The organism is Caballeronia sp. LZ035, from assembly GCF_031451175.1.
In the GTDB taxonomy this organism is placed as follows: Bacteria; Pseudomonadota; Gammaproteobacteria; order Burkholderiales; family Burkholderiaceae; genus Caballeronia.
Genome location: NZ_JARUXS010000004.1, coordinates 1,333,086 through 1,556,923, shown reverse-complemented (window position 1 = coordinate 1,556,923; position 223,838 = coordinate 1,333,086). Strand labels below are relative to the sequence as shown.

The following is a 223,838-nucleotide window of genomic DNA, read 5'->3' as shown; positions in this document are numbered from 1 at the left end:
CTGGAGGCGATTGCCGACAACATCATCGCGCTCGGCGATCCGCTGATCGAGCGCGCCATGGCGGAATCCGCGCTGCCGAAGGCGCGTCTCGAAGGCGAACGGGCTCGCACGATCGGGCAGTTGCGCCTGTTCGCATCGCTCGTGCGCGAGGGCCGCTGGCTCTGCGCGACACTCGATTCACCCCAGCCCGAACGCAAGCCCTTGCCCCGTTCCGACCTGCGTTTGCAAAAGATTCCTGTCGGACCGGTCGCCGTGTTCGGCGCCTGCAACTTTCCGCTGGCGTTCTCGGTGGCGGGCGGCGACACCGCATCGGCGTTCGCGGCGGGCTGTCCCGTCGTCGTGAAGTCGCATCCGGCGCACCTGGGCACCGCCGAACTCGTCGGGCGCGCAGTGCAGAAGGCGGTCGCCGACAGCGGCTTGCCCGAAGGCGTGTTTTCCTTGGTGGTCGGCGAAGGCAATGCGATTGGCGAGGCGCTCGTTGCCCATCCGGCGATCCAGGCCGTCGGGTTTACCGGCTCGCGGCGCGGCGGGCTCGCGCTCGTCGACATCGCGGCGAAGCGTCCCGTGCCCATTCCCGTCTTCGCCGAAATGAGCAGCGTCAATCCGCTGTTCGCGCTGCCCGCCGCGCTCGATGCGCGCGGGACGACGCTGGCGGCTGCGTTCATCGATTCGGTCACGCTCGGCGTCGGCCAGTTCTGCACCAATCCGGGCCTCGTGATCGGCCTCGACAGCCCCGGTCTCGACGACTTCATCGACAGCGCCTCGGCCGCGCTGGAGAAGAAGGGCACGCAGACGATGCTGACTGCGGGCATCGCGGCGGCGTATGCGGACGGCGTCGGCAAGCGCGACGAAAGCGCCGCGCGCATTGCGACGGGTACGCAGAACGAGGCCTACAGCGGCGCGCTTCCGGCGCTGTATCGCGTGAGCGCGGACGAGTTTCTCGCGCGGCCGCAACTGGCCGAGGAAATCTTCGGTCCGACTTCGGTGATCGTCGTGTGCCGTGACGAAGCGGAGATGAGCGCTGTTGCGCGCCATCTCGAAGGCCAGCTGACCGTGACGCTGCTGATGGACAAGGAGGACACCGACCTCGCGCGGCGGCTGTTGCCGGTGCTTGAACGCAAGGCAGGACGAATCCTGGCGAACGGCTTTCCGACCGGCGTCGAGGTGTCGTACGCGATGGTCCACGGCGGCCCGTTCCCGGCGACCTCGGACAGCCGCTCCACGTCGGTCGGCGCGATGGCGATCGAGCGTTTCCTGCGGCCGGTGTGCTATCAGGATCTGCCTGCCGCGCTACTGCCGGCGGCGCTCGCGGATGACAATCCGCTGTCCTTGTGGCGGCTTCGGGACGGCGAACTCGGACCGAACTGAAGCAAGGCCGAAGCACGAATATCTGTATCGCGCATAAACGTCATTTATTCGCGATACAGATAACGATCGGCGTTTGACGCTTATCTGCGTGACGCATAAAATGCGTTTATTCTTCTCGCAGATATCTTCGCCATGTTCCAAGTCATCGCCACCGTGGGACACATGGGCCATGTGCTCGCCGCCGGCCGCAGGCGCGCCGGCCTGACGCAGGCGCAGGCGGCGGCGCGCCTGGGCATCAGCCAGAGCCGTGTGTCGACGCTCGAACGGGATGCCCGCGCGCTGACGCTGGATCAGATGCTGGCCATGTTCGGCGTCTACGGCCTGCAATTGCAGGTTCAGGACCGGCCGGAAGCGAGCCTGCTCGAAGCGCGCGAGCCGGACGGGGGGGACTGGTAATGGCCGGACGCCGGCCGCATTCCCGGGCCTTGTCCATTTGGGCAAACGGCCTGCGCATGGCCACCTGGCGCCTGCCCGCGCGCGGTCCGGCGGAACTGCTCTACGACGATACCTGGCTGCGCTCGGATGAAGCGCGCGCGCTGTCGCTCTCGCTGCCGATGCCGCTGGACGGCGCGCCGTTGCGTGGCGAGGCCGTGCTGAACTACTTCGACAACCTGCTTCCCGACAGCGAAGCCATCCGCCGGCGCATCGCCCAGCGGTTCCAGACCGGCAGTCTCGATGCCTTCGATCTCCTGCAGGCCATCGGGCGCGATTGCGTGGGCGCGGTGCAGTTGCTTGGTGAAGACGAAACGCCCGAGGGCGTCGAACGCATCGAAGGCGAGACGCTCGGCGAGGAGGACATCGAGCGGCTGCTGAATCAGGTGGCGGGCGGCCTGTCGTTCGGCGTGGACGATGAAGACGACTTTCGCATCTCGCTTGCCGGTGCGCAGGAAAAGACCGCGCTGCTGCGTCACGACGGACGCTGGCTCAAGCCGCAGGGCGCCACGCCCACCACGCACATCCTGAAGCTGCCGCTTGGCCTGGTGGGCAATCGCCGCGCGGACCTGACCACGTCGGTCGAAAACGAATGGCTCTGCATGCGCCTGCTGCGCGCGTTCGGTTTGCCGGCGGCGCATGTGGAGATGGCGACCTTCGGCGCGCGGCGCGTGCTGGTGGCCGAGCGGTTCGACCGCCGCACGCATCCCGACGGCACTTGGATCCTGCGCTTGCCGCAGGAGGACTTCTGCCAGGCAACCGGCCTGCCGCCGCACCGCAAGTACGAACACGACGGCGGCCCCGGCGTGCTGGATCTGGCGCGCGTGCTGCAACAGTCGAACGCGGCGCGGCGCGACATCGAAACCTTGCTGACCACGCAATTGCTGTTCTGGCTGCTCGCCGCACCGGACGGACACGCGAAGAACTTCAGCCTGCATCTGCTGCGCGGCGGGCTGTATCGCCTGACGCCGCTGTACGACGTGATGTCGATCTGGCCCGTGGAAGGCGATGGCGCGAACCAGTGGTCGTGGCACAAGGCCAGGCTCGCGATGGCGCTGCCGGGCAAGAGCCGGCATTACGCCTTTCGCGACATCCGGCGGCGGCATTTCAACGCGCTGGCGCTCAAGAGCGGTTTCGGCGAGAACGCGGAGCCGGTCATACAAAGGATCATCGAACGGACGCCGGCGGTCATCGAGGAAGTCACGGCGCAGTTGCCCGGCGACTTCCCGGCACGGGTCGCGCAGCGCATCTTCGACGGACTGCGCCGGTCCGTGGCCGCGCTCGACGCCATGCCGCCCGCATGATGCCGCGTCCATAACCGCATTCAAGGAGACGAACAACCATGTCAAGTGATTCGCGCCGCTACCCCGACCCCGCCGTGCGCGTGCTGGACCCGCGCTTCAACGCGTTGCGCGTGGCGGCGGCGTCGGTCGAATGTCTTTATCAGGGAACGCGCTGGTCCGAGGGACCGGTCTGGTTCGGCGATGCCCGCGCGCTGTTGTGGAGCGACATTCCGAACAACCGCATCCTTCGCTGGGACGAAGAGAGCGGCCAGGTGAGCGTGTTTCGCAAGCCGTCGAACAATGCCAACGGCAACACGCGCGACCGCGCCGGACGCCTCGTGACCTGCGAGCATCTGACGCGGCGCGTGACGCGCACGGAATACGACGGCTCCATCACCGTGCTCGCCGACCGTTACGCGGGCAAGCCGCTGAATTCGCCGAACGACGTCGTCGTGAAGTCGGACGGTTCGATCTGGTTCACCGATCCTGCATTCGGCATCGACGGTTTTTATGAAGGCGAGAAGGCCGCGGCGGAGCTGAAGCCATGCGTCTATCGCGTGGATGGCCAGAGCGGCGAGATCACGATGATGATCGACGACTTCATCGGACCGAATGGCCTGGCGTTCTCGCCGGATGAATCCGTGTTGTATGTGGTCGAGTCGCGCTCCGCGCCGCGCAAGATCTTTGCGTTCGATGTGCTCGACGGCGGCCGCCGGCTCGGCAAGCCGCGCCTGGTCATCGATGCGGGACCGGGCACGCCGGACGGCTTTCGTGTGGATATCCACGGCAACCTGTGGTGCGGCTGGGGCATGGGCGACGCGGAACTCGACGGCGTACGCGTCTTCTCGCCGCAAGGCGAAGCGCTGGGCCATATCGACCTGCCCGAGCGCTGTGCGAACGTGTGCTTCGGCGGACGGCATCGCAACCGTCTGTTCATGGCGGCGAGCCATGGCCTCTATGCGCTCTACGTCAACACGCAGGGTGTGCAGGGCGGCTGAAGGCCATCACGCGCGCCCGATCTTCTCCATGATGCGTTCGGGATGCGCGCTGGCCGCGAAGCCGTGGCGCGCGTAAAGACGGTGAGCGTCGGACGTGACGAGCATCATGCGGCGCAGTCCTTGCAGGTCGGGATGCGCCATCACGCAGTCGATCAGCCAGACGCCCAGGCCCGCGCCGCGATGCGCGGGCAGCACGAAGACGTCGGCGAGATAGGCGAAGGTGGCGGTGTCGGTGATCATGCGCGCGTAGCCGATCTGCACGTCGCGCAGGAATAGCCCGAACGCGAGCGAATGACGCGCCGCGCGCTCCACCTTCTCGCGCGCGATGCCGGGCGACCAGTACGCCTCTTCGCTCAGGTAGCGATGAATAACGTCGAAGTCGAAGGACTCGATGTCGGTGCTGACGCGATAGTCGTCCCGGGTCCACTGCATGGCGCGGCTCCATTCGTCATGAAGCGCCGAGCTTAAGCGATGGCCGCGCCACGCTCCATGCACACTTTGCGTCTGACAGCGGGTGCCGCTCAGTGTACGCAGTACACGCGACCCGTTTCGGCGCCCTCGACGCTGCGGCTGTACGCCAGCGCCACGCGCGCGCCGCTGGCGGCCTCGAAGCCGCGGAAGTAAGGGCCGAAGCTTTCGCGCGCTTCTTCGAGCATCGTCGGGCTGATGGCGTTGATGCGCAGGCCGCGCGGCAGTTCGATCGCTGCGCCGCGCACGAAGCCTTCGATCGCGCCATTGACGGCGGCCGCGCTCGCGCCCTGCAGGATGGGTTCCGCGCCGACGATGCCGCTCGTCAGCGTGAAGGAGCCGCCATCGTTGAGATGATCGCGTGCGGTGAGGACGAGATTGACCTGACCCATCAGCTTGTCGTCGAGACCGAGGCGGAATTGCTCCGGCGTCATCTTCACGAGTTCGCCGAAGTGCACATGACCGGCGGTGGCGACGATGGCATCGACCCGGCCGATGGATTCAAAAAGACGCTTGATGCTGTTCAGGTCCCGCAAGTCGACGCGATGCGCGCCGCGCGTTGCGCCAATCTCGATGACTTCATGACGGGATTTGAGTTCGGTGGAAACAGCTTGGCCGACCGTGCCGGTCGCGCCGATGACAGCAATTTTCATGATGTGGGCTCGCAAGCTTGAAGCGTGAGTCGTAAAGATAAACCGCCTTGCATTGTGCGAGCCGGCGGACGCGCAAAACAGTCGCGCCCGCTTCATGGATTGCAAACGTATGGTTTCGAATGCGCCCGGCCTTTTCGGCGCTTTAACGCTTTGCGATGCGCGGCGGCATCGGCGAGACGAGATACAGGGACGCCGCCAGCTTGCAGACGAGACCGGCACCGCAGACCAGTGCGGCGGCGGGGAAGGCGTGCCATTGCATGCCAATGGTCGGCGCCACCAGCGCCACCGACAGGATACCGATGGCGACCGTAAGCCAGCGCGCCCATTGCAACCGCGACGCGACGCACACATACAGCATGCCGATGAGCACGCGCGAAACGATCGACGCCGCAATCGGATGGCTCGACGCGTCTCCGGGCAGGCCGATAGCGAGCGCCAGCGCGAATTCGGCCCATGACAGCGCGTAGGCGGCGCCGAGACAGGCGATGGCGGACGTGAAGCGCTGTTCCGCCGCCGTTAGCGGCTGCTGCTGCGTTGCTGGAAGTGCCTGAAAGTCCTCGGTGTCGTCCTGATAGCCGTCGTATGCATGGATCGTGGTCATTGGCCTTCCCCTTTATCGATCTACGGTCAGTCGCGTTGTTTTTGTGCGGCGCATTGTCGCGAGGGAGCATGCGCAACCATCGTGCCTGCTGCCACGAATCGATCGACGGGTGAGGCACGCGCGTTGCATCTACCCCAGGCATGCGCCATAACCTGAGGAGCGAGCGATGAACACCAAGGAACAACACCCGCATTCGGAACGTGACGAGGAAGACGTCGACAAGGCCGTTGAAGATACTTTCCCTGCGAGCGATCCGCCCGCGACGGGCGGCGTGACGCGCATCGAGTCCGACGAGGAGTCAAAGGAAAAGAAATAAGGCTTCGGCCCGACCTGTAATCGCATGTTCAAAGCCGCGTCATCGACGCGGCTTTGTCGCATGATGATCAACCCCGTTCGATCTCGAAGAGCCGCGAAGGACGCAGATGATTGAGCGCGTAGTGCTTGCGCCCGCGCAGTGTGTGTCCATGTGCGTCGCGCCCTTCGAAGCGCACGCGGTCTTCCACTTCCGGAACCGTCGGCGCGACCATGCCGCGATCGATCAGCCGATAACCTCGCTCCAGCGCCAGCAGCAGGCCGTTGCGCGCTGGACGGCTATCGAAACCACCGAGGCCGTCGCCGGGTTCGGGCACGTAGTTCACCGGCGTTGCGTTCGAATTGATCACCGCATCCGGCTGACGTGCGCGCATTTCCATGTCGCGCTGTGCTTCGCGATTCTTGCCATCGGCATCCACGGTGTCGTCGGGGCCGTCGTCGTTGGCGACATCAATACCGCGCGGCGGTTTCTCATACGTTCCCTGCGGGCCGATGTGCATGCCTTCGCGCGTCGTCTCCGCGCGCACGCCGCTTTTCGCGCCCGCGCCCGCATGTGCTTCGCCGCCCGCGGCGGCCTTCTGCGCATCGTCCATCCGCACGTGCGCGGTCTCGGCGCCGGGCGTCTTGATCGGACTGTCGGCGGTGCGCTTCGTCTGCTTGTCCTGCGGCTCGTTTGCTTCAGCGTTGTTCATCGCGTTGCTCCGTTGGATCTGAACCATTCGGTTGGCTCGCAAGGTTCGTTCCGGCTTTTTGGCGACGGAACCGCCGCCCTTGTCGTAGCGCGCCTTGCAGGCAAGCAGAAATTTTCGGGATTTTTTTTCAACCCCAAGCCGATTTCCAGCAAGTATTATTTGGAACCTGTCGGCGGCAAACTGCAAGACGGGATGCGGGCAATCAGGAGGACGCATCCCACGCGCCGCCCATCCAGCGCATTGCCATTCGAACGAGCAGGGCACTTTCACACAGGTGACTCATGCAACACGATGCAGCCTTTTCACATCGAGGCTACCTTCTAAACTGCGCGCCCGCCCGGGCCGGAGACGGCAGCTACCAGCCCTACGTGGTGATCTCGCGAACGAGCGACGGTGAACTCGTCGCGAACCGCTTCTTTCCCACCGACCTGCGCTTTCGAGAGGAACGCGAGGCCATTGCGCACGCGCGCGACTGGGCCGTGCGCTGGATCGACGCCAGTAACGTAACGGTGTGACGGTGTTCACGTAACATCGCCGCACGCGGCACATCAGCCACATCAGGCGCTGCGCGGCAAGACGGGGCAAAACCGGTTACGCTTGATCTTTCATCCGCTGTGCGCGTCGCGTGTCACGGCGGCGGCTTTCCCTCGATCCATGCCAGCCCATGCAGAACACGCCCACGTTCGGCGCCGTATCGCCGCTCGAACCCTCTCACGAGATCTCCCGCGACGCCGTCCAGGAATGGGGCCTTGCGCAGATCGTCGCTGACCTGCGCCAGTCGCGCGAGGAACTGCATCGCACGCGTCATCCGCTGGGCATACGCGAACTGCCGTCGCGCGAGGCTATCGTCAGGATCGTCAACGGCCTGCGCTCCGCGCTCTTTCCCACGCATTACGGCGCGCCTGATCTGACCGACGAAAGCGTCGATTATTACGTCGGCCAGACGCTGGAAAGCACCTTGCGTCTGCTGCACGAGCAGATTCGCCGCGCACTGCGTTTCCTGCCCGAGCATCGCGACACCGCCGACGCCGAAGTCAGCGCACGCGCCTTCGCGATCGCACGCGAATTCGGCGCGCAGTTGCCGGCCATCCGCGCGCTGCTCGTCAGCGACATCCAGGCGGCCTTCAGCGGCGACCCCGCGGCACAGCACATCACCGAAATCCTGTTGTGTTATCCGGGCATCTGGGCCATGACGCATCACCGCCTGGCCCACGCGCTGCACAAGCTCGGCGTGCCCTTGCTGGCGCGCTTCATCAACGAGATCGCGCATTCGCTGACGGGCATCGACATTCATCCGGGCGCGACCATCGGACCGAGTTTCTTCATCGACCACGGTACGGGCGTCGTGATCGGCGAGACGGCGATCATCGGCCAGCACGTGCGCGTGTATCAGGCCGTGACGCTGGGCGCGAAGAGTTTTCCGTCGAGCAGCGATGGCTCGCTCGTCAAGGGCAATGCGCGGCATCCGGTCGTCGAGGACGATGTGGTGATCTATGCGGGCGCCACGATTCTCGGACGCGTGACGATCGGCCAGGGCTCGGTCATTGGCGGCAACGTGTGGCTGACGCACAGCGTGCCGCCGGGCAGCAATGTGTCGCAGGGCAAGGTGCGCGAAGGGTCGGGCGCCGATGCACCGGGCAACGGCTACGGCGCATGAACCCGCGAGGGTGGCGATGAAACGAAAAGGGCCTTGCAGCGCGCAAGGCCCTTTTCACATGCGGGATCGACCGGTCAGCTGATCAGGTGTTGGAAACGCTGAACGCGTTCTGATTGCCGACGATGGACAAAAACTCGCGTCGCGTGGACGGGTCGTCGCGGAACGAGCCGAGCATGCGCGACGTAACCATCGAGACGCCGGCCTTGTGGACGCCGCGCGTGGACATGCATTGATGCGCAGCTTCGAGAATCACGCCGACGCCGAGCGGTTGCAAGACCTCGTTCAGCGTATCGGCGATCTGCGCGGTCATCTTCTCCTGAATCTGCAGACGCTTGGCGAAGGCATCGACGAGCCGCGCCAGCTTGGAAATGCCGACCACCCGTTCCTTCGGCAGATACGCGACGTGCGCGCGGCCGATGATGGGCACCATATGATGTTCGCAGTAGCTTTCGAAACGAATGTCCTTCAGGACGATCATCTCGTCATAGCCTTGCACTTCGGAAAACGTGCGCGCCAGAATCTCATGCGGATTTTGCGTATAGCCGGCGAAGAATTCCTCGTAGGCGCGTACGACGCGGCCCGGGGTGTCGAGCAGACCTTCGCGAGCGGGGTCGTCGCCGGCCCAGCGCAATAGCACACGCACGGCGGCTTCGGCTTCCTCGCGGCTTGGACGATCATCGGCTTTGTCAGCGGGGATGTCCGAGCCTGAAAGATGGTTCTTGCGCGGGGCGCTCATCGAAAACTCCTGTCGGTCGAATGCAAGACGCGCCGGTCATGTCATGAAAGAGGACCGGCCCGCCGCCATTGTTCCACGTTTTCGATGGCCGCTATGCGGGTCAGGTCTTTCCGCCCCCGTCGATGCCCGAGCCCGTGCGCCATACCTGCTTGCCTTCCTCGGTCAGTTCGCCGCAGCTGCGGTCGCGGTCGGGCTCGGTTCCGGGCTGCGCCATGGAGCCGCCCGGCTGCTCCTGCGACCGTTGCGGCTTGCCCTTGCGTTGCGCGATGCGGTCTTCCTGTGAACGTCCGGCGTAGTTGCTCATGTCGCTTCTCCTTTCGGTTTGAGGCGATGAAAGGCGCGCAAGCCGTGTTCCCGCCGTGTGCGTCTAGCGTTGAGCGGTTGGGTGTTCGAGCCCGCCGAGCACCATCCATGACACGCCGAACTTGTCCGCGACGATGCCGAAGCGCTTGGCGAAAAAGGTGGGCGCCATGGGCATCTGCACTTGGCCGCCGTCCGACAGCGCGTTGAAGTGCTGCTCCGCCTGCTGCTCGTCGTTGGCGGTGAGCGAGAGTGAAATGCCCTTGAATTCCGGCTTGCCGTTGCACCAGCCGTCGGAAGCCATGACGACGGAGTCGCCGATGGTCAGCGCCGCGTGCATGATCTTGTTCTCCGATCCGGGCGGCATGTTGCAGCCGCCGTCGCTGCCCTGATCCTTTCCGGCTTCGGGATTCTCGCTGTAGCGCATCATCATGACGACCTGCGCACCGAGTTTCTCGCGATAGAACGTGATGGCTTCTTCGCAGCGGCCTTCGAAAAACAGATAGGGTTGCACTTGCATGTCCGCTCCTTGGGTTATGACTTTTCGTCCGGGTCCATATCCATCATCAGCGGCACCGAGGCATGTTCATGCACGACACGCCATTCGCCGCCGATCTTCCTGAAACACACGGTGGCGCGCACGATGTCTTCCTGCTCGCCCACGGCAACGCGGTTGACGGTGTGCGCGAAGGCCAGGTCACCGCTTGCCGCGACCTCCAGGTCCCGCATCTCGAAGGCAAGCGGACCTTTCATGCTTTCGAACCAGCGCCGCCAGTGCTCGCGATAAGTCTCGACGCCTCTCACGGATGCAGGCGGCACGACATCGAACACGACGACATCTTCTGCGTAATGACGCACGAGCGCGTCGACATCCTTGGCGAGCACGGCTTGCCGCCATGCTTCGATCAAACCGCGAATGTGCCGGACCTCTTCCGTTTCCTGCGCACGGTCGTTCGACGGATTCATGAGCATCTCCTTGCTCAAGCGATTAACTTTCGACGCGGATTTATTTTTGCTTGTGTACACCGTCCACAAAAAGTAGCAGAGATAATGGACAGTGTCCACATCGGCAAACACCTGAATAATCTGAAATAACATGCCGCCCATGACGAACGGAATGCAGCGCAGCACGTATCGCCACGGCGACTTGCGACGCGCGCTGATCGATGCGGGTATCGAACTCGCTCGCGAAGGCGGGCCGGATGCGATCGTCCTGCGTGAAGCCACGCGCCGCGCAGGGGTCGCGCCGAACGCGGCGTATCGCCATTTCGACAGTCGTCAGGCGTTGTTGTCGGCGGTGCGCTCGGCGGCGCTGTCGTGCGTCGCGCAGGCCATGGAAGAGGAACTTGCGGCGCGGCCAAGGAAGCGCAGCCGCGCGGATGCCGCGCGCGCCGGGCTGCGGGCGGTGGGCGCCGGTTATCTGCGTTTCGCGCAGTCAGAGACGGGACTATTCCGCACGGCGTTTGCCGCGTCGCGCACGGAATGGGGCGAGCATGCGGAAGCGTACGGCGCGGGTCCGGGCGGACTCGATCCCTTCCAGTTGCTGAGCCGCGCGCTCGACGACATGGTGACTACTGGCGCACTCGATGCAACCCGTCGCGACGGAGCGGAGTATCTGGCGTGGAGCGCGGTGCATGGCTTCGCGCTGCTGTTGATCGAAGGCCCGCTGCAGGGTATGAACGACGCGCAGATCGGGCCGCTTGCGGAGCGCCTGCTCGCGATGGTCGAGCACGGTCTTTGAATCGGCGTCGGCGTGTTGCGCGAGTCTACTTCGCCGACGATTCCTCGCCCGCCACCGGCTCGACCACGCTGATGAGCAACAGCAGACACAGCAGCGCGGTGCCGACCATGTACAGGAACACGGCGGTCCAGCTATAGCGGTCGAGCAGCAGGCCGACGGCAAGCGGTGCGCACGCGCCGCCAATCTGCCCCAGCGAATTCACGATGCCGAACGCGGTGGGATAGGTGGCCTTGGTCGCGAGTCCCATCGGATAGGCGGAATAGCCCGCGAAGCCGATGCCGAGCATGAGGCCCGCGAGCATCAGCGCGCCGCCGAGATAGGCCACGCTGTCGGGCGCGTCGATCAGCAGAAAGGTCATGATCATCGTGCCGAGCGCGCCGAGCATCATCATCGGCTTCCGGCGGCCGCCGAGCAGGCGGTCCGAGATGATGCCGCCGAGCATGTTGCCCGTGACCGCGCCGATGAACGGCGCCGACGCGAGAAAGCCCATCTTCACCGAGGCGAAGCCCTTCACCGTGACCAGATAGGTCGGGATCCACGAGATGAAGATGTTGCTGATGCCGATCATGCAGCCATAGCCCAGCGCAATGCCGAAGATATTCCACGAACTGAACACCTGGCGGATCGTTTCGAGTTGCGGCACGCGCTTCGTGCGGTTGATGGCGTCGAGCCGGGGCATCGGCGTCATCTGCGCGCGAATGGGCGTGCGGCCGGCGTGCTGGTCGTGGCTCGATTCATCGGCGATATAGCGGCGCTCGGCGGGCGAGCAGAAACGGTTTTCATCGGGCGAGTTGGTCACCAGCACGAGCCACACGAGCGCCAGCACGATGCCCGGAATCGCGAAGACATAGAAGATCTCGCGCCAGCCCCACAGATTGATCACGATGAGGCAGACCGAAGGCACGATCAGCGGGCCGAGTTTGGACGCGGCGATCCACAGGCCGGCGGCCGTGCCTTTCTCGCGCTTGGGAAACCAGCGGTTGATGACGTTGGTGCAGCCGATGCCAAGCGGTCCTTCCGACAGACCCAGCCCCACGCGATAAGTCATCAGCAGTAACACCGACGACGTCGTGCCCATCAGGCCGGTGAACACCGAGGTCAGGATCATGAAGACCGAGAACAGGAGCCCGGCGGTGCGTTCGCTGAGCCGCTTGTAGAGCAGGCCGACCGGAATCTGCACGAAGCCGTAGGCGAACGAGAACAGGCTGACGATCAGGCCGGCCTCGGTGTTGCTGATGTGATATTCCTTCTTCAGATACGGCAAGGCGATGCCGAAGTTCGCGCGATCCGCGCAGGCGATGGCCCAGATGCAGAAGATCAGGCCCATCACGACCCAGCGATGTTTCGTGCGCTTCCCGGTGGTGGCGTCCGCATTCGACGAAGCGACGATGCCGTCGGCATTGCTCATCGTGCTGCCTCCTTGCCGGACGGCTTGGCGACATTCAAAAGAAGGGGAAATGAATGGCAGTCAGGGCGCAGGCTCACGCTGTTGTCTCCGAGTCGTTATCAAGGCTTTTTTGTTGATATGCCTCGTGATGCTTCAAATTGTGGAGACGCCCTGCAAGAGCGTCCAATCTTTTATTGCTATTACGTGATTCCCGGATTGAATCGATGGGCGTTGCATCCAGGAGTGGATCAACTGATAGCGTTTTGGGATTGGACGCATGCGCTCGAAGCACGCATGATGCGCTTCACATCGGTCATCGAATGAGAGGAAGCGCATCACATGAAGCCGCATATTCTGCAACTCAATCCCATCCTCGTTCCCGCGATCAACCAGAAGCTCGATGCGCTCTACGTCATGCACCGGCTGTACGAACAGGACGACAGGGAAGCCTATATCCGCGAGCACGGCGCGGCGATTCGCGGCGTGATTACCGGCGGTCACACGGGCATTTCGAACGACATGATCGAACGCCTGCCGGGCTTGCAGGTGATTGCGGTGAACGGTGTCGGCACCGATGCCGTCGATCTCGCCTTCGCGCGTTCGCGCGGCCTGCCGGTGACGGGCACCTTCGGCGCGCTGACCGAAGACGTCGCCGATCTCGCTATCGGACTGATCATCACAGTGCTGCGCGAGATCTGCTCCGGCCACGACTTCGTGAAGACCGGCAAGTGGCCATCGAACCCGAGTCCGGCTGCGATTCCGCTGTCGCGCCGTTTCAGCGGCAAGCGCGTGGGCATCGTGGGCCTCGGCAAGGTCGGCCGCGCAATCGCGCAGCGCGCCGCAGCCTTCGGTTGTCCGATTGCCTATACCGACGTGCGCGAGATGAGCGACGTCGCGTATGCCTACGTGCCGGACCTGCTGTCGCTGGCGCGGACCAGCGACATCCTGGTGCTCGCTGCGGCCGCGGACAAGGCGCAGGGCATCGTGAACGCCGCCGTGCTCGATGCGCTGGGCAAGGACGGCTATCTGATCAACATCGCGCGCGGCAAGCTGGTGGTGGAAAGCGATCTGTGCGACGCGCTGGCGCGCGGTGCGATCGCGGGCGCGGGCCTCGACGTATTCGTCGACGAACCCAACGTGCCGGCCGCCTTGCTGGCGAGCGAGCGTGTCGTATTGCAGGCGCATCGTGCGAGTGCGACGGTGGAATCGCGCACGGCGATGGGCGAGATGGTGCTCGCGAGTCTCGCGCAGGCACTGGCGGGACAGCGTCCCGAGGGCAGCCTCACCACGTGACGCCTGCATGAGCCGCGCCGCGACGAACCTATAATGATCGGCACCTCCATCAACGTCGATGACGAATGCTCGATCTCGGACAAGTACGTTGCTTCGTTGCCGCGGCGACTGAACTGAACTTCAGGCGCGCCGCGGCGCTGCTCAACATGACGCAGCCTCCGCTCTCGCGCCAGATACATCTGCTCGAAGAGAACCTGGGCGTGCAGCTGTTCGAACGCATCGGCCGCACGGTCAGGTTGACCACGGAAGGCCGCGTGTTCCTCGCCGATGCCACGCGTCTGCTGAATCTTTCCGACCAGGCCGAGAGCACGGTGCGGCGCGCCAGCACCGGCAAGACGGGGCGGGTGCGCATCGCGTTCACCGGCGCGGCGGGCTACGAGCTGATTCCCGGCTTGCTCGTCGCGGCGAAGCAGCACTTGCCGGATATCGATGTCGTGCTGCTGGAGATGATCTCGGTGGCGCAGATCGAGGGCTTCGAGGCCAATGCCATCGACCTGGGTTTTCTGCGGCCGCTGCCGTCACGGCAGAAAGTGGAGTTCATGCTGGTCGAGCGCGAGCCGATGATCGTCGCCTTGCCCGCCGGACACGCACTGTGCGCCTTCCCGCAACTGGAACTCAGGCAACTGCACGAGCAGGCCTTCATCATGCACTCGCCCGCGCATGGCAAATACTTCCATGACCGCATCATGGGCCTCCTCGCGGCCGAGGACGTGACGCCGCATTTCACGCAATACATCGACCAGACGCCGACCATTCTTTCGCTCGTGCGCGCGGGACTGGGCGTGTCGATCCTGCCCGCATCGTCGCAGCGTTTTCACTATGACAACGTCGCGTTCAGGGAAATCGCGGGCCATACCGTTCACGCGGAAATGAGCATGGCGTGGCGCACGGATCAGGATAATCCCGCCGTCACGGCCTTCCGGCACATGGCGGCGGACTACTTCGTCAAGCGGCGCGCCTGATGGCGTGCGCGGTGGCGTCGATGGCCGCGCACGCCTTCTCCACGATCTCGTCGATCTCGGCATGCGTGACCACCAGCGGCGGTGACAGCAACATGCGGTCGTCGCTCGCGCGCATGACGAGATTGCCTTCGAACGAGAAGTCACGACACAGCGTGCCGATTGCATCGGCGTCGTCGAAGCGCTTGCGCGTGGCCGGATCCTCCGCGAGCTGAATACCCGCGACGAGCCCCGTTCCCGCGATCTCGCCGACGATCGGATGACCCGCGAGCGCCTCGCTCAGACGCTTCTGGAAATAAGGCCCGGTATCGTGCCTGACGCGCGTCACGATGCCTTCGTCGCGCAACAGGTTCAGGTTCGTCACGGCTACCGCGGCCGCGAGCGGATGCCCGGAATACGTGAAGCCGTGATTGAATTCGCCGCCTGCGATGATCGCCTCCGCGATGGCATCCGAGAGCGCGACGGCGCCCATCGGCACATAGCCGCTTGTGATGCCCTTGGCCATCGTGATGACATCCGGCTCGAAGCCGAAGTGCTCATGCGCGAACCATTCACCGGTGCGCCCGAAACCGCCGATCACTTCATCGGCAATCAGCAGCACGTCATGCTCGCGGCAGATGCGCTGGATTTCCGGCCAGTAGCTCGCAGGCGGAAAGATCACGCCGCCCGCGCCCTGGAACGGTTCGCCGATGAACGCCGCGACGTTGTCCGCGCCGAGTTCGAGGATCTTCGCTTCGAGCTGACGCGCGCACACCAGCCCGAAGGTGTGTGGCTCCATCGTGCCGCCTCCGCCGAACCAGTAGGGCTGGCCGATGTGCGCGACGTGTTCGAGCTTCGAAGGCATCTGCTCGTGCATGCCGGCCATGCCGCCGAGCGTCGCGGCCGCGATGGTCGAGCCGTGATACGCGTTGTGGCGCGCGATCACATGGCGCTTTTCCGGCTTGCCTTGCACGGCCCAATAGCGATGCACGGCGCGCAACGCGGTGTCGTTCGCTTCGGAGCCGCTGTTGCAATACAGGAAGCGGTTGAAGCGCGCGGGCATGAGTTCCGCGAGCAATGCCGACAGTTCCGCCACCGGCGGATGCGTCGTCTTGAAGAAGGTGTTGTAGTAGGGCAGTTCGTGCATCTGCCGGCAGGCGGTGTCAATGAGTTCCTGTCGTCCATAGCCGAGGTTCACGCACCATAGCCCCGCCATGCCGTCGATGATCCGCACGCCGTCCGAATCCCGCAGATACACGCCTTCGCCCTTTACGATCACGCGGCTGCCCGTGCGATTGAGCGCGCCCATGTCGGAGAACGGATGCAGGTGATGCGCGGCGTCGAGTGCCTGGTAATGAGCGGTCCAGTCGATACGATCGTTCATGTTGTCGTCTCCTTGATTCAAACGTGCAGCAACAAATGTCTGCGTTCCCATGAACTGATGACGCCGAAGAACGCTTCGTTCTCGGTTTCCTTCAGCGCGAGGTACGCGCGCACGAAAGTCTCGCCGAGCAGGTCCGCCAGCGGCTGGCATGCGCCCATCAGCGTGAGGCCTTCGTCGAGATTGCGGGGCAGCTGATACGGCAGACGATAGCCGTCGCTCGCGAGCGGCGCCGTGGGCTCCAGATGCTGCGTCATGCCGAGATAACCCGCCGCGAGCGTGGCCGCCATCGCCAGATACGGATTGCAGTCCACGCCGGGAATGCGGTTCTCGATGCGTCGCGCCTGCGGTGCGGCATGCGGTACGCGAAAGCCCACGGTGCGGTTGTCGTAGCCCCATTGCACGTTGATCGGCGCGGCCATGAAGCGCGACAGCCGGCGGTACGAATTGATGTACGGCGCAAAAATGGGCATTAGCGCGGGCGTGTATTTCTGCAAGCCGGCGATATAGCTATAGAACAGGCCGGTGGGTTCGCCGTCGCGGCCGGAGAAGAGATTGCGGCCGGTTTCGGCATCGACGAGGCTCTGGTGCACGTGCATGGCCGAGCCGGGCTCGTTCTCCATCGGCTTGGCCATGAAGGTGGCGTACATCTGGTGGCGCAGCGCCGCCTCGCGCACGGTGCGCTTGAACAGGAACACACGGTCCGCGAGATTCAATGCATCGCCGTGCATGAAGTTGATTTCCATCTGCGCCGCGCCGACTTCATGGATGAGCGTGTCCACCTCCAGTTCCTGCACCTCGCAATACTCGTAGATGTCCTCGAAGAGCGGATCGAATTCGTTGACGGCGTCGATGGAATACGCCTGGCGTCCGGTTTCCGCGCGACCCGTGCGGCCGACCGGCGGCTTGAGCGGCAGGTCCGGGTCGCGGTTCATGTCGACGAGAAAGAATTCCAGCTCGGGCGCGACTACCGGACGCCAGCCTTTCGTTGCGAATTGTTGCAGCACCTGGCGCAGCACGCGCCGCGGGGAGATGGCGACCGGCGTGCCGTCGAAGTGCACGCAATCGTGGATCACCTGCGCGGTGGGATCGGTGGCCCACGGAATCAGGCGGATCGTGTCGGGATCGGGCACGCAGATCATGTCGGGATCGGTGACGCCGGTGATGCCGGTCTCGGGGTAATCGCCCGTCACGGTTTGCAGCATCACGGCTTGCGGCAGGCGCATCGGCTCGCCCGACTCGAACTTGCTGCGCGGAATGATCTTGCCGCGCGCGGTGCCCGCCATGTCGGGAATGATCGCCTCCACTTCGGTGATGTGATGGTGTCGCAGGAATTCGTCGATGCGGTCCATGAGGGTGCTCTCGTGTGTTCAGGGCGCACGCGTCCCGGCGCTCGCGAAGCGTCGCGAGTGCGCAAAAGGACGACGCGCGCGGATTCCGCGTGCGTAGCGGTCAATAAAAATCAGTCAGCGAAGGGAAAGGAGAGAGGCGCTACGGCAGCAGCGAGGCTGCGCCGACGCAATGCACGGCGATGAACGCGCGGGCGGCAATGGCATTGCGCCGCCGCACGCCGCGGCGGGACAGGGCGGTGAGATCCGACAGGAAGCGGCAGTCGGGAAGCATGCCGCAGCGGTCGGTGCAGGCGCGGCGCGAGGGCCGGCGTGCCAGAGGGCTTTGGACTGTCACGATGACACTCATTCGAGTTAAGAGCCATCGCCAGGCTGACGATGACCCTACAGCGAGCATATACGAGCCATGCAGGCCGTCAACCCCGGTTTTTCCATTCATCCGCGACGGCGGATTTTTGCTTCATTCAGGCTTCGTTGCCCAATTCATCGATAATGTCGGCTCTTTTGTCCGTCATCCGCCCTTCGTCATCGAGCCTGATGCTCTCGAACCTGCTCGTCCAACTCGTCAACGGCCTCGCCGACGCCTGCGCGCTGTTTCTCGTCGCCTCGGGACTCTCGCTGATCTTCGGCGTCACGCGCATCGTCAACTTCGCGCATGGCTCGCTGTACATGCTCGGCGTGTATCTCGCGTACAGCCTCACCAGCCGCTTCGGCGCGAGCGTCGCGGGATTCTGGGCCTCGCTCGTCGGCGCGGCGCTGGCGGTCGGTCTGCTGGGCGCGGCGATCGAGGTGATCGTGCTGAGGCGCATCTATCGCGCGCCTGAACTGTTTCACCTGCTCGCCACGTTTGCGCTGGTGCTCATCATCCGCGATGCTGCTTTGTGGCTCTGGGGCCCCGAAGACCTGTTCGGCCCGCGCGCGCCGCATCTCGAAGGCGCCGTGCAATGGCTGGGCCACGCGCTGCCCACCTACGATCTCGCGTTGATCGTGATCGGCCCGCTGGTGCTGCTCGCGCTCTGGTATGCGCTGACGCGCACGCGCTGGGGCACGCTCGTGCGCGCGGCGAGTGCGGATCGGGAAATGCTCGGCGCGCTCGGCGTCAATCAGGCCTGGCTCTTCACCGGCGTGTTCTGCGTCGGCGCAATGCTCGCCGGGCTCGGCGGCGCGTTGCAGGCGCCGCGCATGTCGGCGAACCTGTCGCTGGACCTCGACACCATCGGCAATGCGTTCGTGGTCGTCGTGGTCGGCGGCATGGGCTCGATTCCCGGCGCGTTCGTCGCGGCGCTGCTGATCGCCGAGATCAAGGCGCTGTGCATCGGCATCGGTCATGTGTCGATTGCGGGCATCGACTTGTCGCTGTCGAAGTTCACGCTCGTGGCGGAGTTCGTCGTGATGGCGGTGGTGCTGGTGCTGCGTCCCTGGGGGCTGTTCGGACGTCCGCAAACCGTCGCGCGTTCAGCAGCACCCGCCGAGCGCCCGCTCGTGCCCGCCACGCGGGCGATGAAGTTCGCCGCCGCTGCCGGGGTGCTCGCGCTGGCGGCAGCGCCCCTCGCCGCCGACGCTTTTCCTTACATGCCCGTGCTCTTCGTCGAGATCATGATCGCCGTGTTGTTCGCCGCGAGCCTGCACTTCATCATGGGTCCGGGCGGCATGCATTCGTTCGGGCACGCAGCGTACTTCGGGCTCGGCGCGTATGGCGCGGCCTTGATGCTCAAGCTGTTCGCGCTGCCGATGGAACTCGCGCTCGTGCTCGGCCCGCTGCTCGCGGTCATCGGTGCGCTGGTCTTCGGCTGGTTTTGCGTGCGTCTGTCCGGCGTCTATCTCGCGATGCTCACGCTCGCGTTCGCGCAGATCGTCTGGTCCGTGGTGTTCCAGTGGGATGCGGTGACGGGCGGCAGCAACGGCATCCTTGGCATCTGGCCGGCGCCCTGGCTGTCGTCACCGGTGGCGTTCTACTACCTGACGCTCGGGTTCGCGGTGCTCGGCGTGTGGCTGCTGCGCCGTATGCTGTTCGCGCCGCTCGGCTTCGCGATGCGCGCGGGCCGCGACTCGCCGTTGCGCGCGGAGGCCATCGGCGTGAACGTGGCGCGCGTGCAATGGGCGGCGTTCGTCGCCGCCGCGCTCGTGTGCGGCTTTGCGGGTTCGCTGTATGCGTTCTCGAAGGGCAATATCTCGCCAGAAGCCATCAGCATCGGACGCTCGGTGGATGGCCTCGTGATGGTCCTGCTCGGCGGCATCCAGACGCTTGCCGGGCCGCTCGTCGGCGCGAGCGTGTTCACGTGGCTGCAGGACACGGTCGCGCGCCAGACCGACTACTGGCAGGCGCTGCTCGGCGCGGCCATCCTGGTGCTGGTGATCGCGTTTCCCCAGGGCATCGCGGGCTTCGTGCGCGAGCGCTTCGCCAAGGATGCGTCATGAGCCTGCTGAGCGTCGCGCATCTCTCGAAGTCCTTCGACGGCGTCAAGGCCGTGGACGACGTCTCCTTCGACCTCGAAGCGGGCCAGCTGCTTGCGCTGATCGGCCCGAACGGCGCGGGCAAGTCCACTTGCTTCAACACGATCAACGGCCAGCTGAAACCGACCTCGGGCACGATCCGCTTCGACGGCCACGACATCGCCGGATTGCGTCCGCGCGAAATCTGGCGGCGCGGCGTGGGCCGCACGTTCCAGATTGCCGCGACCTTCAACTCGATGACCGTACTCGAGAACGTGCAGATGGCACTGCTCTCGCACGCGCGGCGGCTGTTCAATCCGTTCGGCCGGGTGGCGTCGTGGCGTGAACAGGAGGCGTTGGATCTGCTCGATCTCGTCGGCATGGCCGGGCATGCGCGACGCAGTTGCGCGGTGCTGGCCTATGGCGACGTGAAGCGCGTTGAACTGGCGATCGCGCTGGCGCACCGGCCGAAGCTGCTGCTGATGGACGAGCCGACCGCCGGCATGGCGCCGCAGGAACGCAATGCGCTGATGGCGCTGACCGCGCGGCTCGCGAAGGAGCGCATGATCGGTGTGCTGTTCACGGAGCACAGCATGGACGTGGTCTTCGCGCATGCCGACCGGCTGATCGTGCTGGCGCGCGGCCGTCTGATCGCGCAGGGCGACGCCGCCACCATCCGCAACGATGCCCGCGTGCGCGAGGTGTATCTCGGCACGGGGGCGTCGTTCACGCCGCGCGTGGCGTCGGCGGGGGAATCGGCATGAGCCTGCTAAAGGTTGCCGGACTGAATGCCTTCTATGGCCGCGCGCAGATTCTCTTCGACGTCGGCTTCGACGTGGGGCGGGGCGAGGTCGTCGCGTTGATGGGCCGCAACGGCGCAGGCAAGTCCACGACGATGAAGGCCGTGATGGGCCTGTTGCCGCGTGTGTCGGGGGCGGTCTCGTTCATGGGCGAGGACATCGCCGGCATGGCGCCGCACCGGATCGCGCGCAAGGGGCTGGGCTATGTGCCGGAAGACCGCCGCGTGTTCGGCGATCTGACCGTGATGGAGAATCTCGATACCGGACGTCAGCCGCCGCGCGAAGACGCCCCGCACTGGACGCCGGAGAAGCTGTTCCGCGTGTTTCCGAATCTCGGCGAAATGCGCGAGCGGCGTGCGAGCCGCATGAGCGGCGGCGAGCAGCAGATGCTCACGGTGTCGCGCACGCTGATGGGCAATCCCCGTCTGGTGCTGCTCGACGAACCGTCGGAAGGGGTGGCGCCGGTGATCGTCGAACAGATGGCCGACATGATCCTGACGTTGAAGCGCGAAGGGCTGGCCATCCTGCTGTCTGAGCAGAACCTGCACTTCGCGGAACTCGTCAGCGACCGCGTGTATGTGCTCGAGAAAGGCCAGGTGCGCCATGCAGGCGCAATGAACGTATTCGCGCGCGACGATGCCGCGCGCCGTGAATTCCTGGGCGTATGACACCGTCCGCCCGAACCGCTTATTCAAAAGAGGAGAAGCATCCATGACGATTCGTGCGGGCATTCCGCTGCGCCTGACGCTTGCCGCGACCGCGGTGCTTGCCGCGAGTATCGGCGCCGCGCGTGCCGACACCATCAAGATCGGCGAGATCAACAGCTACAAGGCCCAGCCAGCGTTTCTCATGCCCTACAGGAACGGCTGGAATCTCGCACTGGACGAGATCAACGCGGCGGGCGGCGTCAACGGCAACAAGCTGGAAGTCGTCTCGCGCGACGACAACGGCAATCCTGGCGATACGGTGCGCGTCGCGCAGGAACTCGTCACGCGCGAGCAGGTGAAGCTGTTGTTCGGCGGCTATCTGTCGAACACGGGTCTCGCGCTCGCCGATTATGCGAAGCAGCGGCGCATCTTCTTCCTGGCGGCGGAACCGCTCACCGACAAGATCGTCTGGCAGGACGGCAACAGGTACACGTATCGTCTGCGGCCGTCCACCTACATGCAGGTGGCGATGCTGGTGCCCGAAGCGGCGAAGCTCCACAAGAAGCGCTGGGCGCTGGTGTACCCGAACTACGAGTACGGGCAATCAGCAGTCGCGACCTTCAAGCGCCTGTTGAAGGCCGCGCAGCCGGATGTCGAGTTCGTCGCGGACCAGGCGACGCCGCTCGGCAACGTGGACGCCGGCGCGGTGACGCAGGCGCTCGCCGACGCGAAGCCCGACGCCATCTTCAACGTGCTGTTCAGCGCGGACCTGGGCAAGTTCGTGCGCGAGGGCAATACGCGTGGTCTGTTCAAGGATCGGGCGGTGGTGTCGCTGCTGACGGGCGAGCCCGATTATCTCGATCCGCTGGGCAAGGAAGCGCCTGTGGGGTGGATCGTGACGGGTTATCCGTGGTATTCGATCGATACGCCCGAGAACAAGAAGTTCGTCGCGGCCTATGAGGCGAAGTATCACGACTATCCGCGGCTCGGCTCGGTGGTCGGCTACACCGCGATGATGTCGATTGCCAACGGCCTGAAGAAAGCCGGTTCGCCCGATGCTGACAAGCTTGCCGCCGCGTTCAAGGGCCTGCCGGTGAACACGCCGTTCGGGCCCATCACGTACCGCCCGCAGGACAATCAGTCGACCATGGGCGCGTATGTGGGCGTGACGGGGCAGAAGGACGGCAAGGGTGTGATGACTTCGTTCCGCTACGTGGACGGCGCAAGCGTCCAGCCCTCGGACGCCGAGGTGAAGAAGCTGCGTCCGGCGGAGTAACGCGTCAGGACTTCGGAAAGGGCTTGCTGACGAATTTCGAGCCGGCAAGCCCGAAGCGCCAGGGCACGTCCACGGCCTTGGTGAGACCGATGCGCGGGCCGCTTACGATGGCAAAGTCTTCCTCGGGCGGCTCGATGTGAAACGGCGGCTCGTACAGCGACATGCCGTTGTTCCGGTGCGTGATGGCGAGCGCCTGCCCCAGGCGTCCCGGTCCCGAGCAGAGCAGCTTCACGGGTTCGAGGCCGCGCCGCTGGCGCATGACATCGAGGCCGGTCAGCGGTTCGATTGCGCGGATCAGCACGCCCGCGCCGTGGCCCGGTTCCCGGCAGACGAAGTTCATGCACCAGTGGATCCCATACGAGCGATAGACATACACATGCGCGGGCGGCCCGAACATTGCTGCATTGCGCGGTGTCGGGCCGGAGAAGGTATGCGACGCGGGATCTTCGCGGTCGTAGGCTTCGGTTTCGACGATGCGGCCGCCGACGCCGTCCACCGTCACGATCGCGCCGATCAGGCGTTGCGCGACGATCTCGGAGGGTGCGTAGAAATCGATGGGAGTGGGCTGGGGGTTCACGAACGCTATTCTAAGTCGTGCGTGGACGCCACGTCCGCCAACGCTCAGGAGACGCCGAATGAAAACCTCATGGTTTCTCAGATTCTCGAACGCGCTCGCGCAGGTGGCGGGCCACGCATCGACCTTTGTCATTGCGGTCGTGCTGGTGATCGTCTGGGCGATCTCGGGCCCGATGTTCCATTTCAGCGATACGTGGCAACTCGTCATCAATACGTCGACGACCATCGTCACGTTCCTGATGGTGTTTTTGATCCAGAACACTCAGAACCGCGATACCGCCGCGATGCAGATCAAGCTCGACGAGCTGATCCGCGCGATGGACCGCGCGCACAACGCGCTGCTGGATCTCGAAGAACTCGACGAGAAGGAACTCGCCGTGTTCCGCAAACGTTACGAGAAGCTTGCGCAGGAAGCGCGTGAGGGTCTGCGTTCGGCGAATAGCGATATCGACATGCCGGCGTTCGAGCGCGACCAGAACCGCTCCGGCGAAGCGGAGCGGTAGCGCGTCATTTGGTCAGGCGCAGCACGCCGAGGTTGCCCGCGATCTGCTGGAAGATGTCATCGAGCGTGGAGTTGTCGGGCGCGTGGTAATAGTTGCCCGGACTCGCGCAGTTCTGCATGGTGACCTGCGCGCTCGAACTGGATGCCGATGCGCCGAAGGTGATTGCATAGACTGTGATGCCGCTCGCCTTGATCGCCGTACAGATGGCTTGCTGGTACGCGTTCACGTCATCGGGATAGCCCGCGCCGTTGCCGCTCGAGTCGTCGACCGGATCGCCGCCGTGCAACTCCGACGAATCCGTGAGTGCGTTCGACATGTTGCTGCCGTCGGGGCGGAACACCGTCGGCGCCGAGAGGCTGTTGGTTCCTACGCCCGACAGTCCGTTGAAATAGAGCGTATTGGGAATGGAGCCCGCTGCGCCGATCTGATTCTGGCCGTCGGTGAGGACGATCATCACGCGCTGGAGGTTCTGCACCGAGCCGTCGGTGGGCTTCGGCAGGCTCGGGTCGGTAGACAGCCAGCCGTTGTTCGTGCCCGCCACGTTCGGCGACCATGACGGCTCCAGCATGCGCCAGCCCCACAGCAGTCCCGTCGGAATGATGGTGGATCCCGAAGGCGTCATCTTCCCGACCGCGGTGCTGAGCGTGGTCGCGTTCTGCGTGAGGAAGGTCATCGAGGTTCCGAGGCAGCTCGAGTTCTGCGTGAGCGTTTGTCCGCTCGTGTTGGTTTCATCGAACTGCGTGCCGATGCCCGTGCCCTGACCCGCCGGGGGATTGTTGCAGCGGTTCGCCGAGCCGGACGAGCCGAGCGTCACCGGAACGCTCGATACGGATGCCGTCGTGCTGCCGGTCGTATTGCACGCGTTGTATCGGCTGGACGAACTGTAGGCGACGATCTGCAGCTTGCTCGGCGGCACGTTGTAGTAGTAGCGCTGGAACTTGCGCGTGTCCTTCGGCGAATAGGCTTCCGGCGAAAGATTGTTGCCGGTGCGCGGCTCGATCGGGCAGCCGCTCCACGCGCTGGTCGTGATGCCGGTGGTGTTGTAGGTCGGCAGGACGGAGCTGAGCCAGCTGCCACTGGACGACAATGCGCCCGTCGTGTTGACCGTGCTCGCGAACGGCACCAGGCCGACGTAGCTCTTGCTCGTGGTGGTGCCCGTCGGCAGCAGATCGGTGATCAGCGAATTGGCGGCGTCTTTCAGGCCGCTCATTTTGGTCGCGCCGGACTTGCCGTTGGCGGGGTCGTTCATCGAGCCGGTATTGTCCAGCACCATGACCAGTTCGAGCGTGCTTTGCGGCAGCCGCATGGCGGTGTTGCTGGCGGAGACCGTGGAGGTATCGGGCGTCGGCGTGCCGCTGCCGGACCCGCTGCCCGAGCCGCTGCCGCTCCCGGTTGTCTGGGTGAACACCTTCGGCGCCATCAACGGCAGCGAGCCCGACGCCGACAGCGCGATGGTCTGCCCGGTGGCCGGCGCGCCCGTCACGGTCGCGGTGAAGTTTGCGTCAGGCATGGTGAAGCCCATCATGCCGGAGGGACTGTTCGCGTCGTAGTACGCGCGCGCGTCCTTCTGCCAGACGGTGAGGCTGGCGCCGCTCGGCGTGTTGCCGAAGCGCTGGAGGTCGACGCCGGACGACAACGTGGCCACATCGAGCGCCATCTGCATGTGGCCCTGTGTCATCACGACATTGATCGCGTCCAGCGCCACGCACATGGAGCCGATCATGATGCTCGCGCACATCGCGAACATGATCGCGACGCCGCCCTCTGCGTCTTTCCGCAGCCGGTTGCATGAGCGTAGCGTCGACGAAATCGTCATGAAGCGGTATCCCTTTCGTTTGATTGTCATGTGCGAACCCGTGATTCCGCGAGCGTCAATAGAACGCTCGTGGCGCACGCGGCCGCACATACACGCGGCGGTACACGGTCTGCTGTCCCGGCAGCCCCGGGATGAGCGTGGAGGTCATGACGAACGGGTTGTACGACATGAACACTTCCACGATGATCGCCGAATCCCCGGTGCGAAACGGCCACGTACTGGGCAACGGCGCCGTGCTCGACACCTTGGACGCCATGCCTGAAGCTCGGCTGTTGGTCCATGAAGGCGGGGAGGCCGTCCATTGAACCTTCGGCGTGACGGTCGTCATGGAGGTATCCATGTCCTTGCACTTGCTGCTGGAATCGGGATCGCACACGAACGTCACGTACACCATGCCGCTTGTCTTCAACTGATACGGCGCAGCGAGCAGCACCGCGTCCTGCCACAGCGAGCCATAGCTGTTCGCATCGGTGGTGTCGTTGTTGTCGGCGATGACCGAGGTCATCTGACCAATGGTATTGGCGAGCGTGAAGGCCGTGCGATCCACGGCGCTGACCGCGCGGATATACAGGTAGATCTCGGTGAAGCCGAGCATCACCAGCAGCATCAGCGGCACGATGATCACGAACTCGATCGACACGCTGCCGCGATCCGAGCGCAGCACGCGGCGAAGTTTCGCCGCGATGGATCGGGCTGTTTCGCGGGTCGTTGTCATTTTTCGTTCTGCACGAGGTAGTTGCGCTGGAAGGTCAGCTGACTGATGCCGAAGAGCTTGGGCACGCCGGTGATGCCGGGCATCGTGAGCTTGATGTTGTAGACGACCACATCGCCATATCCGCCCATGTCCTGCGTCGGCGAGTAGCCCGCGCTGGCGACATTGCCGTAGCCGTAGCTGCCGTAATTCAATTCGCTGACCGTGATGGTCGCGCCGACGTTACGCCATCCGCTGAGGATGTTTTCGACGATCGACTGCGCCTTCTGCACCCGCGTGCCGGAGCTCGGCGCAGTCGTGGTCAAGCCGACACGCGATGCAGCCTGCGCCGCGGCCTGCACCGATGCATCGGCGATCATCTCCAGCGCAATCTCGACCGTACCGATGAAAAGGATCATCGCAATGATCCCGACGAACGCGAATTCGATCGACGCAATGCCACGTTCGTCGCGCAGCAATTGCTTCGCGAAGAGCGGGGGACGCGACGGGCGGCGTGCGGACGGATTCATTTGAGACGCGTCGTCTGTACCTGGGCCGTCGGAATGGCGGCCGGTGTGGACGTTGCCGGGGAGATCGACGACGTGCGTTGCCCCAGCATTTCGCGCTGCATGTCGTAGTAGCGCAGGTTGTCTTCGACCGATGCCTTCGGCAGGTCGCGCGACAAAATCTCGGCGGCCGCTTCCCGGTTGCCGAGCAGGCCGTAGGCGAGCGCGAGATCCTGGCGCGCCTGCGGCGGCGCGGCGGGGAAACGCGTGACGTCGAGCAGCACGTTCGCGCCTTCGCGCGGATCGCCGCCGAGAATCAGCGACAAGCCGAGGTTCACCGAGATCAGCGGATCGCCGGGGTTCTTTCTGAGCGCCTGCCGCAACAAGGCCTGAGCGCCCTGGTGATCGCCGTTCATGTCGAGCGCGGCGCCGAGTCCGGCCGAGGCGAGCGGATCGTCCGGCATCAGCGTGAGCAGGCGCCTGTACGTCGAGATGGCGTCATCGAAGCGGCGCTGGCGCATCGCGACGCGCGCGAGTCCGATGAGCGGCGCAGGCGCGTTCGCCTCGCTCTTGCTGGCGCGATCGTAATAGACGCCTGCGCGCGTGAAGTCGCCCACCGCGTAGAGCGTATTGCCGAGGCCGGTGAGGCCGGCGACCGAGTGCGGATCCGCTTGCACCGCTTTCTCGTAGAGCGAGGTCGCGAGTTCGATGTTGCCGGAATCGAGCGCCGTATCTGCGATACGCAACTCGCTCATCGTGCTGGGCGCCGAGTTGCGCATGACGGGGCGGCTTTCGACGCTCTGGCGGGTCGTGGTCGTGGTCGTGCACGCGCCGAGCGCGATGGCGAGCGTGACGCAGGCGGCGACGCCCACGCGCCGCGTGGCGAAATGGGAAAGTAGTGTGGTCTTCATTGTTTTGTAAAGACGCTGATGAGTTGTATGGCGGCCGGGCCGGCGGCGATCAGCATCACCGCGGGCAAGATGAAGAGCATCATCGGCACGGCCATCTTGGGTGCGAGCTTGGCCGCCTTTTCCTCGATCGAGACGATATGCGCGAGCCGTTCGGTGTGCGACAGCGTGCGCAACGCCTGCGTGATCGGCGTGCCGTAGCGCATCGACTGAGTGAGCGTGGAGATGAGCGCGCGGATCGACGGCAGATCGATGCGATCGGCGAGCGCCTGCAACGCGCGCGTGCTCTCGCCCGAGAGCTTGAGTTCGTCGGCGGTCAGCGAAAATTCGTCCGACAGGGGCGGGCAGATGGTCGTCAATTCGTCGGCTACGCGCCGGATCGACACGCCGAGACTATTACCCGCGTTCGTGCAGATGACCAGCAGGTCGAGCGCATCAGGCAGGCACGAAGCCATGGCCTTGCGCCGCCGCGAGGCGAAGAAACCGATCACGTACTCCGGCAGGATCATGCCGACCACGAATACGAGCAGCATCATGACGCCGCGCACCGCCGGATAGCCGCCGACCACGGGAATATGCGAGCCCAGCATCACCGCGAACGCGGCGCAGATGAGGCCGACGACGAACTTGATGGCGAGCAGCACGGATACCGCCGACTGGCTGCGATAGCCGCTGCGGATCATCTGCGTGCGCAATTTGGCGCGGTACTTGGCGTCGAACAGCGGCAGACGGTCACCCAGGCGGGCGAGGCGCTGCGCGAGACGCGCCATGCGGCTGTCGTCGTTGTCCTCTTCCACCGCCACGCGTTCGTTGCGCTGCACGACGGCGGCCTGCCGCGTGCGCTCGGCGATGCGCCCGCGCGCGCCGCCGTGCTTGGTCGCCCACCAGAGAATGATGCCGACGACGAGCGCCAGCAGCATCAGCAGGTTGATCAGTGTTTCGATGCTGTCCTGACTCATCGCGCGGTATCCAGTTTCGACATCTTGTGAACGACGCTCAATCCCAACATGAGGAAAACGGCGGCGCACGTCAGCACTTTCTGTCCCGCCGAGGTATCGAACAGCACCATCAGATATGACCGGTTGAGCACGAACATGCTGCCCAGGATGAAGAAGGGCACCGAAGCGAGGATCTTGGTGGTGATGCGCGCTTCGCCCGTCAACGCCTTGGTTTTCTGACGAATCTCACGGCGCTTGCGGACGATGCCCGCGAGGTTTTCGAGGGTTTCGCCAAGCTGGCCACCGGTCTCGCGCTGCAGCAGCAAACAGACACAGAAGAACGAAAAATCCGCGATGCCGATGCGCGCGACCGCCGTAGCCAGTACTTCTTCGAGGTCGAGACCGACTTTCAGCCCATCGCCCATCAGCCTGAATTCGCTTTTGAGCGGCTCGGCGCATTCGCTCGAAGCGACGCCCATCACGTGCGTCACGGGAACGCCCGAGCGCACCGCACGCACGATCAGGTCGATGAGATCGGGAAAGCCTTCGAGAAAGCGTCGCTTGAAGCGCTCGACGAGGAAGCGGTATGACTGCACGATGCCCAGCAGCGGAAGGCCGATCAGCAACGCGGGCGTCGCGAACGCGGGCAGTGTCATCAGGTTGCACATGACGAGCGCAACGAGCGCGGCCAGGATTGCCGTCACGATCACGATGCGCGGGCCCTTCGCACCGGCCACGGTCTTCAGGCGCGCGAGCTTCGGCCCGAACCAGCGGCTCAGCAGGTTGTCATTGCGGCTGACGGTGAAGAGATCGGAGACGTCATGACGCGCGTCTCGGAGTTGCTGGCCGCCGGCCGGAAAATCGGCCTGCAGGCGTGCCTGGATACGGGCATCGGGGCGTTGTTTGCGCATGTCCTGCAGCACCAGCAGCATGATGCCGACCAGCAGGACAACGGCGAACGCGCCAAACGTGAGCAGGTCGACGGAAGTCATGGGCGCATCGCCTCCAGCAGCGCATCCTCTAGACCGTAGTAGGCAGCGCGGGCGGCGAAGGCGGGGCGCACGGAGCCTGTTTCGAACACGCCTTTCACTTCCTCGCTGTAGGCGCTCGCGTCATAGCGGAACGTGAACAGATCCTGCGTGATGATCACTTCGCCTTCCATGCCGACCACTTCGGTGATGCGTGTGACGCGCCGCATGCCGTCGCGCATCCGCTCGATCTGCACGATCATGTGCACCGCGCTGGCAATCTGCCGGCGGATCGACAGCAAGGGCAGGTTGCCGTTCGCCATCATCACCATCGATTCGAGACGCGTGATGCCGTCGCGCGGTGTGTTCGCGTGGATCGTGGTCATCGAGCCGTCGTGGCCGGTGTTCATCGCCTGCAACACGTCGAAGGCTTCCGAGCCGCGGGTTTCGCCGAGGATGATGCGGTCGGGGCGCATCCGCAGCGCATTGCGCACGAGATCGCGCTGCGTCACCGCGCCGAGCCCTTCGGCATTCTCGGGACGCGTTTCCAGACTGACGACGTGCGGCTGCACGAGTTGCAGTTCGGCCGCGTCCTCGATCGTCACCGTGCGTTCGCCATGGCCAATGAAGTGCGACAGCGCGTTGAGCAGCGTCGTCTTGCCCGAGCCCGTGCCGCCCGACACGATGACGTTGAGCCGGCAGGTGCTTGCGAGCTTGAGCACGGTGGCCATCGTGGCGGACAGGTTGCCCTGCTGCGCCATGCGGTGCAGCGTGATGTTGCGCTTGGAAAACTTCCGGATGGAGATCGAGGCGCCGTGGATCGCGAGCGGCGGCAGGACGACGTTCACCCGGCTGCCGTCGGCGAGACGGGCATCGACCATCGGGCTGCTTTCATCGACGCGACGGCCGACGCCCGCCGCAATGCGCTGCGCCACGTTGGTCACGTGGGTGTTGTCGCGAAACTTGCAGTTGGTCAGCTCGAGGCGGCCGTGCCGTTCCACCCAGACCTGATCGGGGCCGTTCACCAGCACGTCGGTGATGGTGTCGTCGGCGAGCAGCGGCTCGATCGGACCAAGGCCGAACATGTCGTTCAGCAATTCGCCGACGATCTGCGCCTGTTCCGAGATCGTCACGTTGAGCCGCTCGCGCTCCGCCACGTCCAGCACGAGCTGTTCGACGGCTGGCTTCATCTGCTCGCGCGTCTTGCCGACGGCGGCCGACGGGTTCATCGCGGTGAACACGCCGTTGCGAATCACTTTGAAGAGGTCCGAACGCACCAGCACTTCGCTGCCTTCCGGCGCGTGCTGACGTATGGAGGGCGCGACCGCGGCAACCGGCTTCGGCGCCTCAGCGACTGGCGCGGCCTCGGCGCCGGTCGCCGCGTCCGCGTCGTCGGCCAGGCGGGAAACCTGCTTCTGTCCGAACATCAGCCTCTCCTGAGCCGGAGCTTCTGGAAGAACGAGCGCTCGGCGTTCATTTGCTGCCCGGTGAGATCACCGCCGATGCGGGTGATCATCTGATTGAACCCGTTCGCCGCTTTTTCCTTCGGCGCTTCGCCGAGGTTCTCGGCGATCGCGAGTGACTTCGCTTCGAACGGGATCTCGTACAGCACAGTGCGGCCGGTGGCGGTCATGAAGTCGTTCGACTGCACCTTGCCGCTCGACACGGCGTTCGGGTTGTTGAGCAGAAGCGACGTGGGCGGATTGCTGTCGCGGTCCTCGATGTGGCGCAGAAGACGGATCGTCTCGCGCGTCGAATGGACCGAGCGGTCGGCCACCAGATAGACGCGCGCGGCGTGATCGAAGGCTTCTTGCGCGAGCGGGTCGGTCACCGTGCCGATGTCGAGGATGACGTAGTGAAAGCTGTCGCACAGCAGTTCGAGGACGCGCGGCAATGCGCCGGCGCCGAATGGCCGCGTGGCGCCGTACTCGTGTTCCGCCGACAGCATGAAGAGCCGGCTGCCCTTGGCGACCAGCGTGCGCTCGACGTATTGCGGATCGAGGCGATGCACGTTCTGCAGCACGTCGATGAGCCCGTTGTTGCTTTGCAGCCCGAGCATGGAGTTGGCCGCGCCGCCGTGCAGGTTCAGATCGACATAGGCGACGCGGCGGTGCGTGTCCTCGGACAGATGCCGTGCGACATTGAGCGCGAGCGTGGTCACGCCGACGCCGCCGCGCGCGCCTGCAAAAGCGATCGTCTTGCCGGCGCGCGCGAGCATCACCGGGCTGACCTTGCCTTCGGACACGTTGATGGTGCGCTTGAGCAGTTCCACCGTGATCGGCTTGACCAGGTAGTCGCGCACGCCGATCTTGAGCAGGCTGCGGAACAGGCCGACGTCGTTGCGCTCGCCGAGCGCCACCACATGCACCGACGGTTCGCACACTTCGGCGAGGCGACCGAGGTCGGACAGCGGCATCACCGATTCCTGCAGGTCCACCAGCAGGAAGAGCGGCGAGCGGTCGACCTTGGCGAGATAGGCAATGGCGTCATCGACATTGCCCATGACGATGTGCGCGTGCGGCATCGCCTGTTCGAGCACGAAGCTCTTCACGATCTGCTCAGTCTTGCGATCGGACACGAAGGCGATGAAGTCGGCGTTACGCGTGCCGGACTTGGACTTCGAAAAGGAGAACTCTGTGCTCATGGCTGGCCTTGTGTGCCTCTGGCTGTGTCGCGTTGCATCACTTGCTGCTGCGTGAGGTCGATGTATCGAGCGGAATCACGTTACCGGTCTCGTAACGCCGCACCGCGCTCGCCGCCACTGCCGCGTCTGCCGGGCCAAGCGTCTGCGGATGCACGGCGTCTTCGGGACGCGCGAGTTGCGCGGCCAGATTGGTATAGGTGGCGCAGCCCCATTGCATGCTCGGCCGGCGAATGCCGGCGTCCGTCAGCAGCGACGAACGGGCGAGGCTGGTGCAGTCAGGCGGTACGGCGGAGGTGCCGTCGTAGCCGATCACGGTTTCGTTCGGCATGTTGCGCGGCGGCTTGAAGCAGCCGCTGGCGGTCACCGCGAACAGGCCGGCGAGGATAAGCGAAAGCAGTCGTGTGGTTTTCATGACGGGCTCAATAGACGTAGCCGGCTGCGCCGACGAGACGCGGCTGTCCGGCCTGAGCCGCCGCGCCGCCGTTCTGGCGCCGGAAGCTGTATTCGACATCGCTCGACGGCGAGATCAGCGATTCGAGCGGGGTGCGCAGTTTCGACGGATCGGTGGGTTCGACCAGATACGGCGTGACCATGATCACGAGCTCCGTTTTGTTGTTCTGGTAGTTCGTCGACGAGAACAGCTTGCCGAGAACCGGAATCGAACCCAGACCCGGGACCTGCGAAACGAGGTCGCTCGTATTGCTTTGCAGCAGGCCGCCGATTGCGAAGCTTTGGCCGCTCGCCAGTTCGACGGTCGTATCCGCCCGGCGCACCGACAGGCCCGGTACGGTGACGCCGCCGGTGGTGACGCTTGCGGTCGAGTCGATCTGGCTGACCTCCGGGCGCACCTTCAGGCTGATGCGGCGATCCGTCATGACGGTCGGCGTGAAATCGAGCTTGACGCCGAACTGCTTGAACTCGACCGAGATCGCGCCATTGGTTTGCGAGACCGGAATCGGGAATTCGCCGCCCGCGAGGAAGCTGGCCGTCTGGCCCGACAGCGCGACGAGGTTCGGCTCGGCGAGCACCGTGAGCAGACCTTCCTGGTTCAGTGCGTCGACGAGCGCGCGGATGTCCACGTTGTTCGTCTTGAAGGCGCCCAGAATGGAATAGGCGTTGTTGGTCGGCAGGTTGACCGGATAGGTCACGGCGCCATTGGCGCCGCTGAGCGGCTGATTCAGGTTGTAGATTGAACGGCCGCTAAAGACGCCGCCGTAGAAGTTGCCGACTGCATTGCCCATCGCCTGCCAGTTGATGCCAAGCTGCTGCGTGACGTTGCGATCCACTTCCGTGATGCGCACGCGCAGTTGCACCTGCAGCGGCCGGTCGATCGTCATGCGGTTGACCAGCACTTCCTTCTCGGCAAGATAGGGCGTCACCGTCTGCACGATGGCGTCGGCATCCGCCGGATTCGCTGCCTGGCCGCTCAGCGTCAGCGTGCCCGGCCCGGTGCCGACCTGGATGTTCGCATTCGGGAAGCGCGCGGCGAGCATGCCGCGCAACATGACCATGTCGCGCGAGACGACGATCGTGCGCTGCACGAGCGGCCGGTTGTTGGCGCCGAGCACGTAGAGCGTCGTCGAGCCGGTTTTCTTGCCGAGCACGAATACCGCCCGAGGCGAGGGTACGTGCACGTCGGCAATGGACGGATCGGCGACGAACACCGACACAGCGTTTTCATTGAGCGACAACATCGTGCCCTTGCTTGCATCGAGCACAAGGGGGCCTTGGGAGGTGGCGGGGAGCATGCCGTCCGTTGCCCCGGCGCGAACCGGCGCGGTGGCGCCTGCGTGCGGCGGCAGCTTCGCCGGCGGCGCCGCGTGCGTGGCGGTGCACACGAGCAGAGCCGTCCACGCCAGGGCCGGCGCGTGACGCGTCTGACCGAAATTCGCCGCGATACACGACGCGATACGACTCCAACTGAACTGCGTTTTCATGAATGTGAATCCTGGCGATGGCGCGCGTTCGAACAAGGGCACGGGATCAACGCTCCGCTGGCACGGAGGGCAGCGGCGGAACGCCCGGGGCCGGAGTGCCCCCCTGTGCGACGCTCGACGTATCCGACTTCTCGGAACCGCGGTAAATGGTCACCATCCGCGGCGCGGCCGGCGCAGCGCTCGGCGCGCCGGTTGTCGCCGGGTGAGGGCGCGGCAGGTCGCGCACGGCGCGTGAAATGTCGCCGGCCCAGATGGGCTTGCGTTCGGGCGCCGATGCGCCCATCGGCGCCGCCGGATCGCGGCTGACGGTAGCGAAGCTGCGCAGCGCGAGCGACAGGCTGCCGAGCCGCGCTGCGACCGCGACGACTTCGCCCATGCGCGGCGTGACTTCGAGGGTGACGGTACGGGCGCGCACCACGGCCACATCGGCGTCGGCGTTGCCGCTGCCGTTGTTGTTGGGGCGCTTGATTTCAGAGCCGACGGCCAGCACGCGCACATGCTCGACCACCGTTTCGCTCGATACCGCGAGATCGGGGGAGTCGGTGCGGCGGTCCATCTGCTGGGTGAGCAGCAGGTCGACATAGTCGCCCGGCTGGATCAGACCGGCGTTGCCGGATACATCGTCGACGGCGACCGAGACGGCCCGCATGTCGGGCTTGAGGGTCGCGGCGAGAAAGCCAGGGGCGCTCGGCAGGAAGACATCGTCGGAGACCAGCACGGTGCCGCCCGCGACGGGATGGCGCAGCAGCGCACCCTTCAGGTCGGGCGCGCCCGCCACGCCCGAGACAATGGCGTTGGGCGGCAGTTGCGCTTTCGGGACTTCCTTCCAGGCGAGATCCTCGTCGCGCAGCAGCAAGCCCTGCGGCAGATCCGCAGCGCTCACCAGGACTTTATCGCTCGTCACGACCGGCTTCGACGGGCGCGAAGCGCTCGCCACGACCACGCGCACGATCAGCGCGATCAGAAGCGCGCCGACCAGCAGTACGGCAAATTTGATGATATTGGACATAGGGACGCCGTCCTATCGCGTCGAGATGAGGTGCAGCAGGGCAGGCAGCATGATCACGAGGCCGCCGCCGAAGGCAAGCGCTACGCCGTACGGAACGCCGCGAGACGCGGAGAACATGGCGAGCGCGCGAAGCGGCATCGAGCGCTGAGACGGATTCATGTTGCGGGTGGCGAGACTCACGAGCGACACCACGGTCCCGATCACCGAGACGAGTGTCAGCGTGGCCAGCGAAAGACCGAATCCCACCCAAAGGAAAATGACTGAGGCGAGCTTGGCATCGCCGCCGCCCAGCATTTTTGCGGCGAACAACAGCGCGCAGACGAGAAACACGAGGACTGCGAGCGACAGATGCGAGATGAGGTCGTCGAGCGGCATGCCGGCGACGAGCGCATCGATGAAAAACAGGGCGCCGATCGTGAGGACAATGCTCGTCGGGAGACGTCGGGTGCGCACGTCGGTGATCGCGAGCCAAAGCAGGGCGCCGATCACGGCAAGACGAATGATGAGAGACAGTACGGTCACGATGGGGCTCGATTCGAGGCGGGAAGGATGAGGGCCGGCGGTTTGAAGGCCGGGCCCCTGAATGGACTTACGTGCCCGCCGCGTTCTTGACCTTGGTCGTCAGGTTCGTGAAGATGGTTTGCATGTTCGTGCTGAAGGCAGTGCCGACGGCCACCAGGGCGACCACGACGATACCGGCGAGAATGGCGTACTCCATGGCGCTGACGCCACGTTCGTCGCGCACGAAGGCTTTAATGAGCTTGTTCATTTTGTTTCCTTGATGAGTGAGGTTTGGGCGAGCAGTACCAGAGAGGATGCTTACCGGTTTGGATCATATCCACGGCACCCCTGCGTATATCGGCGGAACAGAAGGCGAAAACGGCCTCTTTTCATGTCGACTCGGGTGCGATGGATAAGCCCGTTAACGGCAGTGCTCTAGACGGCTTTAACTCGCCCGGAAAAATTTCACGAACCTGAACAATGGCTTGGGCGAAGGCGGCCAGACGCCCACTCGACGGAACCTGATCGCCTGAGCGGTACCGCTTGTGTGTTCCGTACTTTGCTGGCTGCCGGGCAGGATGCGTTGAAGCCGAGCATTCAGCGAGCTGACAAACGTTTGCGGGCACAGGCGTTGCGCTGATATCCGCGCAGGCCCACTTCAATGAAGGAGTATCGACATGCCCGAAAAGAAAACCCTCGCGCGCGCTTCGCAAGCGAAGCGTTCAGGCAAGTCCGGCAGCACCCAGGCAGGCGCGTTCGTGAAGGAGCAGATCGACCATATCCGTGAAGGCAAGCACGGCGCGAAGTCGGCGAAGCAGGCCATTGCGATCGGGCTGTCCGAGGCGCGCCGCTCCGGCGTCAAGCTGAAAGCGCCCAGCAAGGGCACGACCTCCGCCGCCACCCGCAAGAAGGCCGCGCAGGACACGAAAGCCGCGCATCGCACGAAGCAAAGCCCCAGCACTGAGTCGAAGGCGAAGCGTTCAGCCGCGTCCACCCGCGCGTTGAAGCGCGAGAGCACGAAGGCCGCCTCGCACAAGGCGCTGTCGCGGCAGACCCATGCGGCGTCGAGCCGGCGCTCGGCTGCGGATCGTTCGGAGGCAGCGAAAAAGGGCTGGGCGACGCGCCGGGCCAATGCCGCTTCGGCGTCGAAAGGATCGCGTGCGCGTCACGCCTCGCGCTGAGCGCGGCGCTTGCGGGCGATGCGCGAGTACGACAGCGCCATCGTCGCGAGCTCCTGGGCGGCGGGCGTCAGCGGCACGCCCGCGCGTCGAACCAGGCAGACCGGCGTGCTCGCGGCGCGTTCGGCAATCTTGAACACGGTCACGTGCTCGCGAAAGAACGGGTGAGTTGCCAGCCCCGCGGGTTCCAGGCCGAGATAGTCGCTCCCGGCGATGCAATGCAGCGTGTCGAACACGGCCTCGGTCGTTGCGGCGATGCGGGGTGCGGGCAAGCGTGCCTCTTCAAAGAGCGCGGACAGGCGATTGCCCGCTGTCTCGCCGCTGCGTTGCCGCGTGCTGACCCACTGCGCGTCGCGCAGGTCGGCGAGGGTGCGGGCGCGGACGAGCGCATGATCGCGGCGCGCGATCACGGCGACTTCGGATTCGAACAGCGGGGTCGTTTCCATGTCGTGAACGTCCGCGTCTGGCGCGATCAGCGCGAGCGCGAAGTCGAGACGGCCTTCGCGAACCCACGAAGTCAGCATCCGTGAAGTCGCGCTGGTCAGATGCACGTCGATCCGCGGGCAGCGCTCGCGATAGCTCTCCAGCAACGCGGGAAACAGCCGCATCGTGGCTTCGGCCGCCAGTCCGAGCGCCACGCGGCCCGTCAGGTCGCCCTGCAATTGACGCATCTCATCTTCGGTCTTGCGGCACTCGCCGAGAATCAGTTCCGCGCGCACGCGCAAACGCTCGCCGACCGGCGTCAGGCGCACGCCGCGCACGTCGCGCTCGAACAGCGGGCCGCCCGCCTGTGCTTCGAGCTTGCGCATGTGCTGCGTGACGCCGCTCTGCGCGACGTCGAGTCGCCGCGCCGCCGCGCGCACGCTGCCTGCGTCCGCCACGGCGATGAACATGCGCAATTGGGTGAGGGTGAGTTCCATGGGCAGGGGCTCGCGACAGGGTGATCACAAAAAGTGAACATGATAAGCAAACTGCCTCTTCTGGTGGGCATCCGGCGCTCGTAGTATCGAGGCCTGGATAACCTCAACACCGCGCCCATGCCCAGATTCCACGCCCTCATGCTGGCCGCCGTCCTCGCGGCAGCCGCGCCCGCTCATGCGAAAGACGCCGATACACTGCGCCTCGGCATCGACCCCGGCTATCCGCCGATGGACGTCAAGACGCCCGACGGCCACGTCGCAGGTTTCGACGTCGATCTCGGCGATGAAATCTGCCGCCGCATCGCCATGCATTGCCAGTGGGTCGAGCTCGAATTCTCGGGAATGATTCCGGCGCTGCAGGCGCGCAAGATCGACGGGATCATGTCGTCGATGGCGATCACCGACAAGCGCATGAAGCAGATCGCCTTTTCCACCAAGCTGTTCCAGTTCCGCTCGCGTCTGATCGCGAAGCAGGGCGCGCCGCTCACGGCGAGCCCGGAGGGCTTGCGTGGCAAGCGGATCGGCGTGCAGAGCGGCAGTCAGTTCGAGACCTACGCGATGAAGAATTGGGCGCCGGGCGGCGTCGAGGTGGTCCCGTATCAGAGCATGGAAGGGGTGCTGAACGACCTCACGGCAGGCCGTATCGATGCCGCGCTGCTCGGCTCGGTGGAGGCCGAACACGGCTTCCTGAAGACGCCGCGCGGCGTGGGGTTCAGCTTTGTCGGCGAGCCGCTCTCGATGGGCGATCACGGCGTCGGCATGGGGATGCGGCAGGACGATGCCGCGCTCAAGGCGAAAGTCGACCGCGCGGTGAAGGACATGCGCGCGGACGGCACGTACCAGAAGATCGCGCGCAAGTATTTCGACTTCGACGTCTACGGCGACTGATCATGCACATCCAGCGCGACTCTCTTCTCTCGACGACGCTCGGCACCACGCGCGAGCTCGTCAGCTTTCATTTCGGCGACGTTCAGGGCGCGGGTGAGCAGGTATACATCCAGGCATCGCTGCACGCCGACGAAACGCCCGCGATGCTCGCCGCCTGGACCCTCAAGAAGCGTCTCGCCGATCTGGAGGCGCAGGGACGCATGCGCGGCGCTGTCGTGCTGGTGCCGGTGGCGAATCCCATCGGGCTGTCGCAGCATGTGCTCGGGCAGTTCGTCGGGCGCTTCGAGGCAAACAGCGGCCAGAACTTCAACCGCGGCTTTCCGCTGCCGACCGCGGCGGCGTTGATCGAGCGGGTGGCGGAGCCGTTCTCGCCGCAGGACGGCGCGCACAACGCGCGTCTGCTGCGCGCCGCGTTGCTCGCGATGCTCGGTGAGACGGCGGTGAAGAACGAGTTCGAAGACTTGCGGCGGGTGCTGCTCAGGTTTGCGTCGCAGGCGGATATCGTGCTCGATCTGCATTGCTCGCTCGAGGCGACCGTGCATCTGTATACCAGTCCGTCGAGCTGGCCGGCGCTCGAACCGCTCGCGCGCCTGCTTGATGCCAATGGCGTGCTGCTCGCGACGGATTCCGGCGGACAGTCGTTCGATGAAGTCCATGCGCTCTTGTGGAATCAGGTTCGCGAGCGTCTGGGCGACGCCGTGCCGCTCGCCGCGCCGAATCTCGCGGCGACGGTGGAGTATCGCGGCCAGCGCGACGTCGATTACGACACCGCCGCGCACGACGCCGAGGCGATCGTCGAGTTCCTGATCGGGCGTGGCGTGATCGAAGGTGAAGCACGCCAGCCGCCGCCGCTCGCTCAGCCCGCGACGCCGCTCGCGGGCAGCGAGCAGCTGACGGCGCCGGTGAGCGGCATCGTCGTTTATCGGGCTAAGGTGGGCGCAAGGTTGCGGGCGGGCGATCCGGTGTTCGACATCGTCGATCCGATCACGGACGTCGTCACGACCGTCACCACGCGTAACGACGGCGTGTTCTACATGCGGCGCGCGATCCGCTTCGTGCCCGCCGGTGCGCCGATGGGACGCGTGACGGGCGAGACGCCGATTCGAAGCGGGGTGTTGATCGGGGCTTGAGCGAGGGCGGGCCGGGGCGCGACGGGTGTGGGAAGTGCGCCGAGCGCATCCGGCTTGCTTAGCGGGGTGGGTGCGCCTAGCTAACTGCGTATGCCAAGCCGAGGCGCGTGCCAAGGCCGCTGCGTACGCCAAGGCCGCTGCGCCATGTGAAGCCGCTGCGCCATGCGAAGCCGCTGCGCGTGCCAAGCCGCCGCGCATGCCAAGCCCGCTGCGCATGCCAAGGCCGCTGCGCATGCGAAAACCCCACCAAGCACGCCCCACGCCGCGTCGCTAGAATGACCTTCCCCCATTCGCGTTTCCGTTGAGGAGTCTCGCCATGCTTGACTTCGCTCTCCACGCCCGCACGTCGACGCTCGACATTTCCTACGCCGATTCCGGCCCCCGCGACGGTCTTCCCACTTTTCTGCTACACGGCTGGCCCGACGCTGCCCGCGCCTGGAACCCAATCGCCGCGCGGCTCAACGACGCCGGCCGCCGCACCATCGTGCCGGAGCTGCGCGGCGCGGGCGGCACGCGTTTTCTCTCCCCGGACACGGTTCGCGACGGCTCAGGCGTCGCGCTCGCCCAGGACGCAATCGATCTGGCCGACGCGCTCGGCATCGCGCAATTCGATGTCGTCGGTCATGACTGGGGTGCGCGCGCCGCTTACACACTCGCCGCGCTGTTTCCCCAGCGCGTGCGCCGCATGGCCGCGCTCGCGCTGGCCTATCAGCCGCGCGGCGCGTTCCGCCTGCCGGATTTTTCCCAGGCGCGGCGTTTCTGGTACCAGTGGTTCATGTCGCTCGACGGCGGCCCGGACGCCGTCGCCGCTGACCCCAAAGGCTTCGCACGGATCCAATGGGACACCTGGTCGCCGCCCGGCTGGTTCGACGAGGCCGAATTCGAGATCACCGCACGCGCCTTCGAGAATCCCGACTGGGTGCCGATCACGCTCAACGCGTATCGGCGGCGCTGGCGCGGCGATCAGCCGTCCGACCGGTCGCTGGCCGACCTGTACGCGCGTCTGGCGACGATCGAGAGCATTAACGTGCCCGCGCTGATGATCCAGGGTGGCGCCGACGCCTGCGATGAACCGGCCAGCTCGGAAGGCCAGGAAAGCCACTTTCAGGCGGGTTACCGGCGCGTCGTGATCGATGGGGCGGGGCACTTCCCCCTGCGCGAGGCACCCGAAGCCGTGGCCGCCGAAGTGCTCCGCCATCTCGCGTAACCGGCTGATCAGGCGAGCGTCTTGCGCACCCCAGGCAGACACTCCCGACACGTTTGGCGACAACCACTGTATGCGTGTACAGTACTGTTCGCTGCGGCGACTGCGCGCTTCCGAACACCCGCGCCCCTCGCCCGAGGCCGTGAACGGCCGCCCAACTCATTGAACCGGTTGACAAATTGGCATCGAACAACGCAATCCGCATCCGCGGCGCACGTCAGCACAATCTCAAGAATCTCGACCTCGACCTGCACACCGGCCAGATGACGGTCGTGACCGGCCCGTCCGGCTCCGGCAAGTCGAGCCTCGTGTTCGACACGCTCTACGCCGAAGGCCAGCGCCGCTACGTCGAAACCTTCAGCGCCTACGCGCGCCAGTTCCTCGACCGGATGGACCGTCCGCAAGTGGAGCGCGTGGACGGCGTGCCGCCCGCCATCGCCATCGACCAGACGAATCCGGTGCGCAGCTCGCGCTCGACCGTCGGCACGATGACCGAGCTGAACGACCATCTGAAGCTGTTCTACGCCCGCGCCGCCGAGCTGTTCGACAAAAAAACCTCGCAGCGCGTGCGCCATGACACGCCCGAGACGATCTACGCCGAACTGCTCGAACGCACGCGCGCCGATGATCCGCGTCTCGCGATCACGTTCCCGGTCGAGTTGCCCGACACCGCCAGCGACGCGGAAGTCGAGCAATGGCTGTCCGCGAGCGGCTACACGCGCGTCCAGGCGAAGCGCCACATCGAAACCGCGAGCGGCAAACGGCAGATGCTCGACGTCGTCGCGGACCGCTTCCGGCTGCAGAACACCGAACGCTCGCGCGCGCTGGAGGCGATCGAAAGCGCGCTGTTGCGCGGCACCGGCCGGGTGGATGTCTACGTGCTGAAGGACGAGGGCGAACCGGACATCTGGCGCTTCTCGACCGGCCTGCACAGCCCGGAGAGCGACCTGCGCTATGCGGACCCGCAGCCGGCGCTGTTCTCGTTCAACTCGGCCTACGGCGCGTGCGAAACCTGCCGGGGCTTTGGCCGCGTGATCGGCGTCGATTACGGGCTCGTGATTCCCGACGAGAAGAAGACGCTGCGCGAAGGCGCGGTCAAGACGCTGCAAACGCCTGCGTGGAAGGAAAACCAGGACGATCTCGTGCGCTACGGCGCGAAGGCGGGCATCCGGCTTGGCGTGCCCTGGAACGAGTTGACGCAACAGGAACGCGACTGGGTCATCAAGGGTTCGCCCGACTGGACCGGCAAGTGGCAGAACCAGTGGTACGGCGTACAGCGCTTTTTCGACTATCTGGAGTCGAAGGCGTACAAGATGCACATTCGCGTGCTGCTGTCGAAATATCGCAGTTACACCACGTGCCCGGTCTGTGCCGGCGCGCGCCTGAAGACCGAATCGCTGCTGTGGCGTCTCGGTACCAAGGAACAGGCGGACGCGGTGCTGCCGCCGGCGAAGCGTTTCATGCCGGAAGGCGTCGAGTGGACGCGCGCGCAGCTCGAAGCGCTGCCCGGCCTGACCGTACACGACCTGATGCTGATGCCGATCGAGCGCATCCGCCGCTTCTTCGATTCGCTGACGCTGCCCTCCACCTTGCTCGACGAAGCGCTCAAGCTGCTGCACGCCGAAGTGCGCACGCGCCTCAAATACTTGTGCGATGTCGGCCTGGGCTATCTGACGCTCGATCGCCAGAGCCGCACGCTCTCCGGCGGCGAAGTGCAGCGCATCAACCTGACCACCGCGCTCGGTACGTCGCTGGTGAACACGCTGTTCGTGCTCGATGAACCGAGCATCGGGCTGCATCCGCGCGACCTGAACCGCATCGTCGAGGCCATGCACCGGCTGCGCGACGCGGGCAATACGCTCGTCGTCGTCGAGCACGATCCTTCGGTGATGCTGGCGGCGGATCGCCTGATCGACATGGGGCCCGGTCCGGGCGAGCGCGGCGGGCAGATCGTCTATGACGGCACGCCCGGCGAGATCCAGTCCACCGACACGCTCACCGGCGCCTATCTCGGCGGCCGCAAGCAGGTGGCGCATGCGTCGAACTGGAACCGGCGCGCCGTTGACAGGAACACCCCGCGCCTCGTGCTCGAAGGCGCGAGCGACCACAATCTGCGCGATGTCACCGTCGAGATTCCGTTGCAGCGGCTCGTCTGCGTGACGGGCGTGTCGGGCTCGGGCAAATCGACGCTGATCCAGGACGTGCTTGCGCCCGCGCTGATGCGCCACTTCGGCAAGGCGACGGAAGCGCCCGGCGCGTTCCGCGACCTTAAAGGCGCGGAGCAGCTGAGCGATGTCGTGTTCGTCGATCAATCGCCGATTGGCCGGACGGCGCGCTCGAATCCGGCGAGCTACGTCGGCGCGTTCGATGAAATCCGCAAGCTCTACGCGAAGGCGCCGCTCGCGCTCCAGCGCGCCTATAGCGCGAGCATGTTCAGCTTCAATTCCGGCGATGGCCGTTGTCCGACCTGTGGCGGCTCCGGCTTCGAGCATGTCGAGATGCAGTTCCTGAGCGATGTCTATCTGCGTTGCCCGGACTGCGACGGCCGTCGTTACCGCGCCGAGATTCTCGAAGTGAAGATCGAGCGCGGCGGGCGGCATTTGAGCGTCGCGGACGTGCTCGAACTGACCGTCAGCGAAGCAGTCGAGTTGTTCGCCGACGACAAGGAAGTGCTGCGCGTGTTGCAGCCCATCGTCGATGTCGGGCTCGAATACGTGAAGCTGGGTCAGCCGGTGCCGACGCTGTCGGGCGGCGAGGCGCAGCGTCTGAAGCTCGCGGGCTTTCTCGCGGAGACGTCGCAGGGCACGAAGGGCAAGAAGGGCGGCGAAGCGGAAAGCCGCCTCTTCATGTTCGACGAACCGACCACCGGCCTGCATTTCGACGACATCGCCAAGCTGATGCGCGCGCTGGGCCGGCTGCTGGAGCGCGGTCATTCGCTGATCGTGATCGAGCACAATCTCGACGTGATCCGCGCCGCCGACTGGATCATCGATCTCGGTCCCGAAGGCGGCGACGGCGGCGGTCAGGTGATATGCGTCGGCACGCCGGACGAGGTGGCCGCCTGCGAACACTCGCATACCGGCCGGGCGTTGCTCGACTACGAGGAAGCCATGGCGCCGGGCGCGGCGGACAAGCGCGCGGGCGTGCCGCTGCAACTCGCCGCCGAAGTGGCGAGCGCGCGGCGCGCGTTGCAGGGCGAGGACGTGGTGCGCATCGTCAACGCGCGCGAGCACAACCTGAAGTCGCTCGACGTCGATATCCCGCACAACAAGTTCAATGTGGTGACGGGCGTGTCGGGTTCGGGCAAGTCGACGCTCGCCTTCGACATCCTGTTCCACGAGGGCCAGCGCCGTTATCTCGAATCGTTGAACGCGTATGCGCGTTCCATCGTGCAGCCGGCGGGCCGCCCGGAAGTCGATGCCGTGTATGGCATTCCGCCGACCGTCGCCATCGAGCAGCGGCTGTCGCGCGGCGGGCGCAAGTCCACGGTCGCGACGACCTCGGAAGTCTGGCACTTCCTGCGCCTGCTGTATGTGAAGCTCGGCATCCAGCACTGCATTCACGACGGCACGCCGGTGCAGTCGCAGAGTTCGGAATCGATCGCCGCGCAGATCATGCGCGATTTCAGGGGCGCGCATGTCGGGCTGCTTGCGCCGCTCGTCGTGAACCGCAAGGGCGTCTATACGGATCTGGCGAAATGGGCGAAGGCGCGCGGCAACACGCATCTGCGCGTGGACGGCGAATTCCTGCCGGTGAGCCCGTGGCCCAAGCTCGACCGCTTCCGCGAACACACGATCGAACTGCCGGTGGCGGATTTGATCGTCACGCCCGAGAACGAAGGCGAGCTGCGCCGCCTGCTCGACGACACGCTTGAAATCGGCAAGGGCGTGATGCATCTGCTCGCGCCGCTCGACGACCTGTACGGTTCCTGGGCCGACGGCAAGCGCCGTGGCGCGGAAGCAATGCGCGTGTTCTCGACCAAGCGGGCGTGTCCGGTGTGCGGCACGAGCTATCCCGAACTCGATCCACGCATGTTCTCGTACAACAGCAAGCACGGCTGGTGCAACACCTGCGTGGGCACCGGCGTGAAGCTGACGCGCGAGCAGCGCGCCGCGTTCGACGACACGCTGTTCGCGCAGGACGATCGTGGCCGCGAACAGACCATCGGCTCGGTGGATCAGGAGCCGGACGACATCGTCGATCAGCCGTGTCCGGATTGCGAAGGCACGCGCCTGAACGACGTCGCGCGCGCGGTCACGTTCGGCAATTATCCGATCACGGAAGTGGGCCGCTGGACCGTCAGCGATACGCGCGAATGGATCTCGACGCTCCGGCTGACAGGACGTGACGCTGACATTGCGCGTGACGTCGTGAGCGAGATCGAAGGGCGTCTGCAGTTCCTCGAAGAGGTCGGGCTCGGTTATCTGAGCCTCGATCGCGCCGCGCCGACGCTCTCCGGCGGCGAGGCGCAGCGCATCCGTCTCGCCGCGCAGCTCGGCAGCAACCTGCAGGGTGTGTGCTATGTGCTCGATGAACCGACCATCGGCTTGCATCCGCGCGACAACCTGATCCTGCTCTCCGCGCTCAAGAAGCTGAACGACAAGGGCAATACGCTCGTGGTCGTCGAGCACGACGAGGACACCATCCGCCGCGCGGATCACATCATCGACATCGGGCCGGGCGCGGGCAAGCGCGGCGGCACCGTGGTCGCGCAGGGCACCGTGACGGATCTCGCGGCTCACAAGGCGTCGCTGACCGGCCAGTTCCTCGCCAACCCGATCGTGCATCCGCTGCAGCCGCGTCGCGAAGTGCGCACCGCCACCGCGAAGCGCGCCGCCGTGCCGGAGCAATGGCTCACGGTCGAAGGCGCGACGCTGCATAACCTGCGCGACGTGACAGCGAGCGTGCCGCTGAACCGGCTCGTCGCGATCACGGGCGTGTCCGGCTCCGGCAAGTCGACGCTCGCGCGCGACGTGCTGATGACCAACCTGCTCGACGCGGTCGGCCGCTCGGTGCTGTCGTCGCCGGCGGTGCGGCGCGCGCGCAAGTCGGCGCAGGCGGACAAGCCGGCGCCGGGCTCGCGCGCCAGCGTGCTCGCGCGCGAAGCGCCGCGGCCGAAGTTCGACGTCAAGCATGCGTGGCAGGGGTGCAGCGGCGTGACCGGTTTCGAGTCCATCGACCGCGTGCTCGAAGTGGATCAGACGCCGATCGGCAAGACGCCGCGCTCGTGTCCGGCCACGTACATCGGCATGTGGGACACCATCCGCAAGCTGTTCGCCGATACGCTCGAAGCCCGCGCGCGCGGCTATACGCCGTCGCGCTTCTCGTTCAACACGGGCGAGGGACGCTGCCCGGCCTGCGAGGGCCAGGGCGTGCGCACCATCGCGATGAGTTTCCTGCCGGACGTGAAGGTGCCGTGCGACGTGTGTCACGGACAGCGCTTCAATCCGGAAACGCTGGCGGTGACGTGGCGCGGCAAGAACATCGGCGAAGTGCTGACCATGGAGATTGATGAAGCCGTCGAGTTCTTCTCGTCGATGCAAAGCATTGCGCACCCGCTGCAACTGCTGCGCGATGTCGGCCTCGGTTATCTGACGCTTGGCCAGCCTTCGCCGACGCTGTCAGGCGGCGAGGCGCAGCGCATCAAGCTCGTGACGGAACTCTCGAAGGTGCGCGACGACATCACGCGGCGCGGCCAGAAGCCGCCGCACACGCTCTACGTGCTCGACGAGCCGACAGTCGGCCTGCACATGGCCGACGTCGCGAAGCTGATCCGCGTGCTGCACCGGCTGGTGGACGGCGGGCATAGCGTGATCGTCATCGAGCACGATCTCGACGTGATCGCCGAAGCCGACTGGGTGCTCGACCTCGGTCCGGAAGGCGGCGTGAACGGCGGCATGATCGTCGCGGCGGCGGACCCGGACACGCTGGCGACGCATCCGCGCAGTCACACAGGCACGGCGTTGCGGCCGGTGCTGGCACGCGCGAGGCCTGCTGAAAATGCTGCGTGACCTGGACGCGCTCATCGCTTCGATGGAGCCTGAGCTTCAGCCGGGCGTGTATGTGTTCGCGTCGGTGGCACAAGGGGACGTGCCCGCCGCCGACGTGATTGCGACCTTCCGCGAGCGCGAAGGTCTGACGGTCGTGATGGAAGAGCACGCGGCGCAGGCAGCGGGCCTGACGCCGCTGTTCCGCGCGGCGTGGATCACGCTGACCGTGCATTCGGACCTGCATGCGGTGGGGCTGACGGCGGCGTTCGCGCAGGCGCTGGGCGAAGCGGGCATCAGTTGCAACGTGATGGCGGCGGCCTATCACGATCACCTCTTCGTGCCCGCCGACGATGCCGCGCGCGCCATGGACGCGCTGCTTTCCTTGCAGAAACGGGCTGGTATGCTGGCGGCCTCTTCGAAACCCTGAAAGCACACCCGATGGAAACGCAGGACAAAGCCGTTGCGCTAAAAAGAATGAAGTGGTTCGCCTTCGCGCTGCTGATCGCGGCCGGCGCGTTGTTCGCGCTCGCCAAGAGCCGGCACGATGCGGGGCTATGGGCGTGGGTATCGTCGTTCGCGGAAGCCGCGATGGTCGGCGCGCTCGCCGACTGGTTCGCGGTGGTCGCGCTGTTCCGCCATCCGCTTGGCGTGCCCATTCCGCACACGGCGATCCTGCCGGCGAACAAGGCGCGCGTCGGCGACAACCTCGCCGCGTTCGTGCGCGACCGCTTCCTCGGCACCGATGCGCTGGTGGCGCGCGTGAACGCGTTCGATCCGGCGAGCCGCTTGTCGCTCTGGCTTGCGGAGCCGAAGAACGCCGAGCTGCTCGGCAAGAAGGCGGTGACGGCGGTGGGCCAGCTTCTTTCCTTCGCCGATGACGACCGCATCAAGACCATGCTGCACGATACGTTGCGCCGTCGCGCGGACCAGTTCGATCTGGCGGGCGCGGCGGGCGGCGTGCTGGCGTCGCTGACCTCGGACCGGCGGCATCAGTTGCTGCTCGACGAAGGGCTCACGCAGCTGGCCGCATGGCTCGACAAACCCGAAGTGCAGGAGATGCTCGCGGCGCGCATCGTCGCGGTGGCGGGCGAGGAGTATCCGAAGCTGGTCGGCATGCTGGGCTTCGTCGGACTGAGCGCCGAGGAACTCGGTGGCAAGTTCGCGGCGGGACTGGTGCGCGGCGCGAACCAATGGCTGCACGACATCAGCAGCGATCCGGAGCATGAACGCCGACAGGCTTTCGATGCAGCCGTGGCGCGCTTCGTCGAACGCCTGCGCACGGACCCGGCGTTCAAGGCGCGCATCGACGAGCACAAGCGCGAATGGCTCGAGCGGCCCGAACTGCGCGACTACGTGAACGGTCTGTGGGACGAATTCGTCGCGTGGCTCGATGCGGACATCAGGCGGCCCGACTCGGCGCTGCACATGAAGGTGGTCGCGATGGCGGGCGGTTTCGCCGCGGCGCTCGGCAACGATCCCGCTTTGCGCGATTCGATCAACGAGCACATGCGCGACGCGCTGAAGGCGCTGGCGCCGGAGTTGCGCGACGGCATCGCGAAGCATATCGCCGCAACGGTCAAGCAATGGGACGACGCGACGCTCGTGCGCGACGTTGAGCTGAACATCGGGCGGGACTTGCAGTTCATCCGCGTGAACGGAACGCTGGTGGGCGGCGCGGTGGGCATTTTGATTCACGCGGTCACGACGCTGCTGTAATGGCAGGAACAGGCGCCGAAGGGAACATCGGCGCCGGGGTTCATGCGGATCAGCCAGCGTCGGGATCCATGTTGCTCTCGGCGAAAGCCGGTTCTTCGACAGCGTCGTCGGCGGGCGCTTGCCCGCCCGCATCGGTTTGCGCCGTTTGCGTCGACGCCGGGAGTGCGGCCGCAGGCGGTGAGGCCGAGGCGATCGTCGCGCCCATCGGTGCGCCGGAAACGTCGTAGGCCTGGGCGGTTTGCGTGCCGTTCCTGCCAAACGTGTGGGCGACCGACGCGCCGTCTTTGTCAAACTCGTCCGTCTCCGTGAGCGCGCCACGACCGTCGTAAGTCGTGGCGGTATAGGCGCCGTCCGGCTGCCGCGCATACTGAATGTGCTTCTGCACGTTGCCGCCGGCATCCTTGACGTCCGCGGAGGTGAGCTTGCCGTCGGGACCGAAATTTTGCGTGCCCTGCATGCCGGACGCGTAGGTTTCGTTCATCGACGTGATGTTGCCGTCGCCGGCCGGATCGCTTAATTGCACGGCGGTTGGCGAGCCCAGTCCCGGCGGCACGATGTTCCTGTCTCCGCCCGCGTAGTAGTCGAAATAGGTTTTCGACAGGTCGGTGCTCGGTCGCTGCAACGCGTTCATCGCAGCGGCCGCCTCCATCATTCCGTTTCTGTCCTGCTCGACCGACCGGCCCGCATTCACCTCGGCCGCGTGCACCTGGTCGAGCGCCTGCTCGATCGGACCGCCCGGCGCTTCGCCGATGATGCCGACAAGCGTGCCCGGATGGCCATCGCTCGTGGTGTTTTCGAGAATCTCGTGCTCAACTCTCCAGTTGTTGTAGATCGCTTCTCCTTCGTCTCGCATGCCGTTCATTGCCCGCACGTTGTACGCCGACGGATCGCGTGCAGGCGTGTCGTAGCGAGCGGCAAGCGCTTTATCATTCTGACGACTCTCGAAGTGGCCAAGCTCGTGAGACAGTCCGGCGATCCAGTTGTTGTCGTCGAATTGGGCGACGTCGTGACTGAGCACGATGCGGTGCTTGACCGCGTTGTCGAAGTAACCCCCGCCGTCCGGGCCGATCTCGATGGGCTTCATTTCTCCTGCCGCAATCGCTGCACCGTAGTCAGTGAGATCCTTTTGCAAGGTCGGACTCTTGTTGATCAGCGACACCTGACTTTGCGTCGGGCGCACGTCGCCCCAGTACGACTCGGTCCCGGTAACCGGTTTGATGGCCATGTGGCTCCCCTTTATGGTTCGGCTCATCTGGCCGCGCCAATGAGCCAGCGGATGAACGTGCGCGGACGGAGCACTATTCACCGCGGAGCCTCTGTCCGGGCGGTAAGGGGATATCTCGCGGGCACGTCGTCGAGCCCGCCCGGGCCGCGAGCGATATGATGTGGGCACCCGGCGCCCTGTGCGGCAGCCGGCCGGACGTGGCACCTCAACCTCTTGCGCGCGCAACGTATCCCATGGCCCCACCCAACAACGCACTGATCGAAGAGTTCTACACTGCGTTCCAGCGTCTCGATGCCGAAGCGATGGCCGCCTGCTACGCGCCCGACATCCTGTTCCAGGATCCCGCGTTCGGCGTGCTGCGCGGCAGGGAGGCCGGCGACATGTGGCGCATGCTGCTGGGCCGTGCGGCGGATTTCTCGCTGTGCTTCGACAGCATCAAGTCCATCGGCCAGGTGGCGAGCGCGCGGGCCGTGGCGCGCTACACGTATTCCGCGACCGGCCGGCTCGTCGTCAACGAGATCCACGCGCGCTTCGCGATCCGCGACGGCCTCATCGCCGAACACACCGACGTCTTCGATCTCTGGCGCTGGAGCCGGCAGGCGCTCGGGCCGAGCGGCTGGCTGCTGGGCTGGACGCCGCAGATGCAGCACGCCATCCAGAGCCGCGCGCGCCGCACGCTGAACGACTATCGCCTGAAGTATCGCAAGGCCGCGCCATGACACGCATCGACAGCACGGACGCCGCGCTCCTCGACGCCGCGCGTCTCGAAGACGAATGGCTCGAGGCGGATGCCTTTGGCGGCTTCGCATCGGGCACCGTGGGCACCCTGCGCACGCGGCGCTATCACGCGCTGCTGCTCGCGGCCACGCAGCCGCCTGCAGGACGCGTCGCGCTCGTCAACGGCGTCGAGGCATGGCTCGACGCGGACGGCCAGCGCTATCCGCTGACCATGCAGCACTACGCGCCCGACGTCCTTTATCCCGATGTCCGCGCCAGCCTGCTGTCCTTCGATACCTCGCCTTGGCCGACGTGGCGCTTTCGCGTGGGTATGCAAGCGGAAGCGGTGATCGTGGCCGAGGTGTTCGTCGCCAAGGAGAGCCGCGAGACCGTATTGCGCTGGCGTTTCGAAGGCGCGCCGCCGGCCGCGTTGCAGAATGCGCGTCTGCACGTGCGGCCGCTGGTTTCCGGACGCGACTATCACGCGCTGCATCACGAGAACCCCGCGTTCGGCTTCGATGCCACCGTCGAGGGCGAGCGCGTGCAGTGGCGTCCCTACGGCGACCTGCCTGTCATCTACGTGAAAGCCAACGGCGCCTATGAGCATGCGCCCGACTGGTATCGCAACTTCTGCTATGCCCGCGAACGCGAGCGCGGTCTCGATTTCATCGAAGACCTCGCGGCGCCGGGCGTCTTTCATTTCGATCTCGCGCGCGCCGACGCCGTCATGATCCTGCATGCCCACACAGGACCTGAGCGGCCGGACGCGGAGACCGCGCTCGCGCATGCGACGCGTCTCGCCGCGGCCGAAACGCAGCGGCGCGCGGCGTTCGGTTCGCGGCTCGCACGCTCCGCCGATGCCTACGTGGTCAACCGCAGCAATGGCCGCACGATCATCGCGGGCTTTCCGTGGTTCACGGACTGGGGCCGCGACACCTTCATCTCGATGCGCGGCCTGCTGCTGGCGTCGGGCCGCCACGATGAAGCCGAGTCCATCCTGCTCGAATGGGCCGACACGATCTCCGAGGGCATGGTGCCGAACCGCTTTCCCGACAGCGGCGGGCTGCCGGAATACAACTCCGTCGATGCGTCGCTGTGGTTCGTCGTCGCCGTGCAGGACTATCTGGCGACGGGTCACGCGCATGCCGCGACGGCGAGCCGCCTGCAACGCGCGGTCGGCGCGATTCTCGACGGCTATGCGCGCGGCACGCGCTTCGGCATCGCCGCCGACAGCGACGGCCTGCTGCGCGCGGGCGTGCCCGGCGTGCAGCTCACCTGGATGGACGCGAAGGCGGGCGACTGGGTCGTGACGCCGCGCATCGGCAAGCCGGTCGAGGTGCAGGCGCTGTGGATCAACGCGCTGTCGGTGGGCGCGGCGTGGAGCGGGCAGTGGCAGACGTTGCGCGACCAGGCGCGCAGCGCATTCGCCGCGCGCTTCGTCGATCCGGCGACACACACGCTCTACGATGTCGTCGACGTGGATCACGAGCCCGGCAAGCTGGATCGCGCGGTGCGTCCGAACCAGATCTTCGCGGTGGGCGGGCTGCCGTTCGCGGTGGTGGAGGACGAGGTGGCGCGCGCGGTCGTCGCGCAGGTCGAAGCGCAACTGCTGACGCCGCTCGGCCTGCGCACGCTTGCGCCCTCGGACCCGGCGTACCGGCCGCATTACGCGGGCGGCGTGCTGGAACGCGACGGCGCGTATCACCAGGGCACCGTGTGGCCGTGGCTACTGGGGCCGTTCGTCGAGGCCTGGGTTCGCGTGCACGGCGCGGCGGGCGCACGCGAGCGGTTCCTGACGCCCATGTACGCGCATCTCGACCGCTACGGGCTGGACCACATCAGCGAAGTCGCCGATGGCGACGCGCCCCACACGCCCGGCGGCACGCCGTTCCAGGCGTGGTCGCTCGCGGAACTGCTGCGCATGGAGAAACTGCTCGGCACGAACTGAACATGGTGCGCGCGCCGCCTGCCCAAACGCGCTAAATTACGGCTCTTGCCAGAGGGTTCGCGCACGGCCTGGACAAGCTCCGGGCGACGTCCTGCGCGGCCGCACATCAGGAGACGTTCATGCCGAAATCGCGCCCCGTCAATCAGATCGACACCGTCGAGGGCTCACGGCTCCATTCGGCCGATTGCGCCCACTGGCAGCGCTGGGGACCGTATCTGAGCGAACGCCAATGGGGCACGGTGCGCGAGGACTACAGCGAATTCGGCACGGCCTGGGAATACTTTCCTCACGATCACGCGCGCAGCCGCGCCTACCGCTGGGGCGAGGACGGTCTCGCCGGTTTCGGCGACGACAAGCTCAACTGGTGCGTATCGCTGGCGCTGTGGAACGGTGCGGACCCGATCATCAAGGAGCGGCTTTTCGGTCTGACGAACCAGGAGGGCAATCACGGCGAGGACGTCAAGGAACTGTACTTCTACCTCGACGGCACGCCGACGCATTCCTACATGCGCATGCTCTACAAGTATCCGCATGCAGCGTTTCCCTACGCCGATCTCGTCGATGAAAATGGCCGGCGCAGCGCCGAACTGCCCGAGTACGAAGTGCTCGACACCGGCGTCTTCGACGGCGAACGCTACTTCGACGTGCAAGTGGAGTACGCGAAGCACACGCCCGACGACATCCTCATGCGCGTGACCGTCGAGAATCGCGGCGCGGTGGCGGCCGTGCTCGACGTGCTGCCGCAGATCTGGGCGCGCAACAGCTGGTCGTGGCGGCCGACGCCTGTGAAGCCGTCGCTGACGCAGGAGACGGTGGAGGGCGAAGGTACCTATGTGCTCGCCGAACAGACCGGCCACGAGCCGATGGTGGTCACGGCGTGGTCGGCGGACGGCGCGGCGGTGGACTGGCTCTTCTGCGAAAACGAAACCAATGTCCGGCGCCTGCATGACATGGAGGGCGAAGGGCCGTTCAAGGACGGCTTCAACGATTACCTCGTGAACGGCGACGAGGGCGCCATCCGCCGCGCCTCCGGCACGCGCGCGGCGGCTCATGTGCATCTGGCGCTGGAGCCGCACGGCCGCGCGGTGGTCTATCTGCGCTGGCGTCCCGAGTCGGCGCCCGACGCCGTGCCGCTCGACGCGGATGCCTTGTTCGAGCGCCGCATCGCCGAAGCGGATGAGTTCTATGGCGCGCTTCAGCACGACATTGCCGGGGTGGATCAGCGGCTCGTGCAGCGGCAGGCGCTGGCCGGCATGCTGTGGTCGAAGCAGTATTACCAGTTCGACGTCACCCGCTGGCTCGACGGCGATCCCTTGCAGCCCACGCCACCGAAGCAGCGGCGCTTCGGGCGCAACATCGACTGGCGGCATCTGTGCAATGCCGACATCGTATCGATGCCCGACAAATGGGAGTACCCGTGGTACGCATCATGGGATCTCGCGTTCCATGCGGCGGCCTTTGCGCTGATCGACCCGGAATTCGCCAAGCGGCAATTGCTGCTGCTCGTGAAAGACCGCTATCAGCATCCGAACGGACAACTGCCCGCCTACGAATGGGCTTTCGGCGACGCCAATCCGCCGGTGCATGCGTGGGCCACGTGGCGGGTCTACGAGATCGATCGCGCGATCACCGGCAAGAGCGACCGCGACTTTCTCGAACTCGTGTTCCACAAGCTGCTGCTGAACTTCTCGTGGTGGGTCAACCGCAAGGACGCCGACGGCAAGAACATCTTCCAGGGCGGCTTTCTCGGGCTGGACAATATCGGCATCTTCGACCGCTCGTCGCCGCTGCCGACCGGCGGTCACATCGACCAGGCCGACGGCACCGCGTGGATGGCCGCCTATGCGCTCGACCTGATGCGCATCGCGCTCGAACTCGCCTATGCGAACAAGGTGTTCATCGACATTGCGGTGAAGTTCTTCGAGCACTTCCTGTACATCGCCGAGGCCGTGAGCTGCGAGGACGATTGCGATACCGGCCTGTGGGACATGGAAGACGAGTTCTTCTACGACAAGCTGCGCCTGCCGGACGGCAGCAATGTGCCGATGCGCATCCGCTCGATCGTCGGGCTGAGTCCGCTGTTTGCCGTGCATGTGCTGGAGCCGCGCGTGCACGGCTCGCTGCCGGGACTGCGCGACCGCATGCACTGGTTCCTCGAACATCGTCCGGACCTGGCCAAGCTCGTGTCGCGCTGGAATATCGCGGGGCGCGGCAACAGCGTGCTGCTGTCGCTGCTGCGGGGGCATCGCATGAAAGCGCTGCTCCGGCGCATGCTCGACGAAACCGAGTTCCTCTCGGATCACGGCGTGCGGGCGCTGTCGCGCGTCCATCTCGACAACCCGTTCGTCTTCTATCACAACAGCGAAAGCTTCAGCATCCGCTATCTGCCGGGCGAGTCGGACTCGCGCGTGTTCGGCGGCAACTCGAACTGGCGCGGTCCGGTGTGGATGCCGGTCAACTTCCTGCTGATCGAATCGATTCGCGAGTTCCACCGCTATTACGGCGACGACTTCCAGGTCGAATACCCGACCGGTTCAGGCCAGAAGTTTTCGCTCGCGCATATCGCCGATGAACTTGCGCGCCGCGTCAGCATGCTGTTCCTGCTCAATGCGAACGGCGAGCGTCCGGTGATGCGCGCCTATCCGCAATTGCAGGCGGATCCGCGTTCGCGCGACCTCGTGCTGTTTCACGAATATTTTCATGGCGACAACGGGCGCGGCGTCGGCGCGTCGCATCAGACGGGCTGGAGCGGGTTGGTCGCGCTGCTGTTGCACCCGCATGCGTCGGGGCCGTCGGGCGTCGTGCCGCTTGCCGGCGAAGCCGATGCCGAAGTCCAGGAGTTCGCCGGAGCGAAGTAAGGCCGCGCGCGGCAGTTTCGGAATCGTCCGATTGTGGCGAGTTCTTCGTTTTCGTATGGTTGCTCCGAGGCAATCGAAGCGAGACCACGGAGAACACGATGAGTCATGCCATCAACCGGCACTCCGTGAGCGGCTACCGCCAGCGGCTGGGCGCCTGGAGCCAGGTCAGGATCGAACATGAGCATTGCCCGCCGTTCGCCATCGTGATGACGGTGTTCGGCGTGGCCATGACCGGCATCGTCTGGTTCAGCGGCCGGCTCCACAGTTTCGCCGGCGGCTGGATTGTCGGCCTGACGATCTTCGCCGCGCTGGGGGTGTTCATCGACCGCCGTTTCAGCGGCGCGCGGGCGTTCGAGAGGCGCATCCGGCGTGTGGCGCTCAGGCAGCGGCGGCAGCCATGGCAACGACAGAGCGGCTCAGCAGCACCGGAATGGACTTCGATGTCGGCGTGCCTGCGCCGTCCGCGACTGAAGACAGTGGCACGAGCGGATTCGTCTCCGGGTAATACGCGCCGAGACAGCCGCGCGGAATGTCGTATTCCACCAGGGTGAAACCGTTCACGCGGCGCTCCACGCCGTCGTCCCATACGCTCGTAATGTCCACGCGTTCGCCCGGCTCGAAGCCGAGCATATCGATGTCCTCGCGGTTCGCAAACAACACGTGACGCTGGCCGTACACGCCGCGATAACGGTCATCGAGTCCGTAGATGGTCGTGTTGTATTGATCGTGCGAGCGGGTCGTCATCAGCGTCATCAGGCGCTCGCCGTGACGCGCGCGGGCACGATGAATCGGCGTGTCGTGCGCAATGGCATGCACGATGAACTGCGCCTTGCCGCTCGGCGTCTTCCACACGCGCTCGCGCGAGGCCACGCCCAGATGAAAGCCGCCCGGTTGCTTGAGGCGCTCGTTGTAGCGCCCGAAACCGTCGATCACCTTTTCGATGCCGTCGCGGATCAGTGCGTAATCGCCCGCCTGCGCGAGCCAGTCCACCTTCGCTGAACCGAGCGTTGCCCGCGCCATGCGTGCGACGATCGCCACCTCGGAGAGCAGGTTCGGCGAGGCCGGCTTGTTCATGCCGTACGAGATGTGCACCATGCTCATCGAGTCCTCCACGGACACGCCTTGCGGCACGCCGTTCTGCAGATCGATTTCAGTGCGGCCGAGCGTCGGCAGGATCAGCGCGTCGCGGCCATGCACCAGATGGCTGCGGTTGAGCTTGGTCGTGATGTGCACGGTGAGGTCGCACGCGCGCATGGCTTCCCAGGTGCGCGGCGTGTCGGGTGTCGCGATCGAGAAGTTGCCGCCCAGCCCGATGAACACCTTCACCTTGCCTTCGAGCATCGCGTGGATGGTTTCCACCACGTCGTAGCCGTGCTCGCGCGGCGGCTCGAAATCGTAGGCCGCGCCGAGCCGGTCGAGAAAGTCCTGGGTCGGCTTTTCTTCGATGCCCACGGTCCGGTCGCCCTGCACGTTCGAATGGCCGCGCACCGGGCACAGCCCCGCGCCGCGCCGGCCGATATTGCCGCGCATCATCATCAGGTTCGACAGCAACTGGATGGTCGGCACCGAGTTCTTGTGCTGCGTGAGGCCCATGCCCCACGTCGAGATGACGGCGCGGCCCTTCACGTAGATGTCGGCGAGCTTCAGCAGGTCGTCCCGTTCCACGCCCGATTCGGCGAGGATCGCGTCCCAGCTTTCGGCGCGCAGGTCGTTGGCGAAGGCGTCGAAATTCACCGTGTGCTCCGCGATGAACGCCACATCCAGCACGCGTTCGCTGCCGCTCGCGGTGGCTGCGTCATCCAGTTCGATCACGCGCTTGGCCACGCCCTTGATGAGCGCGAAGTCGCCGCCCACCTTCGGACGGATGAACACCGAACTGATCTTCACGCCCTTCGGCGACAGCATGTCGAGCGTGTGCTGCGGGCTCGCGAAGCGTTCGAGGCCGCGCTCCTTCAGCGGATTGATCGACACGATGGTCGCGCCGCGCTTCGCGCATTCGCGCAGTTCGCCGAGCATGCGCGGATGGTTCGTCGCCGGGTTCTGGCCGAACAGCAGCAGCGTGTCGGCGTGCTCGAAGTCGTCGAGCGTGACCGTGCCCTTGCCGACGCCCACCGTATGCGGCAGGCCGCGGCTCGTCGCCTCGTGACACATGTTCGAGCAGTCGGGGAAATTGTTGGTGCCGTACATTCGCACGAACAACTGGTACAGGAACGCGGCTTCGTTGCTGGCGCGGCCCGAGGTGTAGAAGGCGGCGCGGTCGGGATCGTCGAGTTGCTTCAGGTGCGATGCGATCAGCTCGAACGCATCGTTCCATTCGATACGCACGTAGCGGTCGCGCTTTGCATCGTAGACGAGCGGGTCGGTCAGGCGGCCGTGCTGTTCCAGTTCATAGTCGGTCTGCGCCATCAGCGCGCTCACCGTGTGCTGCTCGAAAAACGCAGGCGTCACGCGCTTGCTGGTCGCTTCGGCGGCGACGGCCTTCACGCCGTTTTCGCAGAACTCGAAGGTCGAGCCATGTTCGCGGTCGGGCCATGCGCAGCCGGGGCAATCGAAGCCGTCGGGCTGGTTCTGCTTGAAGAGCGTCCGGTAGTTCCCGCCCGCCACGCGCTCCTTGACGAGGTTGATGGCGACCTGCTTCAACGCACCCCAGCCCGCGGCCGGGTGCGTGTAGGGTTCGATGCGGGCTTCGGGCTTCTTCATGGCGTTCGGATCAGGCAGAGCATGCAATGAGAGAAGCCTACTGTGTCCCGAAACGAACGCGGCGCACAGAAAAAGCGAAATCCGAGGGATACAGTTGCGACGTTTTGCCCTAGACTGCACAGTCAGGCCCGCCGCGAAGTCTCCAAGGAACAGCGCCCAGTGAAACTCTACGAAAAGCTCGCCGATGAAATCGAGGAAGCCGTGCGCCGCGGCGTATTCGCGGCCGGGGAGAAGATCGCGTCGGTGCGGCAGGCGAGCCAGCAGCACGGCGTGAGCATCAAGACGGTGCTGCACGCTTACGCCATTCTGGAGAGCCGCGGCGTGCTGGAGACGCGGCCGCAGTCCGGCTATTTCGTGCGCGCCAAGGCACCGGCGGGCGTGGCGCAAGCCGCGCCGAAGCGGGTGAGCGCCACGGCATCCGAAGTCGACGTCAGCGGGCTGGTGCTCTCGACCCTGCGCAGCATCCGCGCGCATGACGCCGTGCCGTTCGGTTCGCCATATCCGGATCCCGAGCCGTTTCCGTGGCGGCGCATCAACCAGTACGCGAACGCCATCGCGCGGCGCCATTCGAGCTGGAACCTGATCGACGACCTGCCGCCCGGCAATCCCGAATTGATCCGGCAGATTGCGCGGCGCTACGCGGAGAACGGCGTGCCGGTGAATCCGGAGGAGATCGTCATCACCGTCGGGGCGACCGAGGCGATCAACCTCAGCCTGCAGGCGGTCGCGAAGCCGGGCGATACGGTCGCGGTCGAATCGCCGACTTACTACGCGATGCTGCATGCGATCGAGCGCCTCGGCATGCGCGCAATCGAAGTACCGACGCATCCCGTCGACGGCATCGATGTCGAGGCGCTCGCGCAGATCATCGCGAAACGCAAGATCGCCGCCTGCATGGTGATGCCGAACTTCCAGAATCCGCTCGGCTTCCAGATGCCCGACGAACGCAAGCGCGCGCTCGTGGACCTGCTCACGGAGCACGACATTCCCGCCATCGAGAACGATGTCTATCACGAGCTCTACTACGGCGACACACGCCCGACGACGCTCAAGAACTTCGACACCCAGGGCCTCGTGCTGCATTGCGCGTCGTTCTCGAAGAGCCTGACGGCGTCGTACCGGATCGGCTGGGCGATGCCGGGGCGCTATCGGGCGCAGGTCGAGAAGCTCAAGTTCCTCAACACGCTGACGACGCCGTCCGTGCCGCAGATCGCCATCGCCGATTATCTGCGCCAGGACGGCTACGACCGGCATTTGCGGCGCGTGCGGCGGCTCTACCGGCAGCAGGCGCGCATCATGACCGCGCTGGTCGAACGTTTCTTTCCGGCGGGCACGCGCACCTCGGCGCCGCAGGGCGGCTATGTGCTGTGGGTGGAACTGCCGGAGCGCGTCGATTCGATGCGGCTCTACCGCGCGGCGCTCGACTGCGGCATCACGGTCGGGCCGGGTTATATGTTCTCGACACGCAATGCCTTCAGCCATTTCATCCGGCTCAACTACAGTTATCCGTGGACGGCGCAGAGCGAAGCCGCGTTGCGGCGGCTGGGCGCGCTGGCCGGCGAGATTGCCGCGCAGCCCTTGCGCGTATAAGGAGAAAGGAGACAGGACATGAGCGACGACATCGATCCGGCGCTGGTCGCCGTGCTGGAACAACTGTGGCGCGCGCGGGAAGGGATGCCGCAGCGCGCCTGGTCGCTGGCCAAACTGGCGAAGCAGGCCGGGCTGCCGATGAGCGCGCTCAGGCGCCAGTTGACCGGGCTCGAAGAAGCGGGTCTCGCGCAGGTGACGATCAACGAGGACGGCACCGGCAGCGCGTGGCTCAGCGAGCAGGGCGAGACCTTGTGCCAGGCGGTGTTCGGCGCGGGATGAAGCGGGTCGACGCAGGTTCGTAGCAAGCCTTTTCAACACCCCGCGCACTCTCGAAACCGTGGACATCCATATCACGCTGCACGGCCGTCGCGACCTCACCGGCCAGATCTATGCGCAACTGCGCGCGGGTATCGTCGAAGGGCGGCTCGCGGCGCACGCGCGCCTGCCTTCCACCCGCGATCTCGCCGCCCAGCTCGGCGTGTCGCGCAAGACCACGCTCGACGTCTTCGAGCGCCTGATCGCCGAAGGTTTCCTGCGCACCCGCGCCGGCGACGGCACCTTCGTCGCCGTTGGTCTCGCGCGCCTGCCTGGCGCACGCGCCGAAGCGCAGTCGGCCCGTGCGCGTGCGGCCGGCATCTGGCGCCAGCTGCCCGAGCGCATGACCATGCCGATGCCGCCCGCCGGCGAGCCGCTCGATTGCGACTTCAAGGGCGGCGTGACCGACCGGACGCTGTTCCCGCACGACGCCTGGCGCCGCTGCGTCAACCGCGCGCTGCGCGCGCAGGCGCGTGCGGGCGGCGGCGTGGCGGGCTATCGCGATCCGGGCGGCGAGCAGGAACTGCGGCTGGGCATCGCGCGCTATCTCGCGTTCAGCCGCGCGGTGGCCTGCAACTGGCAGGACGTGCTGGTCACGCAGGGCGCGCAACAGGCGCTCGATCTGCTGGCGCGCGTCGTGATTCGTCCGGGCGATGTCGTCGCCGTCGAGGAACCGGGTTATCCGCCGGCACGCGCACTGTTCGCGTCGATGGGCGCGCGGCTCGCGCATGTGCCGGTGGACGCCGAGGGCATCGTCGTGAGCCGGCTGCCGCGCAACACGCGGCTCGTCTATGTCACGCCGTCGCACCAGTTCCCGCTCGGCATGCCGATGAGTCTCGACCGGCGCGTCGCCTTGCTCGAATGGGCGGCGCGGCGCGGGGCGGTGATCGTCGAGGACGACTACGACGGCGAATTCCGCTTCGAGGGCCGGCCGATGGAGTCGCTGAAGAGTCTGGATCATGCGGGCGTGGTGGCCTATGTCGGCACCTTTTCGAAGACGCTCTTTCCCGATCTGAGGCTGGGCTACGTGGTGCCGCCGCCGAGCTTGTCCGGGCCGCTGTGGCATGCCCGGCAGATCTGCGACTGGCACGGCTGCATGCTCACGCAGACGGCGCTCGGCGCATTCATGCTCGACGGCGATTTCGCGCGGCATCTGCGGCGCATGCACAAGGCCTATGCCGGGCGACGCGCGCGCCTGCTCGCGCATCTGGATGGCGCGCTGGCGCAGTGGTTCGAGCCGCTGCCGGCGTCGGCGGGCATTCATCTGGTGGCGCGGCTCAAGGCGCCGTGGCGCGAGGACGAGGTGGTCGCGGCGGCGCGGGGCGTGTCGGTGGGGATCGCCGGGATACGCGGCTTTCATGCCGGCCCGCCGACGCAGCAAGGCGTGCTGCTGGGTTACGGCGGAACGGCGGAAGCGGTCATCGAAGACGGGATGACGCGGCTTGCGGCGCTGATGAACGCCTGGGTGACGTAGGCCTTCTGCGGCGTCAATCGACGTTCGTGATCATGCCGGGAATCTCCAGCACCGGCAGGGCGCCCAGGTTGTCCTTCGCCAGCCGTATGGCTTCGGTGATGAGCGCCTCCTTGTTCGCATGCGGAAACACCGCCTTGCTCGCGCCCCGGGCGCGAAAGATGGCCACGATCCCGACCGGCCCGGTCTTGAGGAGCCGTTCGCTGTCGAACGAGCCGCGCTGGATGAAGACATCGGGACGCGTCATCACGATGACTTCGTTGTGCTCCTGATGAAGTCTGCGGGTGTGTTCGAGCACGTCCTCGGGCGAAATGATCGGATAGCGGTCCGCCTGGTCGAGGATGTGCTGCGTCAGAAGTCCGTTGCGTTTATGCGCGGGCATGGCCTGGACCCGGGCGGCCAGACTCGGGATCAACCAGTTTTGCTGACGGTCGAGATTGCCCTTGTTGGCATCGAAATCCATGTCCTTGAACGACGTCAGCAGGATGTTCTGCGTGGGAACGCGCAACGCGACGCCCACCGTTGCGTAGGTGAAGCGGTTGTTCTCGTCGATGACGCTGGCGCTGATCGTGTCCCACCGATTCAACGCCTTCGTCCCCTCGCGGAAGAGCTGCATGCCGTTCGCGCGTTCGAGTTCGCCGCAGTGGACCGTGTGCACGAGCAGGCGAAACGCCGCGTAATCGCTGTTTTCGAGTGTGTCGGGATCTGAAAATGCCGAGTCGTCCCACGCATCCAGTTCCGCCGATAACACGTCCGGCAAGGGCGGTGTATGGGTAGCCCGGATCTCGGGCTCGAGCAGGCTGCGGCGCGTGCGTTCTCCAGGCGCGGCAGTCTTCTTCCTGCTAAGCGAGGCGCGGCTCAACGGCAGGCAATACCGGGTTCTGGGCACGGTCACGGCTCCTTCGGGTCATCGCCAACCCGTGTGCCGGTTTTACCCGGAAACCGTGTCTCAAAAAAGGTCTTCTCGTCGATGCACACGCGTGGCCGCGATTGTTTCCGTTCGCGATGCACGCGTCTCCGGATCATTCCGCTTGCGCTGCCGGCCACGCGTATCGATCACGGTGGCCGGTTCCGTCCGCGTCGCGGCGTGTTACTGATCGCACAACAGCAGCAGCTTCTCCTGCGCCGAACACGTCGCCTTCTTCATGCGTTGCATCGCGCCATCCTGCTGACGCGCCGACACCTGGCGCGTCGGATTCTGCGACTGCTCCGCCGCCGCCGTGCGTTGCGCGATGCAGGCGCGCAAGTGCTTTTCCATCGGCGGATAGTATTTCCAGCCGCGCGTGAGCGGCGGCAGTTCGAGATGCACCTGCTTCCACTTCGGATGCCCTTGCGCCTGCAGCGTGTCGAAGTTGGTACACAGCGAATCCGCGAACTTCGACAGCGCGCCGACCGTACCGCGCAGACCGTAGTCGTAGGTCACGAGAAAGGCCTTGACGGTGAGCGTCGGCGTGTCTTCCTGGATCCAGTTCGGATAACTGGACGTGCGGATCGTGGCGGGAAAGTAGGTCTGTTTCGCGCGCGCGGTTTCGGGTGCGCTGGCGTCGAGGCGCAGCAGCTTGATCTGCTTCAGCAGTTCCGGATTCATGTCCTGGAACAGCTTGGCCGGCTGGCCCGCGACGATCACCGCCACGTCGATCTTGCCGACGATCAGCTTCGCCAGCGAATCCTCGTTGTTGAGATGCTGCTCATTGGCGTCGGCGATCGGTTCGCCGAACATCAGCCGGTACAGCGTTTCGGCCGACTGCGCGGTGCCGCTGCCGATCGGTCCGACGCTGATGTTCTTGCCCTTGATCTCCTGGATGTTCTTCATCGGCGAATCGGACCGTGCGACGAAATAGATCTCCTCGTCGTAGAGCGGCATGATGAGCCGCAGCGGCTTGATGATCTTGCCGGCTTCCGCGTTGCCGGAGGTCGCCATGTCCATGTACGCCTGATACACGTCCGACTGCACCAGCGCGAACTTCACGCCCGGCTCGTAGCGCATGCGCTGCACGTTTTCGGCCGAGCCCTTCGACGGCAGCACGTCGAGCTCGATGCCCGCCGGTTCGGCCACGTACTTCGACAGATCCTGTCCGATCTGGATATAGGTGCCGCGCTCCTGACCCGTGGTGATCTTGTAGGGAATCGGATCGGCCGCGAAGCTGAGCGGTGCGCCGGCGAACCCGGTGATCCCCGTGACGGCGACGAGCGCAAGCAGGCTTCGCGCGGCATTGCCCATGCGTTGTTTGATGAACATGATGGTCCCTTGGTCGGAGTTGGACGGCTGCTCTGAAACTCGCGCGTGGCCGGTGCGAAAGAAGTCTCGCGTACGGTTGGCGCGCAATCCGGTCGTGCGCGGTCACTCACATGCGGCCTGTGGCGCGTTGCGCGAGAGGCGGTGTGTGCCGTGCGTCGTCGTTGTCGGTGCTTGCGGTGCTTGCGGTGCTGTCTCTGCTGTTTTTTGCTGCTACTGCTGTCTCGGCTCGTTCTCGTTCTGTGTGTGCTGCTCGTTCTTGTCGTGGCGCTCGTGATTCTTTTTCTTTGTGCGCCGATCAGGCTTGCTGACGTCTCGTCGTGTCTGGTATCTCGTGTTTTGCTGCTTTCTGCTTTCTGCTTTCTGCTTTTGCTGTTGTTTTTGCTCTTCGCTCTTCGCTCGTTGCCGTGTGCCGTTTGCTGATCGCTTATTGCGAGGGCTTCTGGCTTCGGCTCGAGTCGCCGTTGCTGCTCCAGCCGTACTGCTTGATAGCGCGTTCGAGTTCCTCGGATTTGTCGGAATCGAGATGCGCGCCCGCCGGCATGGCGCCGAATTGCGGCGAGGCCGCAGTCGCGACAGGCTGCGCACTGCGCGTCGCGACAGCCGGCGCCGCGGCGGGGCTGGCGGTCGTTGCTGTCGCCGTTGCCGCCGTTGCCGCCGCGCGTGGCGCGACGACGTTCGGCATGGGTTGCGCGACCGCCACCGGCGGCCTCGGCACGGCGGCCGCGGTGGCGGTCGGTGTTGTCGCGGCCGCCGTGGGGACGGTGAGGGCGGACGGCTCGATCGAACTGCTCTGTCCCGTCGATTGCGGTGGCCGCGGCACCGCCGGCCGCACGGCGGGCGCTGTCTGTTGCGGCGGGTCTTCGCCGAGATAGTAGGGCGTGCGCGGATTGGCGGCGCGCGCGGCGGGCTGGGCAGGCTGAGTGGGCTGCGCGGAGGACTTTGGCTCTTCCTCGCCGAGGTAATAAGGCGTGCGCGGCGCGGCGGCCTGTGCGGCCGGAGCGGGGGTCTTGACAGCCGGTTGTGCGGGCGCCTGTGCCTGTGCGGCGGTCTGCGTCTGCGCGGGCGCTGTTGCTTGCGCGGCCGGAGCCGGGGTGGTTCTGACCGCCGGCTGCGCGGGCGCCTGCACCGCTGCCTGCGTCTGCGCGGGTGTTTGTGCCTGCACCTGTGCCGGAGGCGCGGCAACCGCAGGCGCGGGCACCTTCGTGACGACCGAGGGCGACGGCGCGACGGTTGCCGCCGTGATCGCATTGGTCGCGACCTGGCCGCGCGCGAATTTCTCCGCACGCGAATCGTAGGCGGAGTCGGATCGTGTGTCTTCCGCCGCCGCGCGCGCGGCCGCGCTGCGTTGCGCCGCGCGCTGCCGCTCGGCTGCTCTCTGCGCAGCGCTGTTCGGCTTCGCCGTGGGCGCCGCTGCTGCAACGTTTGCCTGCGCGGGAGCGCCGACGGCCGGCTTGGGCGTCGTGTCGGCGGCGTTCACGGACGGTGCGGGAGCCGTTGCGTTGGCCGCAGGGACGGACGGCGTCTTCTTCGCCAGCGCGGCCGAAGCGCTCGGCGCCAGCCAGCCCGCGTGCGAGATCACGCGCTCCAGCATGGCCTGCGATTCGATGTTGCCGCCGTCGAGCGCCAGCGCCTCGCCCGCGTTCTGCTGCACGCACGCCCATGCGGACGTCCGTTCGCAGGCGCGCGCCAGTTGCAGCGCGGCGTCGCGTTGCAGTTCGCGCTTGACCAGTTCGTCTTTGAGCGTTTCATACTCCTCGCGCGTCTGCTGCTGCGCGGGAAGCGCCTTGAGCCGCGCGCGGGCGGCGCCGAGATCGTGCTGGTCGAGGGCCGTGCGCGCGCCGCTCAGCGGATCGCCGGAAGCCAGCGCGCGGGGTTCGGACGGAGTGCGCCTGGCGGGCGCGATGGCGTTATTCCCCGTGTTGGTCGTGTCGATCGCACCGCGCGCCAGCGACCCCACCTTCGGATCGATCGCGCCGGAGACGCTGTGATCGGCGGAGGCGCCGGTGTCGTCGTCCGAGGTGCCGGACTGTTGCAGATAGAACGCCGCGCCGGCCAGCAGCACGACGCCGCACGCCGCCGCGATGAGCGTCTTGTTGCGGCTCCAGCGCTCGGAACCGGGCAGCGCGTCGGGGTCGTTGCTGGAATCGGCGTAGGCGCTGCGCGCGTGCATCTCGGCGCGCCGCGCGCGATATTCCGCCGCCTTCTGCGCGATGCGTTCGCTCGCGCGCTTCGCATCCCAGGCCGGCCAGCCGGGCCGCAGCGTGGGTTCGGCGCGATCGGTGCCGCCAAGAGACGCACCGGCTGCGGCAGAGGCTGTGGCAGAGGCTGAAGCCGAAGCCGTCTGCTCGAACATGCCGGCATTGGCCGAGGCGGGCGCGGCGGCGCGCCTGGCGCCGAGCGCGGCGGTGCGGTCCGCGCCGCAATTGGGACAACTGTCAGCGTTCTTGCGCATCGTGCTGCCGCACCGCTGGCAGACGACGGAGAACATGGATGCAGGAAACGTCAAACGCGTGGTCATGCTTGAAGCCCTCGAAGGACATGTGCGTGAGGTTGCCTGTTCGCGTGGCCGCCGGATGCGCGCATCAGCGGCATCTCAACATCGGGACCACAGTCCCGCAGCAGCAATCCTTCGTACGGTTTCCTCGCGTGACAAACCGCGAGCGGAAACGTCAGCCCGAATATGGTTCAACCGCTTTCGGACGTCAATTGCCTTTCGCACCTATCTCGGGCCGTCGAATCTTGCATGATTCACACGGTGGAACGGCTGGTTGGCCGTCCCGCCGCCTCGTAGGGTGCCCGGACACGTCACGCGGTGTCCGGCACATGGCCCGGATATGGATGTGAAAGCGTCGGATCGCTACGGATGGGCGGCGCCGGAGCAGGCATCGCGCGATACGTCTCGCTCTCTCGCTCACTATGTTTCTGACATTTTGGGATCGGCCCGGCGGTTTTGAGCCGCCAATCCTTAGCCGTTTGCCGACAAGGGGCCGTGACTGAAGGATAAACCACTGATGGCAAAGGAGATCGCGCGTGTCATGGCTGGCGACATCTGAAACGTCTTGTTGCATCTCGCCGACGCGCCGCTCGAAACCCTTGCGGCCTCGGCGAAAACCACTTTCTCAGGGTTCCGAAGCATTGTCCGGAAGGGGATCGTTATTGCTGAATGCGCCGCCCCAAAACAACATGGGCCGCTGCGCGCGTGACGCGCAGCGGCCCGTGCCGAAACGTTAAACGACCTTACTTCGCCAGTTGCAGCGTACCGTCGATACGGCGGTTCAGGCCCAGCGGATTCTCCGTCTTGAGGGCGTCGGGCAGCAGTGCGTCAGGCAGGTCCTGATAGCTGACCGGACGCAGGAAGCGGTTGATCGCGAGGCTGCCGACCGAGGTCGAGCGGCCATCCGCCGTCGACGGATACGGGCCGCCGTGCACCATCGCGTGACCGACTTCCACGCCCGTGCCGAAACCGTTCACCAGGATGCGGCCGGTGCGGCGTTCGAGCGCGGGCAGGAAGCTGCGTGCGTCGGCGTGATCGGCTTCATCGATATGCAGCGCCGCGGTTAGCTGGCCTTCCAGCGACTCGATCAGTTCGCGCATCGCAGCGAGATCCGGGCAGCGCACCACCAGCGACGACGCCCCGAAAATCTCTTCCTGCAGGTCATGGCTCTTGCGGAATGCATCGGCGGTGGTCACGAACAGCGCCGACTGGCCCTGGTTCTCGCCCTTCTGCTCGACGCCGCGCGCGGCGGTCGTCACGCCCGCGTGCTCGGCGGCGCGCGTCACGGCGCCCTGATAGGCCTTGCAGATGCCCGGCGTCAGCATGGTCTGCGCGGCCGTGTCCTTGAGCGCTGCTGCGGCGGCTTCGATGAACGCGTCGAGATCGGGACCGTCGATGGCGAGCACCAGGCCCGGATTCGTACAGAACTGGCCGGCGCCCATCACGAGCGAACCCACGAACGCCTTGGCGATGCCTTCCGCGCGGTTCTTCAGCGCGCTCGGGAACAGCAGGACCGGGTTGATGCTGCTCATTTCGGCGTAGACGGGAATCGGTTCGGCGCGGGCTGCGGCGAGCTTCATCAGCGCCGTGCCGCCGCCGCGCGAGCCCGTGAAGCCGGCTGCCTTGATGCGGTTGTCCTTGACGAGACCCTGGCCGATGTCGCGACCGCTGTCGAACAGCAGCGAGAACGTGCCTTCGGGCATGCCGCAATCCTTCACGGCCTTTTGCAGCGCGCGGCCGACGAGTTCCGAGGTGCCCGGGTGCGCCGAGTGCGCCTTGACGATGACCGGGCAGCCGGCTGCGAGCGCCGATGCGGTGTCGCCGCCGGCGACCGAGAACGCGAGCGGGAAGTTGCTCGCGCCGAACACGGCGACCGGACCCACGCCGATGTGGCGCAGACGCAGGTCGACGCGCGGCAGCGGCTTGCGTTCCGGCTGGGCCGGGTCGATGCGCACGCCGAGGAAATCGCCGTTGCGGACCACGCCCGCGAACATGCGCAGTTGGCCGACGGTGCGGCCGCGCTCGCCTTCGATACGCGCGCGCGGCAGGCCGCTTTCGATCATGCAGCGCTCGATCAGGTCGTCGCCGATGTCGAGGATGTTCTGTGCGATGGTTTCGAGGAAGGTGGCGCGGGCTTCGGGCGAGGTTTCGCGATATTGATCGAACGCGGTCCACGCGAGCGCGCACGCGCGTTCGAGGTCGTCGGCCGTGGCGCCGCCGAATGCCGGTTCGATGGCCGCGCCGGTCGATGCATTGACGGCCTTGATGGAGCCGTTCGAGCCGAAGCGCGATTCCTGGCCGATGAGGAGGTTGCCTGTGAGTTGCATGATGTCTCGTCCTTGCTTGAATGGATTCATGGCGGCCGTTGTGGCGGGTTGTTGCCAGTTGTACGATGACCGCTCCCTGCGCCGACTATACGGCCTCCGGAGCCGGGCTGTATAGTGAAACCTTTCCATCGCATGATCGCTTTCAGGAATCACCCCGGGCGCGCGGGACGCGTCGGGCGGGGCGTCAGACCATGAAGAACACACTGGACGTGCTGATGTCGCGGCTGCGCATGAAGCAGCTGCAATTGCTGATCGCGCTGGACGACCACAAATCGCTGCACAAGGCGTCGAGCGCGATGGCCATGACGCAGTCCGCCGCCAGCAAGGCGCTGGCCGAGCTCGAATCGATGCTGGAAGCGCCGTTGTTCGAGCGCGCCAAGACCGGGCTGATTCCGAATCCCTTTGGCCGCTGCGTGGTGCGTTACGCGCGCGTGCTGGCCGCCGATCTGAATTCGCTCTGTCATGAATTCGCGCAGATCCGCGCAGGGACGGGCGGACGGCTGACGGTCGGCACCATCATGGGCGCGGTGCCGGGCGTGGTCGCGCCGATCGTCAACGAGATGCATGCGAAGCATCCCGATCTCGCCATCGAGGTGCTCGAGGACACGAGCGCGCGCATGCTGCCGATGCTCGACGACGGCCGTGTCGATCTCGTCATTGGCCGCTCCAGCGTGTCCGATCAGCCGTCGAAGTATCACTACCAGCCGCTGATGGACGAACCGCTGTGCATCGTCGTCGGACAGGGGCACGAGCGCACCCGCGCGCGCGAGGTGGGCTTTGCCGATCTCGCGCACTACCGCTGGGTGACGTATCCCACGTATATGCCGATGAGCGCGCTGCTCGAACGCGAACTGGACCTCGCCGGACTGCCGATGCCGGTCAATCCCATCTCCACGGCGTCGCCGCTGCTGACGGTGAGCCTGCTCAAGCAGAGCGCCGAGCTGGTGTCGATCCTGCCCGCGAGCGTGGCCCGCGAGTTCGAGCGCCATGGCATGCTGCGCATCCTGCCGGTGCGGATGAAGTCCAAGTCGCAGACTTTCGGCATCGTGACGCGCAAGGGCGGCGCGCTGTCGCCGGCGGCGCGGCAGTTTGCGCAGATGCTGCGGGAACAGAGCCGCGTGCAGTGACGGGCCTGCGCGGTTAATGCGGTATCGCGTTTGGCGCGTTCGGCGCGTTCGGCGCGTTCGGCGCGTTCGGCACGTTCGGCACGTCCGGCGCGCTCAGCACGTCCGGCACGTTCAGCGCGTTCAGCGCGTCCAACGCGTCCAACGCGTCCAACGTGTCCAACGCGTTCAGCGTGTTCGCACGTCCAACGCGTTCAGCTCGCCCAGCGCACCGAGCACGTCCAGCAAGTCCAGCAAGTCCAGCAAGTCCAGCAAGTCCAGCAAGTCCAGCAAGTCCAGCAAGTCCAGCACGTCCAGCACGTCCAGCACGTCCAGCAAGTCCAGCACGTCCAGCACGTCCAGCACGTCCAGCACGTCCAGCACGTCCAGCACGTCCAGCACGTCCAGCACGTCCAGCACGTCCAGCACGTCCAGCACGTCCAGCAAGTCCAGCAAGTCCAGCAAGTCCAGCACGTCCAGCACGTCCAGCACGTCCAGCACGTCCAGCACGTCCAAGGCGTTCAACGCGTTCAACGCGTTCAGCGCGTTCAGCGCACCCAGCGCACCCAGCGCATTCAGCGCGTCGCGACGATGAACAGCCGTGGAAAGGGCAGCAGCACAGTGCCATCATCGAGCACGGTATAGGCGGCGCGCAGGCCTTCCCGATAGCGCTCAAGGAAAGCCTCGCCTTCGTCGGCGTCGAGTTTCGCGAGGAACGGCCGCAACGCGCTGCCCTTGAACCATTCCACGATGCCTTCAATGCCGCCTTCGAGCGGATGGTGATACGTGGTGCGCCACACGTCGACCTGCGCGCATTGCGGCTTGAGCCGCGTGTAGTACCAGTCGGCCCCGTGCCGCGCCGTGCGCTCGACGCCTTCGAGCCTGTCGCGCCAGGGGCCGTCGGCGGCGGCTGCGCGCATCGCCTGGTGCGCGGGTTCGTCGAGATTGTCAGGCATCTGTACGGCAAGCCGCCCGCCCGGCGCGAGCCTGGCCGCGAGCGCCGGAAACAGTGTCGCGTGATCGGGCAGCCATTGCAGCGAGGCGTTCGCGAGAATCAGGTCGTAGAGGCGGTCGGTTTGCCATGTGCCGATGTCGCCGAGCTCGAACGCAATCTGCGGCAGGCGCTTGCGCGCGGCGGCGATCATGTCGGCGGAGTTGTCGATGGCGGTGACGCGGGCGTCGGGCGCGAAGTCGAGCAGCGTTTGCGTCGAGTTGCCCGGGCCGCAGCCGAGATCCACGGCCGTGCGCGCCGTCGCGGCATGCGCGGTACCGAGCAGGTCGCGCACGGGGCGCGTGCGCTGTTCCTCGAACACGGAATATTGCGCGGCTTGCCAGTCCGCCGATGGGGTCGTCATGTCAGGCTCCATTCATGTGCGTCAAAGGGAAGGCCGCGAGGATGGCTTACGCGTCCGGACATCCGAAAGGATACAGATCCGTACCAGGTCCGGAAGCTTGAGCGCGGGCGGTGCTGAAAAGACAGGGGCCGCCGGCACACGTACGGCTTACCGACCGGCGCGCCGATAGCCCGGCTTATCGCTCGAAATTACTCCTTTGCGCACAGGCATCGTCCTATACTGGCGTGGCATTCGCGGGCGGCGGCTGACGGCAGACAAGCCGCACCGGCGCACTGCTTTCGACTGTAAATCCAGGTTACCTTGCGCCTTCAAGCGGCGCCCTCAAACGGAATACGGCAGATGAGCGACACGTCAGTCGGCAGCTCGAACGGTCTCGTGGCTGCGCTGCGCGCACAGCAACAGACGCTCACCGAGCAATGGATGAAGCTCGTGTTCGGCGATCAGGAAGTCGAGCACTCCGACCAGCTCACCTACCGGCAGCTCGCGGATCATCTGCCGGACATCTTCAACGAAATCTGCATCGTGCTGGAATCGCGCAACATGCGCGACCAGGAAGGCGCCATCGAACGCAATGCGCGCCAGCATGGCCAATGGCGCTGGCAGCAGGGCTATCGTGTCGATGAACTGGTGCGCGAGCTCGATCTGTTCCGTCAGGTGTTGCTGCTCGCGATCGGCGACTATGCGAGCACCCACGACGATTTCTCCCGCGCCGACGAAGAGCATGCGCGCCTGATGACCGACGAAGTGGTGAGCTTCGTCACGCTGGCGTCGATCCGCGAGGCGGTGGGCGAGCGCGACCGCAAGCTCGACGAATACACCGGCATGCTCGAACGCGCCAACTACGAGCTGACGCTCAGGCAGAAGCTCATCAGCGAGCTGTATGAAACGCGCATGCAGGTGACGCGCCGCGTCGCGCATGACCTGCGCAACTTTCTGAACGTGTTTTCCACGGCGCTGCAACTGGCCTCGCGTTCGCCGGCCAAGCGCGACACGGCGCTCGGGCTCGCGAACCGCCAGGTCGCCGACATGGCGACGCTCGTCGACGAAATGGTCGAATACTCGAAAGTGCTCGGCGACGATTCCCTGCTGACCGTGGAGTCGTTCGATCCCGTCGGCCTGTTCGACGAACTCATGCAGTCCTGCCGCGTGTCCACCGAGGCGAAAGGGCTCAAGCTTATCGGCCAGCTCGACGCCGAACTCGGCGCGGTGACCTCGAACCGCCTGAAGGTGAAGCAGGTGGCGCTGAATCTGCTGTCGAACGCAATCAAATACACGTCGGCCGGGGAGATCGTGTTCTCCATGACCGCCGTGCCGGGCGAGCGCTGGAAGCTGCTGGTCGCGGACACGGGCGTGGGTATCGGGCCGGACGATCAGGAGCGCGTGTTCGAGGAGTTCGAGCGCGCCGCCGATGACGACATCCCCGGTGCGGGACTCGGCCTCGCGATCGTCAAGGAACTGTCGCGGACGCTCGATGGCGAGTTGCGCTTCGACTCGGCGAAGGGGCGCGGCAGCGTGTTCGAGGTGACGTTCCCGCTGGTGCTCGAACCGAAGCCGCACAAAGGCGCGACATCATGAAAGCAAAAAAGCGAACGGGTCGCCCCGTTCGCTTCCGGTCTTCGTGACATCGGGCCGCATGCGAGACATGCGGGCCGCGAGCGTTACGCCGTCGCGGCTTCTTCGACCACGGCTTCATCGTCCACCGACGAGCGGATCAGATGGTCGAACGCGGAGAGCGATGCCTTCGCGCCTTCGCCGACCGCGATCACGATCTGCTTGAACGGCACCGTGGTGACGTCGCCGGCGGCGAACACGCCCGGCAGCGAGGTCGCACCCTTCGCATCGACGACGATCTCGCCGTGCTTCGACAGTTCCACCGTGCCCTTCAGCCATTCGGTGTTCGGCACCAGGCCGATCTGCACGAACACGCCTTCCAGTTCCACGCGGTGGCTTTCGCCCGACGCGCGGTCCGTGTAGGCCAGCGCGTTGACCTTCTTGCCGTCGCCAAAAACTTCCGTGGTCTGCGCGTTCGTCACGATGCTCACGTTCGACAGGCTGCGCAGCTTCTTCTGCAAGATGGCGTCGGCGCGCAGCTCGGTGCCGAACTCGATCAGCGTCACCGCCGCGACCAGACCCGCGAGGTCGATGGCCGCTTCCACGCCCGAATTGCCGCCGCCGATCACCGCGACGCGCTTGCCCTTGAAGAGCGGGCCGTCGCAGTGCGGGCAGTACGCCACGCCGCGGCCGCGATACTCGCGCTCGCCCGGCACGTTGATTTCGCGCCAGCGCGCGCCGGTCGAGAGAATCACCGTCTTCGCCTTCAGCACCGCGCCGCTCGCGAGATGAATCTCGTTGATGCGGCCCGGCACGAGCTTGTCGGCGCGCTGCACGTCCATCACGTCGACTTCATGGCTCTTGACGTGCTGTTCGAGCGCGGTGGCGAACTTCGGTCCGTCGGTTTCCTTCACCGAGATGAAGTTCTCGATGGCCATCGTGTCCAGCGTCTGACCGCCGAAGCGTTCCGCGACGACGCCCGTCGCAATGCCCTTGCGCGCCGCGTAGATCGCGGCCGCCGCGCCGGCAGGGCCGCCGCCGACGATCAGCACGTCGAACACCGGCTTATTCTCCAGTTCCTTCGCGGCGCGGGCGGGCGCGTCCGTGTCGAGCTTCGCGAGGATTTCCTTCACGCCGCTGCGGCCCGAGCCGAAGCTCGTGCCGTTGAGGAACATCGTCGGCACGGCCATGACCTGGCGGTCTTCCACTTCCTTCTGGAACAGCGCGCCGTCGATGGCCACGTGCTTGATGCGCGGATTGATGAGCGCCATCATGTTCAGCGCCTGCACCACTTCCGGGCAGTTCTGGCACGTCAGCGAGAAATACGTTTCGAAGGCGAAGTCACCGTCGAGATTGCGGATCTGTTCGACGGTGGTGTCGTCGAGCTTCATCGGATGGCCGCCGGTCTGCAGCAGGGCCAGCACGAGCGATGTGAATTCGTGGCCCATCGGGATGCCGGCGAACTGGATGCCCGCGGGCTTGCCCGGTTCGCCGATCGTGAACGACGGCCGGCGCGCGTCCGCATCATCTTTCTGGACGACGCTGATCCGCGAGGACAGCGAGGCGATGTCGTCGAGCAGGCCTTTCAGCTCGCGCGATTTGTCGCCGTCGTCGAGGAAGGCGACGAGTTCGATCGGCCGGGTGACCTTTTCCAAATAGGCTTTCAACTGGTTCTTGAGATTGGCGTCGAGCATGGCGAGGTCCGTTCCGTGACTGGTACAGGCGTGCTTCGATACGGCGCTGAAGTTTTCAGCGCCGCAGCGTAAGCGTTGGGGTATTGCTGGACGCGCCGCTTGCGCGCGGTGCGTCCCATTCGACTCGCTGGAGGCGCGGGTCTTAGATCTTGCCGATCAGGTCGAGCGACGGGGTCAGCGTTTCAGCGCCCGGCGTCCACTTGGCGGGGCACACTTGACCCGGGTTCTTGGCGATGTACTGGGCAGCCTGAACCTTGCGGAGCAGTTCGCCAGCGTCGCGGCCGATGCCGTTGTCGTGCACTTCGCACAGCTTGATCTCGCCTTCCGGGTTGATCACGAACGTGCCGCGCAGCGCCAGGCCTTCTTCCTCGATCAGCACGTCGAACGCGCGCGAGATGGCCAGCGTCGGATCGGCGATCATCGGGTACTCGATCTTCTTGATCGTGTCCGACGTGTCGTGCCATGCCTTGTGCGTGAAGTGCGTGTCGGTCGACACCGAGTAGATTTCCACGCCGAGCTTCTTGAACTCTTCGTAACGGTCTGCCAGGTCGCCCAGTTCCGTCGGGCACACGAACGTGAAGTCCGCCGGGTAGAAAACGAACACCGACCACTTGCCCTTCAGGTCTTCTTCGGTGACGGTCGTGAAATCGCCATTGTGGTAGGCGGTTGCTTTGAACGGCTTGACTTGGCTGTTGATGATGGGCATTACCAGTTTCCTTTTGGAGTGGTGTTGAAGAAGTGAATGAACTATACAGTAAAGCTATCGTTGATGCGAAGTGGATTGATTTTATTATCGGGATAGGGTGAGCCTATCGGGCCGATATTGGACGTTTTCCCGCATACGGCATTCTGATTGCGCATGTCGTCCGCGGTTCCTTTTTAGCAGGTTTTTACATTGTCAATATTCAAGGAGGCGTCATGAAAATCGGCATCATCGGAGCGGGGAATATTGGGGCGGTGCTGGCGTTGCGCTGGAGCGAGAAGGGGCACGAGGTGCGGATCGCCAACTCGCGCGGCCCGACGACGCTCGCCGAAGTGGCGCGCGAGACCGGCGCGACGGCCGCTGAGGCGCGTGACACGGTAGCGGGCGCAGAAGTCATCGTGGTGACGATTCCGGAGGCCAAGGTGCCGAATCTGCCGAAGGACCTGTTCGCGGGCGTGCCGGCGGGTGTCGTGGTCATCGATACGGGCAATTACTATCCGCGGCAGCGCGACGGGCGTATCGACGGGATTGAACGAGGGCTGACGGAGAGCCGCTGGGTCGAGCAGCAGATTGGCCGGCCGGTGGTAAAGGCGTTCAACAACATCTATGCGGAACATCTGCGCAATCGCGGCAAGCCGGCGGGCGCGGCGGGGCGCATTGCGCTGCCGGTCGCGGGTGACGACGCTCAGGCGAAAACGCTCGTCATGCGGCTGGTGGAAGAGATGGGTTTCGACGCTGTGGATGCGGGAACGATCGACGATTCCTGGCGCCAGCAGCCGGCCACGCCCGTCTATACCGCCGATCTCGACGCCGCCGGCGTGCGGGCCGCGCTGCATCAGGCCGAGCCTGCGCGCAAGCCCGAATGGCGCGCCACCGACGCGAGCCCTGGCACGTTCGACGCGCCTGCCTGAGGCCGGGCGAAGGTGAGGCGTATTTCGTGCGCCGGAACGTTCGTACGGATTAGTGCGGGAGACGGTGCACCTCATGAGACAATCAGCAAACTTTCCTGATGGGCTTTACCATGGCAACCCGGCTGGCGCGTTGTGTCTGACCGGGCGTCGTGGACTTGCTGATTGACTATGAAAACCGCTTCTCCCTCGCAGGACGTGCAGGATCCCCAACCCCGTTTTGGCGAGTGCGACGCGTGCGCGGATGTCGAACTCGTCGCCACCGCCACCATTCCTACTCGCTACGGCACCTTCGGTTCCTACGTGTATCGCGTGAAGCATACGAACGTCGAGCACATCGCCTTCGTCATGGGCGACGTGAGCAACGGCGATTCCGTGCTGACGCGGCTGCATTCCGAATGCGTGACCGGCGACGTGTTCGGCTCGTATCGGTGTGATTGCGGCGAGCAGCTGGATCTCGCGCTGCGCTATATCGCCGCTGAAAGCCGCGGCATCCTGCTCTATCTGCGGGGCCATGAGGGGCGTGGCATCGGGCTGGCCAACAAGATCCGCGCGTATGCGCTGCAGGAACAGGGACTCGATACCGTCGATGCAAACCTGCACCTCGGTCTTCCGGACGACGCTCGCGAATACGACTCCGCCGCCGCCATCCTGCGCGCGATGAAAGTGAAGTCCGTGCGCTTGATGAGCAACAACCCGTCGAAGTTCGACACGCTGCTCAAGCACGATATTCCCGTGTGCGAACGCGTCGCGCTGGCGATTCCGATGCGTGAAGAAAACGAGCGCTATATCAAGACGAAGCAGGCGCGCTTTGGGCACTACTTCGAAGAGAATGAGTAGGGCGGATTAGCGAGTCTGAGCGATCGCTCAACTCGCATCATGAAAAATCACCCCGAGCATATGCCGCCGTCCCGAGCGCAGGCGGCTCACGCCATGCCTCAAATTCACCCGGTACGGCCCGCGGGTTCCCTGCACCGGCCGATGATGCACGGCGAACAGCACCGCATCGCCCTGACTGAGCGGCACGACTTCCGCGCGCGATTGCATGCGCGGCCGCTGCTCGGTCATCACGAACTCGCCGCCGGTGAAATCGCGCTGCGGCGCCGAGAGCAGAATGGCCATCTGGATCGGGAACACGTGCTCACCGTACAGGTCCTGATGCAGGCAGTTGTAGTCGCCCGGCACGTAGCGCAGCAGCAGCGGCGTGGGACGCGTCTGCCCGGCGCGATGGCATCGCTCGATGAACGCATCGTGTTCGCGTGGATAGCGCATGTCGATCCCCATGATCTCGTTCCACCGGTTCGCCACCGGCACGAGATGCGGATACACGGCGCGCCGCACATCGCCGATCTGATCGGGCAACGGATACGCGAAGTATTTGTATTCGCCGCGCCCGAAGCCGTGCCGCTCCATTACGACGCGGCTCCGAAAACCGCCTTCGCGATCGTACAGCCCGGCCAGCGCCTCGCATTCGGCGCGTGAGAACAGGCCGGGCGCGGTGGCCGAGCCGAACGCATCGAGTTGTGCTTCGAGGCTGGCCCAGTCGAGCGCGTCGATGCGCTCGCTGACCTCAGGGGCGGTATGTACGGGCAGGTTCATGCCGGGTCTCCGAAAAAGCGTGATTGTGCTCGCCGCGCGCGCGTCACGCACTCCGGGTCTTGCGCTGCAATTCGATCGCGATTCGACCGCGTGGGGTCAGTGCGGCAGCGCCTCGTCGATACGCCCCCGCAGCGCATCTCGACGCGCATTCATCCGGGCGCCGAGCGTGACGAGATCGAGTTGCGCGCGGCGCAGTTCAGGGAAGAGTGTCGCTTCTTCTTCAGCGACATGACGCCCGGCATGTTCCTTCAGCATCCTGAAAGTGGCGTCGAAGCCGTCTTCGCCGGCCGTGAGCGACGCCAGGCGATCGATCAGCGACGTCATCAGGAAATGCTCGACATACGCTTCATCGACGTCGATGTTCTGCTGTGCGGCGAGCGCATCCTCGGCTATCGGATAGAGCAGTTCTTCTTCGACGATCGCATGGATCGTCAGTAGTTCGCACGCGCGCTGCACCAGCGATTGCTTGTGTTCCGGCGCGGCGGCGCCGGCGTGATCGAAGGCATCGAACAACTGTTCGAGCGCACGATGATCGGCTTCGAGCATGTCGAGCGCGTCCGGGATTCGCGGGGAATGAACGGTGGACATGTGGGGTTCTCCAGATAAGGGCTCTGCGGCCTGGTAGGGATGACGTGTGTCCCCGAAGTGCCGAAGAGAAGCAAAGCGAATGCCCGCGATTGCATCAGTTAACGGCGGCATCGCGCCGGTCTAAATGGTCGCCGGCGATCTGCGCGAGGTCACGATGCCGCAGCACCTTCACCTGCCACCACGCGGGCAGCAGGCGCCGCACTTCGTTGCGCGCGAAGCGATCGTCGATCAGATACAGCACGCCGCGATCGAGTGGTCCGCGTATCACGCGCCCGGCCGCCTGCACCACTTTCTGCAAGCCCGGAAACAGGTACGTATAGGCGTAGCCTTCGCCAAAGGCTTCGTGCATGCGTGCTCGCATCTGCTCGTTGACCGGATTCAGTTGCGGCAGGCCGAGCGTCGCGACGAATGCACCCACCAGCCGCGTGCCCGGCAGATCCACGGCCTCGCCAAACGCCCCGCCCAGCACCGCGAAGCCGACGCCGCGTCCATCCGGCACGAAGCGCTCGAGAAACGCGTGCTGCTCCGCCTCGCTCATCGCGCGGGATTGCTGCCAGCAGGGAATGGACGGATGACGCTCGACCAGCGCCGTCGCCACCTGCGCCAGATACTCGAAGCTGCTGAAGAAGCTCAGGTAGTTGCCCTCGGCCTGGAAGAACTGCGCCGCGATCAGATCGGCGATGCGCGCCACGGATTCCGCCCGGTCGCGATAACGCGTCGAGACATCGGCGATGGCGCGCACGTCGAGCTGCGTGGCGTCGAACGGCGACTCGACGTCCACGCGCACGCACGACTCGGGAAGGCCGAGCGTGTCGGCGTAGAAGTGCGCGGGCGTGAGCGTCGCGGAGAAGAGCGCGACGCTGTGAGCGCGCGCGAAACGCGGTGCGAGATGCGGTCCGGGCACCACGTTGCGCAGGCACAGCACGGCCGGACGCTTGCCGCCGTGCGAGCGCTCCAGCGCGATATCGAAGAGGGAATGCGCGCCGAACCGTTCGGCGATGCGCGCGAAGTGAATGGCGTCGAAATAGAAGCGGAGGATCTCGGGCGTGAAGCTGTCGGGCTGTTCGACCAGCGTCTCGGTCATGTGCGAGACCGCCTGAGCCAGCGCGCCCAGCAGATTCTCGGGCGCCTCTGCGTAGGCCGCGTAGTCGGTGTCGGCCGCGCGCTGCTCGCGCGCCGTCTCGTTCCAGCTGCGCGCGACGCGTCCGAGCGGCTTCTTCAGCCACGCAGGCGCGCCGCGGCGCATGGTTTCGAAGGCGCGTTGATCGAGCGTCGCCGAATACATGCCGCGCGCGCGTTCGACGAGGTTGTGCGCCTCGTCCACGAGCACCGCGACGCGCCAGCGGTTCGCCTCCGCAAGCGCGAAGAGCATCGCGCTGGTGTCGAAGTAATAGTTGTAGTCGCCGACGATCACATCGCCCCAGCGCGCCAGTTCCTGACTCAGATAGTACGGACAGACTTCGTGCGCACGCGCCACGTCGGCAATCGACGCGCGGTCGAGCAGCGCGCGGTCGAGCGCGGCGGCGCGCGCGGCAGGCAGGCGATCGTAGAAGCCGCGTGCGAGCGGACACGCGTCGCCGTGGCAGGCGCGGCCGGGATACTCACAAGCCTTGTCGCGCGCAACGAGTTCGACGACGCGCAACGGGCGCGCGGCCAGGGTCGTCAGCGCGTCGAGCGCGAGTTGCCGGCCGGCGCTCTTGGCGGTGAGAAAGAAGATCTTGTCGAGTTGCTGCCCGCGCCACGCCTTCAGCAGCGGAAACAGCGTGCCGACCGTCTTGCCGATGCCCGTCGGCGCCTGCACGACGAGCCGCTTTCCCGACACGGCCGCGCGATACACCGCTTCAGCGAGCGTGCGCTGGCCGGGCCGGAAATCGGCATGGGGAAAGTTGAGCGAATCCAGCGCTTGATTGCGGGCCGCAGCGTGCGCCATTTCCTGCCGCGCCCAGGCGATGAAACGTTCGCATTGCGTGTCGAAATGCGTGGCGAGCGCGTGCGCGGTCTGGGTTTCCACCAGCACGGTTTCGGTTTGATCGACGATGTCGAAGTACACGAGCGCGATGTCGATTTCGACAAGCCCGAGCTTGCGGCACAGCAGATGCCCGTAGACGCGTGCCTGCGCCCAGTGCAGGTGACGGTGATTGGCGGGCATCGAATCGAGCTTGCCGCGATGCGTCTTGATCTCTTCGAGCCGGTTCAGCGCGGGATCGTAGCCGTCGGCGCGGCCGCGCACGCTGAGCGGGCCGTGTGTTTCCGCGAGGGAGATTTCCTTCTGATAACCGGCGGGCCGCCGTCCGGTAACGGTCAGATGCCCGGCGATGCCTTCCTGCGCGCTCGGCGCGGGCGTGAAGCGCAGATCGAGATCGCCTTGCTTTGCCGTGAATTCGCACAGCGCGCGAACGGCAACGGTGTAGGCAGGCTCGGGTACTGTATGCATGTACAGCAGTCTAGCATGGGGGAAATGGCTGTAAACGGTGTCTTCGTTGTTGCGCCGGGTCGATCAACTCGTACAATCGCGTGACCCGACAACAACCACTGATCCGAGCGGCGGCCGACAGGCGCGCAGATCGCACAGACGTGCGTTCGTATCGAAAATCGAAGGACATGATGACTCAAGACGAGCTGGTGAATCATTTGAAGTCGATTGCCGACGACTACTGGCAATCCAAGAAAACTCCTATTTTTCTAAGTCAGTTGGTACCCACTTTGATCGCGCGAGCGGGAAACGCCGACTTTAGAGTTGCTCTCGGTACTCAAACCTTGAAGTCGTTCATCAAGTCCACGAGCGAGATGGGGCGCTACCGACTCATCGAACATCCCACACAAATTGCAAAAGTGGCGTTGGCGCCGATCGATGCGGAATTCGAATTTTCGCAGTCCGGCACAACCGAAGGGGTCAGCAATGCAATCCCGACACAGCGCAGACCCAATAAGGCGATCGCGCTTCTGGACATCTTGTCGACGCTCCCCGATGAAGAAATTCAGAAAATCACCATTCCAATTTCGGTTCTTGTGAAACTATCTAGACAATGAAAGTCCTGATTTGCCTGATTTCGTCGCAAAAAGATATCAATGAAACCGTTCGACGACAGCGCGAGAAACTGGTTCCCCAAGACCTATTCAGAGGAAGATCCGGGCCAGATTTTCCCATTCATTTCAAGCTTTCGGTGTTCGATCCGTCGACTCCGTCCCTGAGTTTCGACAAATATCTGCTGTCTCTAATCAAGGGGATGGAGGCGATCATTCTGCTTGTCGAGAGGAAGCACGTCCATCACGTTCAGCACGTTTCGCGCGCAATCTTTGCCGCTGTGTTCGACACGCCGGACGAGAAGCTGCGGAACTTCAAGAATTTTTTCGGGAGTTATTTCTCGCCGCTGTTTCGAAATTTCTTCGCACTTCGGGCCATGATGCGCGACGCAGAAAAGGAACAAGCGTTGATGTTGCCACTTCGCAATTTCAAGGCTGAGGAACTTGCAGAGATAATTCGGCTAGTGAGCGAGGAGAGCCGGTCCACGGCATTTGCAGGCGATCTCGAGATCCGATTGTCTCGGCTGATCAAGCGCAGGTGCAAACGGGCGAGATCGGCGTATCCGACAAAGTATTTTATCGACGATAAGCAGATGCATTTCGCATATGGAAACGAACATCATGCTCTCTTCGACGCAGCACCACCTCATACCGCTGCCTGCCACGTGAACGGGATATTCAGATTCGGAAGGAAAATTGACAAGAGCCGGCATTTCAACGTGAGCTTCGGCGACAGTGACGAAACGACCATCTCCGGAGATTTCCCTGACTGTCACGGTGGGATCAAGACTATCCCTGCGACTGCTCGTCGAAGCCACGCCAACATGTTTGCGAATGACTTTTGTTGATCCCAAATGAAACGGGGAGATCGAACTGGATCTCCCCGATAAGGAATATTTGTATCTAGCGCGCTTTCCATCCGCAGAGGCAATAGAGATTCAAACTTCGGCCGACTCACAAACAACAAGCTGAGACAAGCACGTTCTCCACACTATCGGAACCTTCACTTGCCTACCCTCTATCCAGCAATGGATAGCACTGTAGGCCGCAGACGAACTGTCCAAAATTGTTGCTATTGAATTCAATAAGTCCGACGGAGCGGTACGTAGATACGGAGACGATTCTAGCACGCATGCCTCGGCGTCCCTCACATGCGGCACGCTGGCGATACCCTTGAGTGCCTCTTCCTGCCTCACCCCCGCACCCACTCCCCCAGCTTCTTCACCGCCCCTTCAATCTGCCCCGACCACGGATGCCCGAAGTTGATCCGCACGTAATTGCCATGTGCATGACGCGCGGAGAAGATCGGCCCTGGCGTCACGTTGACGCCGTGCTCCAGCCCGCGCCGGTGCAACTGCATCGCATCGACGTCCGCCGCCAGCCTGAGCCACAGAAAATAGCCGCCCTCCGGCCGCACGAACGACGCCTCGGGCGGCAACCATCGCGCAATCGCCGCTTCCATCGCGCCGCGTTGGGCGAGCAGGGCGCCCCGCAGCTTGCGCAGATGCCGGTCGAAGCCGCCATGCTGCAAATAATCGGCGATGCCCGCCTGAACCGGAATGCTCGTCGACAGCGTCGTCATCAGCTTGAGACGCCGCACCGCCTGCGCGTAGCGTCCCGCTGCGACCCAGCCAAGCCGGTAGCCCGGCGCGAGCGTCTTCGAGAACGACGCGCAGTGCATCACGAGGCCCTGAGTGTCGAACGCCTTCGCGGGCGGCGGCCGGTCCTGCGCAAAATGCAGCTCGCCGTAGACATCGTCTTCGATCAGCGGCACGTCGTGCTGCGTGAGCAGTTCAACCAGCGCGCGCTTCTTCGCGACCGACAACGTCACGCCGGTCGGGTTCTGAAAATTCGTCATGAACCAACACGCGCGCACCGGATGCCGGTCGAGCGCTTCGGCCAGCACGGCGAGATCCAGTCCTTCTTCAGGATCGACGGGAATCTCGACCGCCTGCAGGCCCAGATGCTCGATCGCCTGAAGCGCGGCATAGAAGCAGGGCGATTCGATCGCGACGACGTCGCCCGGTTTCGTCACGGCCATCAGGCAGAGCGTAAGCGCCTCCAGCGCGCCGTTCGTCACGATCAGCGTTTCCACCGGCTGCGCGATCCCCATGCCGACGTAGCGCAATGCAATCTGCTGCCGCAGCGTTTCATTGCCCGGCGGCATGTCGCCGACCGTGCTCCACGGATCGAGCCCGCGCGCCGCGTGGCCCAGCGACTTCGCGAGCCGCGCCAGCGGAAACAGTTGCGGCGCGGGGAACGCCGAGCCGAGGGGCGCCACATCGGGACGCTTGAGCGCGTCGAGCACGGAGAACACGAGGCTGCTGACGTCGATCGGCGCGGGTTCGGCAAGGACCGTCTGCACGTGCTCGACGCGCGGCGCATCCAGCATCGCGCCCGGCGCGACGTAATAGCCCGAGCGCTCGCGGGCGCGGATGAGCCCCCATTCCTCGAGCAGGTAATAGGCGCGGAAGACCGTCGACTGCCCGACGCCGTATTGCGTCGTCAGATGTCGTACCGAGGGCAGGCGGGCGCCGACAGGCAAGCGGCCCGCGCGGATCTCGGCGGCCATCGTGTCGGCCAGGGCCTGGTAGCGCTTCATCGCGTGTGTGCTCGGTTGGACGCGCATCGGCGGATGCGCGGCGCAGAATTGTCGCACGGCGGGTGCGGGGAATATCGCGGCGGGGTCGCGCGTTTGATGAAGGCGCGGCCCATGCGCCGCGCCCATTTTTTCAACTCGTCTGGAGGTGTGTCATGAAGTGCACCAGAATCGCCGCGATCGTTCTCGCCTTGCTCGCCGGTCTGCTCGCGGGGTGTCAGAGCGACGGCAGCGGCATGTCTCAGGGTTCGGCTTCGGGCAGCAGCAGCGGCCGATACTAGGCCCGCTGGTTCGCGCAGTGGACGCGGCCTGAAGGATAGAATCGGCGTTCCGCACTACGCTGCTCAGAGACGAAACGATGGACGCGAAGCACACCCGCAGCATCACCGACTGGCACGCCCACGTCTATTTCGATGCACACACCCGCGATGCCGCCTGGCATCTGCGGCTGGCCATCGAGGAGCATTTCTCCGCCCTGCTGCAAGGCGGCGGGTTGCGTCTGGGCCGCTTCCACGAGCGGCCGGTCGGACCGCATCCGCTATGGTCGTTCCAGCTCGCCTTCGGCGGCGAACTGCTCGCGCCGATGCTCGAATGGCTGACCCTCAACCACGGCGCGCTCGATGTCTTCATGCACCCCAATACCGGCGACGCACTGGCGGATCATCGCGATGCAGCGGTGTGGATCGGGCGTTCGCATGAACTGGTGTTGAAGTCGTTGGGCGGCTGAGTCTCTAGGCATCCCTTGCAAATGCAACAAAGGCGGGTCATGCCCGCCTTTGTCCGGTGTTTCGCGAAGTTTCGCGATGTCTCGAAACCCGCGCCGAGACTTACTTCTTCGCGCTAGCCGCCTTGGGCTGCACGGCGCGCACGACGGAGCCGCTGGCTACTTCCGCGTCGCTCTGCGCGGCGTCGACGACCTGTTTGGCGGCCTTCCTGGCAGCTTCATACGCGGAGTTGGCGGATTCCGTCGCGGCATCGATGGCGGATCGCCACGCATTCACCACGGCTTCGCTGCCGGCGGGCGCATGGCTGGCCAGGCTCTCGACAAAGGCCTGGACGTTGCGCTGCGATTTGCCGATCTGATCCTGCGTGGCCTCGATGTAGTCGCCGCGCACGCCCGCGGCGATTTCGTAGACCTGTGTCCAGTACGCCTGCGTACGCTGGGCGACGTCCTGCAGATTCTGGTTGTGCAGCGTGAAGAATTCCTGCGGACCGCGCGCCGAGAGCGCACGGACGACGAACGCCTGTTGTTCGTCGAGCGCGGTTCTGATGACGCGCGTGTTCAGATCGACCAGTTGTTCAAAGCCACCGACGGCTCGCGTGGCGAGACCAAACGTGGCGTCTACTCCTGCCTTCTGCGACTCGACTACCTTTTCCGGCGCAAGACTGCTCATTCTCGACTCCAGGTGGATTGATCCGTGATGGCGCGGGACGCGCACTGATGGGTGGATTGGTGCGGTGCAGCGAGCGACCCATTCTAATGAAACTGCTTCGCGTGTCAATTACGTGTTTCCCACCAGACATTAAACCATTCGGATATTCGTCAAAATAATCGGAGGGAAATAAGCAAATGCACGTGCGCGATTTAGACGGTTGATCACACATCACGTCGCACGATGGGCGCGCAAAACCGATCTTTGAAATCTGAACAATATTTCATCGGTAGAAAAAATATTCAGGCTTGTCCATAACGCACGCTCGTTCGAGCAATGCCTTGCCCGGCGGCGCTTTGGACGAAACTGCTGGTAAACACCTAAGCCAACTATTACCGAATGCGATGTTTCCCTAGTTGACGCATTGATGCCTGAATTGAAAAAATCACGCACCGCAGCAAACGAGGGAATGGCGTAATGCCGGGTAAGGAATTCGACGCAATTTGTGTCACCAGCCCGTCACTTTGCCTGTATAGGATTCACCCTCGCGCAAATCAGCCGGCGCTGAACGGCATATATATAAATCGAGAGACTTGAAGAAAATGGGGCGACATTCTCAAACCCTGGGCCACCTGGAACGCAGCGAAGAAGACAACGCACTGCGGCGCGCCATGGCCGCGCGTCTGGACCGGGCCATGCACAAGGCAAACATCAGTTCCGCAAAAGCAGCCAACTGGCTCGACGTGAGCGAGCACGACGTGCAATTCTGGCGTCGCGGCATCACGGTGCCGCCGCTGGCGGCGTTCAATCGCATCGCCAGGGCGCTCGACCTCGACGTGCACTGGCTGTGCACCGGTCAAAGCCATCAGGCTCAGCCTCCGGTTCACGCTCAGGCTCAGGTGCAAGCTCGGGCAGTCAACTGACCGCGCTGTCTCCGCCACATTTTCCGCATCATCACGCTTCCGGCGTCATGGGAGGCGCCGTCTGCCCGCGCCCGTGCAGCAGCACGGTGCCGATGCCGCTCGCCGCAATCACGCACATGCCGAACGCCATCCAGCCGTCCGGCACCTGACCGAACAGCAGCCAGCTGAAGAATGCCGCGAACGCCAACTGGCCATAAGAGAACGGCGTGAGCACGGCAAGCGGGGCGCGCCGTAGCGCCTGCAACATCAGCAACTGACCCACCGTCGCAAAGGTCGCCATCAATCCCACCAGCAGCCAGCTGCCGGGCCGCACGCGTGCAATCGCGGGCAGCGTCTCCGCCTGATCCATCCAGACGAGCACGCACAGCACCAGGGTCGCGACGAACGCGGTGAGGAAATTGGTGGTGATGGCGTCGTCGACCCGGGAGAGATGGCTGGAGATGACCTGGAAGCACGCGAAGGTCGTTGCCGAGCCGATCGGATAGACAATATTCCAGTTGAACTGGCTGCCGCCCGGGCGCACCACCAGCAGCATGCCGATGAAACCGAGCACGACCATCGCCCATTTGCTGCGCGGGACATGATCCTTCAACACGAGCGCGGCGAGCAGCGTGGAAATCAGCGGCGCCAGCATTGCGAGCGACGTGGTCACCGGCAGCGGCAGATGCCGCAAGGCCGCGAAGGTACACGCCGAATTGGTCAGCAGCAGCACTGCGCGCACGATCTGCAGCTTCACGCTGTCCGTGCGGAACAGGCCGAACGCGCCACGCCGCACCTGCCATACGCCCAGCACGACCATCTGGAACACATAACGGACCCACAGGAGCGCGAGCAGCGGAACCGCTGTGCCGATCACTTTCACCGTCGAGTCGCTGGCGGCGAAGGTCGTCGTGGTCAGGATCATGATGGCAATGCCGGCGCCGGTGCTCTCGGTATCAATGCGGTAACGCGCCTTGCTCTCCAGGCTTGCCATCGAGTGTCCGTGGGGTTGGACCGTCCTTCTCCGCTTCGCCGCGGATCTTGGAACGGGATTCGAAAAATGAATGGCCTTTCGGGCCTCACGTCATTTTCCAGTCATCGTATGAGGGCTGCAAGAAGGCAGTCATGTTCTTGAAGCCTTGTTGCGTGACGGTCACGAATCCAAAAAATTAACTAGACGGTTCGGACACGAATGCGATGCGGTCCGAATGCCGACTCAACGCGCGCGCAAATGCCGATCATGTCTGATGACGCTTCCGTCATTTTTCAGACTTCGACTAGATCAATCCTATTTCGCTGTCTCTACGATTCACGGGACGTCAGATGTCACGCAACCAGTCGATCAATAACAAAGTTGCTCGGCAAACATCTGGCGTAAGAAGCAGCGATATGGCACGCGAGCCGCGCGTGCCGATCGCACAGGAACTCACCCGTCCCAGTTGTGGAGCACACCATGCAGAAGCGCATTTCCGTCGCAGCCGCGATCTTGTCCGGAGCGTTCATCGCTCTGTCGTCGACGATCGCACAGGCCGCCGACGGCACCATCACCATCAACGGCGTCATCACCGACACCACTTGCTCGATCAACGGCAAGGCAAGCGGCGCGTCGGCCGATATCGCCGTGACCTTGCCGACCGTGACGGCCGGCTCGCTGGCGGCGGCCGGCGCGACAGCCGGCACGTCCAATCTCGGCGACATCAAGATGACGCTGAGTGGCTGCACGGGCACCGCGACCAAGGCCGTCGCCCGCTTCGAAAACGGCCCGACGGTGGATCAGTCGAGCGGCAATCTGGTGAACAAGGCCGCGACGACGCCGGCCACCAACCTTCAGGTCCGTCTGCTGAACGCAGGCATGCAGCCGATCAACATCCTGACGAACGCGAACAACGACCTGGCCACGAACGGCGCGACGATCGCCAGCGGCGCGGCCACGCTGAACTACTTCGCGCAGTATTACGCGACCGGCAAGGCCACGGCGGGCAACGTGACCACGTCGGCGCAATACACGATGACCTATCAGTAAATCGCGTCGCGGCAAGCAGCACCCGGGCGCGCGCGTGGGCGGCGCCCGGCATGAGTCAGTCAAAGCGTGGTCATGAAACAGGCAATCGACATGAACAGGAACAAGCGGCGCATCGCAGCGGCCGCGTGCCTCGTCATCGGCTTCGCGAGCGCGGCGGGCAGGGCGGGCGCGAGCGTGACGATCGGCGGCACGCGGGTGGTCTATCCGCTGGATCAGCGTGAAGTCACGGTTAAGCTGAACAACGACAGCCGCAGTCCTTCCCTGGTCCAGGTATGGATCGACGACGGCCGCGCCGACGCCGCGCCCGGCGAGATCAAGACGCCCTTCGTGATTACCCCGCCGATCTTCCGCATGGATGCGGGCAAGTCGCAGACGCTGCGGGTGATGTACGGCGGCGACGCGCTGCCGCAGGACCGCGAGTCGGTGTACTGGCTGAACGTGCTCGATGTTCCGCCGAAAGTGCAGCCCAAGGCCGATCAGAACACGCTGCAACTCGCCTACCGCACGCGCATCAAGGTGTTCGTGCGGCCGGTGAAGCTGCCGGGCGTGCCCGAGGATGCGCCGCGCGCGCTGGCCTGGAAGATCGTGCCCGCGCCGCAAGGCGGCGGCGACGCGCTCGCCGTCTCGAACCCGACCGCCTACTACGTGTCGTTCAGCGAACTCGGCGTGGAGGCGCAAGGCAGGCACTACAAGAACGAAATGGGCGGCATGGTCGCGCCGCGCGGTACTGAGATCATCGCGATGCCGCACATGAGCGGGGTGCATGCCGGCAAGGTCCATTACATGGCGATCAGCGATCTCGGCAGTCCCATCGAGGGCGATGCCGACGCCACCGATTAGTCATCCTCCGCGCTGCGGCTGAGCGCATCCCCGCCCGTCAACGGGTTCGAGTCCCGACACACGAGATCGACGCACAGCGCCGCCGGCGTGCGGCGGGCGCTCGCGTGCGCGCCGGACGTCGAGCCGACAAACATGGATTTGAAATTCGATGCAGGAGACATGCAGTGTGAAGCGGGGCACGTTGCGCCGGAGGCTTCGTTTGCACGCCCGGCACGGCGTGTTCACGCTGACGCCGGCGATGGCGCTGGTGCTGTCGTCATTCGCGGCCGCGGCAACGGAGCCGGCGGTTCCGGCGGAGCCGACCGTCGAGTTCGACACGACCTATCTGCGTGTCGATCCCCAGCGTGTCGATATCGCGCGGCTTGCCCGCAGCAACTATGTGTCGCCGGGCGTGTATCCGGTGGATGTCTGGATGAACGGCAACCGCGTCGTGCGCGATACGGTGCGCTTCCTCGAGCAGGGCCGCGACGTCAGCGCCGCGCCTTGCCTGACGCGCGGCATGCTGGAGCGGGCCGGCGTCGACTTCGCGAAGCTTGCCGGCGCACGAGAAACGCAGGCCGACTCGTGCATTGACCTGCGCGCGCTCGTGCCCGAGGCCGCCGTCGATTTCGACTTCGGCGAGCAGAAGCTCACGCTCTCGGTCCCGCAGAAATTCATGCGCAATCAGGCGCGCGGCTACGTGCCGCCCGAGCTATGGGACAAGGGCGTGAACGCGGCCTTCGTGAGCTATGGCGCGAACGTCTATCAGACGTCGAACGATGGCATGCATTCCACGCAGAGCTATCTCGGCCTGAACGCGGGCGTGAATCTCGGCGGATGGCATCTGCGGCATCAGTCGTCGCTGACTGCATCCACCAGTCAGCCGACCCAGTTCGACGACATCGCCACCTACGCCCAGCACGACGTGCCGCGCCTCCAGGCCCAGGTGACACTGGGGGAAAGCCAGACCACCGGCGACGTGTTCGACAGCGTCGCGTTTCGCGGCGCGCAGATCGCGACCGACGACCGCATGCTGCCGGAGTCGCTGCGCGGCTACGCGCCGGTGGTGCGCGGCACGGCTGCATCGAACGCACGCGTGACGGTGCGCCAGAACGGCCAGGTGATCTACGAGACGAGCGTGCCGCCCGGGCCGTTCGAAGTGCGCGACCTGTATCCGACGGGCTATGGCGGCAATCTGGATGTGACGGTCACGGAAGCCGACGGACGCAGCAAATCGTTCAGCGTGCCCTATGCGGCGGTGGCGCAGTCGCTGCGTCCGGGCACGATGCGCTTCGCGTTCACCGCAGGCCAGCTGCGCGACGACGCACTGCATTCGCTGCCCACCTTCACGCAATTCACGCTGCAGCGCGGCCTGACGAATCTCGTCACGGCGTACGGCGGCGCGATTGCGGCGAGCGGTTATGTGGCGGCGAACCTCGGCGCCGCGTTGAACACGACGCTGGGCGCGTTTGCCGCCGACGTGACCGCCGCGCGCACGGAGATTCCCGGCTACGGGACGATGAGCGGGCGCAGCATGCACATCGCCTACAGCAAGCTGATCGATTACTCCAATACCAACTTCACGCTCGGTGCGTACCGCTATTCCAGTTCGGGCTACCTGAGCTTTGCCGACGCGGCGCGCGCGCGCGACTATGCGATGAACGGCGGCACCGTGAGCGACCGTCAGCGCGGGCGTCTGCAACTGACGGTCAATCAGCCTTTGAAAAACTTTGGCACGGTCTTCGGCACGCTGACCTCGCAGAACTACTGGAACCGTTCGGGACACGACACGTTCTATCAGCTCGGCTATTCGAACAGCTTTCGCTACGGCAGCTATAGCGTGAGCGCGGGCCGCACGATCTCGACGGACGGCGAGACCTCGGACGAGATCATGGTGAGCGTGACGCTTCCGCTCGGCCGCTCGCCGCATGCGCCGCTGTTGAGCGTCAACCTGAACACGAGCGACGACGTCACCAGTCTTCAGGAAAGCGTGAGCGGCTCGGCCGGCGAGCGCAATGAGATGTCCTACAACCTCTACGGCGCGCAGACGCGCGGCAATGGCTCGAGCATCAGCGGCAACGGCGGCGCGAGCGGCGTCTATCGCGCGCCGTATGCGCAGATCACGGCCTCCGCGAGCGGCAGCGCGCACACGTCGCAGGTGTCGGCGGGCGTGAGCGGCTCGATCGTCGCGCATCCGGGCGGCGTGACCTTGTCGCAGACCGTCGGCGAGACCTTCGGGATCGTCGAGGCGCACGGCGCCGAAGGGGCGACGGTGGCCGGCACGTCGGGCACGAAGATCGACGGACGCGGCTATGCAGTCGTGCCGTTCCTGACGCCTTATGACATGAACACCATCGACATCGATCCGAAGGGCACGTCGCCGGATGTGGAATTCGAATCGACTTCGGATCAGGCGGCGCCGCACCTCGGTTCCATCGTGATGCTCAAGTACCGCACGATGACGGGTCGCGCGGTGCTGATCCGCGCGCCGCGCATCAACGGCGATTCGCTGCCGTTCGGTGCGGAAGTGTCGGACGGCAAAGGGCAGGTAGTGGGCGTCGTGGCGCAGGACAGCCGCATCTTCGCGCGGGGCATCGACGATCAAGGGAGCCTGGCGGTGACGTGGGGCGAGCGGGAGTCCGAGCGATGCATCGTGAGCTACACGTTGCCGCCACGAACGACGCAGAAGAACGCGCTGTATGCGTCGGTGGAGACGCATTGCATGGATGCGCCGGTGGCGGCGAGCACGGGATCGGGTCAGGTGAGCAAATGAACGATGTGCGGATGGCCTGCGGTCGATGCAGCCGCTTGGCTGGCTTGCTGGCGCTCATGGTGTCGATGGTGCACGCCGAAGCCGGGACGCTCACGTATCCGGCCTATGGGGTCCAGGTACTGAATGTTCCCGCGAGCCTTTCGGTTGGCCGGGATACGCCGGTTGGAACGACGCTCTGGCAGCTGATGAAGAATGCGGGAATCTCGGTCAGCGATGTCAGCTGTACGGTTCAGAAAGACGTCACGGTGACCGGAACACTCGTGCCAGGCTACACGAACATGTATCAGTCGGGTGTGGAGGGCATTGGCGTACGCCTCTACGTGACCAGTGAATACAAGGGACAACTCGTGGTGATTCCGGTGTCCCAGTCGTACTCGGTTCCTGTCAACGGCACGATGGAGAACGATGTCCGCGCGGACTTCATCGTGACAGGTCCCGTCAAGAGCGGGACCACCTCGAACCTGCCCTCCATGCAATTGAAATTTTCGGGCAGCTGTTTCACCACAGTGACCGCCACGCAGACGCTGACCGGCAACACGGCCGTCGCTGGCAACACCTGCAGCGTCACGACGCCCACGCTGACTTTCCCGTTGCCGCGAGCCTATTCGAAAGACCTCGCGAGCACCGGGGCGACCACGGGCGACACGGTCGTCCCGCTGAATATCGATTGCCCGGCGGGCGTCAAGATCGGCGTCACCCTCACCGATGCCGTGAATCCGGCAAACCGGTCTTCGACCTTGAGTCTTGCGCCAGGGTCGTCGGCGGCGGGCGTGGGGATGCAGATCATGAACGGCGCAACGGCCGTGTCCTTCGGGCCGGATTCGGCGGCGGCGGGGACGGTCAATCAATGGATCGCGGGGACATCGGCGGGCGGCGCGATACAGATCCCGCTCACGGCGCGCTATGTCCGCACGTCCAGCAAGCTGGTGCCGGGCAGTGTCAATGGCAAGGCTACTTTCACGATGTCGTATCAATGAGCGCGGCGCTTGTGAGCGGACTTGCTCTTTCCTCTTCGTTCAAGAGATCGGCCGTCCTTCTTGCCTGGACGCGCGCATGTGCGTCAGGACGAACGATGCTCGTCGGACTGCGCGCGATGCTGTGCATCGTGTCGATCGTCGCAGCTTTGCCAGCCCATGCAGGAACGCTTGCCTTTCCATCTACGGGCAGCATGCCGGTGTTGAGCTTTTCCGCCACTGTGTCCGCAGGTCGCGACACGGCTCCGGGAACGGCGCTTTCCCAAGCGTTCGGCAATGCGGGCCTTGCCGTGAGCGGCACCGACTGCACCATCACGCAGGACATCAGCGTGAACGGAACGCTCGTGCCGGGTTACACCAACGTCTATCAGACAGGGGTGCCTGGGATCGGCGTCCGCTTTTACATCACCGCCGGTTGGAACGGCGGCTGGACTGATGCTTCAAGCTCTCAATTCAACAAGACCGACGGCGGCACAGCCCACTACACCCGGGCGGACCTCGTCGTGACGGGGCCAGTGGGCGGCGGCACCACGAGCAACCTGCCTTCCATGTTCATCAAGTTCACCGGCAGTTGCATCGAGACCGTCACCGCCACGCAGACCCTGACCGGCAGCACGTCGGTCACGGGCAATGGTTGCAGCTTGACGACGCCCACGCTCGCTTTCACTTTGCCGAGGGCCTTCTCGAAGAATCTGCCCAGCATAGGCGCGACCACCGGCGACACTACGCTGTCGCTCGGTCTGAACTGCCCCGCAGGCGTGAAAGTCGGCATCACGGTCACGGATGCCGTCAATCCTGCGAACCGTTCGTCCAGCTTGAGTCTTGCGCCAGGGTCGTCGGCGGCGGGCGTCGGCGTGCAGATCGTGAACGGCGCAACGCTCGTGTCCTTCGGTCCGGATTCAGCCGTGGCGGGGACGGTGAATCAATGGATCGCCGGCACCTCGGCGGGCGGCGCGATGCAGGTGCCGCTCACGGCGCGGTACGTCCGCACGTCAAGCAAGCTGGTGCCGGGCAGCGTCAACGGCAAGGCCACTTTCACGATGTCGTATCAATGAGCGCCGGCCTGATCCCATCGAGGCATGCGGAACGTGCAATGAAATCCCTTTTGATCGCGCTCTCGAGGCGCTCGTGTGAATCCCTTCCAAAGTTCAAGCGCAACGCGGTCCGCCTGATCGCCATGATGCTTCCGGCCTGTCAGGCCATCGCGGGCACGCTCACGTTTCCAGCCGCCGGCAGCATGCCCGTGCTGAGCTTTCCGGCGAGCGTGTCGATCGGACGGGACACGGCCGTGGGGACCAATCTCGCAAGCGTGAGCGGTAACGCGGGCATTGCCACGAGCGGTGTCGACTGCACGATCCAGAAGGACGTCACGGTGAACGGAACGCTCGTGCCGGGCTACACGAACGTGTATGAGAGCGGCGTGCCGGGTCTCGGCGTGCGCTTCTACATCACGAGCAACTTCTCCGGCGGTCTGGCGGAGGCGCCGCTGTCGCAGTCGTTTTCTCGACCCGATGGCCGCGCCGTTCATTACACCAAGGCCGAACTCCTGGTCACCGGGCCCGTCAGCAGCGGCGTCACGGGCACTCTGCCGAGCATGAAGGTCAATTTCTCGGGCAGCTGTTTCGACACGGTGACGGCCATCCAGACCCTGACCGGCTCGACGACGGTCAGCGGCAACACCTGCAAGCTGCTGACGCACGCGTTGTACTTCCCGCTGCCCAATGCGTTGACGAGCGACCTCGCGAGCGAAGGGGACAGCACCGGCGACACGCTCGTGCCGATGGGACTGGATTGCCAGCCGGGCATCAAGGTCTACATCACGATGACGGACGCCATCGATCCGGGAAACCGCTCCACCGAACTGGCGCTCGCGCCGGGTTCGACGGCTGCGGGCGTGGGCATTGAAATCCTGAACGGCGCGGACCCGATTGCGTTCGGACCGGACTCGCAGGCGGCGGGGACGCTCAACCAATGGTCGGCGGGGACGTCGGCGGGCGGTCTGATGCAGATTCCGCTGGCGGCGCGCTACGTGCGCACCGCCGGCGCGCTGGTGCCCGGCAGTGTTCACGCCAAGGCGACTTTCACTCTGTCGTATCAATAGCGGGCGCACCGTTTTTGCCCGGCGATTGTTTCACGCTTTCTCCTTGCCATCATCGTCCGGGCGCCTAAACTTAAAGTAGTTTCTCAACATTATCGAGATGGAGACGTCGATGAGAACCAGAACCCGGGAAGTCGTGCGGATGCTCGCAACGCTCAGGCATTCCGCGCATTGCAGACGCTTGCGGGCGGCTTCGGCTGCGCAGGCCGCCCGCGATCTGGCGAACGAGGCGGCATCGGCGGACGCGCCCGAAGACGACGACCCCGCCGATTCCGCCACGGATACCGAAGGACCGCGCTCAGGCATCCATTGATGCCTTCAAACGCGTGCGGCATTCCGATACGGTGAAAAGCGCCAGTGTCCGCTGGCATCCTTGACGGCAATTGCGCCGTGTTCGTGCATCAGCTCGCCGATGGCAGCGGGCTTGATCTCGCCAGTGATGCGAATCACGAGCAAGGTGCGCTGCAGCAGCGCGGCGGCGGCTTCGGTGGGCAGCGGAGGCGCAGGCCTTGGCAAAGGCTCGTCAGGCGCGAAGCGATTGCGCGCAATCACGCCCTGATGCTCGCCGTGTGCAACATACTCGGCCTCGTCTTCATCGTGCGCAGGTTGCCATGGCGTGTCGATGTCGACCTCGCCGCGCCGTGCCTGATAAAGATGAGCGTCGTCGCGTCGCAGACCCGCGAGCTGCAATGCGCGAAGCGCTTCGTGTCCGTCGCGATAGGAACCGAACACACCTACTATGACCTGATTCATCGTCGCCCCCTGTGGATGGATCGTCTTCATGCGACCCGAGCTTCAGATGTCGTCGCGCGCTGCTTCAGGTGAGCAATCCGCGCTGGTGTAATCCTCATATGATCCGCAGCAACACCCGTTCCCGCATGACAGGTCTGAAAGGTGTTTTTCAGGGCGGGCCCCGCGAGATTTCACCGGGTTGCGACCCCACGGCCGATACCCTACAGTGGCAGTGCTTCCTGGCCAACATGGCGCGTCAGCCGACGCGTTTCCCGCGAGGTCCGAATGATTGCGAAAGCCTGCGCATTGACGATCTTGCTGGTGGCGCGTGCGGCGTCGGCAGCGCCGTGCTACAGCGATGGCGAGGTTGTGACACTCGAAGGCACGGCCACGCGGCAGGCACCGCATGAAGCGGACGGCTCGGCCAAGCCTGCATGGGTGCTCTCGCTGTCGACTCCGGTATGCGTGTCCAGCGCGGCTGCGGGACAAGGCGCGCGACAGCAGTCGACGGTATCGGCGGTACAGATCATCGACGCCACGCCGACCGAGAACGCCCGCATCCAGCTGACGGGCAAGCTCGTCACGGGCAATGTCAGCGGCTACTACGCGGTGCCTACCGCGATCTGGGTGCTCAAGGAGCGTGTGCTGTCGAAGCAGTGATGGCAGGGTGTTGCATCACCGTTGACGCAGGTCACTGCGTCAAGCGGCTTTCGCATGCGCGTGGAAGCGCCAGAAGGCCTCGACAACGACATGCAGCGGCTGTTGATCGAGCCTGCGTTCCTCTGCGAAGCGCATGATGGCGTCCAGCTGCTGGCCGGTGCAACGGAAAGCTGCGCGACGCGGCGCAGCCTGATTTTTCTTGTACGTGTTCATGGCAATCCTTTTTCCAGGACCTTCCCCCGACAGGGCAGGATCGTTCAACGGGGCGACCCGTGAGCGCGCTGCCTTCTGCCTCGCATTGAACCGTAGCGGCGGCGCGCCTACCGGCTGTTGCCGCACATAGCCGCCAGGATGTTTTGTCAAGCGCAATGAGCGGGCCTGACCTGCTCAAGAAAAAGCTTTCGGAATGGAATAAACCTTTCGGTTCTCGCGTTCAGCAAGAGGGAATCGTGGAGGACATACAGGCCGTGAGCGTCGATCAATACGCGCATCAGGAACTCGTGCATATCGGGCGAATGATTGCTGAACTGGCGCGCGTCGCGACGAGCGGACGCCGCGTGCCGGCGCACCCTGCGGTGATGCGGCAGGAATACTGGCGGCGCCGTATCGACGCATTGATCGACGCCACTGCCAACGAGCCCTTGCGGCGCGATGCCGTCGCATTGCGCGAGCGTCTGGCGGATGTCTTCGCGGTTTCGGCAAGACCGGTCACGGGGGACGGGGGTCAAGCCGCTCGGGAGACCAGACGGGAAGAATGAAGTGAACATGCGTACGGCGGCGCGTGCCGCCGTACGCATCCAGACACGTCAATGGGTCTGCTCGACCGGCGTGAGGTCAATCTCGACCTTCTGCGTGCCGCGCAGCACGGCCACCTTCACGAGCTTGTCGATGCGCGACGCATCCAGCGTCCGCTGCAAGCCGTCGACGCTGTCCACGGCGATGCCATCCACTTCGACGATGCGATCGCCCGTCCGCAAACCACCCATTGCAGCCGGACTGCCCTTGACGATTTCCATCACATGCACGCCGCTCGTCGACGACAGCCCGAAGTATCGCTGCACGCGCCGCGAGATGGGCGTGGTCGTGCCCGCCACGCCGATATACGCGCGCCGCACGCGTCCGTGCGTGAAGATCTGCATGATGACCCACTTGGCCGAATCGATTGCGGTGGCGAAGGAAATGGCCTGTGCGCCGGAGATGATGGCCGTGTTGACGCCGATCACCTGTCCCGCCGAATTGATGAGCGGCCCGCCCGAATTGCCCGGATTGAGCGCGGCGTCGGTCTGGATCACATCGTGGATCAAGCGGCCGGAGGTGGAGCGCAATGAGCGCCCGAGCGCGGACACGACACCGGTGGTGACTGTCTGCGCGAGGCCCAGCGGATTGCCCACCGCGATGGCGATCTGCCCGACCCGCAAGCTGCCTGAATCGCCCAGTTCCACATGCGGCAGCGGCTCGGGCGAACCGATGCGCAGCACCGCGAGATCGCTGGCGGGATCGTCGCCAACGAGGTCGGCGTCGAAACGCGTGCCGTCCGCGAGCGTGACGACGAGATGCGTGGCGCCGTGTACGACGTGGCTATTGGTCAGCAGATAACCGTCAGGCGTGAAGATGAAACCCGAGCCCGTGCCGCCCGCCTGGCGGCGCGTGCCGCGCGGGTCGGCAAGCTCGCGTTCCACCGAAATGAACACGACCGCCTGCTGCACGCGTTCGAGCGCGCCGATCACCGTGCGCGAATAGGCGTCGAGCAGGCCGGTGTCGTCGAGCGGCGCGGCGGGTGTGGATGACGCGGGTGACGGGGCAGCGTGCGGCACGCGCCCGAGGTCGTCGATGAATTGTGGCCGGCTTCCCATGTTGGCATGACTCCAGATGTCTGGATGCGGACATGCGGGCCACGCCAGCCGATTTCAAGAGATAGTTGCGTTCGCAATTAAACGCATCGGACCGAGCGTTTCGACGATGCGGCGCTGGGCGTCGTCGCGTACGAACAGCGAGCCCGCGAACCCAAGCGCGTTCACCGCCACGCCCTGCACGTCCGGCACGCTACGCGGCACGGCCAGCATCCAGCGGCGCGTGACCAGCAAGTTGTAGGGCGCACTCTGCCGCGCGACCCCTGCGACGTCGATCCGCTCGACGCCGATGGTCTTCAGCAATTGCAGATACACGGCGTGGGCGTGGGCGGGATCGTCGTCGGCGAGCCAGGCGGCCGCGTGCCTGAACGCAAGCTGCGGCGCCTGGAAGACCGCATTCGTGCGCGCGGCTTCGATGAACGGTTCAACAGGCAGGGCGTGGCCGTCGAACGGCAACGGCACCAGTTGCAGATGCTTGTGCGGCTGGCTCGAGCCGGCGATCGTGCCGCCGTTGTAGAAGCCCAGCGCGTCGACGCGCGCGAGACACGCGAACAGCGCGGCAAAATCGCTTTCGTCGATGAGCGACTGCTGCGCTTCGAACGCATTCGTCACGACGAGCAGATGATGCGCAAGCACGTTGAACTTGTTGAGCAGCAGAAAATGCCTGGCGCCGATGTCGCCGACCCGCAGCGCCGCCTCGCACGGCGAGAACGGATCGCGCTTCGCACCTGCCGGCGTGGCCGAGCGCGTCGCGGCTTCCTCCTTGCGCCGGAGGTTCGCCGCCTGCCGGATCAGGAAACGCACGCCGCCGTCTTCGATCACGCTCAGCGCGGTGTCGAAGGAGCGCAGCGCGCCGCAGGCGAGCGCGCGTTCCGTCTGCGCGACAACGTCCTGCCATGAAGGGGCGTCCGGAAGCGCGAGGTTCCGTGGGTGTGTGGGCATGCGGAACATCGTCGCACAGGCGAGCGTGGCGTGCAGCGTCGAAAAGCGGTCATTTTGATGCGCTAAGATTTGCCACCGGGCACGGGTCGGCCCACTCGAAAGCCGAATGACCCAAAGAACAAACGACCGTTCACAAACCGAGGAAGAATAAGCCGATGCGCCGTGTGGTCTTCAATCAAAAGGGTGGGGTGGGCAAGTCCACCATCGTCTGCAATCTGGCGGCCATCAGCGCGTCGCGCGGCCTGCGCACGCTCGTCATCGATCTCGATCCGCAAGGCAATGCCAGCCAGTATCTGCTCGGCAAGCAAGCCGGCGAGGCCCAGCCGAATCTCGCCAGTTTCTTCGAGTCCGCGCTGAGCTACAGCTTCCGCGAGCCCGCCTTCGAGTCCTTCATTCATCAAACGCCGTTCGAGCATCTCGACATCGTGCCGTCGCACCCGACTCTCGACGCGCTGCAAGGCAAGCTCGAATCGCGCTACAAGATCTACAAGCTGCGTGACGCACTGAGGAATCTCGAACACTACGACGCCGTGTACATCGACACGCCGCCCGCGCTCAATTTCTTCACGCGTTCCGCGCTGATCGCGGTGGAGCGCTGCCTGATTCCCTTCGATTGCGACGACTTCTCGCGTCGCGCGCTCTATTCGGTGCTCGAGAACGTGCAGGAGATCCGTCACGATCACAACCCGGACCTGAGCGTGGAAGGCATCGTCATCAACCAGTTCCAGCCGCGCGCGAGCCTGCCGCAGCAACTCGTCGACGAACTGCGCGGCGAGGACTTGCCGGTGCTCAATTCACATCTGTCCTCGTCCGTGAAGATTCGCGAGAGCCATCAGCACGCGCGGCCGATGATCTACCTCGAACCGCGTCACAAGCTCGCGCAGGAATATGTGGCCCTGCATGAGGAACTGAACGGCTGAAGCGTCGTGGGTGGTCATGACGCCGCAGGGGAATAAAAACCGTGCGTGCACGTTCATGCAGAGAACAGGGCGCAATCGTCGCGCCTCTTCTTCTCGCTGGATCACGCACATGACTTATCTTCCCGCCGCGGCCGCAGCCGTCACGCACGGTTCTCTTTCCACCGAAAGCCTGTCCGGCATGGTGGCTTTCGTGCGGGCGGCCGAAACCGGCAGCTTCGTGGCGGCGGGCCGCGCGCTGGGGCTGTCGGCGTCGGCAGTGGGCAAGAGCGTGATGCGGCTGGAGGCGAAGCTCGGCGTGCAACTGCTCAACCGCACGACGCGCCGCATCGGCCTCACGCACGAAGGCGCCCGCTTCTTCGCGCGCTGCAAGCGCATGCTCGCCGACCTCGAAGACGCCGAGAACGAGTTGTTCCATTCCACCGCCTCGCCGCGTGGACGCCTGCGCATCAGCGCGCCGTCGCTCGGCGGCCGGCTGTTACTGCCGCTCGTGCCCGAGTTCAGGCGGCGTTATCCGGACATCGAACTGGAAATCGACTTCAGCGACCGTCTGGTGGACGTCACGCAGGAAGGCTATGACGCGGTCATCCGCACCGGGCGTCTCGCCGATTCGCAATTGCTCGCGCGTCCGCTCGCTCAGTACGGCCCGGTGATCGTGGCTTCACCCGCGTATCTGTCGGCACACGGCGAGCCTGCGACGCCCGAGGACCTCGCGGGCCACGCCTGCATCCGCTTCCGCTCCCCGGCAAGTGGCCGGCCCGAGCCGTGGCGCTTCGCCCGCGACGATCACAGCTATGCGCTCGATCCCCACGCCATCCTCGCCTTCAACGACATGGAAGCGGTGCTGGCGGCCTGCATCGCGGGACTGGGTCTCGCGTGCGTGCCCGATTTTGTCGCGAAGCATGCGCTGGAGGCGGGCTTGTTGCGGACGGTGCTCGCCGCGCATGTGAGCACGGAAGGGACCTTCCAGATCGTGTGGCCGCAGAGCCGTCATGAAGCGCCGCGGCTGCGCGCGTTCATCGATCATGTGGCGGCGCGCCTCGGGGGCTTGCCGTCGCACGGTGCGCGCGTCCGTGCGGCATGAGGCACGGAAAGGCCGCTTTCAGCCGATGACGCGTCGCCCGAGCGGCGTTTCCGGCGTCGGATAACCGGCTTGCCTGAAGGTCTCGATGATCGCGCGATTGGTGTCGAAATAGACCTGCCAGTAATCGCTCGTGTTGGTGTAAGGGCGCACGCACAGCAACGGGCCTTCGGGCGTGAACGACAGCACTTCCACGTCCGGCGGCGGCGTCGTCGCGACGTTCGGAATCCGGGCGACGGCTTCCTTCAGCCGCGCGATGGCGTCGAGCGGATCGACGCCGTTCGCGATCTTGGCCGTCAGCTCCACGCGGCGGTGCGGCAACTGGCTGAAGTTCCAGATGGTGTCGGAGAAGATCTTGTTGTTGCCGATGATGGCCGCGACGTTGTCGGGCGTCGTGATGGTCGTGCCGAACAGGCCCAGTTCGGTGACGGTGCCGGTGACGCCGCCCGCCGTCACGAAGTCGCCGACCTTGAAGGGCCGCAGCACCTGCATGAAGATGCCGGCGGCGAAGTGCGCGAGCAGCCCGCCCCAGGCCGTGCCGATCGCGAGTCCCAGACCCGCGAGCAGCGCCGCGAACGAGGTGGTCTGGACGCCGAAGATCTGCAGGATGGCGAGGACCAGCAGCAGGTTGAGAATGACGCCGACGATAGAGCCGAGGTAATGGGCAAGCGTCGGATCGACGCGACCGTTGCGCGACAGCAGCTTGCGGATGCCGCCAGTGACGAGACTGATGAGCCAGCGCCCGATGATCCACAGCACGATGGCGCCGACGACCATGATCGCCAGATCGACGCCGCGCGTCATGATGAAAACACGTACCGTATCGAGGTTCATTTTCTTGTTCTCGGGTGGCGCTTCGTGGAAGAAACACGGGTTCGCGGTGGTGCGGCCGCGTGGCACACGAGTTATAGGTGACACTCCCGGTCATGGCAAGAGTTACGCTTTATGCCGATTTAATCGGAAGAATTGACCTCTTCGGCGAAACAATCAGGTCCATTCCGTTTCGGCGGCATCCGGATCGCGCAACGTCAGGCCGGAGGCAGGCAAGGGCAGCGCGGTCTTGTAGCGCACCTGTTTCAGCGCAAAGCTGGAGCGGATGTTCGAGACGCCCGGCAGGGTCGTCAGGCGTTCCAGGATGAAACGCTCCAGCGCGGCGATGTCCGGCAGCACCACGCGCAACAGATAGTCCGCATCGCCCGTCATCAGATAGCACTCCATCACCTCGGGACGTTCGCTGATCGCCTGCTCGAAGCGCGCCAGCGCGTCCTTGACCTGTTTTTCCAGACTGACCTGAATAAACACGTTGATCGAGAGGCCGAGTGCTTCCGGATCGAGCAGCGTGACATGCTGGCGGAACAGCCCGGCCTTCTCCAGTGCGCGCACGCGGTTGAAGCAGGGCGTGGCCGAGAGATTCACCGCCCGCGCCAGCTCGGCATTGGTGATGCGCGCGTTGTGCTGCAACTGGTTCAGGATGCCGATGTCGATGCGGTCAAGGCGTTGCCGGGCTGTCGTGCTCATGGTCGATAAATTCCGGTTTCGGGCGGTTTGCAAGAATAAATACACTATCTCAAAGCGCGGAGACAGCCAAATGAGACGCACATTTTGCGCAGGCGTGGATATGCTTGTGTGATTCATCAGCCACTATCAGCCACCTTCAGCCAGCGCGCGGAGTCGCCATGACCGATTTGTCGAGCGGAACCACCCAGCTTCTTTCCATCGCGAAGGGCCGCGAGGACGTCGATCCCGCGGAAACCGCCGAGTGGCTGGAGGCGCTCGATGCCGTGGTCGAGCACGTCGGCCGGGAGCGTGCTCAATATCTGTTCGACCGACTCGCGGAACATGCGCTGTCGGTGGGCGTGGAATCGGCACGGGCGCGTGCGACGCCTTACGCCAACACCATTCCCGTCGCGCAGCAGCCGCCTTATCCGGGCAAGCTCGACACCGAGGAGCGGCTCGCCGCCGTGCTGCGCTGGAACGCCCTGGCGATGGTCGTGCGCGCGAACCGGGCCTACGGCGAACTCGGCGGCCATATCGCCAGCTATGCATCGGCGGCGGATCTGTTCGAAGTGGGCTTCAATCATTTCTTCCGTGCGGCCGGTGCGAATCACGGCGGCGATCTCGTGTATTTCCAGCCGCATTCGTCGCCGGGCGTGTATGCGCGCGCGTTTCTCGAAGGCTTCCTCGACGAGGAACACCTGAAGCACTACCGGCGCGAGATCGCGGGTCCGGGCCTGTGTTCCTATCCGCATCCGTGGCTGATGCCCGACTTCTGGCAGTTCCCGACCGGTTCCATGGGCATCGGGCCGATCAACTCGATCTACCAGGCCAGGTTCATGCGTTACTTGCAGAACCGCAACCTGCAAGTCACCGAAGGCCGCAAGGTGTGGGGCTTCTTCGGCGACGGCGAGATGGACGAGCCGGAATCGATCGGCGCGCTGTCGCTCGCGGCGCGCGAGCAGCTCGACAACCTGGTGTTCGTCATCAACTGCAACTTGCAGCGGCTCGATGGTCCCGTGCGCAGCAACGGCCGCATCGTCGATGAACTCGAAGCGCAGTTCACCGGCGCGGGCTGGAACGTCATCAAGGTGCTGTGGGGCTCGGACTGGGACGGGTTGTTCGCGCGCGATCGCAACAACGCGCTGCTGCGCGCCTTTGCGCATACCGTCGACGGTCAGTTCCAGACCTTCTCGGCCAACGACGGCCGCTACAACCGCGAACGTTTCTTCGGCCAGAACCCGGAGCTGGCGGCGCTGGCCGCGCATCTGTCGGACGAGGACATCGACCGCCTGCGCCGCGGCGGCCACGACGTGCGCAAGCTGCACGCGGCCTACGCGAAGGCACTGGCGCACAAGGGCCAGCCGACCGTGATCCTCGCCAAGACCATGAAGGGTTTCGGCATGGGCGCGGTGGGACAGGGCCGCATGACGACGCATCAGCAAAAGAAGCTCGATCTCGACGACCTGAAGGCGTTTCGCGACCGTTTCCGCCTGCCGCTGTCGGACGAGGACGTCGAGCACGTGAAGTTCTACAAACCCGCCGCCGATGCCCCGGAAATGCGCTATCTGCACGAACGGCGCGCGGCGCTGGGCGGTTATCTGCCGCGCCGCCGCGCGAAGTCTTCACAGGGCGTGACGCCGCCCGCGCTGGCGAGCTGGGGGCAATTCGCGCTGACTGCCGCCGGCAAGGAAATGTCCACGACGATGGCCTTCGTGCGGATGCTCGGCAGCCTGCTGAAAGATCCGGCGCTCGGGCCGCGCGTGGTGCCGGTGGTCGCCGACGAGGCCCGCACCTTCGGCATGGCCAACCTCTTCAGGCAGGTGGGCATCTATTCGCCGCTCGGCCAGTTGTACGAGCCGGAAGACATGGGCTCGATGCTCTATTACCGCGAGGACACGCGCGGCCAGATTCTCGAGGAGGGCATTTCGGAGGCGGGCGCGGTGTCGTCGTGGATCGCGGCGGCGACGTCCTACAGCGTGCACGACCTGCCGATGCTGCCGTTCTACATCTACTACTCGATGTTCGGCTTCCAGCGCATCGGCGACCTGATTTTTGCGGCGGCGGACCAGCGTTCGCGCGGCTTCCTGATCGGCGCGACGGCGGGGCGCACGACGCTCGGCGGCGAAGGTTTGCAGCATCAGGACGGCACGAGCCATCTGAGCGCATCGACGATCCCGAACTGCCGCGCCTACGATCCCGCGTTCGCGTACGAGGTGGCGGCCATCGTCGATGAAGGCATGCAGGAGATGATGGAGCGGCAGAACGACGTGTTCTATTACGTCACGGTGACCAACGAGAATTACGCGCAGCCCTCCGCGCCCGGCGGCGCGCTGAGCGATGCCACGCGTCAGGGCATCCTGCGCGGCATGCATCGGCTCGGCGACGCTGCGGAGAGCGCGGCGCAGGTGCAATTGCTCGGCTCGGGCGCAATCCTGAATGAAGCGCTCGCGGCGCGCGCGATGCTCGCGGAGGACTGGAACATCGAAGCCGCCGTGTGGAGCGTGACGAGCTACACCGAACTGCATCGTGACGGCGCGGCATACGAGCGTCTCGCGCGCCTGGGCGACGATGACGCGCCCGAGCCGTTCGCTACCCGCGCGCTTCAAGGCACGTGCGGACCGGTGATCGCAGCGACGGACTATGTCCGCGCGCTGCCCGAACTCATTCGCGCCTATGTGCCGCGCCGCTATGTGACGCTCGGCGCCGACGGCTTCGGCCGCAGCGACACGCGGCAGGCGCTGCGCGCGTTCTTCGAGGTGGACCGCGTGTCGATCGTGCTGGCCGCGTTGAAGGCGCTCGTGGATGACGGCGTGATCGAACGCTCGGTGCTCAAGGATGCGCGCGCGCGTTACGGCCAGAGCGGCGAGGCTTCCGGCGCGCCCTGGACGCGTTAGGCGTCGCGCTGCGCGGCGGCGAGCAGGTCGCGTACTTCGTCGTCGCTGGTCTGGTCGAAGTCGGCGTAGAACTGGCCTACACCGAAGAAGGCATGCGGCCGGAGCACGCAGACGAACTCGTGCACCACGCGCTCTATTCGCGCATCCGAATCGAGCGGCGCCACCGGCAGCGCCGCGACGATCCGCGCAGGATGCGCGCGCCGCAACGACATGGCCGCGGCCTTGAGGGTCGCGCCGGTGGCCATGCCATCGTCGACGAGAATCGCCACGCGGCCGCTCACGTCGAGCGGCGGACGTGCGCCTCGATACAGCCGGTCGCGCCGCCGCAACTCGGCGCGTTCTTCGGCGATCACGCGATCGAGTTGTTCTTGCGACACGCCCGCGTAATCCACGATGCTCCGGTCCAGAAAGAACGCGTCTCCCGAAGCGATCGCGCCCATGGCGAGTTCCGGCTGGGCCGGCACGCCGAGCTTGCGGACGACGAGGATGTCGAGCGGTGTAGCCAGCGCGCGGGCCACCTCGAACGCGACCGGTACGCCGCCGCGCGGGAGCGCGAGAACGACGACGTCGTCACGATGCGCGTAACGACGGAGATGCGTCGCGAGGTCGCGGCCGGCGTGCCTTCGGTTGTCGAATGTCGAGTCCATTCCGGGTGCCTCTCGAAGCTTGTCCCGCGTCTTCAGGATACTCGCGGGTCAAGGCGGGCGAGCGGTTTCCTCGTCGGCTTGCAATTGCCCTTCATTCGCCTTCATGCTGAAAAGAAGAGCACGAAATCGGTGCGCGGCATGCGACATGAAAGAGCATTGCACCAAATTCGAGCTATACCGATTGCTCGTTCGCGGCGCACGCTGCACCACCCTATTCGCCGGTGAACAACGGCCACGCACCGTTTCGATGCCGCATGCGCCAACTTGGCCCGGAACTTGCAATTTGAGCGCCTTTCGTCATTCGACCGCTCCGACATGCAGGCACTTCAGTCCGGTACCAACACACTTTTCCTGCTGCTTGGCGCCGCGATGGTGCTTGCGATGCACGCGGGCTTTGCGTTCCTCGAACTCGGCACGGTCCGCCGCGAAAACCAGGTGAACGCGCTGGTCAAGATCCTCGTGGACTTTGCCGTTTCGACGCTCGCGTACTTCTTCATCGGCTACAACATCGCGTACGGCGTGCAGTTCATGCATAGCGCCGATATCCTCGCCGAGCACAACGGCTATGCGCTCGTGCGCTTCTTCTTCCTGCTGACCTTCGCGGCCGCGATTCCGGCGATCGTCTCCGGCGGCATCGCCGAGCGCTCCAAGTTCAATCCGCAACTCTTCGCGACTTTCGTGATCGTCGGCTTCCTGTATCCGCTGCTCGAAGGCGTTGCGTGGAACGAGCGCTTCGGCATCCAGGCCTGGCTCGCGCAGGCCTTCGGCGCGCCGTTTCACGACTTCGCGGGTTCAGTGGTCGTGCACGCGTTCGGCGGCTGGGTCGCGCTGCCAGCCGTCGTGCTGCTCGGGCCACGTCATGGGCGTTATCACAAGGACGGGCGCATCGCCGCGCATCCGCCCTCGTCGATTCCCTTCCTCGCTTTGGGCGCATGGGTGCTGGCGGTCGGCTGGTTCGGCTTCAACGTGATGAGCGCGCAGACCGTCGACAAGATCAGCGGCCTCGTCGCGGTCAACTCGCTGATGGCGATGGTCGGCGGCACACTTGCCGCCTGGTTCGCGGGCCGCAACGATCCGGGCTTCACCTATAACGGACCGCTCGCGGGCCTGGTCGCGGTGTGCGCGGGCTCGGACCTGATGCATCCGCTCGGCGCGCTGATCGTGGGCGCGGTCGCGGGCGTGCTGTTCGTGCAGATGTTCACGTGCGTGCAGAACCGCTGGCGTATCGACGATGTGCTCGGCGTATGGCCGCTGCACGGCATGTGCGGCGCGTGGGGCGGCATCGCCGCGGGCATCTTCGGGCAGAAGGCGTTCGGCGGCATCGGCGGGGTGTCGATCATCTCGCAGCTGATCGGCACGGTGGGCGCGGTGGCGCTCGCGCTGGCCGGCGGCGCGGCCGTCTATGGCGCGATCAAGCTGACCGTGGGATTGCGGCTGGATCGTGAGGAGGAGTTCAACGGCGCCGATCTGGCCATCCATCGCATCTCGGCGACCCCGGAGCGGGATCTGGCGGGCTGACTGGCCTTTGCAGCCTTTGCAGCCTCTGCGCGTGTGACGCGACGCAACACCGGCGCGCCGATTGACGGGCCTTGGGCATTGACAGAGAATGCCCCGCCCGGCGTCTTTCAGGATCTTGTCCCGTCTCGAGCGCGCGCCGGTTACGATATACCGGTCGACATCCCCGGAGGCGCGACGCTTGGACTCCACCGAGACCGCGACATACGATCTGCCGCTGCCCGCACGCAACTTCGCTTCCACGCGAAAGATGCTGCTGCTCGTGCTGGCCACGTCGATCGTCCTTCCGCTTGCATGCCTGGCCCTGTACGGCTACTACGACCTGCAGCGCCGCTTCTCCGACGCGGAAGACTTCACCGAGCGCCTGACGCGCGTGGCGGACGAACATGCGCTGAAGGTCATCGACCTGAACCAGCAACTCGAAACCCGCATCGTCGATCTGCTCGGCGACAGCAACGACGACGCCATCCGTGGCCGCGAGGCCTCGCTCCATCACACGCTCGACGAGATGGACAGCACGCTCGCGCAGATCGCGGCCATCTCCGTGTTCGGCGAGCATGGCAACCTGCTCGTGAACAGCCGGTATTTTCCGGCGCCGCCCGTCTCGATTGCCGAGCGCGACGACTTCCAGTCCGCGCGCTCCGTGGCGCCCGTTACGTACTTCTCCTTGCCCTTGCGCGGCAAGGTGGCGCGTTCGGATGTCTTCACCACGACCATGGGCCGCATTGCCAGCAACGGGCGCTTCCTCGGCGTGGTTTCGATTGCGGTGAAGCGGGGCTATTTCGTCGACTTCTATCACGAGCTGGTCGGCGGCGATCAGGCGGCCGTGGTGGGCCTGTACCGGCGCGACGGCGGCATTCTCGCGCGCTATCCCGCCAAGCCCGACGACGCCGAGCCCGCCGCCAACACACCCTTTACGAACGCCTTCCGCAATAACGAGCTGTATGGCCGCCTGCGCGTGCAGTCGAGCGTCGATCACGTCGAGCGGCTGCTGGCCTTCCGGCGCGTGGGCGACTATCCGCTCTATGTCGCGGTGGGCTATGCGGTCTCCGCGATCTACGCGAACTGGCTCAACGGCCTGGCGCTCGCGGCGGCGGTCGCGCTGGTGCCGTGCATTGCCGTGTGGCTGCTGATCCTGTTCTCCATTCGCCGCCTGAACGCCGAACAGGCCGCATGGGAACGCTGGCGCGCGGAAGTGGCCACGCGGCTGTCCATCGAGGCGTCGAGCCGTCAGTTGCGCCGCATGGGTGCGCTCGGCAACCTCGTCGCCAACGTCGCGCACGACTTCAATAACCTGCTGATGGTGGTGTCGTCGAACATGGAGCTGGCGCGGCGCAAGCATTTCAACGGCGTCGAGCCGGAGGTGCTGGCGGTGGAGCGCGCCACCGCCGGCGCGGAATCGCTGGCGCGGCGTCTGATGAGCGTCGCGCGCAAGCAGCCGCTCAAGCAGGAACTGATCGAACCGGCGGCCTGGCTGCGCAACCTGCTCGGCCTCGTGAAGACTTCGGTGCATCCGTCGGTATCGGTGACGCTCGAACTGTCGCCCGATTTGTGGAGCGTGTCGGCCGATCCGGTGGAACTCGAACTGGCGCTCGTGAATGTCGCGGTCAACGCCAGCGAGGCGATGCCGCATGGCGGACGCGTGCTGATCCGCTGCCAGAACGCGCGGGTGCGGGGCGCCGAAACCGATATCCCCGATGGCGAGTATCTGCTGGTGTCGATCACGGACAACGGCGAAGGCATGAACGAGCAGACGCTGCGGCGCGCCTTCGAGCCGCTCTTCACGACGAAAGTGCGCGGCATGGGCACGGGCCTGGGTCTGGTGCAGGTGCTGGCAGCCTGCGAACAGGCCGGGGGCACGGCGCGCATTACCAGCGTGGCGGGATCGGGCACGACGGTTCGACTGTATCTGCCGCGCCATCACGGACCGGCGCCGGTTACGTCGAAGGCCTACATGCCGCCGGAGACCGAGATCGAACCGCTGCTGCCTGCCGCGCGCTCGACCACCGACGCCAACGACGAGGCCCATCCGCTGCGCGGCACCTCGGTGCTGCTGGTCGAGGACAACCAGGATGTAGCGGCGGGCGTGATGGCCGTACTCGAAGTGTTCGGCTGCGCGGTGCATCACGAAGACAGCGCCGATGGCGCTTTCACGCTGCTGGGCGAGGGCTACGGCTTCGATCTCGTGCTCACCGACGTGCAGATGCCGGGCCGCATGAACGGCATCGACCTGGCCGAGCAGATCACGAAGCGGCTGCCGGCGCAGAAGCTGATCCTGATGACCGGTTACGCCGACGAACTCGAACGCGCGAAACACCTCGGCGTGCCGATTCTCGCGAAGCCGTTCGACATGGACGATCTGCTTGAGCTGATCGCGCCGGGCGTGGCGCACTGAAGCGTTCAGCCTTTGTTGTGACTCTGAACCGAGCGAGCGCCGACCAGGGGATTGAATCCGGCCCGCTTCGGTGAGGATGTGGTTTTCCTGGCCGGGCGTGCCGGCGAGCGCGTGCTGTTGCCGCTCAACTGGCTCAGGAGATCTTCGTCATCAGGCGCATTGTCGGCTTGGGGTGCGGCTGACGACGCGCCGGCGAGATGCTCGACCACCGAGATGAAGTCCTTGCGCGCCGTTTTGAGCGCGCGCCCGGGCATCATCACGATGACCACCGCTTCCTGCACGCTATGGCCATCCACTGTGCGCAGCGTGCCGTCCTCGTTCCAGTCGATCCCACTCTCCGCGTACGCCGCAACGAGATGATGCAGCACGGCGGGCGACATCACGCCGGCGTCATAGAGCCCGACGATCTGCCGCTCCGCAAGCGCGAACAGGCTGCCCGGCCCGCGTTTGGGTTCGGGCTTGGGCTTGGGCCTGCGCGCGGCCATTTACTGCGGCTTCCCGGCGGGCGCGATGCGCCACACGGCGTTGCCGACGTCATCGGCGACGAGCAGGCCGCCCGCATGATCCACCGCGACACCCACAGGCCGTCCGCGCGCATGCCCATCCGACGACAGAAAGCCGGTGAGGATGTCTTCCGGCGGTCCCGAAGGCTTGCCGTCCTGGAAGGGCACGAAGACGACCTTGTAGCCGCTGCGTGGCTTGCGGTTCCACGAGCCATGCTGGCCGATGAACGCGCCATCGCGATAGCGCTCGGGGAAGGCGCTGCCGTCGTAGAACGTCAGCCCGAGCGATGCGGTATGCGCGCCGACCGCGTAATCAGGGAGTATCGCGGACTGCACGAGATCCGCGCGATGCGGCTTCACGCGGTCATCGACATGCTGGCCGTAATAGCTATAGGGCCAGCCATAGAAGGCGCCGTCCTTCACCGAGGTGAGATAGTCGGGCACGAGCTCGTTGCCCAGTTCGTCGCGTTCGTTCACGACCGTCCACAGCGCGCCGCTCTGCGGCTGCCATGACATGCCGTTCGGATTGCGTAGGCCGGTGGCGAACGGCCGCGACTGCCTGGTCGCGATGTCCACTTCCATGATCTGCGCCCGGCCGTTCTCGGCATCGATGCCGTTCTCCGCCGCGTTGCTGTTCGAGCCGACGGTCACATAGAGCTTCTTGCCGTCGCGGCTCGCAATGATGTTCTTGGTCCAGTGATGATTGATCTCGCCGGCGGGCAGGTCCATGAACTTCTCGCCCGGCGTGGTGATCTGCGTCATGCCGGGCTCGTACTTGAAGCGCATGATCGCGTCGGTGTCCGCGACATAGAGTTCGTCGCCGATGAGCGCCATGCCGAACGGCGAATGCAGCTTGTCGATGAACACGCTCCGGGTGTCGGCGACGCCGTCGCCGTCGGTATCGCGCAGCAGCACGATGCGGTCCGGACTCGCGACGCCTGCCCCCGCGCGCTTCTGCACCTTCTTCATCACGAAGCCCTTGATGCCGGCGTTTTCGTCGTGCTGCGCGGGCGCATTGCTTTCCGCGACCAGCACGTCGCCATTCGGCAGCGTGGCGAGCCAGCGCGGATGATCGAGCTTCGTCGCGAACGCGGTCACCTGGAAGCCTTGCGCCGCTTCTGGCTTTTCTCCCGCTTGCCACGGTTTGGCCGGCGCGATGTTCACGGTCGGCATCAAGCTTTTGTGAGGCGCGGGCAATTCCGGATCGGGGCCGAAGCCGGCGGCGTAGTCTGCGGCGAAGGCGTTGCCGCACGCGAGCATCGAGAGGCTGGCGGCAACGCGCAAGAATTGTTTTGATGGTTTTTTCAAGCTTGACTCCCGAGGTTTGACGAGCGCGCGTTATCCGTCTTTCACTCAGCCGCCGCCAATGCCCTGCGTCACCTTGCCGGTGCCGCCGCAAGTGGCGCAGTCCGAACCGTCGAGCTTGCCGGAGCCGTTGCAGTCCGGACACAGATCCTCGCCTGAGCCGGGCGCGCCGGCTTCGGCTTCGTCGCCGGGATTGAGAGGAGGTTGCTGGGCCATCGCCGTCTCCTTGACTGAACGTGTGCGGGCGGCATTGCTCGCGCATGACACGTGCACAGCGAGCAAGTCACGTTCCTCGTCATGTGCGGGTATGCGCGATGCTGCACACTGTGAGCGGTCTTCGGGCCGCACTGAATATTCAGTCAACGCGCAGGAGGGCTCTATGAGCGACAAGCAGAAGCAGATGGGCAATCAGCCGTCGGACCCGACACAGCGTCAACATGGCCAGCAGACGCCGCCGCCCGCACAACCCCAGCAGGACAATCAAAGCGGTCAGCGTCAGCAGAACCAGCCGTTGCCGCAGCATCAGGGTGGTCAGCGTCAGCCGTGAGTGGTTCGAGGCGCGCGGTCACGTACGACACGGGGCCGCGCGCGTCAGGGCTTGCGTCCGAAGGCCTCGCGCAGCCGCTTCTTCGCGCGCTCCAGCGTACTCTTGCGCGACTTCGGCAGATTGCGTCCCGCACGATTGATATAGAAGTTCAGCATCGACATCGCTGATTGAAAGGGCGATCCCTTGCGGCGTGTGCTGTGCGCGGAGGACCGCTTGAGCGAATCCGCGATTTCCTGCGCATTGCCGGTCTTGAAGATGTCGCGCTGGATATCCATCGCGTCGCTTGTCTCCATGACGTGATGCGACCAGCGGTGGGTCGAGCGCGCGGGCTTCTTGCGGGCAGTGGCAAGCGAATGACGCTGCCGCGTGCTCGGGCGCTTGCTCCCGCTCGACTTGCGCCGCGGCGTCTTCGACGATTTTCCGGCGGTGGCCATGTGATGTTCCCTGTTCCTGTTCCTGTTCGTCGCGTCAGCCCTGCGCGATGCGCCGCGCCTGGTCGAGCGTGAGCGGTTCGCGCATCGCTTCGGCGAGCCGGCATACGGCGGCATCGTGTTCGCAGGCCACCACCGCGCCCACTTGCGCGTCCTTCATCAGGAAGGCAATGAAGTGCTGGGCGTCGAGTTCGCCGTCTATCTCTACACTGTCCGGCTCGGCCACATGCCCGAGATAGTCGAAGGTCTTGTCGTAGTGGAAGGTCCAGAAATACGGCACGCCGCCATACTCGCGCGACTGCCCCGCCATGTTGTAAGCGGCGACGCGCGCATGCTGCTGCGCGACGCGCCAGTGTTCGATACGCACGGATTGCCCCGAGCGCGGCAGCGGAAACTGCGCGATATCGCCGGCGGCATAAAGGTTGGGCGCGGCGAGCATGGCGGTATCGACGGAGAGGCTGCCGTCCTCGTTGCGCGCAACGCCCGACAGAAACTGGGTCGCGGGCTCGACGCCGGTTCCCGCGATGACGATGTCGGCCGCAATCTTCTCGCCGGAATCGAGCATCACTTCGCGCACCGCATTGCCGCCGACGAGCGAACTCACGCGTGCGTTCATGTGAAACGCCACGCCGTTCTTCTCATGCAGCTTCCTGAACATGTCGCCGATGCGTTCGCCGAACTGCTTCGCGAAGGGCACCTTGCCGGGGGCGACCACCGTCACGTCGATGCCGCGCTTCCTCAGGCACGACGCCGCTTCGAGTCCGATGAAACTCGCGCCCACGATCACCGCGCGCTTGCGTCCTTCGAGCGAGGCCAGGATGGCGCGTGCATCCTCGCGCGTGCGCAGCAAGTGGACATGTTCAAGATTCGCGCCGGGCATCGCCAGCGGCTTGGGCATGCCGCCCGTGCAAATGAGCGCGGCGTCATAGTCGAGTTTCTTGCCGTCGACGAAATCGGCGTGCCGCGCGTGGGCGTCCAGATGCATGACGTCCGACTCGATCCGCTCGATGTCATGCTTCTCGAAGAAATCCGCGTCGAGCAGGGGCGGCACGTCGTCCGGCGGCATGTCGCCCGCGAGCGTGAACTTGCTCAGCGACGTGCGATCGTAAGGCTCGCGCGCGTCGCCGCCGGCGAGGACCACGCGGCCGTCGAAGCCTGCCTCGCGCAGCGCGGCGCATGCAGCGGCGCCGGCCGCACCCGCGCCGACCACAAGCATGGTCCGCGCATTGGTCTGCGCTTTCGACTCAGTCTCGCCGCTGTCCATAGCGGGCAGTGCAACATGGACATCGCCGTCGCTTACCGTGACTTCATAGCGCGTCAGCGCCTTGAGCGCAGGCGGTTCGACGAGACTGCCGTCGCGCACGTCGAACGTGCCCTTGTGCCACGGACAGACGATACGGCCGTTGCAGATGGCGCCTTCGTCGAGCGGCCCGCCCGCATGCGGACATTCGGCGGTATAGGCGCGGATCTGATCGCCGTCGCGCACGAGCAGAATGGGGGTTTCCTTCGCGTCAGGCCCGCTTCCCTTGATGCACACGCGTGTGCCGCGCTCGGCAGACACGTCCGCGACACGCGCAACCTTATGCTGAATGGGGGACATCGCACTCTCCGGTAGCTTTGAGCATCAAAGCACGTTTTGCGTCTGGAGAGCGCGGAGCAATTCGCGGACCGCGCAGGTCTGTTACAGCGCGTCGGTCACCGCGCGCAGGAACTGCCGTGTGCGCTCATGCTGCGGCGCAGAGAAGAACTGCTGCGGCGGCGCCTGTTCGATGATCTTGCCTTGCGAGAAAAAGCACACGCGATCGGCGAATTCCTTCGCGAAGCCCATCTGGTGCGTGACCATCAACATGGTCAGATTGTGCTCTTCGCCCAAGCGGCGGATCACGTTGAGCACTTCGCCGCAGAGTTCGGGATCGAGCGCCGAGGTCACTTCGTCGAACAACATGACCTGCGGTCGCATGGCGAGCGCGCGTGCAATCGCGACGCGCTGTTGCTGACCGCCCGATAACTGCGACGGATAGTGATCGTTCTTGTCGGCGAGTCCGACCAGCGAGAGCAGTTCGCGGGCGCGTTCGGTGGCTTCCTTCTTCGAGAGACCGAGCACGCTCATGGGCGCTTCGATGGTGTTGGCGAGCGCGGTCATGTGTGGAAACAGATTGAAGCTCTGAAACACCATGCCGATCTTGCTGCGCACCTGCCGCACATGGCGCGGCGAAGCAGCCACGAGCGCGCCGCCGCGCCGCTCGTGCGTGAGCGGCTCGCCGTCCACTTCGATGACGCCGTCGGTGAGCGGATCGAGCGTCATCAACACGCGCAGCAGCGTGGACTTGCCCGAGCCGCTCGGCCCGATGATCGCGACTTTCTCGTTGCGCGCGACATCGAGATCAAGACCATCGAGGACGGTCAGCGCGCCATAGCGTTTGGTCACGTTGCGAAAGCGCACCATCGGGACGTTCGCGCGGGCATCGGCGGCCGCGCCAAGCGCGGGATCGAGATCTCGTTTCATCTGCTGCTCCTGAAGATGAGTTGCGGTCATGGCAACCTCACGCGCCGTTCCAGATGACGCACGCCCGAGGCAAACGTCACGCTGATGATGAGGAAGAAGATCCCGGTCATCGTGATCGGTTCGAGATAGCGGAAGGTTTCGGAGCCGAGGTTCTTGGCTTGCTGCATGAGTTCGACCACCGTGATGGCCGACAGCACCGGCGTGTCCTTGAACATGGCCACCAGGTAGTTGCCGAGCGCGGGGATCACCGGACGAATCGCTTGCGGCAGGATCACGCCGGTATAGGTGCGCCACGGCGAAAGAGACAGCGCACACGAGGCTTCCCATTGGCCGCGCGCCACGCCGTTGAGGCCCGCGCGATAGACCTCGGACACATAGCACGCGTAATGCACCGCGATGCCGATGGTGCCTGCCGTCAGCGCTGACATCGTGAGCCCGTAGAGCGGCGCGACGTAAAAGAGTATGTACACCTGGATCAGCAGCGGCGTGCTGCGGATGAACTCGATGAACAGCGCGGTGGGCCGCGACACGGCGGCGATCTCGCTGCGCCGCAGGATCGCGAGTACGAGGCCCAGCACGAGGGCGATGGCGAAGCCGACCAGCGTGATGCCGATGGTATAGGTGGCCGCGCGCGCCAGTTCAGGCAGGATCTGCAACGCGTACTTGATATCGAAGAGTTGTCCGAGCGCGCTCATGATGCCGCTCCCGGAAGCGTGCGCGCCGGCTTGCGAACGGCGACATGACTGCTGACGCGGCGCTCGAAGCTGCGCATCACCGCGACGATGACCTGCGCAAGCACGAAGTAGATGAGCAGCGTGAGGCCGAAGATCTCGGCTGTCTTGAAGGTTGCTTCGTCGAGCTGGCGCGCGCGGAAGGTCAGGTCCGACAGCGTGATCAGCGAGACGAGCGAGGTTCCCTTGAGCAACTCGATCATCAGGTTGGTGGCGGGCGGCAGCGCGTTGATCATCGCTTGCGGCAGGATGATGCGACGCAGCCGCGCCGCTGCCGGCAGGTTCAGCGCGAGCGCCGCTTCGTACTGGCCCCCGGGAACCGAGCGCAGCGCGCCGCGCAGGATCTCCGAGCCATACGCGCCGTAGTGCAGCCCCAGCCCGACGACAGCCACCGTGAACGGCGTCAGCTTCAGGTCGAAGGGCGGCAGCGGCAGCACGAAGAACAGCCAGAACAGCTGCACCAGCAGCGAGGTGCCGCGAAACACTTCCACGTAGGCATTGCCGGCCCACCGCACGACGCGATAGGGCGCGGCGCGCAGCGTGGTAGCGACGCTTGCCATGACGACGGCAAGCAGGATGCTGATCACGGCAATCTGCATCGTGACGAGCGTGCCCTTCCACATCAGGGGCAAGAGCTCTTTGAGGTCACTCATGACGATGGTCCTCGCGAGTGGATGAAACGCTGGGAATGGCCGCAGCCCGACGAGACGCGCTTCAGCCCGCGCACAACTCCGGTGCCTTCTTCGTCGTCAGGTTGGACTTGTCGAAACCGAACGGCGCCACGGTCTTCAGATGATCGTCCGTCCCGAGCCATTGATGCAGCTCCTTGTTGACGGCATCGCGCAGGTCGGTGTCTTCAGGACGGAAGGCAAGCGCGCCATAGCCCGTATGCTTCGGATCGTCGTTGAACTGGCTCACCGCTTCGACTTGCGGCCCGCCTTTCGATGCCAGGCCCTTCATGGTCAGCGATGTGCCCACGGCGGCATCGGCGCGACGTGCGCGCACGGCCTGCAATTGCGCGGTCGTGTCCGGAACCTGGAGGATCTGATCGTCCTTGATGCCGGCCTGACGCGCATAACCCAGTTCAGCGGTGCCGGCCATGATCGCGAGCTTCGTGTCGGGCTGTTTCGCGACATCGGCATAGCTGTGCAGCTTCTTCGGATTGTCCTTCATCGTCAGCAGCGTGTCGGGAATCTGGTATTGCGGATCGGCGAATGCAACCTGCTTGCAGCGCTCCGGCGTGATGTACATGCCCGCTGCGATGACGTCGAAGCGGCCGGCCTTGAGGCCCGGAATCAAGGCGCCCCATTCGGTCAGGACCGCATCGACTTTCTTCACACCGAGTTTGGCGAAGATCTTCTTCGCGATCTCGGGCGACTCGCCGGTCACGGTGCCATCGGCGGTCGTGTAGGCAAAGGGCGTTTCGTTGGCGTAGCCGATGCGCACCTCGCCCGTGCGCTGAATGCGCTGCAAGGTGGTTTCCGCGCTTGCGCTCGTGGCAACGGAGGCAAGGACAGTTGCCGCAACACACGCCGCTGCCAGCAATCCAGACAGTCGCTTCGTCTTCATATCGTTTCCGTAGTGTGGTTCGTCAAGCGTGGTCGGAGATGGGCATTCATGTGGGCGTTCGTGGAAACCCTTGCCGCAGAGGTCTCTATAGAAATACGCCGCACAGCCACCAACGCAGAATACAAAGCCATATATTTGTTCCGATTGCTCTAGGACAATTATTTTCGGGTGCGCTTTTGCGCCACTATGGCGCATGACGGTGCTTTCCAACCCGGATATGAGGAACCGCGTGTGAACGAACGATGGCGCGACGCCGTGCGCACGGTGCAGGGCGTGCAGTCCAAGTACAAGCGGCTGGTGAAGGCGATGGCCGCCGATATCGAAAGCGGTGTGCTGGCATCGGGCGAACGTCTGCCGCCGCAGCGCGAAGTCGCCGCTGATCTTTCAATCAGCGTGCAGACCGTGACCAATGCCTATAAGGAACTGGAGCGCCAGGGCCTGATCCGTTGCGAAGTGGGGCGCGGCAGCTTTGTTGCGGCGCGCGTGACCGAGACCATGTCCAACTATATGCTCGATACCGCCGAGCGCTCGGTGGTCGACTTCTCGATTGCGCGCATCGTGCATACCCCCGAGCATGATGCGATGTGGCGCAAGGTCTGCGCAACGCTCTCGACCATCGAGGACCAGCCGTGGATACGCGCGTTCCGGCCTATCGCTGGCTTCGAGAATCATCGCCAGGCGGGCGTGGAATGGCTTGCATCGCTCAACATGCCGGCACACGTCGACACCTTGCTGGTCACGAACGGCGTGGCGCACAGCATCTTCCTGGCGCTGGCCTCGATTGTCGGTCCCGGCGACACGGTCCTCTGCGAAAGCCTTACGGATCACGGCGTGATCGGTTCGGCCAACGTGCTGGGGTTCACGCTGAAGGGGCTTGAACTGGACGAACACGGCATCCGTCCCGAGCACTTCGAGGAGATGTGCGACAGCGAGCGCGTGAGCGCGCTGGTCTGCACGCCGACGCTCAATAATCCCACCGTCGCGATGATGCCGGATTCACGCCGCCGCGCCATTGCGCGGATTGCCGAGCGCTATGGCGTGTACGTGATCGAGGACGATGTCTACGGCGCCCTGCCCGCGAAGACGCAGACGCCCATCGCGAGCCTGATTCCGGAGCTGGCGTTCTATTGCACGAGCATGACGAAATCGGTGCTGAGCGGGCTGCGCACGGGTTTCATGACCGTGCCGCGCCGGCTGGCGCTGCGTGCGGAGAGCGTGTTGCGCGTGAGTTGCTGGATGGCGACCTCGCCGATTGCCGAAGTCACCGCGCGCTGGATCACGGACGGCACGGCGGCGCGGCTCGTGCAGATTCAGCGCGAACGTCTGGCGGCGCGGCAGGGCGTGGTGCGCGACGTGCTCGGCGATTACGTGCTGGGCAGTCATCCGAATGCATTGTCCGTGTGGCTGCGCGTGCCCGACGAATGGGAGGCGGAACGCATCACGCGTGAATTGCGCAATCGCAATATCGCGGTGACGTCGCCCGATCCGTTCCTCGTGCGCGGCGCGGTGCGGCCCAACGCGGTGCGGCTGTGCGTGGGCGCGGAAGTGGGCGAGAGCACGTTCCGCACGGCCGTCGAGACGATGCGCGAGGTGTTCGGCCAGTTCCCGCACGTGCACGACTTCAACTAAATGAACTAGGACAATCAAAAACGATTTTTTAGGACATTAGACTGGTTTGCATCGAAGCTCGCCATGCAAGCCGGATTCACATGTCCTCACTCACGCTCGCCGATATCTACCGCGCTCGCCAACGCATTGAAGGGCGGGCGATCGTCACGCCGCTGGTGCATTCGCTGAGCTTGTCGCGCGTCGCGGGGGTGCCGGTTCATCTGAAGCTCGAAACCTTGCAACCCACCGGCAGCTTCAAGCTGCGTGGCGCGACCAATGCAGTGGCGCAGGTGGCTGAAGCAGGCGGCACGCGCGTCGTTACCGCTTCAACGGGCAATCATGGCCGTGCCGTCGCGCATGCCGCACGCGAACTCGGCATGGAAGCCGCCGTATGCATGTCGTCGCTCGTGCCGAACAACAAGGTCGAAGCCGTTGCCGCGCTCGGCGCGCGTGTCGTGATCTCGGGCAAGAGCCAGGACGACGCGCAACGCGAAGCGCAACGTCTGGTGCGCGAGGAAGGCTACGTGTTCGTGCCGCCTTTCGACGATCCGCGCGTGATTGCCGGGCAAGCCACCATCGGACTTGAAATTCTCGAGGCTTTGCCCGATGCGGCGAGCATCGTCGTGCCGCTGTCGGGCGGCGGCTTGTTCAGCGGTGTCGCCTTCGCAGCAAAGAGCATTCGACCGGAAGCGAAACTGATCGGTGTCTCGATGGAGCGCGGTGCAGCCATGCATGCGAGCCTCGCCGCGGGCGAACCGGTCTTCGTCGATGAACTCGACACGCTCGCCGATTCGCTGGGCGGCGGCATCGGCCTGGATAACCGCCATACCTTTGCGATGACGCGCGCGTTGATCGATGAAGTCGTGCTGCTCGACGAGATGTCGATTGCGCGCGGCATCGTCCATGCCTACCGCGAGGAACGGCTGGTCGTGGAGGGCGCGGCGGCTGTCGGCATCGCGGCATTGCTCGACGGCGTGGTGCCCGTGCGGAGTGGACCTATCGTCATCGTGGTGAGCGGCAGCAACATCGATATCGAAACGCATCGCCGTCTGATTGGAGCCGCCTGAATCATGTCTTCCATCGATCGATCCACCGTGCTGCTAGGCCAGGCGCAATTGCGCCAGCTCGTGCCGCTCGATCTCGCCGCCATCGAGCAGGTCGAAGCCGCGTTCCGTTCGCTTGCCACGGAAGCAGTTGCGATGCCGCCCATCCTGCGCCTCGACATTCCCGAGCATGCCGGCGAAGTCGATGTGAAGACCGCTTATCTGCCGCGCTTTTCGAGCTTTGCGATCAAGGTGAGTCCGGGCTTCTTCAACAATCCGTCGCTCGGGCTCGCGAGTCTCAATGGCCTGATGCTGGTGTTGTCCGCGCACACGGGTCTCACGGAAGCCGTGCTGCTCGACAACGGTTATCTCACTGCCGTGCGCACCGCTGCGGCGGGCGCGGTGGCCACGCGCTGGCTGGCGCGCCGTGATGCGAAGCGCGTGGCGATCATCGGCGCGGGTGAACAGGCGCGTCTGCAATTGCAGGCCTTGCGCATGGTTCGCGAAATCGAGCATGTGACCGTGTGGGCGCGCGATGCGGCCAGCGCCGGGCGCTTCGCACGAGATTGCGCGGACCTGCCCTGCGAGGTCGCGGGCAGCGTGCACGACGCGCTGAAGCACGCGGATATCGCCGTCACCACGACGCCGTCCCGCGAGCCTTTGATTCATGCGCGCGATCTTCATCCTGGTCTGCACATCACCGCGATGGGCTCGGATGCCGAGCACAAGAAAGAACTCGCGCCGGACGTGTTCGCGCACGCGCGCTACGTCTGCGACCGCTTGCAGCAGGTGCGTGTGCTGGGCGAACTGCATCACGCGATCGAGGCGGGCGTAGTCGGCGCGGATGCAGACTTCGCGGAACTGGGGCAGGTGATCGCGCAACAGGCGCCCGGCCGCACGAACGACGACGAAGTGACCGTGTGCGACCTGACCGGCACGGGCGCGCAGGACACGGCGATCGCGACGCTTGCGCTGCAACGCGCGCGTGCGTCGCATGCAGGGACCATTTTCCACAACGATGTGACCGCTTGACAGAGGGGACGATGTCCGAGATCACGCAAGAGAAGCAAGGCACGGCGCCCGTGGTACGCCTGCCGTTCGAGCGCAGCGAATATGACGCGCGCATCGCGAAGACGCGGCGCGCGATGGAGCAGGCCGGTATCGACCTGCTGATCGTGACCGACCCAACCAACATGGGCTGGCTCACCGGCTACGACGGCTGGTCGTTCTACGTGCATCAGTGTGTGCTGCTGGCGATGGACGGCGAACCCGTGTGGTACGGGCGCGGCCAGGATGCGAACGGCGCGAAGCGCACGGTGTTCATGGCGCACGAGAATATCGTCGGCTATCCGGATCACTACGTGCAATCGACCGTGCGCCATCCAATGGACTACCTGTGCGCCGAAGTCATCGCCGCGCGCGGTTGGGACGGCAAGCGCATCGGCGTGGAGATGGACAACTACTACTTCAGCGCGAAGGCCTATGCGTCGCTGACGCAGCACTTGCCGAAGGCACGCTTCGTCGATGCCACCGCGCTCGTCAACTGGCAACGCGCGGTGAAGTCGGCGCGCGAGATCGAATATATGCGGGTGGCGGCGCGCATCGTCGAGAAGATGCATGCGCGCATTCTCGATGCGGTCGAGCCCGGCATGAAAAAGAGCGATCTCGTCGCGCAGATTTATGAAGCGGGCATCACGGGTGTCGAAGGACATGGCGGCGACTATCCGGCAATCGTGCCGCTGCTGCCCACCGGATCGGACGCGGCGGCGCCGCATCTGACCTGGGACGACTCAGTGTTCACCGCGAACGCCGGAACCTTCTTCGAGATCGCCGGCTGCTTCAGGCGCTATCACTGCCCGCTCTCGCGCACGGTGTATCTGGGCCGCCCGCCGCAGCATTTCATCGAAGGCGAGAAGGCGGTGGTGGAAGGGATCGAAGCGGGCCTTGCCATGGCGAAGCCGGGCAATCGGACCGAGGACATCGCCAATGCGTTCTTCGCGGTGTTGAAGCGTTTCGGCATCGAGAAGGACAGCCGCTGCGGCTATCCGATCGGCGCGAGTTATCCGCCCGACTGGGGCGAGCGCACCATGAGCCTGCGTCCCGGGGACAAGACCGTCCTCGAACCCGGCATGACGTTCCACTTCATGCCGGGGCTGTGGCTCGACGACTGGGGCCTCGAAATCACGGAGAGCATCCTGATTACGGACACCGGCGTCGAGACCTTCTGCAACACGCCTCGCAAACTGTTCGTGAAGGAGTAGCCGATGCGCGCGTCACCGATCAGCCCGACCGTCGATTTCGACGCCGACGGCGTGCAGCACGGCTTCCTCAAGCTGCCGTATTCGCGCGACGATTCCGCATGGGGCGCGGTGATGATTCCCGTCACCGTGATCCGTCGCGGCGACGGGCCCACCGCACTGCTCACGGGCGGCAATCACGGCGACGAGTACGAAGGTCCGATTGCGCTGGCGAAGCTTGCATCGACGCTGCGCGCGCAGGACGTGAACGGCCGCGTGATCATCGTGCCGTTCATGAACTACCCGGCGTTTCGCGCCGGTACGCGCACGTCACCGGTCGATGCGGGCAACCTGAATCGCAGTTTTCCCGGCAAGCCCGACGGCACGGTGACGGAGAAGGTCGCGGATTACTTCCAGCGTCATCTGCTGCCGCTCGCCGATTTCGTGCTCGACATTCATGCAGGCGGACGCACGCTCGACTTTCTGCCGTTTGCGGCCATTCACGTGCTGAACGACGCAACCCAGCAAGCGCGTTGCGAAGCCGCGATGCGGGCGTTCGGCGCGCCTTACTCGATGCGCATGCTCGAACTCGACAGCATCGGCCTGTATGACAGTGCCGCCGAGGATGCGGGCAAGGTGTTCGTGTCCACTGAACTGGGCGGCGGCGGGACGTCCACGGCGAAGAGCGTGGCTATCGCCGAGCGCGGCGTGCATGGCTTTCTTGCTTATGCGGGCATCGTCGAGAAAGCGCCGGCGCAGGCGGACACCACGACGCTGCTCGACATGCCCGATGGCTCCTGCTACACGACCAGCGAACACAGCGGCCTGCTTGAAATGTGCCGCGATCTCGGCGAGCCGGTGAAGGCGGGTGACGTGCTCGCGCGCGTGCATGACATCGCGCGGACCGGCGCGGCGCCGTTCGAATACCGGGCGAAGCGCGACGGCCTGCTCGCGGCGCGTCACTTCCCGGGCCTCGTGCAGACCGGCGACACCGTGGCGGTGGTTGCGGATGTGATCGAGCGCAATCTTCCTGCGGGTCTGACTTGATCAAGCTCGACCGCTACGACCTCGCCATCCTGCGCATCCTCGCGCGGGATGGCCGCATTACCAAGTCGCGCCTGGCGGAAGAGGTCAGCCTGTCGATCTCGCCCGCATGGGAACGCGTGAAGAAGCTCGAGGAGAGCGGTCTCGTGCGTGGCTATCGCGCGGACATCGATTGGGCCGCGGCTTTCAAGGGCAGCCGGATCGTCGTTGAAGTGACGCTGTCGCGGCATACGGCGCAGGACATGCGGCGCTTCGAGGAGCGCGTCAATGCCGCACCGGAGATCGTGCAGTGCTATGCGACCGGGGGCGGCGTGGACTATGTGCTGCATGTCGTGTCGCGTGACATCGATCACTATCAGCGCTTCATCGACTCGCTGCTCGTCGAGGAACTCGGCATCGAAAGGTACTTCACGTATATCGTCACCAAGGTAGTCAAGAACAACGCGGAAGGTCCGCCGGACTGGGCCGACGACATCCTTTGACCGACGCACGCGGATAACTTCAGGAAACGGCTGCAATGAACAGAAAAAACCGCATGCCTGCCGCGTCATAACAAAAAATTCGTGATGTGGATGAGGCTTACAGTGAATGCATCGGATCACTTCAACGAATGCACGCTTTGAGCAAGGAGACAACATGCTGCTCGGTCATCCCGTTCTCTTCAAATCGCTTTGCTATATCGACGGCCGCTGGGTGCACAGCGACAGCGCCGCATCGGTTGCGGTGAGCAATCCCGCGGATCAAAAGGTCATCGGTCATGTGCCGATGCTCGACCGGGCGCAGATCACCGGCGCAGTCGATGCCGCCGATCGCGCCTTCCAGTCGTGGCGCTGGATGCCGCAACAGAAACGCAGCGCGCTCTTGCTGCGCTGGCACGAACTCATCGTGCGTCATCTGCCGGATCTCGCGGGCATCCTTTCACTCGAACAGGGCAAGCCGCTGGCGGAAGCAAAGGGCGAGATCGCTTATGCGGCGAGTTTTATCGAATGGTTCGCGAATGAAGCGAAGCGGCTTGCAGGCCGCACGATTCCGACGCATATCGACGGCGCGCATCTCGGCACGGTGATGGAGCCGGTTGGCGTCGCCGCGCTCATCACGCCGTGGAATTTCCCGGCCGCGATGATCACGCGCAAGGCGGCCGCCGCGCTCGCGGCGGGTTGCACGGTGGTGGTGAAACCCGCGCACGAAACGCCTTTTTCCGCGATCGCACTGGCGCAACTCGCGGAAGAAGCGGGCTTTCCACCTGGCGTGTTCAACGTGGTTATCGGCGAACCGCAGATGGCCATGGAAACGCTCGTCGGCGATACGCGCGTGCGGACCGTCAGCTTTACCGGTTCGACGCGTGTCGGCGCGTTGGTGGCCAAGGCGGCGGCTGCATCCGGTATCAAGAAGCTCGCGCTCGAACTGGGCGGCAACGCGCCGTTCATCGTGACGGAAGACGCCGACCTGGAACAGGCCGTGCGCGTCGCGGTTGGCGCGAAGTTCCAGACCTCCGGACAGGATTGCTGCGCGGCGAACCGCATCCTCGTGGCACGGCCGCTTTATGAGGCGTTCATCGAACGCTACTCGGCGGCGGTGCGGTTGCTCAAAGTGGGGAGCGCATTCGAAGCGGATGTCGACGTCGGCCCGTTGATGCATCAGGGCGCGTTCGATTCCACCGCGGCACGCGTTGAAGATGCGATAGCACGGGGCGCGCGCGTAACGGTAGGCGGTCGGCAGCATGCGCTCGGCGGCTGGTTCTATGAACCGACCGTGGTCGCGGATGCGCAAGCGGGCATGCGCATCTACGACGAAGAAAACTTCGCGCCGATCTCGGCGGTGTCCCCGTTCGACACGCTCGACGAAGCTGTCGCACGCGCCAACGATACCGAGTACGGCCTCGCTGCCTACGTCTGCGCGACGCGCATCGACACGATCTTCCAACTCGTGCGACGTCTCGACTTCGCGATGGTCTCGGTCAACGGCGTGAAGTTCACCGGCGCGCCGATTCCCTTTGGCGGCATGAAGTCATCGGGACTCGGCCGCGAAGGCGGTGCGGAAGGGTTCGAGCCCTTCGTCGAAACGAAATACTTTTGCCTCGGCAATCTTGGCCTGCCGCTGACGAGCGCGGCCTGAAATCATCACCCGGATAACCCTGCATCAAGGAGAAGCCCATGACCCAGCAGAATCCATCGCTTGACCAGCTGTTCGCGGAAGACCGCGCTCATTTCATGCATCCGTCCACCCACGCGCACGATCACGCAAGCGGCGCGCTGCCCGGCAAGATCGTTACGGGCGCGAAGGGCATTCGCATCGAGGATCATCAGGGGAAAAGCTATATCGATGCATTCGCGGGCCTCTATTGCGTGAACATCGGTTATGGCCGCACGGAGGTGGCCGAGGCCATCTATGAACAGGCGAAGAAGCTTGCGTACTACCACACCTATGTCGGTCATTCGACCGATGCGATCATCGAACTGTCGTCGCGCATCATCGACTGGTCGCCCGAAGGCATGAAGAAGGTGTATTACGGCATGTCCGGATCGGACGCCAACGAAACGCAGATCAAGATCGTCTGGTACTACAACAATGTGCTCGGGCGTCCGAACAAGAAGAAGATCATCTCGCGCGAGCGCGGTTATCACGGCTCCGGCATTGTCACGGGCAGTCTGACGGGCCTCGCGAGCTTTCATCAGAACTTCGACCTGCCCATCGAGCGGGTGAAGCACACGGTCTGTCCGCACTGGTATCGCAAGGCGCCGGCCGGCATGAGCGAGGCGCAGTTCACGGCGTACTGCGTCGAGGAACTCGAGAAGCTGATTGCGAGGGAAGGTGCGGACACCATTGCCGCCTTTATCGCGGAACCCGTGATGGGCACGGGCGGCATCATCGCGCCGCCGCAAGGCTATTGGGAAGCCATTCAGAACGTGCTGCGCAAGCACGACATCCTGTTGATCTCCGATGAAGTGGTGTGCGGCTTCGGTCGCCTGGGCTCGAAGATGGGGGCGCAACACTTCGGCATCAAGCCGGATCTGATCACGGTGGCGAAGGGATTGACGAGCGCGTATGCGCCGCTGTCGGGCGTAATCGTCGGCGAGAAAGTGTGGGACGTGATCGAGAAGGGTTCGCGTGAATTCGGCCCGATGGGTCATGGATGGACCTATTCGGGACACCCGATCTGCGCTGCGGCCGCCATTGCCAACCTGGACATTCTGCAACGCGAGAACCTCACGCAGAATGCCGCCAATGTCGGCGTATATCTTCAGCAGCAGCTGCACGCAGCGTTCGATGCACATCCGCTGGTTGGCGAAGTGCGCGGCGCGGGTATGCTGGCGGCACTGGAGTTCATGGCCGACAAGGATGGTCGCAAACCCTTCGATGCAAGTTTGAAGGTGGGGCCGAAGGTGTCGGCTGCGGCGCTGGAGCGTGGCGTGATCGCACGAGCGATGCCGCATGGCGACATCCTCGGCTTTGCGCCGCCGCTCGTGACGACGCGCGAAGAGGTGGACGAGATCGTGGGCATCGTGAAGCAGGCGGTGGATGCTGTTTCGAACGAGGTGATCTGAGGCTTGTCGCGGCTATCTCGCACGCACGGGAACGCGGGTTGCTCGCTCTTCACTCGATGCATTTTCGAAAGGAGAATGAAGATGGGCGAGAGCGAGGACAAACGGCATCAGCAGCCGTATTCCGCACCGCATCCGAACGCGGCGGAGATCGAACCGGAAAACAGGCGTCTGGATCAACATCCGCATCAGACGGCGGAGGTGCCCTATGGATCCGGCGATCAGCCGGAGATTGCGGGTCATGGCGGGCTGGATCCGGAGCCTGCTGCGAAGCCGAATCCGACTGACCGCCATACGGATTCAATTGAAAAGAAATGATCCCGTCATACCGACGGCATCAAAGCAAAACGGCCACTTTCGTGGCCGTTTTGTCATTCGGGTTTCGACTCAACGCGTGGCGATGTACATCGTGATTTCAAAGCCGAAGCGCATATCGGTGAAACTCGGTGTTTCCCACTTCATAGAGCCTCCTTGTGCAATGGACTGGCCTGGCGGACGCCAGGGCCATTGCGCGGTTCCACTCTTGCTTGGCGCCGTGCATAGCCGCGCACCCCAAATCGACGCACCCTTGATGCTAACGCGACTTCCATGGTGAAACGATTGGAATTTGCCCGAGCGTCCATTTAAATTTTTTATAGGGGGCGAGGGCGATTTCCGGAATCGTCAGGCGTCATGCCTGTTTTGTCAGGATCGTGTTCGAGCGCTTCGCCGGGCTGCGGGATTACCCTGTCTACGTCTTGCTCGTCAATATTGCTCAGATTATTGCCGCCCGGTGTGCGCGGCGTGTCCTGCTGCCTGGTTTCTGCCATTACGATTTCCTCAGTGGAAGGCTGTGCTGCAACCCAGACTTGAAAGGCTGCTGCCGACCTTTTGCATGGTGCCCGAAAAGATCATTCGACGCGCATGGCTTCTCGCAATACGGCATCTGCGCTGTCGAAGTTGCGATCGATCATCCGGTTGAGAACGGCCATGACTTCGCCGTCGGCTCCATTGTTTTTCGCGAGCGTCAGCAGCTTCTCCTTGCCGAGTGGATAAGCTGCGCCCTTCAATGCGCGCTCGATTTCGTCGGGGCGCGGTTCATCGGGATGTCGATGATTCTGCGCATGTGCCGGATGCTGTGCCATGGTTTGCCTCCTTGTTCATCACCCCTTCGATGCAGCAACGGCCGTTCCCGTCAGGCGCGTTGCGCAGGAGCGCTTGATGCTTGCCGGAGAAGGAAATCAACCGTGATAAGGAATCGACAACATGACCATCACAGCAGAGCGCCTCTCGGACACCGAGGTAAAGGTAGAGAACACTGTTTATTCGTTCGACGCAAAGATCAGAGCCGACGCCTTCCAGCAGTGCCTCGTGAACGATTCAGTCGAAACGTGCGCGATGAATCATGCGCCCGCGAGGACACGCGTGGCGCATGAGGCAAGCGGCGAACCGCAGGGGGAACCGGGCAGCATCATTTCGCCGTCGCTCGGCGGCATGCCTTAAAACGTGGCGCTGACGGTCGTTGAACGCGGCGCGAGCGATGCGCGCGTGAGCGCCTGAAGAGGCATGGGTTTGTCGAAGAAGTAGCCTTGCGCCTGCGCTGCGCCCATGTCGCGCAGCACAGCGAGTGTTGCCGCGTCTTCCACGCCTTCGGCGACGAGCGTCAGATCGAGCGATTCCGCCATGCGCACGATTGCCCGAACGATTGCGCGACTGCGCGGACTTTCGGTCAGTTCAAGAATGAACGACTTGTCGATCTTGAGGCCGGTGAACTGATACTGGTGGACATAGCTCAGCGACGAGAAACCCGCGCCGAAGTCATCGAGCACAACGGACATGCCGTTGTCCGCAAGCCGCTGCATCGTGCGTCGTGCGAGATCCGGTTCGGCGACGAGTGCACCTTCTGTCAGTTCGAGGCACACGCGCGACGGCGACACGCGATAGCGCCGCAGCAGTGCGAGGACGTCGTCGGCAAATTCCGGCCGCGTCATGCTGTAGCTGGAACAGTTCACATGCACGGGCGGCCAGTGCGCGAAACTTGCGTGCGAGAGAATTGCCGCGACGCGTTCGAGCATGTAGAGATCGAGCCGTCCGATCAGCCTCAGGCCCTCCACCGATGGCAGAAATTCCCCCGGCGCCACGATACGGCCGTCCGGTTGCTGCCAGCGGATCAATGCTTCGAGCGCGACCACCTCACCACTCTTCACATCGACGATAGGCTGGAAATAAGGCAGTAGTTCGTCATCGCGCTTGATCGCGTTGCGCAGCGCGCCTTCACGTTCCACCTGATCCGATACCTGCCGGCGCAGTTCCTGATTGAACACCACGAAGCTGTCGCGGCCCGCGTTCTTGACGCGGTACATCGCGGTATCGGCGTCGCGCAGAAGGTCGGCGGGCTCGGTGTGGAATTCGCCATCCGCGCTCACGATGCCGATGCTGCACGACGAGAACACCACATGCTCTTCGATGTGAAACGGCAGGTCGAAGGCGGCGAGAATGCGCTTTGCAATCGCGACGGCCTCGCGCACCGGCGCATCGGGCGAGAGCACGGCGAACTCGTCGCCGCCCAGCCGCGCCAGCAGATCGCCGGGGCGCAGGCAATCGCGCAGACGGGCCGCGGCCTGCACCAGCAACATGTCGCCGAAGTGATGGCCCAGGCTGTCGTTCACGACCTTGAAGCGGTCCAGGTCGATAAACATCACCGAGAGGTCATTGGCGTGGCTCTGATACTCCGTCCATGCAAAACGCAGCTTGTGCATCAGATGGCTACGGTTCGGCAGGCCGGTCAGTGAATCGTGCGAGTTCTCGTAGAGCAGACGCGCGTTGACATCGTCGAGCTCGCGCGTGCGTGCCTGCACGCGTGCTTCCAGTTCGAGATTGGCGGCGTGCAGCGCTTCGGCGTCGCGCCGGCGCGAGAGCGCGGTGTCGATGTGGCGCGAGACGAACGTGAGCAGTTCCTGATCGCGCAGCGAATAACGCACGAGCGGCGAATAGCTTTGCACGGCCAGCACGCCGCGCACGACGTCGCCGTCGAAGAGTGGAATGCCGAGCCACGAGCGCAGGCGCACTTCGCTATGCTCGATCTCGAATGCACCTTCTTCGATGAGTCGCCGCGCTTCCTGATGATCGATAAGGCGGGCGCGCCGCTCGCGGATCACGTATTCGGTCAAGCCGCGCTGACCGCGTCGCGGAGCGGGGCGTTCCTGCACGATCTCATCGACGTAATAGGGAAACGACACCTCACCCGTGTCGGTCTCGAAAAGGGCGATGTAGAAGTTGCGGGCATAGAGCAGTTCGCCGACGATGCCGTGCAGGCTGCGAAAGAACTCCATCGTGTCGCCCGGCCGGCTCGACAGTTCCGCGATCTGATAGAGCGCCGCCTGCAAGTGTTCGGACCGCTCGCGCTCCGCGATGCCGTGGCGCAACGCGGCGTTGAGCTTGGAGAGTTCGGAGGTGCGTCGCGCGACCTGCTCTTCGAGATCGGCGCGATGCAGGATCCGGTCGAGCGCCATGGCAACGTGCCGCGCGACCACGAGGAACAGCGCGCGGTCTTCGGCGGTATAGATGCGCGAGACGTCGTAGACCTGCATCGCCAGCATGCCGAAGACTTCATCGGAAGCGTTCTTGAGCGGCGCGCCCATCCAGAACTCGGGACGGTCGCCGATGCAGTAGAAGCGGCCTTCGCGTTCCGCCGTGCAGATGTCCTCGGCGGTGATGAACAGTGGCTGGGCGCTGGTCAACACCTGCCCGGTCATCGAAAGGCGTGCCGGATTCAGGATGTCGTAGTTCTCGGCGGCGACCACGTCGGTGTCGATCACATCGACGTAGTACGGATACGTGATCTTGCCGGTCTTGCGGTCATACAGCGCGAGATAGAAGTTCTCGGCGTCGATCAGGGTAGCGAGCCGTTTATGCACGCCGCGCAGGAAGTCGGCGCGCTCGGATACCGAGCTTGCCAGATTGGCGATGTCATAGAGCACGCGCTGAGTGAGTTGGGCGCGGGCGAGCACGTCGGCCTGGACCCGTTCGCCGAGCGTGCGTGCGAGTTCGGCGAGGCGCGCGTCATCACGTTGTGTAGCGGGGGCAAGCAGCCAACCCAGCACACTTTCGCCCCTTCCCGTGGGCCATGCATGCCAGTCATGCGTCGCGCAGCATTCGACAAGACGGTCTTCGGCGATGCTGTGCGGCCAGAATTGGCCTTCGGATAGAGGCGTGTCTCCGCGCCGCTCGAGATGCAACTGCTCACCCGCGCGATACCAGGCCCATTGCTGCGGGCAACCCGACGCAGCGAAATGACGCAGCAGGAATTCGATCGACGGCGCGGCGCTTGCCAAGTTGTTTTTTTCCATTGCCGTTGCGGTGGCTGCGGCGAAGGCGCTCGCGCAACCTTCCTGCACGTCGTACGCGGGTAACACGGTCATCGGCGCTCCAGGCCCTGTTGCCGCCCGCGACGGGCGGTTCTCGTTCAGCGACATGTGCCCGCGCGCCGTGCTCAGGGCGCGCGTATCAAGCAAACGCACTTTTAGTGCTAACGGCATCGAGCATACAGGCTTGAGTAGGCGAAGCAAAAAAAGCCACGGCGGAGGAATCCGTTACGGATGCTCGGCCTGCATGCTCTCGGAGCCGGTAAATCTGTCCCGATACGTCTGCGGCGGTACGCCAAGTGCACGCAAAAAACCACGCCTCATGGTCTCCTCCGAGCCGAAGCCGCAGCGCGCGGCGACGCGCTTGACGGACAGGCGCGACTCGCCAAGCAAGCGGCGCGCCGCTTCGAGCCGCATGCGTTCGATGGCGCGCGCGGGCGTCATGCCGGTCTGGGCGCGGTAGTGGCGGACGAAGGTGCGTTCGCTCATGCCCACGCGTTCCGCGAGCACGCTCACGCTTAGGTCGGAGGCGAGATGTTCGGCGATCCAGGCATGCAGTTCGCCGAAGCGCTCGCCTGCGCGCTGGAGAGACAGCGCGGTGCTGAATTGCGCTTGTCCGCCGGGGCGCTTGAGGAACACGACCAGATGCCGCGCAACGTCGAGCGCCATTGCGCGTCCGAGATCCTCCTCGACCAGCGCAAGCGCCAGGTCGATCCCAGCCGTAATGCCTGCCGAGGTCCAGATGTCGCCATCACGAATGAAGATCGGATCGGCTTCGACATGCACTGCAGGAAAGCGCGCGGCGAGTTCCGCGCAGCGCGTCCAGTGCGTGACGGCGCGGCGCGCGTCGAGCAGACCGGCGGCGCCCAGCAGAAATGCGCCGGTGCACACGGAAGCCGTGCGACGCGCATGCACGGAGCGGCTTCGCACCCACTCGACGAGTTGGGCGTCACGCGCTGCCTCGTGCACGCCCCAGCCGCCCGCGACGATCAGCGTGTCGCAGGGTTGATCCGCTGGCGGAAGCGGGCAGGCAACCAGTCCGAGGCCGGCCGATGCACTCACGGTGCCTTCCCGGGCGACCACGCGTGGCAGGTAAGGCGGCGGCAGACCCGCTGCGCGGGCCAGATCGTTCGCGGTGGCGAACACCTGGAGCGGACCAGCGACGTCGAGCAACTGAACATCGGGGAACGCGAGGATTGCGACTGTGCAGGGCGCGGAATGATGCATTTTGAGTTCAATATGCCAAAAGCCGTGTGACGGCTGGCGTGAAAAGTGGGGAATATGTCATTTCCGCCAGTTTGAGGAAGCATACCATCGACTCATTCGATACTCGAAGGCTCAATCCCAAGGAGATGACAATGACGCTGAACATTGGCCTGCTGCTGTTTCCGCGCGTGCAGCAACTCGACATGACCGGCCCATACGACGTATTCGCGCAGATGACGAACGCCCGGGTTCATCTCGTCGCGAAGACGCGTGAGCCGGTGACGTCGAGCGCAGGGATGATCCTGACGCCCGACACGACCTTCGACGACTGCCCACCACTCGACGTGATCTGTATTCCGGGCGGCGCCGGCGTCGGCGACCTGATGGAAGACGACGCGACGCTCGCTTTCATCCGGACCCAGGCGGCGAACGCGCGCTATGTGACCTCTGTTTGCACGGGCTCGCTCGTGCTCGGTGCGGCGGGCTTGTTGCGTGGCAAACGCGCGACGACGCACTGGGCTTATCACGCGCTGCTGTCGGAGTTGGGCGCGGTGCCGGTGCAGGCGCGCGTGGTGCGCGACGGCAATCTGTTCACGGGCGGCGGTGTTACGGCGGGTATCGATTTCGCGCTGACGCTCGTTGCCGAACTGGTCGGCGAGAGCGAGGCCCAGGCCATTCAGCTTCAACTGGAGTACGCTCCGGCCCCGCCGTTCGACGCCGGTGATCCCGCACTCGCGCCCGCCTCAGTGTTGGAGCGTGTGCGTGAACGCTCTGCGCCGTCGCTGGCGGCTCGGAGTGCGATCGTGGCGCGGGTGGCTGAACGGCTTGGATTGGATGCGTAACGCGGAATGCCAAATGGAGTTACGCGTGCGTAATGCAAAACGCAAAATTCCGTTTGGCGTTATGCGTGCGTGATGCGAAGAGCTTAGTGGCGGGTGGAGTCATGCATGCTTGGTGCCGAACGCCGAACGCCGAACGCCGAACGCCGAACGCCGAACGCCGAACGCCGAACGCCGGAAGCCGAACGCGGAACGCCGAACGCCGACTACGTACCACGGACCACGGACCACGGACCGGCGAACGCCCAGCGCCGAACGCCAAGCACCCAGCACTGAGCAAACGCCACGCACCGGATGGCGTTCGGCACGCGCAATTTAAAACGCAAAATGCCAGTTTGCGTTATGCATGCGTAATGCAAAATGCCGTTCGCACAAGGAGGAGCGGCTATGCCGTGCTCATCCACAATGCCTATCCAGCCGCCCTCACTCTCCGCTTTTGCCCTGAAAGCGCTTCTGCAGAAAGTACCGTGGCTGCCCCGCATGAAAATCGCCGATCTCGCCAAATGGCTCGTAACCGCAGCGTGCGTATAACGCGCGCGCGGCGGGATTGATCGTGTCGAGCCAGGCGGCACGGCAGCCGCGTTTCCGTGCCTCGCTTTCAGCGGCTTCGAGCGCGCGCGTCCCCCACCCCAGGCCCCGTGCGTCTTCGCGTATCCACAGCCATTTCACGAAGAGCCAGTCCCACGCGGTGTAGCCCGCGAGTCCGCCGATGAAATCGTCGCCGCGATACACCGACACCGCGAGATCGCGTTGCCGGCTTGGTCCGAGCTGTGTGCGATTGAATGCCGCAAGGCCGCCCGAGACATCCTCCTCGAACGTGGCGTCGATCCAGTCGGTCACGGCGAGCGTGATCTTGCCCTGATCGCCTTGATTTCCCTGTTGCATGAGCGGCTCGCACAGGCCCGCGTTCAGGCGGCCGGCGCCACTGACGCGCCCTTGATGCCGTGCCGTTCCAGCGCGGCGGCGACGAATCCCGAGCGCTTGATCTCCTCCACGAATCCACGCAGATAGGCCGCAGCTTCGTCGCCGCGGTTCTTCGGCAGGCCCATCGCCTGCTGGATCACCATGAAGCGGCCGTCCAGCAAACGCACGCCCGGGTGGCGGGCGGCATCGGCTTGCAGTTGCTGCTTGACGCCCGCCGCGACTTCGAGATCATCGCGCAGGAACTCCTCGACCACGGTTTGCGACAACGCTGTGCGAACCAACTGCGCATGCTTGATCTCGCGCGTGAGGAACAGGTCGTAGGCACTGGCCTTGCCGACCAGGATCCGGTTGCCTTCGCGGTCCACCTCTTCATTGCGCGTAATCGGCGAGTCCTCGCGCACCAGATAGCAGCCTTCGATCAACACATAGGCGGCCGTGAACGCAATGCCCGCGCCGCGCAGCGGATCGATCGCGAAGAAGCCGACGTCGGTTGCTTCGTTCGTGACGGCCTCGACGGACTCTGCCGCCCGGTCGAACGACGTGAACGAAGCGGGCACGCCGAGGCGCGATGCGAGTTCGCGCGCGATATCGACGGACACGCCGCCAGGCTCGCTACCTTCCGTGCGATGCGCGAGGATCGGATTGCCGAGATTGATCGACGCGCGCAGTGTGCCGGTCGGGGCGAGAGCGTTCAGCAGCGATGAGGACAAGGTCATGGTGGCGTCAGCTGAAGAGAAGTGAAGAGCGTGAAGAAAGAGACGACTCGAACGAGACGGTCGTTTGCATGCAGAATACGCGAACCACGCCCCCGGTTGCAAAACGCAAAACGCAAAACGCAAAACGCAAGGACAAAGGAACCCCATGCAGCATGAACGCATCGACCCGCGTGAATGGATTCGGCGTCTTCAACTCGCCCCCCATCCTGAAGGCGGCTATTTCCGCGAGACCTATCGCGCGGCCGGCAACGTGACGCGCGAACGCGAGACACAGCCGCGCTCGGCGTCCACCGCGATCTACTTCCTGCTCTGCGATGGCGCGCATTCCGCGTGGCATCGCATTCGTTCCGACGAGGTCTGGCATTTCTATGCAGGCGATCCCGTCGATGTCCACGTGCTCGATGCACACGGTGTGCTGACCACCCATCGTCTCGGCAACGCGGTGCTGCATCCGGACGCGGCGTTCCAGGCCGTGGTCGCAGCCGGCGACTGGTTCGCGGCCGAGTGCCGCGACTCGGACGGCGCGGCGCTCGTCGGCTGCACCGTTGCACCGGGTTTCGAATTCAGCGAGTTCGAACTGGCCGAGGCCGGCGCGCTGCAAGCCCGCTACCCGCACCACCGCGAACTGATCGCACGCCTTGGACCGAATTGACGCTCCGGCGCCTGCGGTTATCATCGCGCGCATCTCGACTATGTGAACGAGGGCCGGCATGAGCGGAGTGCGCCGCGGGATTCAATCGATTGAAGTAGGCGGCGCGCTATTGCGTGCGCTGGTGGATCATGGCGGCCCCATGCTGCTGGGCGATCTCGCGAAGAAGGCGGGCATGTCTTCGGCGAAGGCACATCCGTATCTCGTGTCCTACGGCAAGCTCGGCCTGATCCAGCAGGATCCCGCCACCGGCCGCTATGAGCTGGGGCCGTTCGCGTTGCAGATGGGACTCATCAGCCTGCAGCGCGTGGATCCGGTGCGCGTCGCGATCGCCGAAGTGGCGAACATGCGTCCGCCCGTCGAACATACGGTTGCGCTCGCCAGCGCCGGCAGCTATGGACCGACCATCGTCCACATCCAGCAGGCCAGCGTGCCGATCCACGTGACCATGCGCACCGGCACCGTGATGTCCTTATTGCAGACCGCAACCGGCCGCGTGTTCGCCGCCTGGTTGCCGCCCTCGACGGTGGATGCGCTGGTGGCCATCGAGCGTGCCGGGGCCTTGCAGATCGGCGCGCAGCGGCGCGACTACACGCGCGGGCAAATCGACGCGATGCTCGCCGAAGTGCGCGAACGCGGCATCGCGCGGGCCCTCGACGAACCGGTTGCCGGCATCAGCGCCATGAGCGCGCCGGTGTTCGATCACGCCCGTCATATCGTGCTCGCGATCACGGCGATCGGGCCGAGCGGCTCGTTCGACGGCGCGTGGGACGGCGACATCGCTCGCGCGCTGCGCGACTGTGCGCAACGCGTCTCGAAGATGCTGGGCTTCGTCGCCGCCTGAATGCGACCAGGCGCAAGCAAGCGCAACACGCGTCAGACCGGACGCCAGTGCCCTTGCACCCACGCCCAGTGGTTGCCTTCCCAGCGGTAATGCCCCTTTATCCAGCGATAGCCCTGTGCAGGCGGCGGCGGCATCACTTCGGCCACCGGCGCGGGCTCGGGCGGCCGCGCGGGTTCGACCACGCAGCCCGAGAGCAACACACCCGACGCAATCGCACCGGCCAGCAATAGCGAAGCTTTCGTCTTCATTTTTTCTCCCTTGGTTCATGCAACGGACCCGGCCATCGTTCGGCCGGCGTTCCTGTTGAACGTTCGGCATGGGCAAACCCGTCGCGCGAGGGTGTAAATGAATGTAAGCGCGGGTTGGAACACCGCCCACTTTTCTGCGGGTAAACGCAAATTCAATAATATAAAACGAGTTCTACAATAATGAATTGTCGAGAAAAATGCTCGACAGCACGAAGAGGCTTCACGCCCGCCGATGGAGACGAACCCAATGCCCGCGAATGACGGCACTTTGCGTTTTGAATACCAACGCGCGCCCGATCACGATGCACCCCCGCCCGAGCCTTATCCGGTGGCCGTCATCGGCGCGGGTCCGGTCGGCCTGGCGACGGCGGTCGATCTCGCTCAGCAAGGCGTGCGCACCGTGCTGATCGATAACGACGACACCGTCTCGACGGGCTCGCGCGCAATCTGCTTCGCGAAGCGCACGCTGGAGATCTTCGACCGCCTGGGCTGTGGCGACCGGATGATGGAGAAGGGCGTGAGCTGGAACGTCGGCAAGGTGTTCCTGCACGAAGAACTGGTCTACGCCTTCAACCTGTTACCCGAAACCGGTCATGCACGGCCGGCGTTCATCAACCTGCAGCAGTACTACGTCGAAGGCTTCCTCGCCGAACGGGCGATGCAACTGGGCAACCTGACGTTACGCTGGAAGAGCAGCGTGTCCGGCGTGACGCAGCATGACGATCATGTCGAGTTGCACATCGATACGCCCGATGGCGCTTACCTTCTGAAGGCTCAATACATGGTGGCCGCGGACGGCTCGCGCAGCGCGATGCGTCATGCACTGCGCCTCGACAGCCAGGGCCGCACCTTCAAGGACCGCTTCCTCATCGCCGATGTGAAGATGAAAGCGCCGTTCCCCACCGAGCGCTGGTTCTGGTTCGATCCACCGTTTCATCGCAACCAGTCGGTGCTGCTGCATCGTCAACCGGACGACATCTGGCGCATCGATTTTCAACTGGGCTGGGATGCCGATCCGGTAGCGGAGAAAGCGCCGGAGCGCGTGATTCCCAGAGTGCGGGCGCTGCTTGGCGAAGACGCCGAGTTCGAACTCGAATGGGTCAGCGTCTACACGTTTTCCTGCTCGAGAATGGAGCATTTCAGGCATGGCCGCGTGATCTTCGCGGGCGATGCGGCGCATGGCGTGTCGCCGTTCGGTGCACGCGGCGCGAACAGCGGTGTGCAGGACGCGGACAATCTTGCGTGGAAACTCGCGCTCGTCCTGAAGGGCGCTGCACCGCATATCTTGCTCGACACCTACGCATCCGAGCGCGAGTACGCCGCCGACGAAAACATCCTCAACTCGACTCGCGCCACCGACTTCATCACACCCAAGAGCGCGGTCTCGCGGCTCTTCCGCGACGCGACGCTGGAACTCGCGAAGGACTGTCCGTTCGCGCGCCGTCTGGCGAACAGCGGGCGGCTGTCCGTGCCGGCCGTGCTGCGTGATTCGCCCCTGAACACGCCCGATGACGCCGATGACCCATTCGACAGCGCAATGGTGCCCGGCGCGCCGTGCGCGGATGCGCCCGTTCAGGTCGATGGCCAACCGGCATGGCTGCTTGCGCAGACTCACGGCGGCGCGTTTGCGGGCCTTTACTTCTGCGGCCTCAACCATGGTCCCGACGCCTGCTTGCAGAGCCTTGCGGCGCTGCATCGCGGAAGGCTGCCGGTGCGCCTGCTGCTCGTGGTGCCGCGCGGCATGGCGTGCAGCGTCGAAGGCGTGACCGTGGTGGAAGATGTCGAAGGGATGGTTGCGCATCGTTTCGACGCACAGCCAGGCACCTTCTATCTGCTGCGCCCCGACCAGCACGTGTGCGCACGCTGGCGTCGCTTCGACGCCGCACGCGTGACGGCCGCGCTCGACCGCGCAACCTGCAACGGATGACGACGCGCATGAAGCTCAATCTCGAACTGAATATCGCGGACCACGATGCGTTCTACGAGCGCCTCATCGAGACGCACGACGGGCTCTCGGACGAAGCAAGTCAGATGCTCAACGCACGGCTCATCCTGCTGCTGGCGAATCATATCGGCGATGGCGAAGTCCTGAAGGAAGCGCTGGCGATGGCGCGTCGCGGCATCGCCGGGCGCTAGCGTTTCAGTGTCAAGCCGATGGTCTTGCAGATGAATGCGCCAATGCTCGCGATGTCATTCAGATCGAGCATCGGCAGGGTCGATTCGACGGCCTCGGGCGCATCGGTGGCGATGGCCAGGATAGCGACGTCGGTCTTGTAGAGCGGTTCGCGGCCCGTGGAAGGCCGCACCACTTCAAGCCGTGGAACAGACTCGCGCGCGAAGCCTTCGACGATGACAAGGTCAGCATCCGAGAGCCGCGCCGCAAGCTCGGCGAGCGGCGGTTCATCGGCGTCATGCAGTTCCCGCACAATGGCATAACGAAACGGCGATGCGATCAGCACTTCGCCCGCGCCCGCGCGCCGAAAACGCGCGCTGTCCTTGCCGGGCGGCTCGAGTTCAATCGAATGATGACTGTGCTTGATGACGTTGACCACGAGACCGTGCGCGCGCATCCACGGCAGCAGCCCTTCGATCAGCGTGGTCTTGCCCTGGCCCGAGCGGCCCGCAATGCCGAAGAGCGGCGGATGACGCGTAATCATGCGAAGTGATCGGCTGATGAGATCATCGGAGTGTAACGGCTCGATGGCAAGCCGGGTGAATTCGCGCTATCGTCGGGCATCGCCTTTGCGGCACGTTCATAGGTTCAGCCGACGCGCGTGACGCACGCCTCGCCCACGCGCGAACCGCCCAGCGCACACAGGATCCGACATGGCCGAAGACAATCCCAGCACCGCTCTCGCACCGCAGCAGTTTTCCATCGACGTGATGCTCGAGAAGTACGCCAAAGGCGAAGAGACGCACGTGGACGATATTCACCGGCGCGTGGCGCGAGGTGTCGCGCTGGCGGAACCGAAGGAACTGCGCGCGAAGATCGAGGCGGAGTTCGTCGACAACTTCAGGCGCGGCGCGCTGGGCGCGGGACGCATCATGAGCGCGGCGGGCGCGGGCATCGACGCCACGCTGATCAACTGTTTCGTGCAGCCGGTGGGCGACGCGATTCAGGGCGTCGACAGCAATGGTCTGCCGGGCATCTACGTCGCATTGCTGCAGGCCGCCGAGACGATGCGGCGTGGCGGCGGCGTCGGCTATAACTTCTCGGCCATTCGTCCGCGCGGCGCACGCGTGCATTCGACAGGCTCGGCGGCGTCGGGGCCGTGCAGCTACATCGACGTGTTCGACGCCTCGTGTCGCACGGTCGAAAGCGCAGGCGCGCGGCGCGGCGCGCAGATGGGCATTCTCGACTGCTCGCATCCCGACCTGCTCGAATTCATCGCGGCGAAGCACACGAAAGGACGCTGGAACAACTTCAATGTGTCGGTCGCGGTGACGGATGAATTCATGCAAGCCGTCGCCGACGACGCTGCCTGGGAACTCGTGCACAAGGCCGAGCCATCGCCGGCCCAGCGCGCGGCGGAAGACATGCGGCAGCGTGAAGACGGCCTGTGGGTGTATCGCGAGGTGCGCGCCCGCGACGTATGGAACACGATCATGCGTTCCACCTACGATGTCGCGGAACCCGGCGTCGTGTTCATGTCGCGCATGAACGACGACAACAACCTGCGCGCCATCGAATCGATCCGCGCAACCAATCCCTGCGGCGAACAGCCCTTGCCCGCTTATGGCTGCTGCAATCTCGGACCGCTCAACCTCACACGCTTCGTGCGCGAACCGTTCGCGCAGATGCGCGGCGGCACGCCCGCATTCGACTGGGACGGCCTCGCGCGCACGACCCGCACGCAAGTGCGCTTCCTCGACGACGTGCTTGACGTGACGCTCTGGCCCCTCGACGAACAGGCGCGCGAAGCGGAAGCGAAACGGCGCATCGGCGTGGGCTTCACGGGCCTGGGCGATACGCTCGTCATGCTCGGCCTGCGCTACGACAAACAGGAAGGGCGCGATTTCGCGGAACGGGTTGCGCGCACCATGCGTGACGAAGCGTATCGCGCGTCCGTGGAGCTTGCGCGCGAGCGGGGCGCGTTTCCGCTCTTCGATGCAAAGCGCTACCTGGAAGACGGCACGTTCGCGTCGCGCCTGCCCGACGACATCAAGCGCGCGATTCGCGAGCATGGCATCCGCAACAGTCATCTGCTGTCCATCGCGCCGACCGGCACCGTGAGCCTCGCCTTTGCGGACAATGCATCGAACGGCATCGAGCCCGCGTTCTCGTGGAGCTATCAGCGCACCAAGCGCATGGCCGACGGCTCGCGGCAAACCTTCGCCGTCGAGGATCATGCCTATCGTCTGTATCGCGAGATGGGCGGCGATGTGAACGCGTTGCCGGCCTACTTCGTCAGCGCGCTCGAGATGTCCGCGCAGGATCACATGGAAATGATGGCGACGGTCCAGCCGTTCGTGGACACCTCGATTTCGAAGACCGTCAACGTGCCCGCCGACTATCCGTTCGACAAGTTCCAGGATCTCTATTTCGAAGCGTGGCGGCGCGGCCTGAAAGGGCTGGCGACGTATCGGCCGAACGAGACGCTCGGCGCCGTGCTCTCGGTGACGCCGGCGGAAACGCCGAGCGATTCACCAGACCCCGAACTCGATCTTGATCCTTTGCGCATTGCAATCGATCATCGGCCAAAGGGCGCGTTGCCGGCGATCATCGAGAAGGTCGAGTTTCTGACGCAGGCCGGCAAGAAATCGCTCTATCTCGCGGTGTCGTTCATCGAAGTGACGGGGCGCGTTGGCGGCGAGGACGTGACGATCGAGCGGCCTATTGAATTCTTTATTCCAACCGGGCAGCGCGACGAGTCACAACAATGGATCACCGCGACCATGCGTTCACTGTCACTGGCCGCGCGTGGCGGCTTTGCAGCGCGCACCTTGCAGGACATGCGCAAGGTGTCGTGGGATCGCGGCCAGGTGCGTCTGGGCGACGTGGAACGGCTCGACGGCCATCGCAGTCCGCGCTGGCACGACTCGGAAGTCGCGGCGCTAGCGTATGCGATCCAGCAGATTCTTCATCGTCGCGGATTTCTCGACGCAGAAGGCGAGCAGGTACCGTCGCGCGTGCTTGCGCGCAAACGCCCCGATGACGCGCCGCATGCGGTAGCCATTGCCGATGAGCGCGAAGAAGTAACCGAGGCTGTCGCGCCAGGCGAGATCGATCCTCATGGTCTTCCCCAGATGCACGGCCGCAAATGCCCGACGTGTGGCGCCAATGCAGTGATTCGCAAGGACGGTTGCGACTTCTGCACGTCGTGCGGAGAAATCGGCGCGTGCGGTTAAAAAGCGGTTGAAGGAAGCGGGCGCGGACATCGCGCCTCGCTTATCCGGCATTCAATGCGCGCAGTCGGCCGAACGCGCCTGCGAGTCCTGCGAGACAGCCTGCTCACGCGCGCTGTGCTCCACGAAGGGACGCCAGACAGGCGTCACGGCCGAGAGCTCTTCCAGAGCCGAGAATTGATCGAGCGATGTGTTTTCGAACATGATGACCTCGTGATTCCTTTCCTTCGATGCGCTCAGCGCGCCGTGACGGCGCCACGCGCCGCTGACCCGTTGGCGTACTCGACGATCTCGCGGTTATGCGCTTCGGCCTGCGCGTTCTGCGCGGCGATGGCATCGCCCAGCATGCTGCGATCCGGATAGCTATTGCGGTTCAAGGCGGGGAGGGAGCCGTTCGAATAAGCGGCGACGAGTTCGGCGCGGACTTGCGCGCGTGTCTTGGGTGTTTCGCTCGTGCTTTGCTGAACTTGCGTGGACATCTGATAGGTGCCTGCGCGCCCGATGCCCTGGCCGCCTTCCGCGAATGCGGTCGTCGTGACGACTGCGGAGATGGCGGCCAGAGAGAACCCCGTGATGAGCTGTTTCATGCTTGCGACTCCTTCGTTCCGATGCAGTGTGCGGGCAATTGCGGATTGCAATCTGCGCCTGAAGCACGCCGCGTTCAGAACAATTTAGTCGGACAGCAGGGTGGGGATAAATGCCGGATCGGCGAAAAGATTTATCGAATCCGGTGAACAATCGCGCTGAGGCTTGTGGGGCGGGCTTGAACGGGGATGTCGCGCGGCCTCTATCGAAGCGATAGGCGCCGCGCCGGGAAGCAAATTGATTAGCTATGCAACCACATCTTCAGTACCCGCGACTTCCGGCGTGCCATGACGCACGACCTTTGGCGATGCCGTGCTCGTCGGCAGGCAGCGGTCTTCGGCATCCTTCTGCCCTTGCAGAAGCGGGCAGCGTTCGAACAACTCGGCCGCCCAGTCGACGAACACGCGCACCTTCGGTGACAGATGCCGGTTATGCGGATACACAGCGGAAATCGGCATGGGCAGCGGATTCCATTGCGGCAGCACTTCGATGAGTTCGCCCGCGCGCAGATGCGGCAGCGCCATGAAGCGTGGCACCTGGATGATGCCGACGCCCTTCAGGCCGCAGCTCAGATAAGCTTCCGCGTCGTTGACCGCAATCATGCCGCGCATCTTCACTTCAACGGTTTTATCGTCGACGACGAAGTCCATGTCCATCACGCGGCCCGTGCGGCTCGAAAAATAGTTGACCGCGGTGTGGTCCTGCAGGTCGTCGATGGTCCTGGGCGTGCCGTGCCGTTCGAGATACTGGGGCGCGGCCACGGTCACGCCCTGAAACACGCCGATGCGCCGCGCAACGAGACTCGAATCCTGCAGCGTGCCCACGCGAATCACGCAATCGACGCCTTCCTGAATCAGGTCGACCGGCTTGTCGCCGAATCCCATCATCAGCTCGATGTCCGGGTAACGCGTGTGGAAATCGCATAGCTGCGGCATCACGATGAGACGCCCGATCGCGCCCGGCATGTCCACGCGCAGCTTGCCGTGCGGACCCTTGCCGTTGTTCGAGAAAGACCCTTCGGCTTCCTCGATGTCCGCGAGAATGCGCACGCAGCGCTCGTAATACGCGGCGCCGTCGGGCGTGAGATTGAGCCTGCGCGTGGTGCGCTGGAGCAAGCGCACGTTCAGATGCGCTTCGAGGTTCTGGATGATCGTCGTGACCGAGGCGCGCGGCAGATTGAGCGTGTCCGCTGCACGGGAAAAGCTGTTGGTGTCGACGACGCGAGTGAAGACCTGCATTGCTTGAAGCCGATCCATGTTCTCTCACCTTGAATGCTTTGCGCCGCCAGGAATTAAGCGAACGCCAAAGAAAGACCGGTCTAACAATCGCGAGGGATAACCACGATTGTTCGGGGCGACCGAATTGTGTTGCCGGATTATAGGCATTTATCCAGAAAGGCGCGGCCCCCAGAATTCGCAGCATCGCAACTTATGCGCGCAGGCCTTGCAGCATGGGCCCCGCACCACGAATAACCATGGCAACACTGTTGGAACTGGAGTCGAGCCCCCGGCTGTGCATCGAGGATGTGCGCATCACGGGACACGCGCAGCCCATCACGGTGCGCAGCTATCGCCCGGCATCGGATGGGACGGTCGTGCCCATCGTGCTCTATTTTCATGGCGGCGGTTTCATCGGCGGCACGCTGGACGATGCGGACATCGCCGCCGCCACGATTGCCCGCGATACGCCCGCATGGGTCGTGTCGGTCGGTTACTCGCTCGCACCCGGCTTCCCGTTTCCAGCGGCGCCCGAAGACGGCTATCGCGCGGCGCAATGGGCCGTGGCGCATGCGCGCGGACAGCGTGCGGATCCGTTGCGCATCGGCATCGCGGGCCATGACGCGGGCGGCAATCTCGCCACGTGCGTGGCCGCCATCGCGCGTGATCGCGGCGATATTCGCATGTCCGCGCAGGCCTTGCTGGCGCCGCTGCTCGATCCGAGCCTGACGCGCATGGCCGACGAACGCAAGGTGCTGTGCCCCGATTTCGAAGCCTGCGACTGCGCGCAGTGGTATCGCGCGTATCTGCCGAATCCTTCGCAACGCCTGCATCCATACGCAGCGCCGCTCGAATCACGGCGTCTCGGCGGACTGCCGCCCGCGATGATCGCGAGCGCCGAGCACGATCTGCTGCATATCGAGGCAGAAAAATACGCCGGCGAACTGATCGCCGCAGGCGTGCCGACGGAAGTCACGCGTCATGGCAAGACCTCGCACCATGCATTGGCCGCGCACCCGGATGCGCTCGCCGATGTCGTCGCGTTCTTCAGAAAGCGGCTGGCGCGCACCAAATAAGCGCGGGAAGCCGGTTCGCAACGTTCGGAACATCAACGCAAGAATCGGCACGCCAGCCCAGCACCACACAACAACAATCTCAACGAAACCGGAGCCTCTCACCATGTTCTTCACTCGCAAACGCATCTACGCCACGCTAGGCGCGGCAGTCATCATCGCCGGCGCGGGCGGCTACACCGCCCTGCACGGCCACGGCGACGCGGCCATGAACGAAGCCAAGGCGGCCGCACACAGCCCGACGGCCACCGAAGTGGACGTCGCCACCGTGATCGCGCGGACCATCACCGACTGGCAGAGCTACTCGGGCCGGCTGGAAGCGGTGGATCACGTCGATATTCGTCCGCTCGTGCCGGGCACCATCGTCGCCGTGCATTTCAAGGACGGCCAGCTCGTGAAGAAGGGTGATGCGCTGTTCACCATCGATCCGCGCCCGTATGAAGCCGAAGTGGACCGCGCGCAGGCGCAACTCGCGGCGGCGCAGGCGCGCAACGGCTACACCTCGACCGACGCCGCACGTGCCGAACGGCTGCTCGCCGACAACGCCATCGCCAAGCGTGATTACGACGAGAAGCAGAACGCCGCCCGCGAGGCCGTCGCCAACCTGAAGGCCGCGCAGGCTGCGGTCGAAACCGCGAAGATCAATCTCGCCTATACGCACATCACGGCGCCGGTATCGGGCCGCGTGTCGCGTGCCGAGCTCACGGTGGGCAACATCGTGTCGACGGGCGCGAACGCGCCGCTGTTGACCACGCTGGTGTCGGTCTCGCCGATCTACGCTTCCTTCGACGTCGACGAACAGACCTATCTGCGCTATCTCGGCCGCGATGCGGGCTCGAAGGTGCCGGTGTCGCTGGGTCTTGCAAACGAGGATGGCTACTCGCGCGACGGCGTCGTCGATTCGGTCGACAACCGCCTCGATACGACCTCCGGCACGATCCGCGTGCGTGCGCGCTTCAACAACCCGGACGGCTCGCTGGTGCCGGGGCTGTATGCACGCGTGAAAGTGGGCGGCGGCACGCCGCATCCGGCAGTGCTGGTCGAGGACGAGGCTATCGGCACGGACCAGGACAAGAAGTACGTGATGGTCGTCGACAAGGACAACCGCGTGCAGTACCGCGAAGTCACGCTCGGCCAGACGCAGGACGGTTTGCGCGTCATCAGCAAGGGCTTGCAGCCGGGCGAGCGCATCGTCGTGAACGGCTTGCAGCGCGTGCGTCCGAACGACGTGATCAAGGCCAACAACGTCGCGATGAACAACGACAGCGACGCTCCGGTCGTGAAGACGGCATCCGCGCAGTAACGCGCGTCATCCGCAACAGACAGAACTCGTCATGAATATTTCTAAATTTTTCATCGATCGCCCAATCTTTGCGGGCGTGCTCTCGGTGATCGTGCTGCTGGCGGGCGTGATCGCCATGTTCAAGCTGCCGATCTCCGAGTATCCGGAAGTCGTGCCGCCTTCGGTCGTCGTGCACGCGCAGTATCCCGGTGCGAACCCGAAGGTGATCGCCGAGACCGTGGCCTCGCCGCTGGAAGAGCAGATCAATGGCGTCGAGGACATGCTGTACATGCAGTCGCAGGCAAACAGCGACGGCAACCTCACGACCACGGTCACGTTCAAGCTGGGCACCGATCCCGACAAGAACACGCAGCTGGTGCAGAACCGCGTGAACCAGGCGTTGCCGCGTCTGCCGCAGGACGTGCAGCGGCTCGGCGTGACGACCATCAAGTCCTCGCCGACGCTTACGATGGTGGTCCACCTGAACTCGCCCAACGGCCGTTATGACATGACGTATCTGCGCAACTACGCGCTGATCAACGTGAAGGACCGGCTGGAGCGCATCGCGGGCGTGGGTGAAGTGCAGCTGTGGGGTTCGGGCGATTACTCGATGCGCGTCTGGCTCGATCCGCAGAAAGTGGCGCAGCGCGGCCTCACGGCCACCGACGTGGCGAACGCGATCCGCGAGCAAAACGTGCAGGTCGCGGCCGGCGTGATCGGCGGCTCGCCCACGCTGCCGAACGTGCCGCTGCAACTGAACGTGAATGCGCGCGGCCGTTTGCAGAACGAAGGCGAGTTCCGTGACATCGTGCTGAAGACTTCGCCGGACGGCGCGGTCACGCATCTCGGCGATGTCGCGCGTGTCGAACTGGCGGCGTCGGAATACGGGCTGCGCTCGTTGCTCGACAACAAGTCGGCGGTTGCCATCGCAATCAATCAGCAACCGGGCGCGAACTCGCTGCAAATCTCCGACGAAGTCCGCAAGACCATGAAGGAACTGCAGGCCGACATGCCGGCGGGCCTCGAATATCAGATCGTCTATGACCCGACGCAGTTCGTGCGTTCGAGCATCGAAGCGGTGATTCATACGCTCGCGGAAGCCATCGCGCTGGTCGTGCTCGTGGTGATCGTGTTCCTGCAAACCTGGCGCGCATCGATCATTCCGCTGCTCGCGGTGCCGGTGTCGATCGTCGGGACCTTCTCGCTGCTGCTTGCATTCGGCTTCTCGATCAACGCGTTGTCGCTGTTCGGGATGGTGCTGGCAATCGGTATCGTCGTCGACGATGCGATCGTGGTGGTGGAGAACGTCGAGCGCAACATCGAGGCGGGTCTTTCAGCGCGAGAGGCCACGTATCAGGCGATGCGCGAGGTGAGCGGACCGATCATCGCGATTGCGCTGACGCTGGTCGCCGTGTTCGTGCCGCTCGCGTTCATGTCGGGTCTCACGGGTCAGTTCTACAAGCAGTTCGCGATGACCATCGCCATCTCGACGGTGATCTCCGCGTTCAATTCGCTGACGCTCTCGCCCGCGCTCGCCGCGCTGCTGCTGAAGGGCCACGACGAACCGAAGGACTGGCTCACGCGCGCCATGGACCGCGTGTTCGGCGGCTTCTTCCGGGGCTTCAACAAGGTCTTCCATCGCGGCTCGCAGGCGTATGGCAAGGGTGTGAAGGGCGTCATCGGCCGCAAGTCGATCATGATGGTGCTGTATGCCGTGCTGCTCGCCGGCGCGGTGCTGATGGGCAAGGTCGTGCCGGGCGGTTTCGTGCCCGCGCAGGACAAGGAGTACCTGATCAGCTTCGCGCAACTGCCGAACGGCGCTTCGCTCGACCGCACCGAAGGCGTGATCCGCCAGATGTCGGCTATTGCGCTGAAGCAGCCGGGCGTGGAAAGCGCGGTGGAGTTCCCGGGTCTCTCGGTGAACGGCTTCACCAACTCGTCGAGCGCAGGCATCGTGTTCGTCACGCTGAAGCCCTTCAAGGACCGCGTGCATGACAAGGCGCTGTCGGCGAATGCCATCGCGGGCGCGCTGAACCAGAAGTACGCCGGCATCAAGGATTCGTTCATCGCCGTGTTCCCGCCGCCGCCGGTGCTGGGCCTCGGCACGCTGGGCGGCTTCAAGATGCAGCTGGAAGATCGCGGCGCACTCGGCTATGCGGCGCTTGCCGATGCCACCCAGGCATTCATCAAGCGCGCTTCGCAGACGCCCGAACTCGGCCCGACGTTCTCGAGCTATCAGATCAACGTGCCGCAGCTGAACGTCGATCTGGATCGTGTGAAGGCGAAGCAGCTCGGCGTCTCGGTGACGGATGTGTTCGACACGATGCAGGTCTATCTCGGCTCGCTGTACGTGAACGACTTCAACCGCTTCGGCCGCGTGTATCAGGTGCGCGTGCAGGCGGATGCCCCGTTCCGCGCGCATCCCGAGGACATTGGTTTGCTGAAGACGCGCAATGCGAATGGCGACATGGTGCCCTTGTCGTCGCTGGTGAAGGTGTCGCCGACGTATGGACCGGAAATGGTCGTGCGCTACAACGGCTACACGGCGGCGGACATCAACGGCGGCCCGGCTCCGGGTTACTCGTCGGGACAGGCGCAGGCGGCGGCGGAACGCATTGCGGCGGAAGTGCTGCCGCGCGGGATCAAGTTCGAATGGACCGATCTCACGTATCAGCAGATCCTCGCGGGCAATGCAGCGCTGTGGGTGTTCCCGATCAGCGTGCTGCTGGTGTTCCTAGTGCTGGCCGCGCTGTATGAAAGCCTGACGCTGCCGCTCGCGGTGATCCTGATCGTGCCGATGAGCATTCTGTCCGCGCTGCTCGGCGTATGGCTCACCGATGGCGACAACAACATCTTTACGCAGATCGGCTTGATGGTGCTGGTGGGGCTGTCGGCGAAGAACGCGATCCTGATCGTGGAGTTCGCACGCGAACTGGAGATGCAGGGACGGTCCATCGTGCAGGCCGCGATCGAAGCGAGCCGGCTGCGTCTGCGCCCGATTCTGATGACGTCCATCGCGTTCATCATGGGTGTGGTGCCGCTCGTGCTGTCGTCGGGCGCGGGTTCGGAGATGCGTCATGCGATGGGTGTCGCGGTGTTCTTCGGCATGCTCGGCGTCACGCTGTTCGGTCTGATGCTGACGCCCGTGTTCTACGTGATCCTGCGCAAGCTGTCGCGCACCGAACACGTGACGGACAAGCATGGCTCGCATCCGCAGATGCGCGGTATCGGTGCTTCGCCTGAAGCGCAATGAGGTCGATGATGAACAAGTTGCATATGAAACGATGGTTGGGTGTACCGGGCCTGATGGCGGCGCTGCTGGTGGTTGCGGGCTGTTCGCTCGCGCCCACTTACGAAAAGCCGGATGTCGGCGCGCCGTCCGCCTACAAGGAAACGCCGCAGAAGACGCTGGACGCATCGGAAGCGGGCACCTGGAAGACCGCGCAGCCCTCGGAAGAGATGTTGCGCGGCGAATGGTGGACGATCTTCGACGACGCAGCGCTCAACGATCTGGAAAAGCAGGCGCAGGACGCGAACCAGAACCTGAAGGCGGCGGCTGCGCGCGTGAAGGAAGCGCGCGCGATCAACCAGACGGCGCGCGCGGGCCTGTTCCCGACGCTCGACGCGGGCTTCGGCCCGACGCGCGAGAAGTTCTCTCCGGCGTCGCAGTTCCTGCCGGCGAACGCCAATGTGCCCGCGCAGACCTTGTGGCGCGCGCAGGCGAGCGCGTCGTATGAAGTGGATCTGTTCGGCCGCGTGTCGAACTCGGTGCAGGCGGCCAACGCGGACACCGCGCAGAGCGAAGCGCTGTTCCGCTCGGTGCAATTGGCCTTGCAAGCGGACGTCGCGCAGAACTACTTCAATCTGCGCGAACTCGACGCTGAAACCGACGTCTTCACGCGCACCGTGCAACTGCGCGAACAGGCGCTGAAGCTGGTGCAGCGGCGCTTCACCGAAGGCGACATCAGCGAGCTGGACGTTGCGCGCGCCAAGTCGGAACTGGCGACCGCGCGTTCGGACGCGATGACCGTGCAGCGCCTGCGTGCGGCCTCCGAGCACAGCCTGGCGGTGCTGCTCGGCAAGACGCCCGCCGAGTTCTCGATGGCCGCCAATCCGCTCAAGCCAGTCACGATTCGCGTGCCGCCGGGTCTGCCTTCGGCGCTGCTCGAACGCCGTCCCGACATCGCCGCAGCGGAACGCGCGATGGCCGCGGCCAATGCGCGCATCGGCGTGGCGAAGGCGGCGTTCTTCCCGTCGCTCACATTGACGGGTTCGGGCGGCTTCGAATCGGCGACGCTCGGCGATCTGTTCAACTGGTCGAGCCGCACGTTCCTGCTCGGGCCGTTCGCGGGCACGGCATTGAACCTGCCGATCTTCGATGGCGGCCGCCGCAAGGGCAACCTCGCGAACGCACGGGCGGTGTATGAGGAGGATGTCGCGAGCTATCGGCAGCAAGTGCTCGTGGCCTTCCGCGAAGTGGAAGACAACCTGTCCGATCTGCGCATCCTCGAAGACCAGACCGCAACGCAGGACGATGCCGTGAAGTACTCGGTGCGCGCGGCGCAACTGTCGCGCACGCAGTACACCGAGGGCGCGGTGAACTACCTCGATGTCATCGACGCCGAACGCACGGTGCTGCAAACGCAGCGGTCATCGGTGCAGTTGCAGGGCTTGCAGGCGGTATCGACGGTGAACCTGATACGCGCACTGGGCGGCGGCTGGGGCGATGCAAAGCCCACGCCGGTGCCTGAACCGAGTCTCGCGCAGAAGTAAATGAACATGGCCCTGCTTCGTGCAGGGCCATTTGTTTGAGCGCCGACGCTCATGCGCATGCACGATTGATTGTTCGTCTCTCGGAACATATGTCTTCACCTGCGGGGCGTTTATCCGCGAGGCTCCAGTCCATAAAATACCAACATGGGATAAGGAGCCGATGATGAAAGACTTGATAGCGAAACAACTGTATCAGCCGGCGGTGGTGCTGCCACTGCTACTGTTGATGCGCCTGATGGTCACGCTCGACTTCAACCTCGCGCAGGTCATGTTCGTCGTGATGCTCAAGGGTTCGCAACAGGCGTATCAGTTCGCGCTGCGTCATGCAGTCATGCGCCGGCGCGTGGTCGAAAGAGTGAAGCACGTTCCTTGCAGCAACTGCTGCTGAAACGGTCCGCGCTTCGACACCCTCGACTCAATACACTTCCGGTACGTACAGCTCATCCGCCACAGGTTGACGGAGATAGTCAGGATTGAACACGCGATCGGGCAATTCGATCGGCGAATGCTCGACGTCGTGATACGGCACCTGGTTCAGCAGATGGTGAATGCAGTTCAGGCGCGCCCGCTTCTTGTCCACCGCATGCACGACCCACCACGGCGCTTCCGGTATGTGCGTGCGCGCCAGCATCACTTCCTTCGCCGCCGTGTACGCTTCCCAGCGGCGGCGGCTCTCCAGATCCATCGGGCTCAGCTTCCATTGCTTGAGCGGATCTTCGATACGGGCCTGGAAACGCACTTCCTGTTCGTCATCGGTGATCGAGAACCAGTACTTGATGATCTGGACGCCGCTGCGCACCAGCATCTTCTCGAACTCGGGCACCGAGCGGAAGAATTCCTCATACTCCTCGTCGGTGCAGAAGTTCATCACGCGCTCGACACCCGCGCGGTTGTACCAACTGCGGTCGAACAGCACGATCTCACCGGCCGCCGGCAAGTGCGACACATAGCGCTGGAAATACCATTGCGTGCGCTCGCGATTGTTCGGCGCGGGCAGGGCGGCCACGCGGCAGACGCGCGGATTGAGACGTTGTGTGATGCGCTTGATCGCGCCGCCCTTGCCGGCGGCATCGCGCCCTTCGAACAGCACGACGAGACGATGACCCGTATGCACGACCCAGTCCTGCAGCTTCACGAGCTCGCCTTGCAGGCGGAACAGTTCGCGGAAATAGGTCTTGCGCAGCGCGCGCTCTTCATCCGAGAAAGTCGATTCACCGTCCAGAAAGCGGTCGTCGATTTCCATCTCGAACTCTTCGTCGTAACTGTCGATGAGGTCCGCGTGGAAACGGCGCTGCTTGTCCGTCGTGTCGATGCTCATGGTGGGCTCCGTATGGGTGTGCAGGGCGATCGTGGTGCATTGCGCCAGGCGGCGCGAGACGAGGGCGCGGGTCCGCTGAGTATGACCGAGGCCAATGGCAGGCATGTGACAACGGCGCGCACGCCTGGCTCGTCGAACAGGGGACTCATTGTGACAGGCGCGCGCCGTGCCGGTTGAGTGGCTTTATGACGCGGTCGCGCCATCGTTGCGCGCGCCGTTAGAATAATCCCGCGCTTCAATGGCATGCCGATGGCATGTCCACCTTCTTCCAGCCAGACGGAACCATGATGACCCCAACGCCTCGCGCCCTCCAGAGTTTCGACGAACTGCAGACCGCCCGCCTCGTGCCGTACGACCGTCTCGTGGACATGCTCGCCGCCACCATGCTCGACTACGCGGCGGGGCGCATCGTGAGCCCCGAGCGCATGGTCGTGCCGATCGAGGGCGGCGTGATGCTGTCGATGCCCGCGAGCGCCGCCGATCTCGCGATGCACAAGCTGGTCAATGTATGCGCGGGCAACGGCGCGCGCGGCCTGCCGACGATTCACGGTCAGGTGACCGCCTTCGATGCCGTCACCGGCGTGCCGCAGTTCATGCTGGACGGCCCCACGGTGACCGGACGGCGCACGGCTGCGGTCTCGATGCTGGCGATCCGCGCGCTGCATGGCGGCGCGCCGCGCGAGGTGCTGGTGATCGGCACCGGCAGGCAGTCGGCGTTTCATGTCGAGGCGCTGGCGGCGGTGTATCCGGAGGCGCGCATCCTCGTGCAGGGTTCGCGTGCCGGGCGGGCGCGGGCGTTCTGCGAGACGCATGCGGCGCCTGGCCGCCACCTCGCGCCGCTGGAGATGGCGGAGATTCCCGCATCGGTCGATGTCGTGATCGCCGCGACCACCAGCAAGACGCCGGTCTACACGACGCCCGCGCGCGCCGGACGGCTCGTGATCGGCGTGGGAGCCTTCACCGCCGATGCCGCCGAGATCGCCGCCGACATCGTGCATGGCAGCACGCTTTATGTGGACGATCTGGCCGGCGCCCATCACGAAGCCGGCGATTTCATCCTGGCGGGCGTGGAGTGGAGCGCGGTGCAGGCGCTTGCCGAGGCGCTGGCGGTTCCGGCCGCAACGACAGCGAAGGACGCCGGCCGGCCCGTCATGTTCAAGTCGGTGGGCTGTGCGGCCTGGGATCTGGCGGCTTGCCGCGTCGCGCGGGGGCTTTTGTCGGAGGAAATCGCCGGCGGGCGCTGAACGACGCTGCTTGGAACGGTCCTTGCTGTCAGTTGACTCAATGACGAGGCGCGCAACGGCGCGTCCCTGCAATTCAGCCAGCGAACACACTCATGAAGAGTCGATACGACAGCAAGTGGCACCCCTGGATCCCCGCCCACGACGACGGCCATGAAAGCGGCGGCGGCGCAAGGCCAAGCCGCCCGCAACGTCCCACGCCCAATGCCGCGCCGCCCGCGGCCTACTTCATCTCGGTGCTTGAACTGGCGACCGGCGAGAAGCTTGGCAACGACGAGCGCATGCGCGCCGTGGCCATGCTCGAATCCCAGTTTGGCGCGGGGCGTCCGCGCACCTTGAAGGAAGCGGTGCGCATCTGCGCCGCGGCTATCGATTCGTCGACGCTTCAGCGTATGGCGCGCGGCGCCAAGGCCTGACAAGAGCCTGTCGGCGACGCGCGTTTTTTCACACTTGTGTAAAACGCGCGTGCTCAGGGTACAGTTGAAGGCGCAATTGGTCCGATCGTTCGCCGGACGTCACTTGACGGTCTGGATGACTTCGAAGCCCTCGAATTCCGGATGGCCGAGGTAAAGCTGGCGCGTTTCGCCGCCCGCATTGCGATGCGCGGCGCGGAAGGCGTCGGAACGCGTCCAGTCGTCGAAGGCCTCACGGTTCGCCCAGATCGTATGGCTCGAATAGAGCACGTGGTCGTCCTTCGTCGGTCCCTTCAGCAGATGAAACTCGACGAAACCCGGTACGTCCTTGAGATAGGTGTCGCGGCGGGTCCAGAGGCGTTCGAAGTCGGCTTCGGCGCCGGGCACGATCTTGAAGCGGTTCATGGCGATATACATGTCGATGCAGTTCCTTTGCGGCAAGCGCGGTCAGACAACAAGAAATATCAGTCGCGTCAAAGTTCGACGATGGCCTTGAAGCCGCCGAAGAACATCCGTTGCGCGTCGAAGGGCGGCTCGCCCGATTCCATCATGGCCTTGAGGCGTGGGTCCTCCATCACCTTCGCATTGATGCGGTCGCGTTCCTCGCGCGACGCGTAGACGATATACGAGAACGCCACGGTTTCGCCTTCTTTCATCTGCACGCTCTGCGGGAAGGACGTGAGCTTGCCGGGCTTCACGTCGTCGGCGATGGCTTCCACGAATTGCAGCGCGCCGTGCTCCATCCAGATCTTGCCGGCCGCTTCGGCCATGGCCCGATAGGCCTCGATCTTGTCGGCCGGCACGGGTACGACGAATCCATCCACGTAATGCGCCATGTGAGTCTCCTGAACGGTTTGAGAGCAGGCTCGCGCAGTCGCTGCGCTGCATGCTTGGAGCGTCCCGCACGCGCTGAAGTTCAGGCCGGCGGTGGCAGCGTCACGCTCCAGTCCTGTGCTTTTGGAGTCCGGCTCAGGACGGTGACGGAACACGGCGCGACGTTCATGGCATACACGGAAGACAGCGGCTTGCGCTGCGCATGCGCCACGGCCACCTTCACGACAATGGCATGCGTGACCACGATGCAGCGCCCGCCAGGCATCTCGCGTTCGATCCGCGCCAGAGCTTCGATCACGCGCGCGGCCAGCATCCCGATGCTCTCGCCGCCGTGCGGACGCGCCTGCGGATCGGTCAGCCATGCGCTGAGTTGCGCGGCTTCGCCATCGGCGAGTTCGCGGATCAAACGTCCGCGCCACAGGCCATAGTCGATGTCGTCGAAGGCGGGATCGACGTCGAAATCGTGCGCGATACCGGCCGCCATGTCGCGCGCCACGCGGGCCGGGCTGGATATGACGCGCGTGATCTCACCCGCGGGCAAGGGCGCGTGCGCGGTGTCGTCGGCGGGTTCGTCGCCGGCCGGGAAGCGGCCGGTTTTCATCGCGCGCGTGGCCGCGTGACAGAGAAGAAGGAGTTCCAAGGCAATCGGCGATTCTGAGGTTATCGTTTTACTTTGCCGTCAATCATCATAGAATGGCAAGCCTGCAGTGCGAGGAAGCCGGTGCAAACCCGGCACGGTCGCGCCACTGTGAGCGGTCCGTCAGCGCCATGCGCCGCACCGCGAGTCAGACCCCGCTGCATGCTGTTCGTCAATCGGGACGCGCTTTTCCCTGGAGAAACACCATGAATGCTTCCAACGCACCGGTCTTTGCCGCACCGGTTTCCCCTGCCATCGACGCACCCGTGCCCCTGCCGGTGCGCGAAGTCCTGCCCTGGGCCGTGTTCATCGGCCTGATTCTGCTGATCGCGATTTATTTTGTCGGCGCCGAACAGGGCGCGACGTCGATCTTTTCGGGCATGTACATCCACGAATTCGTTCACGACGGCCGGCATCTGCTCGGCTTTCCCTGCCACTGAGGGCGCGTCATGATTCGCACCCTGCTGATACGCGGCATGCTCGCGGGACTGGTCGCGGGCCTCATTGGCTTTGGTTTCGCGCGTGGTTTTGGCGAGCCTTCGGTGGCGCAGGCCATTGCGTTTGAAGAACAGCATGAGCATGCGGCAGCGCCTGAACATGAGCACGAGCATGACGCCGCCAATGCGTCCGCCAGCGCCGGTCACAGCCACGATCACGGCGACGAAGAACTGGTCTCGCGCGGCACCCAGGCAGGCCTCGGCCTGTTGACCGGCGTCGTCGTGTTCGGCACCGCGCTGGGCGGGATTTTCTCGCTCGTCTTCGCGTTTGCTTACGGACGGTTCGGCGCGCTGCATGCGCGGGGCACGTCGGCGCTGCTGGCCTTGTTCGGTTTCGTGAGCGTGGCCATCGTGCCGTTCCTCAAGTACCCGCCCAATCCGCCCGCCGTAGGCAATGCCGCGACGATCGGACCGCGCACTGCGCTGTTCTTCACCATGGTGGCGCTTTCGATTGCGGCCATGGTGTGGGCCGTGCGCTGGCAGCGGCGTCTGACGACACGGCATGGCGCGTGGAACGCGACGCTCATCGCCGCGCTCGCTTACGGGGTCGTGATCGTGATTGCGCAGGTTGCGCTGCCGCATGTCGATGAAGTGCCCGAAGGCTTCTCGGCGTCCTTGTTGTGGAACTTCCGCGTGACCGCCATCGGCATTCAGGCATTGATCTGGACGACGCTCGGGCTGCTGTTCGGCGCGCTCGCTGCACGTGAACTCGAGCGGCCGCCGGTGCGGAGAATGGCTGCGGCTTGAACCGCCGGTGCTTAGACAACGAAGCCCGCATTCCGTGAGGAGCGCGGGCTTTCTTGGTTATTGGCCCTGCGCCGCGCGGCGGGCGAGCAGTTCATCGAAGAGCGCGCGCTTCGTTTCATCATCGAGGGAACGGAAGGTCTTGATCTCCTGGCGGCTTCTGTAACAACCGAGGCACAGGCCGGTATCGGGGTCGAGCTTGCAGACGTTCGTACAGGGCGAGCCGACCGGTTCCTGCGTCATGGCGCGCTCGATGGTGAAGGCCAGGTCCAGCGGTGTCTGAGTGTCTTGCGTCATGGTGAGAGCGAGGCGCCGCGAAACATTGCGGCCGTTGCGGCCGGGTTCGACGGCCAGTAAGCGTGCATGTAGGTGGCCGTTACCGGTCCCTGCCGATAGAGCGCTTCACCCTCGGCGCCCGTGGTGGCGTGCGCGGCCTTGAGCAGCGGTTGCAGCGGCGTGTCGAGCGTCGAGTAGTGGAACGTGTGGCCCGTCATCGCGCCGTGCGCGGTATCGATGCGCTGCATCGCGAGGCGTGACAGCTTGCGCTGCATGCAGGCCGCGCCGGGCAGGATGCCGAGCATCGCGTGCTGCGTGCCGTCGAGGACCTTGAGCGACTCGACGAGATACAGCATGCCGCCGCATTCCGCGACGACCGGCTTCGCATGCCCGACATGCGTTTCGATCGACGCACGCGTGCGCCGGTTGCCAGCCAGCGTCGCGGCGTGCAGTTCCGGATAGCCGCCGGGCAGATAGAGCGCATCGGCATCAGCGGGCACGGGTTCGTCGGCGAGCGGGGAGAAACGCTCGATGGTCGCGCCCATCGCGGTCAGCACATCCAGATTCGCGGGATAGATGAACGAGAACGCGGCGTCCTGCGCGACGGCGATGCGCACGCCCGCCAGCAGGCGTGGCGGCTCGGGCAGTGTGGCGTCGTCGAAGTGCACGGGCGGCGGCAGCGCGCGCAGCGAGGTTTCAGCGATGGCGTCGGCGGCGCGGTCGAGACGCGCGTCGAGGCCCGCGACTTCATCGGGCTGGGTGAGGCCGAGATGTCGTTCGGGTAGCGCAATATCGTCGGCATTCGATAGATGCCCGCAGTAGAGCAGCCCTGCGGGAATGGTCTCCGACAACATCTGCGCATGGCGCGGCGAGGCCACGCGGTTCGCGAGCACGCCGTAGAACGGCACATCCTCGCGATAGCGCGCGAGCCCGAATGCAATGGCGCCGAAAGTCTGCGCCATGCCGTGCGCGCCGATCACCGCGAGCACCGGCACCTTGAATGCGGCGGCGAGATCGGCGCTGCTTGGCGTGCCGTCGAACAGGCCCATGACGCCTTCGATGAGGATCAGGTCGGCTTCGCTCGCCGCCTGGGCCAGCAGCGCGCGGCATGCGTCGAGGCCGACCATCGACAGATGCAGCGAGTACACGGGCGCGCCGCACGCGCGTTCGAGGATCATCGGATCCAGAAAGTCCGGGCCGGTCTTGAAGACCCGCACCTTCAGCCCGCGACGCGCGTGATGGCGCGCCAGCGCGGCGGTCACCGTGGTCTTGCCCTGGTGTGAAGCGCTTGCGCCGATGAAGAGGGCGGGACAGGACGGCATCGCGTTCAGAACTCCACGCCGCGCTGGGCCTTCACGCCCTGCTCGCGATACGGATGCTTGACGATCCGCATCTCGGTGACGAGATCGGCCAGTTCGACGAGGGCGTCGGGCGCGTGGCGTCCCGTCACGACGACATGCAGCATTGCAGGACGCGCCTTCAGCACGTCGAGTACTTCATCGAGCGGCAGGTAGTCGTACTTGAGCACGGTGTTCAGTTCGTCGAGCACCACCATCTGGTAGTCACCGCTTTCGATCATGCGGCGCGCTTCGTCCCAGCCACGCCGCGCGGTGGCAATGTCGGCTTCGCGGTCCTGCGTGTTCCAGGTGTAGCCGTCGCCCATCGTGACGAAATCGCAGTTCGCGATTGCGCCGAGGAAGTCGCGCTCGGACGTGTGCAGCGCGCCCTTGATGAACTGCACGACGCCGAGCTTCATGCCATGCCCGAGCACGCGCACCGCCATGCCGAACGCAGCGGTGGTCTTGCCCTTGCCGTTGCCGGTGTTCACAATCAGCAGGCCTTTTTCGTGATCTGCCGCTGCCTGCTTTTTCTCATGGCCTTCCTTGCGCCGCTGGGTCATGCGCAGATGGGCTTCGGTATCTTTCTGCATTGGGTGAGTGACATTCTCAGTCGGTCCGCGGCTCGTGGGCTCAGCGCGGAAACCCAAGCCGGACAAGGGCTTGAGGGTTGATGTAGTCGGAACGCGCAGCGAAGTCACACGAACGCTTCAGAACGTCGTGCCTGTCTCGGTGCTGATTCGAGCCTGATAAGCACCGTCTTCGGGAATAGCATGGAAACCATCACGAAGCGCGAGACACAGAGCGGCACAGTTTACACCGCGCGGGTCAGATTGAAGAGGGTCGGCAAGCTGGTCCATGGCGCAGGCAAGAAGTGCGAGAAGCGCGACGCTGCAGTGCTTCGGATGAAGCGCCACGAGGGCGCGCCTCACGACGAACGCGACCTCTTCGGTATGCGGGCTTACGACCGCATGGGCCGGTAGCTATCGGTCGTGCCCGGCGAAGCCCGCGTCGCCAGGCACTTTCGAGCAGGCGACGAGGCGCGACGCCGGGTTTCTCGTCAAAGCGATGCAGCTCAGGGTATCCGGGGCATGACCGGTGGTTTAACGACCACCGGTGGCGTGGAGCCGCCCCGGTTCGTCTCCAGCAAGAGCCGCTGCACCGTAGCCGCCAGCTCGGCGATATAGCCCTCGAGCGCCGCTTTCAACCGCGCCGATTCGACGCGATCCGGCGGCGCATGAGCGTCGATGCTCACACCGTGGCTGAGGCCAAGTTCGACAATGATCTGGTAAGTACGTGCCCAGCAGTCATGCGGGCCTTCGGACAAGATCGAGTCGATACACACCACCGCCTCCTGTGCGAGCCGCATCGTGATCTGAATGCGCTGTATCTCCGCCAGGGTGTCCTGCGACTGCGCAGCCCTCGCTGCAAACTCGGGCTGCGGAATCGCACCCGCTGCCGGCCCGCCCGGCAGGCCGAGTTGCGCATGCCGCCGCATGTCAAAGCTATATTCCGGCACTTCTGCGGCTATACCGTCGAACCCGGCAGACGCCGTGCCCAGGACGCCGGCGACCATCACGCGCGCTTTCATCGACCTCATGGGAACCTCCTTCCAGTCAGTGGAAGAAGCCACGCTACGCGGAGGGCATTAGCGCCGAATGAGGCTGGCGCGAGCACATCCTGCGCTGGCGAGCGAGACGTTGCGCAGCGCGACGACCCGGGTGACGTGCTCATGCCGGGCTAATTCATGGCAGTCATCATTCGTCACGCAACAAGGAAACGGCATCACGAGGAATCACGAAACAGGGCTCATCGCGCTTCGCTTGCTGCATCCGTGAACCAGTCAGGGAGAGATCCATGGACAGCCTGCTTGTCGTGATCGTCGTCGGTGTCGCCTCGCTCGTATTTTATGGCGTGCTGCTCGGGTGGATTTGGTCGCTGCGGCCGCGTGAAAGCAATATCGATCCTTCCGTGAAGAATCAGCGGTGACTGTCATTCGGAGCAACACGATGGACGCGTTTTATCTGTATCTCGAACTCGTGGCACTGACCATACTGATCTGGCTTTGTTACGACAAACTCAAGCCCGTGGTCGCAAAGCCGCTGGGATGCAAGGAAGTCATGCAGGGCGGGGTCGATCCCGCGATCAGGCGCCGCTTCCGAATGCTCCGCGCGCCGCTGCGATCGCGACGGTTACGCCGCAATCGATCGTCTTCGGCACGATGAGCGTGGCCGAGTTGCCCGCGAGCAGCGCACAAGGCTCGCAGACGCCATCGACGTTCAGGTGCTTGCGTGTGTGATGGGAGCGCGCCGTGTGCGGCGCCTGCGCGATCTCCGCGCCGCTGAAGAAGCGCAACGGCAGATGGTGGCGTGTGCAGAAGGCGAGCAGACCGGCTTCGGCGCGCTTCGTGTCGATGGTGGCGACCATGGCGATATCGCCGAATGCATGCGGGCCGAGCGCGGCTTGCACTGCGTGTTCGATGGCATCGGCGCTCGTGCCTCGCCTGCAGCCGATGCCTACGGCGAGCTTCGAGGGGAGCGGCAAGGCGCGATCGATGGCGTGATTCATCGCGAGGCGGGTGGGTAGTCGAGGGGCGAGTGGGGATTTTAACGTGCAGTGCATGAACGTTTCCTGGAACGCGACGCCCTTCAAGTTTCCTCTTCCAGACAGGCTACCGTATCAAAACCCCCGTGTTAAAATTTGCGTCCGGCTTGCCTGACAAGGCTTTGCGGCATTTCGCTCCGGTCTCGACCGTGCAAGGATCTGCGCACCGTCCTCGCCAGCCACGCACGCGAAACGCGCAAGATCATCCCGCCGCGCCTCACGCATCCCCAACGCCACACCACCCCCGGAGCCACGATGCAAACCCGCAAGATTCCCGTTACCGTCGTGACCGGCTTTCTCGGCAGCGGCAAGACCACGTTGATGCGGCATATCCTGTCCAACGCACAGGGCAAGCGCATTGCAGTGATCGTCAACGAGTTCGGCGAACTCGGGATCGACGGCGAGATCCTCAAAGGTTGCGGCATCGGCTGTGACGACGAATCCGCTTCCCCGGACCGCAATCTCTACGAACTCGCCAACGGCTGTCTCTGCTGCACCGTGCAGGAAGAGTTCTATCCCGTAATGGAACAGTTGCTCGAACGGCGCGACAGCATCGACCACGTGCTGATCGAGACCTCGGGTCTCGCGTTGCCCAAGCCGCTCGTGCAGGCGTTCAACTGGCCGTCGATCCGCAACGCCTTCACCGTCGATGCAGTCGTCACCATGGTCGATGGCCCCGCCGCCGCGAGCGGCCAGTTCGCGGCGAACCCGGTCGCCGTCGATGCGCAGCGCAAGGCCGATCCGAATCTCGATCACGAATCGCCGCTGCATGAGCTGTTCGAAGACCAGCTTTCGTCGGCGGACCTCGTCATCGTCAACAAGACCGACCTGATGGACGCCGAGGCCCTGCACAAGGTCGAAGCGCTCGTGCGCCCCGAGATCCCCGCTGAAGTGAAGATCGTGCCCGCGCACATGGGCAAGCTCGACATTCATGCATTGCTCGGTCTCGAAGCGGCCTCGGAAGAGACCATTCACCTGCGCCACGATCATCATGGCTCGCCCGACGAAGCGGGTCACGCCGATCACCACCACGACGAATTCGATTCAGTCGTCGTGCACGCACCGGTTGCCTCGCGCGAACAGGCGATCGCCGCGTTGCAGGCGCTCGTCGGGCAGCACACGATCTATCGCGTGAAGGGTTTCGCCGCGTTGCCGGGCGCGGCCATGCGGCTCGTGGTGCAGGGCGTCGGGCAACGTTTCGACAGCTACTTCGATCGTCGCTGGGAAGCGCACGAAGACCGGCAGCAGAGCCGCTTCGTGCTGATCGGCGAGGACTTGAGCGCGGACGCGTTGCAGCCCGCCTTCGAAGCCGCGCTCGCGAACGCTTCCGTGCAGGCGTAACCCGCCATGCATCTGCTGCGCACGACTCCGGGCGGTTTCGTCGACGACGCGCAGGGCGTCATGCGCATCGAGCAGACCCGCGCGCCGATCGTCATTCTTAGTTCCGCCGATACCACGCTTGCCTTGCTGGCAAGCGTGGTGCCGCGTCTGGAGCCCGGTTTCCCCGAGGTGCGGCTCGCGAATCAGGCGTTCCTGCGCCAGCCGGCTTCCGTCGATTTCTACGTCGACGATGTCCTGAGTCACGCACAGGTCGTGGTCGTCGATCATCTCGGCGGCGAATCGTACTGGCCGTATGGCATCGAGCGCCTCGTGACGCTGGCGAACCAGCAGCGCCAGATGCTCGCGATGTTCTCGGGCGATCTCACGGAAGACCCGAACCTGATCGCCAGAAGCACCGTCGACCCGGCGTTCTGCCGTCAACTCTCGCGCTATCTGCGCGAAGGCGGCGCGCGCAATGCGGAAGCGTTCCTGCGCGCCATCGCGCGGCGTGCTCTGGATTACGGGACCGAACCGCCGCCGCCGGCCGCGCTGCCCGCGGTAGCGATCTATCATCCGGAACACGAGATCGCCACGGTCGCGGACTGGCAGGCGCGCTGGACGAAGGACGCACCGGTCGTCGCCATCCTGTTCTATCGCGCGCATTTGCAATCGGGCAACACGGCCGTATTCGATGCACTCGTCGAAGCGCTCGAACGGGAAGGCCTGAACCCGCTCCCGATCGCCATTGCATCGCTGAAGGACAGCGTGAGCCGCGAAGTGGTCGAGCGCGTCTGCGCCGAACATCACGCGGCGCTCGTGCTGAATACCACGGCATTCGCGGCGGGCGTGATCGGCGAGAGCGAGGCGTTCGAAGTCGCGGGCGATGCACCCGTGCTGCAGGTCATCCTGAGCGGCGGCAATCGTGAGGACTGGCAGCAGTCCAATCATGGCCTGAACTCGCGCGATGTCGCGATGCACGTGGCGCTGCCCGAAGTCGATGGCCGCATCATCACGCGCGCGGTGAGCTTCAAGGGTCTGGCGTATCACTGCAAGCACACACAGGTCGATGTGGTGCGCTATCAGGCCGACGAGGAACGCGTGCGTTTCGTCGCCGAACTGAGCCGGCGCTGGTGCAGGCTGCGCCAGGCGCCGAATGCGCAGAAGCGTATCGCGCTTGTGCTGGCGAACTATCCGGCCAGCGAGGGACGCATCGGCAATGGCGTCGGGCTCGATACGCCGGCATCGGCCATCGGCATTCTGTCGATGCTCGCGCGCGAAGGCTATCGCGTCGGCCCGATTCCGGCAGATGGCGACGCGCTGATCGGCATGCTGACGGAAGGCGTGACCAACGACCCGCTCGTGCGCGACCTGCGGCCCGCGTTGCAGAGCCTGTCGATGGCGGATTACCTCGACGCGTATCGCACGCTGCCCGCCGACGCGCGCGCCGCGCTCGAAGCTGTCTGGGGCGCGCCGGAAGACGATCCCACCGTGCGGCGTGGCCGCTTCATGATCGCGGGGTATCGCTGCGGCGAAGTGTTTGTCGGCATCCAGCCCGCGCGTTCGCGCGAACGCAACGATTACGCGAGCTATCACGACGCTGAACTCGTCCCGCCGCATGCGTATCTGGCGTTCTACTTCTGGCTGCGCATGCGTTTCCAGGTGGATGCGATCGTGCACGTCGGCAAGCACGGCAATCTCGAATGGCTGCCGGGCAAGAGCGTCGCGTTGTCTTCATCATGCTGGCCCGATGCGATTCTCGGCCCGATGCCGCATCTCTATCCGTTCATCGTCAACGATCCGGGCGAGGGCAGCCAGGCCAAGCGCCGCGCGCAGGCGGTCATCATCGATCACCTGATGCCGCCGCTCACGCGCGCGGAGAACTACGGGGCCTTGCAGGACCTCGAACGGCAGGTCGACGAATACTACGAAGCGCTGATGGTGGATGTGCGCCGCGCAAAGCTGTTGCGCCAGTCCATTCTCAGGACCATCGTCGAGAACCGGCTGCATGAGGAACTCGGGCTCGATGCTCCGCGCGACATCGCGGGCGAAGACACGTTGCTGACGCGCGCCGATGCCTATCTCTGCGAGTTGAAGGAAGCGCAGATCCGCGACGGCCTGCATGTCTTCGGCGTGTCGCCGGAGGGCACGCAGCGGAGCGACACGCTGCTGGCGCTCGGGCGCTTTCCTGTCGGCGATGCACAGGGCGCGAACGCCAGTCTCATCACGGCGCTCGCACGCGATCTGCAACTCGGCGATGGCTTCGACCCGCTCGACTCGGACTGGGCCGCGCCATGGACGGGTCCGCGTCCGTCGGCGCTAATGGCATTGAGCGATGCCCCGTGGCGGCATCATGGCGACACGCGCGAACGCCTCGAATGGTTAGCGATGCAACTATTGTCGGACGACGCACAGGAGGCGCCCGGCGCGCATGCGTCGCTGGTGCTCGGGCGCTTGCGGCGCGAGGTGCTACCGCGCCTCGATGCCTGCGGACCGCAGGAACTGCTGCAACTGAAACGCGGGCTCGAAGGACGCTTCGTGCCGCCGGGTCCGAGCGGTTCGCCTTCGCGCGGCCGTCCCGATGTCTTGCCCACAGGCCGCAACTTTTATTCGGTCGATACCCGCGCATTGCCGACTCAATCCGCCTGGTCGCTCGGACTCAAGTCGGCGAATGCGCTGGTCGAGCGGCATGTTCAGGATCACGGCGATTTTCCGCGGGCCATTGGCTTGTCCGTGTGGGGCACGGCGACGATGCGCACCGGCGGCGACGACATCGCACAGGCGTTTGCGTTGATCGGCGTGCGGCCGAAGTGGGCGGCGGGCAGCCATCGCGTGACGGACTTCGAGATCCTGCCGATCTCGATCTTCAACCGGCCGCGCATCGACGTGACGCTGCGGGTGTCGGGCTTTTTCCGCGACGCCTTCGCGAACCTGATGCATCTCTTCGACGCCGCCGTGCAGGCCGTGGCCGCCCTCGACGACGAGCCCGCCGACGTCAATCCGATCCGCGCGCGCATCCTGCGCGAACGCGACGAACTGATGGCGCGCGGCATGGACGCCGACGCGGCGCGGCGGCAAGCGGGCTGGCGCGTGTTCAGCACGAAGCCGGGCGCGTATGGCGCGGGCCTTCAGGAACTGATCGACGCGAAGCAATGGCAGACGGACGCCGATCTCTCCGCCGCTTATCAAAGCACGGGCGGCTATGCGTATGCGCAGTCCGGCGATGGCGTGGAGGCGCGCGCAAGTTTTGGCACGCGGCTCTCGACGCTCGATGTCGTGTTGCAGAACCAGGACAACCGCGAGCATGACCTGCTCGATTCGAACGACTATCACCAGTTCCAGGGCGGCATGGTCGCGGCCGTGCGCTATCTGTCCGGCGTGCAGCCGCAGGCCTATAACGCCGATCACAGCAATCCCGCCGCGCCCCGCGTGCGAACGCTGCATGAGGAAATTGCGCGCGTGGTCCGTGCGCGGGTCGTCAATCCGAAATGGATCGACGGCGTGAAGCGGCACGGCTACAAGGGCGCGTCTGAAATGGCCGCGACGGTCGATTACCTGTTCGGCTATGACGCGACCGCGCGCGTGGTGTCCGATCATCAATACGCGCTCGTCACCGATGCCTATGTGAACGATCCCGCCACGCGCGACTTCATCGCGCGGCACAATCCGCACGCGCTGCAATCGATCTGCGAGCGGCTGCTCGAAGCCATGGAGCGCGGTCTGTGGCAGCACCCCGCTGATTATCGCGACCAGGTCGAGCGGCATCTGCTCGATGTCGAGCAACGCATCGAGGGCCGACAGTCTTGAATCCACCTCTTTCTTCTCCGGTATTTCCGTTCGCTGCGCTCGTCGGTCAGGACGGCTTGCAGCAGGCGCTGTTGCTGGCGGCGGTGGATCCGTCGATCGGCGGGGTGCTGGTCAGCGGGCCGCGCGGCACGGCGAAGTCCACGGCCGCGCGCGCGCTTGCCGAACTGTTGCCGGAGGGGCGGCTCGTGAGCCTGCCGCTCGGTGCGAGCGAGGAGCAACTGATCGGCACGCTGGATTTGCAGAGCGCGTTGCGTGACGGCGGCGTGAGCTTCTCGCCGGGTTTGCTCGCGAAGGCGCATCTCGGGGTGCTGTATGTCGATGAAGTGAACCTGCTGCCGAATCCTCTCGTGGATCAGTTGCTGGATGTCGCGGCGAGCGGGGTGAACATCGTCGAGCGCGACGGCATTTCGCACCGCCATGACGCGCGCTTCGTGCTGATCGGCACGATGAATCCGGAAGAGGGCGAATTGCGGCCGCAACTGCTGGACCGGTTCGGGCTGGCGGTGGAAATGAGCAACTGTTTCGACGCGGCCGTGCGCCAGCGGATCGTCAAGGCGCGGCTCGAATTCGATGCCGATCCCGCAGCCTTTCGTGCGCGACATGAAGCGGCACAGGCGGCGCTGCATGCACGCATTCATGCGGCGCGCGCGGCGCTCGCCTCCTTCACTTTCGACGACGGCGTTCACGCGCGTGTGAGCGAACTGTGCATTGCGGCGCATGTGGACGGACTGCGCGCCGACCTCGTGATGCTGCGCGCGGCGCGCGCGCTGGCGGCGCTGGAAGGCGCCGCCGATGTCACGGTCACGCATGTGGAGCGGGTGGCGGATGCGGTGTTGCGGCATCGCAGGCGCGAGGATGAAGCGTCTGCGTCTTCTTCTTCCTTGCCGCCTCCGGACCGCGATCCGGCGCCTACCCAAGCTGATTCCGGCGATAGCGATTGGGGCCATCTTCCGCCCGAGCCTGCCGGCATCACGAAGATCAAGCACGTAAGGCCGCTCGCCGCAAAAAAAGCCTGAACCATCGAAGGCTTGACGCGGATGCCGGAGAGCATCGTCTTCGATGGAAAGCGGCGCGTTCACCCGGCCGTCATGTCTCGCGTGAGGGCGATGCAAGCGTGTCCATCGACTGGCCGGCTACGTTACGCGCCCGGCGCGCGGCGCGTCTTCAGCCGGAGCATTTGCGGGTTCGACGCAAGCAAGGCGAAGCCGCTGCGTTGCATTGTTTCGTGCTGGATTGCTCGGCCTCGATGCTCGCGGGCGAACGTCTCGCGCGCGCGAAGGGCATGCTCGTCGCAATGTTTGATCGCGCGTATCGCGAGCGTGCGGAGATTGCGCTGGTGTGTTTCGGCGGCGGGCGTGCTGAAGTGCGTCGTCAGCCGGGCGCGGCGCATGTCTTCAACGAGCGCTGGATCGCGCCGATCGGCGGCGGCGGGGGTACGCCGCTCGCGCTCGGGCTTGCGCGTGCTTCGGCGCTGCTGACGCGTGCGGCACGGCGCAGGCCATCGCAGCGGCGCTCGCTGTGGCTGCTGACGGACGGGCGGACCAATGAGCAGCCGGATCGGCCACGGGATGCGGACCGGATTGTGGTCGTGGATTTTGATGAGCATTTGGTGCGCGTGGGACGGTGCAGGGCGTTTGCGCAGGCGTGGGATGCGGAGTATGTGACGGCGGGGGACGCTGTGTCGACGGGGTGATGCGATTCTTCTGAATTCGTCGCAGAAAGCCTTCGCGTCATTGTCAGTGAATCGATTCGCGACCAGAATGCCGCTCAATCTGACTTCCGCTGAGACCGCTGCATGCATCAATCTGTTGCTTCCGAGTCGCGGCGTGCGGCAACGGTTCTACGACGCTTCATGGCTTGCATGGCGTTTATCGGCTCTCCAGTTGCCGCCGACTCGCCGGAAGCGCCCCAACGCACCTACGCCGACAACTACAGAGACATGGTGCTGGCTACCTGCATCGCAACGGCCTACGACAGCAGCGCGGACGCACGAATCGATTCCGGAAGCAGCGTCAGTGCGCTGCGTGACTGGACCTACTACGATCTCGACCGGACGCCCCAGGCCATCACGTCACTTGTGAAGGCTTACCTTGAACGGGACTATCACAGCCCGCTTGCCGAAGCCGAAACGAACGGCCTCGACATTCGCTTCGACTTCCTCAAATGCCTCGACCTGTATCACAGCGAGGATCTGGACCGTCTGGTGAAGGCCATGGTGATCGACCCGAACCGCCGCATCCACTCACCCTCACACGGACGCTTCACTCATACCACCGCGGCGTATAAACCCAGTCGCCCACCGTCCGCGTGGTTGATGATCCGACGATAACCATCGTCCGCATATCGACGAGATCGCTGGTCAGCGCGCCCAGCGTCACGATGCGCAGGCGTTCCCCCGGACGGCCGATGTCCCGTCCCAAGACGACTGGCGTCTCCGTCCGTCGATGCTGCCTGACGATCTCCATTGCGCGGTCGAATTGCCAGGGCCGTGCCTTCGATAGCGGGTTGTAGAAAGCCATCACCAGATCGGCCTCGCCGGCATGCGCGATGCGTTTCTCGATCACGCTCCACGGCTTCAGGTTGTCGGACAGCGAGAGCACGCAGAAGTCGTGACCGAGCGGCGCGCCCGCCCGCGCCGACGTCGCCAGCGAGGCCGACACGCCCGGCACGATCGCAAGCTTCACCGCGTGCCAGTCAGTACGATCGGCGCCGCCGTTGTCGAGCGCTTCGAGCACCGCCGCGGCCATGGCGAACACGCCCGGATCGCCCGACGACACCACGACCACACGCCGTCCCTCGCTCGCCAGTTCGAACGCATGTCGCGCGCGCTGCAATTCCTCGCGGTTGTCGGTCATGTGCGCGCGCTGGTCGTCGCGGAACGGCCCGGCCATGCGCACATAGGTTTCGTAGCCGAGCACGTCCTGCGCTTCATCGAGCGCACGGCGCGCGGCCGGCGTCAGCAAGTCGGCGCTGCCGGGGCCGAGGCCCAGCACCGTCAACGTGCCGCGCATACGGCCGATGGCAAGCGCATCGACCGGCTTATCCGCGACGTGCAGCGCGACGCCGTTCGAGCCGGCAACGTCGAAGGGCGCGGCATCGCACAGGCGCAGTGGCACGCCGAGCGCATGCGCGGCATCGGTGAGCGCTTCGAGTGATGCGTGCCACGGGGGGGCAATCAGCGCGGCCAGCGCGAGCGGCGCGAGTCCGCGTTCGCGCAACGCGATGCGCACACGTTCCGCGATATCGTCTGCGATGCCCGCATCGTCGATCCAGGCCAGCACGCAGCGCGGATGAATCACGAGACTGTCCGGCGTGGCCGTGGCCGCGCCATACGGCGTGATGCGCACGGTGAGACGCGCGTCGGCGGCGCGTGGCAGCGGCGTGTCGTCGAGCCAGGGCGCGTGGCCTTCGATGCGCGTCGTCTCGCCCGCCAGCAGCCCGGACACGAAGCGCTTGCCTTGCTCGAGGTCCGCCAGCGCATAGCCCTCGGGCGGCGCGAGCAGGCATTGGCCGAAGCGCAGTTCGCCGCTCGTCGTGATGGCAGGCGCGACCTGCAAGCACGCGGCGATCTCGCGTGCCAGTACATTCACGCCGCTGATGCCGCCGAGCAGCGGCACGACCGCGCTGCCGTCCTGGGCGACGGCCAGCACCGGCGGTTCCGCGCCCTTGTCGGCAAGACACGGCGCGAGCGCGCGGATCACGATGCCCGCGGCGCACAGCGCGACCACCGGCGTGCCCGCCGCATACAGCGAACGCAGGTGCGCGCCGAAATCGTCATAGGCGATGTCGGCGGCGTGCGGATCCACGCGGCTCGCCAGCCCATGGATGAGCGCGCCGGGAACCTGCGCCTGGATGCGTCGCGCGGTGTCGAGCGCGGCGCTGCCCAATACGACGATCGCCGGCGCAGTCACGCCCGTCAAGCCTGCCATTTCTTCCCCGGCACGACGAGCAGCGAGAAATACGGCGACGCCATCGGATCGACTTCATCGAGCGCGACGATGCGCTGATTCGCCATCGTCGCCCGTTCCACGTAGAGCGCGCGGTCGTCGAGGCCGAGTTCGGCCAGCACGCGGCGCACTTTCTCGAAGTTGCGGCCGAGCTTCATGATGACGGCCGCGTCGGCGGCTTCGAGACGGCGCTTCAGGTCCGCTTCCGGCAACACGCCGGACAGCACCGACAAACTCTGGTTGCGATACACCAGCGGCACGCCGAGCACTGCGACGCCGCCCAGCATCGAACACACGCCGGGCACGACCTCTGCCTCGAAACGCGTCGCGAGGCGGTCGTGCAGATACATGTACGAGCCATAGAAAAAGGGATCGCCTTCGCAGATCACCGCGACATCGCGTCCGGATTCGAGATGGCCCGAGATGTCGAGGGCCGCGTCGTCGTAGAACGCGCTGATGATGGTCTCGTAGCAAAGCGGCGGTTCGAGCGCTTCGGTCGTGACCGGATAGACGAGCGGCAGACGGGTTTGCGCCTCGTCGAGATGCGACTCGATGATGCCGAACGCGTTGCCCTTCTTGCCCTTCGCCACAAAATACGCGACCACCGGCGCGGCCTTCAGCAGGCGCAGCGCCTTCAGCGTGAGCAGTTCCGGATCGCCCGGACCGACGCCCAGGCCATAGAGACGTCCGCTCATCATTCGACCTCCGAGGCCAGCGCGTTCACGGCGGCGGCGGCCATCGCGCTGCCGCCGCGCCGGCCGAGCAGCGCGACATACGGGATGCCGCGGCTGTCGGCGGCGAGCATCGCCTTCGACTCCGCCGCGCCGATGAATCCCACCGGAAAGCCCAGGATCAGCGCGGGCCGGGGGGCGCCGGCGTCGAGCATGTCGAGCAGATGGAACAGGGCCGTCGGCGCATTGCCGATCGCGACGATCGCGCCTTCGAGGTCCGGCCGCCAGAGTTCGAGCGCCGCGGCCGAGCGCGTGTTGGCGAGCGCGCGGGCGCGGTCGGGAACCGAGGCATCGGCGAGCGTGCAGATCACGCGGTTGGCCGCCGGCAGGCGCGCACGCGTGATGCCTTCGGCGACCATGCGCGCATCGCACAGGACCGGCGCACCGGCCGCGAGCGCGCGGCGGCCGGCCAGGCCCGCACCGGGCGAGAAGCGCAGGTCGCTCACGATATCGACCATGCCGCAGGCATGAATCAGCCGCACCGCGAGCTTTTCGAGATCGGCGGGGACGGCGGCGAGGTCGGCTTCGGCGCGGATCGTCGCAAACGACTGGCGATAGATCTCCGCGCCGTCGCGGATGTAGTCAAGCATCGGTCGTGCTCCGGGCGAGCCGTTCGGCCGCCTCTTCGATAGTCAGGTTGCAGGCAGCGAGATGCTCGCCGCGATAAAGGTCGTAATGTCCCGGCGTGCGCGCCAGCAGCGTTGCCTCGACCGGATGCGCCGCCGCGCACGAACGCTCGCAGCCGCTCAGATGCACCTGCGTCAAGGCGTGCGCAGGCAGGAGCGGGGCCAGGCGCTGGGCATCGGCTTTCGTGTCCGCGCGGCTTTTGGCGCAGCCGGCGGAACCGGCGCACGCGATCAGGCGCGCGAACGGGTCGCGCGGTTCCGTGGCGAGGCCCAGCGCGCGCAGTTCACGCAGGACGTCGTGTGCGGCGTGCGGCGCGAGGTCAGGGATCAGCACGCTTTGCCATGGCGTCATCGCAAGACGGCCCGAGGCGTAGGTCGTCGAAAGGGCGGCGAGGGCATCGAGTGTGGCGGCGTCGAGGCGTCCAAGCGGGGCTTGTGCGCCGGCGTAGGCGTTCGTTTTCGTATTCGTATCGGCGTGCGCGCCGAGGCGCCGCGTGGCGTCGGACGAGGCGCGTCGCCAGGAATGCAACGCCGTCTCCGTCTCGGGGAAGGCGAGGGCATGTGTGCCGGCCCGCGCCAGCAGATCGCGCATGCGATGCTCGTCGGGCTGTGCAAGCGCAAGGAAGCGGCGGAGTACACCGGTCACGAAGGGGACGACATCGTTACGAGGAATCACGCCGAGCGCGGGCGCATCGTGCTGGTGTCGTGGAATCGTGCCGGCGAGACCGAAGGCGAAACGCGCGCCGCCATCGAGCGCGGCAAGCCACACGTCATGCGGATGATCGAGCATCGCGAGTTGCTCGCCGCCATCGAGCTGCAGCGCGAATTTCGGCGACAGCGCATACAGCGCGGCATCGGCCTGCATCGCGGCGATGAGATCGGCAGCGAGTGTGCGCGTGGCGTCGCTCGCGAGCGGGCTCAGCATCAGGTTGCGGATGTCGTCGGCGCTTTCGGTCGCGGGCGCCAGGCCCGCAGCGGAAGCGATGTCGACGAGGCGCGCGTGGGCGTCGGCGCGAATGCCGCGCAGTTGCAGGTTCGCACGATTGGTCACTTCGATCACCCCGGAACCGCACTCGCGCGCCGCGCGCGCCACGGCTCGGGCGGCGTCGGCGCTCAGTGCGCCGCCCGTCAGGCGCAGGCGCGCGAGACCGCCATCGCGCGCGGGCACGACACGCATCAGCCCCGGACACGCGGAGGTGCGGGGTGCGGTCGCAGGCACGGGATGGTCGAGTGAATTCAAAGGCATGGCCCGTGAGGTTTCGCAGGTGATGTGCGAACCGGATGACATGGTCCGGTTGGCGTCGCGCGAAAACGTTCGGTTGGCAAGTCGCCAGGCTCGCAGGTCGTCATTCGCGCCAGGGGTTCATGTGCGGCAGTGGCACGGACTCGCTGCGTACAATTTCCAGGCTCCGCCGGCGTTCCCAAAATATGCCGCAAAGCCTTGTCAGGCAAGGCAGGTCCGAATTCTAACATCGAACATCGTGCCCCAAACCGGTGCTCGGCATGCACGCATGGGCGCATGAATGTCATCAGGATGCGGGTCATTAGCGCGATTCGATGGCCGCTGAAGAAATGAGTCAAGGCTGTTGGGCAAGCATTTCTTGCGCTTGTATGTGTGCGGGCATTTTCTTCAGGCGGCATTTGAATTCGTGACACAAAGCGACACACAGGCTTTTGTTATCGCGATATTTTTGACGGATTGTTTGATGACACGGAGACGTGACCCATGATGCATTTGCCCGTCCAGAAGTCCTTTCGCACGATGCAAAGCGGAACACGGCGCGGCAATCTTGGTTTTATCGAATCAGGCTGTGTCACAGTCAAGTTGGAATCGTATGGATAGGAAGGTGGGACATCCCGCACACATGGAACCGCGTCTGAGGTCATGAAACGAAACACAGCCCGTGTCGATTGGGTGACTGTTTTTCTGGGCGCATGCCTGATCGCGATATTTGGTCAATTGACGTGGATGGACATTGATTTTTATCTCGAATCCACAGTGACTGTGGGCGAAGTCGTCAAGTTGAATCATGGTGGTTACCACCCGGAAGTCTCTTTCACGACGGACAAGGGCGTAACCGTCACTTTCCCCGGCAGCAGCACCTACCCAGTGGAAGCAGGTGATCGCTTTGAAGTGCGTTATCTGCGCCGCGCGCCCGATATGCAACCGAAGGTGAACCAGACACTGAACCTGTTTGATTTCATGCCGCTCATCTTTGGCGTCGTGGTGGTGGTATCTGGACTGATGGGGAAGTCCCTGCTGAACTTCGGATCGAAGAATGATCAATTATAAGAAGAGTCGTTGGCGGTATAACACCGGTGCCAGCGTGGCCGGAGCGTTGGGCCCTTTATCCGCTGCGCGCGGCATACTCTTGCTGGATGATCCTGCGAACCTATCTCATCGTTTCAGCTTTTCCACGTTTGGAATCAGTCTTCTTAGTCTGAGAATACCAAAGCAGTTCCAGCTTCCCGATTTGCCCTTGCCAAAACGTCGCGGGTTGACTGGCTCCGGCTCGACCACGGATTTCTGGGGCGAAGGAGTCGTTTTTAAGAACGACTCTTTTCAAGGCGAAGAACTGTCGGCAACTGACTTTCGCGGCGGCGCGTTCATCGCCGAGTTGGGTGGCGGGTTGCTGATCGCCAAGGCTTACACAGTCATGCACATGGGCATTCCGGAGGCATTGATGCTTGCGTGCGCTGCCTGTCCGGCCTTGGTCGGTATGGCAGCGAGAAACGCCAAGGCCATGATTGTCATGAAGGGTATCAGCGAAGGTTTGATTGACGGAGTGGGCTTGTCCTCGTCGATCGGCTTTGTCTCTCACGGTTGAAATTATTTGACGCGCATTATGAATTCTTATCGTTCAAGAAAGGGAATGCATGGAAACTTTTGTCCTTGTTGACGGCATCGAAGGCGAATCGCAGAGCGTACCCAAAGCGATTGATGTCATCTCTTTCAAGTGGTCGCTGCATCAGGCGTCCGGCGCATCGCGCTTTGGTGAACAAAGTGGACCGCGAGCAGCCATTCGCGACGTGGAGTTCGTTCATGGCCTGGATCGCGCCAGCCCGAATTTGGCCAAGTACTGTGCCGTAGGTCAGCACATCCCTAACGCCGCGCTGTTTTCACGTATGGCCGGAGGAACGCCGCAGGAATTCATGCGGTGGAGCATGGTTGATGTGAGGGTTACGGCCGTGGAACCAGTCGGCGCGGGCGGCATCATCGTTGAACGCGTCGCGCTTTCTTTTGTTCGAATGAAATATGAGTATGTTCTGTTGACGAACCTGGGACAGAAGGGAGGAACCGTAACCGCCTTGTTTGACCTTCGCACCTAAGCGAGCCGTGTCATTACTATGCCGACCCCGTCGGACGGAACATTCCTGTGTGCCCTTGTGCCGCGTCACAGTCGAGCGGTGCGCGTTCCTGAATCAAGCCCGCCGCCCACTGCCTTCTCTGCTTCGATTTGATTCAGACCACGGAAAACGGGACGGACGCATGTAATCTATGAGAGTCGTTTCGTCGGGCCTTCAAGATTGACGCGCCTTCACGAAGCTCGCGCGGCATAACACCCGAACCGTGCACTTGGAAGGGCAACCCAGCCCCCGGCGGACCTGTATCATGCCCGCTTTTACCGACCATCCGGCCCCATCGGCCCCTTGCGCGCCGCACCGCACGGGTCACCACCCAAGGCCAGATCCACAACGAGGAGATGCCGCATGTCGACCTGGCTGACCGTCGTTGGCATCGGCGAGGACGGCTGGCACGGCCTGTCCCGCGCCGCGCGCCGCGCGCTCGTCGAAGCGCAGGCCATCCATGGCGGCGAGCGTCATCTCGCGCTGCTGCCGCCCCGCATCGCCGCGCGCCGCGTGCCGTGGCCCCGACCCTTTTCCATCGACGCCGTGCTCGCCGAACGCGGCGACGGCAAGACCCGCATCTGCGTGCTCGCGAGCGGCGATCCGATGTGCTTCGGGGTCGGCGCAACGCTCGCGCGTGAAGTCGCCGGCGACGAAATGCGCGTGCTGCCCGCGCCGTCGTCGCTGTCGCTGGCCGCAGCGCGCCTGCACTGGGCGCTTCAGGACGTGGCGTGCGTGTCGCTCGTCAACCGGCCGGCGGCGTCCCTGCTTGCCGACGTCCATCGCGGCGCGCGTCTGCTCGTCCTGAGCGCCGACGGCGCCACGCCCGCCGAAGTCGCCACGCTGCTCACCGCGCATGGTTTCGGCGCGAGCCGCATGAGCGTGTTCGAGCATCTGGGCGGCGCAAGCGAGCGCCGTATCGACGAACGGGCCGACGACTGGCGCGAGCCGCGCGTTGCCGCACTCAACCTGATCGCAATCGACTGCCGCACGCACGCCGGCCACGCCGGACCGCCGCTGACGCCCGGCCTGCCCGACGACGCCTACCGGCACGACGGCCAGCTCACCAAGCGCGCGGTGCGTGCCGTGACGCTGGCGCATCTCGCGCCGCAGCCAGGCGAATTGCTGTGGGACGTGGGCGCGGGCTGCGGCTCGATCGGCATCGAATGGATGCGGGCGCACCGGGCCTGCCGTGCCATTGCGATCGAAGCGAATGAAAGCCGGCAGCGGCTCATCGAGTACAACCGCGACGCGCTCGGCGTGCCCGCGCTGCAACTCGTGAAGGGCGAGGCGCCCGCCGTGCTTCAGGGCTTGCCCGCGCCGGACGCCGTGTTCATCGGCGGCGGGCTGACCACGCCCGGCGTGCTCGATGCGTGCTGGTCGCGCCTGCGTCAGGGCGGACGGCTCGTCGCCAATGCCGTCACCTTGCAAAGCGAGATGGCGCTGGTCGAATGGCGCGCGCGTCACGGCGGCGAACTGACGCGTATCGCTGTCGCACAGGCAGAGCCGCTCGGCAGTTTCGATACCTGGCGCCAGGCGCTGCCCATCACGCTGCTGCAAGGGAGCAAGCCATGAGCGCCCTGCGTGCGTTCTCCAGCAAGGCTGGCGCGACATGAAGCGCATTCTCCTGTTGGGCGGCACCGGCGACGCGCTCGCGCTCGCGCGCGCACTGCCCGCCGGTCACGTCTATAGCCTCGCGGGCCTCGGGCGCGTACCGGACGATCTGGCGTGCACGGTGCGTGTAGGCGGGTTCGGCGGCATCGATGGGCTCGGCGCTTATCTGCGTGACGCGCACATCGCGCTGGTCGTCGATGCAACGCATCCGTATGCCGCGCAAATGAGCCGTCACGCGCGCGCCGCTTGCGACGCCACCGGCGTGCCGCTCTGGGCCGTACGCCGTCCCGCGTGGCCCGCACAGTCCGGCGACGACTGGCGCTTCGTCCACGACTGGCACGGCATCGTGGCCGGCATCGCCGGATTCGGCCGGCCGCTTTTCACGCTCGGGCGCGAACCGCTCGCGCATCTCGACGAAATTCCCGCATCGCAATACTGGACCGTGCGCTGTCTCGAAGCGCATGCGGGCAACGCTCGCGCGCGGATCATCGACGCGCGCGGCCCGTTTTCCATCGAAGGCGAACGCGCGCTGTTCGATGCGGCCCACATCGATGTCGTCATCAGCAAGCACAGCGGCGGACGCGCGACCGAAGCGAAGCTGACGGTTGCGCGCGAACGCGGCCTGCCGGTCATCATGCTCGCGCGTCCTGATCTGCCCGCCGGCGACCGCAGTTTCGATACCGTCGCTGAAATACTCGACGCCCTGGCGCTTCAATCCTCGATCAAAGCATGACTGTCTATTTCATCGGCGCCGGACCCGGCGATCCCGAACTCATCACCGTGAAAGGCCAGCGGCTGGTCCGCACGTGCCCCGTGCTGCTCTATGCGGGTTCGCTCGTGCCGAAGGACGTGCTCGCCGGTCATCGCGCGGAGAAGTGCATCGATACCGCCGAACTCGACCTCGATACGATCGTCGCGCTGCTGCACGACGCGCACGTCGCCGGGCAGGACGTGGCGCGCGTGCATTCCGGCGATCCATCGCTGTACGGCGCGATCGGCGAGCAGATGCGCCGGCTCGACGCGCTCGGCATCCCCTATGAGATCGTGCCCGGCGTGACGGCGACGGCCGCATCGGCGGCGGCGCTCCGGCGCGAGCTCACGCTGCCCGGCATCTCGCAGACGGTCATCCTCACGCGCTACGCCACCCGTACGGCCATGCCGCCGGGTGAAGCGCTCGCGGACCTGGCGCGACACCGCGCGACGCTCGCGATTCATCTCGGCGTGCGTCACATCGAGCGTATCGTCGCTGACCTGGTGCCGCATTACGGCGTGGATTGTCCGGTGGCCGTGGTGTTTCGCGCGAGCTGGCCCGACGAGACGCGCATCGAAGGCACGCTCGCGGACATCGCGCAAAAGGTGCGCGCGGCGGGCGTCGAACGCACGGCGATGGTGCTCGTCGGCCGCGTGCTGTCCGCCGACGGCTTCACAGACTCCACGCTCTACGGCAGTTGAGCCGGCCATGCGCGATCTCGACGCAGTCTTCGCCGCGCTCGCCCGATCGGCGTTCAGGCGGCGCTTTGCGCTTGGCGTGCGGGAGGGGAAGTATCTGGGCGAGAAGGGCATCGAGACGGTGATCGCGCAGGCGCACGACATGATTGGCAAACGTCTCGCGCCGCCGGCGCCGCCCAACGACGGCAAGCAGACGCCGATGCGCGGGCATCCGGTGTTCATCGCGCAGCATGCGACGGCGACGTGCTGCCGCTCCTGTCTTGCCAAGTGGCATGAGATCCCGGCGGGCCGGGCGCTGGATGCGCTCGAGCGACGGCATGTGGTCGATGCGATCGAGCGCTGGCTGCGGACGCAGCCGCTCCCGGCCGCTATGCCCGCGGAGCCTGAGAGCCCGCAGCGCAGCCTGTTCTGACGGTCAGTGTGGCGTTTGCCGGGCCGCGCGTTCGTGCGCGCCGGGCGAGCAGGTTGAGCGCCTTCACCTTCGCCTGCACCTGCACCTGCGCCTCCGCCTCCGCCTCCGCCTCCGCCTCCGCCTCCGCCTCCGCCTCCGCCTCCGCCTCCGCCTCCGCCTGCACCTGCACCTGCACCTGCACCTGCGCCTGCGCCTGCACCTCCGCCTGCACCTGCACCTGCACCTGCACCTGCACCTGCACCTGCACCTGCACCTGCGCCTGCGCCTCCGCCTCCGCCTCCACCCGCGCCACGTTCAGAGACTCACGCGTGTCGCGCAAAACTTCGGAGATGTCTGGCGGCATGCTAGGATTTTCAGCAACCCGTTAATCAGGCAATGGAGTCATGTTCGATCGATCGAGCTTGAAGGATGCGGAATTCGAGTCCTTCCGGAGTGTCTGCGAGCGTCACGGATTGAGCCTGGAGTCTTTCGACGTCGAACTCAGGCTTGAACTGATCACCCCCTTTCACGCGACCCGGATGGTTTGCGTGTCACGAGCGGGAGTGCGGCAAGTCCTTTCTCCGCGAAACTGGATCGACGAGTTTGAAAAGCTGCTGTCACAACGCTTGTCGGAAGAGCGGCAGATCCAGGCACGGTAGCGCACGCTCGAACGGCTTCCACACGGGCATGAACACGACCCAAGCGTTTTCGCGCGTGTCGTCCAGCGTGCCTCTCTGGCGATCGTGACAATTACGCACTCGGCGTATCGTTCAGTTTGATCGGGTGGACCCGTCGTGAATTGTCGTGTTAGTTCGCGGGCGCCCGAATCTCGAGTGCGCGAAGCGAATGCAGGGCCGTTCGACCACATGCCAGGAGAGTGCGGCGATGACTACAGTGGCTGGCACCGCGATCGCGAGTGACACCAGATTGTCCATCTCGGGATAGCGGGTCGCGACAATTTGTTGAACAGGAAAGGCCCAAAGATACACGCCGTAGGAATAATCGTGCTTTGGCACAAGGCTATGAAGCGAGGGCGTCATCGCGAGAGCCAACAGCAGATAGACAAACGTGACGTAGAAAAAGGGCGCTGCGATTGAACTCTTGCGAAAGACTGCGTAAGCCACGAAGAGCACGATAAGCACCCCCCAATTCGTCTTCACATGTGAACGGAAGACGTATAAGACCATGCCGAGCAGGAAAAACGGAGCGGGGTAAAAAGAATAGCCAGTTGGCTTGTTCGTGAGCGCTTGCAGCGGACCGAAGCTTGATCCGTGCGCAAGAAGGTAGGCAAATGCCACGCTTGCGATGACGGCAAAGATGATCATGCGCGCTCGGGAATGCAGGCATCCGAAGGCGCCCGAGATCAACACCAGAAGGTAACACTCGAGCTCTAACGGAAGCGTCCACAATGATCCGTTGACGACGGATTTGATCGGCGCTGTTTCAAAGATTCCGGGCAGCGTCCACTGTACGCCTGAGAACAGCCACGTGTTTTTCGCGAAGTATTCGATCGCATCATGCCCAAACAGGGTTGAAGCGAGGCCAGAGTCGGCGAGTGCGGGATAAATCACGAATGCGGTGAGCGCAACGCAAACGATCAGCGCCGGGTAGATCCGTGTCAGCCTCAGCGCGGCGAAACGGATGACATTCGTCTGTCGCTCGAAGCTGGAGGACACCAGCATTCCGCTCAAAAAGAAGAATGTATAAACCGCAAGGCTGCCGGAGTATTCAAGTCCAGTGTGCTGAAGGATGGGCTCGACCCGTCCGTGATGCGGTTGTATCCAGAACGAGTGGCCGACCATGACTGCAAGGGCGGCGCAAAGCCGCAGCAGGTCAAAGTTATTCTGGCGTTTGTCAAGGGCGGTCTGAAGGCTCATTTTCCTGGGTCACGGACTATGCCTTTGCGGCCCGCGGCGATGAATGTGTCGAACCCCGGATTCTAGATGAAGTAATCACCCGCCTTGAGCTGGCTTGTTGAATTGGTCAGCACGAACGAAACTGCCCGATCGGCTTACGCGACCGGGCCGTTTGCTTGTTCGTGAGGTCATCAAGGCACACGCGACGCTGTTTGGTGTCGATCAGAGCGAACACTGCCTTTCCGTTCACGCGCAGGATGCTCGTGGCCGCGACGAGCGAGCGTGCGCAATTCGGACGCAGTGGCCCACATGCGTCCGGGATGCCTCGACCGCAACACGCTCAATCCCTGACTGCGCTCGAGCTTGCCTTACGCGTTTTCGCACGCCGGGCGAGCATGTTGAGCGCCTCCACCAGTGCCGAGAACGCCATCGCCGCATAAATGTAGCCCTTCGGCACATGCGAGCCGAAGCCTTCGGCGATCAGCGTCATGCCGATCACGAGCAGGAAGCCGAGCGCCAGCATGACGATAGTCGGATTACGTTCGATGAAGCGCGACAGCGGCCCGGCCGCGAACAGCATCACGGCCACGGCGGCGATCACCGCGACGAACATGATCGGAATGTGTTCGGTCATGCCGACCGCGGTCACGATGCTGTCGATGGAAAACACGAGGTCGAGCAGCAGGATCTGGCCGATGGCCGACAGCGGCGTCAGACGTCCGCCCGCGTTCCCGCCGGCGTGGCCGTCTGCATCATGCGTGACGTGATGACGAATCTCGGTGGTGGCCTTCCACACGAGAAACACGCCGCCCGCGATGAGGATCAGGTCACGCCACGAGAAGCCGTGCCCGAAGGCTTCGAAGATCGGCGCCGTGAGCCGCACGATCAGCGCGACCGTGCCGAGCAAGCCGAGCCGCATCACGAGCGCGAGGCCGATGCCCAGGCGCTGCGTGCGAGCCCGGTGCGCCTCGGGCAACTTGTTGGTCAGGATGGAAATGAAGATGAGGTTGTCGATGCCGAGCACGACTTCCATGACGACGAGCGTCGCGAGCGCGGCCCAGGCGGCGGGATCGGCGAGAAGGGCGAGAAGATAGTCCATGCGGTGCGGGCCTTGTCAGCGGATTGGCGGCAATGGCGGGATGTTAACCTGCTCGATTCCTAAAATGAAAGGAACTTGAAATATTCATTCGAATCGAAGCGCCACACGATAGCGAGCTTTTGCCAACCGGGTCGTGTCTTGCAATCAAATATGGCCGATTGGCCACAAATACCGGATTTGAAACGGATTCTTGCATCTCTCGCAGTGCGGCTGGATCGAATTTAAGGGTAAACTCCAACCCTTTCGAGCCGGCTGAAAATCCGGCCGCCTACACCTCCTGCTTTACGGGAAAAAACGACACTTCGCATGCAGGGAAAATCACAACGTCTGGTCGAGCTGGACTTCTTCAGGGGACTGGTTTTACTCATCATCGTCGTCGATCACATCGGCGGCAGCATGGTGTCGCGCTTCACCCTGCATGCGTTCGCGCTCAATGACGCCGCCGAAGTCTTCGTTTTTCTCGGCGGCTTCGCCACGGCCACCGCCTATGTCTCGCTCGCCGAGCGCCGCTCCGAGAGCGTCGCGCGCCGCCGCTTCGTGAAGCGCGCGTTCGAGCTATATCGCGCTTTCCTCATCACCGCCGTGCTGATGCTGGCCGCGTCCTTCCTGCTGCGACCGTTCTTCGGCCACGCGCCGAATCTCGCGCTGCACGATCTCGACAGCCTGATGGCCGAGCCGGTGTCGTCGATTACGCAGATTCTCACCTTCGAGCGCCAGCCCTATCTGGCCGCCGTCCTGCCGATGTACGCCCTGTTCGCGCTGGCCGTGCCGCTGATGCTGCCGCTCGCGCGCACCAAGCCCTGGATTCTGCTGGGCTTGAGTCTCGCGTTGTGGGCGTTCGCGCCGGCCATCGGCGAGTATCTGCCTTCCGCCGAAGACAACCTGTGGGATTTCAATCCCGCCGCCTGGCAACTGATGTTCGTGCTCGGCGTGCTGGCGCGCTGTCAGCCCGTTTATCAGCGGGTGAGCGCGCATCGTCTTGGCTGGATCGTCAGCGCGGGCGCGGTCGCGCTGATCGCCGGCATGGCTTACTACAAACTGCTCGTGCTGCCGCCGGTGCTGGACAGCGCTTTCAAGCGTGATCTCGCCGGGCCGCGCATCGTCAATTTTCTGGCTATCGCGTGGATCTGCGCCAATCTCGCGCGCTACGGCGTCGTGAAGGCGATCGCGAACCGCCTGCCGTGGATCGGCGCGGTAGGGCGCGACGGCATGGTGGCGTTCGTCGCGGGTACGGTCATTTCGCTGGTCGTCGACTCCATCCTGTTCACGCTGACCGATGGCCTCATCGACGTGCCGGCAGGCCTCGCCGCCGATGCACTGGCCATTGGCGCGCTGCTCGCCGTGCCGCGCGTACATCAGGCCGTGGCGGGCTGGCTCGGCAGCCGTCGGCCGATCTCCAAACCGGTGCCCGCCCGAGTGGCCGCGGATACGCGCGGACGTTGAGGGCAGAAAAGGGGCGGAAAGCGGGCAATCTTTGCCCGTTTTTTTTCGGGACGTGCTGGCAACTAACCGTCTTTTTCGCAACGCGCCATTGAATTGATGCGGAAAAGCGTTGGTGGCACGCTGTTTGCATACAGACCGGTTATCACGACAAAAAAACCGAAACCACCATGCTCAAACTCGCCATTCTCTTCGCAATCATTTCCGTCGTTGCAGGCCTTTTCGGCTTCACGCGCGTCTCGTCCGGCGCGGCGGGCATTGCGAAGATCTGCTTCTTCATCTTCCTGATTCTGTTCGTGATCTTCCTGGTCATCGCGATTTCAGCAGGCTCGCTCGTGCTGTAGCGCCAGGCGGCGCCATGCCGCCTACGCGTGCTTCCTCGGATCGACCCATGTCCCGTCGCGGTGTTACATTGCCGCGAGGAGACATTCACGCGGCAACGGCTGGCGCTTTGCCCAGCCGGCAGCCGCGCTGAACCGACAAGGAGGAAGGCGATGCAGCACGCCATCGGCGCGGCCTTGCAGCCTGCGCAGCGCGATCTCATCCGTCATTCGCACGAGCGTTCGGCCACCTTCGGGCTGTTTGAAACGATGCGCCCCGATTACGCCGTGCTATCCGGCGCGCAACTCGCCGTCAAGCTCGACGAGAGCCGCACGCTGTGCGCGCACGCGCTGCCGGTCATCGAGACGCTGTATGCGCAGCTGGCGAACACCCACAGCATGATTGCGCTGACGGATGCGGATGGGCTGATCCTGCATTCGTTCGGCGACGACGACTTCCTCGCCCGCGCCGAAAAGGTTGCGCTGCGTGCCGGCGCGATCTGGAACGAGGCGCATCAGGGCACGAATGCCATCGGCACGACGATCGCGGAATGCGCGGCCGTCACCGTCCACGGCGACCAGCACTATCTGCGCGCCAATCATTTCCTGACCTGCTCGAGCGTGCCGATCCTCGATCCGCTCGGCAACCTGTCCGGCGTCCTCGACGTCACCGGTGACCGGCGCGGCTATCACCAGCACACGATGGCGCTCGTCAAGATGTCGGGGCAGACGATCGAAAACCGGCTGATTGCCAGCGCCTTCGGAGACAAACTGCGCATTCGCTTCCACAGCCGCCCTGAATTCATCGGCACGCTGATGGAGGGCATCGCGGTCTTCGAACTCGATGGCCGTCTGCTGTGCGCGAATCGCAGCGCGCAATTCCAGCTCGGGCTCGATCTGCGCAGCCTGCGCGCGCAGACCGTGGAGACGTTGTTTGGCGAGGGCGTCGAGACGCTGATCGGACGTCCCGGCGATGCGCCGCGGCGGCTGGTGCTGCATAGCGGCGTCGGCGTGTTCGCGAGCATCGAGTTTCGCGAACGGCCGTCGACGAGCGTGGCCGTGACCGTGGCCGAGCCGGTGTCGTCGGCACTCGCGGCGCTCTGCACCGGCGACGCACGCATGCAGGACATCGCCGGGCGCGTGCGCAAGGTGATCGGCAAGAACATTCCAGTGCTGATCGGCGGGCCGACGGGCGCGGGCAAGGAAATGCTCGCACGCGCAATTCACGCCGATTCGCCGCGTCGCGCGGGGCCGTTCGTCGCGGTGAATTGCGCTTCGCTGCCCGAGACGCTGATCGAATCCGAGCTGTTCGGCTATGTGCCGGGCGCCTTTACCGGCGCGGCCAAACGCGGCGCGACGGGCAAGATCGTGCAGGCGAACGGCGGCACGTTGTTCCTCGATGAAATCGGCGACATGCCGCTCGCGCTGCAAAGCCGTCTGCTGCGCGTGCTGCAGGAGCGCGTGGTCGAGCCGCTCGGCGCGGCGCGCGCGGTGCCGGTCGATTTCATGCTCGTCTGCGCGAGCAACCGCAAGCTGCGCGAATGCGTCGCGCAGGGTACGTTCCGCGAAGATTTGTATTACCGCGTCAACGGGCTCTCCGTGTCGCTGCCGCCGCTTGCCGAGCGAAGCGACCTGCGCGCGGTCGCCGACAAGATGCTGCGCGACGAGCGTTTCATCGGACGCCCGGTCGCAATCGATCCGGCCGTGCTCGCGCTGTTCGCGCGGCATCCCTGGCCGGGCAATCTGCGACAGTTGAGCAACGTGCTGCGCACGGCCTGCGCGATGCTCGACGACCACGACACTCATATCCGCGTCGCTCATCTGCCGCACGATTTCGTGGATGAGTTCGGTGACGTCCCACTGGGCGATCAGGCATGCGTGCCGGTCCTGCCTTCAGGAGCGCGTCTCGCGGACATCGAAGCCGGCGCGGTCGCGGCGGCGCTCAAGGCGCACGGCGGCAATGTGTCGGCGACGGCGCGCGAACTCGGCGTGTCGCGCACGACGGTGTATCGCAAGCTGCGGGGCTAGTCTTCGAGCGCGCCCGGACTCGGAGGCGCCGGCAGCGCGCCACTGTGATCCTTCAGCCCGACGCCGGTCAGTCCGAGGCGGCGCGCTTCGTTCAGCAGCCAGATCAGCTTGTGCGCGGCGGCGTCGTAGGGCAGGCCCTCCGGGCGCACGTTCGAGATGCAGTTGCGCTCGGCGTCGTGTCGGCCGGCGCGCGGCGCATACGTCACATAGAGCCCGAGACTGTCCGGCGAACTGAGGCCCGGCCGTTCCCCGATCATCACGACCACCATCCGCGCCCGCAAGCGCTCGCCGACGGGATCGCCCAGCGCGACCCGCGCCTGCGTGGCGATCACCACGGGACCGATGCGCCAGCCGTCGAGGCCTGGCCGCAGGCTCGCAAGCAGCGGCGCGACGTGGCGTTGCGCGGCGACGGCGGACAGTCCATCCGCCGCCACGAACACCAGGTCGGGCGCGTCATGCAGGGTCTTTGCGTAATCGGCGAGACGCGCGTCGCCTGTCTCGCCGGGCACGCGCCCCAGATCCGGACGACGCAGATAAGTGGCGCGATCGGGCGCCGCGCTCGGCATGTCGAGTGTGTCGAACCCCGCGGCGCGGATGGCCTCGGCAAGCGCGCCGGTATCGAGCGGCTGGTGGACGGCATCGCGCGCCTGCGCGTGCGCGAGTTCGAACGCGAGCAGCGGCGCGGTGGGCAGGCTGCTGCCCGCGCGGCCCAGTGCGATGCGGGCATGCGTGAAACGCCGCAGCGCGTCCCACGGATCGTCCTGGCGGGGTGGCGTAGTCATGCGTCGATCCAGTCGAGCAGCGGTTGACGGGGCGCGCCTGACGGACGCGCAAGCAAGCCGCCGTGCGCATCCGTGACGCGCATTTTTGCGAGCCACGCTTCGAACTCGGGCGCGCGCTTGAGGCCGAGCAGCCGACGGACATAAAGCGCATCGTGGAACGAGGTGCTTTGATAGTTGAGCATCACGTCGTCCGCGCCCGGCACGCCCATGATGAAATTCACGTTCGCCGCGCCGAGCAGGGTCAGCAGCGTGTCCATGTCGTTCTGATCGGCTTCGGCGTGGTTCGTGTAGCAGATGTCGCAACCCATCGGCACGCCGAGCAGCTTGCCGCAGAAGTGATCCTCCAGTCCTGCGCGAATGATCTGCCGGCCGTCGTACAGGTATTCCGGACCGATGAAGCCGACCACCGTGTTCGTCAGCAGCGGCTCGAAGCGGCGCGCCACCGCATAGGCGCGCGTCTCGCAGGTCTGCTGGTCGATGCCATGATGCGCATTCGCCGACAGCGCGCTCCCTTGCCCGGTCTCGAAGTACATGACGTTGTCCCCGACCGTGCCGCGCCCGAGCGACAGCGCCGCGTCGCGCGCCTCCGCGAGCAGCGCGAGCGACACGCCGAAGCTCGCATTGGCGCGTTCGGTGCCCGCGATCGACTGGAATGCGAGATCCACCGGCGCGCCTTGTTCGATCGCCGCGAGCGTGTTGGTGACGTGCGTGAGGACGCAGGACTGCATCGGCACGTCATAGCGCTGGCGGAAGTCGTCCATCATCGTGAGGAGCGTGCCGATGGCCGCCGGCGAATCGGAGGCCGGATTGATGCCGATGACCGCGTCGCCGCAGCCGTAGAAGAGGCCGTCGAGCATCGCGGCGGCGATGCCTTTGGGATCGTCGGTCGGATGATTCGGCTGGAGGCGCACGGAGAGATGGCCGGGCAGGCCGACGGTCGTCCGAAAGCGCGTGACGACCGGGCGCTTTTTGGCGGCGAGGATCAGATCCTGGTTGCGCATCAGCTTGGACACGGCGGCGGCCATTTCCGGCGTGATGCCGAGGGTGACGGCTTCGAGCGCGGCGGTATCGGTGCTGTCGGCGAGCAGCCATTCGCGGAAGGCGCCGACTGTCAGGTGCGCGACCGGCGCAAAGGCGTCGCGCGAATGCGTATCGACGATCAGCCGCGTGACTTCGTCGTCCTCGTAGGGAATCAGCGGTTCGTCGAGGAAGGCGGCGAGCGGGACCTGCGCCAGCGCCATTTTGGCAGCCACGCGCTCTTCCTCGGTGGCGGCCGCGAGACCGGCGAGCTCGTCGCCGGAACGTCGCGGGCTGGCGCGGGCGAGCAGCGTCTTCAGGTCGTCGAAACGGTAGCGGCGCACGCCGATCGTCTCGTGATAGCTCATCGCTTCTCCTTGCACGGTGCGGGCGATCCTGCGATAAGGCCACTGTAGCCGCTTCGTGTCCGCCTGGGGCGGTGGAGAAAAAAGGCCGCCGGAAGCGAATCCGTGCTCATGCGATAATTTTTTGCTTGAAGTCAGCCGCCGCGCGCCCCGTTTCCCGTGAAAAACCTGCTCGTTCCCCTCGACCGTCTGGGCGATTTCGACGAAATCGTCGATGTCCGCACGCCGCTCGAATTCGCCGAGGACCACATCCCTGGCGCCATCAACGCGCCGGTGCTGAGCAACGAGGAACGGGTGATCGTCGGGACGATGTACAAGCAGGTTTCGCCGTTCGAGGCGACCCGCGTCGGCGCTGCAATGGTCGCGCGCAATATCGCGCAGCATCTCGACACGCTCTTCGCCGACAAACCCCGCAACTGGCGGCCGCTCATCTATTGCTGGCGCGGCGGCAAGCGCTCCGGTTCGATGACGACCTGGCTCAACCTGATCGGCTGGCAGGCGCGTCAGCTCGAAGGCGGCTACAAGACTTACCGGCGCGGCGTGATGGAGCGGCTGAGCGAACTGCCGCAGCGTTTCCGCTATGTGGTGCTGATCGGCCATACGGGCAGCGGCAAGACGCGGCTCCTGACGGCGCTGCACGAGGCCGGCGCGCAGGCGCTGGATCTGGAGGGGCTGGCGGCGCATCGCGGGTCGCTGCTCGGGGCGTTGCCGGGGCGGCCGCAACCGTCGCAGAAGGGTTTCGATTCGGCGCTGCTCGAGGTGCTGTCCGGTTTCGACCCGAACCGGCCGGTGTTCGCCGAGGCGGAAGGGCGGCGCATCGGTGCCATCACGCTGCCCGATGCGCTGCTCGACAGCCTGCACGCTTCGCCGTGCGTGGAGGTGCGTGCGCAGCGGAAAGACCGCATCGCGTTTTTGTTGCAGGATTACGCCCATCTGTTCGACGATCCGGCATTCTTCAAGACGCAGCTCGCGAAGCTGGTCGCGCTGCACAGCCGCGAACGCGTGACGCACTGGCATCGGCTGATCGACGCCGAGGCGCGCGCGGAGCTGTTCGGCGAGCTGATCGACCGGCATTACGATCCGGCCTATGCGCGCAGCAGCCAGGCGCTCTATCGCGGGTTGCCGCACGCGGCGCATGTGCTGTTCCGGCCGAACGACGAAGACAGCGTCGAACAAGCGCATGCCTTGCTTGCGCAGCTCGCTGAAACCACGCCCGCACTCTGATTCAACTCCACACTCGAAACCAGAAGACACGCTATGACCACGCTCCGACAACCTCGCGTCGCGCTCGGCTGGATGGTGTTCCTGCTGATTGCCGTATTGGGACTGTTCTATGTGAAATGGTTTCCGTACTACAACCGCGCGTTTGTCGCGGCGAGTCAGCATTCCATCGGCAAGTCCATTTTGATGGGGACGGCTGCGAATGCGCCGGCGCCGTCGTGGCAGGCGGCACTCGATTACGCGCTCGCCTATGGCAAGGCCATCTGGCAGGCCATGGTGCTCGGCCTGTTGCTCGGCTCGGCGGTGCAGGCGCTGATCCCGCCACGCTGGGTCGCGCGGGCGCTCGGCGAGCATAACTTCGGCAGTGTGGTGAACGGCGGGCTGATGTCGCTGCCGGGCATGATGTGCACGTGCTGCGCGGCGCCGGTCGTCGCGGGTCTGCGGGCGCGCGAGGCGGCGCCGGGCGCGGCGATCGCGTTCTGGCTCGGCAATACCGTGCTCAATCCGGCGGCGCTGGTGTTCATGGGCTTTGTGCTCGGCTGGCAGTGGACCGGCCTGCGCCTGGTGCTGGGCGTGCTGATGGTGTTCGGGCTCGGCTATGCGGTGAACCGGATAGTGACGCCGGCACAGGCGGCGGCATCGCGCGAGTCGCTGGCGAAGCTCGTCGAGACCGACGATCCCGGCACGGCGTTCTCGCGCTGGCTCAAGATTCTCGGCCGCATGACCTTGCGGCTGATCCCTGAATACATCGTGCTCGTGCTGCTGCTCGGCGCGGCGCGCGCGTGGCTGTTTCCGCATATCGGGCCGGATATCGGCAACGGCATGCTGTGGATCGCGGTGTTCGCCGTGGCCGGCACACTGTTCGTGATTCCGACGGCCGGCGAAGTGCCGATCATCCAGGCGATGCTGTCTCTCGGCATGGCGACCGGGCCGGCTGGAGCCCTGCTGATGACGCTGCCGCCGGTCAGCGTGCCGTCGCTGGCGATGCTCGGGCGGTCGTTTCCGCCGCGCGTGCTGGCGTTCGTGACGGTGGCGGTGATGGTGTTCGGGATCGTCGGCGGGGTGGTGGCGGCGGGGGTGTTTTGAGGGATCAGCCGATGATATTCGGATTAGTCGTGGAGATATGAACGACGCCGCTTGATAAGCTGGATCATCGTCATTGATCCGGAGCGGCGTCGGACATGCCACAGGACATGTTTTTGCATCTCAGTGGCATTGTGGGGGAATCGCAAGATTCCATCCATTCGCAGGCAATCGATGTTCTGAACTGGAAATGGGGTGTGTCTCAGCCGGTAGACATGCATCATGGGCGAGGTGGTGGGATCGGCAAGGCGCGAGTAGACGATCTCGTATTCGAGCATTAAGTTGATCGCGCGAGCCCTGATCTCATGAAGCACTGTTTAACCGGCAAGCACCTTTCCTATGCGACATTCATTGTGCGCAGACTCGGGATTGTTCCGTTCGACGTTCTGACGATCAGAATGAGCGACGTAATCATCACCCAAGTCTCCCCGGTTGGCTTACGTTCAATGGCGACACCTCGTGAGAAGGTTTCGCTTTCTTTTGCCTATCTCGAACAGGAGTACGTGGTGCAGGCTCCCAATCATACTAATGCCGGCGCCGTCCGATTCTCATTCGACATTAAACACAATCGCGCGGGCTGAAGACGGGAGATAATTCGTGTTGTATATCTCAGAACAAGGGCATGTCGATGCCGAGCGGATACAGCTCAAGTTGTTCGCCACAATCGAACGTGGTCCGATGCTTAACGTACACGGTATCGTGGTGCATCAGACGGGCGGAGCAACCGCGTCTAGCACGTTTAATAGCTATCAGAACGTCGGCGCTAACGGAGCTCATTTCTTGATCGACCGCGATGGGGACATTTATCAGACGGCGTCGCTGACCCGCGTGACTCATCATGTTGGCAGAATTAGATCTCGATGCTTGGAAACGGTGTCGTGCACGCCCGTGGCAATTGCGGAGAGTCGGCGGGCGCTCAGAAGGGGTGGTGTACTCGAACTTGATCGTCACGAGAGAAATAAGGCATGGCCCGCGCGCTTTCCTTCGAATTCCGACGCCATCGGAATCGAACTAGTCGGAATGTATCGAGACAGTGGCAAGGAACAAGTGTACGAGGCGCCCACGCCGGAGCAAAACGTATCCCTGAGCTGGCTAATTGCCGAGTTGATTGAAACGTTGAGAATCGAACGACGCGAGGTCTATCGACACCCCGAGGTCTCTTACAAGAATGCAACCGAAGCGAGCGCAGCGCGGTGGTGAAACTCAGCCCGCCCACACTCGCTGCTGCGCTCCTGCTGTGCCTCGCCATCTCCCACGGTGCTCTCTCGCAAGCGCGTGGCGTGACCCGCGTGACGATCGAAGAGACGGGCATGGTGCGGCCCGAATCCGATCGGAACGATAAAAAGCTGCTCGACGCGTGCAGCGTGTTTGTTCCGACGCAAGCCCAGGTCACTCGCTATTTCGCGCATGCGGTTCCGGTGCCTTCGATCGTGACCAGCCACGACCGCTATTCCCCCTGTGCGTCGACAGGCAAGCTCACCTTCGCCGATGGCTTTTCCGGCACCTGGATTCTCTATTCGGACGGCTCGGCAAGGATCGACTGGCAAGCCGGCGGGTTCGTGTATCTGCTTTATCAGCCCAACCGGTGGCGTGATCCCTTCGCGCCCTACGACCCACCTTGATGCTCGCCGCCCTCAATGTATCGCCGCCCCCGCCTTGATCAGCAGCTTGAACGGCAGCGCGAGCAGCATCGCGCCGCCCACGCCTCCCACCCACAGCGCGACGAACCAGAACAGCTTGCGCGCGCGCTCAATGGTAGTGATGTTCGCCATGGCGCACCTTTCCTCTGAACACCCAATAGCTCAACGTCGTGTACGCGATGATGACCGGCAGGATCACCGCCGCGCCGACGATCGTGAACAGCTGGCTCGAATGCGGCGCGGCCGCGTCCCAGATCGAGACACCCGGAAAGATGTCGTGGGGCGAGATGCTAGCGACCAGTCCCGCGTAGCCGAGCAGCACGAAACCCAGCGCCACGGCAAACGGCCGTGTTTCATGACGTGATTTGATCGAACGGCGCATGGCCCACGCGCACGCCGCGACCAGCACCGGCACGGGCAACATCCGGTAGAACAACGGCGAGTCGAACCAGCGTGACGCAATGCCGGCGTCCTGCAGCGGCGTCCAGATACTGACGACGGCGATGGTCGCGAGTTGCAGCAGCGTCAATGGCCAGACGACGCGATACATCCGCCGTTGCAAGTCGCCTTCGGTCTTGGCGATCAGCCAGCATGCGCCGAGCAGCGCGTACGTCACGACGAGCGCACCGCCGGTAAAGAGCGCGAACGGCGTGAACCAGCCGAAGGGATCGCCGGCGAAACGGCCATCGGCGACGGGAATGCCGTCGAGAAACGCGCCGAGCGCGACGCCCTGAAAGAAGGTCGCCCCCGCCGATCCGCCGATGAACGCCAGATCCCACAGATGTCGCGTGCGTTGTGCCTTCGCGCGAATCTCGAACGACACGCCGCGAAAGATCAGGCAGACGAGCATCAGCACGAGCGGCAGATAGAGCGCGGACAGCACGGTCGAATAGACCATCGGGAACGCGGCGAACAGCCCTGCGCCACCGAGCACGAGCCAGGTTTCATTACCGTCCCAGACCGGCGCGACGGTGTTCATCATCACGTCGCGGTCATGCTGGTCAGGAAAGAACGGAAACAGAATGCCGATGCCGAGATCGAAACCGTCGAGCACGACGTAGAGGAACAATCCCAGCGCGATGATCGCGGCCCAGGCAAGCGTGAGGTCCATGGTCTTAAGCTCCTTCGATGGACTGATGCGGAAGGCTGAGCGGCCGGCGCGCGGTGCCGTCGGGCGTCTCCGTATGCGAGCCCGGCAGTGCGGGCCCTTGCCGCAGCAATTTCAACAAGTAGTAGATGCCGGTGCCGAAGACGATCGTGTAGACGATCACGAACGCCAGCAGCGACACGCCGACCTGTTGCGCGGTGACGGGCGAGACGGCATCGGCGGTGCGCATCACGCCGTACACCACCCACGGCTGGCGGCCTGCCTCGGTCGTGATCCAGCCGGCCAGCAGCGTGATGAAGCCGCTCGGACCCATCGCCAGCGCGAAGCGATGGAACCAGCGCGCCTCGAACAACCTGCGCTTGCGATGCAGCCACCACGCCGCGAACGACATCACGATCATCAGCACGCCAAGACCCGCCATCACGCGGAAGGTCCAGAACACGAGCGTCGAGTTCGGCCGGTCCGCCTTCGGAAACTCTTTCAGGCCGCGAATCTCGCCGTCCCAGCTGTGCGTGAGGATCAGGCTGCCGAGATGCGGAATCCGCACCGCGTACTTCGTGGTTTCGGCTTCCATGTCGGGAATGCCAAACAGGTTCAGCGCCGTGCCGCCTTTCTCCGTGTCCCAGATGCCTTCGATCGCGGCGATCTTCGCCGGCTGATGCTCACGCGTGTTGAGGCCATGGGCGTCGCCGACGAGCGCCTGAATCGGCGTCAGCGCAAGCAGCAGCCAGAGCGCCATCGAGAACATCTTGCGGATGGCGGGGTCGCGCCGGCCTTTCAGCAGATGCCATGCGCCGGTCGCGGCGACGACCAGCGCCGCGACGATGAACGCCGCAATCGCCATGTGCGCGAGCCGGTACGGGAACGACGGATTGAAGATGATCGCCCACCAGTCCACCGGCACGACGTGATCGCCTTCGATGCGAAAGCCCTGCGGCGTCTGCATCCAGCTATTCGACGCGAGGATCCAGAAGGTGGAGATGAGCGTGCCGATGGCGACCATCAGCGTGGCGCCGAAGTGCGCCTTCGGTCCGACCTTGTTCCAGCCGAACAGCATGATGCCGAGGAATCCGGCCTCGAGGAAGAACGCGGTCATCACCTCGTAGGTCAGCAAGGGGCCGGTGATCGGGCCGGCGAAAGTCGAGAAGCCGCCCCAGTTGGTGCCGAACTCGTACGCCATGACGACGCCCGATACCACGCCCATGCCGAACGCCACGGCAAAGACCTTCGACCAGAAGAGACACAGCTCCTTGTAGACCGGTTTGCCGGTCTTGAGCCACGCGCCTTCGAGCACCGCGATGAAGCTCGCGAGCCCGATCGACAACGCCGGAAAGATGATGTGGAACGAAACGGTGAACGCGAACTGGAGCCGCGCCAGATCGAGTGCTTCGAGAGTCGAATGCATGATGCCCTGTGCCTTGAATGTCACGCGCGCCCGGATTTGAAGGCGTGTGTGTCCTTGCCGATTCAGTCGTGTAACGGGGCGGAGCTTAGCGCCAAACGCACAAAGTGTTGCGTTGCGTCAGCGATCTTGCGGCGTGCGCAAATGCCGCGGTTTCAAGGACTTGGGCGCGCTATCGGGTTGATTCTCCGATGCTTTTTGAGAAGGTTTATCGTGCACTGCGGCATGAGCGCGCAGGGGCGTTCGCGACAATCGACCGCACGGTTTTTTCAGGCGCGCAAGGAAGGGGCGGGAAGAACTTTTATGGTGCGCCGGCGCAAGCCGTCCGGACCGTCGCCGGGTACGATAATGGCTGTGGGAGCGCGCGCCGCGCGGTTAAACAAGGAGAGATACGATGCGCCTCGATGACGAAGCAGAAAGCCGCAATGTCGAAGACCGGCGCGGCGGCGGAGGCGGTGGCTTCCGGATAGGCGGGGGATCGATCGGCATTGGCACGATCATCGTCGCGCTCGCGGCTTCGTATTTCTTCGGCATCAACCCGATGACCATCATCAACGGCGCACAGGTCCTGCAAGGCAATGCGCCGCAGCAGCAGGCGGCGCCCGCCGGCACGCAGCCCGCCACCGATCCGGGCGCCGTGTTCGTGCGCAAGGTGCTCGGCAACACCGAGCGCACCTGGCAGCAGATCTTCCACACACAGTTCAACCAGGACTATCCGGCGCCCAGGCTGGTGTTGTTCTCCGGCGGCACGCAGACCGCATGCGGCACCGGGCAGGCGGCCATGGGGCCGTTCTACTGTCCCGCGGACCGCAAGGTCTACATCGATCTCTCGTTCTATCGCGAGTTGCGCGACCGCTTCGGCGCCGGCGGCGACTTTGCCCAGGCGTATGTGATCGCGCATGAAGTCGGGCATCACGTACAGAATGTGCTCGGCATTTCGGACAAGGTCGATCAGGCGCGCGCACGCATGTCGCGCGCGCAGGCCAATGCCTTGTCCGTGCGCGTCGAGTTGCAGGCGGATTGTTTCGCGGGCGTATGGGCCGCCGTTGCGCAACGGCTGAACGCGCAACTGATCGAGCCCGGCGATTTCGAACAGGGATTGAATGCGGCGGGCGCGATCGGCGACGATCGGCTTCAGCAGCAGTCGCAAGGGCGCGTCGTTCCCGAGGCATTCACCCACGGCACGAGCGAGCAACGGCAGCGCTGGCTGCGGCGCGGGCTGTCGACGGGCGATGTCGGGCAGTGCGATACCTTCTCCGCGCGCTCGCTCTGAATGGCGGTTGCGGTACGCGATTCAGGGCTGCGCGCTGTGCGATTTTGGTGACGCTGCGCGGTTGACGTCACGCTTCCGCGATTGCGGTCGCGCTACGCGATTGCCGTCACGCTTCTGGAATTTCGGAGACGCTGTGCGGGTGCCGTCACGCTTCCGCGATTGCGGTCGCGCTATGCGGTTGCCGTCACACTTCCGGAATTTCGGAGACGCTGTGCGGGTGCCGTCATGCTTCCGCGTTTGCGGTCGCGCTACGCGGTTGCCGTCACACTTCCGGAATTTCGGAGACGCTGTGCGGTTGCCGTTACGCTTCCGCGTTTGCGGTCGCGCTACGCGATTTGGACTATTCTCAATAATCACAGGCCACGCAAACCAGCGCGGTGAGGCGGAAGAACTTACAAAGCCTGACAGTGCCGCGGCCGCAATTTCATTAGAATCGCTGGTTTTCCGGAGCGCGGTTCATCGCGCCGCCTGCGGCGGTCCATTCCCGCGCGCCGCCGGCATCCGAGCACTCACGACTCTTCCATGAAGCGAATTCTGATCGTCAAAGTCACGTCGCTCGGCGACATCGTCGAGACGCTGCCTGTCGTCTCCGACCTGCGGCGCGCCTTTCCATCCGCGAGAGTCGACTGGTCCGCCGACGCCGCATTCGCCGACATCATTCGCTGGAATCCCGGCGTGGACCGCGTGCTGAGCGCGCCGCTGCGCAAGTTCAAGAAGGCCCGCAACTGGAACGATCTGAAGGAAATCGGCGCATCCATCAGCGAACTGCGCGCCGAGAAATACGACGCCATCGTGGATATCCACGGCGTATACAAGAGCGCGATCATCGCGTTCATTGCACGCGGCAAGCGTCGCTTCGGCTATCTGAACCAGGACCTCGGCGAGCGTGGCGCGGCCTTCGCGTATAACGCGCGCTTCGGCCCACGTCCCCATACCGATGCCTGGCGCGGCATGCGCGTGAGCGTCGCCGAGGCGCTCGGCTACACCTTCGACGAGACGCCCGACTACAACGTGCGTTTGCCTGCGCTCACATACAGCCTTGATATTCCGCGTGACAAGCGCATCGCGATGCTGTTTCACGCAACTTCCGCCGATGTTAAGAAATGGCCCAAGGAGCATTGGGGCGAAGTGGGGCGCTGGCTCGTTGCGCGTGGCTATACGATTGCCTTGCCATGGGGCACCGAAGGCGAGCGCGGCGAAGCGCAGGCTATCGCAGCTATCGTGCCGGGCGCGATCGTGCTGCCGAAGGTGACGGTCGAGGAATGCGCGCACTGGATCGATGCGTCGGAACTGGTGGTCGGGACCGATACCGGCCTCGTGCATCTCGCCCATGCCATGCAGCGCCGCACGGTGATGCTGTTTGCGGCGACTTCGCGCGAACATTTCGGCATCGATGCGCCTGGGCGCTCGGTGTCGGTTGGTGATCACGGCGCGCCGCCCGATGTGCCTCAGGTGCTTGCGGCGATTGAAAGCGTAATGCATGGTGCGCCGCGAGCGGTTTCCGGCTTGACGGAAACGAATGCGTAACGGAAACCGATGTGTGACGGAAGCCGATGCGTGACGGAAGCCGATGTGTGATGGAGGCCGATGCGTGACGGAAGCCACTGCGTGACGGAAGCCAATGCGTCACGAAAGCCAATGCATCACGAGAGCCAATGCGTGACGGAAGCCAATGCGTGACAGAAGCCGATGTGTGACAGAAGCCGATGTGTGACGGAAGCCAATGCGTCACGAAAGCCAATGCGTCACGAAAGCCAATGCGTGACCGAAACCAGTGCGATGATGCGCTAGCGCCTCAGGAAACGACGAAGCCCGATGCGCCATGCCATGCCAACGTTTATGCGCATAAAACTTTTATCTCAATATTCAGAAACGGTGACGTGGCGTTTTTTCCAAAAAATTGGTGCGCCAACGTAAAAGTTGCCGTTTAACTCTTGACGGCGACGGTATCAACACCGACGATTACGAAAACACTTAAGAATCGTCCTAAAGATGACCGAAGAAACCGTACTGGAAGCGCGCCAGTCCCTGGTTCGTCTGGGGCCCGCCGACATTCCGCTGAACGCATCGCTGGACTGGCCGATCGTGTCCGCCGACGGCGCCGTGCTGTTCGAAGCCGGCACCGTGGTCCCGGACGTCGCGGCGCGCGATTTCATGTTCCAGCAGTTCGAGCCGCATCGGGCGGTTGAGGAGCCTGCGCGTGCCGTGAACCCGGACGCAGACGTGTCCGGCGATCAGCCTTTATCGCTCGACGACATCGGCTTGACGATCGGCGCGCGAGTCGGATTGCGCGGAACAGGCGGTACGGGGTCTGCAATGTATGCGAGCCGTGTGATCGGCTTTTCGACGCCGCGCCGTAACGGCGAGCGCTCGCTGTTCGTGACGCAGCCGCTGATGACCGGTTTCAATCCGCTCGACCTCAATGTCGGGGAGCAAGTCGATCTGGTTGCGCTGACAGGACGCGGCGTATTCCGTTTCGCCTGCACGGTGGATGCGATCTGCCGCGAGCCCTTCAACTATGCCGTGCTTTCCGCGCCCGGCGCGATCCGCCGACTTCGCACGCGCAAGTTCGCCCGGATGCCGACACGTCTTGCCGCGCACTTTTCGGCTCATGGCTCGACGGATGTGCCGGAACTGGGGCGCGTCAGCGATATCAGCCCGTACGGCATGTCGCTGACGGTGGCGAAGCCGGCCGCGCGCATCGGCGACAGGCTGACGCTCTCGTTCCAGTTCAGCACCGATGGCGTGGATGTGAAGATCGATACGATTGCGATCGTCCGGCATGTCGGCGCACCGGAACCCGGTACGGGACACGTGGCCTACGGGCTGGAATTCGAATCGCTCGAGCCGTCGCAGCGTATCGCGCTGAAGTCGTTTATGGCCGAGCACAGCTGAACCGCGCGCCGGCCATCGCCTCGTGCGCGGGTCCGGCAATCAGTTGCCCGGGAAGCCGTCGGGAAAGAGCCGCTCGACGGCCGATTCGAAATGCTGCACCGGCGCAGCGCCTCGCAGCGCGATGGGCGGGGGCGCTTCCTGTCCCGGCGCCGGCTCGCGTGACAGCACCGCGAACGGCACGCCGCCCACGCCCAGCTTCTTCGCGAACTCTTCGTCCTCGATGACGAGATCGGTGTAGGTGCCGTCGTCGAGCGCTTCTTCCAGCAGTTCGGGATCGACACCGCACGCGGCCGCGATATCGAGCAGCGAATCGGTATCGCCGATGTCGATGCCTTCCTCGAAGTACGCCTTGAAGATCGCGCGATGCACGACGTCGAAGCGGCCCGACTCACGCGCGAACAGGGCGGTTTCGAACGCCTTGCGGCTGCGCGGCGTGACGGGTGGCATGCGCATGATGACGCCGCGTTCTTCGGCGAGCGGCCGCACCGATTTTTCCCACGCCTCAACGATCTGGTCGCTATTCGGATCGAGCAGGGGCGCCGGCTCGGGGCGCAACTCGAATGCGTGCCAGCGAATTTCGACTGCATCGCCATAGGCGTTGCGGAACTGATCGAGCACGGGCGTTTCGAGATAGCAGAACGGACAGACGAAGTCCGACCACACGTCGATATACAGAACAGGCGTGGATGCCATGAAAGCCTCAAAAGCGAACGGCGCGGAATGCGCCGTCTTGTACACGTTGTGAACCTTGGCCGATGTCGCGCGCGACGGCCGTCGAACCCGTATGGTAGCGCGTGACGATTGCGGGCGTGCGATACGCGCGGTGCGCACGAGGGGTGTTGCTTCAGAATCCCCCGTCGATCTCGATCTTGCTTCCATCGAAAAAGCGTGACAGCCGGAAGGCGTGAGGATTGACGATCGGCGGGTCGCGCGTGACGAGATCCGCCATCAGTCTTCCCGCGCCCGGCCCGATGCCGAAGCCATGCCCGGAGAAGCCGGTTGCGATGAAGAGTCCTGGCTTGCCTTCCACGCCGGAGATGACCGGCACGGCATCAGGCGTCACGTCGATATAGCCGGCCCATGCCTGCGCTTCCTGGATTTGCGCCAGCGCCGGGAAGATAACGCGAAATTCCGCGAGGGCTTTCGCGTTGAAGGACGGATTCGGCACGGGATCGAGCGTACGCACGAGCTCGAAAATCGTAGGCTGGTCGAGTGGCCAGCGGCGCGGCATGCGCAGGCCGTCGAGGAAGCGGGCGTTCAGGCCGAGCTTGATCGAACCGAACTGGCTTTTCAGCGCGGGAAGGAACTTGAAGAAGAGCCGGAAGCTGTCCGGCGTGATGTCGTGATTGCTGTGGAATGCGTTGGCAATGGTGTAGCCGCCGTCGAGCCGCTTGCGATAACCCACGTCCCGATTGCAGGCGCTCACGTCCGGACCGCCTTCGATGGGCGCGGTGCGCAGGACCGAGGAGCGGACCAGCAACTGCGGCACGTCGACGCCCAGACTGCCAGTGAGATAACGCGTCCACGCGCCGCCGGCCACGACGACGCTCGAGCAGCCGATGCGGCCTCGTTCCGTCACCACGGCACTGACGGCGCCGCCGCTGGTTTCGACGCCGCGCACCGCGCATGGCGTCAGCACGTTCACGCCGCGTTGGCGCAACGCGGCGGCCATGGCGGGCACTGCGCGCTGCGGTTCTGCGCGGCCGTCCGAGGGCGTGTGGATGCCGCCGGCGAAGCGGCGCGCGGCGCCTGGCATCAGCGCAGCGGTTTCTTCCGGCGAGACGATGCGTGAGTCGAGCGCGTCGCGGCCGACGAGCGCCTGCGCACCTGCGAGCCAGGCTTCGTGGTCGGCCAGGGCTTGTGCGTCGTCTGCGGCATAGAGGATGCCGCTCGTGCGAAAGCCGGTGTCGATGCCGAGTTCCGCGTCGATACGCCGCCATAACTTCAGGCTTTCGAGACTCAGTTCGAGCTCGCGCAAGTCGCGGTGCGTGGCGCGGCACCAGCCCCAGTTACGGCTCGACTGCTCGCCCGCCACGACGCCTTTTTCACAGACCGCGACGGAGAGGCCTTTTTCGGCGAGCGCACGCGCCGTGCTGACGCCGATGATGCCGCCGCCGATGACGACGACATCGACATGGTCGGGGAGGGTGCGGTCTTCGGCGATGGCGTCGGTGGGTGGGCCCATGTCAGGTGGTTTTCCTTAGGATTTGCGTGGCGAGGCTTGCGGACTTCATCGCGAGCGAATGGTCCAGATCCTGTGCGAGGTGGTAGTCGGCCGTGACGCGTGCTTCACGGAGCTTGATGAGGTCTCTTCCAATGGCGCGGGAGAGTGCGTAGTTCGAGTCAGTCACTTGAAGCATGGGATTGCACAACTGCTGGATCAACTGTTCATGGCGTCCACGCGCGCTCCTTACGCTTCCGGGAGCGGAAAGCGCTCGATGGAAAGTGTGCGCAGCGTGCCATGCGCCGAAATAGGCCCTGCTGCAGACAGCCCGATACTGCGATTCGCTTGCGGCGGTGTGCAACATCGCCGCGGCGTCTTCCACTAGTTCCTGTGTCGTAGAACTCATGCGGCCCTCCCGTCGAAAGCAATTCCGAGCGCCGCGGTGCAGAAGTAGCTTAGTTTGCCTTCCTCGAGCAGCAGTTCACTGTCGAGTTCCTGTGTCTGCTCCCACGTGAGCGGCAGCGAGAGCGTGTACATCAGGCAGCGATGGACGGCTTCGACAAATGAGACTCGCACGTTGATCGATGGCCGCAGGCAGTGCCGGCGCAGCACGACTCCGGCGCAATCGAGCCGATGTGCAATCTCTTCGTCGCTGACTTCAACTTCGGTCATGATCTTGCTGGCGAGCAAAACGGGCTCCGCCCACCCCTCATCCCACTCGACCCCGCACATCCTCGCTTCACCGATCAGCTCCGCCGTGCGTCTCACCGCCCCTGCGAGAAACCCATACTGGGCGATGACCGCGAGGTTTTGCGTCCGGATGCCGCACAGTTCGCGATACAGCGCTTGCGCCGCGGAGAACATGCCGAGGCTGAGCCGCGTGATCATCCAGTTTTCGCGGCCGACGTCCGTGAGGCCGAGCGCCACGGCATTCCTGAACGCGCCTTCCGCGCCTTCGACATCGCCGGCGAGCGCCCGCCACGAACCGGTCAGTTCCCATGCGGCGCGAGCATCGGCTTGCAGCAACTGGCGGATGTCATGTCCGAGCGCGCGCCACTCGCGCGAAAGCGGCGTGATTTCGGCGGGATCGATAAAGCGGGGCGAAGCCGCGCGCAGTGCGTTGATGCGATCGACGAGCTGATGGGTTTTCGGTTGCGGTAATGCGTTCATTTCTTTCCTGCCGGTCATGACGGACGCGCGAGGCCGTGCACGGTGTCTAAAGGGCCTCGGGTCGAAGGGTGAACCGATGCTAAGTGAATCGCCGGTCTTTGACCATATGAATACGTCCGAGTTATTGGGGCCGACACCTTCAGGCGCTCAGCGGGGCCGCGCAGATCCTTGCGGGCAAAGGCCTGGCGCGCATCATCGGCCGAATGGCATAGGCCGTTTTTTACCTTTGCTGCGCGCCGCGGAGCGATCCGCTACGATGCATGACGACGTGCCGGCCTGGCCGTGGCTCGATGCCGACTCAAGGTCATCGGGCACGCACTCACCCGCAGCGGGCACGACGTGTGCGGGCCGACAACGCGCATGCGGCGCGCGACCCACGGTCACGCTGCCGTTCGATCATTTCCCCTCATCCTCTGGAGAACTCACGTGCAAAAGACAGCATCGGCAAAATGGAGCGGCGGCATCAAGGACGGCAAGGGTTTCATCTCGACGCAGACCGGCGTGCTCAATGAGGCGCCATACGGCTTCAAGTCGCGCTTCGAGGAAGGCCCGGGCACGAATCCGGAAGAGTTGATCGGCGCGGCGCACGCTGGTTGCTTCACGATGGCGCTCTCGCTGCAACTGGAAATGGCGGGCCTGAAGGCCGAGAGTCTCGAGACCAAGTCCACCGTCACCCTCGACAAGGATGGCGAAGGCTTCACGATCACTGCCTGCCAGCTCGACCTCAAGGCGAAGATTCCGGGCGCCGACAAGGCCGCGTTCGACAAGGCCACGCAAGCCGCGAAGGAGGGCTGTCCGGTATCGAAACTCTTCGCGGGCAACGCGAAGATCACGTTGAACGCCGAACTCGTGTCGTAAGCGTATCGGCCGGTTGATGGCGCGCGGGAGACATCGATTGTCGATATCCCGCGCGCTTTTTTTATTTGCCTTTGATCAATCAACAAGATTGACTTGAGGCGTCTTGTCAGCTTCAGTCTTTCTTCTTTCGGGCGATAACAAAACTCAACACATTTTCCATTTTCTCCGCCGTATTGTTTAGCCTGCTCATTCAGCGCTGAACGGATAAATGGAATCGAACATCTTCATCAGGATCGACGGCGTGAAAGGCGATGCAACCGCCCTCGGTCACGAAGGCGAGATCGATGTCATCAGCTGGACCTGGGCCATGTCCCAGCCGAGCCGGGACACGTCGAAAAGCAGGAAGGCAAGCATCGATCACATTACCTTCGTTCATGGCGTCGGCATCGGAACGAATGGCTTGATGAGCATGTTGCTGAACAACGGACTTGCTGAAAGCGCAGTGCTGTCGTTTCGCCGCGCAGATGCGCAGGCGGTTTCGCAAGGCATGGCTGGAAGAATCATTCCGCCGCCCGACTATCTCAAGATCACGCTCAGGAAGGTCATGGTGAACGCGATCGAGCCATTCGGCTCGGCACTCGGTCATTTTGAGCGGGTGACGCTTTCGTTCAATGAATTCAAGCGTGAATACATGACGCAAACGGCGAGCGGAATGCCCGCCGGGGTGGCGTGCGTTCAATACGTGTTGGGTTGCGCATGATGGTCATGAATTTCAAGCGGTTCAGGAAGAAGAAAACCAATTGGGATTCCGTCATGATTGGTGTCGTGCTCTTCTTGCCGCAGTTATGGGTCTTGCCGTCTACGATCGAATTTCAGAAAAAATCGATCGTGACCACGGGAGAGGTTGTTCGATTGAACGCGGGACGCTTCCATCCGGAAGTGGCATTCGTGACACGCGACGGCGAAAAGCGCTCATTCGCCGGCAGCACGCTGCAAGCAACGGAGATCGGTGACCAGGTTGAAGTGCGCTATACACGAGACAAGCCGTGGGACGCACAAATGAACGAAGTGTTCAGCTTGTGGGGTCTGCATATCTTCTGGACGGCAGTGACGGCGGGATTCGTTGTGTTCGGCATCTTCGGCGTGTCTCCGGATACGTGAAGGACAGGTAGAAATGCTTGAACCCAGCCAGTGGACCTACGAAACTGCGGGGGCAGGCGGCGTATCAATAGGCAAGCTGCTCGTTTCAGGTGGCAAGTTCATCCTGAGAAATCCGGAAGGTCGCTTTCATGCTTTCAACTATGCCGGCATAGGAATGAATATGGGCTCGATAAGACTCTTGCCCAAGAACCTTGGCTTGCCTGATTTGGTGCTTCCGCGCTCTAAAACACAGATGGGTGCCTCGGGGGCCACAACCGACTTCCCAGGGCGTGGCGTGGTTTATCGATTTCATGAAAGAGAGCTTGTGCCGAATGACTTCACCGGCATCTCGGCCTATATCGAGGTTGGAGCGGGGGTGTTGATGGCCGGAGCCGCTACGGGTTTCATTACCGGTCTGAGCAGGCATGCCTTGATCCCGTGGTTGCTCAATCCCGGGCTGTTTTCTCACGCTATCCTGGCCAATCTGCATGCGCTGATTGTGCTGGGCGGTGCAAGCGAGGGTCTGCTCGATACCATGGGCGGCGGAATCATGTGCGGTGCCATATCCGATGAAGGCCCTGTCGAGATAGCTGACTGAATAACCCGGGCGTCGGGGCCGCCTGTCGACGCCATCAGACTCACCGCTCCCTCCCACTTCTCCTAGCCGCTTTATCCGCATACATCCGGCTATCACTCAAAGCAAGCAGATCGATAACAGACCCATGCTGCCCCGCCTCGAACCGCGTTTGCCCGACGCTGAAGCGGATCTCATACCCGCGCTCCCCCGCCGCGTTGCTGGCCGCCAGCGCATCGCGCAGCCGCTCGAGCGCGCGTCTAGTTTCCTCGTCGCCGGCGTCGGTGAGCAGCGCGACGAATTCGTCGCCGCCCAGCCGCCCGATCACATCGCTTTCCCGCAGCGACGCACGCAAGGCCGCCGCAAAGGTCGTCAGCGCGCGATCCCCCTCGGCATGGCCGAAGCTGTCGTTGATGCGTTTGAAATCGTCGAGATCGAAGAACAGCAGCGAGGCGTCGCGACCCATGCGCCGACAGACATTGAGCGCATGCTGCGCCAGTGCCTCGAAGCCGCGCCGGTTCGCAATCAGCGTCAGTTCGTCGACGGTCGCGAGTTCGATCGCCGCAATCTCCTGCTCCGCAATATGCGCCAGGTCGCGCAGCAGCCCTACCGCCTCGCCGTCGAGTTCGCGCGGGCGCGTGTCGATCAGACACAGCGTGCCGAGCTTGCTGCCGTTCGGCACGGTCAGCGGCTGGCCCGCATAGAAGCGGATGCCCGGCTCGCCGGTGACGAGCGGATTGTCGTGAAAGCGCGCGTCGGTACGGGCATCGGGGATCATGAACACGTCGTCGTGCATGATCGCGTGCCCGCAAAACGAGATGTCGCGGCCGGTTTCCCGCACGCCCAGGCCGGCGCAGGACTTGAACCACTGCCGGTTCTCATCGATCAGGCTGACCAGCGCGATGGGCACGTCGAACAGACGCCGCGCCAGCCGCGTCAGGCGGTCGAAGCGTTCTTCCGCCGGGGTATCGAGAAGTCTGAGCGTGCGCAGCGTGGACAGGCGAATGGGTTCGTTCTCGGGTATCGGGGCGACTAGCATGGTTCTCCGGTTTCCTGGACGTGGCCACTGACCACCCTTATTCTCCGACAAACGCGCGCCGAATTCATTCCTTCGACCACAAGGCTTCGACCACAAGGCTCAGCCGGACACGCGCTCCAGCCGGCACATTCGCTATCATGCCGAGGGTCTGCGGCTCCATGTCACGGCACGCCGGACGCGTTTACGAGTCCGACCCATGCAGGAACCCGTTCAGCTCGAGATCGAACCTCGACCACCCCCTCAACCGATCCGCCCGGAGCGCCGATGAAAATCAAGCTGGACTGGACCGTCATTACCCCGATCCTCGCGCTCGTCGTGCTCGCCGCGACGGCGCTCATGCCGAGCGGCGTCCTGATGGTGCTTGCCGCCATCGCGCTCGCCTTCGCGGTGTTCGCGGCGGTGCATCACGCGGAAGTGGTTGCGCATCGGGTCGGCGAGCCGTTCGGCACGCTGGTGCTGGCCATTGCCGTCACGGTGATCGAGGTCGCGCTGATCGTCTCCGTCATGCTCTCCGGTGGTCCCGACAAGGCCGGGCTGCCGCGCGACACGGTCTTCGCCGCGATCATGATCTGCAGCGGCGCGATCGTCGGGCTGTGTTTGCTGGTGGGCGGCCTGCGGCATCACGTGCAGAATTTCCAGCTGCAAGGCGCAAGCGCTGCGCTCGCGATCCTGTGCGCGCTCTCGGTCCTCACACTCGTGCTGCCCAACTTCACGAGCACGGTGCAAGGCCCGGCGCTGTCCACGTCGCAACTGGTGTTCGTCGGCGTGATCTCGCTCGTGCTCTACGTGACCTTCGTGTTCGTTCAGACGATCCGGCATCGCGACTACTTCCTGCTGCCCACGCCCGAAGTCGTCACGCCCGCGCCCGTCGCTGTCCCCGACGAAGAAAGCGCCCCCCACGCGCCGCCGCCCAGCAACCGCGAGGCGTGGGTCGCGCTGGCGTTCCTGATGCTGTCGCTCGTTTCGGTGGTCGGCCTCGCGAAGCTGCTGTCGCCGGCGGTCGAGGCGGGCGTCGCAGCCGCCGGCGCGCCCGAAGCGGTGGTCGGCATCGTCATCGCGGCGCTCGTGCTGTTGCCGGAGGGGCTCGCGGCCCTGCGCGCGGCACGGCTCAACCGCCTGCAGACAAGTCTGAATCTCGCGCTCGGCTCGGCGCTCGCGAGCATCGGGCTGACCATTCCGACGGTCGCGGTCGTGTCGATCGTCATCGGCCAGCCGATCTCGCTCGGGCTCGCCTCGAAGGAAATCGTCATGCTGGCGCTCACGCTGATCGTGTCGGTGATCACGCTTGGCACCGGCCGCTCGACGGTTCTGCAAGGCGTCGTGCATCTCGTGATTTTTGCGGCTTTCCTGTTCCTTTCCGTGGTGCCTTGAGCAAGGACGAAACCGGGACGATCGTGCCGTTTTGTTACCATGCTCGGTTTTTCGCGGGCGCACGCCCGTTCCCGACGCTCTGGTTTCACCGTCTGAATACGTTGGGTCACACCGAAAGTCCCGAAGGAAACGCATGTCACCGAAGAAGTCCGCTTTGAAGAAGTCCGCCTCGCTCGCCGTTGGTTCCGTCCTTGCCGTATCCGCCGCCCTCGGCGCCGTGTCGTCCGCCGCGCAGGCGAAGGAAATCACGCAGATCCGCTTTGCCGTCGACCCGTCCTATCCGCCGTTCGAATCCAAACAGGCCGACGGCAAGCTCGCCGGTTTCGACATCGACCTGGGCAATGCGCTGTGCGCGCAGATGAAGGTCAAGTGCGTGTGGGTGGAGAATAATTTCGACGGCATGATCCCCGGCCTGAAAGCCCGCAAGTTCGACGCCGTCCTCTCCGACATGGGCATCACCGACGAGCGCCTCAAGCAGATCGACTTCACGGTGCCGCTGTACGACACGCATGCGCAGCTCGTCGCGCGCGCCGGCTCGGGCATCCTGCCGACGCCGCAGTCGCTGAAGGGGAAGCGCGTTGGCGTGGAGCAGGGCACGGTGCAGGAACGCTATGCGAAGGCGAAGTGGGAGCCGCAGGGCGTGACCGTCGTGCCTTACGCCGATGAGGAACAGGTCGAAGCGGATCTGGTCGCGGGCCGCATCGACGCGATGTTCACCGACGCCGCGCAGGCCGCCATCGGCTTCCTGAAGAAGCCGCAGGGCAAGCCGTTCGCGCTGGTCGGTCCGATCGTGGAAGACCGCGCGATCATCGGTCCGGGAACGGCCATCGGCCTGCGCAAGGGCGACACCGACCTGAAGAACGGCCTCGATAACGCCTTCGCGGAACTCAGGAAGAACGGCACCTTCAAGCGCATCATGGCCAAGTACTTCGAGACCGATATCTCGATCCAGTAAGCGCCTCGCGCGCGGGTTTGCAGGGTTTTGGAAAGGCATCGCTCGCGGTGCCTTTTCTTTTCGACACGAGGTCTGTGCAGATGCAGGTTCATCACCATCCGCTTGCGGGTGCGCCGCTCGGCACCGGGCGTGTGCTCACGAGCTACGGCTTCGGTCCGCAAGACGGCGACGCGCGCCGCAAGGTCTATATCCAGGCGTCGCTGCACGCGGACGAACTGCCGGGCATGGTGGTCGCGTGGTACCTGAAGCAGCGCTTCGCCGCGCTGGAAGCCGCTGGACGGCTGACGGCACGGATCGTCCTGGTGCCGGTCGCCAATCCGGCTGGGCTGAACCAGCATTGGTTCGGCGCGCAGATGGGGCGCTTCGACCTGCGTTCCGGCCAGGATTTCAACCGGCGCTTTCCCGAGCTCGGCCCGGAGTTGGCGTTGCGCCTGAAAACCCGTCTGAACGGCGATGAACGCCACAACGGACGGCTGATCCGCGCGGCGTTGCGCGACGCGCTGGCCGCCCGCCAGCCCGTGACCGAACTGGACGCGCAACGGCTCGAACTGATGCGGCTCGCCTGCGACGCCGACCTGGTGATCGACCTTCATTGCGACTGGGAAGCTGTCCCGCATCTCTACACGACGCCCGAAGCGTGGCCCGCCGTCGAACCGCTGGCGCGCTATCTCGGCAGCGAAGCGCAACTGCTGGCGAACGTGTCGGGCGGCGAGCCGTTCGACGAAGCCTGCGCGTCGGCGTGGCGTTATCTGCGCGGGGCGTTCGGCGAGCGTTATCCGCTGCCGCAGGGCGTGCTGCCAGTCACGCTCGAACTGCGCGGCGTGCGCGACGTGTCGCACGAACTGGCGGCCCGCGACGCGCAGGCAATCGTCGACACGCTGACGCACCTCGGCATGATCGAAGGCGACGCGCCCGAGCCGCCGCCGCTGCGCCATTGCGCGACGCCACTCGCCGGCTGCGAGCATCTTCGCGCGCCGCTGCCGGGGGTGATCCTGCATCGGCGGGAGGTCGGCGAGACGGTGCGCGCGGGCGAGATCGTCGCGGAGGTGCTGGATCCGCTCGAAGACCGGCTCGTGCCGCTCGTTGCCGGCGTGAATGGCGTGCTCTACGCACGCCATTGGACGCGCTTCGCGACGGCCGGAATGCTGGTGGCGCGCATCGCGGGGGAGCACGCGGCACGCACCGGCGACTTGCTCGTACCCTGAACGCGGCGCCGGCGCCGGTTACCATGGATCCGTCTGCTCAAACCGTCATGGAGAAACCCGAGACATGCTGAAGAACCTCGATCCGCTGCTCAATGCCGACATCCTGCATGCGCTCTGCGCGATGGGTCACGGCGACGAAGTCGTGATCTGCGACGCCAATTTCCCCGCCGATTCCGTGGCGCGCCAGACGGTGCTGGGCCGCCTGCTGCGGCTGGACGGCGTCGATGCGCCGCGCGCGGTGCGGGCGGTGCTGTCGGTGCTGCCGCTCGACACTTTCGTCGATCACCCCGCCGAACGCATGGAAGTGGTGGGCGACGCGAGCGCGCTGCCTGCCGTGCAACGCGAGGTGCAGAAGGAGATCGACGCCGCCGAGGGACGGCCGGTACCGCTGGCGCCGCTTGAGCGCTTCGCCTTTTATGAGCGCGCCGGCCAGGCGTACTGCGTGATCGCGACGGGCGAAGCGCGTGGCTACGGCTGCTTCATTTTCAAGAAGGGCGTGCAACTCGCGCCCGACGCGCCCCGGCAGGATTGACCGACTGCCTAGGGATTACCCTGATTCTTTTTTAAGAACTTGTTGCAATGCAGCGTGAAAAGCGTATATTCAGGGTTATCCCCTAGCTACTTACCCTGAGAGACGCTCATGAAGACCACCGCACAACAATCCTTGCTCGTTTCGTTCGGTTCCTGGCTGCGCGCGGCGAAGGCTGCGGTGCGTCGTGAGTGGAACCGGGCGCTGCAACTGCATCTGCAAAACTGCGAAATCCTCGTGGAATCGTATCGCCGGAAGTAAGCTTCGGCCGCGGCATCCCGGTCAGGTCGCACAAGTTGAGACGCCCCGCAGGCGAAAGCCTGCGGGGCGTTGTCGTATGCGGCGCTTGCAAGAAGGTCAGATGGCCCAGCCGCCCAGATAAAACACGGCGAGCACCACGGCAATGACCACCGTGCCGATATTCAGCTTGCGCCATTCACCTGCCACCAGCCGGCCGATCACGAGCGTCGAGAAGCCGAGCATGATGCCCGTCACGATGTTCGCCGACAGCACGATATACACCGCGCAGACGAGGCCGGACATGGTGTCGACGGTATCTTCGAAGTGCAGCTTGCTGACGTTGCCGAGCATCAGCAGGCCGACATACATGAGCGCGGGCGCCGTGGCGTAAGAGGGCACCAGGGAAGCAAGCGGCGACAGGAACATCACCACCAGGAACAGCACGCCCACCACGCTGGCCGCGAGACCGGTCTTCGCGCCCGCTGCCACGCCCACCGACGACTCGATATACGCTGCCGCCGGCGCGCCGCCGAAGCAGGCCGAGAAGATGGAGCTGAGCGAATCTGCGGTAAGCGCCCGGCCGCCGTTGACAATCCGCCCGTTCTGGTCGATCTGACCCGCCTGGCCGGCCACGGCGCGAATCGTGCCGGTGGCGTCGAAGACGGCGGTCATCACCAAGGCCAGCACGCTCGGCAGCACGGCCATCGAGAGGGCGCCCTTGATGTCCATCGCGCCGATCAGCGAGGCATGGCCGGGTGCGGACAACGCCGGCAACGCGAACACGCCATGGAAGCGCACGGAGGGGTCGAAGATCAGGCCGATCGCCGACAGCCCGATCACCACGAGCAGGATGCCGCCCGGCACGCGCCGGCGTTCGAGCCCGAAGATTGCCGCGAGCCCCAGCACCGACATCAGCACCGGAAACGCGGTGATGTGTCCGAGCGAGACGGGCATGCCGGGCGCGGGATTCTTGATGATCAGGCCCACATCATTGGACGCGATCAGCAGCAGGAACAGGCCGATGCCGATGCCCGTGCCGTGCGCGACGCCCGTCGGCAGGTTGCGCAGGATCCACGAGCGCACGCCGGTGACGGAGATCGCCGTGAAGACGACGCCCATCAGGAACACGGCGCCGAGCGCGATGGCGGGTGTCAGGCCCTTGCCGAGCACGAGCCCGAAGGCGGTGAACGCGGTGAGCGAGATCGCACAGCCGATCGCGATCGGCAGGCGCGCCCACACGCCCATCAACAGCGAGCCGAACGCAGTCGTCAGACAGACGGCGACGAACACCGCGCTGGTGTCGAAGCCGGCCTTGCCGAGCATGCCCGGCACGACGAACACGGAGTAGACCATCGCGAGGAAGGTCGTAACGCCCGCGACGATCTCGCGTTTCTCCGTGCTGCCGGTGGTGGATATGCCGAAATAGCGATCGAGGAAGCCGCCGCTTCCGGATGGCCCGCTCTCCTGTCGCTCCGTGGGGGTGATGTCGATGTCGCCAAGCTGCTGGGCAGAGGATTCCATCATGAGCTGCTCCTTTATCAGCACGCTGAAACGGCAGGACCGTGCACGCACGAGGCGTACTGCGGAGCCGTCATCAGGGTCGTCTCGTAGGGTGTCTTGAATGATGCCGAGGCCTTGCACCTGAGGCTGCACTCGGTCAGGACAGAGACTAGGGGAACAGAAGGCGGGGTCCAATCCCACGAAAAACATGCCGGTCATGCCACGCGGCGTATATGCCGCGAACGCCCCATGCGACGGGGCGCCGGCTGTCCTGCGAAAACGCCGGACTAGGGCAAACGCCTAGTCCGGCAAGACCGCCCGCGGCGTGTGACGTCGCGTTACTTGATCACGCGAGAGACGCCGCGTCCGCGCGGATCGGACATCGGCTCGGGCGTGTCGCCGTCGACGCGAATCGCCTGGATGTCGCCATTGAAGCCCTGCATCTGGAACGTGTAGCCCTTCGCTTCGAGCTGCTTGATGACCTCGGGATCGAGCTGATGGAACGGCTCCTGGAAGATCGTGTTCGGCGGCAGCAACTGGTGATGGAAGCGCGTCGCGCCCACGGCTTCGGGCAGCGGCAGGTTGAAGTCGTACACGTTCGAGAGCACCTGGAAGATCGACGTGAAAATGCGCGAGCCGCCCGGCGTGCCGATCACCATCGCGACCTTGTCGTCCTTCGTGAGGATGGTCGGCGTCATCGACGAGAGCGGGCGCTTCTTCGGCGCGATGGAGTTCGCATCGCTGCCAACGACGCCGAACATGTTCGGCACGCCCGGCTTCGAAGCGAAGTCGTCCATCTCGTCGTTCAGCACGACGCCCGTGCCGTCCGCGACCACGCCCGAGCCGAAGTAGCCGTTGATGGTGTACGTGTTCGATACCGCGTTACCCCATTTGTCGACCACCGAGTAATGCGTGGTTTCGGCCTTCTCCGGCATCGACGTGCCGAGTCCCGGCTGCACGCTCTTGGTGTCCGAAGGCTGATCCGGATTCACCTCTTGCGCGCGTTTCAGGATGTAGTCGTCGTTGGTGAGCTGCGCGACCGGCACCTTGTAGAAGTCCGGATCGCCGAGATACTGCGCGCGGTCGGCGAACACGCGTTTTTCGATCTCGGCCACCAGATGGATGTACTGCGCCGAGTCGAGCGGGACATCGTTGAACTTGTCCTTGAGGTCGGCCTTCATCTTGAGCAACTGCACCAGGCCGACGCCGCCCGAACTCGGCGGCGGCGCGGTGATCACGCGATAGCCGTTCCAGCTCGCCGTGATCGGCTGGCGCCACACGGCCTTGTAGTCCTTCAGGTCGCGCGTGGTGATGAGGCCGTGGCCTTCCATCGACTTGGCGATCAACTGCGCCGTCTCGCCTTCATAGAAGCCCTTGGCGCCCTTGTCGGAGATCCGTTGCAGGGTCTTTGCAAGGTCCGGCTGCTTGAACGTCTCGCCGGCCTTCATGCCGCCGAAGTAGAGGTCGAAGTTGGTTTTGCCGCCGAACTCCTTCGCGGCGGCATCGCGCCGCGCGATCAATTGGTCGTCGACGACGAAGCCGTCCTGCGCGTAATGGATGGCCGGCGCGAGAACCTGCTTCCACTTGAGCTTGCCGAAGCGCTTCTGCGCTTCCCACATGCCTTCGACGGTGCCCGGCACGCCCACCGCGCGATGCCCGTACAGGCTCATGCCCTTGATGACTTCGCCCTTGTCGTCGAGATACATGTTGCGGGTGGCGGTGAGCGGCGCGCGTTCGCGATAGTCGAGGAAGTAGGGACGATGATCGACATACAGCGTCATGAAGCCGCCGCCGCCGATGTTGCCCGCTTCCGGATACGTGACCGCGAGCGAGAACGCGATGGCCACCGCTGCATCCACGGCATTGCCGCCCTGCTTGAAGATCTGCTCGGCGGTGTCGGCGGCGTATTTGTCGGCGACCGCGACAGCCGACGAAGTCAGGACCTGCGGCTGATCCGCGGCTTTGGCGTGAGCGGGCGTCGTCTCGACGAAACCCGCCGACAGCAGCGCGGACGCCACGAAGGCGCTCAGTGCGAAGGTCCGCAAACGCGGTGGTTGTTTCAAGCGCATCTCCAGCATTCTCCTTTTTTACGTGCGACGAAAGATCAGTCCGTTATATACCATGCGCGCCGGGCCGCCGAAATCACGCGGCCCCGCCGGGCTCAGGGCATCAGCTGGCCGCCGTTCACGTCGATGATCTGCCCGGTGACATAGCGCGACATCGTCTCCGACGCGAGATAGAGGAACGCGCCGCTGCAATCGTCCGGCTCGCCGATGAAGCCCATCGGAATGGACTTGCGGAAGGACTCGAGCTGCTCGGGCGTCGTGAAGCGTTCCTGGAACGGCGTCTGGATCACGCCGGGCGCGACGGCGTTCACGCGGACGCGGTCTGGCATGAGTTCCTTCGCCATGCCTCGCGTGATGGTGCTGACAAAGCCTTTCGACGCCGCGTAGAGCAGCGCGCCCGGACCGCCGCCGTTGCGCGCGGCCACCGAGGTCACGTTGATGATCGAGCCGCCGCCGCCCGCGCGCAGCGAAGGCAGCGCGGCGCGCGTGAACGCGACGACCGAACGCGCGTTGATGTGCATGATTTCGTCGAAGAGTTCATCGCTGACGGACGCGATCGGCTCGCGCTTCACGAGACTGCCGGCGTTGTTGATGAGCACGTCGATCTTGCCGAAGCTGTCCACCACTTGCGCGACGGCCGCGTCGATGGCTTTCGAGTCGCGCACGTCGGCGCCCACGGTGATCGCGCTGACGCCGAGCGCGCGCACGTCCTGCGCGACCGCCTCGGCCTTTTCCTTCGAGCTGTTGTAGTGCACCGCGACATTCGCGCCGTATTGCGCGAACGCCCGTGCCGCCGCCGCGCCGATGCCGGTGCTCGCGCCCGTGATGAGGATCGACTTGCCTTTCAGGTCGTGCATGGATGCTCCGTGTGGATGAGGGCCGCGCAGGTTCGCCCGAACGTGCGTCGGGTGGTGCTGGGAAAAGCGCTGTCTGAATGCCGTGACCGAGAGTATGAGCCGTCGCGTGAGGACGCGCCGGACGCGCCGTCGCGAGGCAGCACGAAGTGCTCCAGCACGCCGGCGTCACAAGCGGATGCCGCCCGCAATTGTCAATTTCATTGAATTCGGGCGCGGACCCTATCGCCGCGCCGCCGCATGACGCACTGTACCGACCGCGACAGAGCAACGGGTCGGGTAAGCAGTCGCGCATGTCCTTCGCAGGCTGCAGCGAACCCGTCGGTCGGAACAAACAATCGAATCAACATGAATCAACGAAGTGTTTCCGCGCGGCGCGAGCCGATGCGGGCGCGTACCCGGCGCACGCTCCTGGCCGGCATGCTGGCGTCCTGCGTGACGACCTGGGTGCCCGGCACGACGCGCCGCGCCATGCCCGCCGAACCCGCCACGGCGCTTCCCGCGCCGGAGAGTTTCGTGGCGCTGTCGAAGTTTCTCACCGGGCAGGCGTCGCTCGATCTCGCGCTCGCCGACCGCCTCTATCAGGCCTTGCTCGGCAACGAAAGCCGCTTTCCGGAACAACTGCGGCGGTTGCTGGCTTTCATTCAGATCCGTCATGCCGATCCGTCGCGCCTGCAACAGCGCCTGGACGAAGAGGAACCGCAACTCGCAGCCGTGCCGCGCAGGATCGTGACGGCCTGGTACACGGGCATCGTCGGCGAGGGCGAGGGGGCGCAATGCATCGCCTTCGAAACCAGCCTGCTGAACGTGATCACCGCCGACAAGCTCAAGCCGCCGAGCTATGCCTATGGCGCCTATGGCAGCTGGGCCGACCGACCCGTCTGAGGAGAACCGCATGGCATGGCATGACTCCGCCGACGTGATCGTGATCGGCTCGGGCATCTGTGGCGCGCTCGTCGCCGAGCGGCTGGCGAAGCAGGGGCGCTCGGTGCTGATCCTCGAAGCGGGCCCGCGCATCGATCGCGGCCGGATCACGGCGAATTTCCGCAACTCGCCGCGCAAGGGCGACTGGGTCGCGCCTTATCACCCGGGCACCGCCTGGGCGCCGCATCCGACCTATCACCCGGGCGACAACGGCTATCTCGTGCAGGCGGGCCCGTATCCGTATCCGGCCGAATACCTGCGCGTGGTGGGCGGCACGACCTGGCACTGGGCCGCGCACGCGTGGCGGCTGCTGCCCAACGACCTGCGCCTCAAAACGCTGTATGGCGTGGGCAAGGACTGGCCCATCGCGTACGAGGACCTCGAGCCGTATTACTACGAGGCGGAGGTGAAGATGGGCGTGTCGGGCGCGCCGAACACCGGCTCGCCGCGCGTCGCGCCGTTTCCGATGGAACCCGTCGCCGAACCCTGGGCGATGCGCCGCGTGCGCAAACGGCTGGCTGCGGCGGGCTATCCGGTCGTCACCAACACGACGGCGCGCAACAGCCGTCACTACGACGGTCGCCCAGCCTGCTGCGGCAACAACAACTGCCAGCCGATCTGTCCGATCGACGCGCAGTACACCGGCGGCATCGCCGTGCAGGCTGCGGAGAAGGCGGGCGCGCGGGTGCTGCCGAACGCGGTGGTGTATCGCATCGAGCATAGGGACAGCGGCAGGATCGCCGCCGTGCATTACTTCGATCCGGAGCGTCGCACGCACCGCGTCACGGGCGAGCAGTTCGTGCTCGCGGCCAATGGCATCGAGAGCCCGAAGCTGTTGCTGATGTCGGCTAGCGATCGCTACCCGGACGGCCTCGCGAATCGTTCCGGCATGGTCGGCCGCAATCTGATGGATCACCCGAGCAGTTCACTGACCTTCGAAGCGGACGAAGACCTGTGGCTGGGGCGTGGACCGCAGAGTCCGTCGTCGATCAACACGCTGCGCGACGGCGCATTCCGTGCCGAGGCGGCGGCGTTCCGCCTCGACTTCAGCAACATTTCGCAAGTGCGAGCCGTGACGGAAGCGCTGATCGACGCGGGCGTGTACGGGCGGGAACTGGAGCGGCAGCTGCGTCATCGGGCGGCGCGGCAGATGAGCGTGAAGAGCGTGCTCGAACTGTTGCCGGACCCGGACAACCGGGTCACGCTGAGCGCGCAGAAGGACGCACTCGGACTGCCGAAGCCGCGGCTGCATTATCGGCTGGATCCTTATCTGCACCGGGGCGCGGCGTTGGGCAAGGCCCACTTCGCGAGGATCGCCGAGCTGATGGGCGGCACGAACCTGCGCTATTCGCCTGAAGGACAGTACGCGAACAACCAGCACATCACCGGCACCCTGAGCATGGGCCGCGACCCGCGCGATTCGGTCGTCGATGCATTCGGACGCGCGCACGACCACGAGAACCTGTTCATCGCAGGCACGGGGGTCATGCCCACGGCGGCGACGGTCAACTCGACGCTGACCGCCGTCGCGCTCGCGTTGCGCACGGCCGAGCATCTTCACGCGACGAGCACGACGTGAACGGAGGGCTGTCGATGAGTGAAGCTCTGCGATGGCGAGCGCTTGCATTCGCGTTCGTGCGCTGCGCACTCGTCGCGACCTGCGCACTGGCCGCGCTGTGCGCGACCGCGCAGGCGGACGTGGGCGCGCGTGCCGAACACGCTGCGCAGGCCGACGTGCGTGCGCCGGCCGAGCAAGCTGCGCCCGCCGAACAAGCTGCATACACCGAAACAGCTGCAAACACCGAACAACCCGCCCCCGCCGCCTTGCTCGAACGCGGCGCGTATCTGGCCATCGCCGGCGATTGCGTGGCCTGCCACACCGCGCCCGATGGCCCGCCGTTCGCGGGTGGCCTGGCGCTGGCCACGCCGCTGGGCGAAATCGTGTCGACGAACATCACGCCGTCGCGGACGCACGGTATTGGCGCTTACACCTTCGAGCAGTTCTCCGCGGCGCTGCGCCGGGGCATTCGCGCCGACGGCGCGCACCTGTACCCGGCGATGCCGTATCCCTCGTACGCCCGCGTGACCGATGAGGACACCCGGGCGCTATACGCGTACTTCATGGAGCGCGTGCGCCCGGTGGACCAGGCGGCGCCTCGCACGTCCCTGCCATTGCCGTTCAGCGTGCGGCAGACGCTGGCGGTCTGGAACCTGTTGTTCCTCGACGAACGGCCCTACGTCGCCGATACATCGCGCAGCGCGGTCTGGAATCGCGGCGCGTATCTTGTGCGAGGCTTGGCGCATTGCGGCGCCTGTCATAGCCCGCGCAACGCGGGACTGGCCGAGTCGAGCTCGCGCGCGCTCGCGGGCGGCTCAGCGGGCGCCTGGCATGCGCCGAACATCACGCCGGACGTCAACAGCGGCATCGGTGCATGGAGCGAAGCGGAACTGATCGGCTATCTACGCGACGGCTACGCCCGCGGCAAGGCGCACGCAGCCGGTCCGATGGCCGAAGCCGTCGACAACAGCCTGCGCCATCTGACCAGCGAGGATTTGCGCGCGATCGCGGTCTACCTGAAAACGGTCGACCCGGTCCGGACCGAAGCCGACGTCCAGCCGGCGAGCACCTGGGGCAAGCCGGCGGACGGCCTGGGCGAATTGCGCGGCATGGCGTGGCCCGTGGACAGCACTCGCCTGAGCGGCGCGCAGCTCTACGACGGCTATTGCGCGTCCTGCCACCAGGCGAGCGGCGAAGGTGCGAGCGGCGGGCGGCTGCCTTCGTTGTTCCACAGCACCACGCTTGGACGCAGCAACACGGACAATCTCGTGCTCGTGATGCTGGGCGGCACGCAGCATCCCGAGGGCGCATCCGATCCCTCGATGCCCGGCTTCGCGGCCTTGCTCACGGACCAGCAGATCGCCACACTCGGCAATCATCTGCTGGGGCTGTATGGCAATGTCGATGCCAGAGTGAGCGTCGCGCAGGTCGGGCGTTTGCGGGCGGGCGAGCAGCCGTCGCCGCTGGCGGGACTCGCGCGCGCGGCGGGTGCGATCGCCGGGTTGCTGCTCGTGAGCCTGCTCGTGCTGCTGGCGGTGCGCCGTACGCATCGAGGCGCGCAGCAGTGAGTGAGTCCGGCGCGGGTCAGTCGTCGAAGGAATACGCTGCGACGACCTGTTTCACGGCATTCCTGAACGATCCCACCAGATCCGAGCGGATGCCACTGCTCGGATACGACATCACGTACTCATATTCGATGTCGGTCTCGAACGGCCTCACGACAACCCCATGCGCGCGCCACACCTTCGCGGCGAAGGGCTCGACGATCGACACGCCCAGTCCGCCCGCGACCATCGCATAGCGGGTGTGCGCGGTATCAGTGAAGACGGTGTAGCGCGGCCGGTCCTCGGTCGCGGAAATGAGCGATTGCTCGGCCTCGTAGGGCTGGCGTGAATTCGGCAGCCAGCCGATCAGGTTCTCGCCGCGCAGATCGGCGGGACGCACGAGCTTCTTTTTCGCGAGCCGGTGCGTGGCGGGCATCGCGCAGGCCGCGGGAGCCTTCAGCAGGCTCTCCACCTCGATGCCCGCAACCGCCGGAAACGCCAGGCTCAAGGCGACATCGGCCTTGTGGTTCTGCAGGTTGACGAGCACCTCGGGCACCTTCACGGAATCGACCTTGATGGGCACGCCGGGATGCTGCCCGGTGAAACCCAGCAGCACGGGCGGCAGCAGGGTGGTGGCGAGCACCGGCATGCAGGCGACGGTCAGGCCATCCGAGGCTTCCTCGCGGATCATGTCGGCAACCTGCTTGAGGCGCTCCAGTCCCAGGAAGTTCTCCTCGACGGACTTGTAGAAGCGCAGGCCGGCGGTAGTCGGATTGAGCCGGCCGCCGATGCGGGAAAACAGGCTGAAGCCGAGATCGGCTTCGAGGTCGGCGATCAGGCGGCTGATCGCGGGCTGGGTCACGTGCAGCTTGCGGGCTGCGCCGACACTGGTGCCGGTCATGATGAGGCTGCGGAAAGCCTCGATCTGGCGGAAACGAATCATCTGGCGTACGGCTGGAGAGCGACGGTTGAAAGCGACGCCGATCTTATCGGAAACCGCCCCCCACCGCCTCGGCCGGAACCCTGTGCCACCGTGCCCATTGACACCTTTGCAACAATTCGAACGACTATTCGAAAAATTTAGTGTCTATAAGCACATGTGAGTGGCATCTGGCTTATTGATGCGAAATACTCGCCGCCAGTCTTTAAACCGCAGATGAATGCATCGGACCAGGCGCCGCCCGGCTCGCTTGATTCGGAAGCCTCATTGTTTATCCCGGAAGAGATAAACGAAGGGCATCCATCAGCCGGCGCACGATGCAGAAAGACACGCACAACAACACGAGACAAGGACCCCAGGAATGCCCATTAAATCGATCGCCGTTCATGCCCGTCTTCAACGCACGCGCTTCGCCGCCATCGCGGCGCTCGTGCTGGCCGCCAGTGCGTGGGGCGCCACGGCCACGGCAGCCATCGTGCCGCCCGGCGTGACGCTCGCCGCCAGACAGGAACTGGTGCGCAACAACGGCTCGGAGGTCGAGACGCTGGACCCGGCGCTGGTCGAAACCGTGGGCGCGGCGAACCTCGCACGCGATCTCTTCGAAAGCCTGACCGCCACCAACGGCGACGGCGCGGTCGTGCCGGGCGTCGCCGCGAAGTGGGAGCAGAAGGACGCGACCACCTGGATCTTCCATTTGCGCACGAACGCCCGCTGGTCCAATGGCGAGCCCGTCAGCGCAAACGATGTCGTCTACGGCAGCCAGCGCTTTCTTGACCCGAAGACCGCCTCGTCGTATGCGAGCGTGTTCGGTCCGTTCATCCTGAACGGCGCGGAGATCGTCGCGGGCAAGAAGCCGGTGAGCGCGCTCGGCATCCGCGCCGTCGATGCCGCCACCGTCGAGGTGAAGACGGCCGGTCCGGTGCCGTTTCTGCCCGAACTGATGTCGAATCCGAACTTCGGGCCGGCGCATCGCGCGACCATCGAAAAGTACGGCCGCGAATGGACCAAGCCCGGCAATATCGTGACGAACGGCGCGTTCCAGCTGAAGGACTGGCAGGTGAACAGCAAGCTCGTGCTGACGAAAAATCCGCAATACTGGGACAAGGCGAACGTGCAGCTGACGCAAGTCACCTATCTGCCGATCGAGGACGAGAACACCGACGTCAAGATGTTCCAGTCCGGCGACAACGACATGACCTACCAGTTGCCCACCGGCACGTACGCCACTTACAGCAAGCAGTTTCCGGGCGACATCCGCAATTCGCTGATTCTCGGCACGCGCTACTACAGCTTCAACAATCGCGATCCGCTGCTGAAGGACGTGCGCGTGCGCCAGGCCTTGTCGATGGTGATCGACCGCGACCTGCTGGCGCGGCGCGTGACCGCGGACGGCCAGACGCCGCTGCTCGGCCTGCTGCCGAAGGGCGTGAGCGGCGCGGACGTATCGAACTACGCGTGGGCCGCATGGCCGATGGCGAAGCGTGTCGAGGAAGCGAAGAAGCTGCTCGAACAGGCAGGCGTGAAGCCCGGCACGAAGCTGCGCTTCGCGATGAACACGAGCGACTACAACAAGAAGATGGCGATCTTCGTGGCGTCGGAATGGAAGACGAAGCTGGGCCTCGCGATGGACATCGAGTCGATGGAATTCAAGGTGCTGCTCAAGAAGCGCCATGACGGCGACTACCAGATTGCCCGCAATGGCTGGGTGGCCGACTACAACGACGCAACGACTTTCCTCACGCTCGTGCAGTGCAAGTCGTCGCAGAACGACAACTTCAACTGCAACCCGAAAGCCGATGCGCTCATCAGCGAGGCAGCCGCCACCGCCGATACCGCGAAGCGCGCGCAGTTGCAGACCCAGGCGGCGAAACTCGTGATGGACGACTATCCGATGTTGCCGCTGCTGCAATATGGCCTGCCGCGCCTCGTGAAAGGCTATGTGGGCGGCTACTCGCTGAAGAATCCGATGGATCATTACGCCAGCAAGGATCTCTACATCGTCAGGCATTGACGTCCTGACGCACCGGAGAAACGCTCATGGGGTCATACACATTGCGGCGCGTGCTGCTCACGCTGCCGACGCTTCTGATCGTCATCACGATCTGCTATCTGCTGCTGCACGCGACGCCCGGCGGCCCGTTCGACGGCGAGCGCAAGGTATCCGCCGACGTGCTCGCCAACCTGCAGGCGAAGTATCACCTCGGCGAGCCCTTGTGGAAGCAGTACCTGCTGTATCTCGACGGTCTCCTGCACGGCGACCTCGGCGCCTCGTTCCGTTACGCGGACTGGAGTGTCAACGACCTCGTGCTGAGCGCGCTGCCGGTGTCGCTGGCGGTCGGCGGCGTGTCGATGCTGCTCGCCATCGTCGCGGGCGTGGCGCTGGGCGTCGTCGCTGCCTTGCGCCGTAACAGCGTGGCCGACTACGCGCTGATGCTCGTCGGCAATGCGGGCAACGTGATCCCGTCGTTCGTGCTCGGGCCGGTGCTGATCCTCGTGTTCGCGATCGCGCTGAAGTGGCTGCCGGCCGGCGGCTGGAACGGTTTCGAGCTGCGCTACATGGTGCTGCCGGTCGTGCTGCTGGCCACCATCAACGTCGCGACCATCGGCCGCGTGACGCGCGCCAGCCTGATCGAAGTGCTGAACACCAACTACATCCGCACCGCGCGCGCGAAGGGCTTGCCGCTGCGCGTGATCGTGCTGCGCCACGCACTCCGGCCGACGCTGATTCCGGTCGTGTCGGTGATCGGCCCGCTGGCGATTTCATCGATCACGGCGGCGGTCGTCACGGAGTCCGTGTTCTCGCTGCCGGGCATCGGCAAGCTGATCGTCAATGGTGCGGCCAATCGCGACTACACGCTCGTGCTGGGCCTCGTCGTGCTCGTCACGGCGGTGGCCGTGCTGCTCAACCTGCTGGCCGACCTCGCGTATGCGTGGCTCGATCCGAAGATCCGTTACTGAGAGGCGCGCCATGAAAACAGCATTGCTTGGTTCGACGCTCGAACAGGCCGTCGCGGGCCGCAGTCCGTGGCAGGACGCGCGCGCGCGTTTCCTGCGCAACAAGGCCGCGGTCGTGAGTCTCGTGCTGCTCGCGGTCATCACGCTGGCGTGCATCGCAGGGCCATGGCTGTCGCCGAACGCCTTCGATTCGACCGACTGGAACGCCACCAGCACGCCGCCCACGCTCGCCAACTGGCATTTTTTTGGCACCGACGACACCGGCCGCGACCTCTTCGTGCGCTGCCTGATCGGCGGACGCGTGTCGCTGATGATCGGTGCGCTCGCCACGCTCACGTCAGTCACGCTCGGCATCGTGTGGGGCGCGGTGGCGGGCTTTGTCGGCGGACGCGTGGACAACGCGATGATGCGCTTCGTCGACATGATGTACGCCATTCCGTATCTGCTGATCGCCATCCTGATGGTCACGCTGCTCGGCCGCGAGTTCTATCTCGTCGTCATCACCATCACGGTGTTTTCGTGGATGGACATGGCGCGCGTCGTGCGCGGCCAGACGCTCTCGATCCGCTCGAAGGAGTACGTGGAGGCGGCGCGTGCGATCGGCGTGCCCACCGCGCGCATCATCCGGCGCCACGTGGTGCCGAACCTGCTCGGCATCGTCGCGATCTACACGACCGTCACCGTGCCCGCCGTGATCCTCACGGAATCCGTGCTGTCGTTCCTCGGCCTCGGCGTGCAGGAACCGATGACCAGCTGGGGCGTGCTGATCCAGGACGGCGTCGGCGTGATGGAGGCGTCGCCGTGGATCCTGCTTTGCCCGGCGGCGCTGCTGTCGGTCACGCTCTACTGCATCAACTTTGTCGGCGACGGGCTGCGCGACGCGCTCGATCCGAAGGACAGGTGAGCCATGCCGCTACTCGAAGTGAAGGACTTGCAGGTCGAGTTCGCGACCCCCGACGCCGCCGTGCGCGCCGTCAACGGCGTGAGTTTCACGCTTGAGGCAGGCGAGACGCTCGGCATCGTCGGCGAATCGGGCTCGGGCAAGAGCCAGAGCGTGCTCGCGATGCTCGGGCTGCTCGCGCCGAACGGTCGGGCCCAAGGCCAGGCGTTGTATCGCGGTGACGATCTGATCGGCATGAGCGGGCGGCGATTGAACCGCGTCCGCGGCAATCGTCTTTCGATGATCTTTCAGGATCCGATGAGTTCGCTCAATCCGTATCTGACCATCGAACGGCAGATGACCGAAGTGCTCGAACTGCACAAGAACCTGACGCGCCGCGAGGCACGCAAGCGCGCCATCGCGATGCTCGAAGCGGTGCGCATTCCGGAGGCGGCGCATCGCATCGGGCAGTATCCGCATGAACTCTCGGGCGGCATGCGGCAGCGCGTGATGATTGCGATGGCGCTGTTGTGCGAGCCCGAGATCCTCTTCGCCGACGAACCTACCACCGCGCTCGACGTCACCGTGCAAGCGCAGATCCTGCAACTGCTGCGCACGCTCCAGCATGACTTCGGCACCGCGATCGTGCTGATCACGCATGACCTGGGCGTCGTCGCCGGCCTGTGCGATCAGGTGATGGTGATGTACGGCGGCCGCGTGATGGAACAGTGCGATGCGCCGACGCTGTTCGCCCGGCCTTCGCATCCGTACACCATCGGACTGTTGCGCGCGCTGCCGAGGCTCGATCACGACGGCGGCGAACTCGTCGGCATTCCCGGCAATCCGCCGAACATGGCGCATCCGCCCGCGGGTTGTCCGTTTCACGAGCGCTGCGCCGACGCCAGTGACGAATGCGCGCGTGAAGCGCCGGTGCTCCAGCGCATCGGCGTGCATGGGATGCGCGCGTGCCATCGGCCCGTCGAACAGATGCACAGCCGTCTTGGGGAGATCAACCATGTCTGACGCCAGCCTGCTTTCCGTGCGCGAGATGCGCGTGCATTTCCAGGTCGGGGCCAAGCAACGCCTGCCGTGGGCGGCGAAGCGCACGCTGAAGGCCGTCGATGGCGTCAGCTTCGACCTGAAGGCCGGCGAGACGCTCGGCGTGGTCGGCGAATCGGGTTGCGGCAAATCCACCCTGTCGCGCGCGATCCTCAACCTGATTCCGGCCACCAGCGGCGAGATCGTATGGATGGGCGCGCCACTCGCGAGCGCGTCGAAGCGGGCGTGGCACGCGCTGCGCGCCGATGTGCAGATGATCTTCCAGGACCCGCTCGCCTCGCTCGATCCGCGCATGACGGTCGGGCAGATCATCGCCGAGCCGCTCGTCGAGCATCGGCCGGGCATGCACAAGCGCGAGATCGATGCCCGCGTGCGCGCGATGATGACGCGCGTCGGCCTGCGGGAACAGATGATCAATCGCTATCCGCACGAGTTTTCTGGCGGCCAGTGTCAGCGCATCGGCATCGCGCGGGCGCTGGTGGTCGAGCCGAAGCTCGTGATCTGCGACGAGCCCGTGTCCGCGCTCGATGTCTCCATTCAGGCGCAGATCGTGAACCTGCTCAAGTCGTTGCAGAAGGAGATGAAGCTCGCGCTGATCTTCATAGCGCACGACCTGGCTGTGGTGCGCCATATCTCCGATCGCGTGATGGTCATGTACCTCGGCCGCGTGATGGAGCTGGCCAGCAAGCACGCGCTCTATGACACGCCGCGCCATCCCTATACGCGCGCGTTGC

General features: G+C 64.7%; 222 protein-coding genes, 1 pseudogene and 1 riboswitch (2 of these 224 cut by a window edge). Of the genes and pseudogenes, 121 read left to right on the top strand and 102 right to left on the bottom strand.

What is annotated here, in order from left to right; all coding sequences use genetic code 11:
- The 4 genes from QCE88_RS37600 to QCE88_RS37585 all read left to right on the top strand — a co-directional run.
- Positions 1-1,368, top strand: partial view of an aldehyde dehydrogenase (NADP(+)) gene (locus QCE88_RS37600; RefSeq protein ID WP_309910745.1) — the 3' portion only. 207 nt of this gene lie to the left of the window's left edge; 1,368 of the gene's 1,575 nt are visible here — the last part of the coding sequence; its start codon lies off the left edge, out of view; it ends in the stop codon at positions 1,366-1,368.
- Positions 1,369-1,500: 132 nt separating this feature from the next.
- Entirely contained in the window at positions 1,501-1,764 is a 264-nt protein-coding gene (locus QCE88_RS37595) for a helix-turn-helix transcriptional regulator (RefSeq protein WP_309910744.1), read from the top strand.
- Positions 1,764-3,104: a type II toxin-antitoxin system HipA family toxin gene (locus tag QCE88_RS37590; RefSeq protein WP_309910743.1), complete on the top strand. Its 1,341-nt coding sequence runs from the start codon at positions 1,764-1,766 to the stop codon at positions 3,102-3,104. The genes QCE88_RS37595 and QCE88_RS37590 overlap by 1 nt, the downstream gene beginning before the upstream one ends.
- Positions 3,105-3,142: 38 nt before the next feature.
- Positions 3,143-4,081, top strand: coding sequence for an SMP-30/gluconolactonase/LRE family protein (locus tag QCE88_RS37585; RefSeq protein ID WP_309910741.1), 939 nt, complete (start codon positions 3,143-3,145; stop codon positions 4,079-4,081).
- A 6-nt stretch (positions 4,082-4,087) separates the two neighbouring features.
- Here QCE88_RS37585 and QCE88_RS37580 read toward each other — a convergent pair whose 3' ends face one another.
- The 3 genes from QCE88_RS37580 to QCE88_RS37570 all read right to left on the bottom strand — a co-directional run bounded on the left by QCE88_RS37580 (position 4,088) and on the right by QCE88_RS37570 (position 5,803).
- Positions 4,088-4,513, bottom strand: coding sequence for a GNAT family N-acetyltransferase (locus QCE88_RS37580; RefSeq protein WP_309910739.1), 426 nt, complete (start codon positions 4,511-4,513; stop codon positions 4,088-4,090).
- A gap of 89 nt (positions 4,514-4,602) precedes the next feature.
- The gene (locus tag QCE88_RS37575) at positions 4,603-5,205 is read right to left on the bottom strand and encodes a short chain dehydrogenase (protein ID WP_309911047.1); all 603 of its coding nucleotides are present in this window, start codon (positions 5,203-5,205) and stop codon (positions 4,603-4,605) included.
- A 139-nt stretch (positions 5,206-5,344) separates the two neighbouring features.
- Positions 5,345-5,803 carry a hypothetical protein gene (locus QCE88_RS37570; RefSeq protein ID WP_309910738.1) on the bottom strand — a complete coding sequence of 153 codons (459 nt, stop codon included), beginning with the start codon at positions 5,801-5,803 and terminating at the stop codon, positions 5,345-5,347.
- 166 nt (positions 5,804-5,969) lie between these two features.
- On the opposite strand from QCE88_RS37570, the gene QCE88_RS37565 reads away from it, so the two are divergent.
- Positions 5,970-6,119, top strand: a complete 150-nt coding sequence (locus tag QCE88_RS37565) for a hypothetical protein (protein ID WP_309910736.1) — start codon at positions 5,970-5,972, stop codon at positions 6,117-6,119.
- A 67-nt stretch (positions 6,120-6,186) separates the two neighbouring features.
- On the opposite strand, the gene QCE88_RS37560 is transcribed toward QCE88_RS37565, so the two are convergent.
- The gene (locus QCE88_RS37560) at positions 6,187-6,993 is read right to left on the bottom strand and encodes a DUF3005 domain-containing protein (protein WP_309910734.1); all 807 of its coding nucleotides are present in this window, start codon (positions 6,991-6,993) and stop codon (positions 6,187-6,189) included.
- A gap of 95 nt (positions 6,994-7,088) precedes the next feature.
- Between QCE88_RS37560 and QCE88_RS37555 the strand changes: the two genes are divergently transcribed.
- Together QCE88_RS37555 and epsC are read left to right on the top strand one after the other, a co-directional pair.
- The gene (locus QCE88_RS37555; protein ID WP_309910733.1) at positions 7,089-7,322 is read left to right on the top strand and encodes a hypothetical protein; all 234 of its coding nucleotides are present in this window, start codon (positions 7,089-7,091) and stop codon (positions 7,320-7,322) included.
- 149 nt (positions 7,323-7,471) lie between these two features.
- On the top strand, positions 7,472-8,464 hold the full coding sequence (epsC, locus tag QCE88_RS37550; protein ID WP_309910731.1) for a serine O-acetyltransferase EpsC: 993 nt from the start codon (positions 7,472-7,474) through the stop codon (positions 8,462-8,464).
- 82 nt (positions 8,465-8,546) lie between these two features.
- Here epsC and folE read toward each other — a convergent pair whose 3' ends face one another.
- The 4 genes from folE to QCE88_RS37530 all read right to left on the bottom strand — a co-directional run bounded on the left by folE (position 8,547) and on the right by QCE88_RS37530 (position 10,466).
- Positions 8,547-9,200 carry a GTP cyclohydrolase I FolE gene (gene folE / locus QCE88_RS37545; protein ID WP_309910730.1) on the bottom strand — a complete coding sequence of 218 codons (654 nt, stop codon included), beginning with the start codon at positions 9,198-9,200 and terminating at the stop codon, positions 8,547-8,549.
- A 100-nt stretch (positions 9,201-9,300) separates the two neighbouring features.
- Positions 9,301-9,504 (bottom strand): hypothetical protein, encoded by a 204-nt coding sequence (locus QCE88_RS37540; protein ID WP_309910728.1) that lies wholly within the window; start codon positions 9,502-9,504, stop codon positions 9,301-9,303.
- A 63-nt stretch (positions 9,505-9,567) separates the two neighbouring features.
- Positions 9,568-10,020 (bottom strand): VOC family protein, encoded by a 453-nt coding sequence (locus QCE88_RS37535; RefSeq protein WP_309910727.1) that lies wholly within the window; start codon positions 10,018-10,020, stop codon positions 9,568-9,570.
- A 14-nt stretch (positions 10,021-10,034) separates the two neighbouring features.
- Positions 10,035-10,466, bottom strand: a complete 432-nt coding sequence (locus tag QCE88_RS37530; protein WP_309910726.1) for a nuclear transport factor 2 family protein — start codon at positions 10,464-10,466, stop codon at positions 10,035-10,037.
- A gap of 139 nt (positions 10,467-10,605) precedes the next feature.
- On the opposite strand from QCE88_RS37530, the gene QCE88_RS37525 reads away from it, so the two are divergent.
- Complete coding sequence (locus QCE88_RS37525; protein WP_309911045.1) at positions 10,606-11,241, top strand: TetR/AcrR family transcriptional regulator; 636 nt, start codon at positions 10,606-10,608, stop codon at positions 11,239-11,241.
- Between the two features lie 25 nt (positions 11,242-11,266).
- On the opposite strand, the gene QCE88_RS37520 is transcribed toward QCE88_RS37525, so the two are convergent.
- Positions 11,267-12,649, bottom strand: coding sequence for an MFS transporter (locus QCE88_RS37520; RefSeq protein ID WP_309910724.1), 1,383 nt, complete (start codon positions 12,647-12,649; stop codon positions 11,267-11,269).
- 318 nt (positions 12,650-12,967) lie between these two features.
- On the opposite strand from QCE88_RS37520, the gene QCE88_RS37515 reads away from it, so the two are divergent.
- Both QCE88_RS37515 and QCE88_RS37510 read left to right on the top strand, forming a co-directional pair.
- Positions 12,968-13,921, top strand: coding sequence for a 2-hydroxyacid dehydrogenase (locus QCE88_RS37515; RefSeq protein ID WP_309910723.1), 954 nt, complete (start codon positions 12,968-12,970; stop codon positions 13,919-13,921).
- A gap of 65 nt (positions 13,922-13,986) precedes the next feature.
- Positions 13,987-14,883 carry a LysR family transcriptional regulator gene (locus QCE88_RS37510; RefSeq protein ID WP_309910721.1) on the top strand — a complete coding sequence of 299 codons (897 nt, stop codon included), beginning with the start codon at positions 13,987-13,989 and terminating at the stop codon, positions 14,881-14,883.
- Here the strand turns inward: QCE88_RS37510 and QCE88_RS37505 are convergent.
- From QCE88_RS37505 to QCE88_RS37495, 3 genes are all read right to left on the bottom strand, one after another.
- On the bottom strand, positions 14,867-16,243 hold the full coding sequence (locus QCE88_RS37505; RefSeq protein ID WP_309910719.1) for an aspartate aminotransferase family protein: 1,377 nt from the start codon (positions 16,241-16,243) through the stop codon (positions 14,867-14,869). The two genes, QCE88_RS37510 and QCE88_RS37505, sit on opposite strands and share 17 nt — an antisense overlap.
- Positions 16,244-16,260: 17 nt before the next feature.
- A complete protein-coding gene (locus QCE88_RS37500; protein ID WP_309910717.1) occupies positions 16,261-17,592 on the bottom strand; it encodes a glutamine synthetase family protein in 1,332 nt (443 codons plus the stop codon).
- 139 nt (positions 17,593-17,731) lie between these two features.
- Positions 17,732-17,926 (bottom strand): hypothetical protein, encoded by a 195-nt coding sequence (locus tag QCE88_RS37495; protein WP_309910715.1) that lies wholly within the window; start codon positions 17,924-17,926, stop codon positions 17,732-17,734.
- Between the two features lie 200 nt (positions 17,927-18,126).
- Between QCE88_RS37495 and QCE88_RS37490 the strand changes: the two genes are divergently transcribed.
- From QCE88_RS37490 to QCE88_RS37475, 4 genes are read left to right on the top strand one after another with little or no spacing between them, the layout of a single operon-like run.
- A complete protein-coding gene (locus QCE88_RS37490; RefSeq protein ID WP_309910713.1) occupies positions 18,127-20,007 on the top strand; it encodes an ABC transporter permease in 1,881 nt (626 codons plus the stop codon).
- Positions 20,004-20,786, top strand: coding sequence for an ABC transporter ATP-binding protein (locus QCE88_RS37485; protein ID WP_309910712.1), 783 nt, complete (start codon positions 20,004-20,006; stop codon positions 20,784-20,786). The genes QCE88_RS37490 and QCE88_RS37485 overlap by 4 nt, the downstream gene beginning before the upstream one ends.
- Positions 20,777-21,490 (top strand): ABC transporter ATP-binding protein, encoded by a 714-nt coding sequence (locus QCE88_RS37480; protein WP_409018308.1) that lies wholly within the window; start codon positions 20,777-20,779, stop codon positions 21,488-21,490. The genes QCE88_RS37485 and QCE88_RS37480 overlap by 10 nt, the downstream gene beginning before the upstream one ends.
- Before the next feature lie 43 nt (positions 21,491-21,533).
- Positions 21,534-22,745, top strand: coding sequence for an ABC transporter substrate-binding protein (locus QCE88_RS37475; protein ID WP_309910710.1), 1,212 nt, complete (start codon positions 21,534-21,536; stop codon positions 22,743-22,745).
- A gap of 4 nt (positions 22,746-22,749) precedes the next feature.
- Here the strand turns inward: QCE88_RS37475 and QCE88_RS37470 are convergent, their stop codons facing one another.
- The gene (locus QCE88_RS37470; protein WP_309910709.1) at positions 22,750-23,322 is read right to left on the bottom strand and encodes a DNA-3-methyladenine glycosylase; all 573 of its coding nucleotides are present in this window, start codon (positions 23,320-23,322) and stop codon (positions 22,750-22,752) included.
- 58 nt (positions 23,323-23,380) lie between these two features.
- Between QCE88_RS37470 and QCE88_RS37465 the strand changes: the two genes are divergently transcribed.
- Positions 23,381-23,824, top strand: a complete 444-nt coding sequence (locus QCE88_RS37465) for a low affinity iron permease family protein (protein ID WP_309910707.1) — start codon at positions 23,381-23,383, stop codon at positions 23,822-23,824.
- Between the two features lie 4 nt (positions 23,825-23,828).
- On the opposite strand, the gene QCE88_RS37460 is transcribed toward QCE88_RS37465, so the two are convergent.
- The 13 genes from QCE88_RS37460 to QCE88_RS37400 all read right to left on the bottom strand — a co-directional run bounded on the left by QCE88_RS37460 (position 23,829) and on the right by QCE88_RS37400 (position 36,010).
- Entirely contained in the window at positions 23,829-25,640 is a 1,812-nt protein-coding gene (locus tag QCE88_RS37460) for a VWA domain-containing protein (protein WP_309910705.1), read from the bottom strand.
- A 55-nt stretch (positions 25,641-25,695) separates the two neighbouring features.
- Positions 25,696-26,355: a TadE/TadG family type IV pilus assembly protein gene (locus tag QCE88_RS37455; RefSeq protein WP_309910704.1), complete on the bottom strand. Its 660-nt coding sequence runs from the start codon at positions 26,353-26,355 to the stop codon at positions 25,696-25,698.
- Complete coding sequence (locus QCE88_RS37450) at positions 26,352-26,861, bottom strand: TadE/TadG family type IV pilus assembly protein (protein WP_309910702.1); 510 nt, start codon at positions 26,859-26,861, stop codon at positions 26,352-26,354. Before QCE88_RS37450 ends, QCE88_RS37455 begins: the two co-directional genes overlap by 4 nt.
- Positions 26,858-27,748 carry a tetratricopeptide repeat protein gene (locus QCE88_RS37445; RefSeq protein ID WP_309910700.1) on the bottom strand — a complete coding sequence of 297 codons (891 nt, stop codon included), beginning with the start codon at positions 27,746-27,748 and terminating at the stop codon, positions 26,858-26,860. The genes QCE88_RS37450 and QCE88_RS37445 overlap by 4 nt, the downstream gene beginning before the upstream one ends.
- Positions 27,745-28,704 (bottom strand): type II secretion system F family protein, encoded by a 960-nt coding sequence (locus tag QCE88_RS37440; protein ID WP_309910699.1) that lies wholly within the window; start codon positions 28,702-28,704, stop codon positions 27,745-27,747. Before QCE88_RS37440 ends, QCE88_RS37445 begins: the two co-directional genes overlap by 4 nt.
- Positions 28,701-29,675 (bottom strand): type II secretion system F family protein, encoded by a 975-nt coding sequence (locus QCE88_RS37435; protein ID WP_309910698.1) that lies wholly within the window; start codon positions 29,673-29,675, stop codon positions 28,701-28,703. Before QCE88_RS37435 ends, QCE88_RS37440 begins: the two co-directional genes overlap by 4 nt.
- On the bottom strand, positions 29,672-31,078 hold the full coding sequence (locus QCE88_RS37430) for a CpaF family protein (protein ID WP_309910697.1): 1,407 nt from the start codon (positions 31,076-31,078) through the stop codon (positions 29,672-29,674). The genes QCE88_RS37435 and QCE88_RS37430 overlap by 4 nt, the downstream gene beginning before the upstream one ends.
- Entirely contained in the window at positions 31,078-32,295 is a 1,218-nt protein-coding gene (locus QCE88_RS37425) for an AAA family ATPase (RefSeq protein WP_309910696.1), read from the bottom strand. The genes QCE88_RS37430 and QCE88_RS37425 overlap by 1 nt, the downstream gene beginning before the upstream one ends.
- A 37-nt stretch (positions 32,296-32,332) precedes the next feature.
- Positions 32,333-32,707, bottom strand: a complete 375-nt coding sequence (locus tag QCE88_RS37420) for a CpaD family pilus assembly lipoprotein (protein WP_309910694.1) — start codon at positions 32,705-32,707, stop codon at positions 32,333-32,335.
- A 7-nt stretch (positions 32,708-32,714) separates the two neighbouring features.
- Entirely contained in the window at positions 32,715-34,232 is a 1,518-nt protein-coding gene (locus QCE88_RS37415) for a type II and III secretion system protein family protein (protein WP_409018284.1), read from the bottom strand.
- 46 nt (positions 34,233-34,278) lie between these two features.
- Positions 34,279-35,241 (bottom strand): Flp pilus assembly protein CpaB, encoded by a 963-nt coding sequence (gene cpaB / locus QCE88_RS37410; RefSeq protein ID WP_309910693.1) that lies wholly within the window; start codon positions 35,239-35,241, stop codon positions 34,279-34,281.
- A gap of 12 nt (positions 35,242-35,253) precedes the next feature.
- The gene (locus QCE88_RS37405) at positions 35,254-35,763 is read right to left on the bottom strand and encodes a prepilin peptidase (protein ID WP_309910691.1); all 510 of its coding nucleotides are present in this window, start codon (positions 35,761-35,763) and stop codon (positions 35,254-35,256) included.
- A gap of 67 nt (positions 35,764-35,830) precedes the next feature.
- Positions 35,831-36,010 (bottom strand): Flp family type IVb pilin, encoded by a 180-nt coding sequence (locus QCE88_RS37400; RefSeq protein ID WP_309910690.1) that lies wholly within the window; start codon positions 36,008-36,010, stop codon positions 35,831-35,833.
- A 409-nt stretch (positions 36,011-36,419) separates the two neighbouring features.
- On the opposite strand from QCE88_RS37400, the gene QCE88_RS37395 reads away from it, so the two are divergent.
- On the top strand, positions 36,420-36,923 hold the full coding sequence (locus QCE88_RS37395) for a DUF6496 domain-containing protein (protein ID WP_309910688.1): 504 nt from the start codon (positions 36,420-36,422) through the stop codon (positions 36,921-36,923).
- On the opposite strand, the gene QCE88_RS37390 is transcribed toward QCE88_RS37395, so the two are convergent.
- Positions 36,908-37,840, bottom strand: a complete 933-nt coding sequence (locus QCE88_RS37390) for a LysR substrate-binding domain-containing protein (protein WP_309910686.1) — start codon at positions 37,838-37,840, stop codon at positions 36,908-36,910. The genes QCE88_RS37395 and QCE88_RS37390 overlap by 16 nt on opposite strands.
- Before the next feature lie 117 nt (positions 37,841-37,957).
- Between QCE88_RS37390 and QCE88_RS37385 the strand changes: the two genes are divergently transcribed.
- From QCE88_RS37385 to QCE88_RS37360, 6 genes are all read left to right on the top strand, one after another.
- Positions 37,958-38,728 (top strand): transporter substrate-binding domain-containing protein, encoded by a 771-nt coding sequence (locus tag QCE88_RS37385; protein ID WP_309910684.1) that lies wholly within the window; start codon positions 37,958-37,960, stop codon positions 38,726-38,728.
- A gap of 2 nt (positions 38,729-38,730) precedes the next feature.
- Positions 38,731-39,858, top strand: a complete 1,128-nt coding sequence (locus QCE88_RS37380; protein WP_309910682.1) for a M14 family metallopeptidase — start codon at positions 38,731-38,733, stop codon at positions 39,856-39,858.
- 316 nt (positions 39,859-40,174) lie between these two features.
- Positions 40,175-41,065, top strand: coding sequence for an alpha/beta hydrolase (locus tag QCE88_RS37375; RefSeq protein ID WP_309910680.1), 891 nt, complete (start codon positions 40,175-40,177; stop codon positions 41,063-41,065).
- Between the two features lie 176 nt (positions 41,066-41,241).
- Positions 41,242-47,073: an excinuclease ABC subunit UvrA gene (uvrA, locus tag QCE88_RS37370; RefSeq protein WP_309910679.1), complete on the top strand. Its 5,832-nt coding sequence runs from the start codon at positions 41,242-41,244 to the stop codon at positions 47,071-47,073.
- On the top strand, positions 47,063-47,479 hold the full coding sequence (locus QCE88_RS37365) for an ACT domain-containing protein (RefSeq protein ID WP_309910678.1): 417 nt from the start codon (positions 47,063-47,065) through the stop codon (positions 47,477-47,479). Before uvrA ends, QCE88_RS37365 begins: the two co-directional genes overlap by 11 nt.
- Before the next feature lie 47 nt (positions 47,480-47,526).
- Positions 47,527-48,768: a DUF445 domain-containing protein gene (locus tag QCE88_RS37360; RefSeq protein WP_309910677.1), complete on the top strand. Its 1,242-nt coding sequence runs from the start codon at positions 47,527-47,529 to the stop codon at positions 48,766-48,768.
- A 49-nt stretch (positions 48,769-48,817) separates the two neighbouring features.
- On the opposite strand, the gene QCE88_RS37355 is transcribed toward QCE88_RS37360, so the two are convergent.
- Positions 48,818-50,161 carry a hypothetical protein gene (locus tag QCE88_RS37355; protein WP_309910676.1) on the bottom strand — a complete coding sequence of 448 codons (1,344 nt, stop codon included), beginning with the start codon at positions 50,159-50,161 and terminating at the stop codon, positions 48,818-48,820.
- Between the two features lie 65 nt (positions 50,162-50,226).
- Here QCE88_RS37355 and QCE88_RS37350 point away from each other — a divergent pair, with 65 nt between their 5' ends.
- The 3 genes from QCE88_RS37350 to QCE88_RS37340 all read left to right on the top strand — a co-directional run bounded on the left by QCE88_RS37350 (position 50,227) and on the right by QCE88_RS37340 (position 55,516).
- On the top strand, positions 50,227-50,712 hold the full coding sequence (locus QCE88_RS37350; RefSeq protein WP_309910675.1) for a nuclear transport factor 2 family protein: 486 nt from the start codon (positions 50,227-50,229) through the stop codon (positions 50,710-50,712).
- The gene (locus QCE88_RS37345) at positions 50,709-52,658 is read left to right on the top strand and encodes an amylo-alpha-1,6-glucosidase (RefSeq protein ID WP_309910673.1); all 1,950 of its coding nucleotides are present in this window, start codon (positions 50,709-50,711) and stop codon (positions 52,656-52,658) included. Before QCE88_RS37350 ends, QCE88_RS37345 begins: the two co-directional genes overlap by 4 nt.
- Positions 52,659-52,777: 119 nt before the next feature.
- Positions 52,778-55,516 carry an MGH1-like glycoside hydrolase domain-containing protein gene (locus QCE88_RS37340; RefSeq protein ID WP_309910671.1) on the top strand — a complete coding sequence of 913 codons (2,739 nt, stop codon included), beginning with the start codon at positions 52,778-52,780 and terminating at the stop codon, positions 55,514-55,516.
- A gap of 133 nt (positions 55,517-55,649) precedes the next feature.
- Here QCE88_RS37340 and QCE88_RS37335 read toward each other — a convergent pair whose 3' ends face one another.
- A complete protein-coding gene (locus tag QCE88_RS37335) occupies positions 55,650-55,838 on the bottom strand; it encodes a hypothetical protein (RefSeq protein WP_309910670.1) in 189 nt (62 codons plus the stop codon).
- 56 nt (positions 55,839-55,894) lie between these two features.
- The gene (locus QCE88_RS37330) at positions 55,895-58,216 is read right to left on the bottom strand and encodes an FdhF/YdeP family oxidoreductase (RefSeq protein WP_309910669.1); all 2,322 of its coding nucleotides are present in this window, start codon (positions 58,214-58,216) and stop codon (positions 55,895-55,897) included.
- Positions 58,217-58,375: 159 nt separating this feature from the next.
- Here QCE88_RS37330 and QCE88_RS37325 point away from each other — a divergent pair, with 159 nt between their 5' ends.
- From QCE88_RS37325 to QCE88_RS37315, 3 genes are read left to right on the top strand one after another with little or no spacing between them, the layout of a single operon-like run.
- Positions 58,376-59,806, top strand: a complete 1,431-nt coding sequence (locus QCE88_RS37325; protein ID WP_309910667.1) for a PLP-dependent aminotransferase family protein — start codon at positions 58,376-58,378, stop codon at positions 59,804-59,806.
- 18 nt (positions 59,807-59,824) lie between these two features.
- Positions 59,825-60,085 (top strand): helix-turn-helix domain-containing protein, encoded by a 261-nt coding sequence (locus QCE88_RS37320; RefSeq protein ID WP_309910665.1) that lies wholly within the window; start codon positions 59,825-59,827, stop codon positions 60,083-60,085.
- 58 nt (positions 60,086-60,143) lie between these two features.
- A complete protein-coding gene (locus QCE88_RS37315; protein WP_309910664.1) occupies positions 60,144-61,595 on the top strand; it encodes a PLP-dependent aminotransferase family protein in 1,452 nt (483 codons plus the stop codon).
- 13 nt (positions 61,596-61,608) lie between these two features.
- On the opposite strand, the gene QCE88_RS37310 is transcribed toward QCE88_RS37315, so the two are convergent.
- The 4 genes from QCE88_RS37310 to QCE88_RS37295 all read right to left on the bottom strand — a co-directional run bounded on the left by QCE88_RS37310 (position 61,609) and on the right by QCE88_RS37295 (position 68,652).
- A complete protein-coding gene (locus QCE88_RS37310) occupies positions 61,609-62,481 on the bottom strand; it encodes a hypothetical protein (protein ID WP_309910662.1) in 873 nt (290 codons plus the stop codon).
- A 201-nt stretch (positions 62,482-62,682) separates the two neighbouring features.
- The gene (locus tag QCE88_RS37305; protein WP_309910661.1) at positions 62,683-63,831 is read right to left on the bottom strand and encodes a TAXI family TRAP transporter solute-binding subunit; all 1,149 of its coding nucleotides are present in this window, start codon (positions 63,829-63,831) and stop codon (positions 62,683-62,685) included.
- Positions 63,832-64,255: 424 nt separating this feature from the next.
- On the bottom strand, positions 64,256-66,349 hold the full coding sequence (locus QCE88_RS37300; RefSeq protein WP_309910659.1) for a zinc ribbon domain-containing protein: 2,094 nt from the start codon (positions 66,347-66,349) through the stop codon (positions 64,256-64,258).
- 719 nt (positions 66,350-67,068) lie between these two features.
- Positions 67,069-68,652 carry an aldehyde dehydrogenase (NADP(+)) gene (locus tag QCE88_RS37295; protein ID WP_309910657.1) on the bottom strand — a complete coding sequence of 528 codons (1,584 nt, stop codon included), beginning with the start codon at positions 68,650-68,652 and terminating at the stop codon, positions 67,069-67,071.
- A 191-nt stretch (positions 68,653-68,843) separates the two neighbouring features.
- Between QCE88_RS37295 and QCE88_RS37290 the strand changes: the two genes are divergently transcribed.
- Positions 68,844-69,779, top strand: a complete 936-nt coding sequence (locus tag QCE88_RS37290; RefSeq protein ID WP_309910655.1) for a LysR family transcriptional regulator — start codon at positions 68,844-68,846, stop codon at positions 69,777-69,779.
- 13 nt (positions 69,780-69,792) lie between these two features.
- On the opposite strand, the gene QCE88_RS37285 is transcribed toward QCE88_RS37290, so the two are convergent.
- From QCE88_RS37285 to tam, 3 genes are read right to left on the bottom strand one after another with little or no spacing between them, the layout of a single operon-like run.
- Positions 69,793-69,921 (bottom strand): hypothetical protein, encoded by a 129-nt coding sequence (locus QCE88_RS37285; RefSeq protein ID WP_309910653.1) that lies wholly within the window; start codon positions 69,919-69,921, stop codon positions 69,793-69,795.
- Between the two features lie 23 nt (positions 69,922-69,944).
- Complete coding sequence (locus tag QCE88_RS37280; RefSeq protein ID WP_309910652.1) at positions 69,945-70,280, bottom strand: hypothetical protein; 336 nt, start codon at positions 70,278-70,280, stop codon at positions 69,945-69,947.
- Between the two features lie 50 nt (positions 70,281-70,330).
- A complete protein-coding gene (gene tam, locus QCE88_RS37275; RefSeq protein WP_309910650.1) occupies positions 70,331-71,110 on the bottom strand; it encodes a trans-aconitate 2-methyltransferase in 780 nt (259 codons plus the stop codon).
- Positions 71,111-71,449: 339 nt separating this feature from the next.
- Here tam and QCE88_RS37270 point away from each other — a divergent pair, with 339 nt between their 5' ends.
- Positions 71,450-72,685, top strand: a complete 1,236-nt coding sequence (locus QCE88_RS37270; protein ID WP_309910649.1) for a HAMP domain-containing sensor histidine kinase — start codon at positions 71,450-71,452, stop codon at positions 72,683-72,685.
- An 83-nt stretch (positions 72,686-72,768) separates the two neighbouring features.
- Here the strand turns inward: QCE88_RS37270 and ahpF are convergent, their stop codons facing one another.
- The gene (gene ahpF / locus QCE88_RS37265) at positions 72,769-74,355 is read right to left on the bottom strand and encodes an alkyl hydroperoxide reductase subunit F (protein WP_309910647.1); all 1,587 of its coding nucleotides are present in this window, start codon (positions 74,353-74,355) and stop codon (positions 72,769-72,771) included.
- Positions 74,356-74,497: 142 nt separating this feature from the next.
- Positions 74,498-75,061: an alkyl hydroperoxide reductase subunit C gene (gene ahpC / locus QCE88_RS37260; protein ID WP_309910645.1), complete on the bottom strand. Its 564-nt coding sequence runs from the start codon at positions 75,059-75,061 to the stop codon at positions 74,498-74,500.
- A gap of 116 nt (positions 75,062-75,177) precedes the next feature.
- Here ahpC and QCE88_RS37255 point away from each other — a divergent pair, with 116 nt between their 5' ends.
- Positions 75,178-75,969, top strand: coding sequence for an NADPH-dependent F420 reductase (locus tag QCE88_RS37255; protein WP_409018307.1), 792 nt, complete (start codon positions 75,178-75,180; stop codon positions 75,967-75,969).
- Positions 75,970-76,137: 168 nt separating this feature from the next.
- Positions 76,138-76,806: a GTP cyclohydrolase II gene (gene ribA, locus QCE88_RS37250; protein WP_309911040.1), complete on the top strand. Its 669-nt coding sequence runs from the start codon at positions 76,138-76,140 to the stop codon at positions 76,804-76,806.
- 27 nt (positions 76,807-76,833) lie between these two features.
- On the opposite strand, the gene QCE88_RS37245 is transcribed toward ribA, so the two are convergent.
- From QCE88_RS37245 to QCE88_RS37235, 3 genes are all read right to left on the bottom strand, one after another.
- Positions 76,834-77,565, bottom strand: a complete 732-nt coding sequence (locus QCE88_RS37245) for a 2OG-Fe(II) oxygenase (protein ID WP_309910641.1) — start codon at positions 77,563-77,565, stop codon at positions 76,834-76,836.
- A gap of 96 nt (positions 77,566-77,661) precedes the next feature.
- Positions 77,662-78,153 carry a hemerythrin domain-containing protein gene (locus tag QCE88_RS37240; RefSeq protein ID WP_309910640.1) on the bottom strand — a complete coding sequence of 164 codons (492 nt, stop codon included), beginning with the start codon at positions 78,151-78,153 and terminating at the stop codon, positions 77,662-77,664.
- Between the two features lie 94 nt (positions 78,154-78,247).
- Positions 78,248-80,587: an ATP-dependent DNA helicase gene (locus QCE88_RS37235; RefSeq protein ID WP_309910638.1), complete on the bottom strand. Its 2,340-nt coding sequence runs from the start codon at positions 80,585-80,587 to the stop codon at positions 78,248-78,250.
- Positions 80,588-80,754: 167 nt separating this feature from the next.
- On the opposite strand from QCE88_RS37235, the gene QCE88_RS37230 reads away from it, so the two are divergent.
- Complete coding sequence (locus QCE88_RS37230) at positions 80,755-81,183, top strand: hypothetical protein (protein ID WP_309910636.1); 429 nt, start codon at positions 80,755-80,757, stop codon at positions 81,181-81,183.
- On the top strand, positions 81,180-82,025 hold the full coding sequence (locus tag QCE88_RS37225) for a hypothetical protein (RefSeq protein WP_309910634.1): 846 nt from the start codon (positions 81,180-81,182) through the stop codon (positions 82,023-82,025). Before QCE88_RS37230 ends, QCE88_RS37225 begins: the two co-directional genes overlap by 4 nt.
- A gap of 344 nt (positions 82,026-82,369) precedes the next feature.
- Here the strand turns inward: QCE88_RS37225 and QCE88_RS37220 are convergent, their stop codons facing one another.
- Entirely contained in the window at positions 82,370-83,779 is a 1,410-nt protein-coding gene (locus QCE88_RS37220) for a PLP-dependent aminotransferase family protein (protein ID WP_309910633.1), read from the bottom strand.
- A gap of 152 nt (positions 83,780-83,931) precedes the next feature.
- On the opposite strand from QCE88_RS37220, the gene QCE88_RS37215 reads away from it, so the two are divergent.
- Complete coding sequence (locus tag QCE88_RS37215; protein ID WP_309910632.1) at positions 83,932-84,057, top strand: hypothetical protein; 126 nt, start codon at positions 83,932-83,934, stop codon at positions 84,055-84,057.
- A gap of 77 nt (positions 84,058-84,134) precedes the next feature.
- On the top strand, positions 84,135-84,503 hold the full coding sequence (locus tag QCE88_RS37210; protein WP_309910630.1) for a DOPA 4,5-dioxygenase family protein: 369 nt from the start codon (positions 84,135-84,137) through the stop codon (positions 84,501-84,503).
- 100 nt (positions 84,504-84,603) lie between these two features.
- Here the strand turns inward: QCE88_RS37210 and phaP are convergent, their stop codons facing one another.
- Positions 84,604-85,170, bottom strand: coding sequence for a TIGR01841 family phasin (gene phaP, locus QCE88_RS37205; RefSeq protein ID WP_309910628.1), 567 nt, complete (start codon positions 85,168-85,170; stop codon positions 84,604-84,606).
- A 581-nt stretch (positions 85,171-85,751) separates the two neighbouring features.
- Between phaP and QCE88_RS37200 the strand changes: the two genes are divergently transcribed.
- A complete protein-coding gene (locus QCE88_RS37200) occupies positions 85,752-86,072 on the top strand; it encodes an XRE family transcriptional regulator (protein ID WP_309911039.1) in 321 nt (106 codons plus the stop codon).
- 31 nt (positions 86,073-86,103) lie between these two features.
- Here QCE88_RS37200 and QCE88_RS37195 read toward each other — a convergent pair whose 3' ends face one another.
- A complete protein-coding gene (locus QCE88_RS37195; protein WP_309910627.1) occupies positions 86,104-87,045 on the bottom strand; it encodes a DMT family transporter in 942 nt (313 codons plus the stop codon).
- Between the two features lie 459 nt (positions 87,046-87,504).
- Between QCE88_RS37195 and QCE88_RS37190 the strand changes: the two genes are divergently transcribed.
- The 7 genes from QCE88_RS37190 (at position 87,505) to QCE88_RS37160 (ending at position 95,051) form a co-directional block, all read left to right on the top strand.
- Positions 87,505-88,074, top strand: a complete 570-nt coding sequence (locus tag QCE88_RS37190; RefSeq protein WP_309910626.1) for a fimbrial protein — start codon at positions 87,505-87,507, stop codon at positions 88,072-88,074.
- Between the two features lie 90 nt (positions 88,075-88,164).
- Entirely contained in the window at positions 88,165-88,914 is a 750-nt protein-coding gene (locus tag QCE88_RS37185; protein WP_309910625.1) for a fimbria/pilus periplasmic chaperone, read from the top strand.
- Between the two features lie 199 nt (positions 88,915-89,113).
- Positions 89,114-91,666: a fimbria/pilus outer membrane usher protein gene (locus QCE88_RS37180; RefSeq protein WP_309910624.1), complete on the top strand. Its 2,553-nt coding sequence runs from the start codon at positions 89,114-89,116 to the stop codon at positions 91,664-91,666.
- Positions 91,663-92,643, top strand: coding sequence for a fimbrial protein (locus QCE88_RS37175; protein ID WP_309910623.1), 981 nt, complete (start codon positions 91,663-91,665; stop codon positions 92,641-92,643). The genes QCE88_RS37180 and QCE88_RS37175 overlap by 4 nt, the downstream gene beginning before the upstream one ends.
- A 95-nt stretch (positions 92,644-92,738) precedes the next feature.
- On the top strand, positions 92,739-93,695 hold the full coding sequence (locus QCE88_RS37170; RefSeq protein WP_309910622.1) for a fimbrial protein: 957 nt from the start codon (positions 92,739-92,741) through the stop codon (positions 93,693-93,695).
- A gap of 38 nt (positions 93,696-93,733) precedes the next feature.
- Positions 93,734-94,741 carry a fimbrial protein gene (locus tag QCE88_RS37165; RefSeq protein ID WP_309910621.1) on the top strand — a complete coding sequence of 336 codons (1,008 nt, stop codon included), beginning with the start codon at positions 93,734-93,736 and terminating at the stop codon, positions 94,739-94,741.
- Between the two features lie 109 nt (positions 94,742-94,850).
- Positions 94,851-95,051 (top strand): hypothetical protein, encoded by a 201-nt coding sequence (locus tag QCE88_RS37160; RefSeq protein WP_309910620.1) that lies wholly within the window; start codon positions 94,851-94,853, stop codon positions 95,049-95,051.
- A 5-nt stretch (positions 95,052-95,056) separates the two neighbouring features.
- Here the strand turns inward: QCE88_RS37160 and QCE88_RS37155 are convergent, their stop codons facing one another.
- On the bottom strand, positions 95,057-95,491 hold the full coding sequence (locus QCE88_RS37155; RefSeq protein ID WP_309910619.1) for a hypothetical protein: 435 nt from the start codon (positions 95,489-95,491) through the stop codon (positions 95,057-95,059).
- A gap of 264 nt (positions 95,492-95,755) precedes the next feature.
- On the opposite strand from QCE88_RS37155, the gene QCE88_RS37150 reads away from it, so the two are divergent.
- The 3 genes from QCE88_RS37150 (at position 95,756) to QCE88_RS37140 (ending at position 96,888) form a co-directional block, all read left to right on the top strand.
- The gene (locus tag QCE88_RS37150; RefSeq protein ID WP_309910618.1) at positions 95,756-96,130 is read left to right on the top strand and encodes a hypothetical protein; all 375 of its coding nucleotides are present in this window, start codon (positions 95,756-95,758) and stop codon (positions 96,128-96,130) included.
- Between the two features lie 21 nt (positions 96,131-96,151).
- Positions 96,152-96,406: a hypothetical protein gene (locus tag QCE88_RS37145; RefSeq protein ID WP_309910617.1), complete on the top strand. Its 255-nt coding sequence runs from the start codon at positions 96,152-96,154 to the stop codon at positions 96,404-96,406.
- A gap of 191 nt (positions 96,407-96,597) precedes the next feature.
- Positions 96,598-96,888 (top strand): hypothetical protein, encoded by a 291-nt coding sequence (locus QCE88_RS37140; protein ID WP_309910616.1) that lies wholly within the window; start codon positions 96,598-96,600, stop codon positions 96,886-96,888.
- 48 nt (positions 96,889-96,936) lie between these two features.
- On the opposite strand, the gene QCE88_RS37135 is transcribed toward QCE88_RS37140, so the two are convergent.
- Both QCE88_RS37135 and QCE88_RS37130 read right to left on the bottom strand, forming a co-directional pair.
- Positions 96,937-97,983, bottom strand: a complete 1,047-nt coding sequence (locus QCE88_RS37135) for a trypsin-like peptidase domain-containing protein (RefSeq protein ID WP_309910615.1) — start codon at positions 97,981-97,983, stop codon at positions 96,937-96,939.
- 54 nt (positions 97,984-98,037) lie between these two features.
- Entirely contained in the window at positions 98,038-98,922 is an 885-nt protein-coding gene (locus tag QCE88_RS37130) for a phosphorylase (protein WP_309910614.1), read from the bottom strand.
- Between the two features lie 155 nt (positions 98,923-99,077).
- Here QCE88_RS37130 and QCE88_RS37125 point away from each other — a divergent pair, with 155 nt between their 5' ends.
- Both QCE88_RS37125 and QCE88_RS37120 read left to right on the top strand, forming a co-directional pair.
- Entirely contained in the window at positions 99,078-99,842 is a 765-nt protein-coding gene (locus QCE88_RS37125) for a ParA family protein (RefSeq protein ID WP_309910612.1), read from the top strand.
- Positions 99,843-100,020: 178 nt separating this feature from the next.
- Positions 100,021-100,923, top strand: coding sequence for a LysR family transcriptional regulator (locus tag QCE88_RS37120; protein WP_309911038.1), 903 nt, complete (start codon positions 100,021-100,023; stop codon positions 100,921-100,923).
- A gap of 18 nt (positions 100,924-100,941) precedes the next feature.
- Here QCE88_RS37120 and QCE88_RS37115 read toward each other — a convergent pair whose 3' ends face one another.
- Both QCE88_RS37115 and QCE88_RS37110 read right to left on the bottom strand, forming a co-directional pair.
- Complete coding sequence (locus tag QCE88_RS37115) at positions 100,942-101,754, bottom strand: mechanosensitive ion channel family protein (protein WP_309910611.1); 813 nt, start codon at positions 101,752-101,754, stop codon at positions 100,942-100,944.
- A 153-nt stretch (positions 101,755-101,907) separates the two neighbouring features.
- A complete protein-coding gene (locus QCE88_RS37110) occupies positions 101,908-102,438 on the bottom strand; it encodes an Lrp/AsnC family transcriptional regulator (protein ID WP_309910610.1) in 531 nt (176 codons plus the stop codon).
- A gap of 158 nt (positions 102,439-102,596) precedes the next feature.
- Between QCE88_RS37110 and mdeB the strand changes: the two genes are divergently transcribed.
- Positions 102,597-105,311, top strand: a complete 2,715-nt coding sequence (gene mdeB / locus QCE88_RS37105) for an alpha-ketoglutarate dehydrogenase (RefSeq protein WP_309910608.1) — start codon at positions 102,597-102,599, stop codon at positions 105,309-105,311.
- On the opposite strand, the gene QCE88_RS37100 is transcribed toward mdeB, so the two are convergent.
- The gene (locus QCE88_RS37100) at positions 105,308-105,958 is read right to left on the bottom strand and encodes a phosphoribosyltransferase (protein WP_309910607.1); all 651 of its coding nucleotides are present in this window, start codon (positions 105,956-105,958) and stop codon (positions 105,308-105,310) included. The genes mdeB and QCE88_RS37100 overlap by 4 nt on opposite strands.
- Before the next feature lie 315 nt (positions 105,959-106,273).
- Here QCE88_RS37100 and QCE88_RS37095 point away from each other — a divergent pair, with 315 nt between their 5' ends.
- Both QCE88_RS37095 and QCE88_RS37090 read left to right on the top strand, forming a co-directional pair.
- On the top strand, positions 106,274-107,476 hold the full coding sequence (locus QCE88_RS37095; protein ID WP_309910605.1) for an ammonium transporter: 1,203 nt from the start codon (positions 106,274-106,276) through the stop codon (positions 107,474-107,476).
- A gap of 178 nt (positions 107,477-107,654) precedes the next feature.
- A complete protein-coding gene (locus tag QCE88_RS37090; protein WP_309910604.1) occupies positions 107,655-109,868 on the top strand; it encodes an ATP-binding protein in 2,214 nt (737 codons plus the stop codon).
- Between the two features lie 5 nt (positions 109,869-109,873).
- Here the strand turns inward: QCE88_RS37090 and QCE88_RS37085 are convergent, their stop codons facing one another.
- The 3 genes from QCE88_RS37085 to QCE88_RS37075 all read right to left on the bottom strand — a co-directional run bounded on the left by QCE88_RS37085 (position 109,874) and on the right by QCE88_RS37075 (position 111,892).
- Positions 109,874-110,353: a hypothetical protein gene (locus tag QCE88_RS37085; RefSeq protein WP_309910603.1), complete on the bottom strand. Its 480-nt coding sequence runs from the start codon at positions 110,351-110,353 to the stop codon at positions 109,874-109,876.
- Positions 110,354-111,631, bottom strand: coding sequence for a sorbosone dehydrogenase family protein (locus QCE88_RS37080; RefSeq protein ID WP_309911036.1), 1,278 nt, complete (start codon positions 111,629-111,631; stop codon positions 110,354-110,356). It abuts the gene before it with no gap.
- 93 nt (positions 111,632-111,724) lie between these two features.
- On the bottom strand, positions 111,725-111,892 hold the full coding sequence (locus QCE88_RS37075; RefSeq protein WP_309910601.1) for a hypothetical protein: 168 nt from the start codon (positions 111,890-111,892) through the stop codon (positions 111,725-111,727).
- Positions 111,893-112,055: 163 nt separating this feature from the next.
- Between QCE88_RS37075 and QCE88_RS37070 the strand changes: the two genes are divergently transcribed.
- Positions 112,056-112,223, top strand: a complete 168-nt coding sequence (locus QCE88_RS37070; RefSeq protein ID WP_309838226.1) for a hypothetical protein — start codon at positions 112,056-112,058, stop codon at positions 112,221-112,223.
- A 44-nt stretch (positions 112,224-112,267) separates the two neighbouring features.
- Here the strand turns inward: QCE88_RS37070 and QCE88_RS37065 are convergent, their stop codons facing one another.
- The 6 genes from QCE88_RS37065 to ehuB all read right to left on the bottom strand — a co-directional run bounded on the left by QCE88_RS37065 (position 112,268) and on the right by ehuB (position 117,460).
- On the bottom strand, positions 112,268-112,657 hold the full coding sequence (locus QCE88_RS37065; protein WP_309910600.1) for a DUF3175 domain-containing protein: 390 nt from the start codon (positions 112,655-112,657) through the stop codon (positions 112,268-112,270).
- 34 nt (positions 112,658-112,691) lie between these two features.
- Entirely contained in the window at positions 112,692-114,254 is a 1,563-nt protein-coding gene (locus QCE88_RS37060; RefSeq protein ID WP_309910599.1) for an FAD-dependent oxidoreductase, read from the bottom strand.
- Between the two features lie 81 nt (positions 114,255-114,335).
- Entirely contained in the window at positions 114,336-115,160 is an 825-nt protein-coding gene (gene ehuA, locus QCE88_RS37055; RefSeq protein ID WP_309910598.1) for an ectoine/hydroxyectoine ABC transporter ATP-binding protein EhuA, read from the bottom strand.
- Between the two features lie 26 nt (positions 115,161-115,186).
- On the bottom strand, positions 115,187-115,855 hold the full coding sequence (gene ehuD, locus QCE88_RS37050; RefSeq protein ID WP_309910596.1) for an ectoine/hydroxyectoine ABC transporter permease subunit EhuD: 669 nt from the start codon (positions 115,853-115,855) through the stop codon (positions 115,187-115,189).
- A complete protein-coding gene (gene ehuC, locus QCE88_RS37045; protein ID WP_309910594.1) occupies positions 115,852-116,544 on the bottom strand; it encodes an ectoine/hydroxyectoine ABC transporter permease subunit EhuC in 693 nt (230 codons plus the stop codon). The genes ehuD and ehuC overlap by 4 nt, the downstream gene beginning before the upstream one ends.
- 61 nt (positions 116,545-116,605) lie before the next feature.
- Entirely contained in the window at positions 116,606-117,460 is an 855-nt protein-coding gene (gene ehuB / locus QCE88_RS37040; protein WP_309910593.1) for an ectoine/hydroxyectoine ABC transporter substrate-binding protein EhuB, read from the bottom strand.
- 186 nt (positions 117,461-117,646) lie between these two features.
- Here ehuB and QCE88_RS37035 point away from each other — a divergent pair, with 186 nt between their 5' ends.
- The 9 genes from QCE88_RS37035 to QCE88_RS36995 all read left to right on the top strand — a co-directional run bounded on the left by QCE88_RS37035 (position 117,647) and on the right by QCE88_RS36995 (position 127,252).
- Positions 117,647-119,089 (top strand): PLP-dependent aminotransferase family protein, encoded by a 1,443-nt coding sequence (locus QCE88_RS37035; RefSeq protein WP_409018283.1) that lies wholly within the window; start codon positions 117,647-117,649, stop codon positions 119,087-119,089.
- Positions 119,090-119,169: 80 nt separating this feature from the next.
- Complete coding sequence (gene eutB / locus QCE88_RS37030) at positions 119,170-120,135, top strand: hydroxyectoine utilization dehydratase EutB (RefSeq protein ID WP_309910591.1); 966 nt, start codon at positions 119,170-119,172, stop codon at positions 120,133-120,135.
- 3 nt (positions 120,136-120,138) lie between these two features.
- Positions 120,139-121,143: a cyclodeaminase gene (locus tag QCE88_RS37025; RefSeq protein ID WP_309910590.1), complete on the top strand. Its 1,005-nt coding sequence runs from the start codon at positions 120,139-120,141 to the stop codon at positions 121,141-121,143.
- 11 nt (positions 121,144-121,154) lie between these two features.
- The gene (doeA, locus tag QCE88_RS37020) at positions 121,155-122,372 is read left to right on the top strand and encodes an ectoine hydrolase DoeA (protein WP_309910589.1); all 1,218 of its coding nucleotides are present in this window, start codon (positions 121,155-121,157) and stop codon (positions 122,370-122,372) included.
- Between the two features lie 3 nt (positions 122,373-122,375).
- Positions 122,376-123,395, top strand: coding sequence for a N(2)-acetyl-L-2,4-diaminobutanoate deacetylase DoeB (gene doeB, locus QCE88_RS37015; RefSeq protein WP_309910588.1), 1,020 nt, complete (start codon positions 122,376-122,378; stop codon positions 123,393-123,395).
- Complete coding sequence (locus tag QCE88_RS37010) at positions 123,392-123,874, top strand: Lrp/AsnC family transcriptional regulator (protein WP_309910587.1); 483 nt, start codon at positions 123,392-123,394, stop codon at positions 123,872-123,874. Before doeB ends, QCE88_RS37010 begins: the two co-directional genes overlap by 4 nt.
- 154 nt (positions 123,875-124,028) lie before the next feature.
- Positions 124,029-125,507 (top strand): NAD-dependent succinate-semialdehyde dehydrogenase, encoded by a 1,479-nt coding sequence (locus tag QCE88_RS37005; protein ID WP_309910586.1) that lies wholly within the window; start codon positions 124,029-124,031, stop codon positions 125,505-125,507.
- A 38-nt stretch (positions 125,508-125,545) separates the two neighbouring features.
- Positions 125,546-126,937: an aspartate aminotransferase family protein gene (locus QCE88_RS37000; RefSeq protein WP_309910585.1), complete on the top strand. Its 1,392-nt coding sequence runs from the start codon at positions 125,546-125,548 to the stop codon at positions 126,935-126,937.
- Positions 126,938-127,018: 81 nt separating this feature from the next.
- A complete protein-coding gene (locus QCE88_RS36995; protein ID WP_309910584.1) occupies positions 127,019-127,252 on the top strand; it encodes a hypothetical protein in 234 nt (77 codons plus the stop codon).
- A gap of 69 nt (positions 127,253-127,321) precedes the next feature.
- Here the strand turns inward: QCE88_RS36995 and pqqA are convergent, their stop codons facing one another.
- From pqqA to QCE88_RS36980, 3 genes are all read right to left on the bottom strand, one after another.
- Positions 127,322-127,396 (bottom strand): pyrroloquinoline quinone precursor peptide PqqA, encoded by a 75-nt coding sequence (gene pqqA, locus QCE88_RS36990; RefSeq protein ID WP_008353049.1) that lies wholly within the window; start codon positions 127,394-127,396, stop codon positions 127,322-127,324.
- 170 nt (positions 127,397-127,566) lie between these two features.
- Positions 127,567-127,743, bottom strand: a complete 177-nt coding sequence (locus QCE88_RS36985; RefSeq protein WP_309910582.1) for a hypothetical protein — start codon at positions 127,741-127,743, stop codon at positions 127,567-127,569.
- 81 nt (positions 127,744-127,824) lie between these two features.
- Positions 127,825-128,058: a DUF2795 domain-containing protein gene (locus tag QCE88_RS36980; protein ID WP_309910581.1), complete on the bottom strand. Its 234-nt coding sequence runs from the start codon at positions 128,056-128,058 to the stop codon at positions 127,825-127,827.
- Positions 128,059-128,179: 121 nt separating this feature from the next.
- Here QCE88_RS36980 and QCE88_RS36975 point away from each other — a divergent pair, with 121 nt between their 5' ends.
- The gene (locus QCE88_RS36975; RefSeq protein WP_309910579.1) at positions 128,180-128,416 is read left to right on the top strand and encodes a hypothetical protein; all 237 of its coding nucleotides are present in this window, start codon (positions 128,180-128,182) and stop codon (positions 128,414-128,416) included.
- Here QCE88_RS36975 and QCE88_RS36970 read toward each other — a convergent pair.
- The gene (locus QCE88_RS36970; RefSeq protein WP_309910578.1) at positions 128,413-131,334 is read right to left on the bottom strand and encodes an EAL domain-containing protein; all 2,922 of its coding nucleotides are present in this window, start codon (positions 131,332-131,334) and stop codon (positions 128,413-128,415) included. The genes QCE88_RS36975 and QCE88_RS36970 overlap by 4 nt on opposite strands.
- A 171-nt stretch (positions 131,335-131,505) precedes the next feature.
- Positions 131,506-132,504, bottom strand: a complete 999-nt coding sequence (locus QCE88_RS36965; RefSeq protein WP_309910577.1) for a GlxA family transcriptional regulator — start codon at positions 132,502-132,504, stop codon at positions 131,506-131,508.
- 131 nt (positions 132,505-132,635) lie between these two features.
- Here QCE88_RS36965 and QCE88_RS36960 point away from each other — a divergent pair, with 131 nt between their 5' ends.
- Positions 132,636-133,325 carry a DJ-1/PfpI family protein gene (locus tag QCE88_RS36960; protein WP_309910576.1) on the top strand — a complete coding sequence of 230 codons (690 nt, stop codon included), beginning with the start codon at positions 132,636-132,638 and terminating at the stop codon, positions 133,323-133,325.
- Positions 133,326-133,745: 420 nt separating this feature from the next.
- On the opposite strand, the gene QCE88_RS36955 is transcribed toward QCE88_RS36960, so the two are convergent.
- The gene (locus QCE88_RS36955; RefSeq protein WP_309910575.1) at positions 133,746-134,207 is read right to left on the bottom strand and encodes a GNAT family N-acetyltransferase; all 462 of its coding nucleotides are present in this window, start codon (positions 134,205-134,207) and stop codon (positions 133,746-133,748) included.
- Between the two features lie 23 nt (positions 134,208-134,230).
- Positions 134,231-134,962: an ABC transporter substrate-binding protein gene (locus QCE88_RS36950; RefSeq protein WP_309910573.1), complete on the bottom strand. Its 732-nt coding sequence runs from the start codon at positions 134,960-134,962 to the stop codon at positions 134,231-134,233.
- A 145-nt stretch (positions 134,963-135,107) separates the two neighbouring features.
- Here QCE88_RS36950 and QCE88_RS36945 point away from each other — a divergent pair, with 145 nt between their 5' ends.
- Complete coding sequence (locus QCE88_RS36945) at positions 135,108-135,614, top strand: cupin domain-containing protein (RefSeq protein ID WP_309910572.1); 507 nt, start codon at positions 135,108-135,110, stop codon at positions 135,612-135,614.
- 58 nt (positions 135,615-135,672) lie between these two features.
- A complete protein-coding gene (locus QCE88_RS36940) occupies positions 135,673-136,455 on the top strand; it encodes an IclR family transcriptional regulator (RefSeq protein ID WP_309910571.1) in 783 nt (260 codons plus the stop codon).
- A 32-nt stretch (positions 136,456-136,487) separates the two neighbouring features.
- Here the strand turns inward: QCE88_RS36940 and QCE88_RS36935 are convergent, their stop codons facing one another.
- Positions 136,488-136,703: a YXWGXW repeat-containing protein gene (locus QCE88_RS36935; protein WP_309910570.1), complete on the bottom strand. Its 216-nt coding sequence runs from the start codon at positions 136,701-136,703 to the stop codon at positions 136,488-136,490.
- Between the two features lie 247 nt (positions 136,704-136,950).
- Here QCE88_RS36935 and QCE88_RS36930 point away from each other — a divergent pair, with 247 nt between their 5' ends.
- Together QCE88_RS36930 and QCE88_RS36925 are read left to right on the top strand one after the other, a co-directional pair.
- Entirely contained in the window at positions 136,951-138,630 is a 1,680-nt protein-coding gene (locus QCE88_RS36930) for an FAD-dependent oxidoreductase (RefSeq protein WP_309910569.1), read from the top strand.
- Positions 138,631-138,638: 8 nt separating this feature from the next.
- Positions 138,639-138,839 carry a DUF2783 domain-containing protein gene (locus tag QCE88_RS36925; protein ID WP_309910567.1) on the top strand — a complete coding sequence of 67 codons (201 nt, stop codon included), beginning with the start codon at positions 138,639-138,641 and terminating at the stop codon, positions 138,837-138,839.
- Here QCE88_RS36925 and mobB read toward each other — a convergent pair.
- Positions 138,836-139,360 (bottom strand): molybdopterin-guanine dinucleotide biosynthesis protein B, encoded by a 525-nt coding sequence (mobB, locus tag QCE88_RS36920; protein WP_309910565.1) that lies wholly within the window; start codon positions 139,358-139,360, stop codon positions 138,836-138,838. The genes QCE88_RS36925 and mobB overlap by 4 nt on opposite strands.
- A 169-nt stretch (positions 139,361-139,529) precedes the next feature.
- Here mobB and QCE88_RS36915 point away from each other — a divergent pair, with 169 nt between their 5' ends.
- Positions 139,530-142,052, top strand: a complete 2,523-nt coding sequence (locus QCE88_RS36915; RefSeq protein WP_309910564.1) for an adenosylcobalamin-dependent ribonucleoside-diphosphate reductase — start codon at positions 139,530-139,532, stop codon at positions 142,050-142,052.
- A gap of 51 nt (positions 142,053-142,103) precedes the next feature.
- Here the strand turns inward: QCE88_RS36915 and QCE88_RS36910 are convergent, their stop codons facing one another.
- From QCE88_RS36910 to QCE88_RS36900, 3 genes are all read right to left on the bottom strand, one after another.
- Positions 142,104-142,253 carry a hypothetical protein gene (locus QCE88_RS36910; RefSeq protein WP_309910563.1) on the bottom strand — a complete coding sequence of 50 codons (150 nt, stop codon included), beginning with the start codon at positions 142,251-142,253 and terminating at the stop codon, positions 142,104-142,106.
- 32 nt (positions 142,254-142,285) lie between these two features.
- Complete coding sequence (locus QCE88_RS36905; protein WP_309910562.1) at positions 142,286-142,636, bottom strand: DUF4148 domain-containing protein; 351 nt, start codon at positions 142,634-142,636, stop codon at positions 142,286-142,288.
- Positions 142,637-142,879: 243 nt separating this feature from the next.
- Positions 142,880-143,890: a LysR family transcriptional regulator gene (locus QCE88_RS36900; protein ID WP_409018280.1), complete on the bottom strand. Its 1,011-nt coding sequence runs from the start codon at positions 143,888-143,890 to the stop codon at positions 142,880-142,882.
- Between the two features lie 218 nt (positions 143,891-144,108).
- On the opposite strand from QCE88_RS36900, the gene QCE88_RS36895 reads away from it, so the two are divergent.
- The 5 genes from QCE88_RS36895 (at position 144,109) to QCE88_RS36875 (ending at position 151,367) form a co-directional block, all read left to right on the top strand.
- Positions 144,109-144,927: an alpha/beta hydrolase gene (locus QCE88_RS36895; RefSeq protein ID WP_309910561.1), complete on the top strand. Its 819-nt coding sequence runs from the start codon at positions 144,109-144,111 to the stop codon at positions 144,925-144,927.
- Positions 144,928-145,030: 103 nt separating this feature from the next.
- Positions 145,031-146,227: an efflux RND transporter periplasmic adaptor subunit gene (locus QCE88_RS36890; RefSeq protein ID WP_309910560.1), complete on the top strand. Its 1,197-nt coding sequence runs from the start codon at positions 145,031-145,033 to the stop codon at positions 146,225-146,227.
- 31 nt (positions 146,228-146,258) lie between these two features.
- On the top strand, positions 146,259-149,459 hold the full coding sequence (locus QCE88_RS36885; protein ID WP_309910559.1) for an efflux RND transporter permease subunit: 3,201 nt from the start codon (positions 146,259-146,261) through the stop codon (positions 149,457-149,459).
- A gap of 23 nt (positions 149,460-149,482) precedes the next feature.
- Positions 149,483-150,979, top strand: a complete 1,497-nt coding sequence (locus QCE88_RS36880; RefSeq protein WP_309910558.1) for an efflux transporter outer membrane subunit — start codon at positions 149,483-149,485, stop codon at positions 150,977-150,979.
- A gap of 163 nt (positions 150,980-151,142) precedes the next feature.
- Positions 151,143-151,367 (top strand): hypothetical protein, encoded by a 225-nt coding sequence (locus QCE88_RS36875; RefSeq protein ID WP_309910557.1) that lies wholly within the window; start codon positions 151,143-151,145, stop codon positions 151,365-151,367.
- Between the two features lie 27 nt (positions 151,368-151,394).
- On the opposite strand, the gene ppk2 is transcribed toward QCE88_RS36875, so the two are convergent.
- Positions 151,395-152,297, bottom strand: a complete 903-nt coding sequence (gene ppk2, locus QCE88_RS36870) for a polyphosphate kinase 2 (protein WP_309910555.1) — start codon at positions 152,295-152,297, stop codon at positions 151,395-151,397.
- 287 nt (positions 152,298-152,584) lie between these two features.
- Between ppk2 and lhpI the strand changes: the two genes are divergently transcribed.
- Together lhpI and QCE88_RS36860 are read left to right on the top strand one after the other, a co-directional pair.
- On the top strand, positions 152,585-153,541 hold the full coding sequence (lhpI, locus tag QCE88_RS36865; RefSeq protein ID WP_309910554.1) for a bifunctional Delta(1)-pyrroline-2-carboxylate/Delta(1)-piperideine-2-carboxylate reductase: 957 nt from the start codon (positions 152,585-152,587) through the stop codon (positions 153,539-153,541).
- 92 nt (positions 153,542-153,633) lie between these two features.
- A complete protein-coding gene (locus tag QCE88_RS36860; protein ID WP_309910553.1) occupies positions 153,634-153,954 on the top strand; it encodes a hypothetical protein in 321 nt (106 codons plus the stop codon).
- Between the two features lie 99 nt (positions 153,955-154,053).
- Here the strand turns inward: QCE88_RS36860 and QCE88_RS36855 are convergent, their stop codons facing one another.
- The 3 genes from QCE88_RS36855 to QCE88_RS36845 form a co-directional block, all read right to left on the bottom strand.
- Positions 154,054-154,368 (bottom strand): antibiotic biosynthesis monooxygenase, encoded by a 315-nt coding sequence (locus QCE88_RS36855; protein WP_309910551.1) that lies wholly within the window; start codon positions 154,366-154,368, stop codon positions 154,054-154,056.
- Between the two features lie 56 nt (positions 154,369-154,424).
- The gene (locus QCE88_RS36850) at positions 154,425-154,787 is read right to left on the bottom strand and encodes a DUF1428 domain-containing protein (protein ID WP_309910550.1); all 363 of its coding nucleotides are present in this window, start codon (positions 154,785-154,787) and stop codon (positions 154,425-154,427) included.
- 80 nt (positions 154,788-154,867) lie between these two features.
- A complete protein-coding gene (locus QCE88_RS36845; RefSeq protein WP_309910549.1) occupies positions 154,868-155,425 on the bottom strand; it encodes a histidine phosphatase family protein in 558 nt (185 codons plus the stop codon).
- Positions 155,426-155,473: 48 nt separating this feature from the next.
- Positions 155,474-155,600: riboswitch (cobalamin riboswitch) on the top strand.
- A 28-nt stretch (positions 155,601-155,628) separates the two neighbouring features.
- Here QCE88_RS36845 and QCE88_RS36840 point away from each other — a divergent pair.
- Together QCE88_RS36840 and QCE88_RS36835 are read left to right on the top strand one after the other, a co-directional pair.
- A complete protein-coding gene (locus QCE88_RS36840; protein ID WP_309910548.1) occupies positions 155,629-155,862 on the top strand; it encodes a CbtB-domain containing protein in 234 nt (77 codons plus the stop codon).
- Between the two features lie 9 nt (positions 155,863-155,871).
- On the top strand, positions 155,872-156,666 hold the full coding sequence (locus tag QCE88_RS36835; RefSeq protein ID WP_309910547.1) for a CbtA family protein: 795 nt from the start codon (positions 155,872-155,874) through the stop codon (positions 156,664-156,666).
- Between the two features lie 57 nt (positions 156,667-156,723).
- Here the strand turns inward: QCE88_RS36835 and QCE88_RS36830 are convergent, their stop codons facing one another.
- The 3 genes from QCE88_RS36830 to cobO are packed head-to-tail and all read right to left on the bottom strand — an operon-like array spanning position 156,724 to position 158,869.
- Positions 156,724-156,960, bottom strand: coding sequence for a DUF1289 domain-containing protein (locus QCE88_RS36830; RefSeq protein WP_309910546.1), 237 nt, complete (start codon positions 156,958-156,960; stop codon positions 156,724-156,726).
- Positions 156,957-158,261 carry a cobyrinate a,c-diamide synthase gene (locus tag QCE88_RS36825; protein WP_309910545.1) on the bottom strand — a complete coding sequence of 435 codons (1,305 nt, stop codon included), beginning with the start codon at positions 158,259-158,261 and terminating at the stop codon, positions 156,957-156,959. The genes QCE88_RS36830 and QCE88_RS36825 overlap by 4 nt, the downstream gene beginning before the upstream one ends.
- A 5-nt stretch (positions 158,262-158,266) precedes the next feature.
- Positions 158,267-158,869 carry a cob(I)yrinic acid a,c-diamide adenosyltransferase gene (gene cobO / locus QCE88_RS36820; protein WP_309910544.1) on the bottom strand — a complete coding sequence of 201 codons (603 nt, stop codon included), beginning with the start codon at positions 158,867-158,869 and terminating at the stop codon, positions 158,267-158,269.
- Positions 158,870-159,049: 180 nt separating this feature from the next.
- Here cobO and QCE88_RS36815 point away from each other — a divergent pair, with 180 nt between their 5' ends.
- On the top strand, positions 159,050-159,259 hold the full coding sequence (locus QCE88_RS36815; RefSeq protein ID WP_309910543.1) for a hypothetical protein: 210 nt from the start codon (positions 159,050-159,052) through the stop codon (positions 159,257-159,259).
- A gap of 92 nt (positions 159,260-159,351) precedes the next feature.
- Here the strand turns inward: QCE88_RS36815 and QCE88_RS36810 are convergent, their stop codons facing one another.
- A complete protein-coding gene (locus QCE88_RS36810; RefSeq protein WP_309910541.1) occupies positions 159,352-159,876 on the bottom strand; it encodes a hypothetical protein in 525 nt (174 codons plus the stop codon).
- Positions 159,877-160,133: 257 nt separating this feature from the next.
- Here QCE88_RS36810 and QCE88_RS36805 point away from each other — a divergent pair, with 257 nt between their 5' ends.
- On the top strand, positions 160,134-160,265 hold the full coding sequence (locus QCE88_RS36805; RefSeq protein ID WP_309910540.1) for a hypothetical protein: 132 nt from the start codon (positions 160,134-160,136) through the stop codon (positions 160,263-160,265).
- A gap of 156 nt (positions 160,266-160,421) precedes the next feature.
- Here QCE88_RS36805 and QCE88_RS36800 read toward each other — a convergent pair whose 3' ends face one another.
- Positions 160,422-160,844 (bottom strand): cobalamin biosynthesis protein, encoded by a 423-nt coding sequence (locus QCE88_RS36800; protein ID WP_309910539.1) that lies wholly within the window; start codon positions 160,842-160,844, stop codon positions 160,422-160,424.
- Positions 160,845-161,135: 291 nt separating this feature from the next.
- On the opposite strand from QCE88_RS36800, the gene cobW reads away from it, so the two are divergent.
- The 5 genes from cobW (at position 161,136) to QCE88_RS36775 (ending at position 168,333) form a co-directional block, all read left to right on the top strand.
- Entirely contained in the window at positions 161,136-162,221 is a 1,086-nt protein-coding gene (gene cobW / locus QCE88_RS36795; RefSeq protein ID WP_309910538.1) for a cobalamin biosynthesis protein CobW, read from the top strand.
- Between the two features lie 6 nt (positions 162,222-162,227).
- Positions 162,228-166,004 carry a cobaltochelatase subunit CobN gene (gene cobN, locus QCE88_RS36790; protein WP_309910536.1) on the top strand — a complete coding sequence of 1,259 codons (3,777 nt, stop codon included), beginning with the start codon at positions 162,228-162,230 and terminating at the stop codon, positions 166,002-166,004.
- The gene (locus QCE88_RS36785; protein ID WP_309910534.1) at positions 166,001-167,020 is read left to right on the top strand and encodes an ATP-binding protein; all 1,020 of its coding nucleotides are present in this window, start codon (positions 166,001-166,003) and stop codon (positions 167,018-167,020) included. Before cobN ends, QCE88_RS36785 begins: the two co-directional genes overlap by 4 nt.
- 104 nt (positions 167,021-167,124) lie before the next feature.
- Positions 167,125-167,697, top strand: coding sequence for a VWA domain-containing protein (locus QCE88_RS36780; RefSeq protein ID WP_309911035.1), 573 nt, complete (start codon positions 167,125-167,127; stop codon positions 167,695-167,697).
- Positions 167,698-167,799: 102 nt separating this feature from the next.
- Positions 167,800-168,333, top strand: coding sequence for a type VI secretion system amidase immunity protein Tai4 (locus tag QCE88_RS36775; protein ID WP_309910532.1), 534 nt, complete (start codon positions 167,800-167,802; stop codon positions 168,331-168,333).
- Here QCE88_RS36775 and cobJ read toward each other — a convergent pair.
- The 4 genes from cobJ to cobG are packed head-to-tail and all read right to left on the bottom strand — an operon-like array spanning position 168,266 to position 172,554.
- Positions 168,266-169,933: a precorrin-3B C(17)-methyltransferase gene (gene cobJ, locus QCE88_RS36770; RefSeq protein ID WP_309910530.1), complete on the bottom strand. Its 1,668-nt coding sequence runs from the start codon at positions 169,931-169,933 to the stop codon at positions 168,266-168,268. The two genes, QCE88_RS36775 and cobJ, sit on opposite strands and share 68 nt — an antisense overlap.
- Positions 169,921-170,649, bottom strand: a complete 729-nt coding sequence (locus tag QCE88_RS36765; RefSeq protein ID WP_309910529.1) for a precorrin-2 C(20)-methyltransferase — start codon at positions 170,647-170,649, stop codon at positions 169,921-169,923. Before QCE88_RS36765 ends, cobJ begins: the two co-directional genes overlap by 13 nt.
- Positions 170,646-171,272 carry a precorrin-8X methylmutase gene (locus QCE88_RS36760; RefSeq protein WP_309910528.1) on the bottom strand — a complete coding sequence of 209 codons (627 nt, stop codon included), beginning with the start codon at positions 171,270-171,272 and terminating at the stop codon, positions 170,646-170,648. The genes QCE88_RS36765 and QCE88_RS36760 overlap by 4 nt, the downstream gene beginning before the upstream one ends.
- Positions 171,265-172,554 (bottom strand): precorrin-3B synthase, encoded by a 1,290-nt coding sequence (cobG, locus tag QCE88_RS36755; RefSeq protein WP_309910527.1) that lies wholly within the window; start codon positions 172,552-172,554, stop codon positions 171,265-171,267. The genes QCE88_RS36760 and cobG overlap by 8 nt, the downstream gene beginning before the upstream one ends.
- 639 nt (positions 172,555-173,193) lie before the next feature.
- Here cobG and QCE88_RS36750 point away from each other — a divergent pair.
- From QCE88_RS36750 to QCE88_RS36720, 7 genes are all read left to right on the top strand, one after another.
- Positions 173,194-173,601 (top strand): DUF3592 domain-containing protein, encoded by a 408-nt coding sequence (locus tag QCE88_RS36750; protein WP_309910525.1) that lies wholly within the window; start codon positions 173,194-173,196, stop codon positions 173,599-173,601.
- Positions 173,588-174,136 carry a hypothetical protein gene (locus tag QCE88_RS36745; RefSeq protein WP_309910524.1) on the top strand — a complete coding sequence of 183 codons (549 nt, stop codon included), beginning with the start codon at positions 173,588-173,590 and terminating at the stop codon, positions 174,134-174,136. The genes QCE88_RS36750 and QCE88_RS36745 overlap by 14 nt, the downstream gene beginning before the upstream one ends.
- Before the next feature lie 49 nt (positions 174,137-174,185).
- Entirely contained in the window at positions 174,186-174,638 is a 453-nt protein-coding gene (locus QCE88_RS36740) for a type VI secretion system tube protein Hcp (RefSeq protein WP_309910523.1), read from the top strand.
- A gap of 381 nt (positions 174,639-175,019) precedes the next feature.
- Entirely contained in the window at positions 175,020-176,231 is a 1,212-nt protein-coding gene (gene cbiE / locus QCE88_RS36735; RefSeq protein ID WP_309910521.1) for a precorrin-6y C5,15-methyltransferase (decarboxylating) subunit CbiE, read from the top strand.
- A gap of 37 nt (positions 176,232-176,268) precedes the next feature.
- Entirely contained in the window at positions 176,269-177,003 is a 735-nt protein-coding gene (locus QCE88_RS36730) for a cobalt-precorrin-6A reductase (protein WP_309910519.1), read from the top strand.
- Positions 177,000-177,722, top strand: a complete 723-nt coding sequence (cobM, locus tag QCE88_RS36725) for a precorrin-4 C(11)-methyltransferase (RefSeq protein ID WP_309910517.1) — start codon at positions 177,000-177,002, stop codon at positions 177,720-177,722. Before QCE88_RS36730 ends, cobM begins: the two co-directional genes overlap by 4 nt.
- Positions 177,723-177,729: 7 nt before the next feature.
- A complete protein-coding gene (locus QCE88_RS36720) occupies positions 177,730-178,131 on the top strand; it encodes a DUF4186 domain-containing protein (protein WP_309910516.1) in 402 nt (133 codons plus the stop codon).
- On the opposite strand, the gene QCE88_RS36715 is transcribed toward QCE88_RS36720, so the two are convergent.
- Positions 178,088-178,474 (bottom strand): hypothetical protein, encoded by a 387-nt coding sequence (locus tag QCE88_RS36715; protein ID WP_309910515.1) that lies wholly within the window; start codon positions 178,472-178,474, stop codon positions 178,088-178,090. The genes QCE88_RS36720 and QCE88_RS36715 overlap by 44 nt on opposite strands.
- A 40-nt stretch (positions 178,475-178,514) precedes the next feature.
- On the opposite strand from QCE88_RS36715, the gene QCE88_RS36710 reads away from it, so the two are divergent.
- Positions 178,515-178,769: a hypothetical protein gene (locus QCE88_RS36710; RefSeq protein ID WP_309910514.1), complete on the top strand. Its 255-nt coding sequence runs from the start codon at positions 178,515-178,517 to the stop codon at positions 178,767-178,769.
- Between the two features lie 111 nt (positions 178,770-178,880).
- Here the strand turns inward: QCE88_RS36710 and QCE88_RS36705 are convergent, their stop codons facing one another.
- Both QCE88_RS36705 and QCE88_RS36700 read right to left on the bottom strand, forming a co-directional pair.
- Positions 178,881-179,987: an acyltransferase gene (locus tag QCE88_RS36705; protein WP_309910513.1), complete on the bottom strand. Its 1,107-nt coding sequence runs from the start codon at positions 179,985-179,987 to the stop codon at positions 178,881-178,883.
- Between the two features lie 319 nt (positions 179,988-180,306).
- Positions 180,307-181,065 carry a TerC family protein gene (locus QCE88_RS36700; protein ID WP_309910512.1) on the bottom strand — a complete coding sequence of 253 codons (759 nt, stop codon included), beginning with the start codon at positions 181,063-181,065 and terminating at the stop codon, positions 180,307-180,309.
- A 306-nt stretch (positions 181,066-181,371) separates the two neighbouring features.
- Here QCE88_RS36700 and QCE88_RS36695 point away from each other — a divergent pair, with 306 nt between their 5' ends.
- The 3 genes from QCE88_RS36695 to QCE88_RS36685 all read left to right on the top strand — a co-directional run bounded on the left by QCE88_RS36695 (position 181,372) and on the right by QCE88_RS36685 (position 184,853).
- The gene (locus tag QCE88_RS36695; RefSeq protein WP_309910511.1) at positions 181,372-182,508 is read left to right on the top strand and encodes an OpgC domain-containing protein; all 1,137 of its coding nucleotides are present in this window, start codon (positions 181,372-181,374) and stop codon (positions 182,506-182,508) included.
- Between the two features lie 167 nt (positions 182,509-182,675).
- Positions 182,676-182,849, top strand: a complete 174-nt coding sequence (locus QCE88_RS36690; RefSeq protein ID WP_309820442.1) for a DUF1328 domain-containing protein — start codon at positions 182,676-182,678, stop codon at positions 182,847-182,849.
- 150 nt (positions 182,850-182,999) lie between these two features.
- A complete protein-coding gene (locus QCE88_RS36685) occupies positions 183,000-184,853 on the top strand; it encodes a sigma-54-dependent Fis family transcriptional regulator (protein ID WP_309910510.1) in 1,854 nt (617 codons plus the stop codon).
- Here QCE88_RS36685 and eutC read toward each other — a convergent pair.
- Both eutC and QCE88_RS36675 read right to left on the bottom strand, forming a co-directional pair.
- Complete coding sequence (eutC, locus tag QCE88_RS36680) at positions 184,850-185,635, bottom strand: ethanolamine ammonia-lyase subunit EutC (protein ID WP_309910509.1); 786 nt, start codon at positions 185,633-185,635, stop codon at positions 184,850-184,852. The two genes, QCE88_RS36685 and eutC, sit on opposite strands and share 4 nt — an antisense overlap.
- Positions 185,632-187,020, bottom strand: a complete 1,389-nt coding sequence (locus QCE88_RS36675) for an ethanolamine ammonia-lyase subunit EutB (RefSeq protein ID WP_309910507.1) — start codon at positions 187,018-187,020, stop codon at positions 185,632-185,634. The genes eutC and QCE88_RS36675 overlap by 4 nt, the downstream gene beginning before the upstream one ends.
- Before the next feature lie 156 nt (positions 187,021-187,176).
- On the opposite strand from QCE88_RS36675, the gene mnmH reads away from it, so the two are divergent.
- The 5 genes and pseudogenes from mnmH to QCE88_RS36650 all read left to right on the top strand — a co-directional run bounded on the left by mnmH (position 187,177) and on the right by QCE88_RS36650 (position 190,943).
- A complete protein-coding gene (mnmH, locus tag QCE88_RS36670) occupies positions 187,177-188,241 on the top strand; it encodes a tRNA 2-selenouridine(34) synthase MnmH (protein ID WP_309910506.1) in 1,065 nt (354 codons plus the stop codon).
- Positions 188,242-188,274: 33 nt separating this feature from the next.
- Positions 188,275-189,324, top strand: coding sequence for a permease (locus QCE88_RS36665; RefSeq protein WP_309910505.1), 1,050 nt, complete (start codon positions 188,275-188,277; stop codon positions 189,322-189,324).
- A gap of 95 nt (positions 189,325-189,419) precedes the next feature.
- A pseudogene (locus QCE88_RS36660) lies at positions 189,420-189,902 on the top strand (Hcp family type VI secretion system effector).
- A 16-nt stretch (positions 189,903-189,918) separates the two neighbouring features.
- Positions 189,919-190,521, top strand: a complete 603-nt coding sequence (locus tag QCE88_RS36655; RefSeq protein ID WP_309910504.1) for a peptidoglycan recognition family protein — start codon at positions 189,919-189,921, stop codon at positions 190,519-190,521.
- Positions 190,518-190,943 (top strand): hypothetical protein, encoded by a 426-nt coding sequence (locus QCE88_RS36650; protein WP_309910502.1) that lies wholly within the window; start codon positions 190,518-190,520, stop codon positions 190,941-190,943. Before QCE88_RS36655 ends, QCE88_RS36650 begins: the two co-directional genes overlap by 4 nt.
- Positions 190,944-190,955: 12 nt before the next feature.
- Here QCE88_RS36650 and QCE88_RS36645 read toward each other — a convergent pair whose 3' ends face one another.
- From QCE88_RS36645 to QCE88_RS36635, 3 genes are read right to left on the bottom strand one after another with little or no spacing between them, the layout of a single operon-like run.
- A complete protein-coding gene (locus QCE88_RS36645) occupies positions 190,956-191,093 on the bottom strand; it encodes a hypothetical protein (RefSeq protein WP_309910500.1) in 138 nt (45 codons plus the stop codon).
- The gene (gene cydB, locus QCE88_RS36640; RefSeq protein ID WP_309910498.1) at positions 191,071-192,072 is read right to left on the bottom strand and encodes a cytochrome d ubiquinol oxidase subunit II; all 1,002 of its coding nucleotides are present in this window, start codon (positions 192,070-192,072) and stop codon (positions 191,071-191,073) included. The genes QCE88_RS36645 and cydB overlap by 23 nt, the downstream gene beginning before the upstream one ends.
- Before the next feature lie 4 nt (positions 192,073-192,076).
- Positions 192,077-193,474 carry a cytochrome ubiquinol oxidase subunit I gene (locus QCE88_RS36635; protein ID WP_309910496.1) on the bottom strand — a complete coding sequence of 466 codons (1,398 nt, stop codon included), beginning with the start codon at positions 193,472-193,474 and terminating at the stop codon, positions 192,077-192,079.
- A 391-nt stretch (positions 193,475-193,865) separates the two neighbouring features.
- On the opposite strand from QCE88_RS36635, the gene QCE88_RS36630 reads away from it, so the two are divergent.
- From QCE88_RS36630 to QCE88_RS36620, 3 genes are all read left to right on the top strand, one after another.
- The gene (locus QCE88_RS36630) at positions 193,866-194,744 is read left to right on the top strand and encodes a neutral zinc metallopeptidase (RefSeq protein WP_309910494.1); all 879 of its coding nucleotides are present in this window, start codon (positions 193,866-193,868) and stop codon (positions 194,742-194,744) included.
- 522 nt (positions 194,745-195,266) lie between these two features.
- Entirely contained in the window at positions 195,267-196,271 is a 1,005-nt protein-coding gene (gene waaC, locus QCE88_RS36625) for a lipopolysaccharide heptosyltransferase I (protein ID WP_309910492.1), read from the top strand.
- Positions 196,272-196,736: 465 nt separating this feature from the next.
- The gene (locus QCE88_RS36620) at positions 196,737-197,639 is read left to right on the top strand and encodes a flagellar brake protein (RefSeq protein WP_309910490.1); all 903 of its coding nucleotides are present in this window, start codon (positions 196,737-196,739) and stop codon (positions 197,637-197,639) included.
- A gap of 39 nt (positions 197,640-197,678) precedes the next feature.
- On the opposite strand, the gene QCE88_RS36615 is transcribed toward QCE88_RS36620, so the two are convergent.
- From QCE88_RS36615 to QCE88_RS36600, 4 genes are all read right to left on the bottom strand, one after another.
- Complete coding sequence (locus tag QCE88_RS36615; protein ID WP_309910488.1) at positions 197,679-198,332, bottom strand: DsbA family oxidoreductase; 654 nt, start codon at positions 198,330-198,332, stop codon at positions 197,679-197,681.
- A 151-nt stretch (positions 198,333-198,483) separates the two neighbouring features.
- Positions 198,484-199,824, bottom strand: a complete 1,341-nt coding sequence (locus QCE88_RS36610) for an FAD-binding oxidoreductase (RefSeq protein WP_309910487.1) — start codon at positions 199,822-199,824, stop codon at positions 198,484-198,486.
- Position 199,825: 1 nt separating this feature from the next.
- A complete protein-coding gene (locus QCE88_RS36605; RefSeq protein WP_309910485.1) occupies positions 199,826-200,209 on the bottom strand; it encodes a hypothetical protein in 384 nt (127 codons plus the stop codon).
- Complete coding sequence (locus QCE88_RS36600) at positions 200,206-200,973, bottom strand: hypothetical protein (protein WP_309910484.1); 768 nt, start codon at positions 200,971-200,973, stop codon at positions 200,206-200,208. Before QCE88_RS36600 ends, QCE88_RS36605 begins: the two co-directional genes overlap by 4 nt.
- A gap of 426 nt (positions 200,974-201,399) precedes the next feature.
- Here QCE88_RS36600 and QCE88_RS36595 point away from each other — a divergent pair, with 426 nt between their 5' ends.
- The 4 genes from QCE88_RS36595 (at position 201,400) to QCE88_RS36580 (ending at position 203,509) form a co-directional block, all read left to right on the top strand.
- Complete coding sequence (locus QCE88_RS36595) at positions 201,400-201,831, top strand: OsmC family protein (RefSeq protein WP_309838145.1); 432 nt, start codon at positions 201,400-201,402, stop codon at positions 201,829-201,831.
- 208 nt (positions 201,832-202,039) lie between these two features.
- Entirely contained in the window at positions 202,040-202,531 is a 492-nt protein-coding gene (locus tag QCE88_RS36590; protein WP_309910481.1) for a type VI secretion system tube protein Hcp, read from the top strand.
- Complete coding sequence (locus tag QCE88_RS36585; RefSeq protein ID WP_309910479.1) at positions 202,528-202,932, top strand: DUF3592 domain-containing protein; 405 nt, start codon at positions 202,528-202,530, stop codon at positions 202,930-202,932. Before QCE88_RS36590 ends, QCE88_RS36585 begins: the two co-directional genes overlap by 4 nt.
- Before the next feature lie 13 nt (positions 202,933-202,945).
- Positions 202,946-203,509, top strand: a complete 564-nt coding sequence (locus tag QCE88_RS36580) for a hypothetical protein (RefSeq protein ID WP_309910478.1) — start codon at positions 202,946-202,948, stop codon at positions 203,507-203,509.
- Positions 203,510-203,549: 40 nt separating this feature from the next.
- On the opposite strand, the gene QCE88_RS36575 is transcribed toward QCE88_RS36580, so the two are convergent.
- Positions 203,550-204,524, bottom strand: coding sequence for a sensor domain-containing diguanylate cyclase (locus QCE88_RS36575; RefSeq protein WP_309910477.1), 975 nt, complete (start codon positions 204,522-204,524; stop codon positions 203,550-203,552).
- A gap of 264 nt (positions 204,525-204,788) precedes the next feature.
- Here QCE88_RS36575 and QCE88_RS36570 point away from each other — a divergent pair, with 264 nt between their 5' ends.
- The 5 genes from QCE88_RS36570 to QCE88_RS36550 all read left to right on the top strand — a co-directional run bounded on the left by QCE88_RS36570 (position 204,789) and on the right by QCE88_RS36550 (position 208,845).
- The gene (locus QCE88_RS36570; RefSeq protein ID WP_309910476.1) at positions 204,789-205,895 is read left to right on the top strand and encodes an ionic transporter y4hA; all 1,107 of its coding nucleotides are present in this window, start codon (positions 204,789-204,791) and stop codon (positions 205,893-205,895) included.
- Positions 205,896-206,028: 133 nt separating this feature from the next.
- Positions 206,029-206,850 carry an ABC transporter substrate-binding protein gene (locus tag QCE88_RS36565; RefSeq protein WP_309910474.1) on the top strand — a complete coding sequence of 274 codons (822 nt, stop codon included), beginning with the start codon at positions 206,029-206,031 and terminating at the stop codon, positions 206,848-206,850.
- A gap of 80 nt (positions 206,851-206,930) precedes the next feature.
- Positions 206,931-208,055, top strand: a complete 1,125-nt coding sequence (locus QCE88_RS36560) for a M14 family metallopeptidase (RefSeq protein ID WP_309910472.1) — start codon at positions 206,931-206,933, stop codon at positions 208,053-208,055.
- A gap of 64 nt (positions 208,056-208,119) precedes the next feature.
- Positions 208,120-208,587 (top strand): RbsD/FucU family protein, encoded by a 468-nt coding sequence (locus tag QCE88_RS36555; RefSeq protein ID WP_309910470.1) that lies wholly within the window; start codon positions 208,120-208,122, stop codon positions 208,585-208,587.
- A gap of 108 nt (positions 208,588-208,695) precedes the next feature.
- Positions 208,696-208,845, top strand: coding sequence for a hypothetical protein (locus QCE88_RS36550; RefSeq protein ID WP_181290817.1), 150 nt, complete (start codon positions 208,696-208,698; stop codon positions 208,843-208,845).
- 96 nt (positions 208,846-208,941) lie between these two features.
- Here QCE88_RS36550 and QCE88_RS36545 read toward each other — a convergent pair whose 3' ends face one another.
- From QCE88_RS36545 to QCE88_RS36535, 3 genes are all read right to left on the bottom strand, one after another.
- A complete protein-coding gene (locus tag QCE88_RS36545) occupies positions 208,942-210,348 on the bottom strand; it encodes an NCS2 family permease (protein ID WP_309910469.1) in 1,407 nt (468 codons plus the stop codon).
- 314 nt (positions 210,349-210,662) lie between these two features.
- Positions 210,663-212,393: a gamma-glutamyltransferase gene (gene ggt, locus QCE88_RS36540; RefSeq protein ID WP_309910468.1), complete on the bottom strand. Its 1,731-nt coding sequence runs from the start codon at positions 212,391-212,393 to the stop codon at positions 210,663-210,665.
- A gap of 92 nt (positions 212,394-212,485) precedes the next feature.
- The gene (locus tag QCE88_RS36535) at positions 212,486-213,247 is read right to left on the bottom strand and encodes an SDR family oxidoreductase (RefSeq protein WP_309910467.1); all 762 of its coding nucleotides are present in this window, start codon (positions 213,245-213,247) and stop codon (positions 212,486-212,488) included.
- Between the two features lie 345 nt (positions 213,248-213,592).
- Here QCE88_RS36535 and QCE88_RS36530 point away from each other — a divergent pair, with 345 nt between their 5' ends.
- The 3 genes from QCE88_RS36530 to QCE88_RS36520 are packed head-to-tail and all read left to right on the top strand — an operon-like array spanning position 213,593 to position 217,294.
- The gene (locus tag QCE88_RS36530) at positions 213,593-214,129 is read left to right on the top strand and encodes a sorbitol dehydrogenase family protein (RefSeq protein ID WP_309910466.1); all 537 of its coding nucleotides are present in this window, start codon (positions 213,593-213,595) and stop codon (positions 214,127-214,129) included.
- A 10-nt stretch (positions 214,130-214,139) separates the two neighbouring features.
- Positions 214,140-215,747 carry a GMC family oxidoreductase gene (locus QCE88_RS36525; protein ID WP_309910465.1) on the top strand — a complete coding sequence of 536 codons (1,608 nt, stop codon included), beginning with the start codon at positions 214,140-214,142 and terminating at the stop codon, positions 215,745-215,747.
- 14 nt (positions 215,748-215,761) lie between these two features.
- Positions 215,762-217,294 (top strand): cytochrome c, encoded by a 1,533-nt coding sequence (locus QCE88_RS36520; protein ID WP_309910464.1) that lies wholly within the window; start codon positions 215,762-215,764, stop codon positions 217,292-217,294.
- 16 nt (positions 217,295-217,310) lie between these two features.
- Here QCE88_RS36520 and QCE88_RS36515 read toward each other — a convergent pair whose 3' ends face one another.
- Positions 217,311-218,213 (bottom strand): LysR substrate-binding domain-containing protein, encoded by a 903-nt coding sequence (locus QCE88_RS36515; RefSeq protein WP_309910462.1) that lies wholly within the window; start codon positions 218,211-218,213, stop codon positions 217,311-217,313.
- 358 nt (positions 218,214-218,571) lie between these two features.
- Here QCE88_RS36515 and QCE88_RS36510 point away from each other — a divergent pair, with 358 nt between their 5' ends.
- The 5 genes in view from QCE88_RS36510 to QCE88_RS36490 are tightly spaced (at most 26 nt apart) and all read left to right on the top strand, a layout consistent with a single transcriptional unit that may run on beyond the window.
- Positions 218,572-220,221, top strand: coding sequence for a peptide ABC transporter substrate-binding protein (locus tag QCE88_RS36510; protein ID WP_309910460.1), 1,650 nt, complete (start codon positions 218,572-218,574; stop codon positions 220,219-220,221).
- A 26-nt stretch (positions 220,222-220,247) separates the two neighbouring features.
- On the top strand, positions 220,248-221,168 hold the full coding sequence (oppB, locus tag QCE88_RS36505; RefSeq protein WP_309910459.1) for an oligopeptide ABC transporter permease OppB: 921 nt from the start codon (positions 220,248-220,250) through the stop codon (positions 221,166-221,168).
- A gap of 10 nt (positions 221,169-221,178) precedes the next feature.
- On the top strand, positions 221,179-222,069 hold the full coding sequence (locus QCE88_RS36500) for an ABC transporter permease subunit (protein WP_309910458.1): 891 nt from the start codon (positions 221,179-221,181) through the stop codon (positions 222,067-222,069).
- Positions 222,070-222,072: 3 nt separating this feature from the next.
- Positions 222,073-223,068, top strand: a complete 996-nt coding sequence (locus tag QCE88_RS36495) for an oligopeptide/dipeptide ABC transporter ATP-binding protein (RefSeq protein WP_309910457.1) — start codon at positions 222,073-222,075, stop codon at positions 223,066-223,068.
- A protein-coding gene (locus QCE88_RS36490; RefSeq protein ID WP_309910455.1) for an oligopeptide/dipeptide ABC transporter ATP-binding protein crosses the window boundary here: on the top strand, positions 223,061-223,838 show its 5' portion. It continues 206 nt past the right edge of the window; 778 of the gene's 984 nt are visible here — the first part of the coding sequence; the start codon lies at positions 223,061-223,063; its stop codon lies beyond the right edge, outside the window. Before QCE88_RS36495 ends, QCE88_RS36490 begins: the two co-directional genes overlap by 8 nt.

Excerpts from the sequence above, each read along its gene's own strand:
- QCE88_RS36710 (WP_309910514.1), top strand. The coding sequence starts at position 178,515 with ATGTTCGATCGATCGAGCTTGAAGGATGCGGAATTCGAGTCCTTCCGG.
- QCE88_RS37115 (WP_309910611.1), bottom strand. The coding sequence starts at position 101,754 with ATGAACCTCGATACGGTACGTGTTTTCATCATGACGCGCGGCGTCGAT.
- QCE88_RS37160 (WP_309910620.1), top strand. The coding sequence starts at position 94,851 with ATGAGAACCAGAACCCGGGAAGTCGTGCGGATGCTCGCAACGCTCAGG.
- QCE88_RS36545 (WP_309910469.1), bottom strand. The coding sequence starts at position 210,348 with ATGATGGAATCCTCTGCCCAGCAGCTTGGCGACATCGACATCACCCCC.
- QCE88_RS37210 (WP_309910630.1), top strand. The coding sequence starts at position 84,135 with ATGGACGCGAAGCACACCCGCAGCATCACCGACTGGCACGCCCACGTC.
- QCE88_RS37185 (WP_309910625.1), top strand. The coding sequence starts at position 88,165 with ATGAACAGGAACAAGCGGCGCATCGCAGCGGCCGCGTGCCTCGTCATC.
- QCE88_RS37220 (WP_309910633.1), bottom strand. The coding sequence starts at position 83,779 with ATGAAGCGCTACCAGGCCCTGGCCGACACGATGGCCGCCGAGATCCGC.
- lhpI (WP_309910554.1), top strand. The coding sequence starts at position 152,585 with ATGACCCCAACGCCTCGCGCCCTCCAGAGTTTCGACGAACTGCAGACC.
- QCE88_RS37365 (WP_309910678.1), top strand. The coding sequence starts at position 47,063 with ATGCTGCGTGACCTGGACGCGCTCATCGCTTCGATGGAGCCTGAGCTT.
- ggt (WP_309910468.1), bottom strand. The coding sequence starts at position 212,393 with ATGCGCTTGAAACAACCACCGCGTTTGCGGACCTTCGCACTGAGCGCC.
- QCE88_RS36880 (WP_309910558.1), top strand. The coding sequence starts at position 149,483 with ATGAAACGATGGTTGGGTGTACCGGGCCTGATGGCGGCGCTGCTGGTG.
- QCE88_RS37360 (WP_309910677.1), top strand. The coding sequence starts at position 47,527 with ATGAAGTGGTTCGCCTTCGCGCTGCTGATCGCGGCCGGCGCGTTGTTC.
- QCE88_RS36570 (WP_309910476.1), top strand. The coding sequence starts at position 204,789 with ATGAAAATCAAGCTGGACTGGACCGTCATTACCCCGATCCTCGCGCTC.
- QCE88_RS36860 (WP_309910553.1), top strand. The coding sequence starts at position 153,634 with ATGAAGAGTCGATACGACAGCAAGTGGCACCCCTGGATCCCCGCCCAC.
- QCE88_RS36935 (WP_309910570.1), bottom strand. The coding sequence starts at position 136,703 with ATGAAGACGAAAGCTTCGCTATTGCTGGCCGGTGCGATTGCGTCGGGT.
- QCE88_RS36495 (WP_309910457.1), top strand. The coding sequence starts at position 222,073 with ATGCCGCTACTCGAAGTGAAGGACTTGCAGGTCGAGTTCGCGACCCCC.
- QCE88_RS37085 (WP_309910603.1), bottom strand. The coding sequence starts at position 110,353 with ATGGCCGCGCGCAGGCCCAAGCCCAAGCCCGAACCCAAACGCGGGCCG.
- QCE88_RS37165 (WP_309910621.1), top strand. The coding sequence starts at position 93,734 with ATGAAATCCCTTTTGATCGCGCTCTCGAGGCGCTCGTGTGAATCCCTT.
- QCE88_RS37425 (WP_309910696.1), bottom strand. The coding sequence starts at position 32,295 with ATGAGCACAGAGTTCTCCTTTTCGAAGTCCAAGTCCGGCACGCGTAAC.
- QCE88_RS36825 (WP_309910545.1), bottom strand. The coding sequence starts at position 158,261 with ATGCCGTCCTGTCCCGCCCTCTTCATCGGCGCAAGCGCTTCACACCAG.
- QCE88_RS37110 (WP_309910610.1), bottom strand. The coding sequence starts at position 102,438 with ATGAGCACGACAGCCCGGCAACGCCTTGACCGCATCGACATCGGCATC.
- QCE88_RS37135 (WP_309910615.1), bottom strand. The coding sequence starts at position 97,983 with ATGGGAAGCCGGCCACAATTCATCGACGACCTCGGGCGCGTGCCGCAC.
- QCE88_RS37445 (WP_309910700.1), bottom strand. The coding sequence starts at position 27,748 with ATGAAGACCACACTACTTTCCCATTTCGCCACGCGGCGCGTGGGCGTC.
- QCE88_RS36575 (WP_309910477.1), bottom strand. The coding sequence starts at position 204,524 with ATGCTAGTCGCCCCGATACCCGAGAACGAACCCATTCGCCTGTCCACG.
- QCE88_RS36885 (WP_309910559.1), top strand. The coding sequence starts at position 146,259 with ATGAATATTTCTAAATTTTTCATCGATCGCCCAATCTTTGCGGGCGTG.
- QCE88_RS36915 (WP_309910564.1), top strand. The coding sequence starts at position 139,530 with ATGGCCGAAGACAATCCCAGCACCGCTCTCGCACCGCAGCAGTTTTCC.
- QCE88_RS36800 (WP_309910539.1), bottom strand. The coding sequence starts at position 160,844 with ATGAATCACGCCATCGATCGCGCCTTGCCGCTCCCCTCGAAGCTCGCC.
- QCE88_RS36690 (WP_309820442.1), top strand. The coding sequence starts at position 182,676 with ATGCTCAAACTCGCCATTCTCTTCGCAATCATTTCCGTCGTTGCAGGC.
- QCE88_RS37035 (WP_409018283.1), top strand. The coding sequence starts at position 117,647 with ATGGCGCATGACGGTGCTTTCCAACCCGGATATGAGGAACCGCGTGTG.
- QCE88_RS37585 (WP_309910741.1), top strand. The coding sequence starts at position 3,143 with ATGTCAAGTGATTCGCGCCGCTACCCCGACCCCGCCGTGCGCGTGCTG.
- cobO (WP_309910544.1), bottom strand. The coding sequence starts at position 158,869 with ATGCAGAAAGATACCGAAGCCCATCTGCGCATGACCCAGCGGCGCAAG.
- QCE88_RS37200 (WP_309911039.1), top strand. The coding sequence starts at position 85,752 with ATGGGGCGACATTCTCAAACCCTGGGCCACCTGGAACGCAGCGAAGAA.
- QCE88_RS36815 (WP_309910543.1), top strand. The coding sequence starts at position 159,050 with ATGGAAACCATCACGAAGCGCGAGACACAGAGCGGCACAGTTTACACC.
- QCE88_RS36740 (WP_309910523.1), top strand. The coding sequence starts at position 174,186 with ATGGAAACTTTTGTCCTTGTTGACGGCATCGAAGGCGAATCGCAGAGC.
- QCE88_RS37565 (WP_309910736.1), top strand. The coding sequence starts at position 5,970 with ATGAACACCAAGGAACAACACCCGCATTCGGAACGTGACGAGGAAGAC.
- QCE88_RS37520 (WP_309910724.1), bottom strand. The coding sequence starts at position 12,649 with ATGAGCAATGCCGACGGCATCGTCGCTTCGTCGAATGCGGACGCCACC.
- QCE88_RS37340 (WP_309910671.1), top strand. The coding sequence starts at position 52,778 with ATGCCGAAATCGCGCCCCGTCAATCAGATCGACACCGTCGAGGGCTCA.
- QCE88_RS36810 (WP_309910541.1), bottom strand. The coding sequence starts at position 159,876 with ATGAGGTCGATGAAAGCGCGCGTGATGGTCGCCGGCGTCCTGGGCACG.
- QCE88_RS37455 (WP_309910704.1), bottom strand. The coding sequence starts at position 26,355 with ATGACAACGACCCGCGAAACAGCCCGATCCATCGCGGCGAAACTTCGC.
- ehuD (WP_309910596.1), bottom strand. The coding sequence starts at position 115,855 with ATGAGCGCGCTCGGACAACTCTTCGATATCAAGTACGCGTTGCAGATC.
- QCE88_RS36970 (WP_309910578.1), bottom strand. The coding sequence starts at position 131,334 with ATGACCGTGTTACCCGCGTACGACGTGCAGGAAGGTTGCGCGAGCGCC.
- QCE88_RS37155 (WP_309910619.1), bottom strand. The coding sequence starts at position 95,491 with ATGAATCAGGTCATAGTAGGTGTGTTCGGTTCCTATCGCGACGGACAC.
- epsC (WP_309910731.1), top strand. The coding sequence starts at position 7,472 with ATGCAGAACACGCCCACGTTCGGCGCCGTATCGCCGCTCGAACCCTCT.
- QCE88_RS37130 (WP_309910614.1), bottom strand. The coding sequence starts at position 98,922 with ATGCCCACACACCCACGGAACCTCGCGCTTCCGGACGCCCCTTCATGG.
- QCE88_RS37095 (WP_309910605.1), top strand. The coding sequence starts at position 106,274 with ATGCAGGCACTTCAGTCCGGTACCAACACACTTTTCCTGCTGCTTGGC.
- QCE88_RS37505 (WP_309910719.1), bottom strand. The coding sequence starts at position 16,243 with ATGAACGATCGTATCGACTGGACCGCTCATTACCAGGCACTCGACGCC.
- QCE88_RS37100 (WP_309910607.1), bottom strand. The coding sequence starts at position 105,958 with ATGGACTCGACATTCGACAACCGAAGGCACGCCGGCCGCGACCTCGCG.
- ehuA (WP_309910598.1), bottom strand. The coding sequence starts at position 115,160 with ATGAAACGAGATCTCGATCCCGCGCTTGGCGCGGCCGCCGATGCCCGC.
- QCE88_RS36645 (WP_309910500.1), bottom strand. The coding sequence starts at position 191,093 with ATGGCGAACATCACTACCATTGAGCGCGCGCGCAAGCTGTTCTGGTTC.
- QCE88_RS37385 (WP_309910684.1), top strand. The coding sequence starts at position 37,958 with ATGCCCAGATTCCACGCCCTCATGCTGGCCGCCGTCCTCGCGGCAGCC.
- QCE88_RS36585 (WP_309910479.1), top strand. The coding sequence starts at position 202,528 with ATGATGGTCATGAATTTCAAGCGGTTCAGGAAGAAGAAAACCAATTGG.
- QCE88_RS37075 (WP_309910601.1), bottom strand. The coding sequence starts at position 111,892 with ATGGCCCAGCAACCTCCTCTCAATCCCGGCGACGAAGCCGAAGCCGGC.
- QCE88_RS37240 (WP_309910640.1), bottom strand. The coding sequence starts at position 78,153 with ATGTCCACCGTTCATTCCCCGCGAATCCCGGACGCGCTCGACATGCTC.
- QCE88_RS36805 (WP_309910540.1), top strand. The coding sequence starts at position 160,134 with ATGGACAGCCTGCTTGTCGTGATCGTCGTCGGTGTCGCCTCGCTCGTA.
- QCE88_RS36830 (WP_309910546.1), bottom strand. The coding sequence starts at position 156,960 with ATGACGCAAGACACTCAGACACCGCTGGACCTGGCCTTCACCATCGAG.
- QCE88_RS36855 (WP_309910551.1), bottom strand. The coding sequence starts at position 154,368 with ATGTATATCGCCATGAACCGCTTCAAGATCGTGCCCGGCGCCGAAGCC.
- QCE88_RS37150 (WP_309910618.1), top strand. The coding sequence starts at position 95,756 with ATGATTGCGAAAGCCTGCGCATTGACGATCTTGCTGGTGGCGCGTGCG.
- QCE88_RS36620 (WP_309910490.1), top strand. The coding sequence starts at position 196,737 with ATGACCGAAGAAACCGTACTGGAAGCGCGCCAGTCCCTGGTTCGTCTG.
- QCE88_RS36525 (WP_309910465.1), top strand. The coding sequence starts at position 214,140 with ATGGCATGGCATGACTCCGCCGACGTGATCGTGATCGGCTCGGGCATC.
- QCE88_RS36665 (WP_309910505.1), top strand. The coding sequence starts at position 188,275 with ATGACCACGCTCCGACAACCTCGCGTCGCGCTCGGCTGGATGGTGTTC.
- QCE88_RS36515 (WP_309910462.1), bottom strand. The coding sequence starts at position 218,213 with ATGATTCGTTTCCGCCAGATCGAGGCTTTCCGCAGCCTCATCATGACC.
- cobM (WP_309910517.1), top strand. The coding sequence starts at position 177,000 with ATGACTGTCTATTTCATCGGCGCCGGACCCGGCGATCCCGAACTCATC.
- cbiE (WP_309910521.1), top strand. The coding sequence starts at position 175,020 with ATGTCGACCTGGCTGACCGTCGTTGGCATCGGCGAGGACGGCTGGCAC.
- QCE88_RS36675 (WP_309910507.1), bottom strand. The coding sequence starts at position 187,020 with ATGAGCTATCACGAGACGATCGGCGTGCGCCGCTACCGTTTCGACGAC.
- QCE88_RS37535 (WP_309910727.1), bottom strand. The coding sequence starts at position 10,020 with ATGCAAGTGCAACCCTATCTGTTTTTCGAAGGCCGCTGCGAAGAAGCC.
- QCE88_RS36580 (WP_309910478.1), top strand. The coding sequence starts at position 202,946 with ATGCTTGAACCCAGCCAGTGGACCTACGAAACTGCGGGGGCAGGCGGC.
- QCE88_RS37005 (WP_309910586.1), top strand. The coding sequence starts at position 124,029 with ATGCTGCTCGGTCATCCCGTTCTCTTCAAATCGCTTTGCTATATCGAC.
- QCE88_RS37580 (WP_309910739.1), bottom strand. The coding sequence starts at position 4,513 with ATGCAGTGGACCCGGGACGACTATCGCGTCAGCACCGACATCGAGTCC.
- ehuB (WP_309910593.1), bottom strand. The coding sequence starts at position 117,460 with ATGAAGACGAAGCGACTGTCTGGATTGCTGGCAGCGGCGTGTGTTGCG.
- QCE88_RS37175 (WP_309910623.1), top strand. The coding sequence starts at position 91,663 with ATGAACGATGTGCGGATGGCCTGCGGTCGATGCAGCCGCTTGGCTGGC.
- QCE88_RS37375 (WP_309910680.1), top strand. The coding sequence starts at position 40,175 with ATGCTTGACTTCGCTCTCCACGCCCGCACGTCGACGCTCGACATTTCC.
- QCE88_RS36850 (WP_309910550.1), bottom strand. The coding sequence starts at position 154,787 with ATGGCGCATTACGTGGATGGATTCGTCGTACCCGTGCCGGCCGACAAG.
- QCE88_RS37080 (WP_309911036.1), bottom strand. The coding sequence starts at position 111,631 with ATGCTCGCGTGCGGCAACGCCTTCGCCGCAGACTACGCCGCCGGCTTC.
- QCE88_RS36925 (WP_309910567.1), top strand. The coding sequence starts at position 138,639 with ATGAAGCTCAATCTCGAACTGAATATCGCGGACCACGATGCGTTCTAC.
- QCE88_RS36980 (WP_309910581.1), bottom strand. The coding sequence starts at position 128,058 with ATGGCACAGCATCCGGCACATGCGCAGAATCATCGACATCCCGATGAA.
- QCE88_RS36975 (WP_309910579.1), top strand. The coding sequence starts at position 128,180 with ATGACCATCACAGCAGAGCGCCTCTCGGACACCGAGGTAAAGGTAGAG.
- QCE88_RS36910 (WP_309910563.1), bottom strand. The coding sequence starts at position 142,253 with ATGTTCGAAAACACATCGCTCGATCAATTCTCGGCTCTGGAAGAGCTC.
- QCE88_RS37595 (WP_309910744.1), top strand. The coding sequence starts at position 1,501 with ATGTTCCAAGTCATCGCCACCGTGGGACACATGGGCCATGTGCTCGCC.
- QCE88_RS37290 (WP_309910655.1), top strand. The coding sequence starts at position 68,844 with ATGAAGAACACACTGGACGTGCTGATGTCGCGGCTGCGCATGAAGCAG.
- QCE88_RS36610 (WP_309910487.1), bottom strand. The coding sequence starts at position 199,824 with ATGGGCCCACCCACCGACGCCATCGCCGAAGACCGCACCCTCCCCGAC.
- ribA (WP_309911040.1), top strand. The coding sequence starts at position 76,138 with ATGAAAACCGCTTCTCCCTCGCAGGACGTGCAGGATCCCCAACCCCGT.
- QCE88_RS37060 (WP_309910599.1), bottom strand. The coding sequence starts at position 114,254 with ATGTCCCCCATTCAGCATAAGGTTGCGCGTGTCGCGGACGTGTCTGCC.
- QCE88_RS37245 (WP_309910641.1), bottom strand. The coding sequence starts at position 77,565 with ATGAACCTGCCCGTACATACCGCCCCTGAGGTCAGCGAGCGCATCGAC.
- doeB (WP_309910588.1), top strand. The coding sequence starts at position 122,376 with ATGCGCGCGTCACCGATCAGCCCGACCGTCGATTTCGACGCCGACGGC.
- QCE88_RS36940 (WP_309910571.1), top strand. The coding sequence starts at position 135,673 with ATGAGCGGAGTGCGCCGCGGGATTCAATCGATTGAAGTAGGCGGCGCG.
- QCE88_RS36565 (WP_309910474.1), top strand. The coding sequence starts at position 206,029 with ATGTCACCGAAGAAGTCCGCTTTGAAGAAGTCCGCCTCGCTCGCCGTT.
- QCE88_RS36510 (WP_309910460.1), top strand. The coding sequence starts at position 218,572 with ATGCCCATTAAATCGATCGCCGTTCATGCCCGTCTTCAACGCACGCGC.
- QCE88_RS37335 (WP_309910670.1), bottom strand. The coding sequence starts at position 55,838 with ATGAACACCCCCAGCGCGGCGAAGATCGTCAGGCCGACAATCCAGCCG.
- QCE88_RS37475 (WP_309910710.1), top strand. The coding sequence starts at position 21,534 with ATGACGATTCGTGCGGGCATTCCGCTGCGCCTGACGCTTGCCGCGACC.
- QCE88_RS37510 (WP_309910721.1), top strand. The coding sequence starts at position 13,987 with ATGCTCGATCTCGGACAAGTACGTTGCTTCGTTGCCGCGGCGACTGAA.
- QCE88_RS37395 (WP_309910688.1), top strand. The coding sequence starts at position 36,420 with ATGCCCGAAAAGAAAACCCTCGCGCGCGCTTCGCAAGCGAAGCGTTCA.
- ehuC (WP_309910594.1), bottom strand. The coding sequence starts at position 116,544 with ATGAGTGACCTCAAAGAGCTCTTGCCCCTGATGTGGAAGGGCACGCTC.
- QCE88_RS36560 (WP_309910472.1), top strand. The coding sequence starts at position 206,931 with ATGCAGGTTCATCACCATCCGCTTGCGGGTGCGCCGCTCGGCACCGGG.
- QCE88_RS37320 (WP_309910665.1), top strand. The coding sequence starts at position 59,825 with ATGAGCGACGACATCGATCCGGCGCTGGTCGCCGTGCTGGAACAACTG.
- QCE88_RS37065 (WP_309910600.1), bottom strand. The coding sequence starts at position 112,657 with ATGGCCACCGCCGGAAAATCGTCGAAGACGCCGCGGCGCAAGTCGAGC.
- QCE88_RS37420 (WP_309910694.1), bottom strand. The coding sequence starts at position 32,707 with ATGAAAACCACACGACTGCTTTCGCTTATCCTCGCCGGCCTGTTCGCG.
- QCE88_RS37125 (WP_309910612.1), top strand. The coding sequence starts at position 99,078 with ATGCGCCGTGTGGTCTTCAATCAAAAGGGTGGGGTGGGCAAGTCCACC.
- QCE88_RS37450 (WP_309910702.1), bottom strand. The coding sequence starts at position 26,861 with ATGAATCCGTCCGCACGCCGCCCGTCGCGTCCCCCGCTCTTCGCGAAG.
- QCE88_RS36600 (WP_309910484.1), bottom strand. The coding sequence starts at position 200,973 with ATGAACGCATTACCGCAACCGAAAACCCATCAGCTCGTCGATCGCATC.
- QCE88_RS37435 (WP_309910698.1), bottom strand. The coding sequence starts at position 29,675 with ATGACTTCCGTCGACCTGCTCACGTTTGGCGCGTTCGCCGTTGTCCTG.
- QCE88_RS36715 (WP_309910515.1), bottom strand. The coding sequence starts at position 178,474 with ATGCCGCCAGACATCTCCGAAGTTTTGCGCGACACGCGTGAGTCTCTG.
- mdeB (WP_309910608.1), top strand. The coding sequence starts at position 102,597 with ATGACCGATTTGTCGAGCGGAACCACCCAGCTTCTTTCCATCGCGAAG.
- QCE88_RS37515 (WP_309910723.1), top strand. The coding sequence starts at position 12,968 with ATGAAGCCGCATATTCTGCAACTCAATCCCATCCTCGTTCCCGCGATC.
- eutB (WP_309910591.1), top strand. The coding sequence starts at position 119,170 with ATGTCCTCACTCACGCTCGCCGATATCTACCGCGCTCGCCAACGCATT.
- QCE88_RS36695 (WP_309910511.1), top strand. The coding sequence starts at position 181,372 with ATGCAGGGAAAATCACAACGTCTGGTCGAGCTGGACTTCTTCAGGGGA.
- QCE88_RS37380 (WP_309910682.1), top strand. The coding sequence starts at position 38,731 with ATGCACATCCAGCGCGACTCTCTTCTCTCGACGACGCTCGGCACCACG.
- phaP (WP_309910628.1), bottom strand. The coding sequence starts at position 85,170 with ATGAGCAGTCTTGCGCCGGAAAAGGTAGTCGAGTCGCAGAAGGCAGGA.
- QCE88_RS36985 (WP_309910582.1), bottom strand. The coding sequence starts at position 127,743 with ATGGCAGAAACCAGGCAGCAGGACACGCCGCGCACACCGGGCGGCAAT.
- QCE88_RS36835 (WP_309910547.1), top strand. The coding sequence starts at position 155,872 with ATGATTCGCACCCTGCTGATACGCGGCATGCTCGCGGGACTGGTCGCG.
- QCE88_RS36875 (WP_309910557.1), top strand. The coding sequence starts at position 151,143 with ATGAAAGACTTGATAGCGAAACAACTGTATCAGCCGGCGGTGGTGCTG.
- QCE88_RS37530 (WP_309910726.1), bottom strand. The coding sequence starts at position 10,466 with ATGAATCCGTCGAACGACCGTGCGCAGGAAACGGAAGAGGTCCGGCAC.
- QCE88_RS37400 (WP_309910690.1), bottom strand. The coding sequence starts at position 36,010 with ATGAACAAGCTCATTAAAGCCTTCGTGCGCGACGAACGTGGCGTCAGC.
- waaC (WP_309910492.1), top strand. The coding sequence starts at position 195,267 with ATGAAGCGAATTCTGATCGTCAAAGTCACGTCGCTCGGCGACATCGTC.
- QCE88_RS37070 (WP_309838226.1), top strand. The coding sequence starts at position 112,056 with ATGAGCGACAAGCAGAAGCAGATGGGCAATCAGCCGTCGGACCCGACA.
- ahpC (WP_309910645.1), bottom strand. The coding sequence starts at position 75,061 with ATGCCCATCATCAACAGCCAAGTCAAGCCGTTCAAAGCAACCGCCTAC.
- QCE88_RS36635 (WP_309910496.1), bottom strand. The coding sequence starts at position 193,474 with ATGCATTCGACTCTCGAAGCACTCGATCTGGCGCGGCTCCAGTTCGCG.
- QCE88_RS37570 (WP_309910738.1), bottom strand. The coding sequence starts at position 5,803 with ATGACCACGATCCATGCATACGACGGCTATCAGGACGACACCGAGGAC.
- QCE88_RS36890 (WP_309910560.1), top strand. The coding sequence starts at position 145,031 with ATGTTCTTCACTCGCAAACGCATCTACGCCACGCTAGGCGCGGCAGTC.
- QCE88_RS37490 (WP_309910713.1), top strand. The coding sequence starts at position 18,127 with ATGCTCTCGAACCTGCTCGTCCAACTCGTCAACGGCCTCGCCGACGCC.
- QCE88_RS37235 (WP_309910638.1), bottom strand. The coding sequence starts at position 80,587 with ATGCATACAGTACCCGAGCCTGCCTACACCGTTGCCGTTCGCGCGCTG.
- QCE88_RS37025 (WP_309910590.1), top strand. The coding sequence starts at position 120,139 with ATGTCTTCCATCGATCGATCCACCGTGCTGCTAGGCCAGGCGCAATTG.
- QCE88_RS37215 (WP_309910632.1), top strand. The coding sequence starts at position 83,932 with ATGAAGTGCACCAGAATCGCCGCGATCGTTCTCGCCTTGCTCGCCGGT.
- QCE88_RS37270 (WP_309910649.1), top strand. The coding sequence starts at position 71,450 with ATGAGCGACACGTCAGTCGGCAGCTCGAACGGTCTCGTGGCTGCGCTG.
- QCE88_RS37540 (WP_309910728.1), bottom strand. The coding sequence starts at position 9,504 with ATGAGCAACTACGCCGGACGTTCACAGGAAGACCGCATCGCGCAACGC.
- QCE88_RS37500 (WP_309910717.1), bottom strand. The coding sequence starts at position 17,592 with ATGGACCGCATCGACGAATTCCTGCGACACCATCACATCACCGAAGTG.
- QCE88_RS36685 (WP_309910510.1), top strand. The coding sequence starts at position 183,000 with ATGCAGCACGCCATCGGCGCGGCCTTGCAGCCTGCGCAGCGCGATCTC.
- QCE88_RS36630 (WP_309910494.1), top strand. The coding sequence starts at position 193,866 with ATGCGCCTCGATGACGAAGCAGAAAGCCGCAATGTCGAAGACCGGCGC.
- QCE88_RS37000 (WP_309910585.1), top strand. The coding sequence starts at position 125,546 with ATGACCCAGCAGAATCCATCGCTTGACCAGCTGTTCGCGGAAGACCGC.
- QCE88_RS36535 (WP_309910467.1), bottom strand. The coding sequence starts at position 213,247 with ATGCACGACCTGAAAGGCAAGTCGATCCTCATCACGGGCGCGAGCACC.
- QCE88_RS37485 (WP_309910712.1), top strand. The coding sequence starts at position 20,004 with ATGAGCCTGCTGAGCGTCGCGCATCTCTCGAAGTCCTTCGACGGCGTC.
- cobW (WP_309910538.1), top strand. The coding sequence starts at position 161,136 with ATGCAAACCCGCAAGATTCCCGTTACCGTCGTGACCGGCTTTCTCGGC.
- QCE88_RS36530 (WP_309910466.1), top strand. The coding sequence starts at position 213,593 with ATGAATCAACGAAGTGTTTCCGCGCGGCGCGAGCCGATGCGGGCGCGT.
- tam (WP_309910650.1), bottom strand. The coding sequence starts at position 71,110 with ATGACGACCCCATCGGCGGACTGGCAAGCCGCGCAATATTCCGTGTTC.
- QCE88_RS36930 (WP_309910569.1), top strand. The coding sequence starts at position 136,951 with ATGCCCGCGAATGACGGCACTTTGCGTTTTGAATACCAACGCGCGCCC.
- oppB (WP_309910459.1), top strand. The coding sequence starts at position 220,248 with ATGGGGTCATACACATTGCGGCGCGTGCTGCTCACGCTGCCGACGCTT.
- QCE88_RS36955 (WP_309910575.1), bottom strand. The coding sequence starts at position 134,207 with ATGCAACAGGGAAATCAAGGCGATCAGGGCAAGATCACGCTCGCCGTG.
- QCE88_RS36550 (WP_181290817.1), top strand. The coding sequence starts at position 208,696 with ATGAAGACCACCGCACAACAATCCTTGCTCGTTTCGTTCGGTTCCTGG.
- QCE88_RS36730 (WP_309910519.1), top strand. The coding sequence starts at position 176,269 with ATGAAGCGCATTCTCCTGTTGGGCGGCACCGGCGACGCGCTCGCGCTC.
- QCE88_RS37465 (WP_309910707.1), top strand. The coding sequence starts at position 23,381 with ATGAAAACCTCATGGTTTCTCAGATTCTCGAACGCGCTCGCGCAGGTG.
- QCE88_RS37300 (WP_309910659.1), bottom strand. The coding sequence starts at position 66,349 with ATGACCACGCGTTTGACGTTTCCTGCATCCATGTTCTCCGTCGTCTGC.
- QCE88_RS36705 (WP_309910513.1), bottom strand. The coding sequence starts at position 179,987 with ATGAGCCTTCAGACCGCCCTTGACAAACGCCAGAATAACTTTGACCTG.
- QCE88_RS36995 (WP_309910584.1), top strand. The coding sequence starts at position 127,019 with ATGGGCGAGAGCGAGGACAAACGGCATCAGCAGCCGTATTCCGCACCG.
- QCE88_RS37415 (WP_409018284.1), bottom strand. The coding sequence starts at position 34,232 with ATGAAAACGCAGTTCAGTTGGAGTCGTATCGCGTCGTGTATCGCGGCG.
- cobG (WP_309910527.1), bottom strand. The coding sequence starts at position 172,554 with ATGCCTTTGAATTCACTCGACCATCCCGTGCCTGCGACCGCACCCCGC.
- doeA (WP_309910589.1), top strand. The coding sequence starts at position 121,155 with ATGTCCGAGATCACGCAAGAGAAGCAAGGCACGGCGCCCGTGGTACGC.
- QCE88_RS36760 (WP_309910528.1), bottom strand. The coding sequence starts at position 171,272 with ATGCTTGACTACATCCGCGACGGCGCGGAGATCTATCGCCAGTCGTTT.
- cydB (WP_309910498.1), bottom strand. The coding sequence starts at position 192,072 with ATGGACCTCACGCTTGCCTGGGCCGCGATCATCGCGCTGGGATTGTTC.
- QCE88_RS36745 (WP_309910524.1), top strand. The coding sequence starts at position 173,588 with ATGATCAATTATAAGAAGAGTCGTTGGCGGTATAACACCGGTGCCAGC.
- QCE88_RS36615 (WP_309910488.1), bottom strand. The coding sequence starts at position 198,332 with ATGGCATCCACGCCTGTTCTGTATATCGACGTGTGGTCGGACTTCGTC.
- QCE88_RS37195 (WP_309910627.1), bottom strand. The coding sequence starts at position 87,045 with ATGGCAAGCCTGGAGAGCAAGGCGCGTTACCGCATTGATACCGAGAGC.
- QCE88_RS36905 (WP_309910562.1), bottom strand. The coding sequence starts at position 142,636 with ATGAAACAGCTCATCACGGGGTTCTCTCTGGCCGCCATCTCCGCAGTC.
- cpaB (WP_309910693.1), bottom strand. The coding sequence starts at position 35,241 with ATGTCCAATATCATCAAATTTGCCGTACTGCTGGTCGGCGCGCTTCTG.
- QCE88_RS36775 (WP_309910532.1), top strand. The coding sequence starts at position 167,800 with ATGCATCAATCTGTTGCTTCCGAGTCGCGGCGTGCGGCAACGGTTCTA.
- ppk2 (WP_309910555.1), bottom strand. The coding sequence starts at position 152,297 with ATGAGCATCGACACGACGGACAAGCAGCGCCGTTTCCACGCGGACCTC.
- eutC (WP_309910509.1), bottom strand. The coding sequence starts at position 185,635 with ATGACTACGCCACCCCGCCAGGACGATCCGTGGGACGCGCTGCGGCGT.
- QCE88_RS36945 (WP_309910572.1), top strand. The coding sequence starts at position 135,108 with ATGCAGCATGAACGCATCGACCCGCGTGAATGGATTCGGCGTCTTCAA.
- ahpF (WP_309910647.1), bottom strand. The coding sequence starts at position 74,355 with ATGCTCGACGCCAATCTCAAGAACCAGTTGAAAGCCTATTTGGAAAAG.
- QCE88_RS36720 (WP_309910516.1), top strand. The coding sequence starts at position 177,730 with ATGCGCGATCTCGACGCAGTCTTCGCCGCGCTCGCCCGATCGGCGTTC.
- QCE88_RS37390 (WP_309910686.1), bottom strand. The coding sequence starts at position 37,840 with ATGGAACTCACCCTCACCCAATTGCGCATGTTCATCGCCGTGGCGGAC.
- QCE88_RS37590 (WP_309910743.1), top strand. The coding sequence starts at position 1,764 with ATGGCCGGACGCCGGCCGCATTCCCGGGCCTTGTCCATTTGGGCAAAC.
- QCE88_RS37230 (WP_309910636.1), top strand. The coding sequence starts at position 80,755 with ATGATGACTCAAGACGAGCTGGTGAATCATTTGAAGTCGATTGCCGAC.
- QCE88_RS36520 (WP_309910464.1), top strand. The coding sequence starts at position 215,762 with ATGAGTGAAGCTCTGCGATGGCGAGCGCTTGCATTCGCGTTCGTGCGC.
- QCE88_RS37440 (WP_309910699.1), bottom strand. The coding sequence starts at position 28,704 with ATGAGTCAGGACAGCATCGAAACACTGATCAACCTGCTGATGCTGCTG.
- folE (WP_309910730.1), bottom strand. The coding sequence starts at position 9,200 with ATGAGCGCCCCGCGCAAGAACCATCTTTCAGGCTCGGACATCCCCGCT.
- QCE88_RS36555 (WP_309910470.1), top strand. The coding sequence starts at position 208,120 with ATGCTGAAGAACCTCGATCCGCTGCTCAATGCCGACATCCTGCATGCG.
- QCE88_RS37170 (WP_309910622.1), top strand. The coding sequence starts at position 92,739 with ATGCTCGTCGGACTGCGCGCGATGCTGTGCATCGTGTCGATCGTCGCA.
- QCE88_RS36965 (WP_309910577.1), bottom strand. The coding sequence starts at position 132,504 with ATGCATCATTCCGCGCCCTGCACAGTCGCAATCCTCGCGTTCCCCGAT.
- QCE88_RS36590 (WP_309910481.1), top strand. The coding sequence starts at position 202,040 with ATGGAATCGAACATCTTCATCAGGATCGACGGCGTGAAAGGCGATGCA.
- QCE88_RS36605 (WP_309910485.1), bottom strand. The coding sequence starts at position 200,209 with ATGAGTTCTACGACACAGGAACTAGTGGAAGACGCCGCGGCGATGTTG.
- QCE88_RS36700 (WP_309910512.1), bottom strand. The coding sequence starts at position 181,065 with ATGGACTATCTTCTCGCCCTTCTCGCCGATCCCGCCGCCTGGGCCGCG.
- QCE88_RS36950 (WP_309910573.1), bottom strand. The coding sequence starts at position 134,962 with ATGACCTTGTCCTCATCGCTGCTGAACGCTCTCGCCCCGACCGGCACA.
- QCE88_RS37430 (WP_309910697.1), bottom strand. The coding sequence starts at position 31,078 with ATGTTCGGACAGAAGCAGGTTTCCCGCCTGGCCGACGACGCGGACGCG.
- QCE88_RS36895 (WP_309910561.1), top strand. The coding sequence starts at position 144,109 with ATGGCAACACTGTTGGAACTGGAGTCGAGCCCCCGGCTGTGCATCGAG.
- QCE88_RS37225 (WP_309910634.1), top strand. The coding sequence starts at position 81,180 with ATGAAAGTCCTGATTTGCCTGATTTCGTCGCAAAAAGATATCAATGAA.
- QCE88_RS37555 (WP_309910733.1), top strand. The coding sequence starts at position 7,089 with ATGCAACACGATGCAGCCTTTTCACATCGAGGCTACCTTCTAAACTGC.
- cobJ (WP_309910530.1), bottom strand. The coding sequence starts at position 169,933 with ATGGCAGGCTTGACGGGCGTGACTGCGCCGGCGATCGTCGTATTGGGC.
- QCE88_RS37460 (WP_309910705.1), bottom strand. The coding sequence starts at position 25,640 with ATGACGATTTCGTCGACGCTACGCTCATGCAACCGGCTGCGGAAAGAC.
- mobB (WP_309910565.1), bottom strand. The coding sequence starts at position 139,360 with ATGATTACGCGTCATCCGCCGCTCTTCGGCATTGCGGGCCGCTCGGGC.
- QCE88_RS37350 (WP_309910675.1), top strand. The coding sequence starts at position 50,227 with ATGGCCCCACCCAACAACGCACTGATCGAAGAGTTCTACACTGCGTTC.
- QCE88_RS37305 (WP_309910661.1), bottom strand. The coding sequence starts at position 63,831 with ATGTTCATCAAACAACGCATGGGCAATGCCGCGCGAAGCCTGCTTGCG.
- QCE88_RS36960 (WP_309910576.1), top strand. The coding sequence starts at position 132,636 with ATGACGCTGAACATTGGCCTGCTGCTGTTTCCGCGCGTGCAGCAACTC.
- QCE88_RS37190 (WP_309910626.1), top strand. The coding sequence starts at position 87,505 with ATGCAGAAGCGCATTTCCGTCGCAGCCGCGATCTTGTCCGGAGCGTTC.
- QCE88_RS36840 (WP_309910548.1), top strand. The coding sequence starts at position 155,629 with ATGAATGCTTCCAACGCACCGGTCTTTGCCGCACCGGTTTCCCCTGCC.
- QCE88_RS37120 (WP_309911038.1), top strand. The coding sequence starts at position 100,021 with ATGGTGGCTTTCGTGCGGGCGGCCGAAACCGGCAGCTTCGTGGCGGCG.
- QCE88_RS37345 (WP_309910673.1), top strand. The coding sequence starts at position 50,709 with ATGACACGCATCGACAGCACGGACGCCGCGCTCCTCGACGCCGCGCGT.
- QCE88_RS36500 (WP_309910458.1), top strand. The coding sequence starts at position 221,179 with ATGAAAACAGCATTGCTTGGTTCGACGCTCGAACAGGCCGTCGCGGGC.
- QCE88_RS36765 (WP_309910529.1), bottom strand. The coding sequence starts at position 170,649 with ATGATGAGCGGACGTCTCTATGGCCTGGGCGTCGGTCCGGGCGATCCG.
- QCE88_RS36750 (WP_309910525.1), top strand. The coding sequence starts at position 173,194 with ATGAAACGAAACACAGCCCGTGTCGATTGGGTGACTGTTTTTCTGGGC.
- cobN (WP_309910536.1), top strand. The coding sequence starts at position 162,228 with ATGCATCTGCTGCGCACGACTCCGGGCGGTTTCGTCGACGACGCGCAG.
- QCE88_RS36900 (WP_409018280.1), bottom strand. The coding sequence starts at position 143,890 with ATGGATCGGCTTCAAGCAATGCAGGTCTTCACTCGCGTCGTCGACACC.
- QCE88_RS37525 (WP_309911045.1), top strand. The coding sequence starts at position 10,606 with ATGACGAACGGAATGCAGCGCAGCACGTATCGCCACGGCGACTTGCGA.
- QCE88_RS37330 (WP_309910669.1), bottom strand. The coding sequence starts at position 58,216 with ATGAAGAAGCCCGAAGCCCGCATCGAACCCTACACGCACCCGGCCGCG.
- QCE88_RS37295 (WP_309910657.1), bottom strand. The coding sequence starts at position 68,652 with ATGCAACTCACAGGCAACCTCCTCATCGGCCAGGAATCGCGCTTCGGC.